The organism is Cupriavidus sp. UYPR2.512 (assembly GCF_000379565.1).
Lineage (GTDB): Bacteria > Pseudomonadota > Gammaproteobacteria > Burkholderiales > Burkholderiaceae > Cupriavidus.
Genome location: NZ_KB903162.1, coordinates 1 through 224,068, shown reverse-complemented (window position 1 = coordinate 224,068; position 224,068 = coordinate 1). Strand labels below are relative to the sequence as shown.

Genomic DNA, 224,068 nt, shown 5'->3' with positions numbered 1-224,068 from the left:
TGTACGTCTACCCGGGCGTCGACCATGCCTTTGCGCGGGTAGGCGGCGAGCACTTCGACAAGCCCTCGGCGCTGATGGCGCACCAGCGCTCGATCGCGGCGCTGCGCGGCGAGATGGGGCCGCACTATGACTTCTCGGCGCTGTGGGACAAGCACTGCGAGTATGAATTCGCCACGCGCGATGTCGATGCCACCATGGCGACGATGGTGCCGCAGCCCTATGTGAACCATATCCCGACCATGACCGGCGGCGTCGGCTACGCGCAGCTGCGGCGCTTCTACCAGCACCACTTCGTGCACAGCAACCCGCCCGACACCACGCTGATCCCGCTGTCGCGCACGGTCGGGGCCACGCAGATCGTCGACGAGATGCTGTTCTGCTTCACGCATACGTGCGAGATCGACTGGATGCTGCCCGGCGTGCCGCCCACCGGCAAGCGCGTGGAGATCCCGCTGATTGCCATCGTCAAGTTCCGCGGCGACAAGCTGTACCACGAGCATATCTACTGGGACCAGGCGAGCGTGCTGGTGCAGATCGGCAAGCTGGACCCGGCGGGTTTGCCGGTGGCGGGCGTTGAGACTGCGCGCAAGCTGCTGGACGAGACGCTGCCGGCGAACACGCTGATGGCGCGCTGGCAGGAGAGCGAAGGCAAGTAGGCTGCGCTGCGGCATCGATCCGGAACGGGCCCGCAGAGGCCCGCCCGCAACTACCGCCGGCTACTGCCGGCACACGAGACAAGCATGAAAGGACTGCAGGGCAAGGTCGTCATTGTCACGCGCAATCGTCAATTTCACCGGTATCTGTGCCAACGTGGCGCAGACCGGGCGCTGACTCTATCCGGTGTCGAAAGCCGCCCGCCATCGCGCAGATGACGCGCAGCATGGCGATGGATCTGGCGCCGGACCTATATGCGCTAAGCGCCGCGTTTGCTCAGCGCCGTCGCCTCCACACCACACGCCAAGCCACGCAAGCGCCACTACTGCGGCATGCCTGCCTACAACACTGCAGGCGAAACCGCAATTCATATTGCCCTTTCCAAACCGCTGCGATATAGTGTAAGGCTACCCGTTTCCTCGGGTAGTGGGCTGGCCATTTTGGCCGCGCGCAGTCTTCTTTAGCGCAGGTCCACAGCAAACACAGTTTTCGTGTATCAATCAGCCCCGGCCAATCGCAGCTGGGAATGGAGCAAACCATGAGCCTTGGCCTTGTAGGTCGCAAGGTTGGCATGACCCGTATTTTCACGGACGACGGTGAAGCGATTCCCGTTACCGTGGTCGAGGTCGGCGACAACCGCGTGACGCAAATCAAGACGGACGAGACCGACGGTTATACCGCGGTTCAAGTCACCTTCGGCGCACGACGCGCAAGCCGCGTTACCAAGCCGCTGGCGGGTCACCTCGCCAAAGCCGGCGTGGAAGCCGGCGAAATCATCCGCGAATTCCGTATCGATGCAGCCAAGGCTGCCGAACTGCAAGCTGGCGGTTCGCTGTCGGTCGACCTGTTCGAAGTCGGTCAGAAGATCGACGTGCAGGGCGTGACCATCGGTAAGGGCTACGCCGGTACCATCAAGCGCTACCACTTCGCCTCCGGCCGTGCCACGCACGGTAACTCGCGCTCGCACAACGTGCCGGGCTCGATCGGTATGGCGCAGGATCCGGGCCGTGTGTTCCCGGGCAAGCGCATGACCGGTCACCTGGGCGATGTCACCCGCACCGTGCAGAACCTGGAAATCGCCAAGATCGACGCAGAGCGCAAGCTGCTGCTGGTCAAGGGCGCCATTCCCGGCTCCAAGAACGGCAAGGTCATCGTTACCCCGGCCGTCAAGGCCAAAGCCAAAGCTTAAGGAGCGCATGTAATGGAACTCAAGCTCCTCCAGGACAATGGCCAGATCGGCGCGGGCGTTGACGCTTCGCCCGAAGTGTTCGGCCGTGACTACAACGAAGCCCTCGTTCACCAGATCGTCGTCGCTTACCAGGCCAACGCTCGCAGCGGCAACCGTAAGCAGAAGGATCGTGAAGAGGTCAAGCACACGACCAAGAAGCCGTGGCGCCAGAAGGGTACGGGCCGTGCTCGTGCCGGTATGTCTTCCTCGCCGCTGTGGCGCGGGGGCGGCCGTATCTTCCCGAATTCGCCGGAAGAGAACTTCACCCAGAAGGTCAACAAGAAGATGTTCCGTGCCGGCATGCGCTCGATTTACTCGCAGCTCGCACGTGAAGGCCGTATCAACGTGGTGGACGGTTTCACTGTCGACGCGCCCAAGACCAAGCTCTTGGCCGACAAGTTCAAGGCCATGGGCCTGGACTCGGTGCTGATCATCACCGACAGCCTCGACGAAAACCTCTACCTGGCTTCGCGCAACCTGCCGCACGTGGCAGTTGTCGAGCCGCGCCAGGCTGACCCGCTGTCGCTCGTGCACTACAAGAAGGTGCTGGTGACCAAGGCAGCCGTCGCGCAGATCGAGGAGTTGCTGAAATGACGCAAGTAGCCAAGAACGATCATCGTTTGATGCAGGTGCTGCTCGCGCCGGTGGTTTCCGAAAAGGCAACCCTGGTCGCCGACAAGAATGAACAAGTTGTGTTCGAAGTGGCCCGCGATGCCAACAAGGCAGAAGTGAAGGCCGCCGTCGAACTGCTGTTCAAGGTCGAGGTGCAGTCCGTTCAGATCCTGAACCAGAAGGGCAAGCAGAAGCGCTTTGGCCGTTTCATGGGGCGTCGCAACCACGTGAAGAAGGCCTACGTTTCGCTGAAGCCGGGTCAGGAAATCAATTTTGAAGCGGAGGCCAAGTAATCATGGCACTCGTCAAGACCAAGCCGACTTCCCCGGGTCGTCGCTCGATGGTGAAGGTGGTCAACAAGGACCTTCACAAGGGCGCCCCGCACGCTCCGCTGCTGGAAAAGCAATTCCAGAAGTCGGGCCGTAACAACAATGGTCATATCACCACCCGCCACAAGGGCGGTGGTCATAAGCACCACTACCGCGTGATCGACTTCAAGCGCAACGACAAGGACGGCATCCCCGCCCGCGTCGAGCGCCTGGAATACGATCCGAACCGCAGCGCCAATATCGCGCTGGTGCTGTTCGCCGACGGCGAGCGCCGCTACATCATTGCCACCAAGGGCATGGTTGCCGGCCAGCCGCTGCTGAACGGCTCGGAAGCGCCGATCAAGGCCGGTAACAACCTGCCGATCCGCAACATTCCGGTCGGTACCACGATCAACAACGTGGAAATGCTGCCGGGCAAGGGTTCGCAGATCGCACGTGCCGCCGGCGGTTCCGCCGTGCTGCTGGCTCGTGAAGGCCTGTACGCCCAGGTTCGCCTGCGCTCCGGTGAAGTGCGCCGCGTGCACATCGAGTGCCGCGCCACCATCGGTGAAGTGGGCAACGAAGAGCACAGCCTGCGCGTCATCGGCAAGGCCGGTGCAACCCGCTGGCGCGGTATCCGCCCGACGGTGCGTGGTGTCGTGATGAACCCGGTGGATCACCCGCACGGTGGTGGTGAAGGCAAGACCGCCGCTGGTCGCGATCCGGTTTCGCCGTGGGGTACCCCGGCCAAGGGTTACCGTACCCGCAGCAACAAGCGCACGGACAGCATGATCGTCCAGAAGCGCCACAAGCGTTAATCGGTAGGTAGGAGCTAAAGATATGACTCGTTCCGCTAAAAAGGGTCCGTTCTGCGACGCCCACCTGCTGAAGAAGGTGGAAGTCGCCTCGAGCGGCAAGGACAAGAAGCCCATCAAGACTTGGTCGCGTCGCTCGACCATTCTGCCGGAGTTCATTGGCCTGACGATCGCCGTGCACAACGGCCGTCAACACGTGCCGGTGTACGTTACGGAAAACATGGTTGGCCACAAGCTCGGTGAATTTGCGATTACCCGCACGTTCAAGGGCCACGCGGCTGACAAGAAAGCGAAGAGGTAAGGTGCCATCATGGAAGTGAAAGCGATTCATCGCGGTGCCCGCATCTCCGCCCAGAAGACGCGCCTGGTCGCTGACCAGATCCGTGGTCTGCCGATCGAGCGCGCGCTCAATGTCCTGCAGTTCAGCCCGAAAAAGGCTGCCGGGATCGTGAAGAAGGTGGTCGAATCGGCCATCGCCAACGCTGAGCACAACGAAGGCGCCGACATCGACGAACTGAAGGTCAAATCGATCTTCGTCGACAAGGCAACCTCGCTCAAGCGCTTCACCGCACGGGCAAAGGGTCGCGGCAACCGCATCGAGAAACAAACCTGTCACATCACTGTGACGCTCGGCAACTAAGGAGTCACGATGGGACAGAAGATTCATCCGACTGGCTTCCGCCTGGCTGTCAGCCGTAACTGGGCTTCGCGCTGGTACGCCAGCAACACGAAGTTCGCCGGCATGCTGAAGGAAGACATCGAAGTTCGAGACTTCCTGAAGAAGAAGCTGAAGAACGCATCGGTTGGCCGCGTCGTGATCGAGCGCCCCGCCCGCAATGCACGCATCACCATTTACAGCTCGCGTCCGGGCGTGGTGATCGGCAAGAAGGGTGAGGACATCGAACTGCTCAAGGCTGAACTGCAGCGTCGCATGGGCGTGCCCGTGCACGTGAACATCGAGGAAATCCGCAAGCCGGAAACCGATGCTCAGCTGATCGCCGATTCGATCACCCAGCAGCTCGAGCGCCGCATCATGTTCCGCCGCGCCATGAAGCGCGCCATGCAGAACGCGATGCGCCTGGGCGCCCAGGGTATCAAGATCATGAGCGCCGGCCGTCTGAACGGTATCGAAATCGCACGTACCGAGTGGTACCGCGAAGGCCGTGTGCCCCTGCACACCCTGCGCGCCGACATCGACTACGGCTTCTCCGAAGCAGAAACCACCTACGGCATCATCGGTGTCAAGGTGTGGGTCTACAAGGGTGATCACCTCGGCCGCAACGACGCGCCGGTGGTGGAAGAGCCGCAGGACGACCGTCGTCGTCGCCCGGGTCGTCCGGAAGGCCGCCGCCGTGAAGGCGAAGGCCGCCCGGGTGGCAACCGTCGCGGTGGCGCCGGTGCAGGTGCCGGTCGCCGCGGTGCGCCTGGCGATGCGAAGAGTGGAGAATAACGATGCTGCAACCTAAGCGCAGAAAATACCGCAAGGAGCAGAAGGGCCGCAACACGGGTAAGGCTACCCGTGGTAACGCCGTGTCTTTCGGCGAATTCGGCCTGAAGGCCATGGGCCGTGGCCGCCTGACCGCTCGTCAGATCGAGTCGGCACGTCGTGCGATGACCCGCCACATCAAGCGTGGCGGCCGCATCTGGATCCGGATTTTCCCGGACAAGCCGATCTCGAAGAAGCCCGCCGAAGTCCGTATGGGTAACGGCAAGGGCAATCCGGAATACTACGTGGCTGAAATCCAGCCGGGCAAGATGCTGTACGAAATGGATGGCGTGACCGAAGAGCTGGCACGGGAGGCGTTCCGCCTCGCCGCTGCCAAGCTGCCGATCGCGACCAATTTCGTGGTGCGCCAGGTCGGGACGTAAGGAGAGCAGGGATGAAAGCATCCGAACTTCGCGGCAAGGACGCCGCCGGGCTGAACCAGGAGCTCTCCGAGCTGCTGAAGGCCCAATTTAGCCTGCGCATGCAAAAGGCGACCCAACAGCTGCAGAACACCAGCCAGCTGAAGAAGGTCCGCAAGGACATCGCGCGTGTGCAAACCATGCTGACGGAAAAGGCAAACGCGAAATGACTGAAGCTGCACAAACGGAAAAGTCGCTTCGCCGTACCCTGGTCGGCCGTGTCGTGAGCGACAAGATGGACAAGACCGTTACGGTCTTGGTGGAAAACCGCGTCAAGCATCCTTTGTACGGCAAGTACGTGCTGCGTTCGAAGAAGTACCACGCACACGACGAAGCCAACCAGTACAAGGAAGGCGACAAGGTCGAGATCCAGGAAGGCCGTCCGCTGTCGCGGACCAAGTCCTGGGTGGTTTCCCGGCTGGTAGAGGCTGCACGCGTCATCTAAGAACAACACGTTCTTAGCTTGACTTGCAAGTCCAGGATTATGTAGCTATAATCCTGGACTTCCGCTTTGTTGCGTTCGCCTTTGCAGTACCACCCGGGCGGGCCTGTGAAGCGAGCCAGGGCCAAGCGGCCTCAGCAAGTTGTTGAGATCGCCTGGTTCCTACCGACTTCAAAGTTGATCAACCCATACGGAGCTGGCGCAATGCCGGAGCCGACGGGACCAAGACTGACCGATGGGCGCTTTTTGCACCTGACGGATTAAGTTGGGAAGACAAACACCATGATTCAGACAGAAAGCCGGCTCGAAGTGGCCGATAACACTGGTGCGCGCGAAGTGCTGTGCATCAAGGTGCTGGGTGGCTCCAAGCGCCGCTACGCAAGCGTTGGCGACATCATCAAGGTGACCGTCAAGGACGCAGCGCCGCGCGGTCGCGTGAAGAAGGGCGACATCTACAACGCCGTCGTCGTGCGTACCGCCAAGGGCGTGCGCCGCGCTGACGGTTCGCTGATCAAGTTCGACGGCAACGCCGCCGTCCTGCTGAACAACAAGCTCGAGCCGATCGGCACCCGTATCTTCGGGCCGGTGACTCGTGAACTCCGTACCGAGCGCTTCATGAAGATCGTGTCGCTCGCTCCGGAAGTGCTGTAAGGAGCCGCCATGAACAAGATTCGCAAAGGCGACGAAGTCATTGTGCTGACCGGCAAGGACAAGGGCAAGCGCGGTACCGTGCAGGCCGTCCTGGGTGACAAGGTTGCGGTGCAAGGCGTGAACATCGCCAAGAAGCATGCCCGCCCGAACCCGATGCTGGGCACTACCGGTGGTGTGGTCGACAAGGTCATGCCGCTGCATATTTCCAACGTTGCGCTCGTGGATGCCAATGGCAAGCCGTCGCGCGTCGGCATCAAGGTGGAAGACGGCAAGCGCGTGCGCGTGCTGAAGACCACCGGCGCCGTCGTGGCAGCTTGATTCTGGGCACGTATAGGAGTTGAGCATGGCAGCACGTCTGCAAGAGTTTTACAAAGAACAGGTTGTGCCGAAGCTGATCGAACAGTTCGGCTACAAGTCGGTCATGGAAGTGCCGCGCATCACCAAGATCACCCTGAACATGGGTCTTGGCGAAGCCATCAATGACAAGAAGATCATTGAGAACGCCGTGGGCGACCTGACCAAGATCGCCGGTCAGAAGCCGGTCGTGACGAAGGCCAAGAAGGCCATCGCCGGCTTCAAGATCCGTCAGGGCTACCCCATCGGTGCGATGGTGACCCTGCGCGGCGAGCGCATGTTCGAATTCCTCGATCGTTTCGTTACCGTGGCCCTGCCGCGCGTGCGTGACTTCCGTGGTGTGTCGGGCCGGTCGTTCGACGGTCGTGGCAACTACAACATCGGTGTGAAAGAGCAGATCATTTTCCCCGAAATCGAGTACGACAAGATCGACGCACTGCGTGGTCTGAACATCAGCATCACGACGACGGCAAAGAACGACGAGGAAGCCAAGGCACTCCTCGGTGCGTTCAAGTTCCCGTTCCGCAATTAAGGGGTAACCGTGGCTAAACTGGCTCTGATTGAACGTGAGAAGAAGCGCGCCAAGCTGGTGGCGAAGTATGCCGCCAAGCGCGCCAACCTCAAGGCCATTATTGACGACCAAGAGAAGTCGGAAGAAGAGCGTTACAGCGCGCGTCTCGAGCTGCAACAGCTCCCGCGCAACGCGAACCCGACTCGCCAGCGTAACCGCTGCGCGATCACCGGTCGTCCCCGCGGTACCTTCCGCAAGTTTGGCCTGGCGCGTAACAAGATCCGCGAAATCGCCTTCAAGGGCGAAATCCCGGGTCTGACGAAAGCCAGCTGGTAATTACGCACAGGCTACAGGAGAAACAGTATGAGCATGAGCGATCCTATCGCCGATATGCTGACGCGCATCCGCAACGCCCAGGGCGTGCAGAAAGCGTCGGTTGTCATGCCGTCGTCGAAGCTGAAAGTGGCAATCGCCAAGGTCCTGAAGGACGAAGGCTACATCGACGACTACGCCGTCCAGGAAGATGGCGGCAAGGCACAACTGAGCATCGGTCTCAAGTACTACGCCGGCCGTCCGGTCATCGAGCGCATTGAGCGCGTCTCGAAGCCCGGCCTGCGCGTGTACAAGGGCCGCAGCGACATCCCCCAAGTGATGAACGGCCTGGGTGTGGCGATCATTTCGACCCCGCAGGGTCTGATGACCGACCGCAAGGCTCGCGCGACTGGCGTGGGCGGCGAAGTTCTCTGCTACGTCGCTTAAGGAGAGAACCATGTCCCGTGTAGGTAAGGCTCCCATCGCGCTCCCCAAGGGCGCGGAAGTGAACGTGGCGGCTGGCGTGCTCTCCGTGAAGGGCCCGCTCGGCACGCTGTCGCAGCCGATTCACAGCCTGGTCAAGGTCAATGTCGAAAACGACACGCTGACCTTCGCTCCGGCTGACGAATCGCGTGAAGCAAACGCTCTGCAGGGCACGATGCGTGCTCTGGTGGCCAATATGGTCAAGGGCGTAACCACCGGTTTCGAGCGCAAGCTGAACCTCGTCGGCGTGGGCTATCGTGCCCAGCTGCAAGGCGCTGCGCTGAAGCTCCAGCTTGGTTTCTCGCACGACGTGATCCATGAGATGCCGGAAGGCGTGACGGCGACAACGCCGACGCAGACCGAGATCATCATCAAGGGTGCGGACAAGCAGAAAGTCGGTCAGGTTGCCGCGGAAGTCCGCGCGTACCGCCCGCCTGAGCCCTACAAGGGCAAGGGTGTGCGTTACAGCGACGAGCGCGTCATCCTGAAGGAAACCAAGAAGAAGTAAGGGGTGCAATGATGAACAAGAAAGACGCTCGTTTGCGCCGTGCACGTCAGACCCGCGCCAAGATCGCGGAGATGAAAGTCAATCGTCTGACCGTGTTCCGTACGAATTCGCATATTTACGCCCAGGTCTTCTCGGAGTGCGGCACCAAGGTGCTGGCTTCGGCTTCGACCGCAGAGGCAGACGTCCGCAAGGAACTGACCGGCAATGGTGCTACCACCGCTGCCGCGACCGCGGTCGGCAAGCGCATCGCCGAAAAGGCGAAGGCTGCCGGCGTGGAAACCGTCGCGTTCGATCGCGCCGGCTTCCGCTTCCACGGTCGCGTGAAGGCACTGGCTGACGCTGCCCGCGAAGCCGGCCTCAAGTTCTAAGCGCACAAAGAGAGATACGTCATGGCAAAGATGCAAGCAAAAGTCCAGCAGGACGAACGCGACGACGGCCTCCGCGAGAAGATGATCTCGGTCAACCGCGTCACCAAGGTGGTGAAGGGCGGCCGGATTCTCGGTTTCGCTGCGCTGACCGTGGTTGGTGACGGCGATGGCCGCATCGGCATGGGCAAGGGCAAGGCCAAGGAAGTGCCGGTGGCAGTTCAGAAGGCAATGGACGAAGCCCGTCGCAAGATGGTCAAGGTCTCGCTGAAGAACGGCACGCTGCAACACGAAGTCGTTGGCAAGCACGGCGCCGCCAAGGTGCTGATGATGCCCGCCAAGGAAGGTACCGGCGTGATCGCCGGCGGCCCGATGCGCGCGATCTTCGAAGTGATGGGCGTCACCAACGTGGTGACCAAGTCGCACGGCTCCACCAACCCGTACAACATGGTTCGCGCCACGCTGGACGGCCTTCAGAAGATGAGCACGCCGGGCGAAATCGCCGCCAAGCGTGGCAAGTCGGTCGAAGACATCCTGGGTTAAGGTGAACGCAATGTCGCAGAAAACCGTAAAAGTGCAACTCGTGCGCAGCCTGATCGGCACGCGCGAGGATCATCGCGCCACCGTTCGTGGCCTGGGCCTGCGCCGCATCAACTCGGTGTCGGAGCTGCAGGACACGCCCGCCGTGCGCGGCATGATCAACAAGGTCTCGTACCTGGTCAAGGTTCTGGCCTGATCGGGACTTGGAGAGCAAGATGCAACTGAACAACCTGAAACCGGCTGACGGTTCGAAGCACGCTAAGCGTCGCGTCGGCCGTGGTATCGGCTCCGGCCTGGGCAAGACCGCCGGTCGCGGTCACAAGGGTCAGAAGTCGCGTTCGGGCGGCTTCCACAAGGTGGGCTTCGAAGGCGGCCAGATGCCGCTGTATCGTCGCCTGCCCAAGCGCGGCTTCACCTCGCTGACCAAGGCGTTCACCGCCGAAGTCACGCTGCGTGACATCGAGCGCCTGGAAGCGGCCGAAGTCGACCTGCTGGTCCTGAAGCAGGCTGGCCTGGTCGGCGACCTGGTCAAGAGCGCCAAGGTCATCAAGGCCGGCGAGCTGACCCGCAAGGTGACGATCAAGGGTCTGGGCGCCACCGCTGGCGCCAAGGCCGCGATCGAAGCCGCCGGCGGCCAGATCGCAGCCTGATACGGCATTCATCGCAGCATAGGCAGTCATAGTCGGAGCATCGTTTGGCCACGGCGAAACCCAATGCAAGCGCGCAAGCCAGGAACACGGCGAAGTACGGCGACCTCAAGCGCCGGCTGATGTTCCTGGTGCTGGCCCTGATCGTGTACCGCATCGGCGCTCATATTCCGGTGCCCGGTATCGATCCGGAGCAGCTTGCGAAGCTTTTCCAGAGTCAGTCGGGTGGCATCCTCGGGATGTTCAACCTGTTCTCGGGCGGGGCGCTGTCGCGCTTTACCGTGTTCGCGCTCGGCATCATGCCGTACATCTCGGCGTCGATCATCATGCAGTTGCTGACGATCGTGCTGCCGCAGCTGGAAGCGCTGAAGAAGGAAGGGCAGGCAGGGCAGCGCAAGATCACGCAGTACACGCGCTACGGCACCGTGGTCCTGGCCACGTTCCAGGCGCTGTCGATTGCGGTGGCGCTGGAGTCGCAGCCTGGGCTGGTGCTGGATCCGGGCCTGATGTTCCGGGCCACGGCAGTGATTACGCTGGTGACCGGCACGATGTTCCTGATGTGGCTGGGTGAGCAGATCACCGAGCGTGGTCTGGGCAACGGCATCTCGATCATCATCTTCGGCGGTATCGCGGCGGGCCTGCCCAACGCGATCGGCGGGCTGTTTGAACTGGTCCGCACGGGTTCCATGAGCATCATCGCGGCGATCTTCATCGTGGCGATCGTGATCGGTGTGACCTTCGCCGTGGTGTTCGTCGAGCGGGGCCAACGCAAGATCCTGGTGAACTATGCCAAGCGTCAGGTCGGCAACAAGGTGTACGGCGGCCAGTCGTCGCACCTGCCGCTGAAGCTGAACATGGCAGGGGTGATTCCGCCGATCTTTGCATCGTCGATCATCCTGTTCCCGGCGACGATCGCTGGCTGGTTCACGTCCCAGTCGACCGGGGCAGTGGGCCGGTTCGTCAAGGACCTGGCTGCCACGCTGTCGCCAGGCCAGCCGGTCTACATCCTGCTGTACGCTGCTGCGATTGTATTTTTCTGCTTCTTCTATACGGCCCTGGTGTACAACAGCCGTGAAGTGGCAGACAACCTGAAGAAAAGCGGTGCCTTCATTCCGGGCATTCGTCCGGGCGAGCAGACGACGCGCTATATCGACAAGATTCTGGTGCGCCTGACGCTGGCTGGTGCGGTCTATATCACACTGGTCTGCCTGTTGCCGGAATTCCTGGTGCTGCGGTGGAACGTTCCGTTCTACTTTGGCGGAACCTCGCTGCTGATCATCGTGGTCGTCACGATGGACTTCATGGCTCAGGTTCAGTCTTACGTGATGTCGCAGCAATATGAGTCGCTGCTGAAGAAGGCGAATTTCAAGGGCAATCTGACCTTGCGCTGACTTCGGATCGGTACAGGCTAGGTATGGCAAAAGACGACGTCATCCAGATGCACGGGGAGGTCCTGGAAAACCTGCCCAATGCGACGTTCCGGGTCAAGCTGGAAAATGGCCATGTAGTACTGGGCCATATCTCCGGCAAGATGCGAATGAACTACATCCGGATTCTTCCGGGTGACAAGGTGACGGTCGAGCTGACCCCATATGATCTGTCGCGCGCACGAATCGTCTTCCGGACGAAGTGAGCGAACAGGAATTGAAGGAAGAGGAAAATTATGAAAGTGCTGGCTTCTGTTAAGCGCATTTGCCGCAACTGCAAAATCATCAAGCGCAACGGTGTCGTGCGCGTGATCTGCTCGTCGGATCCCCGCCACAAGCAACGCCAAGGCTAATCGGAAAGAGGATTGACGAATGGCACGTATCGCAGGGGTTAACATCCCGAACCACAAGCATACCGAAATCGGTCTGACGGCCATTTATGGTGTCGGCCGCTCGCGCGCTCGCAAGATTTGCGAGGCCACCGGTGTACCGTTTGACAAGAAGGTCAAGGATCTGACCGACGCCGACCTGGAAAAGCTTCGCGACGAAGTGGGCAAGGTCACGGTCGAGGGTGACCTGCGTCGTGAAACCACGATGAACATCAAGCGTCTGATGGACCTTGGTTGCTATCGTGGCATGCGTCACCGCAAGGGCCTGCCGATGCGCGGCCAGCGTACGCGCACCAATGCCCGTACCCGCAAGGGTCCGCGCAAGGCCGGCGTGGCTCTGAAGAAGTAAAGCCGAAGGCAGAGGAAGAAACTAATGGCAAAAGGTCCGAATAACGCCGCACGCGCGCGTAAAAAGGTCAAGAAGAACGTTGCCGACGGCATTGCGCACGTCCACGCTTCGTTCAACAACACCATCATCACGATCACCGACCGCCAGGGCAACGCCCTGTCGTGGGCGACCGCCGGTGGCCAGGGCTTCAAGGGTTCGCGCAAGTCGACCCCGTTCGCTGCCCAGGTTGCTGCCGAGAACGCCGGCCGCGTGGCGCAAGACCAGGGCATCAAGAACCTGGAAGTGCGCATCAAGGGCCCCGGCCCGGGTCGTGAATCGGCTGTCCGCGCGCTGAACGCGCTGGGCATCAAGATCGCGATCATCGAAGACGTCACGCCGATTCCGCACAACGGCTGCCGTCCGCCGAAGCGCCGCCGCATCTGAGCGTTGGTGTGTCCGGGTCCGGCGGGTTTACCTGCCGGTTTCGGATATGGTAGTATCGCGCGCTGACCTGCTGCATTTTAATGCGGCAGGTTTTCGTTTTGCGTCGAGGCAATGTCTCTTACGGCACATTCCCATGCCGTTACGGCACATTCCCATGCCGGCGCACTGAAAATGCTTGCAGCGTCGTACCCGGCAACGGGGCGCGCTTAATAAGCCCACCGTCCGTCACGGTCTCCCGGGTGCAGCCATGCACTGCGGAAGTACTGCGTTGACGGACTCGCGGCGCGTCTTGAAGGCGTCGCGATCGATTAAAGGAAGACAACGTGGCACGTTATACCGGCCCGAAGGCCAAACTTTCCCGCCGTGAAGGCACCGACCTGTTCCTGAAGAGCGCCCGCCGCTCGCTGGCCGACAAGTGCAAGCTGGACAGCAAGCCTGGCCAGCATGGCCGCACCTCGGGTGCCCGCACCTCCGACTACGGCAACCAGCTGCGTGAAAAGCAGAAGGTCAAGCGCATCTACGGTGTGCTCGAGCGCCAGTTCCGCCGCTACTTCGCCGAAGCCGACCGCCTCAAGGGCAATACCGGCGAAAACCTGCTGCAACTGCTGGAATCGCGCCTGGACAACGTCGTGTACCGCATGGGCTTTGGTTCGACCCGCGCCGAAGCGCGCCAGCTGGTGTCGCACAAGGCGATCCTGGTGAACGGTCAGACCCTGAACGTGCCGTCGGCCCAGATCAAGGCTGGCGACATCGTCACCATCCGCGAGCAGTCGAAGAAGCAAGTCCGTATCGCTGAAGCGCTGTCGCTGGCCGAGCAGTCGGGCTTCCCGACCTGGGTGGCCGTGGATTCGAAGAAGTTCGAAGGCACCTTCAAGCAAGCGCCGGATCGCGCCGATATCTCGGGTGACATCAACGAAAGCCTGATCGTCGAACTGTACTCGCGTTAATCACGCGAACGGAACGGCCCAGAGCTTGCGTTCGCCGCAAAGCTTCTCTTTCAGCCCGACGCGCTGTATGCGCGGTCGGGCTTCGCCCATCTCGCGATGGGATTTTCAGGTTCCAAACGTCAGCCTTATCGGTGTAACGAGCCGAGGGTATTGAAAAGGACAACCTAATGCAAACAGCACTCCTCAAGCCAAAAATCATCGCCGTCGAGCCTCTGGGCGACCATCACGCCAAAGTCGTGATGGAGCCGTTCGAGCGCGGCTACGGCCATACGCTCGGTAACGCCCTGCGTCGCGTGCTGCTGTCGTCGATGGTCGGCTATGCACCGACCGAAGTCACGATCGCTGGGGTGGTCCATGAGTATTCCACCATCGACGGCGTGCAGGAAGACGTGGTCAACCTGCTGCTCAACCTGAAGGGCGTGGTGTTCAAGCTGCACAACCGCGACGAAGTCACGGTGTCGCTGCGCAAGGATGGCGAGGGCGTGGTCACGGCTGCCGATATCGAGCTGCCGCACGACGTCGAGATCATCAACCCGAACCACGTGATTGCCCATCTGTCGGCCGGCGGCAAGCTGGACATGCAGGTCAAGGTCGAGCAAGGCCGCGGCTATGTGCCGGGCAACGTGCGCAAGTTCGGCGACGAGTCGGGCAAGGTCATCGGCCGCATCGTGCTGGACGCTTCGTTCTCGCCGGTGCGCCGCGTGTCGTACGCCGTTGAATCCGCTCGCGTGGAACAGCGTACCGACCTGGACAAGCTGGTGATGAACATCGAAACCGACGGCGTGATCTCGCCCGAGGAAGCGATCCGCCAGTCGGCCCGCATCCTGGTCGACCAGCTGTCCGTGTTCGCCGCGCTGGAAGGCACCGAGTCGGCAGCCGAAGCGGCTTCGAGCCGCACGCCGCAGATCGATCCGATCCTGCTGCGCCCGGTCGACGACCTGGAGCTGACGGTGCGTTCGGCCAACTGCCTGAAGGCCGAAAACATCTACTACATCGGCGACCTGATCCAGCGTACCGAGAACGAACTGCTCAAGACCCCGAACCTGGGCCGCAAGTCGCTCAACGAGATCAAGGAAGTCCTTGCCTCGCGTGGCCTGACCCTCGGCATGAAGCTCGAGAACTGGCCGCCCGCAGGTCTGGAGAAGTAATTGCGGCGCGGGACACCGGTCCCGCGCTGCGGTAACCGCCCTGGCTGTGCGCCGGGGCATGTATGACTACCGGCCCGCGTCCAGCCGCATCGGACGATAGAAGAGCTGGTCAAACACTTAACTGAAAGGAATCATCATGCGTCACCGTCATGGTCTGCGGAAACTGAACCGCACCTCGTCGCACCGTCTCGCGATGCTGCGCAACATGTCCAACTCGCTGTTCCAGCACGAGCTGATCAAGACCACCGTGCCCAAGGCCAAGGAACTGCGCAAGGTTGTCGAGCCGCTGATCACGCTGGCCAAGAAGGACACCGTGGCCAACCGCCGCCTGGCTTTCGCCCGCCTGCGCGACCGCGACATGGTCACCAAGCTGTTCACCGAACTGGGCCCGCGCTACGCCACCCGTCCGGGCGGCTACACCCGCATCCTGAAGTTCGGTTTCCGTCAGGGCGACAATGCGCCGATGGCGCTGGTCGAACTGGTGGATCGTCCGGAAATCACCGAAGCCCCGGCCGAAGAAGCCGCGGAATAAGGTAGTTTCCCGCCCGCCGCTGCGGCGACGGGTCCGGGCACACCGCTTACAATCGAGCCAGGCATCTGCCTGGCTCTTTTGTTTTTGGGCCACCGACGTGCCTGCCGCAAGGAGATGTCGATGCAAAGCCATGCCAGCCAGCCGGACGCCGGCGCCCCGGGCGATCCGGCCGAGGTGATCGTCGTGATCACCAATACCCCCGACGCCGAGACCGCGGCGCACCTGTCGCAGGTAGTGCTGCAGGCGCGGGCCGCCGCCTGCGTGAACCGCCTGGCGCCGGTCGAGTCCGAGTACTGGTGGCAGGGCAACCTGGAGCGCGCGCAGGAGTGGCCGCTGCTGATCAAGACCACGCGTGGGCGCTACACTGCGCTGGAGGCCGTGATCCGGCAACATCACCCCTATGATGTGCCGGAGCTCATTGCCTGGCCGGTGACGGCGGGTTACGCGCCGTACCTGGCCTGGGTCCGCAGCGAGACCGAGGCCACCGCAGCGCCGGCCAAGTAGGGGTCAACGGCGCACGCAGCGCAGCAACTGGTACGCCGGCACCCCCGGTTCAAGACAGACAGGAAACAGCGACATGAACATCGGTTTGGCACTTCCGGAGCGCGCGCGCGGGCAGGTCTGGGCGCGGCATATTGCCGCAGCGCTGCTGGCGGCATTGGCCTGGGTGTGCCTGGCGGGCGGCGCGCATGCCGCCACCGAAGACGATTTCCTGCCGCCGGAGCAGGCCTTCCGCTTTGCCGCGCGCCAGCTTGACGACAAGACTGTCGAGGTACGCTTCGAGGTTGCTCCCGGCTACTACATGTACCGCGAGCGCTTCGCATTTGCCGCGCAGCCCGCCGACGTGAAGCTGGGCACGCCGGCGTATCCACACGGCAAGGTCAAGTTCGACGAGACCTTCGGCAAGGAGATGGAGACCTACCGCGACAGCGTGGTCATCCGCGTGCCGGTTGACGCGGCGCCGGCCGACGGCAAGTGGTCGCTGACGGTCACCTCGCAGGGCTGCGCCGACAAGGGCCTGTGCTATCCGCCGATGGAGAGCGTGTACAAGGTTGGAAGCAGCGGGCTGGCTGACCTGTTTGGCAAGCGCGGGCGCTCGGATGCGCCGGCGGCCATGCCCGCGCCGGCGCCAGCCGCCCCCGCGGTGCTGCATGCCGACGACAGCGACCGCATCGCCGGCGCGCTGGCGAGCCGCAACCTGGCCCTGATCGCCGCGCTGTTCTTCGGCCTGGGCCTGCTGCTGACGTTCACCCCCTGTGTGCTGCCGATGGTGCCGATCCTGTCCTCGATCGTGGTGGGCGAGCACGTCACGCGCGGCCGTGCGCTGGTGGTGTCGCTGGCCTACGTGCTGGGCATGGCGGTGGTGTACACCGCGGTCGGCGTGGCTGCCGGGCTGCTGGGCGAGGGCCTGTCGGCCGCGCTGCAGACACCGTGGGTGCTGGGCCTGTTCGCGGCACTGATGGTGGCCCTGGCGCTGTCGATGTTCGGGCTGTACGAGCTGCAACTGCCGCAGCGCTGGCAGACCCGACTGACCGAATCGTCAAACCGCCGCCAGGGCGGCCAGGTGGCGGGGGCGGCGGCGATGGGCGCGATCTCGGCGCTGATCGTCGGGCCTTGTGTCACCGCGCCGCTGGCCGGGGCGCTGGCCTATATCGCGCAGACCCGCGATGCCGCGATCGGCGGCGCCGCGCTGTTTGCGATGGCGATCGGCATGGGTGTGCCGCTGGTGCTGGTGGGTGTGGGCGCGGGCAACCTGCTGCCACGGGCCGGGCGCTGGATGGAGGTCACCAAGCGCTTTTTCGGCTTTCTGCTGCTGGGCGTGGCGCTGTGGATGCTGGGGCCGGTGCTGCCGGCCTGGGCCTCGATGCTGGCACTGGCGGCGCTGCTGCTGGTGGCGGCGGTGTTCCTGGGCGCCTTTGACGGCCTGGGCCCGGATCCGCGCAACCTGGCGCGGGTGGGCAAGGGCGTGGGCGTGCTGTTTGCGATTGCGGCGGCCATCGTGCTGATCGGTGTGGCCTCGGGCGGGCGCGATCCGCTGCAGCCGCTGTCGCACCTGAGCGTGGCACGCGGTGGCGCAGAAGCCGCTCCTGGCGCGCAGGCGGTGCGCTTCGAGCGCGTGCGCAGCGTGGCCGAGCTCGATGCCCGCGTGGCGCAGGCCGCGGCCGCAGGCAAGCCGGTGCTGCTGGATTTCTACGCCGACTGGTGCGTCAGCTGCAAGGAAATGGAACACATGACCTTCGTCGATCCGCGCGTGCGCGCGCGGCTGTCGGAGATCGTGCTGCTGCAGGCGGACGTGACCGCCAACAATGCCGACGACAAGGCGCTGCTCAAGCGCTTCGGCCTGTTCGGGCCGCCCGGCATCATCCTGTTCGGGGCCGACGGGCGCGAGCGCCCGGTGCGCGTGATCGGCTACCAGTCGGCCAACCGCTTTCTGGAAAGCCTGGAGCGGGCCTTCGGCACGCGTACCAGCACCTGAGGCGTACTTGGCGCGGCTACCGTTCCAGCCGCCGCCCCAGCGCCCACAGCGCGGCCAGCCCCAGCACCACGGCGCCCATCAGGCCGATCGACCACCAGAATCCGTGCGGCTCGCGCAGCCAGGGCATGCGGTCGAAGTTCATGCCGAAGACGCCGGTGATCAGCGTCAGCGGCATGAACAGTGCCGTGATCAGCGTCAGCGTGCGCATGGTGCGGTTGGTCCGGTGCGCCACCGCCGAGAAGTGGATCTGCACTGCCGACTCGATCGAATCCTCCAGCCGGCGCGCGTGCGCCAGCACGCGCTGGATATGCTCCATCACGTCGTTGATGCGTACCAGCAGCACCTCGTCGCGCCCCGGCGCATTGGCCGGGCCGCCGGGCTGGTCACTGCTGTAGCGGTTGTCGAGCAGGCTGTCGCGGAATTCCTGCAGCGCGTCGCGTTGTTCTTCGCTCAGGTGTTCGAGCTTGCGCAGCTGGATGCGCGCATCCAGCAGGCCTTCCCAGCTTGAGAAGTTGCGGCGCGAATTCAGTAGCGCGCGCTGCCAGCGGTCGAGCTGGCGGGTCAGTGGCGCGCGCAGTTCCAGGTACCGGTCGACCATCGCATTGAGCAAGCGCAGCATCAGGTCCTCGGGCCGGCTGGGCGGGCGCACGCCGTGCAGCAGCGGCTGGCCGTTGCCGCGCGCGGGGCTGGCCTGCGGGCGCGGCGCCTGGCACAGTTCCAGCAGGCGCTGGCGTACCTGGTCGACCGTGCGCGACTGCCCGGAGCGCACCGTGACCAGCAGGGTATCGAAGACGAAGAACGTGACCGGCTGCGTGTCGATCTTGGCCAGCGCCGGCAGGAAGCCGGGTGGATGGCGCTTCGGGCGGGCAGCGGCGTCGGCTGCGGGCGCCTTCATCGTGCCAGCCGTGGCCGCCGCGGGATCCTGCGGCTCGGCCTCGGCGATGGCGCGGCTGGTCTCGAAGGTCAGCTTGCGGAAGATCACCATGTCGTACGCATTGGTCGTGTCGAAGTACGACGGATGCGCGGCATTGGTGGCGTCGACCAGGTGCAGGTCCAGGATGGGCGCGCCGGCAAGCTGGCGCATGCTTTCGCGCCAGGCATCCGGCGCGGCGGTGACTTCCTCGGTGGAAAAGTCCGCCCAGACGAACAGCGCGGCGGCATTGCCGCTGAGGAAGTTGCCCGCCTCGGTGAGCGAGGCGAGCGGGTGCACCTGGCTGGCCGAGAAGCCGAGCAGTTCCATAAGCGCTCTGTCGGTTAGCCGGTCAGGCCGTCAGCAGCCGCGCGGCGTCGCGCGCGAAATAGGTCAGGATGCCGTCGGCGCCGGCGCGGCGGAAGGCCAGCAGCGATTCCATCATCACCTTGTCGTGGTCCAGCCAGCCGTTCTGCGCGGCGGCCTTGAGCATCGCGTATTCACCGCTGACCTGGTAGACGTAGGTGGGGAAGCGGAACTCCTCCTTCACGCGGCGCACGATGTCCAGGTACGGCATGCCGGGCTTGACCATCACCATGTCGGCGCCTTCCAGGATGTCCTGCGCCACTTCGCGCAGGGCTTCGTCGGTATTGGCCGGATCCATCTGGTAGGTCATCTTGTTGCCCTTGCCCAGGTTGGCGGCCGAGCCCACCGCATCGCGGAAGGGGCCGTAGAACGCCGACGCATACTTGGCCGAGTACGCCATGATGCGCGTATGGATATGGCCGTTGTCTTCCAGCGCAGTGCGCACCGCGCCGATGCGGCCATCCATCATGTCGGACGGGGCGACGATGTCGACACCGGCTTCAGCCTGTGCCAGTGCCTGGCGCACCAGGATCTCGACGGTCACATCGTTGATGACGTAGCCGTTGTCGTCCAGCACGCCGTCCTGGCCGTGGCTGGTGTATGGGTCGAGCGCCACGTCGCAGAGCACGCCGAGCTCGGGGAAGCGGTCCTTGAGCGCGCGCACGGCACGCGGCACCAGGCCCTCGGGGTTGGTGGCCTCGATGCCGTCCGGCGTCTTCAGCGACGGGTCGATCACCGGGAACAGCGCGATCACGGGGATGCCCAGCTTGACGCAGTCTTCGGCCACCGGCATCAGCAGGTCGACCGACACGCGCTCGACGCCCGGCATCGACGCCACCGCCTGGCGCTGGTTCTGGCCGTCGAGGATGAAGACGGGGTAGATCAGGTTGTCCGGGGACAGGCGATGCTCGCGCATCATGCGGCGGGAGAAATCATCGCGGCGCATGCGGCGCGGGCGGTATTCGGGGAAGGTGGACATGGCGGGCGTCTTGACTCTAGGGCTGGACAGGAAAGCGGGCCGGCAAGCACGGCGCGCGTGGCAAAGCGCGGCCCAAAGCGGCTGGCCGAAGAAAAACTAAACTTTTGAGCGTGCCCGCTATCATACTCGCGGACACTTTGCGTTGCGCCCTGCGTGGCGCGGTGTCCCCCGCTACTCCTCCCTGAGCGGGTACCCGCCCCAGCGGCGGGAAGTTTGTCCCCGTTGCTTGCAGCGGGGCTTTTTTTTGTGTGCTGACTTGGCGATTACACCGCCGGATCGGCAGCAGGCGGCTCGGTCTTCTCCGCTGCGGGCTTCGCTTCGGCCTTCTGCGCTTCCGGCAGGTTGAGCCAGCCGGCGATCACGCCCTGCGCCTCTTCGATGCCGCGGCGCTTCAGGCTGGAGAAGAGCTGTGCCGTCATCGGCACCGGTGCTTCCATCTGCTCGGCGTAGCCCTGCAGCATCTTGCGGGTCTCGCGCAGCGCCTTGGCGTTGTCGCTGTTGGTCAGCTTGTCGGCCTTGGTCAGCAGCACGTGGATGGGGCGCCCCGTCGGCAGGAACCACTCCACCATCTGGCAATCGAGATCCGTGAACGGACGGCGCGCGTCCATCATCAGGATCAGGCCGGACAGTTGCTGGCGCGTCTGCACATAGTCGCTCAGCAGCCCCTGCCAGTGGTACTTGGCCGTGCCCGAGACCTCGGCATAGCCATAGCCGGGCAGGTCGACCAGGAAGGCGAGCGGGTCAGGCGCCTTGACCGGCGCCACCGAGAAATAGTTGATGTGCTGCGTGCGCCCGGGGGTGCGCGACGAGAACGCCAGCCGCTTCTGGTTGCACAGGATGTTGATGGCCGTGGACTTGCCGGCGTTGGAGCGCCCGGCGAACGCCACCTCCGGCACGGCCGTGGCGGGCAGGTCGCGCAGGTGGTTCACGGTGATGAAGAAGCGGGCCTGGTGAAGAAGGGACATGCGCTAGAGCGGTGGGGCGGGCCGCGGGGGCTGCGCGCATTGCGCATGCCGGGGCCGGGGTCTCGCCAGGGTGGGATGGCTGGCGGCCTGGGCCGCCCGCCGGGGTTGATCTGGCGCAGCCCGATGGGGGCATGACAAGGCGCAAGGCATCAATCCGGCACATAACTTATTGTACAATACGCCGGTTAACGGTCTCCTGAACGGGTGACGCGTGGCATCCATGGCCGCGTGCCTCGGCTGCCGTCGTCCGGGCGGGAAGCCTAGTGTGTCGTTCCATCGTGGGCAGGGCCCTTGCCCCGCATTTCACGTTGCACCGGAGGGTGCGGCGGAGGCGGGAGCGGGCTGGCGGGGTCTGCCGCCACGGCCAGCGCTTTGCGGATCGGTCAGCCGCGCGCGGGTCGCCACGATACCAGCCTTTGCACCGGCGCGTCCTCATCGCCGGCAAAGCGCCGGGCCGGCACGCATCACGGTATCCAAAACAATTCAGAGAAGGTGTGCGAATGAACCGCATTGCGAAGATTCTGGGTGTCCTGGCTTTGGCCGTTCCTGCCGCCGCCCTTTCCGGAATGGCATCTGCCGCAGAGCAGGCCGCCGCAAAGGCTGACCCGGCCAAGGGTGAAACGCTGTACACGCAAGGTGCCCCCGACCGCAATGTACCCGCCTGCCTGAGCTGCCACGGCGCCGCCGGCAACAGCGCCGCCGCCGCCAACCCGAAGCTGGCCGCCCAGCATCCCGAGTACGTCCACAAGCAGCTGGCCGACTTCAAGTCCAAGGCACGCAACAACGCGATCATGGTGCCGATGGCGTCGGTGCTGACCGACGAAGAAATGCGCAACGTCGGCGCCTACCTGGCCAAGCAGTCGCTCAAGCCGGCCACCGCCAAGAACAAGGACACCATCGAAGCCGGCCAGAAGATCTACCGCGGTGGCATCGCTGCCAAGGGCGTGCCCGCCTGCGCCGCCTGCCACGGTCCTACTGCCGCCGGCATTCCCGCCCAGTACCCGCGCATCGGCGGCCAGTGGGCGGACTATACCGAGGCACAACTGGTGGCATTCCGCCAGGGCACCCGCAAGAACAACCCGGTCATGACGACCATCGCCGCCAAGATGTCGGATGCCGAGATCAAGGCGGTGGCGGATTACGTCGCCGGCGTTCGATAACGATTCCGCGACTCCGCTGGCGCCCGCCAGGCGCCGGCGCGTTGGTTTGGCGGCCCCCGTTCCGGCGGGTGTGCCGCGGCATGCAACCGAACGCGCCTGTCACAATCGAAAAGGGTGGCCTGCTTGCCAAAGCATGTCCGCCCTTTTTTCATTTACAAGCCGCACGTTGTTTTAGGTTTCCCTGCACATGCCGACCGCTTCCACTTCAGGGCTGCACCTGAAGACCTCTCACCGCGTGCTGCGCGACGCGGTCGAATTGTTGTCCTCGATGCGCTTCGCGATCGCGCTGCTGACGGTGATCTCCATCGCCAGCGTGATCGGCACCGTGCTCAAGCAGAACGAGCCGTATCCGAACTACGTCAACCAGTTCGGGCCGTTCTGGGCCGATGTGTTCCACACGCTGTCGCTGCAGAAGGTCTACGGTTCCTGGTGGTTCCTGCTGATCCTGGCGTTCCTGGTGGTGTCGACCAGCCTTTGCCTGGTGCGCAATGCGCCCAAGATGGTGGCGGACATGCGCTCGTGGAAGGACCATGTGCGCGAGCGCAGCCTGCGCGCCTTCCATCATCGTGGCGAATTCGACGGCGCGCGCCCGCGCACCGAGGCGGTAAGCCGCCTGTCGGCGCTGCTGCGCAACCGCGGCTACCGCCTCAAGGTGGTCGGGCATGACGGTGCCACGCTGCTGGCGGCCAAGGCCGGTGCGGCCAACAAGGCCGGCTATATCCTGGCGCACACCGCCATCGTGGTGATCTGCATTGGCGGCCTGCTGGACGGCGACCTGCTGATCCGCGCGCAGATGTGGCTGGGCGGCAAGACCCCGATCAGCGGCAACGCGGTCATCAGCGAGATCCCGCCGCAGCACCGGCTGTCGGCGAGCAACCCGGGCTTTCGCGGCAACGCTTACGTGCCCGAGGGCTCGACCGTGTCCACCGCCATCCTGAACATCGCCGACGGCGCGCTGGTGCAGGACCTGCCGTTCGCGATCACGCTGAAGAAGTTCAAGGTCGATTTCTACGAGACCGGCATGCCCAAGCTGTTTGCCTCGGATGTGATCGTGACCGACCGCGCCACCGGCAAGCAGACCGAGGCCACCATCAAGGTGAACGAGCCGCTGATCGTCGATGGCATCGCCATCTACCAGTCCAGCTTCGAGGACGGCGGCTCGCGCCTGAGGTTCGTCGGCTACCCGATGCAGGGCAGCGGCCACGCCACCTTCACCATCGATGGCGCGGTGGGCGGCAACAAGCCGCTGGCGGGCACCGGCACCAGCGCCGACAGCGAAGGCCTGACGGTCGAGTTCAGCGACTTCCGGCTGATGAATATCGAGAACGTCACCGATGCCTCGGGCAAGCCCGACGCGCGCGGCGTGGCGCGCAAGTCCTTCAACGAGACGCTGGAAAAGCACCTGGGCGCCGCCGCCAGCACCGACCGCGCCAAGACGCTGCGCAACGTCGGTCCGTCGGTGCAGTACAAGCTGCGCGACCGCACCGGCCAGGCGCGCGAGTACAACAACTACATGGTGCCGGTGCAGATTGACGGCCAGTCGGTGTTCCTGGCCGGCATGCGCGAATCGCCCAGCGAACAATTCCGCTATCTGCGCATCCCCGCCGACGACCAGGGCAGCGTGGCCGACTGGATGCGCCTGCGCGCCGCGCTGCAGGAGCGCGCGCTGCGCGGCGAGGCCGCGCGCCGCTTTGCGCTGGCGTCGATGCCGGGCGATGACAAGGCCGACCTGCGCCGCCAGCTGGCGGAAAGCTCGCTGCGTGCGCTCGATCTGTTCGCCGGCGCCACGCGGCCCACGCCGGATTCGCCCCCGGGCGGTTTCACCGCGATCGCTGCCTTCCTGGAGAAATCCGTGCCCCCGGCCGAGCAGCAGAAGGCGGCCGACGTGCTCCTGAAGATCCTGAACGGCTCGATGTGGGAACTGTGGCAACTGGCGCGCGCCCAGGACAAGTTGCCGGTGGTGGCCAACAGCGCCCAGAGCGGCACCTTCCTGCAGCAGGCCATCAACGCACTGTCGGACAGTTTCTTCTACGGCGCGCCGGTGTTCCTGCAGCTCGACGACTTCAAGGAGATCAAGGCCAGTGTGTTTCAGCTGACCCGTGCGCCGGGCAAGAACATCGTGTATCTTGGCTGTCTGCTGCTGGTGCTGGGCGTGTTCGCGATGTTCTATATTCGTGAGCGCCGGGTCTGGATCTGGGTGAAAGACAAGCCCGCCGAGGGCGACACCGAGCCAGGCAGCCATGTGCTGATGGCAATGTCGACCCAGCGCCGCACGATGGATTTTGAAAAGGAATTCACGGCGCTGCGCGACGATATCGGCCGCGCCGCAGGAGGCCGCAGCGACGCGCCCGAGCCCGCCGGCACTCCCCACTGAATTGAGCAGGTACGCTATGTCCTCAAATGTGAACCAGGCCGGTCCCGCCATGCGCGGCACCACGCGCGCCGACACCGGCGCGGCTGACGAGGCCTATCTCGAACCTTCCTTCCTGCGCCGCTTGACCTGGGTGGACTGGCTCTTTGCGCTGGCGCTGGCGGTTGGCGCCGGCGTGGCGCTGTCGCAATACGGGCAGTGGATGAACGGCTACGACAAGGCCGTGCTGATCGGCGCCGTGCCTACTTTTGCGCTACTGGGCTGGCACTGGAAGGCTGTGCGCCCGCTGATGCTGGCGCTCACCGCGCTGTCGCTGTTCGCGATCCAGCTCTACCAGGGGCAGCTGGCGCGCGCGGACCAGGCCTTCTTCCTGAAGTATTTCCTGTCGAGCCAGTCGGCCATCCTGTGGATGAGCGCACTGGTGTTCCTGTCCACGCTGTTCTACTGGCTCGGGCTGGCGACGCGCTCGAGCACGGGCTACAGCATCGGCAGCAAGCTGTGCTGGGGCGCGGTGGTGCTGGGTTTCACCGGCCTGCTGGTGCGCTGGTACGAGTCCTACCTGATCGGCACGGACATCGGCCATATCCCCATTTCCAACCTGTATGAAGTGTTCGTGCTGTTCACGCTGATCACTTCTCTGTTCTACCTGTACTACGAAGGCCGCTACGCCACGCGCGCGCTGGGCCCGTTCGTGATGCTGGTGGTGTCGGCCGCGGTGGGCTTCCTGCTGTGGTACACGGTCAGCCGCAATGCGCAGGAGATCCAGCCGTTGGTGCCGGCGCTGCAAAGCTGGTGGATGAAGATCCACGTGCCGGCCAACTTTATCGGCTACGGCACCTTTGCGCTGGCGGCGATGGTCTCAGTGGCCTACCTGCTCAAGCAGCGCGGCATCCTGGCCGAACGCCTGCCATCGCTGGAGCTGCTCGATGATGTGATGTACAAGGCCATCGCGGTCGGCTTTGCCTTCTTCACTATTGCCACCATCTTGGGCGCGCTGTGGGCGGCGGAGGCCTGGGGCGGCTACTGGAGCTGGGACCCGAAGGAAACCTGGGCGCTGATTGTCTGGCTGAACTACGCGGCGTGGCTGCACATGCGGCTGATGAAGGGCCTGCGCGGCACGGTGGCGGCCTGGTGGGCGCTGGTCGGGCTGCTGGTGACGACCTTCGCGTTCCTGGGCGTCAACATGTTCCTGTCGGGGCTGCACAGCTACGGCGAACTGTGACGGGGCGCCATGCTGCAATGCAAAAACCTGTCTCCGGGCAGGTTTTTTTTTGTCTTTTTTCAATTTTTTTGGACGCCCAGGGGAATAAAGGCATCACATCCGGTGTTTACTTGAGGAGCGGTGCCGGTTGGCGGCACCGGTTTGCATGGAGAACAAGATCATGGCAAGTCTGCGTCGTAACGCTGCTGCATCCCTCGTTCGTCCCGCCGCGCTCGCGCTCGGCTGTGCGGCGGTCCTGCTCGCCGGCTGTGCCGGCATGGGCGGCATTGCCGGCAACATGCCGCCTACGGTGAAGGTGGCCAGTGGCGTGCTGACCGATCCGCAGGGTCTGACGCTGTACACCTTCGACCGCGACACCGCCGGCAGCGGCAAGAGCGCCTGCAACGGCCCGTGCGCCACCAACTGGCCGCCCCTGATGGCCGCGCCTGGCACCAATGCGTCGGGCCAGTACACCATCATCACGCGCGATGACGGCGGCAAGCAGTGGGCGTACCGCGGCATGCCGCTGTACCGCTTTGCCAAGGACGCCAAGCCGGGCGACCGCGCCGGCGACAACCTCAACAACGTCTGGCACGTGGCCAAGCCCTGACGCTTCAGCAGCCACCACCGCAGCCACGGCATGGAAGGGTTTGACGGCCAGCTCGTCGCGCTGGCGCCGCGGCTGCGGCGCCATGCGCGCGGCCTCACCGGCGACGCGGCGCTGGCCGACGACCTGGTGCAGGACACACTCGAGCGCGCGCTGCGCTACCGCTGGCGCTTCCGCCTGCGCCCCGGCGCCTGGTGGGGCGACGGCGCCGATGGCCTGCTGCCGTGGCTGCTGACCCTGATGCACCGCCTGCGCCTGAATACCGTGCGCAGGAAGGAACTGGTGGTCACCACTGATACGCTGCCCGAGGTCAGCGCGCCCGCTGACGACCCCGGCCTGCGCCGCGACCTGGTGCAGGCGCTGGCGCAACTGCCGGAGGCGCAGCGCGCGGTGCTGCTGCTGGTCAGCCTGGAGCAACTGACGTATGCCGAGGCCGCGCGCGTGCTCGACGTGCCGCAGGGCACGGTGATGTCACGCCTGGCGCGGGCGCGAGAGCAGATGCGCCGGCTGCTCGACGGCAAGGCGCCCGCTGCCGCGCCGGCAGCTTCCGGCAAGCCCCTGCAGCGGGTGAAATGATGTCCGCCATCCACGAAGCCGATCTCCACGCCTACGCCGATGGCCAGCTTTCCGGCGCGCGCCGCGCCGCCGTGGAGGCGTACCTGGCACAGCACCCGGACGCGGCGGCGCAGGTTGCCGCCTGGCGCCGGCAGGCCGATGCCCTGCACGGGGGGCTGGATCCAATACTGAACGAACCGGTGCCGCTCGCGGCCTTGCCGCCCGGGCTGCATGGCGATGGCCGGCGCGACGCCGCGCGGCCACGGCGGCCGCGCTGGACCATGGCTCTGGCGGCCGCCTGCGCGTCGGTGGCGCTGCTGTCTGTCGGCGGCGTTCTCGGCTGGCTGGCCCATGGCCGCCTTGGCGGCGTGTCCGTGGCGATGGCGCCCGGCGAGCGCTTTGCGCGCGAGGCGCTGGCCACGCACGCGGTCTACGCCCCGGAAATGCGCCACCCGGTTGAAGTCGCGGCGACGGAAGAGGCCCACCTGATCGCATGGCTGTCCAAGCGCCTGGGCACGGCGCTGCAAGTGCCTGACCTGCGCGCGCAGGGCTTCCACCTGATCGGCGGCCGGCTGGGCGTGGCCGAAGGCGGCCCGTCGGCCATCCTGATGTATGAAGCGGACGATGGCACGCGCCTGTCGCTGCAGCTGCGGCGCATGGCACAGGGCACGCCCGATACGGGCTTTCGCGTCGAGCGCATGCCAGGCGGCGGCACCAGGCGGCCAGCCGCCGGCCGCGACCCGATGATGGCCTTCTACTGGATCGACCGCGACCTGGGCTTTGCGCTGGCGGGCCCGCTGGAACGGGCGCGGCTGCTGACGCTGGCGCAGGTGGTGTACCAGCAATACCAGGGCGGATAGCCGGGCGCGAGGTGCCGGCGGCACACTGCGTGCGCCTGACGCCTCATGACCCGCGGCATTCCGACGCAGGCAAAAAAACTGTCAGGACTGGCCCGCACTCTCCGACCAAGCCCAGAGTCCAATCCTGCAAGAGTGTGGGCGCGACCGGCGCCGGCACGGCCAGGCAACGAGGAAAACCATGCTGATCCCTTCCCCCAAATGGCTGCGCGGCGGCGATATCGCCGCCAGCGAGATCACGCCCCGTCACGTCTTCGAAGCGCGCCGCCGCATGCTGGCGCTGGCCGCCGCCGGCGCCGCCGGCAGTTCGTTGGCGCCGTGGTTTGCGCGCCAGGCCCTGGCGCAGGGGCAGCACGGCCAGAAGCTGGCCGCCACGCCCAACAACGCCTACGTCATCACCGACAAGCGCACGCCCTTCGAGGACGTCACCACCTACAACAACTTCTACGAATTTGGCACCGACAAGTCCGACCCGGCGCGCAACGCCGGCACGCTGCGCCCGCGCCCGTGGCAGGTGGCGGTGGAAGGGCTGGTGAAGAAGCCCAGGGTCTATGAGCTGGACGAGCTGATGAAGCTGGCGGCAATGGAAGAGCGCGTCTACCGCCTGCGCTGCGTGGAAGGCTGGTCGATGGTGATCCCGTGGATCGGCTACCCGCTGGCCGAGCTGATCCGGCGCGTCGAGCCGCAGCCGGGTGCCAGGTACATCCAGTTCATCACGCTGGCCGACAAGAAGCAGATGCCCGGCGTCAGCAGCGGCGTGCTCGACTGGCCGTACAGCGAGGGTCTGCGCATGGACGAGGCCATGCACCCGCTGGCGCTGCTGACCTTCGGCCTGTATGGCGAGGTCCTGCCCAACCAGAACGGCGCGCCGGTGCGCATGGTGGTGCCGTGGAAGTACGGCTTCAAGAGTGCCAAGTCGATCGTGAAGATCCGCTTTGTCGACAAGCAGCCGCCCACCAGCTGGAACCTGGCCGCGCCGCAGGAATACGGCTTCTATTCGAACGTGAATCCGGACGTGGACCATCCGCGCTGGAGCCAGGCCACCGAGCGCCGCATCGGCGAGGAGCGCGGCAGCGGCTTTGGCGCGCTGTTCGCACCCAAGCGCAAGACCCTGCCGTTCAATGGTTACGGCCAGCAGGTGGCGTCGCTGTACCAGGGCATGGACCTGAAGAAGTTCTTCTGATGCAAGGCGGGCGCATGGCTACCTCTTCCACCAGCGCCGCGGCCGCGGCGCGCAAGCCGGCGGGCCTGGCCTCGCTGTCGCCGCAGCGCGTGCGCACGCTCAAGCTCGCGCTCTGGCTGCTGGCACTGTTGCCGTTCGTGCGGCTGCTGTACCTGGGCGCCACCGAACAGTTCGGCGCCAATCCCCTGGAATTCGTTACGCGCTCCACCGGCACCTGGACGCTGGTGATGCTGTGCCTGACGCTGACCATCACCCCGCTGCGCCGCCTCACCGGCTGGAACTGGCTGATCAAGCTGCGGCGCATGCTGGGCCTGTTCGCGTTCTTCTACGGCCTGCAGCACTTCCTGCTGTGGATCGGCGTGGACCGCGGGTTTGACCTCGCGTACATGATCAAGGACGTGTACAAGCGGCCCTTCATCACGGTTGGGTTCACCGCCTTCATGCTGATGATCCCGCTGGCGCTGACTTCGACCAACGGCATGGTGCGCTGGCTGGGCGGCAAGCGCTGGCAGGCGCTGCACAAGCTGGTCTATGCGATCGCCGTGCTGGCCATCCTGCACTACTGGTGGCACAAGGCGGGCAAGAACGACTTCGGCGAAGTATCGATCTATGCGGCGGTGGTGTTCGTGCTGCTGGGGATGCGGCTGTGGTGGCGGCTGCGCAAGCCGGCCGCGGGGGCGCGCCAGCCCGCCGCGTAGGCGGGCCGGGCTTTGGGAATTAGTCCTGCAGCAGGCGTTCGTCGCGGAACAGGTCCTCGACCAGTTCGCGCTCGCGCACCAGGTGCACCCTGGCGCCATCGACCATCACTTCGGCGGCGCGCGGGCGGGTATTGTAGTTTGAGCTCATGGTGAAGCCGTAGGCGCCGGCCGACATCACTGCCAGCAGGTCGCCCGGCTGCGCCGCCAGCGCGCGGTCGCGGCCCAGCCAGTCGCCGGATTCGCACACCGGGCCGACGATGTCGTAGGTCACCGCTTGCGCGTCGCGCAGCACCACCGGCTCGATGCGGTGGTAGGCCTCGTACATCGCCGGGCGTGCCAGGTCATTCATGGCGGCATCGACGATGCAGAAGTTCTTGGCCGCGCCGGGCTTGAGGAACTCCACCTGCGTCAGCAGCACGCCGGCGTTGCCCACCAGCGATCGGCCCGGCTCGAACAGCACTTCGCGGTGGCCGTGGCCGCGCGCGGCCACGCGTTCCAGCAGCGTGGTGGCAAAGCCGGTGATGTCCGGCGGGGTTTCGTCGGTGTAGGTGATGCCCAGACCGCCGCCTACGTCGATATGTTCCAGGCTGATGCCTTCTCGTTCCAACGCCTCGACCACGTCCAGCACCTTGTCCAGCGCTTCCAGGTAGGGCTCGACCTCGGTGATCTGCGAACCGATATGGCAGTCGATGCCGGTCACCTCCAGGTGCGGCAGCGCGGCCGCGGCGCGGTAGGTCGGCAGCACGTCCTCGAAGGCGATGCCGAACTTGTTGCCCTTCAGGCCGGTGGAGATATACGGGTGCGTCTTGGCATCCACGTCCGGGTTGATGCGCAGCGACACGCGCGCACGCTTGCCCACGCGGCCGGCGACTTCGTTCAGGCGGTCCAGCTCGGGGATCGACTCGACATTGAAGCAGCGCACCTCGTGTGCCAGCGCCAGTTCCATTTCCGCCGCGCTCTTGCCCACGCCGGAGAACACCACTTTGCGCGGGTCACCGCCGGCGGCCAGCACGCGCTTGAGCTCGCCGCCCGAGACGATGTCGAAGCCGGCACCGAGCTTGGCAAACACCTGCAGCACCGCCAGGTTTGAGTTTGCCTTCATGGCGTACTGGACCTGCGCCTTGCGGCCCTTGCAGGCGGCGGCGTAGGCCTGGTAGGCGGCGCTCAGCGCCGCGCGCGAGTACACATAGGTCGGCGTGCCGAATTCAGCGGCAATGCGCGCCAGCGGCACCTGCTCGACGGCAAGCGCGCCGTCCTGGCGATGGAAGAATGCGGTCATGGTTATCGGGTGATGGGAGCGGCAGGGGACGAGGCCGGTTGCGTGGCGGGGGCTGGGGTGGCGGGCGGGGCCGGCATGGCATCGGCGCGGCCCAGGCCCGGATCCGTCACGGTTGGCGGGGTCGGCTCGGGTGGCACTTTGGGCATGGTCAGCGGCCCGCGGATGCCGCATCCGCCCAGTAGGGGCATCGCAAGGGCGGCGGCAAACGCCGATACAATCGCAACACGACGCAGCATCGGGTCGTCCTTTAGGCTGTTGGCAAGGCGTTGGATGGCCCGGCGCGCAACGGCAGGGCATCCGAAGGATTCTTAACAAAAAAGCCGTTCGCGCCACGTACGCCCGGTCCGGGCAGCGGCGGCAACGGCGGTCTCGGAGTTTAGCATGCCCCCCCTGAGCGAAAGCGAGTTCCTGGCCCTGGCCACGCAGGAGCTGGACCGCATCGAAGCCACGGTCGAGTCGGCCGCTGACGCGGCCGACGCCGATATTGAGATCAGCCGCACTGGCAACGTGATGGAGCTGGAGTTCGAGAACGGCACCAAGATCATCATCAATAGCCAGGCGCCGATGCAGGAACTGTGGGTGGCCGCGCGCGCCGGCGGCTTCCACTTCCGCCGCGACGGCGAGCGCTGGATCGACACCCGCAACGGCGGCGAGCTGTATGCGGCGCTGTCGGGCTACGTCAGCGAGCAGGCTGGCGCGGCCCTCAGGCTGGGCTGACGCAAAGCCTGCCTCGCGGGCAAAAGAAAAGCCGGCCTCTTGGCCGGCTTTCTGCTGTCTGGCGGCCGTGGTCAGGCGCCGCCGAACATCTCCAGGATCTTCTTCTTCTCGCCCTCGGTGTCGGCCGGCGCGGTGGCCGATTCCTCCGGCTTGCCCGGCCACGGATCGCCCAGGCCCACCGAAGCCACCCCGGCGCCGCCGGCGTTTTCTTCGAAGGTCCAGTCGCCGCCCACCATCAGCACGCCTTCGGGCGCAGGGCGCTCGGGCGACTCCGGCACGCCCTTGAGCGCCTTGCTCATGTAGCCCACCCAGATCGGCAGGGCCAGGCCGCCACCGGTCTCGCGCACGCCCAGGCTCTTGGGCTGGTCGTAGCCCATCCAGGCGATCGCCACCAGGTTGGGCGTGTAGCCGGCGAACCAGGCATCGACCGCGTCGTTGGTGGTGCCGGTCTTGCCCGCCAGGTCGTTGCGGCCCAGGCGCTGCTTGGCGGGGTTGGCGGTGCCCATGCGCACCACGTCGCGCAGCATGGTGTCGGCGATAAAGGCGGTGCGTGCGTCCAGCACGCGCACGGCGTCGGTGCCGGCGCGCTGCGGCTGGGTTTCGGAGATCACGTTGCCGCGCGCGTCCACCACCTTCTGGATCAGGTACGGGTTGACGCGGTAGCCGCCGTTGGCGAACACCGAGTACGCGCCCGCCATCTGCAGCGGCGTCACGGCGCCCGAGCCCAGCGCCATCGGCAGGTAGGCCGGGTGCTTGTCGGCCTCGAAGCCAAAGCGCGTGATGTAGTCCTGCGCGTACTGCGTGCCGATCGCGCGCAGGATCCGCACCGAGACCAGGTTCTTGGACTTGGCCAGCGCGCGGCGCATGGTCATCGGGCCCTCGAAGCGGCCGTCATAGTTCTTCGGTTCCCACACTTGGCCGCCGGTATCAGGGCCGATCGTCAGCGGTGCGTCGTTGATCACAGTGGCCGGCGAGAAGCCCTTTTCCAGCGCGGCCGAGTAAATGAACGGCTTGAAGCTGGAACCCGGCTGGCGCCAGGCCTGGGTCACGTGGTTGAACTTGTTGCGGTTGAAGTCGAAGCCGCCCACCATCGAACGGATCTCGCCGTCCTGGGGGTTGATCGACACGAACGCCGCGGCCACTTCCGGCAGCTGGGTCACCGACCAGTTGCCTTTCTCGTCCTGGGTCACGCGGATGACCGCGCCGGGGCGCATCTTCATCTTGGGTTGCGCATTGGACGACAGCGACGGCGAGATAAAGCGCAGCGCCGGTCCTTCGATGGTTGCCACTTCGCCGGACAGCAGCGTTGCCTTTACCTGCCTGGCCGACACGCTGGTGACCACGGCGGAGCGCAGGTCGCCGCTGCCGGGGTGCTCGACCAGCGCATCGTCGATGGCCTGCTCGCGCTCGGCCGGGTCGGTGGGCAGGTCGATAAAGGCCTCGGGGCCGCGGTAGCCGTGCTTGCGCTCGTAGTTCATGATGCCGCTGCGCACCGACTCATAGGCGGCGTCCTGGTCCGGCTTGGTCAGCGTGGTGTAGACCGTCAGGCCGCGCGTGTAGGTTTCTTCGCGGTACTGCGCGTACATCAGCTGGCGCACGATTTCGGCGACGTACTCGGCGTGGGTCGAGAACTCGTTGCCCTCGGTGCGCACCTTCAGCTCGGCATGCACGGCCTGCTCGTACTGGTCGGGCGTGATATAGCCCAGGTCGCGCATGCGCTGCAGGATGTACTCCTGGCGCACCTTGGCGCGGCGCGGATTGACCACCGGGTTGTACGCCGACGGCGCCTTGGGCAGGCCGGCCAGCATGGCGGCCTCGGCCGGCGTCACGTCACGCACCGATTTGCCGAAGTACGCGCGCGCGGCGCTGTCGAAGCCATAGGCGCGCTGCCCCAGGTAGATCTGGTTCATGTACAGCTCGAGGATCTGGTCCTTGTTCAGGTTGGCCTCGATCTTGTACGCCAGCAGCATCTCGTAGATCTTGCGCGTGTAGGTCTTCTCGCTGGACAGGAAGAAGTTGCGCGCCACCTGCATGGTGATGGTGGAGGCGCCCTGCGACAGCCCGCCGCGCAGGTTGGCCAGGCCGGCGCGCAACACGCCGACGAAGTCGACGCCGCCGTGCTCGTAGAAGCGGTCGTCCTCGATCGCCAGGACCGCCTTTTTCATCACGTCCGGAATCTCGGCGATGGGCACGAAATTGCGCCGCTCTTCGCCGAATTCACCGATCAGCACATTGTCCGCGGTGTAGATGCGAAGCGGGATCTTGGGCCGGTAGTCGGTGATGGTGTCCAGCGATGGCAGGTTGGGCGCAGCCACCAGCAGCGCGTAGCCAAGCAGCAGCGCGATCACGACGGCTCCGGCGACAACCAGTCCGACCGCCCCGAACATGAGCCGCGCCCAGATTGAGCGGCGGGCAGGGTGGGACTTGTGTTGTGCGGTGGCCATAAGGGAAATACCTAGTCAGGGGTGCCCGGGATTATATCTTCCGGCATCGGCCCGCCCGGGCGTACAGTGGTGCGGGCGCCGCTATCGCGCTGTTACAAGATGTAATGTGGCGAATGCTGGCATGCACGGCGCTGTTGCGTGCAGCTAAAGGCGTACGGGCGGGCGCACAAGCGCGCACGGAAGGGAACCCGACGACCGTGGGGTTTTGGCAACGGATTGGCGAGGGGCTTCTCAAAAAGAACTCGGCGCCAGTTCGGCACATTGCCACCGATGCCGGATTTTGTGAGAATCGACCAACATAAAAGAGCAAACGTTTCATTCAAGAAACAAGGCTCGCCCGATTAGAGCGTTCAAGCCGGGGGCGAGTTCAAAAGTCAGGGGGTCACACCTTGCGTCGGGGCATTTTGTCGGGGCTGCTTCGCCGGACTACGGTCGGCGTAGATATCGGGTCGTCCAGTGTCAAGGTCGTCGAGCTGTCCGTCGGGGGCAGCAGGCAAGACTATCGGCTGGAAAAATGCGCCAGCGAACTGCTGGACCGCAACGCCGTTGCCGATGGCAACGTCATCAATATCGAGGCCGTCGGGATCGCGCTTAAACGCGCGCTGGGCAAGGCCGGCATCCGTTCGAAGGACGTGGTGCTGGGCGTGCCCTCCATGCTGACGGAATCGCAAACGGTCAGCCTGCCGGACAACCTGTCCGAAGACGAGCTGTATTCCCAGGTCGAATCCGAGGCACACCGGCTTTATCCGCCGTCGCAGGCGGTCAACTTCGACTTCGCCGTGATCGGCCCCAGCGAAACCGAGGGCGGTATCGGTGTGCGCGTCACGGCGGCCAACAGCGACCGTGTGCAGGAGCGCGTGACCGCGGCCGAGATGGCCGGGCTCAAGCCCCAGGTCATGGATGTCGAGGAATACGCGGTGCAGCGCTCGGTCGTGCAGATGCTGGGCGTGCCGCACGAGATGCCCGAGGCCGATGCGCGCGCGCTGCCGGTGGTGGCGGTGATCCATCTGGGCGGCAGCCGTTCCAAGGCGATCTTCTACCAGGGCTGGAAAGAACTCTACGAGCAGCCGCTGAACAGCTACGGCGACCAGCTCACGCAGAGTGCGGCGCGCATGTTCACCCTCGACGCGCTCAAGGCCGAGATCAAGAAGCGCAAGAACACGCTGCCTGAAGCCTGGCGCGCGCAGTTGCTCAAGCCGTCGCTGGATGCACTGGCGATGGAAGTGCAGTCCGCGGTCGGCAACTTCATCGCCAGTTCCAGCCTGGGCCGGGTCGACGAGATCCTGCTCTCGGGCGGGCACGCGTCGCTGCTCGGCGTGCAATCGGCGATCCAGCACCAGACCAAGATCACCACCACGCTGGCGAACCCGTTCGCCAATATGGCGACCAACGCCAAGGTCAACGAGCGCTACCTGCAGCGCGACTTGCCGGCGTACATCGTCAGTGCCGGCCTGGCCCTGCGCGGCCTGCAATAACGCACCGGAGGCATCAGATGTCCATGAACACACTGCCTTCGGTCAACCTGCTGCCTTACCACGAAGCCCGCAAGGCAGCACGCCGCAAGAAGGTCTATACGATGCTGGCCGGCGCCGCAGTGGCTGGCGCCGCCGTGGTGCTGCTGGGCGGCTACTATATCGACGGGCGCGTCGCTTCGGTGCTCGCACTCAATCAGGTATTGAGCACTGAGAACGCCAAGCTGGACGGGCAGATCCGCGAGGTCAACAACCTGAAGAAGGACATCGACGCGCTGCTGCAGCGCCAGAAGGCCGTTGAAAGCCTGCAGACCGAGCGCAACCGCCCGGTGCAGCTGCTTGAGGAACTGGTGCGGCAGGTGCCCGAAGGCGTCTACCTGACCAGCCTGAAGCAGACCGGCGAGGCCTTCACCATCGCGGGCGTGGCGCAGTCCAACGAGCGCATTTCCGAGCTGCTGCGCAACCTGAGCGGGGTGGCCTGGCTGGACAAGGCCGAACTGGTCGAATCCAAGGCCGTCACCATGACCAACAACCTGCGCGAGCAGCGCCGGTTGTTCGACTTCTCGATGCGCTTCGTGTACCGCGCGCCGGCAGCGGCGGTCGACGGCAAGAAGGCCGTGCCGGGCGCCTCCGCACCCGCAGCCGCCCCAGTTCCCGCACCCGCAGCCGGAAAGGCCTGACCATGGCGCTCAATACTGAAATCAACCTGGCCGACCTGACCGGCCAGTTCCGCGGGCTCAACCTGAGCGAACCGGAGACGTGGCCGGCCGCGCCGCGCGTGCTGTTCGCGGTGCTGGCCGCGGCCGTGGTGCTGCTGCTGGGCTGGCAGTTCTACTGGGGCGCCAAGTTCGACGAACTCGACCGCCAGCGCCAGGAGCAGGAAAGCCTGAAGCAGGCGTACCAGTCCAAGGTGGCGCAGGTGGCCAACCTGGACGCACTGCGCGAGCAGAAGAAGCAGGTGGAGCAGCGCGTGGCGCTGCTCGAGCGGCAACTGCCCAACAAGGCCGAGATGGACGCACTGCTGGCCGACGTCAACCACGCCGGCGTCGCACGCGGGCTGCAGTTCGAGCTGTTCAAGCCGCAGGGGGCGGTGATCAAGCCCTACTTCGCCGAGATCCCGGTGAACCTGCGCGTGACCGGGCGCTACCACGAGGTGGCGCAGTTCAATGCCGACGTGGCGGCACTGTCGCGGATCGTGTCGATGCAGAACCTGCAGCTGGCCAATACCAAGGATGGCGCGATGTCGATGGAGGCGGTGGCGATGGCCTACCGCGCGCTCGACCCGGACGAGCAGGCCGCGCAGCGCAAGGCCGCGGCAGCCGCTGCGGCAGCCAAGGCAGGAGGTGCCAAATGAGCCGCACCGTTCGTACCCGCAGCCTCGCCTGGACCACGGCGCCACGCACGTTCGCGGCGGCGGCGCTGGCCGTCGGCCTGCTGGGCGCCTGCGGCGCCAGCGATGAAGACGCCTTGCGCCAGTGGATGGATGCCACCCGCAGCGCGCGCGCCAAGCCGCCCGAGCCGCTGCCCGACGCCCGGCCCTATGTGCCGCGCGAGTACGCCGCAGCCACGGCGCCCGAGCCGTTCGCGCAGGCCAAGATCGGCGAGCTGAACAAGACGCTGGCGGATTCGCCCGAAGCCGGGCGGCGCCGCGAGCCGCTGGAGGACTACCCGCTCGAGAACTTCAAGATGCTCGGGATGATGACGAAGCACGGGGAGACCTTCGGCATCGTGCGGGTTGATAACAAGATCCACCATATCAAGGTGGGTCAGTATCTCGGCCAGAGCTATGGCCGGGTGGTCCGCATCACCGATCAGGAGATCGTGCTGCGCGAATTGGTCCGGGAGGGGGTATCAGAGTGGAAAGAGAAAATGACCAGCCTGAAGCTGGAGGTGGCGGCATGACCCTCACGCGCTGGTACCGTGCGCTCGCGGGCGCCGCAAAGACGACGATGGCGCTGGCGCTGGCGCTGGCGCTGTTGCTGGTGATTGCCGCGCCGGCCGCACTGGCACAAAGCAACCGGATCAAGGCGGTTGACGTCAGCATGGTCGGGGAGCAGACCGTGTTCACAATTGAACTCGAACGGCCGCTGGCGCAGAAGCCGGCGGACTTCACCACGCAGAACCCGGCACGGCTCGCGATCGATTTCTTCGATACTGGCTTTGACAAGCGGCGCGCGCAGTATGACTACGGCGGCAAGCTGGTCAAGTCCGCCAACGTGGTGCAGATCGGCGACCGCACCCGCGTGGTCCTCGACCTCACGCGCAACGCCACCTATCGCACCGACCAGCGCGGCAATGTCTTCGTGGTGGCGCTGGATAATGTGGCGCCGGCGCTCAAGAACGCTGTGCCCACGTTTGCGCCGGCTGCGACGGCGACGCCTGCAGCCGCGGCGGCGCGGCCGTCGGTGCGCCATATCGACTTCCGCCGCGGCGCCGATGGCGCCGGGCGCGTGGTGGTGGACCTGTCCTCGCGCGAATCGGGAATCAATATTGCGCAACAGGGCAAGAACGTGGTGGTGGATTTCCTCGGCACCACGCTGCCGGAGAACCTGCGGCGGCACTTCGACGTCAGCGACTTTGGCTCGCCGGTGCAGGGCATGCGCGCCTCCGATGCGAACGGCAACGCCCGCCTGACGATCGAGCCGCGCGGCAACTGGGAATACAGCTCGTACCAGACCGACACGCAGTTCGTGGTCGAGGTGCGCCCGGTCAAGGAAGACCCGACCAAGCTGATCAGCGGCCCGGGCTACCGCGGCGAGCGCCTGTCGCTGAACTTCCAGAACATCGACATCCGCTCGCTGCTGCAGGTGTTCGCCGACTTTACCAACCTGAACATCATCACCAGCGAAAGCGTGCAGGGCAACATCACGCTGCGCCTGAAGGATGTGCCCTGGGACCAGGCACTGCAGATCGTGATGGATGCCAAGGGCCTGGCCTCGCGGCGCAACGGCAATGTGCTGTGGGTCGCTCCCAAGGCCGAGCTGCAGACCAAGGAAAAGCTGGAGCTGGAGTCGCAGCAGCAGATCAACGACCTGGAGCCAATCCGCAGCCAGGTGTTCCAGCTCAACTACCAGCGCGCCGAGGACGTGCGCAAGATGCTGCTGGGCATGGCTGCCGGCGGCGGTGCTGCCGTGGCGCCCATTGCGGTGCCAGGGGCGGCGGGCGCCAGTACGCGCATGCTGTCAAGGCGCGGTTCGCTGACGGCCGATGCGCGCACCAACCAGCTCTTCGTCTCGGATATCGCCAGCAAGCTGGAAGAGGTGCAGAGCTTCATCGGCAAAATCGACATCCCGGTGCGCCAGGTGATCATCGAGGCGCGCATCGTCGAGGCCACCGATACCTTCAGCCGCAACCTGGGCGTGAAGCTGGGCTTTGCCGGGCAGTACAACAACGCCCGCGTCGGCAACACGTACAACAACGTGCTGCCCGGGGCGACCTCCGACAACGGCCCGTTCCTGAGCCTGCCGGCCGGTGCTATCAACGGCACCAACCCGGCCAATGTCGCGGTCAGTCTGTTCAACAGCGCCGCCACCAAATTCCTGGCACTGGAGCTGTCGGCGCTGGAAGCGGATGGCAAGGGCAAGATCATCTCCAGCCCGCGCGTGGTCACGGCCAACAACATCAAGGCGCTGATCGAGCAGGGTACCGAGCTGCCGTACCAGGCGGCGACCTCCAGCGGTGCGACCTCGGTGCAGTTCCGCAAGGCCAACCTGAAGCTGGAAGTGACGCCGCAGATCACGCCCGAAGGCAATGTGCTGCTGGACGTTGACGTGAACAAGGACAGCGTGGGCATCCAGACCACCTCGGGCTTTGCGATCGACACCAAGCACGTGCAGACCCAGGTGCTGGTGGAGAACGGCGGCACGGTTGTGATCGGCGGTATCTATACACAGACAGAGTCCAACGACACCGACAAGGTGCCGCTGCTGGGCGATATCCCGGTGCTGGGCAACCTGTTCAAGAGCAACGCCAAGGTGCGCAACCGCACCGAGCTGCTGGTGTTCCTGACCCCGCGCATCCTGAACGAGAGCGTGTCGCTCAGGTAGGGACATGGCGTCCGGAGGCGCCGGATACAGTAGACTGGCAGGCCGCATCGAGGGATGCGGCCTTTTTTTGCGCGCCGCGGGGCGCCCGGAGACGGCCCCGGGACGGGCCAGCCATGTGGGCCATGCCGCATTCGCCACTTGCCGGCCGCGCCACAACATAAGAAGATGATGCAGTTCCCAACCGGGGAGGACGGCCCGCATGCCGCGCTCCCGAACGACAGTCCAGTGACAGCCTCAGCGACAGGCCCGGCGGCACAGCGCCAGGCCCAGGATCGGCGCGACGCCGATCGATCCGACTCCGAGCGACCGGAATCCGATCGACCCAATCTCTTTTTCGTCGGCCTGATGGGCGCCGGCAAGACCACCGTGGGCCGCACGGTGGCGCGGCGCCTGCACTATCCGTTCTTCGATTCCGACCATGAACTGGAGGCGCACTGCGGTGTCCGCATCCCGGTGATCTTCGAAGTCGAGGGCGAGGCAGGCTTCCGCGACCGCGAGGCCGCCATGATCCGCGACCTGGCCGCGCGCCAGGGCATTGTGCTGGCCACCGGCGGCGGCGCCGTGCTGCGTGCCGAGAACCGCGAGGTGCTGAAGTCCCGCGGCACGGTCGTGTACCTGCGCGCCAGCCCGCACGACCTGTGGCTGCGCACCCGACACGACCGCAACCGGCCGCTGCTGCAGGCCGAGGACCCCAAGGGCAAGCTCGAGGCGCTGTACGCCGAGCGCGACCCGCTGTACCGCGAAGTCGCCGACTTCATCATCGAAACCGGCAAGCCCTCGGTGGCGCAGCTTGCTAATATGGTGTTGATGCAACTTGAAATGGCCGGTTTTCCGATCGATCCGCCGCAGCCGGCTTCCGCGCCGCCGGAAGAGTCGGAGCCGCCGGCGCAGGACCACAATCCATGATTACGCTTGAAGTCGACCTGGGCGAGCGCAGCTACCCCATCCATATCGGTACCGGCCTGCTGGACAACGCCGAACTGCTGCGCCCGCATGTGCGCGGGCAGCACGCCGTCATCGTCACCAACGAAACCGTCGGCCCGCTCTATGCGGCGCGTGTCGAGGCCGCGCTGGCCGCGCTCGGCAAGACCGTGCGCACCGTCACGCTGCCCGACGGCGAAGCCTTCAAGCACTGGGAAACGCTGAACCGGATCTTCGACGCGCTGCTGCAGGCCGGCGCCGACCGCAAGACCACGCTGGTCGCGCTGGGCGGCGGCGTGGTGGGCGACATGACCGGGTTTGCCGCCGCCTGCTACATGCGCGGCGTACCCTTTATCCAGATGCCGACCACGCTGCTGGCGCAGGTGGATTCGTCGGTGGGCGGCAAGACTGGCATCAACCACCCGCTGGGCAAGAACATGATCGGCGCGTTCCACCAGCCCAACGCGGTGATCGCCGATATCGACACGCTGCGCACGTTGCCCGCGCGCGAGCTGGCCGCCGGGATGGCCGAGGTCATCAAGCACGGCGCCATCGCCGATGCCGAGTACTTCGGCTGGATCGAGCGCAACATCAAGCCGCTGAATGCCTGCGACCCGGACCTGATGGCGCTCGCCGTGCAGCGCTCCTGCGAGATCAAGGCCGGCGTGGTGGCCCAGGATGAGCGCGAGGGCGGCCTGCGCGCCATCCTCAATTTCGGCCACACCTTCGGCCATGCGATCGAGGCCGGCATGGGCTACGGCGCCTGGCTGCACGGCGAGGCCGTGGGCTGCGGCATGGTGATGGCCGCCGACCTCTCGCACCGGCTGGGCTTTATCGATATCGAGACGCTCGCGCGCATCCGCACCCTGACCCAGGCAGCCATGCTGCCGGTGGTGGCGCCGGAACTGGGCGCCGATCGCTATATCGAACTGATGAAGGTCGACAAGAAGGCCGAGGCCGGCAGCATCAAGTTCATCCTGCTGAAAAAGCTCGGCGAAGCGTTTATCACCACCGTGCCGGACGCCGACCTGCGTGCGACGCTTGCGCACGCAGTCTTGAAACCACCCACCGAGGCCCCGGTCGCCTGACCGATCGGTTATGCCTCGCCACCCCGCCCCAGCCACCGGACGCGCCGCATGACCGACTTTGAAAGCCATCTCGCCCCTTACGCCGCCCGCTCTGCGCAGACGCGCGGGCGGGTGCATGCCGAACCCGCATCGCTGTCGCGCAGCGAATTCCAGCGCGACCGCGACCGGGTCATCCACAGCACGGCGTTCCGGCGGCTCGAGTACAAGACCCAGGTCTTCGTCAACCATGAAGGGGACCTGTTCCGCACCCGGCTGACCCACAGCCTGGAGGTGGCGCAGATCGCCCGTTCGATCGCGCGCAACCTGCGCCTCAATGAAGACCTGGTCGAGGCGATCTCGCTGGCACACGACCTGGGGCACACCCCCTTCGGCCACGCCGGTCAGGATGCGCTCAATACCTGTATGAAGAACCACGGCGGCTTCGAGCACAACCTGCAGAGCCTGCTGGTGGTGGACGAGCTGGAAGAGCGCTACGGCGGCTTCAACGGGCTGAACCTGACCTTTGAGACGCGCGAGGGCATCCTCAAGCATTGCTCGCGGGTCAACGCCTCGGCGCTGGGCGAACTGGGCCGGCGCTTCCTGGAGGGCACGCAGCCGTCGCTGGAGGCGCAGCTGGCCAACCTGGCCGACGAGATCGCCTACAACAACCACGATATCGACGACGGCCTGCGCTCGGGGCTGCTGACGCTGGAGCAGCTGGACGAGGTGCCGATGTGGGCCCGCCACCGCGCCGAGGTGGCCGCTGTCTTCCCCGGCGTCAACGGCCGGCGCGCCATCAACGAGACGGTCCGGCGCATGATCAATACGCTGATCGTCGACCTGATCGAGACCACCAGCCGCAATATCGCCGCGGCCAACCCGCGCAATATCGACGCGGTGCGCGCGGCAGGCCCGCTGGTCGGCTTCAGCCCGCAGATGCATGAAGAGGCGGCCGAGCTCAAGCGCTTCCTGTTCCGGCACCTGTACCGGCATTACCTGGTGATGCGCATGTCGGCCAAGGCGCAGCGCATTGTCGGCGACCTGTTCCAGGCCTTCATGTCCGACCCGCGTCTGCTGCCGCCGCAGTACCAGGCCAGCCACGGGGGCGACCAGTCGCGGCTGATTGCCCACTACATCGCGGGCATGACCGACCGCTACGCGATCCGTGAGCACCGCCGCATCTTCGCGGTCAGCGAAGGCAACTGAGGGCGCGTTCGGGCTGGCCCTCCGATCGGCACGCCAGCCTGCCGCATAAGTGGGGACGGATCAGGCTATCATGCGGGCATCAACGCTCGCATGACCTGTCATGGCACGCCTTCCCCGCTTTTCCCCCGCCGGTCTGCCCGCCCTGGTGTTGCAGCGCGGCAACAACCGCCAGCACGTGTTCCTGGGGCCGGACGACTACCTGCACTACCTCGACTGCCTGCGCATGGCCGCGCGCGAGCATGACCTTGCCATCCATGCCTACACGCTGCGGCCCAACCACGTGCACCTGGTGGCCACGCCCAAGGGGGCAGACTCGCTGAGCCTGACCATGCAGGCGGTGGGGCGGCGCTATGCGCGCTACTTCAACCGGGTGGCCAGCCGCACCGGCACGCTGTGGGAAGGGCGCTTCCGTTCCGCGGTGTTCGACCCCGCCCGGTGGATGCTGCCGGCGATGCTCTATGTGGAGGGCAACGCGCTGCGCGCGGGTGAGGTGAGCACCCCGGAGGCCGATCGCTGGAGCAGTTACCACCATCACGCCGGTATCGAGGCCAGCCCGTTTGTGAGCGACCACTCCGCGTACTGGGAACTGGGCAATACGCCGTTCGAGCGGCAGTCGAACTACCGGATGCTGACCGCCGAGGGCCTGTCGGGCAAGACCCTGGAGACACTGCGCAACCATGCCCATAGCGGCTGGCCACTTGGCGACGAAGCGTTCCTGGCCCAATTGGAGCGGCACGCAACGCGGCGCGTGCAACCGTTGCCAAAAGGACGCCCCAAAAAGGTGCAAACGACATCAGCAAATGTGTCAAGGCCGTCGCAAAACTAATATGTCCCTATTTAATTGGGTCACCGAAACGGTGCCTAATTTAATGTTATCTGACCCCATTTAAAAATTTTGCGAGGCGAACGCGATTCCCATATAGTTGCTCCACCCACAGTCATTGTGCGGCGCGTCACGCTCGTGTACGCCGCTGCGGCCCGCTGACAGCTTCGTCCCCATTTTCCGTCCCGCCGGTTTCCGGTCTGGGTGGAGGAATAAAAACGAGAAAGCGCGCGGTCCCCGTTCCGGTACGCCCAGCCAGTTCGCGCAGCCTTCACCGGAATTCAGCCCGTGGACCAAACGAAAAATCTTTCGGCCCAAGCTCAGGCACAAGCGCAGACCAGCGAGTCTTCCCAAGCCATTGACCTGCGCCCGCAAGCGCAGGGCATGTACGATCCCAGCAACGAGCATGACGCCTGCGGCGTCGGCATGGTCGCGCACATCAAGGGCAAGAAGTCCCACGAGATCATCTCGCAGGGCCTGAAGATCCTGGAGAACCTGGACCACCGGGGTGCGGTCGGCGCCGATGCGCTGATGGGCGACGGTGCCGGTATCCTGATCCAGGTCCCGGACCAGTTCTACCGCGAGGAAATGGCCGCGCAGGGCGTGAGCCTGCCGCCCGCCGGCGAGTATGGCGTGGGCATGATCTTCCTGCCCAAGGAACACGCTTCGCGCCTGGCCTGCGAGCAGGAACTGGAGCGCACGGTCCGCCTGGAAGGCCAGGTCGTGCTGGGCTGGCGCGACGTGCCGGTCGATGCCAAGATGCCGATGTCGCCGACGGTGCGCACCACCGAGCCGGTGATCCGCCAGATCTTCATCGGGCGCGGCCGCGACATCATGACCACGGACGCGCTGGAACGTAAGCTCTACGTCATCCGCAAGACCGCCAGCCACGCCATCCAGGCGCTCAAGCTCAAGCACGGCAAGGAATACTTCGTGCCGTCGATGTCGGCCCGTACCGTGGTGTACAAGGGCCTGCTGCTGGCCAACCAGGTTGGCGAGTACTACCTGGACCTGCTGGACCCGCGTGCCGTCTCGGCCCTGGCCCTGGTCCACCAGCGCTTCTCGACCAACACCTTCCCGGCCTGGGAACTGGCCCACCCGTACCGCATGGTCGCCCACAACGGCGAAATCAACACGGTCAAGGGCAATGTCAACTGGATCAACGCGCGCACCGGCGCGATTTCGTCGCCGGTGCTCGGCGACGACCTGCCCAAGCTGTGGCCGCTGATCTACCCGGGCCAGTCCGACACCGCATCGTTCGACAACTGCCTCGAACTGCTGACGATGGCCGGCTACCCGCTCGTCCACGCGATGATGATGATGATCCCGGAAGCCTGGGAACAGCACACGCTGATGGACGACAACCGCCGCGCCTTCTACGAGTACCACGCCGCCATGATGGAGCCGTGGGACGGCCCGGCCGCAATCTGCTTCACCGATGGCCGCCAGATCGGCGCCACGCTGGACCGCAACGGCCTGCGCCCGGCACGTTTCTATGTGACCGAGGACGACATCGTGGTGCTGGCTTCGGAAGCCGGCGTGCTGCCGTTCCCCGAGTCGCGCATCGTTGAGAAGTGGCGCCTGCAGCCGGGCAAGATGTTCCTGATCGACATGGAGCAGGGCCGCATCATCGATGACAAGGAACTCAAGGACAACCTGGCCAACGCCAAGCCGTACAAGAGCTGGATCGACGCCGTGCGCATCAAGCTCGATGAGCTCGACGCCAAGCCGGAAGACGTTGCCGCCGAGAAGAAGCCGGTGGCCAGGCTGCTGGACCGCCAGCAGGCCTTCGGCTACACCCAGGAGGACGTCAAGTTCCTGATGGCGCCGATGGCGCTGGCAGGCGAGGAAGCCACCGGTTCGATGGGCAATGACAGCCCGCTGGCGGTGCTGTCGTCCAAGAACAAGACGCTGTACCACTACTTCAAGCAACTGTTCGCCCAGGTCACCAACCCGCCGATCGACCCGATCCGCGAGAACATGGTGATGTCGCTGGTGTCGTTCATCGGCCCGAAGCCGAACCTGCTGGAACTGAACAACATCAACCCGCCGATGCGTCTCGAAGTGTCCCAGCCGGTGCTGGACTTCAAGGACATCGCCAAGATCCGCAACATCGAGCACTACACCGGCGGCAAGTTCCGTTCGTACGAGCTGAACATCTGCTACCCGAAGGCCTGGGGCAAGGAAGGCATCGAAGCACGCCTGGCCTCGCTGTGCGCCGAAGCCGTGGATGCGGTGCGTTCGGGCTTCAACATCCTGATCGTGTCGGACCGCCGCGTGGATGCCGAGCATGTCGCGATTCCCGCGCTGCTGGCCACGTCCGCCATCCACCACCACCTGGTGGAGAAGGGCCTGCGCACGTCCACCGGCCTGGTGGTCGAAACCGGCACCGCCCGTGAAGTGCACCACTTTGCGCTGCTGGCCGGCTATGGCGCCGAAGCCGTGCATCCGTACCTGGCGATGGAAACGCTGGCCGAAATGGCCCAGGGCCTGTCCGGCGACCTGTCGCCCGAGAAGGCCGTCAAGAACTTCGTCAAGGCGATCGGCAAGGGCCTGTTCAAGGTGATGTCCAAGATGGGCATCTCCACGTACATGTCGTACACCGGCGCGCAGATCTTTGAAGCCATCGGCCTGTCGCGCGAACTGGTGCAGAAGTACTTCCATGGCACCCCGTCGAACGTCGAGGGCATCGGCATCTTCGAAGTGGCCGAGGAAGCCCTGCGCCTGCACCGCGACGCCTTTGGCGACAACCCGGTGCTGGAAAGCATGCTGGACGCCGGCGGCGAATACGCCTTCCGCATCCGCGGCGAAGAGCATATGTGGACCCCGGACTCGGTCGCCAAGCTGCAGCACTCGGTGCGCGCTGACGACGGCAAGGGCGCCTACCAGACGTACAAGGAATACGCCAACATCATCAACGACCAGAGCAAGCGCCACATGACGCTGCGCGGTCTGTTCGAGTTCAAGGTCGATCCGGCCAAGGCGATTCCGCTGGAAGAAGTGGAATCGGCCAAGGAGATCGTCAAGCGCTTCGCCACGGGTGCGATGTCGCTCGGCTCGATCTCGACCGAAGCCCACACCACGCTGGCGCTGGCGATGAACCGCATCGGCGGCAAGTCCAACACCGGCGAAGGCGGCGAGGACGAGAAGCGCTACCGCAACGAGCTGCGCGGCATCCCCATCAAGCAGGGCGATACCCTCAAGGGCCTGCTGGGCGACAACGTGATCGAGCGCGACCTGGAACTGCAGGAAGGCGATTCGCTGCGCTCGAAGATCAAGCAGGTGGCGTCGGGCCGTTTCGGCGTGACCGCCGAGTACCTGGCTTCGGCCGACCAGATCCAGATCAAGATGGCGCAGGGCGCCAAGCCCGGTGAAGGCGGCCAGCTGCCCGGCCACAAGGTCTCGGACTACATCGGCAAGCTGCGTTACTCGGTGCCGGGCGTTGGTCTGATTTCGCCGCCCCCGCACCATGACATCTATTCGATCGAAGACCTGGCGCAGCTGATCCACGACCTGAAGAACGTCAACCCGTCATCGGATATCTCGGTCAAGCTGGTATCCGAAGTGGGCGTCGGCACCGTGGCCGCGGGCGTGTCCAAGGCCAAGGCCGACCACGTCGTGATCGCCGGCCATGACGGCGGCACCGGCGCCTCGCCGTGGTCGTCGATCAAGCACGCCGGCACGCCGTGGGAGCTGGGCCTGGCCGAGACGCAGCAGACGCTGCTGCTCAACGGCCTGCGCAACCGCATCCGCGTGCAGGCCGACGGCCAGATGAAGACCGGCCGCGACGTCGTCATCGGCGCGCTGCTGGGCGCCGATGAATTCGGCTTCGCCACCGCGCCGCTGGTGGCCGAGGGCTGCATCATGATGCGCAAGTGCCACCTGAACACTTGCCCGGTGGGCGTGGCCACGCAGGATCCGCAGCTGCGCAAGAAGTTCCAGGGCAAGCCGGAACACGTGGTCAACTTCTTCTTCTTCGTTGCCGAAGAGGCCCGCGAGATCATGGCCCAGCTGGGCATCCGCAAGTTCGACGAGCTGATCGGCCGCGCCGACCTGCTCGACACCAAGCCGGGTATCGAGCACTGGAAGGCACGCGGGCTGGACTTCGGCCGCATCTTCCACCAGGTCTCGCTGGGCGCGGAAGTGCCGCTGTTCCACACCGACGTGCAGGACCACGGCCTGTCGGCCGAGGCCGGCAAGGCGCTGGACCACGTACTGATCGCCAAGGCCCGTCCGGCCATCGAGAAGGGCGAGCGGGTTTCGTTCATCCAGCCGGTGAAGAACGTCAACCGTACCGTCGGCGCGATGCTGTCGGGCGTGGTGGCGCGCCAGCATGGCCACGAAGGCCTGCCTGACGACACCATCCACATCCAGCTGCAAGGCACCGCCGGCCAGTCGTTCGGCGCGTTCCTGGCGCACGGCATCACGCTGGACCTGGTAGGCGACGGCAACGACTACGTCGGCAAGGGCCTGTCGGGCGGCCGCGTGATCGTGCGCGCCCCGCATGAGTTCCGCGGCGACCCGACCCGCAACATCATCGTCGGCAACACCGTGCTGTACGGCGCGATCGCCGGTGAAGCGTTCTTCAACGGCGTGGCCGGCGAGCGCTTCGCGGTGCGCAACTCCGGCGCGGTTGCCGTGGTGGAAGGCACCGGCGACCACGGTTGCGAGTACATGACCGGCGGCACGGTGGTGGTGCTGGGCGGCACGGGCCGCAACTTCGCGGCCGGCATGTCGGGCGGCGTGGCCTACGTCTATGACGAGGACGGCCTGTTCGACAAGCGCTGCAACACCTCGATGGTGGCGCTGGAGGCCGTGCTGGCCGCCGCCGACCAGGAGAAGGGCCAGGGCCCGGCTTCGTGGCACAAGGTCGACGGCAAGCGCGTGCTGGATGAAGTCATCCTGCGCAACCTGATCGAGCAGCATTTCCGCTACACCGGTTCCGAGCGCGCCAAGGCGCTGCTGGCTGACTGGACCACGGCACGCCGCAAGTTCGTCAAGGTCTTCCCGACCGAGTACAAGCGCGCGCTGGGCGAGATGTACGCCAAGGAACAGGCCGCCCGCGACAGCGACCGTGAAGCCATCGCGGCCTGAGCGAGCGCAACGCAACGACGCAGAGGGGCCGCGGCAGCCGCCGCGGCCCTGACAAGATTCTGACCCCACCGCAGGGCCGGCGACGCCGCCGGTCCCGCGCAGCATGACCAAGGACGCAACATGGGTAAGGCGACTGGCTTTCTCGAATTTCCGCGCCAGAACGAAGGCTACGAAGCGGTAGTCAAGCGCGTGAAGCACTACAAGGAATTCGTGTTCGCGCTGTCCGACAGCGAAGCGAAGATCCAGGGTGCGCGCTGCATGGACTGCGGCATCCCGTTCTGCAACAACGGCTGCCCGGTCAACAACATCATTCCCGACTTCAACGACCTGGTGTACCGCCAGGACTGGAAGTCGGCGATCGAGGTGCTGCACCAGACCAATAACTTCCCCGAGTTCACCGGCCGCATCTGCCCCGCACCGTGCGAGGCCGCCTGCACGCTGGGCATCAATGAACTGCCGGTGGGCATCAAGTCGATCGAGCACGCCATCATCGACAAGGCCTGGGAAGAGGGCTGGGTCAAGCCGCAGCTGCCGCGCCACAAGACCGGCAAGACCGTGGCCGTGGTCGGCTCCGGCCCCGCCGGCATGGCGGTCGCGCAGCAGCTGGCACGCGCCGGCCATGACGTGACTGTGTTCGAGAAGAACGACCGCATCGGTGGCCTGCTGCGCTACGGCATCCCCGACTTCAAGATGGAGAAGACGCTGATCGACCGCCGCATCGAGCAGATGCAGACCGAAGGCGTGACTTTCCGCGCCGGCGTGATGGTGACCGACGGCGAACTGCCGGCCGGCATCAAGAACTACGCCCGTGAAACCATCTCGGCTCAGGCCCTGATGGACCAGTTTGACGCCGTGGTGCTGGCGGGCGGCTCGGAAGTGCCGCGCGACCTGCCAGTGCCGGGCCGCGACCTGGCCGGCATCCACTTCGCGCTGGAATTCCTGATCCCGCAGAACAAGGAAGTGGCCGGCGACGGCGAAAACGAGATCCGCGCCGAAGGCAAGAACGTAATCGTGATCGGTGGCGGCGATACCGGCTCCGACTGCGTGGGTACGTCCAACCGCCATGGCGCGACCTCGGTGACGCAGTTTGAACTGCTGCCGCAGCCGCCGGAAGAAGAGGACAAGCCGCTGGTGTGGCCGTACTGGCCGATCAAGCTGCGCACCTCGTCGTCGCACGATGAAGGCTGCGAGCGCGACTGGTCGGTCGCCACCAAGGAATTCATCGGCGAGAACGGCAAGGTCACCGCACTGAAGGCCTGCCGCGTCGAATGGAAGGATGGCCGCATGCAGGAAGTCGAAGGCAGCGAGTTCATCCTGCCGGCCGACCTGGTGCTGCTGGCGATGGGCTTTACCAACCCGGTGGGCTCGATGCTGGAAGCGTTTGGCGTGGATACCGATGCGCGCAAGAACGCCAAGGCCTCGACCGAGGGCGAGCGTGCTTACCACACCAACGTGCCCAAGGTGTTCGCCGCCGGCGATGTGCGCCGTGGCCAGTCGCTGGTGGTGTGGGCGATCCGCGAAGGCCGCCAGGCTGCGCGTTCGGTCGATGCCTTCCTGATGGGCCACACCGAACTGCCGCGCTGATTCATCCCGGCAAGAACAAAAAGCCCGCCTGGCGCAAGCCGGCGGGCTTTTTGTCGTCCTGGCGCCGGCGCAGCGCTCAGTCGGCCAGCGTGCGCTCCATCAGCATCGCACTGGCGCCGTAGCTGGCCAGCTTGGCCGCATGGGCGGCGGCCATGTGCGCCGCCACCGGGGCGTACCCGAGCCTGCGCCACCACGGCGCGGCCGACTGCACCGCGATCAGCCGCGAACGCCGCAGCCCCGCGGCGCGCGCGGCCGCCTGTGCCGCCGCGTACAGGCGCGGCGCCAGGCCGGCGCCGCGTCCGGCGGGCGCCACGGCCATGTCGTGCACAAACCAGGTGAGGGTGTCCGGCCCGGCGCCACGCCAGCGATCGTCGAGAACGCCGTCCAGCGGCGGCAGGGTGGCTTCGGGCCAGGCGTGGGTAAAGAGGTAGGCGGCGAGCGCGCCGGGATGTCCGGGATCATGCGCGACCCAGCAGGTGGCGGGGGACAGCGCCAGCCGGCTTGCCAGCGCGGCATGGCTCTCCAGCAGGACTTCGGTATAGCAGCTGGCTTGCACCGCCAGCACGGCCGGCAGGTCGGCGGTGACCATCGGCCGCAGGGTGTAAATCGTCATCGGCCGATTATAGCCAGCGAGGCCCGTGCGTCCCGGTGGCCATGGCGCGTTTGGCAAGGCCTGGCGGGGCCTTCAGGGTTCTCCCGGCTATGGTTTACGTGTCTGTGGTGGCCTGGGCAATGTCCTTACAATTTTCAAAAACAACTAACGGAAACTGCCTCGCAAATCCTTTTTCCCCAGAACCAGCTTGCCGCCTCCTCAGGAGACCGGCCGGAGGAAATTGATGCCCGAAGTGCGCAATGTGTCGCGGCTTTGGCGAGGTAAAGCAAAGTTGGCGCCGCGCCCCCCAATGGGCGCAGTCCGGCGCTGGCTCCAGCCTTTCCTGTGCCTGTATGCCCTGGGGTGTGCCACGCTGGCGCTGGCGGTGCCGGCCATGCCGGCGCATGCCGGGACCCAGCAGCTCGCCCGCAGCATGTCGTTCCCCGACCGACCGATGCGCCTGATCGTGCCGTTCCCGGCCGGCGGCGTTGCCGATGCGGTGGCGCGCATGCTGGCCGAGCGCCTGTCCGCACGTCTGGGCGTGCCGGTGGAGGTCGACAACCGGCCCGGCGCCGCCGGCACCATCGCCGGCGACGTGGTCGCCAAGGCCAGCTCCGATGGCCACACCCTGTTGTTGCACCAGGCCAATATGCTGATCCAGCCCGGACTGGAGCCGGTGCCATACGACGTCGTGCGCGATTTCACGCCGGTGGCGCGCGTGGCCACCACGCCGCTGTTCCTGGTGATCGATGCCAGGCTGCCAATGCGCACGCCGGAGCAATGGATGACCGCCGTGAAGTCGAACCCCGGCTCCTACAGCTATGGCTACGGCCAGCCGGGCAGCCCCTCTCACCTGTACGCCGAGTACGCCGTGCGCGGCATCCGCAGCGGCGTGCCGCTGGTGACCGCCAAGGGCGAGTCCGCCGTGGTCCAGGAGATGCTGGCCGGCCGCGTCAGTGCGTGTTTCTGTTCGTTTGCCGCGGTCCAGGGCCAGGTCAGGAACGGTGGGCTGCGCCTGGTCGGGGTGACGGGCGTGGCCCGCTCGCCGCTGGCACCGCTGGTGCCGACGCTGCAGGAGTCGGGGCTGGAAGGCTATGCCGCGGCCGCCTGGTTTGGCGTGATGGCGCCGGCCAAGACGCCGCGTGCGATCGTCGCCAGGCTGGCGGTCGAGCTCGACGCCGTCATGTCCGAGCGCGAGGTGCGTTCGCGCCTGCAGGCAGCGGGGGTCACGCCGCTGCGCGACTCGCCGGAGGCGTTCGCCACCGCGATCCGCTCGGAATCGATCCAATGGCAGGTGATCCTGAAGGACGTTTCGTCGATACAGGAGCCTTGAGCAGCAAAGGGGGGCGGGTTTGGGAGGCTAGGGCAAGTCTGAGAGAAGGGCGTGTGGCGCGGGGCACACGGGCGCCAGCAGGGCTAGGTAGTACACCTTATAATGCGCGACTGTCCTGACCGGTGCCCACGTGACCGATTCTGCTCAAAACCTCGTCGAACTGACTGCGGTGGACTTCGCCTATGCGGACCACGGCAAGCCGATCCTGTCCGGCCTGACCATGCAATTCCCGCGTGGCAAGGTGATTGCGGTGATGGGCGGCTCGGGTTGCGGCAAGACGACGGTGCTGCGGCTGATCGGCGGCCAGGTCCGCCCGCAGGCGGGTACGGTCAGCTTTGCCGGCACCGATATCCACACGCTGGATACCCGCGGCCTGTACGCGGTGCGCCGCCAGATGGGCATGCTGTTCCAGTTCGGCGCGCTGTTTACCGACCTGTCGGTGTTCGACAATGTGGCGTTCCCGCTGCGCGAGCACACCGACCTGCCCGACTCGATGATCCGCGACCTGGTGCTGATGAAGCTCAACGCGGTCGGCCTGCGCGGCGCGCGCGACCTGATGCCGTCGCAGATCTCGGGCGGCATGGCGCGGCGCGTGGCGCTGGCGCGCGCGATTGCGCTGGATCCGGCGCTGCTGATGTATGACGAGCCCTTCGCCGGACTGGACCCGATCTCGCTCGGGCTGACCGCGCGGCTGATCCGCAGCCTGAACGACGCGCTGGGTGCTACCACGATCATCGTCTCGCACGACGTGCACGAGACCTTCCAGATCGCCGACTACGTCTATTTCATCGCCGACGGCCGCATCGTCGCGCAGGGCGAGCCCGAGGCGCTGCGCGCCTCCACCGACCCGTTCGTGCACCAGTTCGTCCATGCCGAGGCCGACGGCCCGGTGCCGTTCCACTACGCCGGACCTTCGCTGGCCGAGGATTTCGCCGGAGGTGCGCGGTAATGGACTTCTTTACCACCATCGGGGCGGCTGTGCGCCGCAGCATGTCGGGACTGGGCCATGCCACGCGCATGTTCCTGACGCTGCTGGGCCTGTCGCCGGCACTGCTGCTGCGCCGCTTCCGGCTGGTGACCGACCAGGTCTTCTTTGTCGGCAACCTGTCGCTGGTGATCATCGCAGTGTCGGGCCTGTTCGTGGGCTTCGTGCTTGGCCTGCAGGGCTACTACACCCTGAACCGCTACGGTTCCGAGCAGGCACTCGGGCTGCTGGTGGCCTTGTCGCTGGTGCGCGAGCTGGGCCCGGTGGTGACCGCGCTGCTGTTCGCCGGCCGCGCCGGCACCTCGCTGACTGCCGAGATCGGCCTGATGAAGGCGGGCGAGCAGCTGACGGCCATGGAAATGATGGCGGTGAACCCGCTGCAGCGCGTGATCGCACCGCGCTTCTGGGCAGGCGTGATCGCCATGCCGGTGCTGGCGGCGATCTTCAGCGCGGTAGGCATCCTGGGCGGCTACGTGGTGGGCGTGCAGTTGATCGGCGTTGACGCCGGCGCCTTCTGGTCGCAGATGCAGGGCGGCGTCGACGTGCGCGCCGACGTGCTCAATGGCGTGATCAAGAGCTTTATCTTTGGCATTGCCGTGACGTTTATTGCCCTGTACCAGGGCTTCGAGGCCAAGCCCACGCCGGAAGGCGTCTCGCGCGCGACCACCCGTACCGTGGTGATTGCATCGCTGGCCGTGCTGGGGCTGGATTTCCTGCTGACCGCGCTGATGTTCGGCAACTGACGCGGGCCATACCAACGACAAGTCAGCGACAAGAACACTACGGGGTTGAAGAAAGAGATTCCAATGAAAAAGAACGCACTCGATTTCTGGGTGGGGCTGTTTGTGGCGGCGGGGTTCGTCGCCGTGCTGTTCCTGGCCCTCAAGGCGGGCAACATGAGCGCCTTTTCCTTCCAGGACACCTATAGCGTGCAGGCGCGCTTTGACAATATCGGCGGGCTCAAGCCGCGCGCGCCGGTCAAAAGCGCGGGCGTGGTGGTCGGCCGCGTGGCGGCGATCCGCTTCGACGACAAGACCTATCAGGCCACCGTCGAGATGAGCCTGGAGAAGCGCTACCAGTTCCCCAAGGACACCTCGGCCAAGATCCTGACATCCGGACTGCTCGGCGAGCAGTACATCGGCCTGGAAGCCGGCGGCGACACCGCCATGCTGGCCGAAGGCGGGCGCATCACCATGACGCAGTCGGCCGTGGTGCTGGAAAACCTGATCGGCCAGTTCCTGTACAACAAGGCGGCAGATGCCGGCGGCGGTGCGTCCGCCGGTGCCAGCGCGCCGGCGCCGGCAGGGGATCTCAAATGAGCGCGGCGCCATCGTTCCGCAAGGGCCTGGCCGCAGTGGCTGGCGCGGCCGTGCTTGCCGGTTGCGCCACTGGCCCCACCGCCAACCCGAAAGACCCGCTGGAGCCGTTCAATCGCGAAGTCTCGAAGATCAACGAGGACTTCGACAAGGGCGTCCTGCGCCCGGTGGCCCAGGTCTATGCCGACTACATGCCCACGCCGGTGCAGCGCGCGGTGGAGAACTTCTTCTCCAACGTGAGCGATGTCTACTCGGCAGCGAACAACCTGCTGCAGGGCAAGCCCACCCGCGCCGCCGAGGACACCATGCGCGTGGCCATGAACACCGTGCTGGGGATCGGCGGCCTGATCGACATCGCCACCCCGGCTGGCCTGCCCAAGTACAAGGAAGACTTCGGCCAGACGCTGGGCGTGTGGGGCGTGCCGCCCGGGCCGTACCTGGTGCTGCCGCTGTTCGGGCCCAGCACGGTGCGCGACACCGGCGGCATGCTGGTGGACCGCAGTTTCGACCCGTCGGCCTATTTCTATCCGGTATCGCTGCGCAATTCGCTGACCGGCGTGCGCATCGTCGCCGGCCGGGCGCAGCTGCTCGGCGCCAGCAACCTGCTGGAGCAGGCGGCGCTGGACAAGTACTCGTTCCTGCGCGATTCCTACCTGCAGCGGCGCCAGTACCTGGTCTACGACGGCAACCCGCCCGACGGCGACGAGGATGCAGACAGCGCCCCGGAGACCCCGGCGGCGCGCCCTGAGGCCCCCGCGGGGACCGAAGGTGAAAAGCCCACCACGCCCGCCACGCCCGCCACGCCTGCTACGCCTGCTACGCCTGCTACGCCTGCTACGCCCGCTACGCCCGCTACGCCCGCTACGCCCGCTACGCCCGCTACGCCCGCTACGCCCGCTACGCCCGCTACGCCCGCTACGCCGGCGCAGCCTGCGGCACCCGCGCCCGCCACGCCTCCGGCAGACGCCTCGGCCCCGGCCGCCACGCCGGCGCAGCCTGCGCAGACGCCCTCTGGCGATCTGCAGCCTGAGAGCCAGAGCCTGCCGATACCGCCCATGGATCCGATGCAGCGGATCGTGCCGGGTGTCCGTATCCGCTGACCCTGCGTGGCGCGGGCGGCCCCAGGGCCCGCGCCACGCTGTGAATGCCCTGTGAGGGCTGAAACAATTTGTTTGTAAGTAGCGGGAAAGGCGCTTGTGGTGCAACCACCGCCCCGCGCTTATGTTCCAATCACCGCAAGGCCTCGCGCCAGACCCATGACGCCCGGCCACGCCCCGGCGAAAAACGTCTTTGATACAGAAGGAAAATCCATGATAAAGCGACTGTTGGTCCCCTTCCTTACGGTAGTTGCCTTCGCGGGCCCGGCACACGCCCAGGTGGCGGCCCAGGACGCGGCCACCCCGGACGGGCTGGTCAAGGCCGTGGTCAGTGACGTGATGACGACCGTCAAGGCTGACAAGGACATGCAGGCCGGCAATATCGCCAAGATCACCGCGCTGGTCGAGCAGAAGATCATCCCCAACGCCAACTTCCAGAAGACCACGCAGATCGCCATGGGCCGCAACTGGTCCAAGGCCACGCCCGAGCAGCAGAAGCAGATCACCGAGGAGTTCAAGACCCTGCTGATCCGCACCTATGCCGGCGCCATCGCCCAGATCCGCGACCAGACCGTGCAGTACCGCCCGTACCGCGGCACGGCTGACGATACCGATGCCACCATCCGCACCCAGGTCGTCAACAAGGGCGAGCCGATCCAGATGGACTACCGCCTGGAAAAGACCGCCCAGGGCTGGAAGGTCTATGACATCAACGTGCTGGGCGCCTGGCTGACCGAAGCCTACAAGGGCAGCTTCAACACCATCGTCGGCCAGCAGGGTGTCGAGGGCGTGATCAAGACGCTGCAGGACCGCAACCGCCAGCTGGCCAGCGCCAAGAGCTGAGGCGCGTGCCCAACGGCGCGCCGCTGCAATGCAGCACGGCGCGCCGATCTGCTCTACAATGGCTGTTCGCGGCACAGACTCCCGCCCGACGTGCGGGAGTCGTCGTTTTTGCCACCGTATTCAAGCTACCGACCCTCAAGCCCACGCATCCATGCTCTCGCCAGGTACCTCGCTGACCAACCAGAACGCCGCCGCCGTGCTGCGTGACGGGCTGGCGCGCGTGGCACAGGGCGAGGTGCAGGTCGACTGCACCGGCCTGGCGCAGGTGGATTCCTCCGCGGTCGCCGTGCTGCTGGCATGGAGCCGCGCCGCCGCCGCGCGCAACCAGGCGCTGTCGCTGCGCGGCGTGCCGCCGCAGCTGTCGCAACTGGCCAGCCTGTACGGCGTGGACGGCCTGCTGGGCCTGGCCCCCGCGGCCGCACCGCAAGGGCACCACCACCGACATTGATCCGGCATCGCCGGTCGCCAGCACGGCGGCCGCCCGCGATGCCGAGGCGACGGCCCTGCGCGGTCGCCGAGCCCCTTGGGGCGGATCAAGCGGGACCCTCCCCGCATCCCCTATAATTCCGCGTTGTTCGCCCATCCCCCGCCTGTTACCGGTTCATGCCACGCCGGGCCAGGAAGTCCGGGCACGCAGTTGCTCCCAAATTCCCGGCGGCCGGCTCCGAAAAAGCCGGACCCGCCACAAACAATCGGCCATGAAAGCCATTGAAATCCACGACGTTCGCAAGCGCTACCGCAACCTGCAGGCGCTCAAGGGCGTCAGCTTCACCGTCGAACGCGGCGAATTCTTCGGCCTGCTCGGGCCCAACGGCGCCGGCAAGACCACGCTGATCTCGATCCTCGCCGGCCTGAACCGCGCCGATTCCGGCCGCGTCAGTGTGCTTGGTCACGATGTCGTCGCCGACTACCGGATGGCCCGGCGTATGCTGGGCGTGGTGCCGCAGGAGCTGGTGTTCGATCCGTTCTTCACGGTGCGCGAGACGCTGCGGCTGCAGTCGGGCTACTTTGGCCTGACCCGCAACGACGACTGGATCGACGAGATCATGGCCAACCTGGACCTGACCGGGAAAGCCGACGCCAATATGCGCCAGCTCTCGGGCGGCATGAAGCGGCGCGTGCTGGTGGCGCAGGCGCTGGTGCACCGCCCGCCGGTGATCGTGCTGGACGAGCCCACCGCCGGTGTGGACGTGGAACTGCGCCAGACGCTGTGGAAATTCATCTCGCGCCTGAACCGGGAAGGGCACACCATCATCCTGACCACGCACTACCTGGAAGAGGCCGAGGCCCTGTGCGACCGCATCGCCATGCTCAAGTTCGGTGAGGTGGTGACGCTGGACCGCACCAGCAACCTGCTGACGCAGTTTGCCGGCCTGCAGCTGGTGCTGACCTTTGCGCGCGGCGGGCTGCCGCCGGCGCTGGAGCCGCTGCGCATGCCGTCCAGCCCGGGCGAGCGCGCGGTGCGACTGCGCCTGTCGGGCTACCAGGCAGTGGAGCCGATCCTGGCCGCCTGCCGCGAGGCGGGCTGTGACATTGAAGACATGGAAATCAACAAGGCCGACCTCGAGGACGTATTTGTGCAGATCATGCGCCGCGAGGGGCATATGCCCGGCGCGCTGCCCGATCCGGCGATGGAGGCCGTGGCATGAAGCAGCCTGGCGATATCGAGGTCCTGGAAGACACCGGCCTTGGGCCGATGGCCGTGGGCGGCCTGGTGGGTTTCCGCACCCTGCTGTACAAGGAAGTGCTGCGTTTCTGGAAGGTGAGCTTCCAGACCGTGGCCGCGCCGGTGCTGACCGCGGTGCTGTACCTGCTGATCTTTGGCCATGTGCTGGAAGACCGGGTCAAGGTCTATGACCAGATCAGCTACACCGCCTTCCTGGTGCCCGGCCTGGTGATGATGAGCGTGCTGCAGAACGCGTTTGCCAACAGCTCGTCATCGCTGATCCAGTCCAAGATCACCGGCAATCTGGTGTTCGTGCTGCTGCCGCCCTTGTCGCACTGGGAGATGTTCGGTGCCTACGTGGTGGCCTCGGTGATCCGCGGGCTGACCGTGGGCCTGGGCGTGCTGCTGGTGACGGCTTGGTTTGCCAACCTGCAATTTGCCTATGTGGGCTGGATCCTGGTCTTTGCGCTGCTGGGTGCGGGCATCCTCGGCACGCTGGGCCTGATCGCCGGCATCTGGGCCGAGAAGTTCGACCAGCTGGCCGCGTTCCAGAACTTCCTGATCATGCCGGCGACCTTCCTGTCCGGTGTGTTCTATTCGATTCATTCGCTGCCGGCCTTCTGGCAGGCGGTGTCCCATGCCAATCCGTTCTTCTACATGATCGACGGCTTCCGCTATGGCTTCTTCGGCGTCTCGGACGTGTCGCCGCTGTTCAGCCTGGCGGTGGTCGGATCGGCGTTCGTGGTGCTGGCCGCGCTGGCGCTGCGCTTGCTGAAGTCCGGATACAAGCTGCGCCACTGAACTGTGGCCGGCCATACTGAATCACGCTGAAGAGAACCCAATGCTGCCTACACCGGAACAAGTCAGGGATTACATTGCCCAAGGACTGCCCTGCGAACATCTGCAAGTCGAGGGCGATGGCCAGCACTTCTTTGCCACCATCGTCAGCGCCGAATTTGAAGGCAAGCGGCTGATCCAGCGCCACCAGCGCGTCTATGCCGCGCTGGGCGACCGCATGCGTGCCGAGATCCACGCGCTGTCGATGAAAACGCTGACGCCTGCCGAGTGGCAGGCGGGCGACGGCAAGTAAGCCCCGCCAATATGCGCCGCGCCCGCGCGGCCCCAGAACCATGACGCCGGGCGTGTGCCCGGCCCCAGACGACAGAACATGGACAAATTCCAGATCCACGGCAATGGCCCGCTGAAGGGCGAAATCCGCGTGTCGGGCGCCAAGAACGCCGCCCTGCCGATCCTGTGCGCAGGCCTGCTGACGGCCGATACCGTCTCGCTGGACAATGTGCCGAACCTGCAGGACGTGCGCACCACCCTCAAGCTGTTGCGCCAGATGGGCATGCAGGCCGAGCTGGATGGCGCCCGCGTGACCCTGAACGGCGCCGACGTCAACGTGCTCGAGGCCCCGTATGAGCTGGTCAAGACCATGCGCGCCTCGATCCTGGTGCTGGGCCCGCTGGTGGCCCGCTTCGGCGAGGCCCGCGTCTCGCTGCCCGGCGGCTGCGGCATCGGCGCGCGCCCGGTCGATCAGCACATCAAGGGCCTGCAGGCGATGGGCGCCGAGATCAGCATCGAGCACGGCTTTATCCATGCCCGCGCCAAGCGCCTGAATGGCGCGCGCGTGGTCACCGACATGATCACCGTGACCGGCACCGAGAACCTGCTGATGGCCGCCACGCTGGCCGACGGCGAAACCGTGCTGGAAAACGCCGCGCGCGAACCCGAGGTGACCGACCTGGCCCACCTGCTGGTCAAGATGGGCGCAAAGATCGAAGGCATCGGCACCGACCGCCTGGTGGTGCAGGGCGTGGAGCGCCTGCATGGCGCCAGCCACAGCGTGATCGCTGACCGCATCGAGGCCGGCACCTTCCTGTGCGCCGCCGCCGCGACGCTGGGCGACCTGGTGCTGCGCGGCGTGCAGCCGGACATCCTCGACACCGTGCTCGACAAGCTGCGCGAAGCCGGCGCAAAACTTGAGACCGGCGCCGACTGGATCCGCCTGGCGATGCCGGAACGCGCCAGGGCCGTGAGCTTCCGCACCTCGGAGTACCCTGCCTTCCCGACCGACATGCAGGCGCAGTTCATGGCGCTCAATGCCGTGGCCGAAGGCACCGCGCGCGTGACCGAAACCATCTTCGAAAACCGCTTCATGCACGTGCAGGAGCTGAACCGCCTGGGCGCCGACATCGCGGTCGAAGGCAATACCGCGGTGGTCAACGGCGTGCCGCGCCTGTCGGGCGCCAACGTGATGGCGACCGACCTGCGCGCCTCGGCCAGCCTGGTGATCGCCGGCCTGGTGGCCGATGGCGAGACCGTGATCGACCGCATCTATCACCTGGACCGCGGCTACGACCGCATGGAAGACAAGCTGTCGGCAGTGGGCGCGAAGATCCGCCGCATTGCCTGAGGAAGTCCGATGAGCCCCACTTTCAACGCATCGCCCAACCAGCTGACGCTGGCGCTGTCCAAGGGCCGCATCTTCACCGAGACGCTGCCGCTGCTGGAAGCCGCCGGCATCCGCGTCACCGAGGACCCCGAGACCTCGCGCAAGCTGATCCTGCCGACTTCCGACCCGGCCGTGCGCGTGGTGATCGTGCGCGCCTCGGACGTGCCGACTTACGTCCAGTACGGCGCCGCAGATTTCGGCGTGGCCGGCAAGGACGTGCTGATGGAAAGCGGCATGGCCGGCCTGTACGCGCCGATCGACCTGAACATCGCGCGCTGCCGCATGTCGGTGGCGGTGCCGGCCGGGTTTGACTACGCCAACGCGGTGCGCCAGGGCGCGCGCCTGGCCGTAGCCACCAAGTACGTGCAGACCGCGCGCGAGCATTTTGCGAAAAAGGGCGTTCACGTCGACCTGATCAAGCTGTACGGTTCGATGGAGCTGGGCCCGCTGGTGGGCCTGTCCGACGCCATCGTCGACCTGGTCAGCACTGGCAGCACGCTGCGCGCCAACAACCTGGTCGAAGTCGAAGAGATCGTGCAGATCTCGTCGCGGCTGGTGGTGAACCAGGCCGCGCTCAAGCTCAAGCGCGAGCGGCTTGCGCCGATTCTCGACGCATTCGAACGGGCTTCGGCGGCGCTGGCGTAAGGCCACACCAGGCCCGCGCCGACTGAGAGGAAAGTAGTCATGAACGCAACCGAAATGGAAAACCTGCCGATCCGCCGGCTCGATTCAAGCAAGCCTGGCTTTGCCGAGGCGCTGGGCCAGGTGCTGGCCTTCGAGGCTGGCGAGGACGAGGCCATCGATCGCGCCGCGGCGCAGATCCTGGCCGACGTGAGGGCCCGCGGGGATGCCGCGGTGCTGGAATACACCAAGCGCTTTGACCGCGTGGAAGCGTCGTCGATGGGCGCGCTGGAGGTGTCGCAGCAGCAGCTCGAAGCCGCGCTCGAAGACCTTGAACCCAAGCGCCGCGCCGCGCTGGAGGCCGCCGCCGCGCGCGTGCGCGCCTACCACGAGAAGCAGAAGATCGAATGCGGCAGCCACAGCTGGGAATACACCGAGGCCGACGGCACCATGCTGGGCCAGAAGGTGACGCCGCTGGACCGCGTCGGCATCTACGTGCCGGGCGGCAAGGCCGCGTACCCGTCGTCGGTGCTGATGAACGCGATTCCGGCGCGCGTGGCGGGCGTGAAGGAAATCATCATGGTCGTGCCCACGCCGGATGGCGTGCGCAATGAGCTGGTGCTGGCCGCCGCGCAGATCGCCGGCGTGGACCGCGTGTTCACCATCGGCGGCGCCCAGGCGATTGGCGCCCTGGCCTACGGCACGGCGACGCTGCCGCAGGTCGACAAGATCGTCGGCCCGGGCAATGCCTATGTGGCCGCGGCCAAGCGGCGCGTGTTCGGCACCGTCGGCATCGACATGATCGCCGGCCCGTCCGAGATCCTGGTGATCTGCGACGGCACCACCGACCCCGACTGGGTGGCGATGGACCTGTTCTCGCAGGCCGAGCACGACGAGCTGGCGCAGTCGATCCTGCTGTGCCCGGACGCCGGCTATATCGCCCGCGTCGAAGCCAGCATCCAGCGCCAGCTCGGCACCATGCCGCGGCGCGAGGTGATTGCCGCGTCGATCTCCGGCCGTGGCGCACTGATCAAGGTGCGCGACATGGAAGAGGCCTGCGAGATCGCCAACGCGATCGCGCCCGAGCACCTGGAGATCTCCGCCGGCAACCCGCGCCAGTGGAGCGAGAAGATCCGCCACGCCGGCGCCATCTTCCTGGGCCCCTATACCAGCGAGTCGCTGGGCGATTACTGCGCGGGCCCGAACCACGTGCTGCCGACCTCGCGCACCGCGCGCTTCTCTTCGCCGCTGGGCGTCTATGACTTCCAGAAGCGTTCGAGCCTGATCGAAGTGAGCGAGGGCGGGGCCCAGATGCTCGGCCAGATCGCCGCCGAGCTGGCCTATGGCGAAGGCCTGCAGGCCCACGCCCGCAGCGCGGAATACCGCTTCAAACGCAGTTGATCGACTGAACCAACGTAGCCAAAAACTGGAGTTTCCATGTCAGCCGTAGAGCCCTCCCTGATCGAACGCATCATCCGTGACGACGTGCGCGCCATGGGCGCCTACCACGTGCCGGATTCGCACGGTCTGGTCAAGCTTGACGCGATGGAGAACCCGTACCAGCTGCCGCCCGCGCTGCGCCAGGAACTGGCCGCGCGGCTGGGCGAAGTCGCGCTGAACCGCTACCCCGTGCCCAGCAGCGAGGCGCTGCGTGCCAAGCTGAAGACCGTGATGCAGGTGCCCGCCGGCATGGACGTGCTGCTTGGTAACGGCTCGGACGAGATCATCAGCATGCTGGCGCTGGCCGCGGCCAAGCCCGGTGCGAAGGTGATGGCGCCGGTGCCGGGCTTTGTCATGTACGCGATGTCGGCGCAGTTTGCCGGCCTGCAGTTCGTGGGCGTGCCGCTGCGCGCCGACTTCACGCTGGACCGTGCCGCCATGCTGGCCGCGATGGCCGGGCAGCAGCCCGCCATCATCTACCTGGCCTACCCGAACAACCCCACCGGCAACCTGTTCGATGCCGCCGACATGGAGGCCATCATCCGCGCCGCCCAGGGCGAGGTCTGCAACAGCCTGGTGGTGGTGGACGAGGCCTACCAGCCGTTCGCCCAGCAAAGCTGGATGCCGCGCCTGGCGGAGTTCGGCAACCTGCTGGTGATGCGCACCGTTTCCAAGCTGGGCCTGGCCGGCATCCGCCTGGGCTACCTGGCCGGCGCGCCGGAATGGCTGTCGCAGCTGGACAAGGTGCGCCCGCCCTACAACGTCAACGTGCTGACCGAGGCCGCCGCGCTGTTTGCGCTGGATCATGTGTCGGTGCTGGATGAGCAGGCCGCGCAACTGCGCGCCGAACGCACCCGCGTGGCCGACGGCATGGCCGCGCAGGCCGGGGTCACGGTGTTCCCCAGCGCCGCCAACTTCCTGCTGGCGCGCGTGCCGGATGCCGCACAGACGTTCGACCGGCTGCTCGCGCGGAAGGTCTTGATCAAGAACGTGAGTAAAATGCACCCGTTGCTGGCCAATTGTCTGCGCGTCACGGTCAGCACCCCCGAAGAAAACGCGCAGTTCCTTGAGGCATTCGCAGCGTCGCTGCAGGATTAACACCATGCGTGTTGCAGAGGTCACCCGCAATACTTCGGAAACGCAAATCCGCGTTTCCCTGAATCTCGACGGCAGCGGCCGCCAGAAACTGGCGTCCGGCGTGCCGTTCCTTGACCACATGCTGGACCAGATCGCCCGGCATGGCATGTTCGACCTGGAGGTCGAAGCCACCGGCGACACGCATATCGACGACCACCACACGGTGGAAGACGTGGGCATCACGCTCGGCCAGGCGGTTGCCAGGGCCATCGGCGACAAGAAAGGCATCACCCGCTACGGCCACAGCTATGTGCCGCTGGACGAATGCCTGTCGCGCGTGGTGATCGATTTCTCCGGCCGCCCCGGCCTGGAATTCCATGTGCCGTTCACGCGTGCGCGCGTGGGCAGCTTCGATGTGGACCTGACCATTGAGTTCTTCCGCGGCTTCGTCAACCATGCGGGCGTGACCCTGCATATCGACAACCTGCGCGGCATCAATGCCCACCATCAGTGCGAAACCGTGTTCAAGGCCTTTGGCCGGGCACTGCGCATGGCGGTGGAGCTGGACCCGCGCGCGGCGAACACGATCCCGTCGACCAAGGGTACGCTCTGACCTTTCCACCACGGTAGGCGTGCCGGCTGGTTGCGGCGCCCGCTGACCTTCCAAGTCTGAACCTGGCCAGCGATGCTGGCGACCCGCAACCGATGGATACGCTCAAGTCGTTTATTTCGCTGCTGGCGCTGATCAACCCGATCGGGGCGATCCCGTTCTTCATCAGCCTGACCAGCCTGCAGACGGAAGCGGAAAAGCTGCGTACCATCAAGATCGCATCGGTCTCGGTGGCGATCGTGGTGGCGGTGTCGGCCTTGCTGGGGCAGCAGATCATCGAGTTCTTCAATATCTCGGTGGCGTCGCTGCAGGTGGGTGGCGGGCTCATCATGATCATGATGGCCATGAACATGCTGAACGCGCAGACCAGCCGCACCAAGGCCACGCCGGAAGAAGAGGACGAGGCCGAGGTAAAGTCGAGCATCGCGGTGGTGCCGCTGGCGCTGCCGCTGCTGACCGGGCCGGGCTCGATCAGCACGGTGATCGTCTATGCCGGCAAGACGCAGCACTGGTACCAGTTGCTGATCCTGGTCGGCCTGGGCGTGGTGATCGGTGCGGTGGTGTACCTGGTGTTTCGCGCGGCCGACCCGATCGCCCGGGTCATCGGCCGCACCGGTATCAATATCGGCACGCGCCTGATGGGGCTGATCCTGTCGGCGCTGGCCGTGGAATTCATTGTCGACGGGCTGAAGACATTGTTGCCTGTTTTGAAATCATGACTACCATAGCAATTGTGGATTACGGCATGGGCAACCTGCGCTCGGTGGCGCAGGCGCTGCGTGCCGCGGCGCCGGAAGCGGACGTCCGCGTGGTGGATGCCCCCGAAGGCATCCGCTCGGCCGACCGCGTGGTGCTGCCCGGCCAGGGCGCGATGCCCGACTGCATGTCGGCGCTGGGCGCGTCCGGGCTGCAGGAAGCGGTGGTGCAGGCCGCCGCCAGCAAGCCGATGCTGGGTGTGTGCGTGGGCGAGCAGATGCTGTTCGAGTTCAGCACCGAAAGCCGGGCCGGCGCGGACCGTACGCCGGCGCTGGGCCTGATGCCCGGCCAGGTGGTGCGCTTTGCGCTGGACGGCATGACGCAGCCCGACGGCTCGCGCTACAAGGTGCCGCAGATGGGTTGGAACCGGGTGCGCCAGGCCAGGCCGCACCCGCTGTGGGATGGTATCCCGGACGACAGCTGGTTCTATTTCGTCCACAGTTACTATGTGCAGGCGCAGGACCCGGCCCATGTTGCCGGTGAAACGGAATACGGAGTCGTATTTACCAGCGCGGTAGCGCGCGATAATATTTTCGCGACGCAGTTCCACCCCGAAAAGAGCGCGGCCCTGGGCCTGCAGCTGTACCGGAACTTCGTCCACTGGAATCCCTGACCCGATTCGTTTTTTTGCCGATCATCGACCGCTAACTCGACCCGTCACCCGACCTGTTTCCGATCGACTATCGACCCGACCTGACCGGCAGCGCCGGTCTCGCTCACTCTTCTATCACTCAACCACGCTCGTCACGCATATGTTGCTCATTCCGGCCATCGACCTGAAGGACGGTCAGTGTGTACGCCTCAAACAAGGCGACATGGACCAGGCCACCGTCTTTTCCGAAGATCCCGCCGCCATGGCACGCCACTGGGTGGAGCAGGGCGCCCGGCGCCTGCACCTGGTGGACCTGAACGGCGCGTTCGCGGGCAAGCCCCGCAACGAGGAGGCCATCAAGGCCATCATCGCCGAGGTCGGCGATGAGATCCCGGTGCAGCTGGGGGGCGGCATCCGCGACCTGAACACCATTGAACGCTGGCTGGATGACGGGCTGTCGTACGTCATCATCGGCACGGCCGCGGTGAAAAACCCCGGCTTCCTGAAGGACGCCTGCTCGGCCTTCGGCGGCCATATCATCGTTGGCCTGGACGCCAGGGATGGCAAGGTGGCGACCGACGGCTGGAGCAAGCTGACCGGCCACGAGGTGGCGGACCTGGCACGCAAGTATGAGGACTACGGCGTCGAGGCCATCATCTACACGGATATTGGCCGCGACGGCATGCTGCAGGGGATCAATATCGATGCCACCGTCAAGCTGGCGCAATCGATGTCGATCCCGGTGATCGCCAGCGGCGGGCTGTCCAACCTGGCCGACATCGACCACCTCTGCGCGGTCGAGGGCGAAGGTGTCGAAGGCGTCATTTGTGGCCGCGCGATCTACTCCGGGGATCTCAACTTTGCCGCCGCGCAGGCACTGGCCGACAAGCTGCGCGACGGGCAATAAGGCAACGCGCCGCGGGCGCAGCCGCCGCTGGGCCCGGCGTTTGGCCGGGAGCTGCGGCGGACAAGGAATCTCATGCTAGCCAAACGTATCATCCCCTGCCTGGACGTGACCAACGGGCGGGTGGTCAAGGGCGTCAACTTTGTCGAGCTGCGCGACGCGGGCGATCCTGTGGAAATCGCGCGCCGCTATGACGAGCAGGGCGCCGATGAAATCACATTCCTGGACATCACCGCGACCAGCGACGGGCGTGACCTGATGCTGCACATCATCGAGGATGTGGCCTCGCAGGTCTTTATCCCACTGACGGTGGGCGGCGGCGTGCGCACGGTCGAAGACGTGCGGCGGCTGCTCAATGCCGGCGCGGACAAGATCAGCGTCAACTCGTCAGCTATCGCCAATCCGCAGCTGGTGTCGGACGCGACCGCCAAGTACGGCTCACAGTGCATCGTGGTGGCGATCGACGCCAAGCGCAGTTCCGCCCCGGGCGAAGCGCCGCGCTGGGAAGTCTTCACCCACGGCGGGCGCAAGGCAACCGGGCTGGATGCGGTCGAATGGGCGCGTGAAATGGCCGCGCGCGGCGCCGGCGAGATCCTGCTGACCAGCATGGACCGCGACGGCACCAAGAGCGGTTTCGACCTGGAGCTGACCCGCGCCGTCAGCGACGCGGTGCCGGTGCCGGTGATCGCCTCGGGCGGCGTCGGCGGCCTGCAGGACCTGGCCGACGGCATCACCCGGGGCCGCGCCGACGCGGTACTGGCCGCCAGCATCTTCCACTACGGGCAACACACCGTGGGCGAAGCCAAGGCATTTATGGCCCGCGAGGGCATTCCCGTGCGGATCTGATCATGGCAAAGAAGTGGCTCAACAAAGTCAAATGGGACGATAACGGCCTGGTGCCGGTGATCGTGCAGGAAGCCGGCTCGAACGACGTGCTGATGTTCGCGTTCATGAACCGCGACGCGCTGCAGCGCACCGTGGAGCTGGGCGAGGCCGTATTCTGGTCGCGCTCGCGCAAGCGCCTGTGGCACAAGGGCGAAGAGTCTGGCCACGTGCAGAAGGTGCATGAGATCCGCCTGGACTGCGATGAAGACGTGGTGCTGCTCAAGGTGACCCAGATCGACAATATCGCCTGCCATACCGGGCGCCATTCCTGCTTCTTCCAGAAGTTCGAGGGCGATGTGGAAGCCGGCGACTGGCAGACGGTCGAGCCGGTGCTGAAGGACCCTGCCCAGATCTACACCAAGCCATGAGCGACACCCAACTCAGCAGCAATGATGTCCTGGCGCGCCTGGCCGAAGTGCTGGAATCGCGCAAGCCCGCCAACGGCGGCGATCCCGACAAGTCCTACGTGGCGCGCCTGTTCAGCAAGGGCGACGACGCCATCCTGAAGAAGATCGGCGAGGAAGCCACCGAGACCGTGATGGCCGCCAAGGACGCGCGCGCCGCCGGGCAGACTGGCGCCGAGGCCGGCAAGGTGGTCTACGAAGTGGCAGACCTGTGGTTCCACAGCATGGTATTGCTGGCCAACTTCGGCCTGACGCCGGCGGATGTGGTCAACGAGCTCGCGCGGCGCGAGGGGCTGTCCGGCCTCGAGGAAAAGGCCCGGCGCAAGGACTAGCTGGCGCGGGCGCCGGCCGGTCTTCAGCCTGCCCGCAAGGCAGGCTTCTAACCAAGGGCAATGATGGCGAACGACTACACCGGGCAAGTCACTACCCCAAGCGGCGAACAGTTGAGCAGCCTGCGCAAGCTGCTGCACATCCTGTATGCGCTGTACGCGATCTTCTGGCTCACCGGCGGCATCACCGCGCTGATCGCCATCGTGATCGGCTACGTCAAGCGCGACGACGCGCGCGGCTCGTTGTATGCCTCGCACTTCGCCTGGCAGATCCGCTCGTTCTGGTGGTCGGTGGTCTGGGGCGTGCTGGGCGGGGTGCTGTTTGCGACAGTCGTGCTGATGCCGCTGGCCTTTGCCGCCTGGGGCGTGCTGTCGCTGTGGATGCTGTATCGTATCGTCAAGGGCTGGCTGTACCTGAATGACAGCAAGCCGATGTACCCGGATCAGCAGTTCTGATGCCGGGCAGGCCGGGCGCGCGAAGGTGACACCGGGTGCCGCGGCCGTCGCAATGAAATCTTCATGAACGCTCAGGATAATTGCATCTTCTGCAAGATCGTGGCCGGCCAGCTACCGTCGCGCAAGGTCTATGAAGACGACGACATGGTGGCCTTCCACGATATCCATCCCAAGGCCCCGGTACACTTGCTGGTCATTCCCAGGTTGCATGTCGACTCGCTGGCCGATTGCGGCGCCGGCGAAGGGGCGGTGCTTGCTAGAATGATGCTGAAGGTGCCTGAACTGGCGCGTGCGGCAGGCTGCGCCAACGGTTTCCGGACGGTGATCAATACCGGCCCGGACGGTGGGCAAGAGGTCTACCATCTGCACCTGCATGTGCTGGGTGGGCCGCGCCACGCGTGGAAGGCACCGCTGCCCTGACCGGGCAGCCTTGGCATGGGAGCGCCCGCGGCGGCAACGCCCCGGGCAGAAGCTGCGCCGGCAACCGTCGCCCGGCGCGGCCATAACGGGACGGAACAACGGGTCCGGGCATATCTGATTGCGCCCGCGGCTTCATCAGGAGCAAGAAATGGGTTCGTTTAGCATTTGGCACTGGCTGATCGTGCTGGTGATCGTCATGCTCGTGTTCGGCACCAAGAAACTGCGCAATATCGGCCAGGACCTGGGCGGCGCGGTCAAGGGCTTCAAGGATGGCATGAAGGATGGCGAAGGCAAGGCTGCCGCCGATCCTGCCCAGTCCAAGGAACTGCGCGACTCCACCACCATCGACGTCGAAGCCAAGGAAAAGACCCGCCAGCAGTAATCCGGCGGTGTGCCATCCCTTCTACGCAAACCTCGCTGCCTGCGTGTCGTCCCGCGCCTGCGCTTTTCCGCATGTTGTCCGCATGATGTGTCCGCATGATTGATCTCGGCATTTCCAAGCTGGCGCTGATCGGCGCCGTGGCACTGATCGTGATCGGTCCCGAACGGCTGCCCAAGGTTGCGCGCACGGTGGGCGCGCTGGTCGGCCGGGCGCAGCGCTACATCAACGACGTCAAGGCCGAAGTCAGCCGCGAGGTTGAACTGGAAGAACTGCGCAAGATGCGCACGGAATTCGAGGACGCCGCGCGCGATGTCGAGCGCACCATCCACAAGGAAGTCAGCGAGCAGACCCAGGCGCTGAACGAAGCCCTGGGCGGTGCCGAGGGTACCAGCGGCGGCGGTAGCGCCGACGCCGGTGGCGGCTTCGTGCCAAGCTGGGATGCGGCCCACAAGGCGCACAACGGGCGCAAGAGCTGGCGCGTCAAGCAGGGTGCCCGCCCGCTCTGGTTCAAGCGCCAGCACAATGTCCGCGTCTGGGTGCAGTCGGGCGCGGCGCGCGTCAAGCGCCACCGGCCGGTCACCCGGCCATCCCGATCCTTCTTCGAGTGAGCATGCGCCGCGGCAACACCTTGCCGGCCGTCGTTCCGGCCGCTGCCGTCGTGGCCGCAGTCTTGGTTGCACTCGCGCGCCGCCGCGTTGCGGCTCCATCGATCCACCTTGCCAGCCCCCGCGGCTGAGCGGTTCACGCCATGAGCGACACCCGGTCCCCAGATCCCCAAGACCCGCAAGACGAGTCGCAGCAGGAAACCTTTATTTCCCACCTGGTCGAGCTGCGCCAACGCCTGGTCAAGGCGGTGGCCGGCATCATCCTGGTCTTCGTCAGCCTGGTCTACTGGGCGCCGCTCATCTTCAACCTGTTTGCCGCGCCGCTGATGGAGTCGCTGCCCAAGGGCGGCAAGATGATCGTGACCGACGTCACCGGCTCGTTCTTCGTGCCGATGAAAGTCACCTTGCTGGTGGCCTTCCTGATCGCGCTGCCGTGGGTGCTGTACCAGATCTGGCAGTTTGTCGCGCCCGGCCTGTACCAGCATGAGAAGCGCCTGATCCTGCCGCTGGTATCGAGCAGCTATTTCCTGTTCCTGTGCGGCGTGGCGTTCGCGTATTTCCTGGTGTTCCCCACGGTGTTCCATTTCATGGCGCACTACAACGCGCCGCTGGGGGCGGAGATGTCGACCGACATCGACAAATACCTCAGCTTTGCCATGACCACCTTCCTGGCCTTCGGCATCACCTTCGAGGTGCCGGTGGTGGTGATCGTGCTGGTGCGCTTCGGTGTGGTGGAGCTGGACAAGCTCAAGCAGATCCGTCCCTATGTGATTGTTGGGGCGTTCATCATCGCGGCCATCGTGACCCCGCCCGATGTGCTGTCGCAGTTGCTGCTGGCCGTGCCGCTGGTGGCGCTTTATGAACTGGGACTACTGCTGGCGCGCTTTATCGGCCGTCCGGCACCTGAAGCCACCGCTTCAGGGGAAACGCAGCCGGATTAATTCGGCTGAGGGAGGTCTTATCGGCCTGCCACCCCCGTTTTGCACCAAAACGGGGATTTCCCCGCCCATTCCTGTTGCTCCCCGACAACAAAAACCGCCAGTAGGCATGGTTTACGCCGAAAAAGCCTTCTGACGGCCGGGGGGGCTGGCACATAATACGCAACAGACGTGAACGTAAATGCGTCGCCCAAGTACTTGGGCAACCAAGATTTCCCAATCAGTTGACAAGGAAAGTGTCGATATGAAGATGAAACTGTTTGCTGCTGCCGTCGCCGCTCTGGCCGCTGGTGGCGCGTATGCCCAATCGAGCGTAACCCTGTACGGCGTGGCTGACGTCGGCATCGAGTACAACAACCATGCCAACACCGCTGGCGATGACGTGTTCCGCATGTCGTCGGGCAACCAGTCCGGTTCGCGCTGGGGCCTGCGTGGCGTGGAAGATCTGGGCGGCGGCCTGAAGGGCGTGTTCGTGCTGGAAAGCGGCGTTAACCTGGACAACGGTACTTCGGCCCAAGACGGTCGTCTGTTCGGTCGTCAAGCCTACGTCGGTCTGCAAAGCCAATATGGTTCGCTGCTGCTGGGCCGTCAACAGACCTCGTTCTATGACTTCGGTCTGATTTACGACCCGATGGCCATTTCGTCGCGCTACGGTATCCTGGGTCAGGATGCCGCGTTTGCTTCGCGTGCCGACAACACCGTCAAGTACGTCGGTACCTTCGGTGGCCTGACCGCTTCGGCGTTCTACAGCTTCAACAACAACGGCAACGAAACCGCCGGCGCCTTCCGCCGCGGCCAAGAGTACGGCGCGCTGGTGAGCTACGCAGCTGGCCCGTTCTCGGTTGGTGCTGCTTATGACGAAACGCACGGCACCACGACCGGTCCGGCAGCCGCTCCGGTCGACGCAAGCGGCCAGAAGGTTCGTCGTGCTACCGTCGGCGCCAACTACGCCTTCGGTCCGGCCAAGGTCTACGCCGGCTATCGCTGGGCCAAGGCCTTCGACGGCGCTTCGCTGCCTGGCGGCACCGCGACTGCAAATGGTCTGACGACCGTTGCTACGGCTTCGAACCTGTACTGGCTGGGTCTGGGCTACCAGCTGACCCCGGCGTTCTCGCTGTCGGGCGCTGCGTACTACCAAGACTTCCGCAACACCAGCGCGGATCCGTGGCAGTTCGTGGTCACGGCCGACTACGCGCTGTCGAAGCGTACCGACGTGTACACCTCGGTGTCGTACGCTCTGAACGACAAGGGCTCGCAGCTGGGCGTGAACGGCTTCAACACGTCGAGCACGACGAACGTCAAGCCGGGCGCGAACCAGATCGGTGCTGTGGTTGGTCTGCGTCACAAGTTCTAATCTGACGCGGGCGTAAGCTCGCTTAGGATTGGCTTGAAGCAAAAGGCCGGCATCCGCAAGGATGCCGGCCTTTTGTCATGTCTGCGGGAAAATATTGGCACAAGCATGCCACGCGCGTAGTTGCCATGCTGTACCGGTCATGTTGTGCATCGAGGCCAGGGGCGAGGGCGGGAAAGCGGAATGCAGGCATCGTGCTTCATCGCGCCTGGATCGGGTGAGCGCCCAGTATGAGTGGTCTGCGCGTCGATTCCTCACCGTGACGTTGCATCTGTCCACGGCGGCCCGTCGTGCCACTGTGGTCTGCAGTGCGGTTTCCCCGTGCCTGCAAGTCATAGAGGAGTGGTGTCCTGCCGCTCAGTCCCTGGTCCATGCTCGCACGGCCTTCGCCCGTTACCGCGATGCCAGGGTCAACCGAACCGCCAGGCACAAAAAAACCCCGCCATCTGAACTGCACCCCAAAAGTTGATGCCCAACTTCTTGGGGTCAGTTCACATCCAAGGCGGGGTTTTTCGTCAGGGCCATATCGTGCCGGGACTCATTCTTCCTCTTCAAACGGCAGCGACCGGCGCGGCGGCGGCGGCCGTTTGCCGATTGTCACCGTCAGGTCCGTCGCCTTGCCGCGGCGCATCACCGTCATCTTGATGTCCACGCCCGGCTTGAGCTGCGCAATCGCGTTGAGCAGCGCGGTCGTGTCCGTGATCGACAAGCCATTTACCTTGGTCAGCACGTCCCCGGGCTTCACGCCAGCCTTGTCGGCCGGCCCGCCCTGGACCACCGCGGCGATCAGCGCGCCTTCCTTGGCATCCAGCCCGAACGACTCGGCGATCTCGGGCGTCATGTCCTGCGGCTCGACTCCGATCCAGCCGCGCGTCACGCTGCCGGTGGAGATGATCGATTCCATCACTTGCTTGGCGGTCGACACGGGAATCGCAAAGCCGATCCCCAGCGAGCCGCCCGAGCGTGAGTAGATCGCGGTGTTGATGCCCAGCAGATTGCCCTGCGCATCCACCAGGGCGCCACCCGAATTGCCCGGGTTGATCGCAGCATCGGTCTGGATGAAGTTCTCGAAGGTGTTGATGCCCAAGTGGCTGCGGCCCAGCGCCGAGACGATGCCCATCGTCACCGTCTGGCCAACGCCGAACGGGTTGCCGATGGCCAGCACCACGTCGCCGACCTTCACGTTCTCAAGCCGGCCCAGCGTGATTGCGGGCAGGTCCTTGAGCGTCACCTTGAGCACGGCCAGGTCGGTTTCCGGGTCGGAGCCCACCACCTTGGCGTTGGCCTTGCGGCCGTCGGTCAGCGCGATCTCGATTTCATCGGCGCCGTCGACCACGTGGTGGTTGGTTAGAATATAACCCTCGGCGCTGACAATGACGCCAGACCCCAGGCTGGAGACCGGCTCCTGCCGCTCAGGCAGGCGGTCGCCAAAGAAGAAGCGGAACCACGGATCCTCGGCCTGCGGGTTGGGCGAGCGCTTGTTGCCGTTCTTGCTGGTAAAGATATTGACCACGGCCGGCATGGCCAGCTGGGCGGCTTCGCTGTAAGACCCTTCGGCCGCAGGACCGGACACATTTGGCACGACTTCCTTGAGCGCCACGATGGGCGAACCGGACTGGACCGCGACGCGCCCCCTCTGCAGCCAATCAGGCTTGAGCGTTGCCACGACGAACCAGACCGCCAGCACGACGGTGACAGCCTGGGCAAAGAACAGCCAAAAGCGCCGCAACATATTGGAGTTTTGAGCAGAAAATGAAAACAAAAGAGCTTGAATTGTACTTGAACGACCTGTTGGAAGTTTCCCGCTACAAGGACTATTGTCCCAACGGGCTGCAAGTGCAAGGTCGCCCGGAAGTCACACACGTCGTGACGGGGGTGACGGCAAGCCTGGCATTGGTCGATGCCGCGATCGAAGCGGGGGCCGACGCCATCCTCGTCCATCATGGCTACTTCTGGAAAAACGAAGATGCTCGCGTGGTCGGGCAGAAGCACGCGCGTCTGAAGCGCCTGCTTGGCGCGGACGTCAACCTGTTCGCCTTCCACCTGCCCTTGGACAACCACCCGGAGTTCGGCAACAACGCCCAGCTCGGCCTGCAGCTCGGCTTTACCCCGACCGGCCGCTTCAGCGACGACCAGCTCGGCTGGACCGGCACGCTGCCCGCGCCGATGCCGCTCTCTGCGCTGGCCGCGCACGTTGGTGGTGTGCTGGGGCGCGAGCCGCTTGCCATCGGTGAGCCGGACCAGATGATCCGCACCGTCGGCTGGTGCACGGGCGGGGCACAAGGCTATTTCGATGCCGCGGTTGCAGCGGGTGTCGATGCCTACCTGAGCGGCGAAGTCTCGGAGCAAACCACGCACCTCGCGCGCGAAAGCGGCGTGGCTTACCTTGCCGCCGGGCATCACGCCACCGAGCGTTACGGCATCCGCTCGCTGGGCGAGCATGTGGCCGAACGCTTTGGCCTGCGCCATACGTTTATCGATATTCCTAATCCGGTCTGATCTGACGCAAAACAAAACGGCCTCATCGGGGCCGTTTTATCTTCCGGGGTCGGCGCGCGTACGGCGCACCAATCAACGGGTCTTCAGGCTGTCGCGGATTTCACGCAGCAGCACGACTTCCTCAGGCGGTGCGGCGGGCGCTGCTACCGGTTCCGCGGCGCGCATCCTGTTAAAGGCACGCACCATCAGGAAGATGATGAATGCCAGGATCAGGAAGTTGACAACGATGGTCAGGAAATTGCCGTAGGCAAACACGGGCACGCCGGCCTTCTTCAAGGCATCGAGCGTAGTGGGTGTTCCGGGTGGGGGATCCGCCAGCACGATGAACATGCTGGAGAAGTCCAGCTTGCCGACCACGCGGCCCACCAACGGCATGATCAGGTCATTGACCACTGAATCCACGATCTTGCCGAATGCCGCGCCGATGATCACACCGACCGCGAGGTCGATGACATTGCCGCGTACGGCGAAGGTTCTGAATTCCGAGATCATGCCCATGGGGGGTTCTCCTTCTTGTCACTAGCGATGAACGGTTTCAAGCTCGCAGCCTGCCGCATCACTCGCCGGAAAGCAAGCACCGAAGCCGCTTTCCGGGTTGCATGTCCGATAATCGCGCATGGTCGTGGCATTTTCTGCCTATCTAGTGCGCAGGTGTCTAAGGTACACTTTATGGTTGACGCAAAATCTAAATTGACTTCCCCTGGGGTTTGGAATGAGTGACCAGCAAGACGTGAAGAGCGTGGATAAAGGTCGCCGCAATTGGTTGATCGCGACATCCGTCGCTGGCGGCGTCGGAGGCGTAGCGGTAGCGGTTCCTTTCGTCAGTACTTTTGCACCATCGGAGAAGGCCAAAGCCGCGGGTGCTCCAGTCGAGGCGGATATTGGCGCGCTGAAGCCAGGCGAGATGATGACAGTCGAATGGCGCGGCAAGCCGGTCTGGATCATGCGGCGCACGGACGAACAACTGGCGTCGCTGAAGAAGACGGACGGCGAGGTGGCCGATCCCAATTCCGATGTGCCATTTACCATGAAGACGCCTGAGTACTGCAAGAACGAAACCCGTTCGCGCGCAGACCATAAGGACGTCCTGGTCGTGGTGGGTATCTGTTCCCACCTGGGCTGCTCGCCTTCGGGCCCCTTCGCCTCCGGTGCCAATTCTCAGCTCGGCGCCGCTCCCGGTTTCCTTTGCCCCTGCCACGGGTCGACCTTCGACCTCGCCGGGCGCGTCTTCAAGAACAAGCCGGCTCCGCAGAATCTCGATGTTCCCCCCTACCAGTTCCTGACCGACAGCAAGATCGTGATCGGCAAGGACGAGAAAGGAGAAGCCTGATCATGGCGGCCGAAAAACAAGTCAAGACGACCGGCCTGCTGGGCTGGGTCGACGCCCGCTTCCCCGCCACCCAACTGTGGGAAGACCACCTCTCCAAGTACTACGCGCCGAAGAACTTCAACTTCTGGTACTTCTTCGGTTCGCTGGCGCTGCTGGTGCTGGTGATCCAGATCGTCACCGGCATCTTCCTGGTGATGAACTACAAGCCCGACGCCACGCTGAACGCCGCCGGCATTCCGGTGGCCTTCGCCAGCGTGGAATACATCATGCGCGAAGTCCCCTGGGGCTGGCTGGTGCGCTACATGCACTCGACCGGCGCATCGGCTTTCTTCGTCGTGGTCTATCTGCATATGTTCCGGGGCCTGCTGTACGGTTCATACCGCAAGCCGCGCGAGCTGGTCTGGATCTTCGGCTGCCTGATCTTCCTGTGCCTGATGGCGGAGGCCTTCATGGGCTACCTGCTGCCATGGGGCCAGATGTCGTACTGGGGCGCCCAGGTGATCGTGAACCTGTTCTCGGCGATTCCCGTGATCGGTCAGGACCTGTCGCTGTTCATCCGCGGTGACTACGTGGTGAGCGACGCAACGCTGAACCGCTTCTTCTCGTTCCACGTCATCGCCGTGCCGCTGGTGCTGCTGGCCCTGGTCATTGCCCACATCATCGCGCTGCACGAAGTCGGTTCGAACAATCCGGACGGCGTCGAGATCAAGGCCAAGAAGGGCGATAATGGCATCCCGCTGGACGGCATCCCGTTCCACCCGTACTACTCGGTGCACGACACGCTGGGTGTTGCCGGCTTCCTGCTTCTCTTCTCGGCCGTGATCTTCTTCTTCCCGGAAGTGGGCGGCTATTTCCTGGAACACAACAACTTCTTCCCGGCTGACCCGCTGAAGACCCCGCCGCACATCGCGCCGGTGTGGTACTTCACGCCGTTCTATTCGATGCTGCGTGCCACCACGTCGAACTTCCTGCCGATCCTGTGGGTGTTCTTCGCGCTGCTGCTCGGCATGGTGTTCCTGCGCAGCAAGGACGCACGCATCAAGGTCGGCGCCATCGCCATCGCGGTGATCCTGGCCGTGGGCTTCTACTTCATCGACGCCAAGTTCTGGGGCGTGCTGGTGATGGGCGGCTCGGTGGTGATCCTGTTCTTCCTGCCGTGGCTGGACTGCTCGCCGGTCAAGTCCATCCGCTATCGTCCTGCTTTCCACAAGACCATCCTGATTGTCTTCGTGGTGGTGTTCCTGGTGCTCGGCTATCTCGGCGTGCAACCGCCGTCGCCGGTTGGTGAAAAGGTGTCGCAGCTCGGTACGCTGCTGTACTTCGCCTTCTTCCTGACCATGCCGCTGTGGAGCCGTGCCGGCGAGTTCAAGCCGGTGCCGGAGCGTGTCACGTTCCACCCGCACTGAGCGACGCGAACCCCGACAAGAGCACAAGGACACAAGATGAAAAAGCTGCTTTCGATCCTCGCGCTGGCCGGCGCATGCTTTGCCGGCGCGCCTGCCATGGCATCCGAGGGGGGCTTCCCCCTTGAGCCGGCACCGGTGAACACTGCCGACCTATCGTCGCTGCAGCGCGGCGCCAAGGTGTTCGTCAACTACTGCCTGAACTGCCACGGCGCATCGATGATGCGCTACAACCGGCTCAAGGACATCGGCCTGACCGATGACCAGATCCGCGAGAACCTGCTGTTCAGCGCGGACAAGGTTGGCGAGACCATGACCATTGCCATGCAGCCGAAGGAAGCCAAGGCCTTCTTCGGTGCACAGCCGCCGGACCTGTCGGTGATCGCCCGCGCCCGCGGCAACGACTGGCTCTACACCTACCTGCGCACGTTCTACCGTGATGACAGCCGCGCCACCGGCTGGAACAACCTGGTGTTCCCCAGCGTCGGCATGCCGCACGTGCTGTGGGAACTGCAGGGCCAGCGCGCCGCCAAGTTCACGGAAGTGGAAGAGCACGGCGAGAAGGTGCACAAGTTTGCCGGCTTCGAGCAACTGAGCGCGGGCAAGCTGAGCAAGGTCGAGTACGATCAGGCCACCGCTGACCTGGTCGGCTTCCTGGACTGGATGGCCGAGCCTGCGCAGAACCACCGCAAGCGCCTGGGCGTTTGGGTGCTGCTGTTCCTGGGCGTGTTCACCGTCTTGGCCTGGCGCCTCAACGCCGCGTACTGGAAAGATGTGAAGTAAGGCATGACCGGGGCCCGAATCCGGGCCCCGGACAGGGACAAAGGCCAGGGGTGGCCGCTGCGAACGCAGCACCGCCCCTGGCCTTTTCTCTTGGAAAAGCTGCAGAAGCGCATCAATAAAGTGCGCTATTTGCCACTAATTTGCATTCTGGTGGCCGACTTTGGCAGAATGTCAGACCTTACTGTCCGACCCTGCTTCGGCTAAGCCCAAGGAATCCAACCATGATGGTGTTGTATTCGGGTACGACTTGCCCGTTTTCCCAACGTTGCCGCCTTGTCCTGTTTGAAAAGGGCATGGATTTTGAAATCCGCGACGTCGACCTGTTCAACAAGCCCGAAGATATTTCGGTGATGAACCCGTACGGCCAGGTGCCCATCCTGGTCGAGCGCGACCTCATCCTGTATGAGTCGAACATCATCAACGAATACATCGACGAGCGCTTCCCGCACCCGCAGCTGATGCCGGCTGACCCGGTGCAGCGCGCCCGCGCCCGCCTGTTCCTGTTCAACTTCGAAAAGGAACTGTTCACCCACGTCTACACGCTGGAGAACGAAAAGGGCAAGGCAGCGGAGAAGAACCACGAACGCGCCCGCGCCGCGATCCGCGACCGCCTGACGCAACTTGCGCCTATCTTCGTCAAGAACAAGTACATGCTGGGCGAAGAGTTCTCGATGCTCGACGTCGCCATCGCGCCGCTGCTGTGGCGCCTGGACCACTACGGCATTGAGCTGTCGAAGAACGCCGCGCCGTTGCTGAAGTATGCTGAACGCATTTTCAGCCGTCCCGCATACATCGAAGCGCTCACCCCGTCCGAAAAGGTGATGCGCCGCTAACCGGCACGGGCCCGAAGGCATCCGCCCTCGGGCCACCACGGCGCCACTGGAAGCACAATGCCTGAAACCTCCACCAAGCCCTACCTGATCCGCGCCATCTATGAATGGTGCACGGACAACGGCTTCACGCCGTACATCGCCGTCTTCGTCGACGCCAACACCAGCGTGCCGCGCGAGTTCGTCAAGAACAACGAGATCGTGCTCAACGTCAGCTTCGACGCCACCAGCGGCCTGGACATGGGCAACGAATGGATCACTTTCAGCGCACGCTTCGGCGGCGTGTCGCGCAAGATCGACGTCCCCGTCGAGAACGTGCTGGCCATCTACGCCCGTGAGAACGGGCAGGGCATGGCCTTCCCGGTCGAACGCAGCCTGCCGGAAACCCAGGCCGCCACCGAGCGCGAAAACAACCCGCCGCCCAAGCTGGCCCCGGTGGAAGCCGAGACCTCGGCAACTACCACCGACGCCGGCCCCGGCGACGACGACACGCCGCCCCCGGTGCCCCGCATCGGCAGCAAGAAGCCCGCACTGAAAGTGGTGAAGTAAGCCATCCCAAAGCGGCCCGCAATGCAGTAGAATCGCGGTCTGCACCAGACATGCCGGCTTAGCTCATCAGGTAGAGCAGTTGATTTGTAATCATCAGGTGGCGGGTTCGAGTCCTGCAGCCGGCACCAGAATTCAAGCGGCTTCCCGATCGGGAAGCCGCTTTGCTTTTGTCCTCTCGAATACTTACCGCTGTAGCCGTCCGACAGCGTCCCGCAACTTTCCAGCTAACCGCGACCCCTCCCCAAACGTCATCACCAATTGCCGCGTGGCCCGCGTCATCGCCACATACATCAGCCGCGCTTCGTCTTCGTCCGCCTCATCATGCTTGTGCGGCATCCCCGTGGCCGGAATGCACACCAGCGGAAACTCCAGCCCCTTGCTGCTATGCATGGTGATTACCTTGACGCTGTCCGCGCCGGGCGTAAAACGTTTGGTGATTTGCGGGCATTCAAACGGGATGCGCTTGCGTGTCAGCGCGCTGGTGACATGGCCGACCGTGTCCCAATGGCGATAGAGCACCGCCATCTCTGACCACGGTGTCCCGGCCCGGTTTTCATCCGTCAGGATTTGCGCAATGCGTTCAGCCTCCGCCTCCATGGTTGGCAATTCGATCAGCAGCGGCTTGTTACCGCGGCGGCCAGCGCCGACAGGTTGCACAGTTGGCGCTTCGTCTTCGGCGGCCTCAGTCGGCCGCAGCAAGTCATCCGCAAAACTACGCGCGACGGCCAGGATTTCCTGGGTATTGCGATAGTTCAGCTTGAGAATGGTCGTACGACCACGGGCCTGGACGCCCACACTGGCGAAGGTCATCCCGCGCTTCCTGGCGCCGCCATATATGGACTGCGCGTCGTCATAAAGCACCAATAGCGAATTGCTTTCCGGATTCACCATCTGGACCACCAGCTTGAACCACTCCGGCCGGAAGTCATGGCCCTCGTCGATAAGCACGGCATCGTACTGGCCCGCCGGGATTGCCTTGCGGTCCACGCCCTGGATGACCCGATTCACCATTTCCTCAAAGAGCGCATCGCTTGGGCGCCCCTTCGGCCGGTCAATACCGTAAGTTTCTAGTTGCCGAGAGCACCACGCATGGAAGTTATAAACGTGGACCTTCTCTTCGATGCCTTTCTCGATCATCGTCGCCGCCAGCTTGGCGGCGAGGGTCTTGTTGTAGCAAAGCACGAGGACCGGCCGGCTTACGATCTTGGCCAGATGCTCCGCCCGGTAGCCGAGGATCATCGTCTTGCCGGAGCCGGCGACGCCGTGAATCACCCGGTGGCCTTCGCCCAGGCTGCGGGCCAGCTGCTCCTGCTGAAGGTCCATGACGCGAAGGATATCCGGCATGTCCAGTGGCTTGGCGGCATCCTCCGGAAACAGCGCGCGCTGCTCCGGCATGCGGATCTGCGGAAACAGGTGCCAGCGGATCCGCTCGATCTGCGGCAAGGCAAGCTTGAAGGTGAACTTGACCGGGAACATCTCCCACAGGCGCTGCTGGAAGTGTTCTGCGTCGACCGTCTCGTACATCTCGTCCTGGCAGATCACCAGGTGTGGCGGCAGGACGTCGCCGAGGTTGGTCTTGTCGAACTGCGCGCGCGTGATGTTGGGCAGGACGACGCCGCAGCCGTAGGGGAAGAAGGGTTTGCCCTTCAGTGAGCCGCTGGGCCAGACCAGCTGCGGATCGCGCTGCAGCAGGTTGGTGACATAGAACATGTACTGCCGGGCTTGCTCGAGGGGATTCATCTCCCGCACCAGCCCGCGATCCGTCAGCAGCGTGACATCGCGCTGGTCGATCTCCCGGATGGTATCCAGCCGCCAGTCCTTGACCTCCAGCACCAGCAGACCCCGGCTGGGATGGAAGACGATGAAATCGGGGTGCCTGGTCTTCTCGCCGATGGCGACGTCATACCAGCACAGGTAGTCGTCTTCCAGCTTTGTCTCCAGACGCTCGGCGAAGCGTCTCTCTCCACTGGTCATGCGCGAAGTGACCGAACCCAGCGCGGGAATCAGCGTGGCCATGCGTTGTTGCTCTTCTTATTGCCCGTTCAGGAACTGCGCTGGCCACGGCTTGTGTCGCGGACCCGGTGCGACGGTGGTCAGGCAGGTTTGTTATGCGGCAATTGTAGGCACAAAACGGTAACGGTGGCTGTTTCAGTAGTTTTATCGATTTGCAGGGTGACGGCACCGGCGCGCCGGAAGCTCCGGGGGAAGGGCGCCAGGCGGTCTGCGTCTGCTTTCCGGCGATCCACGCCGCCAATCTGTCGATTCCCGGCACCGCCGTATCAGAGCCCGGAGCGCAGTGGTAACCTCCCTCCATCTCCGCCCCCCACCGCCCGCCCGTGCATTCCCCCAACTCCCGCATCTGGCGATCCGCCCCCGAACAGCGCGCCTACGAAGACGCTCGCCGCCGCGTGCGCGCACTCCGCTTCTTCTACATGCACGCCATGCTCTACGTGGCGGTCAATGCATTGCTGATCGGGATCAACGTGGTGACGTCGCCGCATCGCCCCTGGTCTGGCGCCCCGCTTATGGGCTGGGGCATCGGCCTTGCCGTGCATGGCGTCATGACCTGGGGCCGCGTCGGCCTGCTTGGGCGACAGTGGGAAGAACGCAAGATCGCACAATACATGGCGCAGGAACAGGTGCGCACGCTGTCGACGGAGAAGCAGTTGGTGGAAGCCCGCATGCGTCTGCTGCAGGCCCAGATCGAGCCGCACTTCCTGTTCAACACCCTGGCCAACGTGGTCAGCCTGATCGAGCCCGCGCCGCAGAAGGCCACGCTGATGCTGGAGCATTTCATCGCCTATCTGCGCGCGTCGCTTGCAGCCAGCCGCGCCACGCAAGGCACGGTGGCGCAGGAGGCGAAGCTGCTGCGTGACTATCTGGCGCTGATCCGCATCCGCATGGGTGACCGGCTGCATTATTCAGTCGACGTCGACCCGGAACTTGAGCCGATGCCGCTGGCGCCGATGCTGCTGCAGCCCGTGGTCGAGAATGCGATCAAGCATGGGCTGGAGCCGAAGGTCGAAGGCGGGCGGCTGCTGGTCCGGCTGGAGCGGCGCGGCCCGCGCATGCTTGCAACCATCGAGGACGATGGCATGGGCTTTCGCCCCTCGGCGGGTGCCGGCGTCGGGCTTTCGAACCTGCGTGAGCGGCTGGCCGTGTTGTATGACGGCGATGCCCATGTGCGAATCGAAGAGCGCGCGCCGGGCACTGCCGTACTGATCGAAATCCCGCTGCCGCGCCAATCCTGAAACGCAGACGCTCCATGACGCCCACCGCCCTGATTGCCGACGATGAAGAGCACCTGCGCGCGTACCTGCGCGGCAAGCTGCAACGCCTCTGGCCGGAACTGCAGATCGTTGCCGAGGCGGCCAATGGCATCGAAGCCGCCGACGCCATCGCACGGTTGTCGCCGAGCGTCGCCTTCCTCGACATCAAGATGCCCGGCCTGTCCGGCCTCGAGGTGGCGCAAGGGATTGAAACCGATACGCGGCTGGTGTTCGTCACGGCCTATGACGAATTCGCGCTCGATGCGTTCGAGCGCGCGGCAGTCGACTACCTGGTCAAGCCGGTCAGCGAGGAGCGCCTTGGCCGCACCATCGAGCGGCTGCGCAAGGCGTTGCAGGAAGCTGCGCCCTTGCCTGAACTGGCCCAGCTGTTGAACCAGCTCACCCGCGCCCAGCCGCGCGCGGATAACGGCGGGCAGCTGCGCTGGGTACGCGCCAGCCGCGGCAACACCACCAGCCACGTGCCGATCCAGGAGGTGATGTATTTCCAGAGCGACGACAAGTACGTGGTCGTGCATACCCGCGATGGCGAGCACCTGATCCGCACGCCGCTGGCGGAGTTGATCGCCGGCCTCGATCCCGAGGTGTTCTGGCAGATCCACCGCTCGTCCATCGTCAACATGGAATACGTGGCCGGCACGCGCCGCGATGAGTCAGGACGGCTCTTTGTCCGGATGCGCGACAGCGAAGCCGAGCTGCCGGTATCGCGCGCCTACATGCACCGGTTCCGGCAGATGTAACGCGGCCGGCGGCGCTACTGCGCCGCCGGCTGAGGGATTCACTGGCGATCCATGAATTCCTGGATCTTGCGCTGTTCCCAGTCACGTCCGCGGCGCGACAGTCGCGTCCACACCAGCAACCCATGCACCGTCAGCGCCAGGCCCCAGGCCAGGGTGGTGGTCAGCGGCCACGGCCAGCCGGTGGTGGCGGAATGCGACCACGGCGGCGACGGAAAGTAGAAGAAGCGGAACCAAAGCCAGCCATTGACGACGGCGTAGACCAGCAGGTGGATATACCAGCCGCGCAGGGCGCGCACCATGCGGCGCGCGCGCCAATAGGCCATGGCGTTGGGGTCGTCGGGTGGAAAGGCGTGGTGCATGGGATACCTCGGTATGAAGATGGTTGGCTTGCGTCAGGTATAGGCGACGACCAAACGCCACTCCAGGCCCATGGGCCGAATCGACGGTTTTCGTTCGCCGTTGAGCATGCGGACAGCGCGAATGTCGGTGGCTTCGAGATCTCCTTGTACTGATTTCTTGCGCCCCGATTACGCGTTCAGGCCTGCCGCCGGGAATACCCGCATAGGAAAAGCCCGCTCGTTGACCATAATCATGATAATTATGATCATAAATACGAAACGATGGACTTCAAGCCTACCCCTCAGATAGAGGGCAGCAAACGCGTGAAGCGTTCGGACCAGGTGGTCAACGATATCAAGCGCTGGATCGTGCAGTCGCACCAGAAGGTCGGCGACAAGCTGCCGCAGGAAGCGGCGCTGATCGAACAGATGGGCGTTGCGCGCGGGACGGTGCGTGAGGCGCTTGCCTCGCTGCAGGCCCAGGGGCTGGTCAAGGTCAGCACGGGGCCGAACGGCGGCGCCACGCTGACGCAACCGCCCTATGAGCGATGCCTGGAGGCAGTGTCCAACTTCCTGTACTTCCAGTCAGTCGACATCGTCACGCTGTACGCCCTGCGCCGCGCCGTTGAGCCTGAACTGGCCGCCAACGCCGCCTTGCGCCTGACCGATGCCGATATCGCCGATCTGGAAGCACTGGTCGGGCTGAGCCACCCTGAACATGGCGGCAGCACGGACTGGAACGAGCGGCGCGAAGCCGACCTGCTGTTTCACGACCGGCTGGCCGATGCGTGCAGCAGCCCGATGCTGGCGCTGTTCTGCCGCCTGCTCAACGACATCATTCGCCGCGTCATTGTGGTGCGCAATGCCCAGGACGATTTCGACGACTTCGATGAAGAGATCTTCCACAGCCACAACGCGTTGATCGAAGCCTTCCGGTCGCGCGACCCCGAGCGTGCGCGTGCCCTGATGCAAGAGCACATGGAGCACGCGGAGTCCCTGGCCCTCGAGGCCGAGTCCCGGGTGGATCGCGGGAGCTTGTTGATGAGCCCGGGCGACTGATTCCCTGACGCGCTAGCGTCCCCTTTTTTTCTGCACACCCAACCGCCATCGTCGCCTCCGGCACGGCGGGTGGGATTCCTATTGCCTGAATCCTGGGAGCCTTGACGTGAAACCTGATGAAACGCTTTGGCGCTGGAGCGCCGTCGACATTGCCGATGCCGTGCGGCGGCGGGAGATTTCCTGCCGCGAGGTCACGGCCAGCGTGCTGGCCCGCATCGACGCCCTTAACCCACGTCTGAATGCGTTGCCGGCGGTGCTGGCAGAAGAGGCGCTGGCCAGCGCGGATGCCGCGGACCGCCAGGTCGCTGAGGGCGCAGAACTGGGGCCGCTCCATGGCGTGCCGGTCACGATCAAGATCAATGTCGACCAGGCGGGCCATGCCACCACCAACGGCGTGATTCCGCTGAAGCACAACATCGCGCGCGAGGATGCGCCTGTCGTTGCAAACCTGCGCAGTGCCGGGGCCATCATCGTCGGGCGCAGCAATACGGCTACCTATTCATCGCGCTGGTTCACCGAAAACGGCCTGCACGGGCGCACGCTGAATCCGTGGGATGCGGATATCACCCCCGGCGGTTCCAGCGGCGGAGCCGCTGCCGCGGTCGCTTCCGGCATGGGGGCGCTGGCGCATGGCAACGACATCGGCGGCTCGATTCGCTATCCGGCCTATGCCTGCGGTGTCGTCGGCTTGCGGCCAACGACGGGGCGGGTGCCGGCGTACAACCCGTCGGCCACGGTCGAGAGAAGCATCACGCCGCAACTCATGTCCGTGCAAGGGCCGCTGGCACGCAGCATTGCCGACCTGCGCCTCGGCTATCACGCCATGGCACGCCCCGACGGGCGCGACCCCGCCTGGGTGCCGGTGCCGCTGGAACTGCCATTGCCGCCGGGGCCGATCCGCGTGGCGCTGTTCCGACGCTGTCCGGGCATTCCAGTCGATCCCGCGGTCAGCGCAGCGCTGGACAGCGCCGCGCATTGGTTGCAGCAAGCGGGCTACGCCGTCGAGGAAGCCAGCCTGCCTGACTTCATGGAAGCGGCAGCATTGTGGCGCACGCTGACGGTCGACGACAGCCGCCGCAGCATCATTGCGGGCGTGGACCAGCATGGCGACGAGGCCATGCGGAAAAGCCAGCGCAACATGCTGGACGGGATGCCTGAAACCGATCGCGATGGCTTTCTGGATGCCTTGTCGCGGCGCCAGGCGATCGCACGCAACTGGTCGCTGTTCATGCAAACGTACCCGCTAGTGCTGATGCCGGTGTCGTGGCAGCGCCCGAGCGTTCAAGACGCGGATATCCGCACGCCTGAAGAGAACAGTGCCTTGCTCCACGCACAGAGCCCCTTGCTGGCAACGGCCATGCTGGGCATGCCCGGGCTGTCCGTGCCGACAGGCATGGCCGACGGCGTGCCCGTCGGCGTGCAGCTGATGGCATGGCGCTTCCGCGAGGACCTGTTGCTGCGCGCCGGCCAGGCCATTGAAGCCGCGGCGCGCTTCACCCCTTTCACCGACGTGCAAACCGGCATCTAGACCCAGGAGGTTCCCATGAACGAACGCAATCCTGCTTTCACCCCACGTCTTTCGCGCCGCGCCATGCTGGCCGGCACCGCTGCCGCCTTGTGTACCGGTGGCCTGCTCTCGAGAGCCGCCTGGGCGCAGTCGGTCTCGCGCATCATCGTGCCGTTTCCGCCGGGCGGGCCGGCCGACTACATGGGCCGCCTGCTGTCCGAGAAGCTGAAAGACGCCATGGGCCGCACCGTCATCGTCGACAACCGTCCCGGTGCCGGCACGCGCGTGGCGGCCGAATACCTGAAGAATGCCCCGGCTGACGGTAACACCGTGCTGCTGGCACCTGTCGACCCGATGTTCATCGGGCCGCTGATCTACAGCAACATGCGCTTCAATCCGGCCACGGACTTCAAGACGATCACCGATGTGACCGGCGTCCAGTTCGGCCTAGCGGTCAGCGCCAGCTCACCCATCAAGACGCTGGCCGACTTCGTCAAGGCCGGCAGGGCCAGGCCGGCTGACTACTCGATCGGCATCAGCACGGTTGGCACGCTGCTGCATTTCCTTGCCGTGGAGTTCGTCAGCCAGTCCCGCACCGGCAGCACGCTGGTGCCATATCGCGGTGGCGCGGCAATGGCGACGGAAATGATGGGCAACCAGATCGCGGCGGGCATGGACGCCATCACGACCTTCACCGAGCTGCATCGCGGCGGCAAGCTGCGCGTGCTGGCCGTGGCAGGTGAAAAGCGTGCCGATGCCTTGCCCGATGTGCCGACCTTTGCGGAATCCGGCTTTCCCAACCTCGTGACCTCGTCGCGCTACCTGCTCTATGTCCGCGCCGGCACGCCGCCCGAGGTGGCGACGCAGTGGTATCAGGCCGTGCGCAAGGTTCTGGCCATGCCGGACGTGCGCGAAAAGCTGGCGCGCGCCGGCTATGACATCCTGCCCGGCGGCACCCCTGATGAGGTTGCCGGATACGCCAGCGCACTCTCGGCACGTTGGACGCCGGTGATCAAGGCGTCGGGTTTTAAGGGAGATTGAGCGGCATTGCCTGCCTGCGCCGGCGGCAGGCACACCTGCGCAGCCGGTCAGGCAGGCTGGCTAGCCTCGTCCACCATGGCTTCGCCGAGCGCGACGATGTCGAAGCGCGCGCGCATGTCAGGCGTCCCCGCCCAGATCGAGAAGCACCTTGCAGCTCACGCGCGGCTGGCTTGCGGCCAGGTCGAACGCGCCGGCGACATCGCGCAGGCCGACCTGGTGCGTGACAATGTGGCCCGGATCCACCAGCCCGCGCGCGATCCAGTCGATGACGGTGGGAAACATCGCACAGTTCAGGCGCGAGGCGTACAGGGTCAGTTCCTTGCCGGTCAGCAACTGTTGCGGAAGGGCCGACGGCGTGGCGGAAAACCCCAGCACGCCGATGCGGCCCGCCGGCGCGGCGATGCGCACGGCTTCTTCCAGGATGGCCGGATGGCAGACCGCGTCGTAGACCAGCGTCGGCCCGCCTTCCACGCCGCGCCGGGCCAGTGCCTGCGCAAGCGGCTCGCGCGAGGTGTTGATGATCTCGTCGTCCTCCGCCCCGCAGCCGCGCGCCAGCGCCAGGCGCTCATCGACGTGGTCGGTGATGAAGGCCCGTATCCCATACACGCGCTTGAGGACCTGCAGCAGGTTAAGGCCCACCGGCCCCGCGCCGTAGATCAGCGCAAGGTCCGTGGGCAGCACGCCGGTGCGGTGCGTGACGTGTGCCGCCACGGCAAACGGCTCGATCACCGCGGCACTGGCGGCCGCCATGCCATCGGGGACCACGTAGGCATTGCGCGCCGGCACACATGCGTACTCGGTGAAGCCGCCATCGCGGTGCACGCCGATCACCTGCAGCCGGCTGCAGACATTGTGCCGGCCGATCCGGCAGGCATGACACTGGCCGCAGCTGACCACCGGATCCACCACCACCCGTTCGCCAAGGCGCAAGACGCTGACGCCGGCACCGACCGCGTCGACACGCCCGACGAACTCATGGCCGACGATGCGCGGATAGGTGGCGAACGGGTTCTTGCCGTGGAAAATATGCAGGTCCGAACCGCAGATGCCGGCGAAACGGACGCGCACGCGTACCTCGCCCTCGGCAGGCTCCGGGGTCGGCCGCTCGCACACGGCCATGCGCATCGGTTGCTCGACGACGACGCTCAACATGCTGGCTCCTTGTTCAGGTCAACTGGCACGGCGGGCTACCAGTTCCACATCGCGCCGTCGCGCAGGCGCGCCACCGGCAGGTACGCGCGCTCGTAAGGATACCTCGCCGCCAGCGACTCATCGATGTCGACGCCAAGGCCCGGCACTTCGTCCATCACCAGGTAGCCGTCTTCAAAGCGGTAGTTGTGCGGAAAGACCTCGTCGGTGAGGGCGCCATGCGGCATCAGTTCCTGGATGCCGAAGTTAGGCGCCCACAGCCCGAAGTTGACGGCCGCGGCCATGCACACCGGCGACAGGTCGGTGGCGCCGTGGAAGCCCGTGCGCACCTGGTAGATCGCGGCGAAGTCCGCAATGCGCCGCACGTGCGTGATACCGCCGGCGTGAACGATGGTGGCGCGAATGTAGTCGATCAGCTGGTGGCTGATCAGCTCCTTGCAGTCCCACAGCGAATTGAAGACTTCACCAGCCGCGAGCGGCGTGGTGGTGTGCTGGCGGATCAGCCGGAAGGCGTCCTGGTTCTCGGCCGGCGTGGCGTCTTCCAGCCAGAACAGGCTATAGGGCTCCAGCGCCTTGCCGAGGCGGGCCGCTTCGACCGGGGTCAGCCGGTGGTGCGCATCGTGCAGCAGATGGGGTTCGAAGCCGACTGCCTCGCGCACCTTGCGGAACAGTTCCGGTGTGTGGCGCAGATAGAGCGACGTGTCCCACGGCTCCTCCGGGGGCAGGCCTTTCTCCGCGGGTTCATAGTGGCCCCGCTGCGCGCCTACGCCGTACACCTTCGACAGGCCCGGCACGCCGGACTGCACGCGGATCGCCTTGTAGCCTTGCTCGATATGGCTGTGCACGGCGTCGATGGCTTCGGCGTGGTCGCGGCCGTTGGCGTGGCCGTACACCATCAGGCCATGGCGGCTCCTGCCGCCCAGCAGCTGGTACACCGGCATGCCGGCCAGCTTGCCCAGGATGTCCCACAGCGCCATGTCGATGGCCGCGATGGCGGTCATCGTGACCGGCCCGCGCCGCCAGTAGGCGCCGCGGTAAAGGTATTGCCAGATGTCCTCGATGTTACGCGGGTCGCGGCCGATCAGGCAGGGGATCACGTGCTCGTCGAGGTAAGCCCGCACCGCCAGTTCGCGGCCATTGAGCGTGGCGTCGCCCAGCCCGTACACGCCTTCATCGGTGAGCACCTTGACCGTCACGAAGTTGCGCCCGGGGCAAGTGACGATGGTCTGTATCTGTTCGATCTTCAAGGGTGGCTCCGGCCGGATCGTCATGGAAGTGGTCCGACGGGGCGCCAGTTCGCGCAGCGCCTGCATCGGTGTGGATGCGACCCAGAGTACAGCGTGGTGAGTGGGGCGGAGTACAGCCGATTCTGCAATGAAATGCAGCGCTTGCTGCAGTTGAATCGCGAAAGGACTGCACATTCCGCACGCCTCCCGCATGCTACTTTGCACCGCATGGAAACAACGCCGGGTGCACGCACGATGCGGCCAACAGAGATGCCGAGGTACCGATCATGAGGCTGACGCAACGCACCTGTTGCAGCGCCCGCGCCGACGTGCGCCTGCCTGGCTACGACCGCAGCCGCTTGTCCCGCGGCTTGGTCCATCTCGGCCTTGGCGCGTTTCATCGCGCGCACCAGGCGCTGTATACGGAGGCGGCGATCTGCGCAGGCGATACACGCTGGGGCATTGTCGGCGTCAGCCTGAGGGAGCCGCGTACGCCCCGGGCGCTGGCGGCGCAGGACTACCTGTATTCGGTGACCGAGCGTGAAGGCGCGGCGGCCACAACGCGCATCGTGGGCGCCGTGGTGCAGGCCTGGTATGCACCGCACGCGCTGGCCGAGGTGATCGGCGCGCTGGCAGATCCGGCCATTCCCGTGGTGACCTGCACGGTGACGGAAAAGGGCTACTGCCAGCTTCCGTCCAGCGCGGACCTCGATACCGGCAACGCCGATATCCGGCATGACCTGGCCCATCCGGACACGCCCAGGAGCACCCTTGGCGTACTGGCCGCGGGCCTGCGCCGCCGGCCTCCCGGAGCGCCGCTCAGCATCGTGTGCTGCGACAACATGCCCGGCAACGGCGATACGCTGCGCAAGCTGCTGGCGCAGTACGCGGAGCTGATCGATCCGCCGCTGGCCCGGCGCGTGCGCGACGAGTTGGCATTGCCCAACACCATGGTGGACCGCATCGTGCCGGCCGCCACGCCGACGTCACGCCATGAAGTGCTGGAGCGGCTGGGCTTGCACGACGAGGCCGCGATCGTCTGCGAGCCGTTCACGCAATGGGTCATCGAGGATTGCTTTGCGGGACCACGGCCGGCATGGGAGGCGGGCGGGGCGCTGTTGACTGGCGATGTCCGTCCCTTCCAGGCCATGAAACTGCAGTTGCTCAACGGCACGCACTCTGCCATCGCCTATGCCGGGCAGTTGTGCGGCCTGGAGACTGTTGCCGACGCCATGGCCGATCCGCTCGTCGGCGCCTTCGCCACCGGCGTGATGGCTGACCTGCAGTCGACCGTGCAGGCACCGCCGGGATATGACGTCGGCCGCTACAGCGAGGCATTGCTGGACCGCTTCCGCAATGCCGCGCTCGAGCATCGCACCGCTCAGATTGCGGCAGACGGCACGCAGAAGGTGCCGGTGCGGTGGCTGCCCGCCTTGCGCGCTAGCGCCGGCGCCGAGCGACCCTATCTTGAGTGTGCGCTCGCGGCCTGGCTGCATTGCCTGCGCGGTGAGCGCAGCGACAGCGGCCAGACGCTTGCCTTCCACGATCCCGGCGCGCCTGCGCTGGCAGCACGCCTGCGTGCCGCGCACAGCGATCCTGACGCCGTCCGTGCGGCGCTGGCGCACGTCGCGGTTTTTGGCAGCGAGCCGTGGCCGGCGCCACTGGCCGCCCGGCTTGCCCGCCACCTGGCGGTGCTGCGCCTTGGCGGTGCGGCCGCGCTGCTGTCGTTCTGATCCATCCCCACCAGACAACAAGGAGACAACCTCACCATGTCCAACCCATTCACCCGCCGCCGTTTTGGCGCGCTTGCCGTCGGCAGCATCGCCATGACGCTGCCGATCGGATGCGTCATGGCCCAGGCCGCTACCATCAGGCTGAAGTACGGCACCGCGTTTCCGGCGGACCACCCGGGCACGCTGCGCATCGTGGAAGCTGCGCAGGCCATCCGCAAGGACACCGGTGGCAAGGTCGACCTGCAGATCTATCCAAACAGCCAGCTCGGCAGCGAGCCGGACATGGTGTCGCAGACGCTTGCCGGCGCGCTCGACTTCATGTCGACGGCCAGCACCAACCTGCAGACGCGGGTGCCGGCCGCCAGCATCAACGGCATCCCTTTTGCCTTCAAGGACTACGCCACTGTGTGGTCCGCCATGGACGGCGACCTGGGTGCCTATGTGCGCGGCTTGCTCCGCAAGGTGAACCTGCATGTGTTCGAGAAAAGCCTGGACAACGGCTATCGCAACATCACGTCGGCAAGCCGGCCAGTGAATACGCCCGCGGACCTGAAGGGTTTCAAGATCCGCGTTCCGGCGATTCCGCTGTGGGTATCCATGTTCAAGGCGTTGGGGGCGGCGCCGACGGTCATACCGTTTGCCGATCTCTATTCAGCGCTGCAGACCCGGGTGGTCGATGGCCAGGAGACGCCGCTAGGACTGATCCGAAGCGGCAAGCTCTATGAAGTGCAGAAATTCTGTTCGCTTACCGGGCATACCTGGGATGGCCATTTTATTTTCGGCAATGCGAAGAAGTTCCAGGCGCTGCCTGGGGAAGTGCAGGCAGCGCTCACCACCCACTTTACCGCTGCGGCACTGAAGCAGCGCGAGGACATCGCACGCGTCAATGCCGAAGCGCAGGTGGAGATGGCTCGCTACGGCGTCATCTTTAACCGGCCGGATCCGGCACCATTCCGCGACCTGCTGCAAAGCGCGGGCTTTTACACGGAATGGCGCAGGAAGTACGGCGAGGACGCGTGGTCGGCGCTGGAAAAGTACACCGGCCGGCTGACCTAAGGGCCTCGGGGCCTGAATGAACCCGCACGCAACAGGAGACATCGATGCAGCACACTGCGGAACCCCTGGCCACGCCTGCCGCCTGTATTCCACTGACCGCCGGAGGCCGCTGGACCCGGTTCCTCGCCGGCATGGTGGAATTACCGGCGGCGCTGATCGTGCTGGCCGAAATTCTGATCCTTGGGGGCGGGGCCTTCGCGCGCTACGCGCTGCACGCCCCAATCCCGTGGACGGAGGAACTGGCCAGCATTCTCTTCGTCTGGCTGGCGATGCTTGGCGCCATCATTGCGCTGCATCGCAGCGCGCACATGCAACTCACCACCTTCATCAAGGACCTGTCGCCCGCAACGCGCGCCTGGGTGGACGCCTTCGGCATGTGGCTGGTGATGGTGTTCCTGCTGTTGCTGGCCTGGCCTGCGTGGGAGCACCTGACCGAACATCTGGATGTATCGACGCCAACGCTGGAGGTAAGCGAAGCCTGGCGTGCCAGCGCGGTCCTGGTCGGGGCCGTGCTGATGCTGCTGACGGCAGCCGCGCAACTGCTCCAACGGTCGAGCCGAAAGCAGGTGGCGCTCAGTGGCCTGCTGGTGGCTGCCGGCGGCGGATTGCTGTACCTGCTGTCGCCCGTACTGATGGGGTTGGGCAATGCCAACCTGGTGATCTTTTTCCTGCTGATGCTGGTCCTGTGCGTGGCCATCGGCGTGCCCATCGCCTTTGCCTTTGGCTTGTCCACGCTGTGCTACCTGGCGTTGTCGACGGCAACGCCCCTGTCTATCATCCCCAACCGCATGCAGGAGGGCATGTCTCACCTGATCCTGCTGGCGGTGCCGCTGTTCATCTTCCTGGGCGGGCTGATCGAGATGACCGGCCTGGCGCGCGCGATGATCAACTTCCTCGCCAACCTGATCGGCCACCTTCGCGGCGGGTTGCAGTATGTGCTGCTTGGGGCGATGTACATTGTCTCAGGCATCTCCGGCTCCAAGGCGGCGGACATGGCCGCGGTGGCGCCGGCGCTGTTCCCGGAGATGAAGCAGCGCGGCGCGAAGGACGGTGACCTGATCGGGCTGCTGTCGGCATCGGGTGCGATGTCTGAAACCATTCCGCCGAGCATCGTGCTGATCACCGTTGGCTCGGTGACCGGTGTGTCGATCACCGCGCTGTTTGTCGGCGGGCTGATGCCCGCGGTGGTCGGGCTGGTGATGATGGCGTGCGTGGTCTGGTGGCAGACGCGCAAGGAAGACATGGGCGGCACGGTGCGGCCGTCGCGCACGGCGCTGCTGAGATCCCTGCTGGTGGCGCTGCCCGCGCTGGCATTGCCGGTGATTATCCGCACCGCCGTGGTGGAGGGCGTGGCCACGGCGACGGAGGTGTCGACCATCGGCATCTTCTACACGGTGCTGGCCGGGGTGCTGGTGTACCGGCAGTTTGACTTACGCAAGATCTATCCGATGCTGCTCGATACTGCGGCGCTGTCGGGGGCGATCCTGCTGATTGTCGGCTGCGCCACCACCATGGCCTGGGCGCTGACGCAGTCAGGCTTTGCGCAAGACCTGGTGACGATCCTGTCGACGGTGCCGGGCGGCAAGCTTGGCTTCCTGCTGGTATCCGCGCTGGCGTTCGTGATCCTGGGCAGCCTGCTGGAAGGCATCCCGGCGATCGTGCTGTTCGGGCCCTTGCTGTTCCCCATCGCCAGACTGGTCGGCGTGCATGAGGTGCACTACGCCATGGTGGTGATCTTTGCGATGGGGCTGGGCCTGTTTGCGCCGCCCTTTGGCGTGGGCTTCTATGCCGCCTGTGCGATCGGGCGCGTTTCGCCGGACGTGGCGATGCCGCGGGTCTGGCCCCATATGGCGGCACTTTTCATTGCGCTGTTGTTGCTGACGCTGGTGCCGTGGTTTTCGGTGGGATTTCTGTGAGGGCTTTGCGCGGCTCGCCTGCTAGGCGGCAAGCCGCAGGCGGCCTCGGAAACGGGAAGGCTATCTCCTCGTGGTATAGGCACAGCATGGTTGCATCGCCTTTTAATAATGTCACTACATTGAAGTTGCTGGGAGTGTCATCATGACGATCACAACCCTATCGAGCCGAGAACTCAATCAGGACGTGACAGGAGCCGAGAGGGCGTCGAAGGACGGTCCGGTCTTCATCATGGACCGCGGAAAACCGGCGCATGTGCTGTTGAGCTTCGAGGGATATCAGAGGCTTACCCAGCAGGGTCGCAATATTGCAGACGCACTCGCGATGCCAGGAACTGACGACATCGAGTTCAATCCGCCACGTGCCAACACCAAATTCCGCCCCGCTGATCTCACATGATGCTCGTACTCGATACCAATGTCGTTTCCGAACTGCGCAAGGTCCGAGGCGGTAAGGCTGATGCAAACGTTGCAGCGTGGTGGAAGCCGGTGTCTTGCAAATCGAGCGGCGGAATGCGAGCCTGGGCAGCGATGGTGCGGGCGTGGCTGGACCACTATGTATTGCCCGAATTCGCAGGCCGCGTTTTGCCCATTGATACCGCCGTGGCCCTGCGTTGCGCTCGGCTGCATGTACCAGACCGGCAATCGGAGCGGGATGCGTTGATTGCCGCCACAGCAATCGTGCACGGTATGACCGTCGTTACACGGAATGTCGCCGACTTCATGGCAACTGGCGTCAGCATCCTAAACCCTTGGGAGGCTTGATCGTGAGTCGCCGTCGTTTCTCAGTTGCCGAACCTATAGAAGTTCTCGCCCCTGAGTCGGCAGCCGGCGGTGAAGGCGCTTTTCGCGCGCATCGAGTCTTATGCCGCAATGCCTTCGTCACTGCCTTGTGACTCTACCTTAGATGCCCACCCGGATTTTGCCGCGCGTAGCACGATCTTTTGCTTCTCCGCGCGCTCGACTGCGTTGATGCGTTCAATGACTGACGCAATAGGGGCACTGCCTTCTGCGCGCGCCAGGTAAAGCAGGCGCACGAGTTTGTCGGCCCACCTTGGCAACTTGCCAGTCTTCTCCCAACGTGCAACGGCCTGCTCATTGTTCCCCAGCAGTTTCGACAGACCGGCCTGCGATTGCATCAAGCCGGCGCTGCGGATGTAGCGGAATTCGGTACCGCTCAGGGGGGATGGCTTCTTCGCCAGGGCGAGGCAGATGGCGACGCAAAGGCCGTCCAGATCTTTGATCGATACGCCTTTGCCGTGAAGCGTGTTCTGGATTTCGTATCCATTGGCCAGCCACACGTTTTTGAGGCCGCCGGCAGTGTAGTGGTACATCTTCCTTACCCATTATTTTGATTGTTCGACGATTAGCATGGTGTTGTTTCCCGGGTAGTCGCTCTTGACTAGCGTGGGCTGTTTCGCCGGCGTAGCCGGCGACTTACTCTTTTGTCCGAGCGACAAAAGAGTAAGCAGAAAAACGCGTCGCCTATGCGGCTGGCAATCCATTGCACGGCGTTGGTAGTTCCCGCGGCGGTGATTTTCGTTCGATGTGGTTGCCCGTTCGAGCCTGCTACGCCATGTGAGTGTGTGGCAGTGCCTGCGTTAACCCACTATTGAACAATCCCCATGCAGGGCGTAGGCCGCCTGCTGCCAGCCGCATCTCGGGGACGCCTACGGCTGCTGCGCCGGCCCTAAGCAGAGCGACCGACCACTTCCTAATAGCGTTGGGTTCGGCTCATCCGCGACCACGCGGTGCGAGCGCAGCGATGCACTCCGTGCCCGTGCCTCCGACCTGAGATGCTGCGTGCGCGCAGCGCAGCCGAAGGCGTCCCCCCGATGGCGGTCTTAGCAGGCTGCCAACAACCTAAAGTCGGGTTCGTCCAATAGTCCGTCGACGCAGGCACCAGACAGGGAGCGTAGCTGGCTCGAACCACCAATCACATCAGCGGAAATCACCACCGCTCGAACCACCAACGCCGTGCAATTTATTGCCAGCCGCTCAGGCGACGCGTTTTTTGGTTACTTTTTGGCGCTCGGCCAAAAAGTGACTCGCCGGCTACGCCGGCGAAACAGCCCACGCCCGTCAAGCACGTCACCCAACCGCAATGCCGACCACATCAGGAAGCAGGCAACTCCTCCTCCAACACCCGCTCCAACTGCGCCTTCACCAACCCGAGCAAGCAAAACGCCCCAAAGCACCCCTCCCACCATTCGCTCTGCTGTTCCAGCAGTGCAAGCACCCCGTCAATACCCGCTGCCACCGCCAAAAGACTGTACCGCGCTGAGGATAGATCGATTTCCGACATAGGACCTCCTATCGTTGGATGAAGGTCCGCCGCGCGACACCAGAGGAGGGCGGCGGGCCTGACGACGAGGGTGGAAACCGGTGCCAAAGCCAATGCCGGTCAGCCTCGCGGCTGCCTCGCCCGGCCCGCCATAGCAGGATGGCTTGCGCGTATGGGCGGGACCGATCGTCAAGTACGACCGGTCCGGCTTTGGCATTCGAGTTTCCACACTCGGTCACCGTTGTTCGATGACAGCCTCAGTCTCCCGCTTCACGGCGCGCGACGCGATAGGACACTTCGCATTCCCATACAGACGCGGCATCCTGCCCGAGAGGCGCGCGCCAGCAAATCGCAAAACGCCTAAACCTGCCCTCAATCCACCAGCGTTGCCAATGCCTCCCGCGCTTCCCGGCGCAGCTTCTCCAGATCAAGACCAACGATCTCGCCATCGCGCACCACCTGCCGCCCACGAACCAGCACATCCCGCACCGGTGTAGGCTCGCCAGCCGCCACCGGCGCCGTGCCGATGTCATGGAATCCATGGAACCGCAGCCCACTGACGTCATAGATCGCCAAGTCAGCCGACTGCCCCGGTGCCAGCGTGCCGATCCCCGGCAGCCCCAGCACCTGCGCACCGCCCGCGGTGCCCCAGTGGATGACTTCCTCCACGCGGGTTTGTGCGGCCCCCCCCAGCGCCCGGTGCACCAGCCACGCGAAATTGGCCTCATGCACCATGCTGCCCGATTCATTGGACGCCACCCCATCGACGCCTAGTGAAATCGGCACGCCCGCATCCGCCATCGCCCGCACCGGCGCAATACCGCTGCCCAGTCGCGCATTGCTGACGGGGCAGTGCGCCATGCCGGTGTTGGTCACGGCGAGCATGCGAATCTCTTCGGGATTCACGGTGACCAGGTGGGCGAACCAGACATCGGGCCCCAGCCAGTCATGGTCGGCCACGAACTGCACCGGCGTGCACTGGTACTTCTCTCGGCAGAACTTCACGTAGTTGTCGGTCTCGGACAGGTGCGAATGCAGCCGCAGGTCCATGCCGCGACCGAAGGCGGCCAGCTCGCGCAGCAGTGCGGGCGGCAGCGAGAAGGTTGGCGTGGTCGGCGCGACCACCACGCGCCGCAGGCCATCTGCGCAGGCGTCGTGGTAGCGCGCCTTCAGCCGTTCGATATCGGCCAGCATTTCGTCCAGCGTCTCCGGCACCAGTGCGGTCGCGCGCATGCCCGGATGATCGGAGGCCGACTGGATGGCGCCGCCGCGGCACAGCACCAGGCGCATGCCAAGCTCTTCCGCTACCTCGAACAGCACGTCGCCGGTCTCCGCGCCGTGGCCGTGATGGTAGAGGTAGTGATGATCGGCGCAGGTGGTGGTGCCGGACAGCAGCAGCTCGGCCATGCCAAGCCGCACGGCGATGCGGAAGATCTCCGGCGTGAAGCGCGCCAGGCGCGGGTAGGCAACGGAGGCCAGCCATTGCTCCAGCCCCACGTTCATGCCGCTAGGCACGGCCTTCAGCAGGTTCTGGAACAGGTGGTGGTGGGTGTTGACCCAGCCCGGGTAGACCACGCAGCCGGTGGCGTCGAGCACGGCTTCGCCGCCTTGGCGCGGCAGGGCTGCACCGATCTCGGCGATGCGGCCGCCGCGGATGCGGATGTCGGCGGCGCCAGCGCGGGCAGCATGGCCGGTGTGGCCGGTCATGACGGCGGCGGCGTTGCGGATCAGCAGGCCGCCGGCGGGCGCGGCGCTGGTGGCGTTGGTGTTCTGCACCATGTTTCAGACCCCTTGGACGTTGTCGGCACTGGCGGGCAGCTCGTCGGCTTCACGCGCGGGCACGCCGTTGAGAATCAGGTTGAGGACCACGGAGACCACGCAGGCGATGATCACACTGCTGTGGACAAAGGGCTGCAGGAAGCCGGGCAGTTTCTCCAGCATGCCGGGCAGCATCACCGGCATCATCGCGCAGCCAAGCGTGATGGAGACGATGGAGAGGTTGTTGGGATTGCGGTCGTATTCGACCTCGCCCAGCGTCTTGATGCCGGCGGCGACGACCACGCCGAACATCACCATGGTGGCGCCGCCCAGCGCCGCGGCCGGGATCGATGCAAACAGCGCGCCGATCTTGGGCACCAGCGCCACGGCACACAGCATCACGCCGCAGGTGGCGACCACCCAGCGGCTGCGCACCCCGGTGACGATGACCAGCCCCACGTTCTCCATGAAGGCTATATACGGGAACGCCGCGAACATGCCGCCGATGGCGCTGGCTAGCCCGTTGGCGCGCAGGCCGCGGGTGGCATCGCGCTCAGTCAGGGGGCGCTTGACGATGTCGCCGACGGCGATGAACAGGCCCATCGATTCCACCATCTGCACCACCATCACGATCACCATGGTGGTGATGGCGCCCACGTTGAAGGTGGGCATGCCGAAGGCAAACGGCGTCACCATGGTGAACCATGGCGCGCGCGCGACTTCGTCGAAGCTGCCCATGCCCAGCATCCACGCCACGGCGCCGCCGACCAGCAGGCCGATCACCACCGACAGGTTGCGGACCAGCTCGCTGCCGTGCCGGTTGATAAAGAGGATCAGCGCCACCACGCCGAAGGCGACGATAAAAAAGATGGGGGCGCCGAACTCCGGCGCGCCCCTTCCGCCTCCAAACCAGTGAAACGAAACCGGGAACAGCGACAGGCCCACCGCGGTGATGGTGCAGCCGCTGACCACTGGCGGGAAAAAGCGCTTGAGCTTGCCGATGACGGGCGCGAGGAACATCGCGATCACGCCTGCGGCGATGATGGCGCCGCAGACGCCGTTGAAGCCCAGCGATGGATCGGTGCCGATGGCGATGACCGGACCCACGGAGCTGAACGCCACGCCTTGCATCAGCGGCAGGCGCACCCCGAACTTCCAGAAGCCGACGGTCTGCAGCAGGGTGGCGATGCCGGAGGTGAACAGGGCAGTGCTGATCAGCATGGTGGTCTGCGCCGGCGACATCTTGAGCGCGCCGGCCACGATCATCGGCACCGCAATGGCGCCGAGATAACTGACCAGCATGTGCTGGAAGCCGAGCGACGCCATGGCGCGTGCCGGCAGGATCTGGTCGACGGGGTGAACCGCTGCTTGCATGATGTTGTCTCCTGCCGCGTGCTGGGGAAGTGCGCCATGCCGGCGGCGGCTGGGCCGGTCTGTGGTTGCCGGGCTCGGTCCGTCATAGCGTTATTGCGAAGGCCCTGGCACGGGGCCGCAATCGCGCTCGCAAAATGCGCGCCCGGGGCATCAGGGGTTTCCCTTGGGTTGCGTGAGGGCGGGGGTGGTCATAGGATGGATGCGCATGTTCCTCGCTGTCCGGATGCTCCGGAAGCGCAGTGTTTCGCCGGTTCTTTCAACCTTTTTCCCAACGCCATGTCACCCACCGCAGGATGGTTTGCTGCAGCCTCCCGCTCGCCAGTCAGCCGCGGCGGTGACCTGGATCGCATCCAGTCGCTGTCCGGGCGCGTGTTCGGCCCGACGCGGCTGCGTGCGGCGGAAGCCGATGCGGCGCTCGATGCCCGTATCGACACCAGCACCATCGGCCGGCTGACGCTGGTGACCATCGCCTACAACCAGGCGGTGCAGATCGAGCCGCAGCCGAACAAGGATGAGTTCGTGATCCAGACCGTGCTGGCGGGCACCTGCCGCGTGGAGACCCCGCGCGGTGCGATGCTGATGCCGCCGGGTGCGACCTTTGTGTTCTCGCCCACCGTGCCGGCCACGTTGTCGCTGGACCCGGGCTGCGAACGCTTCAGCGTGGTGATCCGCCGGCAGTTGATTGACGAGGCGTTCCGCCAGCAGTTCAGCTTCGAGCCACCGGTGCCGATTGAGTTCGACATGCAGCCGGTGGCGGACGATGGCCGTGCCGAGCGCTGGCAGGCACTGGTGAGCTACCTGCGCGCGGAAACGCGGGTGCGGCGCGAAGGCGGCGGCGTGCCGGCGGTGGATGGCAGTATCGAGCGCATCGTGCTCTCGACACTGCTGCTCGACCGCTTTGCCGCGGATGGCGATATGTTGCCGCGCCGGTTCGAGGCGGTGCTGCCGGACTATGTGCGCAATGCCATCGCCTACCTGCGCGCCAACCTTGACCAGCCGCTGACGCTGGAGCAGATCGCCGCACATTGCGGTGTATCGGCGCGCAGCTTGCAGCTGGGCTTTCGCAAGAACAAGAACACCACGCCGATGGAGTACCTGCGTCTGCTGCGCCTGCATGGCGCCCGCGCCGATCTGCAGCGGGCGCGGCAAGAGAAGGGGATGGTCAGCGCGATCGCGCTGCGGCACGGCTTTACGCACCTGAGCCTGTTCTCGCGCGAGTACCGGCGCGAGTTCGGCGAGTTGCCGTCGCAGACCTTGCGGGCGGCGGTGCAGCAGGACTGACGGCAAGTCAGCCTCTGCTGCTGTTCAGTACGGAATCAGGCTGCCTGGGCCACGGGCAGGCAGACCTTCAGCAGCGTCTGCAAGCGCAGCTTGTCGAGGTGGCGGCCGATGAACACGAACTTGCTTTGCGCGGCTTCCGATCCCCAGGCATCGGCGGGATGGAAATCCATCAGCCGGTGCACCGCCTGCAGCACGTAGCGCCGGTCATCGCCCTCCACCGCCACGATCCCCTTCATCCGGAACACATCGTCGCCTTGCGCCGCGAGCAGGGCCTTCAGGCCGTGCTCCAGGCGCTGGCGGTCGAACGGCTGGTCGAACACCAGCGATACGGACGTGACCGACGGATCGTGGCGGTGGCCATGCGCGTCGTCATCGTGCACGTGGTCGCAATGCTCGTTGCACACATGGTCGTGATGGTCGTGGTCGTGCGCATGATCGCGGTGGTCATCGTGCGCGTCTGCCTGGATCGTGCCCGTAGTAAAGCCGCCGATGCCGAGGATCTTGCCCAGGTCCACCTGCGCAAAGTTGGAGCGCAGGATCTGCGCGCCCTCGTTCAGGCGGTGAATGCGGGCCGCGAGCCGGTCGAGCTGCGCGGCGTCGACCAGATCGGTCTTGTTGAGGATCACGCGGTCGGCAGCGACGATCTGGTCGACCGCCTGGTTGTCGAAGCCGGTCAGCTGCGGGTCGTCGAGATGGCTTTCGATATGCACCGCGTCGACCAGCGTCAGGATGCCGTCGAGTGTGACCTGCCTGGCGACTTCGTTGTCCATGAAAAAGGTCGCCGCCACCGGGGTCGGGTCGGCCAGGCCGCTGGTCTCCACCAGGATATGGTCGAAGCGCTCGGGCCGCTCCAGCAGCTTCTGCAGGATGCGCACGAGGTCGGTGCGCACATCGACCACGCAGCAGATGCAGCCGTTGGTCATCTGGTAGATCTCCTCGTCCGAGGTCATCACCAGGTCGGAATCGACATCGACCTCGCCGAACTCGTTCTCGATCACCGCGATGCGGTGGCCGTGCTTCTGCGTCAGGATGTGGTTGAGCAGCGTCGTCTTGCCCGAGCCGAGGAAGCCGGTAAGGATGGTGACCGGGACGGGCGGCTGTTGTGCGACGGCAGGTGCGTTCATGTTGTCTCCTGATTCTTACCGGATTGGGTACTGCGTTCCCCGCTGTCGCGAGGCGAAAGTCTTCTTCTCAAGCGGTGGCCACGTTGGGCCGCAAGCCTTTCCAGCGTTCCACCAGCCCGTCGTGCGGCACGTCGAACAGGTCCAGCACGCGTCCCACGGTGTGGTTGACGATGTCGTCCACTGACTGCGGATGCGCGTAGAACGCCGGCACCGGCGGCAGCACGATGGCGCCCATCTCGGTCACCGTGGTCATGTTGCGCAGGTGCACCAAATGGAACGGCGTCTCGCGCGCCAGCAGCACCAGCCGGCGCCGCTCCTTGAGCATCACGTCGGCCGCGCGGGTGACGAGGTTGTCGGCAAGCCCGGTGGCGATGGCGGCCAGCGTGCGCATCGAGCACGGCGCCACCACCATGCCATCACAGCGGAACGAGCCGCTGGCGATGGTGGCGCCGATATCGCGCACGTTGTGCACCACGTCGGCCATGGTTTCGATCTGCGGGCGCTGCAGGCCCAGCTCATGGTGCGCGGTCAGCAGGCCGGACGGCGAGCAGACCAGGTGGGTCTCCCAGCCGCCCAGCGCCGAAAGGGCTTGCAGGACGCGCACGCCGTACACCGCGCCGCTGGCGCCGGTGATGGCGACCACCAGGCGTTGCTTGCGGGTCATGGGTTGGCGCCTTCCTTTGCGGCCTTCTCCGCCAGTGCCTGCAGCACTTGCTCCGGCTTGATCGGGTAGTGCCGGAAGCGCACGCCGATGGCGTCGAACACCGCATTGGCAATCGCCGGCCCGATCGCGACGATCGGGTCTTCGCCCACGCCCTTGGCGCCGAACGGGCCGCCGGGGTCCGGTGCCGCTTCGAGGATCACGGTGCGGATCTCCGGCATGTCCATCGCCAGCGGCATCTTGTAGTCGACGAAGTTGGCGTTGAGCGAGCGGCCGGTGCGCATATCGATCTGGTAATCCTCATACAGCGTATGGCCGATGCCTTGCTGGATGCCGCCCTCGATCTGACCGGCGGCAGCCACCGGGTGGATGACTTTGCCGACGTCATGCACCGGCACCACCTGCTGCACGGTGATGAATCCGGTTTCGGTATCGACCGCCACCTCGACAAAATGCGCGGCGAATGAATACGACTTGGTCGGGTGATAGGTGGCGGTGCCCACCAGCTGCGCGGCGGGAATGCCCTTGCGCGGCATCACCGCCTCGCGCACGGTCAGCGTGGGGCCGTCGCGGTCGCGCACGGCAATCACGCCGGCCGTCAGCGTCAGCGCTTCGGTCTCGCACTCCATCAGCTTCGCGGCGCGCTCGAACAACTGGCGCTTGATCTCGCCTGCCGCCATCTGCGCGGCCTTGCCGACCATATAGGTGGTGTGGCTGGCAAAGGCGCCAATGTCCCAGGGAACGACGTCGGTGTCGCCGTGCACGACTGATACCGCTTCAAACGGCAGGGACAGTTCCTCTGCAACGATCTGCGCGAGGGCGGTATGCGCGCCGGTACCCAGCCCGGCCGCGCCGGTCAGCAGAACCACTGTCCCATCCTCATTCATCTTGATGATGGCGTTGCCTTGTTCCTTGATGCCGGGATAGGCACTGCTGCCGTGCATCTCGCAGCCCAGGCCCCAGCCGGTGCGGAGCGGGCCGCTGGTAGCGCGCGGGCGCTGGCGCAGCGCGGGCCAGTCGACCAGCTCCATGCCCTTCTCGATGCAGGCCTCCAGGCCGTGCCCGATCAGCGGATGGTTGGACGGTGCAATATCGCCTTCGCGCACGGCATTCTTCAGCTTCAGTTCGGCGGGATCGATGCCGAGGTGCGCGGCGGCCTCGTCCATCTGCACGTCGAGCGCGTAGTAGGTCTGCACCACGCCATAGCCGCGAAACGCGCCGGCGATCGGGCTGTTGGTGTAGACGCAGCGGCCTTCGAGCAGCACGTTGTCGCAGCGGTACAGCGAGACCATGGCGGCGGTGCCGACGTTGGTCACGCCGGGGCCGTGCGAGCCATAGGCGCCGGAGTTGAACACCACTTTGGCCTGGCGCGCGGTGATGGTGCCGTCGTTGCGAAAGCCTTGCCTGAGCCAGATCCTGGCCGGATGGCGCGTGCGGCCGCCGAGGAAGGTTTCCTCGCGCGTGTATTCCATGCGCACCGGGCGGCGCGTCTCGCGCGCCAGCAGCGCGCACAGGAACTCCTGCTGGAACAGGTCCTGCTTGGCGCCGAAGCCGCCGCCCATGTGGTCGACCAGCACGCGCACCTTGTGCAGCGGCAGGCCCAGCACCTCGGCCATGATGCCGCGCACCATGAAGGCGGTCTGGGTGGAGATCCACACCGTCAGGTTGCCGTTGCCGTCCCAGCTGGTGGTGCAGACGTTGGGCTCCATATAGGCGGGGGTGGGGCGGCCGCCTTCGTAGAGGCCTTCGAGGATGAAGTCCGCCTCGGCAAAGCCGGCCTCTACGTCCCCGCGCTTGATGATCACCGGCGGCAGCACCAGGTTGCCGCCGGGTTCGCGGTCGTGAATGCGCGGGGCATCGGAGCGCTCGGCGTCCTCGGTGGTGAAGACGGCGGGCAGCGTTTCGTATTCGACTTCGATCAGTTCCACCGCGCGCTCGGCGATCTCTTCGCTGATGGCGGCCACCGCGGCCACGCCTTCGCCCCAGTAGCGCACCTTGTCGTCCAGGATGTACTGGTCGCAGGTCACCGAGGCGGAGCGCGGGTGCGGCGAGCCGGCGTGCAGCACGCGCGGCACGTTCTCATGGGTCAGCACGGCCTTGACGCCCGGCAATGCCAGCGCACGCGAGGTGTCGATGCCGCGGATCCTCGCATGTGCGACGTTGCAACGCTTCATCTTGCCGAACAGCAGGCCGGGGAAGGGCATGTCGGCGACGTATCTGGCGTTGCCGGTGACCTTGTCGAGCAGGTCGGTGCGCTTGACGCTGTGTCCGATCACGGCGTGGGTCATCATGCCTCCTCGCTGGCGCGGACCTTGCAGCCCGCGGGGTCCATGGCCTCGGCGGTCTTCTCGATGGCCTCGATGATCTTGGTGTAGCCGGTGCAGCGGCAGATATTGCCGGCAATGGCAAAGCGGATTTCGTCGCGCGTGGGGTGCGGGTTCTCATCCAGCAGCGCCTTGGCCATCACCACGAAGCCCGGCGTGCAGAAGCCGCACTGCGCGGCGCCGCACTGCATGAACTGCTCCTGGATCGGGTGCACGGTGTCGGGGGCGGGCTGCACGCCTTCGATGGTGGTGATGTGGCAGCCGTGCGCCTCGGGTGCCAGCACCAGGCACGAGTTCATCGGCTGGCCATCGATGATGACGGTGCAGGAGCCGCACTCGCCCACGTCGCAGCCCTTCTTGGTGCCGGTCAGGCCGGCGTCGTTGCGCAGGGCGTCGAGCAGCGTGCCGTGCGGTTCCACCGCCAGTTCGCGCGGCTCGCCGTTGATGACGAGTTCGATTATTTTTCGCATGTCGCGGCCTCCAGGGCTTGTTCGAGAGCGCGGCGGGTCAGCACGCTGACCATTTGCCGGCGGTATGCTTCGCTGGCGCGCACGTCGCTGATGGGACGTGCCTCACCCATGGCGGCATGCGCGGCCTGCAGGATCAGCGCGTCGGTCACGCGCTGGCCGCGCAGCATCTGCTCGGCACGCACGGCACGAACCGGGGTGGGGCCGACCGCTGCCAGCACGATGCCCACGTCGGCGCAGTGGCCGCTATCGACCGTCAGCGATACCGCCACGCCGACGGTGGCCAGTTCCATCTGCACGCGGCGGCCATGCTTGAGGTAGACCTTGCCGGTGCGGGGGCGCGGAGCCGGCACGGTGATGCGGGTGACGATCTCGTCCGGCGCGATGGCGGTCTTGCCGACGCCGGTGACAAAGTCCTCCACGCGCAGCTCGCGTGAGCCGGAGAGGCCGTACAGGTGCACCGAGGCGCCATCCGCCACCAGCGGCGCGATCGAATCGGCGGACGGCGACGCGCGGCAGACGTTGCCCACCACGGTGGCGCGATGGCGCACCTGGATCGACGCGAAGTCCGTCACGGCTTTCGCCAGGCTGGCGTAGTGGCGCTGCACGAAGCCCGAGGTCTCCACCGCGCGCGTGGTCACCAGCGCGCCGATGCGCAGGCCATTGACGGGGTCGAACGTGAGCACGTCCATGCCCGGGATCTTCTTGATGTTGATCACCTGCTCGGGCTTGCGCACGGACTCCTTGATCTGCACCAGCAGGTCCGTGCCGCCGGCCAGCACGCTGGCCTTGCCGCCGCACCGGTGCAGCATGGCCGAGGCTTCTGCCAGCGTTGCCGGTTCGAAGTATTCAAACGCTCTCATTGCTCCTCCTGGTCTGTGCCATCGGCGGCGTCTGCCTGGGCTGTGGGGCGCGCACCGTTGCAATCATCATGGGCGGACGGTCTTCATCGGTAAAGACCCGGAAATGGATTAATTGATCGTGTTACCCTCTGAATCAGACGCGCCGGCCGGACCCAGGCAAAGCAAGCGCGCACCCCGATATCCGGAGGTAGACAACGTGCCCAACCTCAGCAACATGAACGTGTCGCTGCGCCAGCTGCGCGCGTTCATCGCCGTGGCGCAGGAGCGCCACTTCACCCGCGCGGCCGAGAAGCTGGACCTGTCGCAGTCGTCGGTCAGCGCGCTGATCCACGAGCTGGAAGGCAACCTCGGCCTGAAGCTGTTCGACCGCCACACGCGCCAGCTGCACATCACGCAGGCGGGCGCAGAGCTGCTGCCGCTGGTGAAAAAGGCGGTGGCCGACATCGACAGCGTGATCGAGAATTCCAGCGAGCTGCGCACGCTGGGGCGCGGGCGCGTGTCGATCTCGGCGTCGTCGATCCAGGCGGCGCTGATGCTGCCGCGCGTGATCCGCGAGTTCTGCGTGAGCCATCCCGGCGTGAAGGTGGAACTGCACGATGTGTCAGAGCATGAGGTGACCAAGATGGTCAGCTCGGGCGAGGTGGACTTCGGCATCGGCACCATCCCCGAGGGCCAGCCCGACCTGAGCGCGCACCGGCTGATGTCCGATCCCTTCGTGATCGTGATGCCGGCTCACCATCCGCTGCGCCGGCGCAAGACGCTGCGCTGGGAAGACGTGGCCGGCCTGCCCGTGATCGGCCCGCACAAGGGCAACCCGATCCGCGATTGCCTGGACACCGCGCTGGCCGCGCGCGGCATTGCGTTGCAGCGAGTGCACGAGGTGTTCCTGCCGCTGACCATGGTGGGCATGGTGGATGCCGGGCTGGGCATCGCGGTGATGAGCGCGGCGGTCACGCGGCTGACTGCCGCGCTGGGGCTGGCCACGGTGATGCCGACCGATCCGGTGATCCACCGCGAGATCTCGCTGCTGGTGCACGCGGACCGGTCGCTGTCGCCGCCGGCCCAGGCTTTCCGCGACCTGCTGATGCGTTACCGCGCCAAGCTGGCCGACACCGGCTGACTATGTCATGCCGGCTCCTTCGCCAGCCCGTGGGCCTCGGGGACCGGCGAGCGGGCGTTGAACAGCAGGTTCAGCAGCACCGCGGTCAGCGTGCCGAGCAGGATGCCGTTCTGGCAGAACTTGGCCAGCAGCTCCGGCATCTGCGCGAAGAACTTGTCCGACACCAGCGGGATCATGCCCAGCGCCACGCTGACGGCGACGATATAGGCGTTCTTCTTGTTCTCGACAAAGTCCACATGGCCGAGGATGCGCACGCCCGTGGCGGCCACCATGCCGAACATCACCAGCGCCGCGCCGCCCAGCACATATTGCGGGATCGATGCTGCAAAGAAGGCCAGCTTGGGCAGGCAGCCCAGCACGATCAGGATGCCGCCGGCGGTGGCGCAGACCCAGCGGCTGCGCACGCCGGTGACCTGCACCAGCCCCACGTTCTGCGCGTACGAGGTATAGGTGAAGGTGTTGAACACCGCGCCCACCAGCGCCCCCACGCCGTCGGCGCGCAGGCCGCGCGCAAGGTCGTCGCAGCCCACCGGGCGGCCCACGATCTCGCCCAGCGCCAGGAACTGGCCCACGCCCTCGATCATGATCACGATCATCACCACGCACAGCGTGAGCGCGGTCATGGCGTCGAAGGTGGGCCAGCCGAAGTGGAAGGGCGTGATGAGCTCCACCCAGTGCGCGTTATGCAGGCCGTCGAAGTTGACCTTGCCCAGCGACAGCGCGATCACGAAACCGACAGCAATGCCGATCAGCACCGCCACGTTGCACAGGAAACCCCGGGCAAAGGCCACCAGCGCCAGCACCGTGCACAGCACCGCGGTGGCGATGGCGATGTTTACCGGCAGGCCGAAGTTGGGATTGGGCACGGGACCGGCCGCCGTGTTGAGGGTGGGGTTGCCGCCCGCCGCCCAGTTGATGCCCACGCGCATCAGCGAGATGCCGATCACCAGCACCACGGTGCCGGTCACCACCGGCGGGAACCAGCGCACCATCTTGCCGACATAGGGCGCGGCAAAGTAGGTGAAGATCCCCGCCACCATCACCGCGCCGAACACGGCCGGCAGGCCCAGCGACGGATTGGAGCCGGTGGCGATGATCGGCGCGATCGCGGTGAAGGTGACGCCCATCATCACCGGCAGGCGGATGCCGACCTTCCAGATGCCGATGCTCTGGATCATCGTCACCAGGCCGCAGCAGAACAGATCGGCGGCGATCAGGAAGGCCACCTGGTCCTTGGGCAGCTTGAGGGCGCCGCCGATGATCATCGGCACGGCAATGGCGCCGGCGTACATCACCAGCACGTGCTGCAGGCCCAGGGCCAGCAGGCGGGGCGGGGGCAGGACCTCGTCGACGGGATGCACGGGGGCATTCCCTTGCGTAGGCAGGGTGGGGTTCATGCTGTCTCCTTTGGTCGGTATCACGCCGGTCGCGCATTGCGCTCACGTGTCGCCAAGGTCGTCGCCGGCAGTTTCCTGTCCGGGATGGTCATTGCCATCCTCTCGTGCGATGCCCGCGCCTGTCCTGTCTTACAGATCCAGCATGACAGCGGCTGCGGGAAGGTACAACGTTCGTGGCGGATTTATCGATCGGGTAAGACGATGAATCCGCGGTTTTCAGCGGGTTATCCCTTACGGCACGCGGGAGCCCGCACAATCGAGCCGCGCCAGAAGTGCAGCGGCGCGCTCCATCGCGGCAGGGTCGATGCGCGCACGCATACCGTCGAAGGCAGGCCCGCGCGTGGCGTCCAGCCCCATGCGTGAGGTGGTGCCCACGCCCGATGCCGAGGGGTCGAGCGCGCTGCCAGGCAGGCCGTCGACCACCACCACGTCCAGGTGCGGTTGCAGGTGCGTGGCCATCGCCCACAGCACTTCCTCGTCGCGGGTGATGTCGACGTCCTCATCCACCGCCACCACCGTCTTCAGGTACGGGTCCCAGCCAAGCAGGCCCAGCATTACCTGGCGCGCCTCGCCGGGGCGGCTCTGGCGCAGCGCCACGTAGGCGTGGAAGTGTGTGCCGGAACTGGGGTAGTGCACCGCGGTGACGCCGGGGAAGCGCTCCCTGAGTTTCTCCACCATCTCGGATTCGCGTGGGATGCGGCCCAGGTTCAGGTGCTCGGCCGAGTTGCCGCCGACCACGTCGACCAGCCACGCGTCCGCGCGGCGCATCACGCTTTCCACGCGCAGCAGGTTATTGGTCGAGCGGTCCGACGAGTAGCCGGTGAATTCGCCGAACGGGCCTTCCTCGACCCGCGCCTCGGGATCGATCACGCCTTCAAGCACGATCTCGGCATGCGCCGGCACCAGGATGCCGTGGCGCGGCGTGCGTACCACTTCCAGCGGCGCGCCGAACAGGCCGCCGGCCACATGGCGCTCGTCCACGCCGAACGGCAGCCGCGCGGCGCCGGCCAGCATGAACAACGGGTGCGCGCCGATGACCATTGCCACCGGCAGCGGCCGGCCCAGTTCGGCGGCGCGCTGCTGCATGCGCCACAGGTGCCCGCGCGAATGCAGGCTGGTGGCGATCTCGGTGGGCGAATGCAGCATCGAGCGGTGGTAGCTGGCATTGCCGATGCCGCTGTCGGGATCCTCCGCGATCAGGATCGCGTTGGTGATGTAGGGGCCGCGGTCCGTGGCGAAATGCTTGATCGCCGGAATCGTGCGCAGGTCGATGTGTTGCGTTTCGACCTGGCCGGTGACGGCGCCGCTATCCAGCACGCGCGGCGCCACCATGCGGCGGCTGCGGGCCTGGTATTCGGCATGGATGCCGGCGGGCGGCACGCCGCCCAGCATGCGGCCGACGCGCTCGCGCGAGGCAAAGAGATTGGTCGCCAGCGACGTGCCCAGGCCTTCGACATGGTCGAACAACAGCGCCGGGTGGCGGCCCTGCGCGGCCAGCGCCCAGACCAGCGCGGTCGGGTCCTGGTCGGCGCCGACCGGCTCGCGGATATGCAGTACGTCTTCGGGAAAGGCCTCGCGGTAGGCGGCCAGGAACTGGTGGAAGTCCTGCGAGGTGTCGTGGAAAGGCTGGGGCGCCGCCGCCGTCGAGGCAAAGGGCGCTGAAGGTGAGTTCATGATCGGCTCCTGTGGTCAGGGTTGGCCAGGGCGAAGGCTGCCCCGGCGGCCGGAAATGCGCCCGGCCGCCGTGCCGTGCCTGCCTGCCGAACTGCTACCGGCTAGCGGGTGCTGGCGTAGGTATCCTTCAGCCGCGCCAGCGCTTCTTCCTGCGTCTTTGGCGGCGCCGTGGTCTCGATGCCGACCAGCCGGGCGATGTTGTTGCCCATGTAGTCCTCCAGCCCGTCCTCATCCAGGTCCATGCCCTGCGGCGCGGGGCCGCACAGCATCTCCAGCTCGCGCAGCCACATGCCGGGCTCGTTGGGCGGGGTGTCGGTGCCGAACACGATCTTGTCGCGCGGCAGCTGGCGCGCGAACTCGACGATGCGCGACTGGAAGCACCAGCCCGATTCGCAGTACACGTTGGGCGTGTCCATCGCCATCCAGAACGCCTCGAACGAGTAGTTGCCGCCGGTCTGGATGCCGAAATGCCCGATGATGAAATTGACCATGGGGAATTCGCGGATGATCGGGTAGAACATCGTCGGGATCGTGTACGGGCCGTCGCCGGTGTGGATCAGCACCACCACGTTGTACTTGGCGCAGACCTTCATCGCCGGGCGCAGCCAGTCGAGCGCACGGTCGGGGCGGTAGCCGTGCATGTTGGCATGCAGCTTCAGCATCTTGAAGCCGTACTCCTTGACGTGGAATTCCAGCTCCTGCGCGCCTTCTTCCGGGCCCCAGCGCGGGTTGAAGGTGAAGTTGCCAATGAAGCGGTCGGGGTACTTCTGGCAGAGCTCCGCGATATAGGCCATGTAGTCGCGGATGCCTTCGCGCCCGCGGCGGTTGCCGTCGCGGTAGCCGGTGTTGCCCGGCGGCGGCTGGATAAAGCCCATGTCGATGCGGCGCGGCTTGCCGTTGATCATGTAGGGGCCGTCCATCATCTTGAGCATGCGCTCGCCGTTGAAGGGCTCGCCGGTGTGGCGCCAGGCTTCGTCGACGAGATTGGTCGGGTGCAGATGGGTATCGATAATCATGTTGTGTGCTCCGGAGTCCGTTGTCGTTGGCGCGCGGGCGCTGGCCTTACGCGGCCAGGCGCGCTTTCGCTTCTTCGAGCGTGCGCGGGACCGGGGTCGGCTCCAGGCCGATCATCCGGGCGACGTTGTTGCCGAGGTAGTTCTCCAGCGTGTCTTCATCCAGGTTCAGGCCCTGGGGCGGCTCGAAGCACAGCACTTCCAGCAGGCGCAGCCACATGCCGGGCTCGTTGGGCGGGGTGTCGGAACCGAACAGGATCTTGTGCTTCGGCAACACCTTGGCGAACTCGACGATGCGCGACTGCAGGCACCAGCCCGATTCGCAATACACGTTGGGCATGTCCATGGCCATCTGGAACGGCTCGAAGCAATACACGCCGCCGGTCTGCACGCCGAAGTGGGCCATGATGAAGTTCACCGTAGGGAACTCCTTCATCATCGGCACCCATTCGGTCGGGATGCTGTAGGGGCCGTCGCCGGTATGCAGCTTGACCAGCACGCCCAGCTCGGCGCACTTCTGCAGCGCCGGGCGCAGCCAGTCGAGGGCGCGGTCCGGGCGGTAGGCATGCATGTTGGCCTGGAACTGGACCATCTTGAAGCCCAGCTTCCTGACGTAGTGTTCCATGGCGTTGACGCCGTTCTCCACCCCGCAGCGCGGGTTGTAGACGAAGCAGCCGATAAAGCGTTCCGGGTACTTCTTCACCATCTCCGCGGTGTAGGCCATGTACGCGTCGATGGACTCGCTGCCCGACTTCACGCCGTCGGTGTAGGTGTAGATGGTGTTGCCCTGCGGAGGCTGGATAAAGGCTTTGTCGATGCGGCGCGGCTTGCCGTTGATGGTGAACGGGCCGTCCATCATCCGGATCAGGCGCTCGCCGGTGAACGGGTCGCCGTCGTGGCGCCAGGCCAGGTCCACCAGGTTGGTCGGATAACAGCTGGTGTCGATGATCATGGGAGATCCCCTAACAATGACTAGGTTGGACACGCATGCGGCGGGCATGCGCGAACAACGCCGCGGGGCCGGCCTTGCATGCTGCTATCGGGAGTCTTTGTCAGGGGAGCTGTAGGACCACTGCGCCACCGACGAACCACTCCGTCAGTGAGCAATCTCCAGTTGAACCTCGCGGCATTGCACCGCTGCTGTCCAATCGACCGCTTCTACCCACGCGCTCTTTATACATAGCGCCTGAGCGTTGCGTCAAGCGCATCATGTGTTGCGCCGCACGAACAGCGGGCGCACGTGCATTCCAACCATGGTACGAATCCGCTACATTGCATTAACCGCGGTGGCAGGTCCGCCGGCGCGGGGCAGGGAGAACTCGGGCCGATGGCTTTGAACGGGGTTTATCACGGGGAAGGGGGGAAACATGCACGGCAACTATGCGGTGATGGCGGGGGCCATGCTGTCTGTTGCGTTGTCAATGGCGCTGGGCGGCTGCGGCGGGGATGGGGGCGAGACGGAGATGGCGTCGCCGGCCGCAGCAACGGCAATGGAAGCCACAAAGTACGGCACCACGGCTACCACCGTCACCAGCACAACCACGCGCTGGATGCCCGCGATCACCGACACCTGGCAGATCCAGCTCACCGGCAAGCTCAATACCAGCTACCCGGTCGTGATGTACGACTTCGACCTGTTCGACACGCCGCAGGCCACCATCGACGCGCTGCACGCCAAGGGCCAGCGCGTGGTCTGCTATTTCTCGGCCGGCAGCGCGGAAGACTGGCGTCCGGACTACAGCCAGTTCACCGCGAGCGATCTGGGCAGCCCGCTGTCGGGCTGGGCCGGCGAGCGCTGGGTGGATACGCGCTCGGCCAACGTGCGCCGGATCATGCAGGCGCGCATGGACCTGGCCGTGTCCAAGCGCTGCGATGGCGTGGATGCGGACAATGTCGACGGCTATACCAACAGCACGGGTCTGCCGCTGACGGCCGACACGCAGCTGGACTACAACCGCTTCCTGGCGACCGAGGCGCATGCGCGCGGCCTTGCCATCGGCCTGAAAAACGATATCGACCAGGTCGGGCAGCTGGCGGCGGACTTTGATTTCGCCGTCAACGAGCAGTGTTTCCAGTACCAGGAGTGCGGCGCCTATTCGGCGTTCACCGGCCAGGGCAAGGCGGTCTTCAACATCGAGTACAAGTCGAGGTACAAGACCGTGTCCCAGCGCAATGCGCTGTGTGCCGCGGCCAGGGCAGCGAACCTGCGCACGCTGGTGATGCCGGCCAACCTGGACGGCAGCTCGCGCTACGCCTGCGACTGAGTAATTGCCGGGGCGGGGGCGGCCGCCGTCCCCGCCTTGTCCAGTTCGCGCCACGCCAGCCACAGGCGGGTGTCGAATTCCAGCTGGTGGTAGCGCGGCTCCATGTGTTCGCAGAGCCGGTAGAAGGCCTTGTCGTGATCGCTCTGCTTCAGGTGGGCGAGCTCATGCACGACGATCATGCGCAGGAATTCCGGCGGCGCTTCCTTGAACAGCGAGGCCACGCGGATTTCCTTCTTGGCCTTGAGCTTGCCGCCCTGCACGCGCGAGATCGCGGTGTGCAGGCCCAGCGCACGCTGGGCTGAATCGAGGCGCGCATCGAAGCCGACCTTGTGCAGCGGCGGCGCGCTGCGCAGGTATTCCTGCTTGATGTCCGTGGTGTATTCGTACAGCGCGCGGTCGGTCTGCACGGTATGGCGCCCGGGGTAGCGCCGGGCGAGATGGTCCCCGAGCCGGCCGGCGGCGATCAGCTCGCGCACCTGCTCCAGCACGCCGGGCGGGTAGCCGCCCAGGAAGCGCATCGGGTCCTTGCCGGCGGGGCGCCAGGTTTCACTCACGGCAGTGGCCTGCTCAGTGGTGGTGATGGTGGTGCATCCAGCTGTTGTCCAGCGAGTTGACGAAGGACTCGACCGCGTCCTTGTCGCCGGTGGCGTGGCGCATCATCTCGCCGCACTTGCAGAAGCCCTGGTATGGGGTGATGTGCGAGCAGGCCGACGTCTTCTGCAGGTACAGCGTGACGGGTTTGGTGCACTTCTTGCACTTGAACTTCAGGGTCAGGGCGGGTCTGCTCATGGCGATGGCTCGGGAAATCGGCAAAAATCGAACCTGTCATTGTACCGGCCAGGGCGGAATCGAGCAGGAGCGCCTCAGCGCGCCGCGCCTGCCTGATACACTCCCGCCATTCCCGAACAACCCTCCAACACGCACCCATGGCACAGTACGTTTTCACCATGAACCGCGTGGGCAAGATCGTCCCGCCCAAGCGTCACATCCTGAAGGACATCTCGCTGTCGTTCTTCCCCGGCGCCAAGATCGGCGTGCTCGGCCTGAACGGCTCGGGCAAGTCCACGGTACTCAAGATCATGGCCGGCCTCGACAAGGAAATCGAGGGCGAAGCCACGCCGATGCCGAACCTGAACATCGGCTACCTGCCGCAGGAACCGCAGCTCAACCCCGAGCAGACCGTGCGCGAGTCGGTGGAAGAGGCCCTGGGTGGCGTGTTCGAAGCGCGCAAGAAGCTCGACGAGATCTACGCGGCCTATGCCGAGCCGGACGCCGACTTCGACGCGCTGGCCGCCGACCAGGCCAAGTACGAAGCCATCCTGGCCGCCAGCGACGGCAACAACGTCGAGCTGCAGCTGGAAATCGCCGCCGACGCGCTGCGCCTGCCGCCGTGGGACGCCAAGATCGAGCATCTTTCCGGCGGTGAAAAGCGCCGAGTGGCGCTGTGCCGCCTGCTGCTGTCGCGCCCCGACATGCTGCTGCTGGATGAGCCGACCAACCACCTGGACGCGGAGTCGGTGGAATGGCTGGAGCAATTCCTGACGCGCTTCCCGGGCACCGTGGTGGCCGTGACCCACGACCGCTACTTCCTGGACAACGCCGCCGAGTGGATCCTGGAACTGGACCGCGGCCAGGGTATCCCCTGGAAGGGCAACTACAGCTCGTGGCTGGACCAGAAGGAAGCGCGCCTGAAGCAGGAAGAGGCCAGCGAGTCGGCCCGCCAGAAGGCGCTGCACAAGGAACTGGAGTGGGTGCGCCAGAACCCCAAGGGCCGCCAGGCCAAGTCCAAGGCGCGTCTGGCCCGCTTTGACGAGCTCAACAGCCAGGACTACCAGAAGCGCAACGAAACCCAGGAAATCTTCATCCCCGTGGGTGAGCGCCTGGGCAACGAAGTGATCGAGTTCGACGGCGTGAGCAAGGGCTATGGCGACCGCCTGCTGATCGACAACCTCAGCTTCAAGGTGCCGCCGGGCGCGATCGTCGGCATCATCGGCCCCAACGGCGCCGGCAAGTCGACCTTCTTCAAGATGCTGACGGGCAAGGAACAGCCAGACAGCGGCGAGATCAAGATCGGGCCGACCGTGAAGATGGCCTTCGTCGACCAGAGCCGCGACGCGCTGGACGGCACCAAGACCGTGTTCGAAGAGATCTCGGGCGGCTCCGACATCCTGACGGTGGGCCGGTACGAAACGCCGTCGCGCGCCTATATCGGCCGCTTCAACTTCAAGGGCGGCGACCAGCAGAAGCAGGTCGGCACGCTCTCGGGCGGTGAACGCGGCCGCCTGCACATGGCCAAGACCCTGATCGCCGGCGGCAATGTGCTGCTGCTGGACGAACCGTCCAACGACCTCGACGTGGAAACGCTGCGGGCGCTGGAAGACGCGCTGCTTGAGTTCGCGGGCTGCGTGATGGTGATCTCCCACGATCGCTGGTTCCTGGACCGGATTGCTACCCACATCCTGGCGTTCGAGGGCGACTCGCATGTGGAGTTCTTCCCGGGCAACTACCAGGAGTACGAGGCGGACAAGAAGCGCCGGCTGGGTGAGGAAGGGGCCAAGCCCAAGCGGATTCGGTATAAGCCGATTGCGCGGTGATTGGCTGCTGAGTGAGGTTGGCCAGGCGACGCTGCTGACGAAGTAGAGGGCAGGAGTCTCCACGAAGTTAGGCGCAACGATGCTTGCCAAGCGCCGGCCCTCTCCCCCTGCCCCTCTCCCGCAAGCGGGAGAGGGGAGCAAACATGAAGCGGGTTACCTCATCGGTTTCCGTACGTTGACGAAATCCAAAATCGCCGAGCTAAGGCGGAACAAGAAACGCATCTCTGACTTGGCTCGAAAGGCATTCAGCTCGATGAACCTGAAGGGCAAGTAAGACCCATACGCCCCGAGCGCCGCCTGCGGTGAGTATCCGCGCAAAAATCAAAAGCCCCGACTCAAAATGAGCGGGGCTTTTTGCTGCGCCATGCCTGCGGCCTTTCTTCGGCCTTCCACGGCAATTTCCTAGCCCGCTTTCACCAACCTCACCCGCGTAATCTCCGACGGCGCCCCGAACCGCTTCGGCGGCCCCCAATACCCGGTGCCACGGCTGATATAAACCCACAGCGAACCATGCCGCACCAGTCCGGCGGTGTAGGGCTGCTGCATCGGCACGAACAGGTTCCACGGCCAGAACTGGCCGCCGTGGGTATGGCCGGACAACTGCAGGTCGAAACCGGCCTCCGCCGCGGCGGAGGCCGTGCGTGGCTGGTGGGCCAGCAGCACGCGCGCGCCGGCGTGTGCCGGGGCGCCGGCGATGGCGCGGTGCGGGTCGCTGCGGTGGCTTTCGTGGAAGCGGCCGGCGGAGTAGTCGGTCACGCCGGCCAGCACCAGCGCGCCGCCGTCGTGCTGCAGCACCACGTGTTCGTTCATCAGCACGCGCACGCCCAGGCGGCGCAGCTCAATGATCCACGGGTCCGCGCCAGAGTAGTACTCATGGTTGCCGGTGACGAAGTAGGTACCATGGCGCGCCTGCAGCCGGGCCAGCGGCCCGGTGTGGGCGGACAGCTCGCGCACGGTGCCGTCGACCAGGTCGCCGGTGATGGCGACGGCGTCGGCCTGCAGGCTGTTGACGCGGTCGACGATGCGGTCGAGGTAGGGCCGCTTGATGGTGGGCCCGACATGGATGTCGCTGATCTGGGCGATGGTGAAACCGTGCAGGGCGTCAGGCAGGCCGGGCACGGGCACGTCGACTTCGACCACGCGCGCCAGCCGGCGGGCATTGAGATAGCCCGCCAGCGTGACCAGCAGCGCCAGCAGCGGCACCGCCACGGCACTGCCCGCGGACAGGCCGGGCGCCTGCCAGCCCAGCAGTTGCCCGGCCAGCCAGGCCGCCGCCAGCGCCACGTCGCGTACCAGCGTCAGCACCAGCAGGGATGAGAAGAATCCCATCGCCAGCATGCCGATCCAGGAAACCAGGTCCGACCACGGCTGGCTGATGCGCCGCGCCAGCAGCCCGGCCGGCAGCAGGGCGCAGGAGAGGGCCAGCCAGGCGACGGCCAATGCCTTGACCGCCATCGGCACCGGCATCGCCGGCAGCAGGCGCAGCCCGATATAGCCGTGCAGCAGGGCTGTCAGGAGGGCGGCGGTCAGGATGGTGGTGCGTGGAGGCATGGGGGCGGGGGCAGGGTGGAGTCTTGGAAGATGAGGCCGGGGCGTGCCGCCTTCAAGGGGGCGGGGCGGTGGCGTCAGGCCAAGCAAGATGCACACCCGCCTCGCCTGGGCGCGTCGCAATGGCGCATTGCGGCTTGACATGGCGGCCCGCCGCCACGAGGTCGATGCCACGCATGCTTCATGCCCCCGGCTGATCTGTCTTTTTTCTGGCAGATCCTGAATGTTTTCGAATCAGATTGTTCGCCTTTGCGGCCTAATTTAGATTCGCGGGATGGGCCGCCTGTTGTGCAGCATCGTGCCCGCGGTGCCGGCCCGCCGGCGCAGGCGGCTTTCTCCCGGAGAAACTGATGTCTTTTCGCCTGAAGCAGACCAGCGCCCTGATCGCCGCGGCCTGGCTTGCACTCGCCCCAGTCAGCCCGCAGGCCGCCACGCCGTCCAGGCCAACCGCGGCTGCCCTGAGCTGGCCGCGCAATTTTGACGCCGCCACCGATCATGTGGAGCTGTACCAGCCCCAGATCGAGACCTGGGACGGCAACCGGCTGTCCGGGCGCGCGGCGGTGGCGGTGGGCGAGAAGTCGGGTTCGCCGACCTACGGCGTGGTGCATTTCTCGGCCACCGGCGATATCGACAAGCCCTCCGGGCTGGTGCAGCTGACCCGGATCACGGTGGAAAGCGTCGAAGTCCCGACCCGGCCCGACGCCGCTGACCGGGTGCGCCAGGCCCTGGTGTCGCGCCTGCCGGCCAACGGGCTGACGGTGCCGCTGGACCAGCTGCAGGCCAGCTACGCGGTATCGCAGCAACTGGCCAGGGCTGGCCGCGTGGCGGTGCGCAATGACGCGCCCCAGATCCTTTTTGCCACCACGCCGACGCTGCTGGTGCCGGTCGACGGCGAGCCGTCCTGGCGCGCCGTGCCGGGCACGCAGTACGAACGGGCGATGAACAGCCGCGCGCTGCTGCTGCGCGAATCCGGCGGCGAGCTGCACCTGAAGGCGGCCGGCTACTGGTATCGCTCCGAATCGGCCGGCGGCGCCTGGGAAGTGATGACGACCGTGCCCAAGGCGCTGGAGAGCGCTGCCACCAAGGCGGCGGGCGGCATGAAGCCCGATACGATGCTGCCGGCCGACGGCAAGCGGCCGGCCAAGGCGCCGGCGATCCTCTTTGCCACGCAGCCGACCGAGCTGGTCATTACCAGCGGTGCGCCACAGATGACGCCGGTCAGCGGTGTCAGCCTGCTGACGATGTCCAACGCCGACCACGCGGTCTTTGTCGATCCGGCCGCCAACCAGTATTACGTGCTGGTCTCGGGCCGCTGGTTTCGCGCGCCGATGCTGACCGGACCGTGGGAGTACGTGCCCGGCAGCCAGCTGCCGGCGGACTTCGCCAAGATCCCGGCCACCGACCCCAAGGCCAATGTGCTGGTGTCGGTGCCTGGCACGCCGCAGGCACGCGACGCCGAGATCGCCGCGACCATCCCGCAGACCGCCACGGTGTCGCGCAGCAAGGCCAGCGTGACGGTGGCGTATGACGGCGCGCCGCGCTTCACGCCGATCACCGGCACTTCGCTCAGCTACGCGGTCAACAGCGGCACGCCGGTGATCGAGGTGGACAGCAGCCACTACTACGCGGTCGCCAACGGCGTCTGGTTCACCGCGCCGGCACCGTCCGGTCCGTGGCATGTGGCCACCGAGGTGCCGTCGGCGATCTACACCATCCCGCCGACTTCGCCGGTGTACTACGTGACCTACGTGCGCATCTACTCGGTCACGCCGGAGACGGTGGTGGTGGGCTATACCCCCGGCTATATGGGCGTGGTGGTCAGCGCCGACGGCACGGTCGTGTACGGCACCGGCTATGTCTATCCGCCCTATGTGGGTGCGGTCTACTACGGCTACCCGGCCACCTATGGCTATGGCGCCGGCTTTGGCATCGGCATGGCCGAGGGCTTTGCCTTCGGCTTCGCCGCCGGCGCGTTCTGGGGGGCGGCGTCGCCGTACTGGGGCCCTTATTGGTGGGGCGGCGCGTACAACTGGAACTACGTCAACGTGAACCAGGCCAATTTCTACGGACGCTGGGGCCAGGGCACCGTGACCCACGCCCAGGGCTGGAATGCCTGGACCGGCACCGAATGGCGCGGCACCGCCGGCGCCGGCTACAACCCGGCCACCGGGGCGCGCTACCAGGGCAGCCGCGGTGCGGCGTTCAATCCCTATTCCGGCAACTATGCGGCGGGCCGCCAGGGCTCGTTCGCCAATCCGTCGACCGGGCGCGAGGCCGCGGCGCGCGGCGGCGTGGCCGGCAACACCTACACCGGCAACTATGCCGCCGGCCGCCAGGCGGCGGGCTACAACGCGCAGACCGGCCGCGTCGGCGCGGCCGAGGCGGGCATTGCCGGCAATACGCAGACCGGCCAGCACACCGCCGGCAGCCGTGGCTTTGTCGCCAATCCGGACAAGAACAATGCGGTGGTGTGGAACAACGGCAACGTGTATGCCGGCCACGACGGCTCGGTGTACCAGCACACCGACAACGGCTGGCAGAAGCACACCGCCAGTGGTTGGGAGCCGGCGCAGCCCAACAACGACACGACCGCCAGGCTGGAGCAGCAGCGCCAGGCGCGCGAAACCGGCCAGCAGCGCTTCCAGGGCACGGCCCAGCAGTGGCAGGGGCGCGGCTTCGGCGGCGGCTTTGGTGGCCGTGCCGGGGGTTTGCGCGGCGGCGGGTTCCATGGCGGGTTCCGCCGCTGACACGGTGCACTCGAAAGCAGTAAAGACGCCCACAAAAGAATTGAATTGGCGCTTGCCGAGCCGGGCCTTACCCTGCCGGAGAAGACGCGAGCGCGGCCGCTGGTACGGCGCGACGGAACGTTGCCAGCCCCCCGGCGTGCGCGCGCAGAGATCGCATGCATAACTATGGCGGGAGAGGGATCTGTGAACACTGCTTTCTACTGGCGCGGCGCGCTCTGGCTTGCCTGCGCAATGACGCTGGCAGCCTGCGGCAAGGACAAACCGGCAGCGCAGGCGCCGCCTGCGGCGGAAGTCAGCGTGATCACCGTGGCGCTGCGCGACGTGCCCATCGTCTATGACTTTGTCGGCCAGACGCAGAGTTCGCAGCAGGTGGAAATCCGTGCCCGGGTGAGTGGCTTCCTGGACAAGCGTGTCTACACCGAAGGCGCCCTGGTCAAGGCCGGAGAGACCCTGTTCCTGATGGATCCCAAGCCGTTCCAGGCCACCCTGCAGGCCGCCGAGGCGGAACTGGCGCAGCAGCAGGCGCGCCTGACCACGGCCCAGGCCGACCTCAAGCGCGTGCGCCCGCTGGCCGAGCGCAACGCCCTGAGCCAGCGCGACCTGGATGACGCCACCGGCAAGGCCCACGCCGCCGCCGCCGCCGTGGAGGCGGCACGCGCCAATGTGATCAGCGCCAGACTAAACCTGGGCTATACGACGATCAAGTCACCCGTGGCGGGGCTGTCAAGCTTTGCCAAGCGGCAGGCGGGCTCATACATCGATCCCAGCAACAGCCTGCTGACCTACGTGGCCAAGCTGGATCCCATGTGGGTCAACTTCAGCCTGTCAGAGAATGAAGTCCTGAAGATGCAGGGCGAGCGGGCGTCAGGCGCCATCAAGTACCCGGAACAGGACGCATTCGATATCGTGGTGGTAATGGCGGACGGCCGGGAGTTCCCGAACCACGGGCGGATCGCCTTTGCGGATGCGTCGTTCAATGCGGAAACCGGCACCTACCTGGTCCGTGCCGAGGTGGCCAACCCGGAAGGCACATTGCGGCCCGGCCAGTTCGTGCGGGTGAAGGTGCATGGCGCGATGCGCACGAAGGCCATCGCGGTGCCGCAGGAGGCGATTGTCCAGACCCAGCGCGGCCAGATGGTCTGGATCGTCGGGCCCGACAACAAGGCGCAGCAGCGGGTGGTGGACGTGGGCGAGTGGACCGGCAACAACTGGGTGGTGCGGTCCGGGCTGAAGCCCGGCGAGCGCGTCGCCGTGAGCGGCACGCTGCGCCTGGCGCCGGGGGCGCCCGTCAAGGCGATGCAGGCCGGGCCGGGCGTTGCGCACGCCGCGGCCAGCGGCGCGCCGGCCGCGCCTGCTGCGCCTGCTGCGCCTGCTGCGCCTGCTGCGCCTGCTGCGCCGGCGTCGGGGGCAGCGGCAGCGGCGGGAGGCAAGCCATGAAGCTTGCCCATTTTTTCATTGACCGGCCCATCTTTGCGTCGGTCGTCTCCATCATCATCACCGTGGGCGGGCTGGTGGCGCTGACCAAGCTGCCGATCGCCCAGTTCCCGGACATCACGCCACCGTCGATCACCGTCACCACGAAGTACCCCGGCGCCAGCGCGGAGGTGGTCGCGCAGAACGTGGCCGCGCCGATCGAGCAGCAGGTCAACGGCGCGGACCGGATGATGTACATGAACTCGACGAGTTCCTCGACGGGTGACCTGACGCTGACCACATACTTCGAGATCGGCACCGATCCGGAACTGGCGCAGGTGGACGTGCAGAACCGCGTCAACCTGGCGCTGCCAACGCTGCCCGAAGCGGTGACGGCGCAGGGCGTGTCGGTGCAGAAGCGCTCGTCGGCGTTCATGATGGTGATCGCCATCTTCTCGCCGGACAACAGCTACGACCAGACCTTTGTCGGCAACTACGCCAACATCTACGTGCTGGACGCACTCAAGCGCATTCCCGGCGCCAACCAGTCTTCCATCTTCGGCAGCCCGGACTACGCCATGCGCGTCTGGCTGAAGCCGGACCGCATGGCGTCGCTCGGCATCACCACCGAGGACGTGAAGAACGCGGTCGCCAACCAGAACCAGCAGTTTTCGGCCGGACGCATCGGGCAGTCACCCACGGCCGGCCCGGTCCAGCAGACCTTCCCGATCGCGACCAAGGGCCGCATGACCGAGCCCGCCGAGTTCGACAACATGATCTTGCGCGCGCAGTCCGGCGACGCGGCGCTGGTGCGTCTCAAGGATATCGGGCACGCGGAGCTCGGCTCCAAGGATTATTCGCTGCGCAGCCGCTACAAGGGCAAGACCGCCACGCTGATGGCGGTCTACCAGCAGCCAGGCGCTAACGCACTGGACGTGTCGAAGCAGGTGCGCGCCTCGCTGGCTGAACTGAAGAAGAGCTTCCCGCCCGGGCTGGAGTATGAAATCGCACTGGACACGACCAACTTCGTGCAGGAGTCGATCGACGAGGTGGTGCATACGCTGCGCGATGCTGTGATCCTGGTGATCCTGGTCGTGTACCTGTTCCTGCAAAGCTTTCGCGCCACCCTGGTGCCGATCCTGGCCGTGCCGGTGTCGATCATCGGCGCCTTTGTCGGCATGAGCGCGTTCGGCTTCTCGGTGAACATGCTGACCTTGTTCGGCATGGTGCTGGCGATCGGCATCGTGGTGGACGACGCCATCGTGGTGATAGAGAACGTCGAGCGCAACATGGTCGAGTTCAAGCTGCCACCCAAGGAGGCCGCCAAGAAGGCGATGGACGAGGTCAGCGGACCCGTGGTCGCCATTGTGCTGGTGCTGCTGGCCGTGTTCATCCCGGTGGCCTTCCTGTCGGGTATTACGGGGCAGCTCTATAAGCAGTTTGCGGTCACGATCGCGGTGTCGGTGGTGCTGTCGGGCGTGGTGGCGCTGACGCTGTCGCCGGCGATGGCGGCCATCCTGCTCAAGCCTGGCGAGCACAAGAAGAACCGCTTCTTCACCTGGTTCAACAATTCGTTCGACCGGCTGGTGGGCGGCTATGACAAGTCGCTGCAGGTTGTCATCAAGCGCACCGTGATGTCGATCGCCATCATCATCGCGATGGTGGCGGTCAGTGTGCTGATGTTCATGCGCATTCCGGGTTCGTTCCTGCCGGTGGAGGACCAGGGCTACCTGTTCGGTGCCGTGGTGATGCCGGATGCCGCCAGCCTTGACCGCACCGGCAATCTGTCAGCGCGGGCCGAAGCGTGGCTGGCCAGGCAGCCCGGCGTATCCTCGGTGGCGACGGTGGATGGCTACAGCCTGATCGATTCCCAGAACAAGGCCAATGCGGGCACGCTGTTCATCACGCTCAAGGGCTTTGGCGAGCGCGGCCCGGGCGAGAGCGCGGAGGACCTGATCCTCAAGGCCAAGAAGGAGTTCTCCACCTACCAGGACGGCGTGGCCATTCCCATCAATCCGCCTTCCATCCCGGGCTTGGGTACTACCGGCGGCTTCGAGTTCTGGCTGCAAAGCACGGCGGACGGCACCTACCAGCAGCTCGAGGAGAAGGTGCACCAGTTCATTGCCAAGGCGCACCAGCGGCCGGAGCTGACCGGCGTGAACTCCACCATCAATTCCCGCTCGCGCCAGTTCCTGGTGGAGGTCGACCGCGAGCGCTCCGAAACGCAGGGCGTGCCGGTGGAGTCGGTGTACTCCGCGCTGCAGACCATGTTCGGTTCGCTGTACGTGAGCCAGTTCCCGAAGAACAGCCGGCTCTTCCAGGTGATCCTGCAGGCCGAGCCGAAGTACCGCTCGCGGCCCGAGGACCTGGACAACGTCTACGTGCGCAACAGCAAGGGTGAGATGGTGCCGATCAAGGCGGTGACCACCACCAAATACATCCCTGGGGCCGATATCGTCACGCGCTTCAACAACTTCCCAGCGGCCAAGATCATGGGCGACGCCGCACCCGGCTACAGCTCGGGGCAGGCGATCGCGGCGATGGAGGAAATCGCGCAGGAGGTGCTCGGGCCGGGGTATGCATACGCATGGAGCGGGCAGGCCTACGAGGAGAAGACCGCGGGCTCCACGGCCGTGTACGTCTTCGCTTTTGCCTTGCTGATGGTGTTCCTGATCCTGGCGGCGCAGTACGAGAAATGGTCCTTGCCGCTCGGGGTACTGCTGGCCGTGCCGTTCGCGCTGTTTGGCGCACTGCTGGCCATCCTGATGCGCGGCATGCTGAACGACGTCTATTTCCAGATCGGCCTGACCGTGCTGATCGCGCTGGCGGCCAAGAACGCCATCCTGATCTTCGAGTTCGCGGTGGAAATGCGGGAGAAGGAAGGGCTCAGCGCCTATGATGCGGCCATTCACGCCGCCAAGCTGCGCCTGCGGCCGATCATCATGACCTCGCTGGCATTCATCCTGGGCTGCGTGCCGCTGGCCATCGCGAGCGGCGCCTCGGCGGCGAGCCGGCAATCGCTGGGCACGGGCGTGATCGGCGGCATGCTGGGGGCCACAGTGATCGCGTTGTTCTTCATCCCGATGTTCTTCTGGGGGCTGGAGGTCATGGCCGAGCGCAAGCCCAAGTCGAAGGCCGATGCCACGCCGACCGCGCCACCCACCACGCCGACAGCGGGAGAGCCATCATGAGCGCGTGCCGCAAGCTGGCCGCGGCCTGCCTGGCGGTGGCGCTCGGCGGCTGCGCCATCGGCCCTAACTACCAGCGGCCGCAGACGCCCGATCCGGCGCAGTACCGTATCGACACCGGCGTGCTGTCGATCGCCGCGGACAGTGCCTGGTGGGACAGCTTTGGCGATCCGGTGCTGAACGGGCTGGTGGAGACCGCACTGCACAACAGCTACGACGTGCGCATCGCCGCGGCACGGATCGACGAGTTCCGCGGCCAGCTGATGGTGGCGCGCTCGGGTTTCTTCCCGCAGGTTAACCTGTCGGCGTCAGCCGCGCGGCAGCGCCTGGGCACCTTCAACGGCACGCCGTTCGCGGCGCTGGACGGGCCGCGCAATTCTTACCAGCTGCTTGCCAATGCCAGCTGGGAGATCGACCTGTGGGGCCGCATCCGCCGCCAGGCCGAGGCCGCCGAGGCCAGCCTGTGGAATGCCGAATACGCCCGCCGCGGCGTGGTGCTGTCGCTGGCGGCGTCGGTGGTGCAGGGGTATGCCACGCTGCGCGGGCTGGACGCGCAGCTGGAGATCGCGCAGCAGACGTTGAAGTCGCGCGGGGACGGGCTGGATATCTTCCGGCAACGCTATGAGGGCGGGGTGATCTCGCAGGTGGAGCTGTCACAGGCGGAAGACGACTTCTATGCCACGGAAGCGTCCATCCCGCCGATACGCACCGCCATCATGCAGACTGAAAACGCGTTGTCGGTGCTGCTGGGCCGGGCGCCCGGACCGATCGAACGCGGCAAGCCCGTCAACGAGCTGCAGCCACCGCCCGTGGGGGCTGACCTGCCGGCGGCGCTGCTGTCGCGCCGGCCCGATGTGCTGCAGGCCGAGCAAGTCGTCATTGCCGCCAATGCGCAGCTCGGTGCGGCGCAGGCGCTGTACCTGCCGGCGGTCAACCTGAGCGGCCTGTTCGGCGCCATCGCCAGCACACCGGCCGGGCTGTGGCACAGCGCCTCGCAGGTGTGGGGGTTCGGCGCGGGCCTGACCCAGCCGATCTTCCAGGGCGGCGCCATCCGCGGCCAGGTGCAGACCGCCTCGGCGCAGCGCGAGCAGGCCATGCTGGCCTACCAGGGCACCGTGCTGGCGGCGCTGGCCGACGTCAACAACGCGCTGTCCAACGGCCTCGAGACCCGCAACCGCCTGGTCAGCCTGCGCCAGCAGGAGAAGAGCCTGGTGGTCTATGCCGACCAGTCGAGCGCGCGCTACGAGGGCGGCTATTCCAGTTACCTCGAGGTCACCACGGCGCAGGAGAAGCTGTTCAACGCGCAGCTGGCGGCGGTGCAGGGGCAGGTGGATGTGCTGACCGGCACCGCGGCGCTGTACAAGTCGCTGGGCGGCGGCTGGCCGTCGGTGCCGCAGGATGTGCGCGAGGCAGGCATGCAGGGAGATGCGAAGGTCCTGAGACGGTAGCAGGGGAGGCCGGCGCGTTGCCAGCCGCCTTGCACCTACCGTGCCGACCATTCTCCTTGCCGCACCCCCAGCGCCGTGACCACGCCGTAGGCCGTGATCCCCAGGGCCACGCCCAGGAAATGCCCGTCCAGCCCCATCCCGAACACATTGGCCAGCAGCCAGCCGCCGCCCACCGCCAACGCGATCCGGCACAGCCCCGCGGCCGCCGGCCAGCGCATGCGGCCCGCGCCCATCGAGGCAAAGTACAGTGCCATGCCCAGGCCGAAGCCGCCGAAGGCCGGCCCTACCCATGACAGGGCGCGCGCGGCGATGGCGATCACTTCGGCGTCATGGGTGAACAGGCTGGCAAAGCGCACCGGCGCCAGGCCCACGGCGGTGCCAGCGGTGCCGGCGATGACCAGCGCCAGGAACGCGCCGACCCATGCCGTGCGGCGGGCGGTATGCCAGTCGCCGGCACCCACGGCGCCGCCGACCAGCGCGGTCAGCGCCGAGCCCACGCCAAAGGCCAACGGGATCATCAGGAATTCCAGCCGCGCCGAGATGCCGTAGGCCGCCACCGCCGCGGTGCCGTGGTGGCGCAGCTGCGCGGTGACCAGGATGGTGGTCAGGTTGGCCACCGAGGCCAGCGCGCACGCCACCAGGCCCACCGACAGGATGCGCGCGAACAGCTCCCACGACGGCCGCACCCGCAGCACCGGCACGAAGCCCGCGCCGCCGCGTGCCACTACGATCGCCATGGCCAGCGCCGCGGCCCACGACACCGCTGCCAGCGCGGCGCCGATGCCGGCCAGCCCCATGCCGGCAGGCTCGGCCAGCAGCCACGACAGCACCGGGAAGGCGATCCACATCAGCGCCAGTACGCGTGCGGCCAGTGCATGGCGGCCGCCGCCGCGCAGCACCGAGGCCAGCGTATTCGCCAGCCACGCCGGAATGGCGCCGACACCGAACAGCCAGATCGCATAGTTGGCAGCGGCCTCCGCCGCCGTGGCGCCGGCCACCGCGCCCAGCACGCCGCGCGGGAAGCCCGCCAGCACCACCGCGAAGGCCAGCCCGGCGCTCACCGCGATCAGCAGCGCGTGCATGACCAGCGATGACGCTTCCTCACGCTTGTTGGCGCCGAGCGCGCGGGCGATGGCCGCGACCACGCCGCCGCCCATCGCTCCAGTCGACATCTGTTGCAGCAGCAGCGCAAACGGCAGCACCACCGCCCAGCCGGCCAGTGCCGCCGTGCCCTGGCGCGCGGCCAGCCAGGTCTCGACCAACTGGGCCGCGGCCTGCAGCACGGCGATCAGCGCGGTCGGACCGGCCAGCTTGCCGATGCGGCGCGCAATTTCAGTGGCCGGTACCGCCTCGGCGGGCAGGGCACCCGCAGGCAATGCGCGCATGTCAGTCATGGCGGCTCTCTCCTTGCCCGTCAATGGTCTCGGCCTCGCCAAAGCGCTGCCGCAGGGAGCGGCCGGCGCCCGGGCCGGGCGAGACGCGCACATCGTCCAGCGTGATCGGGCTGCCGTCGGCGCGCGCCAGCGCCGGCTCGGCAATCTCGGCGCCGGTGCGGCGGTCCCGCAGCAGCGTCAGCGGACCCTTTTCATCGGTCATCCAGCGGTCGGCCCAGGCCTTGAGCGCGACAAAGGCGGGGAAGAAGTCGCGGCCCTTGTCGGTCAGCTGGTAGACGTGGCGAGCACCGCCCTCGGGCGTGACGCGGGCCAGCAGCCCATGCGCCACCAGCGTCTTCAGCCGCGCGCTGAGGATGTTGGGGGCGATGCCAAGATTGCGTTCGAACTCGTCGAAGCGCGTGCTGCCATAGAAGGCCTCGCGCAGCACAAGGATGGCCCAGCGTTCGCCCAGCACGGCCATGGAGCGGGCGATGGGGCAGGGCATCGAGGTGAAATCGGTAGGGGGCATGGTCTGCGCCGTTGTGGTCCTGTCGGCTTGCTTTCAAAATGCAAGTTTTCTGGAGAATAGCTTGCAAAGCGAAAGTTTGCAGGGCGGGCTGCGACCCTGGGTCCAGAAAGCGTTCGTTCACCGGCCAGCGGTGCCGGCTACGCCACCGTGTCGTGGAACACCTCAAGCTTGTCCAGTTCCTCGCGCAGGAACCCGATCAGCGCGCGGGTGGCCATCGACGGGTGCAGGTTGGGCGTGGTGATGATGAAGAGCTTGTTGCCCAGCCCCTCCGGGCGCCAGTCGGGCAGCACCGGCACCAGCCGGCCGGTGCGCACTTCCTCCCAGCCGATGTAGACCGGCAGCATGCCGATGCCGTGGCCCTCGCGCACGGCGCGCGCCAGGAACAGGAAGTGTTCGGACTGCAGCTTTGGCGTCAGTGCCACGTCCACGCGCTGGCCGTCGCGGTAGAGCGACAGCGGAAACTGCCGTGGCGGGTACGGCGGGCACAGGAAGTTACAGCCGGTCAGGTCCGGTGGCACTTGTATCGGCGGGATGCCTGCGAGGTACTCCGGCGATGCATACAGTTGCCAGCGGATGTCGCAGATTTCACGCGCCACGTGATCCAGTGGCGGCGCTGAGGTGACCTTCAGCGCGACATCGATCTCGGCCGCGATCAGGTCGTTGACGCGGTTGGCAAAGAACACACGCAGCGTGATGCCGGGGTGCTTCTGTGCAAACTGCAGCAGCAGCGGCGCGATATAGGCATCGCCCAGCCCGGTGGGCACGCTCACGCGCACGTGGCCGCGCAGGGTCTGGCCCAGGCTGTCGATCTCGGCCTGCGCCGAGGCCACTTCCTGCAGGATGCGCACGCCATGCTGGTACAGGGCATGGCCGGGTTCGGTCAGTTCCAGCCGGCGCGTGGTCCGGCGCAGCAGTTGGGCGCCGGCCTGGTGCTCCAGCTCACGCAGCTGGCGGCTGACCTGCGAGCGCGTCACGCCGCGGCGCCGGCCGGCTTCGGCCAGGTTGCCCGCATCGACGATGTCGACGAAGGCCTGGATCAGGTTAAGGTCCATCGGGGATTGCCTGCAGGATTGTCGCGTCTGGTGCAACATTGTGATTCCGATGCGCGTGATTGTCGATCCATGGCTACGCCGATACAGTGGTCGGCTGACAGAACGGATCGCATACAGGAGACAACGGATGGCCACGGACCTCTGGTTTGAAGACATGCGCCGCAACGGCGAAGCACTGCTGGCGCGCGGCGCCCGCCTGGCCGGCGGCCTGCGCGCGCTGGGCGTGCAGGAGGGCGACGTGGTCGCCGTGCTGCTGCGCAACGACCCGGCCTATGCCGACGTGGTCCATGCCTGCCGTACCGCCGGCTGCTACTACTGCCCGATCAACTGGCACTTCACCGCCGAGGAAGTGCGCTTCCTGCTGACCGACAGCGGCGCCAAGGTGCTGCTGGTGCAGGCCGACCTGCTGCCCGCCGTGCGCGACGCCGTGCCGGCCGGCATGGCGGTGCTGTCGGTGGGCGGCCCCGCCGAAGGCGCCATCGACTATGAAAGCTGGCTGGCGCAGCAGCCGGCCTACGACGGCCCGCGCGTGGCGCCGCGCGGCCATATGGCCTACACCTCCGGCACCACCGGCCGGCCCAAGGGCGTGGTGCGCCAGCCGCTGCCGCTGGACCGGCTGGAGGAACAGCTTGCGCGCATGCGCTCGGTGGTGCGGCAGACCTACGGCCTCGAGCCGGGCTGCCGCGCGCTGATGTCAGCGCCGCTGTACCACAGCGCGCCGGGCTCGTTTATCCAGAACGCGCTGCAGATGGCCGAACGCCTGGTGCTCACGCCGCGCTTTGACGCCGAGCAGGTGCTGGCGCTGGTCGAGAAGCACCGCATCGACGTGCTCTACCTGGTGCCGATCATGTACGTGCGCCTGCTCAAGCTGCCTCCCGAGGTGCGCGCGAAGTACGACCTGTCTTCGATCCGCTTCGTCGCCTCCACCGGCTCGCCGTGCTCGCCCGACGTCAAGCGCGCGATGCTGGAATGGCTGGGCCCGGTGATCCATGAAACCTACGCCTCCAGCGAAGCCGGCATGATCACCGTGGCCACGCCGGCCGATGCCGCCGCGCGCCCGGGGACCGCGGGCAAGCCGGTGGATGACGCGCAGCTGCGCATCCTCGACGAGAACGGCCGCCAGTGCGCGCCGGGCGAGATCGGCCTGGTCTACGTGCGCCAGCCGGCTTACCCCGACTTCAGCTACCGCAACAATGACGCCGCGCGCGCCGCCATCGACCGCGGCGGGCTGGTGACGCTGGGTGACATGGGCTATGTCGACGCCGACGGCTACCTGTTTATCTGCGACCGCGCCTCGGACATGGTGATCTCCGGCGGCGTGAACATCTACCCGGCCGAGATCGAGCATGAGCTGGTGCGCTACCCCGGCGTGGCCGACTGCGTGGTGTTCGGCATCCCCGACGACGAATACGGCGAGCGCCTGCTGGGCATGGTGCAGCCCATGCCAGGCGTGGAGATCCGCGAGGCCGAGGTGATCGACTGGCTGCGCCAGCGGCTGTCGGGCTTCAAGGTGCCGCGCAGCATCGTGGTCGAGGCGCAGCTGCCGCGCGATGAAACCGGCAAGCTCGCCAAGCGCCGGCTGCGTGACCGATACTGGGAAGGCCGCCAGCGCCGCGTCTGAGCGCCAGCCCGGCCTGCATGGATCACGACCGATAACAACAGGAGGAGACGCGATGCAGAACCAACCGAGCGGACGGCGCGCCTGGCTCGCCGCGATGGCGGCCGGCGCGGGGTGCGCGCTGGCCATGTGGGGCGGGGCCGCGCAGGCCGCCTATCCCGACCACCCGATCAAGCTGGTGGTGCCCTACACGCCCGGCGGCTCGACCGACCAGTTCGGCCGCGCGCTGGCCGACGGCATGTCGCGCCAGCTGGGCCAGGCCGTGGTGGTGGAAAACCGCCCCGGCGCGGCCACCATGATCGGCACCACCAGCGTGGCGCGCGCGCCGGCGGACGGCTACACCATGGTACTGGCCACCAACGGCAGCATGGTGCTCAACCCGATGCTGTACAAGAAGATCAACTACGATCCGCCCAAGGACTTCAGGATCTTCAGCATTGGCGCCGAGGTGCCGCTGGTGGTGGTGACCAACAGCAAGGTGCCGGCCAGCAATCTCCGCGAGTTCGCGGCCTATGCCAAGGCCGCGGGCGGCAAGCTCAACTATGGCTCGGTCGGCCTGGGCAACGCGCTCCAGCTGGCCACCGAAATGCTCAAGACCGAGCTGGGCATCAGTGTCACCCATGTGCCCTACAACGGCAGCGCCCCGGCGCTGTCGGCGCTGCTGGCCAACGATGTGCAGCTGATGGTGGATGTGGTCAGCACCTCGCTGCCGCATATCAAGGCAGGCAAGCTCAAGGCACTGGCGGTCACCGGCCGCACCCGGCTGGAGGTGCTGCCCAACGTACCGACCGTGGCGGAAAGCGGCTATCCCAACTTCCAGGCCGCCACCTGGTTCGGCCTGGCGGTGCCCGCGCAAACGCCGCCCGAGGCCGTGGCAAAGCTGCAGGCCGCGGCCGCCCACGTGCTGAAGGACGCGCAGTTCCGTGCCACCTTCAGCGCCCTGGGGCTGGTCGTGCTGGAGCCGCGCACGCAGGCCGAGATCGACCGCTATATCGAGGCCGACCGGGAGCATTGGGGCAAGGTGATCAAGGCGAACAACATTTCGCTGGACTGAGCCCAGGGTTTGGTGCGATGGCGATGGGCGTATAGTTCGAAGTCATTCCGGCGCACGCGTGCACCACGCGCCGCGCCGGATGCCTACGCCACGCCCCAGTCATGACCGATCGCGAGCCCAACGATCCCAAGCCTCCCGTTTCTTCTTCCACCGATCCGGACGCCAGCCCGGACTCCGGGGCACGCCCCGATGCCGGTATCCCGCCTCCCGATCCCCGCCTGCTGAACCAGATCAGCCGCCGCGCCCGCCTGGCGGCGTGGCGCAAGTCGCGCCAGGCCGGGCGCATCTCGCGCACCACCCTGCGCTATGCGGTGTTCATGTTTGGCGCCGGCTGCGTCGGGCTGTTCTCGCTGGTGTTCGCGTGGATCGCCGAAGTGGCGCTGCGCTGGAACCACCACCTGACCCAGGCCACGCCGTGGCTGGCCTTTGTGATGCTGCCGTTCGGGCTGGCCGCGCTGCGCTGGCTGACGATCCGGCTGGCGCCGCAGGCGCGCGGCAGCGGCATCCCCCAGGTGATCGCGGCGGTCACGCTGCCGCCGTCGGGGCCGGCGCAGACGGTGCTGGTGTCGTTGCGCCAGTCGATGTGGAAGGTGGTGCTGACCGCCGCGGCGCTGCTGGCAGGCGCCTCGGTCGGGCGCGAGGGGCCGTCGGTGCAGGTGGGTGCCGCGGCCATGCTGGCCTGGGGCCGCTGGTGCCAGGAGAAGCTGCGCTTTCGCATCGGCTTCCATCCCAATGCGCTGATCGCCGCGGGCGCCGCCGGCGGCCTGGCGGCGGCGTTCAACACGCCGCTGGCCGGGGTGGTGTTCGCCATTGAAGAACTGGGCCGGGGCACCGCGGTGCGCTGGGACCGGCTGGTGCTGTCGGGCGTGCTGACTGCCGGTTTTGTGTCGCTGGCGGTGCTGGGCAACAACCCGTATTTCGTGGTCAAGGTGCCGATGCTGGCGCTGCATGAAGCCTGGGGCCCGGTGCTGCTGTGTGCCGTTGTCACCGGCGTGCTGGGCGGCCTGTTCGCCAAGGCGCTCAAGGGCGGCGTGCCGGCGCTGTTGCCCGCGGCGTGGCGCGACTGGCCGGTGCGGCATCCGGTGTGGGTGGCCTTTGGCTGCGGGCTGGTGGTGGCCGTTATCGGCTGGGCTACCGCGGGCGCGACCTTCGGCACCGGCTATGAGCAGGCCGCGGCACTGATCAACGGCGAATCGCATGCCACGCTGTGGTTCGGCATCGCCAAGCTGGTGGCCACCGTGGTGTCGTACTTCGCCGGCATCCCGGGCGGCATCTTCACGCCGGCGCTGGCGGTCGGCGCGGGCATCGGCGAAAACGTCGCGCACTTCGTCACCGGCATGGCCGAGCCGCGCGTGCTGGCGCTGGTCTCGATGGCGGCCTTCCTGGCCGCGGCCACGCAGGCGCCGATTACCGCCAGCGTGATCGTGATGGAGATGACGCGCACGCAGGACCTGACGGTCTTCCTGCTGGCGGCGTCGCTGCTGGCGTCGTTTATCTCGCGGCAATTCTCGCCGCACCCGTTCTACCACCAGGTGGGCCACGTGTTCCGGCGCGAGGCGTTGGCGCTGGTGCGCAAGGCGCCTGCCGGCTGATCCCGCCGAATGCCGTAAGTGCCTGCGCCGCCGGGGCCATGGGGTAAGCTACCGCTCGCCCCTTGCCGGCGCGGCTGCCAGTGATCTTTTCGTCACGATCACACGCTGCGCAGGAACAACCCGGCCGGGGCTGGCTCCAACCCGGAGCCGTTCACCAGGAGTCCGATTTGAAATTCCCCGTTGCCGGGCTGGCGCTTGCCGGCCTGCTGGGCGCCGCTGCCGGCGCCATTGCCGCCCCTGCTTCCGTCCCTGCCGCCAAGCCGGCGGCACCCGCACCGGCCAAGGCCCAGGCCGGGAACAGCGCGCTGTCGCCGCTGCTGGCCATGCTGGAAATCGGCAACCCGCTGCCGGCCTTGCCGGACTGTGCCGACAAGCGCACGCCCGATGGGCGCGATGTCACCGGATTCTGTGTCGAACTGAAGGGCGATGGCCTGATGCGCCAGGTCGGCGTGCCGCGTGCGCAGCGCCCGTCCTTCATGGACGGCCCCTTTGTGCTGGCCTTTGTCGACCGCAACGCGCTGGTCGGCCTGGTGGTGCCGACCGCCGGCGCCAACTCGCAGCAGGCCGCGGCCGACAGCGTCAGTGCGCTGTACGGCAAGCCGTTCCGGCAGGAGCAGGTCGACATGCCCGACAAGGGCGGCAAGAGCGTGAAGACGTTGCACGCCGGCTGGATGCAGAAGCCGCTGACGGTGGAGCTGTACGCCATGCCGGAAGACCCCAACACCGGCACCATCGAAATGCTGCTGCCGCAGGCGCGCGTGCTGATGGCGGACAAGGATGCCGAGGTGGACAAGCAGCTCAATCCGGCGTCGGCACCCGCGGCCAAGGGCGGCAAGGCAGCCGCCGCCAAGCCCGCGCCGAAGCCTGCGCCCAAGCCGGAGAAGCCTGGCAGCTGGTAACACCGGCAGCAGGCGGCCAGCCGCCTGCTTTAGCCGCTCAGGCCTCAGAGCCCTTCCATCACCTTGTCCAGCCCCCGCACCACGCCGCGCACGGTGTGGACCTTGCGGATCGCCAGCAGCGCGCCGGCGACATAGGGCGTGGAGCCGTCGCCGGCTTCGTGCTTCAGGTGCAGGCGCTGGCCGTCGGCGCCGAAGATCACTTCCACGCCAAGCTGGTAGCCCGGCAGCCGCACCGCATGCACCTGTGTGCCCGACATGGTGGCGCCGCGGGTTTCCTTCGGGCCGTTGACCTGGTCGACCGGCACTGCCTGCGCGGCGGCCTTGACCTGGCCGAGCCGGTAGGCCAGCTCGCGCACGGTGCCGGAGGGCACGTCGATCTTGCCGGCCTTGGCGTAGTCAATGATCTCCCAGTGCTCCAGATGGCGCGCGGCCATCTCGGCAAACTTCTGCAGCAGCACCACCGTGATGGCGAAATTGCCGCAGGCGAGCACGCCGCGGTCGGCCTGGCGCGCGGCCGCGTCGATCTCGGCATAGTCCTCGTCGGTCAGCCCCGAGGTGCCCACCACCACGTGCGCGCCGTGCGCCAGCGCCTGCAGGATGTTGTGCTTGGCAATGCCCGGCTTGGTGTATTCGACATAGACGTCGTAGGACGTCGCCCCCAGGGCCTCGATGCTGGCGGCCGCCACGCCCGGCGTATCGGCATGGCCGGTCAGCTGCGCCAAAGGCTGCCCCGCGGCGCCGCGCGACAAGCCGGCCACCAGGGTCATGTCGGCCGCATGGGCCACGCCGCGCGCCAGTTCGCCGCCGGCCCAGCCGGTCACGCCGCCCACGGCGACACGGATCGGATTGTTCATCTTGTTGCTCCGCAAACGCTTGATCGGGTTGGCAGCATACCGCGTCAGCCGGCGGCGCGCCGGCGGTCGAGCTTGCGCGCCAGCACGATCGAGGTGGTGGTGTGGTTGACGCCGTCGAGCATGCCGATCTCGTCGAGCAGCCGGTCCAGCCGGTCATGCGTGTCGCAGCGGATCGCCACCAGGTAGTCGACCGGGCCGCTGACGGAATTGACCTCTTCGATCTCGGGCAGGCGCTGCAGTGCGCGCAGGATCGCGGGCGCAGCCTTGGGCTGCACCGACAGGCCGCAATAGGCCAGGATGGCGTTGTCTTCCATGCGCTGTCCCAGCCGCACGCCGTAGCCGGCAATCACCCCGCTGCGCTCCAGCCGCGCAATGCGCGCCACCACGGTGGTGCGGGCGATGCCCAGGTGCCGGGCGAGGTTGGCGGCGCTTTCGCGGGCATTGGCCTGCAGCAGCGACAGCAAGTGCCGGTCGGTGGTGTCGAGTTCGGTCATTGCGTCGGTAGGCTTCGTCGTTTCGTTCGATTATGGCGGGTTTTCGTCGTTCTTGCGTCTTCATTGTGTCGACCGGGCTATCCATACTCCAGTCAACAGGACAACCTTTTCTTGTGGACGGAGACACCATGCAAGCCTCGAACCTGGGCCGGCAGGGCCCGCGCGACCTGCCCAAGGCGCCCCGCCCGCTGCACGTGACGGTGCTTGGCGCGGGCAAGATCGGGCGCACCATTGCCGCCATGCTGCATGACAGTGGCGACTACCGTCTCAGCGTGGTCGACCATGACGCACGCCGCCTCGACGGCCTGCCGCGCGGCGTGCTGGCGCGCGCCGGCGACCCCACCGAGCCCGGCACCTGCGCCGCGCTGCTGGCCGGCGCCGATGCCGTGCTCAACGCGCTGCCGTTCCATGCCGCGATCAGCGTGGCTTCGGTGGCGGCGCGCCTGGGCGTCCATTACTTCGACCTGACCGAGGACGTGGCCGCGACCCAGGCCATCCGCCAGCTGGCGCAAAGCGCGCGCTCGGTGCTGATGCCGCAATGCGGGCTGGCGCCGGGCTTTATCGGCGTGGTCGGGCATGACCTGGCGCAGCGCTTCCTGCGCGGCGGGGGTGAGCTGCTGGACCTGCAGATGCGGGTCGGCGCGCTGCCGCGCTATCCCAGCAATGCGCTCAAGTACAACCTGACCTGGAGCACCGAGGGACTGATCAACGAGTACTGCAACCCGTGCGAGGCCATCGTCGACGGCCGCCGCGTGGAACTGACGGCGCTGGAGGGGCTGGAGAGCTTTGCGCTGGACGGCATCGAGTACGAAGCCTTTAATACATCTGGCGGCCTGGGCACGCTGCCTGAAACGCTGGCCGGCCGCGCGCGCCATGTCGACTACAAGTCCATCCGCTATCCGGGCCATTGCGCGCTGATGAAACTGCTGCTCAACGACCTGCGCCTGCGCGAACGCCGCGAATGGCTGCGCGATATCTTCGACCGCGCCATCCCGGTGACCGACCAGGACGTGGTGATCGTGTTCGCCACCGCCACCGGCTACCCGGCCGGGGGCGAACGCGGACGCGGGCCGCTGACGCAGGCATCGTTCTCGGTGCGCATCGGCGGGGTGGATGGCAAGGGTGGCCATGTCAACGCCATCCAGCTGACCACCGCCGCGGGCATCTGCACCGCGCTGGACATGGTGGCCACCGGCGCGCTGCCGCAATCCGGCTTCGTGCGGCAGGAATCGATGCCGCTGGACGCCTTCCTTGCCAATCGCTTCGGCCGCCACTATACGCAGCATCCGTTACAGGAGACCCTCGTATGAAAGCGCAAGAGTTTGCTGCCTGCTGGGATTCGCTGGGCCTGCCGCGGCCGTGGCGGGAGGGCACTCCGGCCGGCGCCGTAACGGTCCGCTCGCCGGTCGATGGCGAGGCCATCGGTCATGTCCTGGCCTGCACGCCGGCACAGGCCGATGCGCTGATCGCCCGCGCCCATGCGGCGCAGACCACCTGGGCGCTGCTGCCCGCGCCCGCGCGCGGCGAGATCGTGCGGCGCTTCGGCGAGGTGTTGCGCGAACACAAGCCGGCGCTGGGTCGGCTGGTCTCGCTCGAGTCCGGCAAGATCCTGCAGGAAGGCCTGGGCGAGGTGCAGGAGATGATCGACATCTGCGACTTCGCGGTCGGGCTGTCGCGCCAGTTGCACGGGCTCACCATTGCCTCCGAGCGCCCGCAGCATGCGATGCGCGAGACCTGGCATCCGTACGGGCTGTGCGGCGTGATCTCGGCGTTCAACTTCCCGGTGGCGGTGTGGGCGTGGAATGCGGCGCTGGCGCTGGTGTGCGGCAACGGCGTGATCTGGAAACCTTCGGAAAAAGTCACCCTGTGCGCGCTGGCCGCGCATGGCCTGCTGGAGCGTGTGCTGGCCGCGGCGGCGCCGCAGCATACCGGCATCTCGGCGGTGCTGCCGGGCGGGCGCATGCTGGGCAACCACCTGGTGTCGCACCCGGCGGTGCGGCTGGTCAGCGCCACCGGCTCGACCCGCATGGGCCGCGAGGTCGGCATTGCCTGCGCCGGGCACTTCAAGCGCAGCATCCTGGAGCTGGGCGGCAACAATGCCGCCATCGTCGCACCCTCGGCCGACATCGAGCTGGCGGTGCGCGCCATCACCTTCGCCGCGGCCGGCACGGCGGGCCAGCGTTGCACCACGCTGCGCCGCTGCTTTATCCACGCCGACCTGATCGACACCATGGCGAGCCGGCTGATCACGGTGTTCGACCGCCTGCCTGTCGGCGACCCGCTCGCAGACGGCACCCTGGTCGGCCCGCTGATCGACAGCGCCGCGGGCGATGCCATGGCCAATGCGCTGGCCGCCTGCCGCGCGCAGGCCAATATCGTCACCGGCGGCGAACGGCTGCTGGCCGCCCGCTACCCGCATGCCTGTTACGTGCGGCCCGCGCTGGTGATGACCGACGCCCAGCACGACACCATGCTGACAGAAACCTTTGCCCCGATCCTGTACCTGATGCCGTACACCACGCTGGATGAGGCCATCGCGCTGAACAACGCCGCGGCGCACGGGCTATCGTCGTGCATCTTCACGGAATCGATGCGCGAGGCCGAGCGCTTCCTGTCCTCGGCAGGCAGCGACTGCGGCATTGCCAACGTCAACATCGGCACCAGCGGCGCGGAGATCGGCGGCGCCTTCGGCGGGGAAAAGGCGACGGGCGGGGGCCGCGAGTCGGGATCCGATGCGTGGAAGGGCTATATGCGCCGCGCCACCAACACGATCAACTATGGCGATTCGCTGCCGCTGGCGCAGGGGATACGGTTCGAGATCTGACGGGAATCCTTGAGTGTGTTACAGGGCGCGTAGGGAACGGTAACAAGCCTTACACGCCTTTGACGCCGTATTACGGTTTCTGCCCGTATAACGTCAGCAGGGCAGGCACATGCCCGTTCCGACCCAAGGACGAATGATGAGAATGCTGACGATTGGACTGGCTGCCGCTGCGGCATCCGTCACCCTGCTGGGCGGCTGCGCCGTCTATCCCACGCCTGCCGGCCCTGCGATCGGCCCTGCGCCGGTGTATGTGGCGCCCGCGCCGGTCGTGGTGGCACCGCGGCCGTACTACTATGGCGGCTATGGCTACTATGGCCGGGGCTACCGCCACTGGTAATGGCAGCGGTTGGCACGACAATGCAGGAGGATGCCGGCGCGTAGAGAGAGGTCGCGCGCCGGCCGCCATTCAGTCGCCGGCCGCGTCGCCGGCCCGGGCGTTCAGCCCGCCCCAGCTGGGCGCGAGCGTCTGCCCGATCTCCGGCAAATCCACCAGGTCGAGCACGCGCCCGACCGTATGGTCGACCAGTTCGGCAATGCTCTGTGGCTTCTGGTAGAAGCCCGGCACCGGCGGGAACACGATCCCGCCCATTTCCGTTACCGCCGTCATATTGCGCAGGTGCGCAAGGTTCAGCGGCGTTTCCCGCACCATCAGCACCAGCTTGCGCCGCTCCTTGAGCGTGACGTCGGCCGCGCGCGTGATCAGGTTATCTGACAGGCCGTGCGCAATCGCCGCCAGTGTGCGCATGGAGCAGGGGGCCACCACCATTGCCTGTGCGCGGAACGAGCCACTGGCGATGGTCGCGCCAATGTCGCGCACGTTGTGCACGACGCTGGCCAGCGCCTCCACCTCGGCACGGCTGATGTCCAGCTCGTGCTGCAGGTTCATCACGCCGGCCGGCGAAATCAGCAGATGGGTTTCCACCGAGGGCGCCGCGCGCAGCACCTGCAGCAGGCGCACGCCGTAGATGGCGCCGGTGGCGCCCGTGATGGCGACGATCAGCCGTTTTGGTGTGCCGCCAGTCACGGACATACAGGAACTCAGCCCTTCAGCAGGGTCTGCAGTTCGCCGTTCTGGTACATCTCCATCATGATGTCCGAGCCGCCGATGAACTCGCCGTTCACATAGAGCTGCGGGATGGTCGGCCAGTTGGCGTATGCCTTGATGCCCTGGCGGATGCCTTCGTCATCCAGCACGTTGACCGTGGTGGGCGCGTCCACGCCGCAGGCCTTCAGGATCTGGATGGCGCGGCCCGAGAAGCCGCACATCGGGAATTGCGCAGTGCCCTTCATGAACAGGACTACCGGGTTGCCCTTGACGATCTGATCGATCTTTTGCTGTACGTCGCTCATGGTTTGCTTTTCAGTGGGGCGATGCCATGTCGCGGGCGCCGCCTGGGGAGAATGGGACGCCACGCGGCCGGGCCGCACGGCGGGATCTGACGGGGATTTTACCGGAATCGCCGCCGGGCTTCAGTGACCGGCAGTGGTGCCGCCAGGCTAAGCGCCTTGCCAACGCCGCCCGCCGGTGCAGCGTTCCAGGCCGGCCAGGTCGCGGGCGGTGAAGAGCTCGGTGAAACCGGCATCCTCCAGCAGCTGGCGGGTGGCCTGCGCCTGGTCGTAGCCATGCTCCATCAGCAGCCAGCCGCCAGGCAGCAGCCGGGCGCCGGCACCGCCCACGATGGCCCGCAGGTCCGACAGGCCGTCGTCGTGGTCGGTCAGCGCGTCGATCGGTTCGAAGCGCAGGTCGCCTTCGGCCAGGTGCGGGTCGCCCTCGGCGATATAGGGCGGATTGCTGACGATCAGGTGAAAGCGCAGGCCCGCCGGCAGCGCCGCGTACCAGTCCGACACCAGGAAGTGGATGCGGTCGGCGCCGAGCGCGCTGGCATTGTCCTGCGCGACCATCAGCGCGCCGGGGGAGATGTCGGTGGCCCAGACTTGCGCATCGCGGCGCTCGCGCGCCAGCGTCACGGCCAGGACGCCCGAGCCCGTGCCCAGGTCCAGCACGGTCGGCTGCGGCACCTCGGCCAGCCGCGCCAGCGAGGCTTCGGCGGCGACCTCGGTATCGGGCCGCGGGATCAGCACATCAGGCGTGACCCGGAACTTGCGGCCGAAGAACTCGCGCTCGCCGATCAGGTAGGCCATCGGCTCGCCCGCCAGCCGCCGCGCCAGCAGCGTGGCAAAGGCGTCGCGCTGGGCGATGGTGAGGGTGTCGGTGTCGCGCGTGATCAGCTGGGTGCGGGTGAGGCCGGTGACATGCGTCAGCAGCATGCGCACTTCCAGGGCAGGCAGCCCGGCCATGGCGGCGAGGGTCTGGGCTTCGCGCAGCGTCGGCGTTGCCGGCAGCGCGGCGGAGTTGGGGGAGGACATCGAAGGGCAGGGGGACGGTTCCGTTGCCGGCTATAAAAAACCCCACCGGCGCAAGGCCTGGCGGGGCTTTGGGGCGGGACTTCCGGCTTGGCGCCAGTGTACCGCTCATCGACCGCGGCGGGCGCAATGCCCCGCCGGGACGATTACTTATTGACGGCGTCCTTGGCCTTGTCGGCACCCGTGTTGACGGCATCCTTGGCGGCCTGCTTGGCATTTGCCATGGCGTTGCCGGCGTCTTCCTTGGCCTTGTCGGCGGCGGCCGAGACATCGGCCGCAGCACCGCTGGCGGCGGCCTTGGCGGCGTCTGCGGCGTTGCTGGCGGCAGCGGCGGCATCGCTGGCGGCGGCCTTGGCGGATTCAGCGGCGCTTTGCATGGCGCTCTCGGCGTTCGAGGCGGCAGGCGGGGCTTCTTCCTTCTTGCTGCAAGCGGCCATGGCCGCGGTGATCATCAACAGCGCGAGCAGTTTTTTCATGATTTCGTCCTAGTATGTTCTCGGGAGTGACTACCCGGCACCATTCTCCGTTTGCCGGTCGAAATCGATTATAGACAGCCGCTTTACCCCCACCAGTGCTGTTTCAAGCATTTACAAGAAATACAAAGATATCGGCGACTTTACGCGGTGTTCGCGGCGGAAGCCCTTTGGGGCGTGCATTGAGTGGCCCTTACACCTCTTCGCCAAGCGCTGCCAGCTGATCAGCCTGATGTTCGGAGGCCAGCGCCGACAGCAGTTCATCCATGTCGCCGTCCATGATCATGTCGATCTTGTACAGCGTCAGGTTGATGCGGTGGTCGGTCACCCGCCCCTGCGGGAAGTTGTAGGTGCGGATGCGGTCGCTGCGGTCGCCCGAGCCGATCAGGTTGCGCCGCGTGCTGGCCTCCTTGGCCTGGGCGGCGCGCGTCTGCATGTCCTTGATGCGGGCCGCCAGCACCTTCATCGCCTTGTCCTTGTTGCGGTGCTGGCTGCGGTCGTCCTGGCACTCGACCACGATGCCGGTCGGCAGGTGGGTCAGGCGCACCGCGGAATCGGTCTTGTTGACGTGCTGCCCGCCGGCGCCCGAGGCGCGGAAGGTGTCGACGCGCAGGTCGGCCGGGTTGATCTCGACCTCGCCCACCTCATCGGCTTCGGGCATCACCGCGACCGTGCAGGCCGAGGTATGGATGCGTCCCTGTGCCTCGGTTGCCGGCACGCGCTGCACGCGGTGGCCGCCTGACTCGAACTTCAGCCTGGAAAACGCCGCATCGCCGGCGATCCGCACGATCACTTCCTTGTAACCGCCCAGGTCTGATTCCGATTCGCTCATCACTTCGACCTGCCAGCGCTGGCGTTCGGCGTAGCGTGTGTACATGCGCAGCAGATCGCCGGCGAACAGCGCGCTTTCCTCGCCGCCGGTGCCGGCACGGATTTCCAGCAGCAGGTTGCGGTCGTCGTTGGGGTCCTTGGGCAGCAGCAGGCGCTGCAGGCTGGCTTCCAGGGCCTCCAGCCGCGCGCGCGCGCTGGCGATCTCGTCGGCGGCAAAGTCCTTCATCTCCGGATCGTCCAGCAGCGCCTGCGCGGTGGCCAGGTCGTCCTGCGCCTGGCGGTACTGGCCGTATTGCTCGGCCACCGGCGACAACTCGGCATGTTCGCGGCTGAGCTTGCGGTACTGGTCGATCCTGGCGGTCGCGTCTTCGCGCGCGAGCAGGGCGTTGACTTCATCGAGTCGCTCGGCCAGTTGGTCGAGCTTGGCAAGCATGCTGGCTTTCATCGGATGCGGACAGGAATGGGGGGTGGGCCGGGCCGCGCGCGGTAGTGGGGCGGCGGCGAAGGCGTGCCCGGCGCGGTGCGCCGGCGGCTGGGCAAGCGCGGCTAGCGCTCGGAGTGGCTGCTGTGGCGGAACAGGCCCGGCACCAGGCGCAGCAGCGCCTCGCGGTCTTCGCCCTGGGTGTGGTTCAGCGCGTGGGTGGGGCCGTGCAGGAATTTGCGGGTCAGCGCGCCGGAGAGGGCCTCCAGCACGGCTTCGGGGTCGTCGCCGCGTGCCAGCATGCGGCGCGCGCGTTCCAGTTCAGCCTGGCGGATGGATTCGCCGCTGGTCTGCAGCTCGCGGATGACCGGCACCACGCTGCGGGTTTCGAGCCAGTGCATGAAGTTCTGCACCCGGCTTTCGATGATGGCCTCGGCCTGCGCCACCGCGGCCTGGCGCATCGCATTGCCTTCACGCACGATCGCGCCGAGATCGTCGACGGTGTACAGGAAGACGTCGTCCAGGCGCGCGACTTCGGGCTCAACGTCGCGCGGCACGGCCAGGTCGACCATCATGATGGGGCGGTGCTTGCGGCGCTTGACCGCGCGCTCCACCGCGCCCAGGCCGATGATCGGCAGCGAGCTGGCGGTGCAGGACACCACGATATCGAACTCATGCAGGCGCTCGCCCAGGTCCGTCAGGCGGATCGCGTTGGCGGTCAGGCCCTGGCCGGAGAGCTGTTCGGCGAGTTTCTCGCCGCGTTCCACGGTGCGGTTCGCCACCACGATCTGGCGCGGCTGCTGCGCGGCGAAGTGTGTGGCGCACAGCTCGATCATCTCGCCCGCGCCGATAAACAGCACGCGCTGGGTCGAGACGCTTTCAAAGATGCGCTGCGCCAGCCGCACCGCGGCCGCGGCCATCGACACGGAATGCGCGCCGATCTCGGTCTGGCCGCGCACTTCCTTGGCCACCGCGAAGGTGCGCTGGAACAGCTGGTTCAGGTACGTGCCCAGCGAGCCGGCTTCGCCGGCGGTGCGCACGGCGTCCTTGAGCTGGCCCAGGATCTGGGTCTCGCCCAGCACCATGGAATCCAGGCCGCTGGCCACGCGGAAGGCATGGCGCACGGCTTCCGACTGCGGCAGCGCGTACAGGTGCGGGGCCAGTTCGCCGGCGGGCACGTTGTGGTGCTGCGACAGCCAGCGCAGGGTGTGCTCGAAACCATCCGTGCCCGGTGCCAGGACGTCGGTCGCACAGTAGATCTCGGTGCGGTTGCAGGTGGACAGGATGGCGGCTTCGGTCCCGCTGCGCCCCGACAGGTGGGAGCGCAGCGCACCCAGCGCGGGCTTGATCTGCTCGAGCGGAAACGCCACCCGCTCGCGCAGCGAGACGGGTGCCGTTGTGTGATTGATGCCGATCGCGAGCAGTTGCATTTGTAGGGGACGGGTACGGTCCGGAGCGTGGCCGGACCGGATGCCATTATACCGCCGGGATCGCTAATTGCAGGCGCGGCGCCATCCGGCGCCGGGGGGCGGCGTGGCAGCGGCGCCGGATTGCAGTATCGTTACGCCGTAGCCCTTGCGGCTGTGATGCTGACAACACAGGAGAAGCGGATGCTGGGCACCTTGATCGTGGGTTTGCTGGTGGGGCTGGCGGCGCGCCGGCTGCATCCGGCAGGGCGCGTGGTGACCGTGCCGGCCGCGCTGGTGCTGGGTGCGGCGGGTGCGGCGGGCGCTTTCTACGGCGGCCGGGCCTTGCATCTGTTTATCGACGGGCAGCTCAGCAGCTGGCTGGCGGTGATCGCCGGCTCGGCGCTGCTGGTGGGGATCTGGGGCGCGGTGCGGCCGCGCGGGCGGTAAAAACAGAACTGACTGCCCGGGTCGGGAATCTGCGCGCCGTTTGACCCCGGTCAAATGCGCACCGGGCCCTGGCTCAGGCCCTGGCCGCCAGCAGGCGGCGCAGCACGCCACTGGAATAGTGGCTGGCCACATCCTTCAGGAAGGCCGGAAAGTCCACATGGGCGGTGTCGTCGGCACGGTCCGAGATGGTCCGCATCACGGCATACGGCACGCCGTATTCATGGCAGACCTGCGCCACCGCGGCGCCTTCCATTTCCACTGCCAGCAGCCCGGGCAGGCGCTCGCGCAATTCCGCGACCGCCGCGGGCGAACCGATGAACTGGTCGCCGCTGGCGATCATGCCCCGGTGCAGCCCCGGCGAGGCGACCCCGAAGCGCTCGCGCACCTCACGCGGCACTTCGGCGGCCAGGTCCTGCCGCAGGAAGTCCGCCGCGGCGGCATGCAGCTCGGCCGTCAGCGCCGGGTCGGCCGGGAATTCGGCGCGGTCCAGCAGCGGTACCTCGTGGCGCCCGAAGAACGGGCGCGCGTCCAGGTCATGCTGGATGGTGCGGTCGGCGATGACGATATCGCCCACCCTTGTATCCGCGCCGACGCCGCCGGCCAGTCCTGTAAACACAATCTGCGTGGCCCCGAACTCGCGGATCAGCGTGACCGTGGTCGCGGACGCGGCCACCTTGCCCATGCGCGCCAGCACCAGCACGCACGGCTGCCCGTACAGGTGGCCGGCGTAGTAGTCGCGCATGCCGATGGTGCGCACCGTGGCGCGGCTGTCATCGTGGCGCATGGCGGCGACCAGGGCGTCGACTTCATCATGGATGGCGGCAAGGATTCCGAGGGTCATGGCAGTGAGGGTAGCTGCAAAGCCGATAGCTTAGCGTTGCGCGACGCCCGCGTTGCGTAAATCGTGGCGGGCGGCCGCGGGATTGTGGCGTTTGCAGCCTGGACGACGCTGACGGCGAGGCCGCCCCGGCGCCTTACACTTTGCCGATGACGAAATCCGCGGACGCGACAGCCATGCTGAGCAGAGACGACTTTCTTGCGGTGGTGCGCGCTGCGCCGCTGGTGGCGATCGACCTGGTGGTGGCCGAGCCGGGCGGCCGCATCCTGCTGGGCCGCCGCAGGAACCGGCCGGCGCAGGGCAGCTGGTTCGTGCCGGGCGGGCGCATCCGCAAGGACGAGGGCCTGGACGACGCCTTCCGGCGCGTGGCTGCAGACGAGCTCGGGCTCGACCTCCGGCGGCGCGAGGCACGCATGCTGGGCGTGTACGAGCATTTCTACCCGGACAACTTCACCGGTGCGCCGGACATCGGCACGCACTATGTGGTACTGGCCTATGCGGTGCGGGTGGCGGGCATGGGGCTGGCCACGCCGTCGGACCAGCACAGCGAGTACCGCTGGATGCCGCCGGCCCAGATCCTCGGCTGCGACGACGTGCACGAGAACACGCGGGCGTACTTCCGCTAGCCGCGGCATCCGGCGGCGCCACCATGAAAAAGAGCCCGCACAAGGCGGGCTCAAGTGCCCTGCACGCCGCGGCAGCCGGGGGGCGGCTGCCGGGCACACTAGGCATCCGCCGCGGCCAGCGATTCATTGACCGTCGGGGACTCGGACTCCCTGGCGCGTGCGGATTCGGGCTCGGGCTGCAGCTCGGCGATGTCACCGGCCGCCGTCGGCACCGTGGCCAGGCGGCCCGGCATGCCGAGCGCGTGCTCGGTGCGCAGGTAATGCTTGAAGGGTTCGGCCACCTCGGCGTGGCGCAGCGCGAATTCGACCGTTGCCATCAGGTAGCCCAGCTTGCTGCCACAGTCGAAGCGGCGCCCGTGGTAGCGGTAGGCCAGTACCTGCTCATCGGCGAGCAGCGCCTGGATCCCGTCGGTCAGCTGCAGCTCGCCGCCGGCGCCGGGCTTGAGTGCCTGCAGGTGGTCCAGGATGCGCGGCGTGAACACATAGCGGCCCACCACGCCCAGCCGTGAGGGTGCCGCCTGCGGCGCCGGCTTCTCGACGATGCCGGCCATCTTCACCAAGCGGTCGTCCCAGGGCTTGCCGGCGATCACGCCATATGCGCGCGAATCCTCCGGCGCGATCTCTTCTACCCCAACCACCGAGCTGTGGTAGTGGTCGAACACTCGGATCATCTGGCTGAGCACCGGGGTGGGCGCATCGAGCAGGTCGTCGGCCAGGATTACCGCAAAAGGTTCGTCGGCCACCAGCTTGCTGGCGCAGCGCACGGCGTGGCCCAGGCCCAGCGCTTCGGCCTGGCGCACATAGAAGCAGTCGACATGCGAGGGCTTGATGCTGCGTACCACGTCCAGCAACTGCTGCTTGCCGCGCGCCATCAGCTCGGCTTCGATCTCGCAGGATTTGTCGAAGTGGTCTTCGATGGCGCGCTTGCTGCGGCCGGTGACAAAGATCAGCTCGGTAATGCCGGCCGCTATCGCCTCTTCCACCGCGTACTGGATCAGGGGCTTGTCGACCACGGGCAGCATCTCTTTCGGGCTGGCCTTGGTGGCCGGTAAAAATCGCGTGCCGAGACCGGCAACCGGGAACACGGCTTTCTTGACCTTGAGCATGACGTTGTCCTGTTTTCTGGTTGGGACGCTGGCGACCGGCTCCGCAGTGCCCCTTGGGGCGCGCAGCGGAGGCGGTATCTGCAGCGTATGGCGTGCGACGCGTGGCGTTCTGCCAACAGTTCGCCCTAATCAGCCAGCGCCCGGCCAGCGCGCACCCGGCAGCGCTGGCGCTGCGCGCCACGCGCGGCGCTCTCGTCGGCTGGAGGTAGGGTTTTGGCCGATCGAACCGGCATGCCCTAACTAAGCTTCCGGAACCGGCCGGACGGCCCGGCGGCCGTGCACGCTGCCGGTCAGCGCCCGCGCTCCCATCATCCTGTCCGGCCGGACCCGGCATGCTTCGCCGGGCGCCACAGCGTTAGTCCGTCCCATCCGCGGCTTGCGCCATGCACGGCCGGCCCTGCCGCCGATGCCTCCGGCCTGGGCCGGGCGCGTGACACTGCGCCTCGCCCCGCCCCCACTCTGGGACCAACCATGGAGAAGCCATGACGATCTGTACCAGCCCCAAGGCAAGCGCGGCGGCCCTGCCGCGCCTGCGTACCGCTTTCGCGAGCCTGTGCCTGTGGTGTTCGCTGCTGTTTGCCTTGTCCGGCTGTGGCAGCGGCGGCGCCGATGGCGGCGGAAACGCGAGCCTGGCCGTGGAGGCCGCGGACGCCTGGACCCTGTGCGCGACCGAAAACAAGACCTGTGTGTTCAGCGGCACCCACCAGGTCAAGTACGGTACCGAGACTCAGTACGTCATCAAGGCCTTCACCGGCGGCACGCCCTGCGACAACGGCGTGTTCGGCGACCCTGCGCCCGGCACGGCCAAGAGCTGCTGGTACGACGCCGGCGCGGCCTCGGCGGCGGTAGACAACAGTTGGGTCGCATGCGGCAGCGAGAGCGGCTTCTGCACCTTCACCGGCACGCGCGTGGTCAAGTACGGCACCTCGACGCAGTACGTCACCAAGACCTTTTCCGACGGCGTGGCCTGCAACAACGGCGTGTTCGGCGACCCTGCGCCGGGTGCCGCCAAGGGCTGCTGGTATGCGAGCGCCGCGACCGAGCCGTCCGCGCCAACACCCAGCCCCGGCAGCCCCACCCGCGCCGTGCTCAGCTGCAACAAGCCCGGCGCCGGCGTGGCGGCGGGTGGCGCCGGCGATGCCATCGAGGCTGACTTCGTCGGTGGCGACGGCACCCGCATGGCGGCTGCGGGTGCGGCTTTCCAGTTGCGCTTCACGACCCGCACCGGAGCTGACGACATCGTGAACTGGCAGATCGCCGATGCCTGGGGCACCGTGCGGGCGCAGGGCAGTTTTCCCGCCGCGGCCGGCGCGCGCACCACCACGCTTGACTGCATGTCAGCGCTGGCCGGCTATTTCGCCATCTCGGCCAGCCTCGGTTCGGGGCAGGGCGCGCTGCGCAGCCGCGGCACGCGGCCGGACGGCATCGCCAGCTTCGGCGTGCTGCCGGATGTGACGCCGGTGCTGCCGGTGGCTACCTTTGCACGGCAGGACCTGCATCGCTTCGGCGGCCAGGGCGCGGCGTACCTGCTGCCCGGCCAGGCCTGCTGCACCGGCGACGGCTATCGGCCGCTCTACACCGCGCTGGGCCTGAGCTGGGCCAACGACAACCGCAACTGGTACAAGACGGAGCCCAACGGGCCCAACACTTTCTCGGCGCTGGCCGATAACCTGGCACCGTTCTTCAAGCCGGGCGACCTGATGCGGCTGATCCAGCTCGACGGCATCCCGGCCTGGGCCAGTCCCACCGGAATGGCCACCCATAGCTATGCGCCCAAATCGCTGCCGGACTACCAGAGCTACATGGGCCGCGTCGGCCAGGAGTCAGACCGGATCCGCAAGCAATACTTCCCGGCGCAGTCGGCCAACTACTACCAGGTGACCTGGGAGCCCGACTACACCGGCGGGCTGCCGTGGCTGGACACTGACGCCAACCTTGTTGCGATGTACCGCGCCACCTGGCAGGGCATCCACGGCACCGATCCGTCGGCGGTGGTGATGGGCGTCACCAACGCGATGGTGCGCGAGAACACCCGCTGGCTGAACCGTCTGGTGCCGCAAGGACTGGGGCCCTACCTCGACGGCGTCACCGTGCATGGCTACTACGACATCGGCACCTCGCCGTCGCACCCGCCCGAACGGCTGGTGGGCGACAGCGACGCGGCGGTCGCCGCCAATGCGCTGCCGGCCGCGATGCGCGAGCTGCGCCACGCCGTTGCCAGCCAGCTCAAGCGCGGTGCGAGGCTGTTCGTCACCGAGACCGGCATCAGCTACGACCTCGGCACCGCATACAGCCCGGCCTACCCGACACCCAACGTGTTGTACGGGCACGGCTCGGTAGTGGCGCGCACCCACCTGATCCTGCTCGGCGAAGGCGCCGACGTGACCTTCATCTTCTATGCCAGCGACACGCCCGATTCGACCAGTCAGGCCGGCTATGGCGTGTTCTTCGATCTGGACAACGCACGCGGTGGCTACGGGCCCGAGCGCATCAGCCCCAAGCCCGCGGCCATGGCGGTGGCGGCGATGACGCGCCTGATCGACGGCACCAATACGCTCGGCCCGCTGACCGGCTTGCCCGCGGGCGCCTACGGTTACGCGTTCCAGCGCCTGAACGGCGGCAAGGTGGTGACGGCGCTGTGGGCGCACAGCAATGCCAGCTGGAGCGCGGCGGCAGGCTTCAGCACGACCTATGGCATTCCCTACAGCCTGCAGGTCGACGCGCCCGGCACCAGCGGACAGGTGACGGTCCTCGACATGATGGGCAACGCGATCTCGGTGTCCTATGCCAACGGCGCGGTCAACCTGCAGCTCACCGGGACGCCGCTCTATGTCGTGTCCGCCAACGCGGCCGTGATCCAGTCGCGCGTGACGGCGCCCGAAGGCTACGTGCCGCAGTAACGGCATCAGACGCTCAAGCCGCGGGCCGCTTGCTGGGCAGTGCGGCCGCGCCGTCGCCGGTGCCACCCGCGGCGGCATCGGCGCAGGGCTGGCGCGGCGGAAACAGCGCGTCGCGCAGCCGCAGGAAGGGGAACTCGAGCGCACGCGTGGTCAGGAAGCCGACCGCGATTGCCAGGCCGAACTGCAGCGCCAGCCCCGCGGCCCACACCAGCGGCACCGGCAGCCCGAGGGCCATCGCCTTGCGGATGAAGAGGTCGCCCGGCGCCAGCGCCAGTGAGTGCCACAGGTAGATGCCGTACGAGTAGACGCCGGTCCACGCCACGGCGCGATAGAGCCGGGCATTGCGCAGTGCGGCCGAGTATTCCAGCACCAGCATGATCAGCGCGACGAAGCCAATCGCCTGGATCGTGTAGCCCACACTCTCTTCGAGCGCGAGCGCTTTCTGCAGCCACCCCAGCCATACCACCAGGCCCAGCAACAGCGCGCCCAGCAGCACCTTGTTGCGGGCCAGGCGCCGGTACAGCTCTGGCTGCATCCAGTAGACCGTCGCCAGCATCACGCCGATCAGCAGGCTGTCGATACGGTATTGCGTGTAGGCCGACGCCGCGAGCAGGTCGCCCGCCGCCACCGCCGCACAACGTGCCGCCAGCACCGCCGCGCACAGCGCGCCCAGCGTCCACAGGATCGTGCGTGCGCTGGTGCGCCAGCGGCTCATCACCAACAGCAGCGCGGGCAGCAGCAGGTAGAAGTGTTCCTCCACCGCCAGGCTCCAGGTTTGCGCGATCGATGAACCCAGGTAGTTCTGCAGGTGGCTCAGGTTCTGGTACAGGAAGGTGCTGGTGGGGTGACGCCCCACCAGCACGTGGAACAGGATCAGGGCGTAGTAGGCCGGCCAGATCTTGAAGATGCGCCGGATGATGAAGCGTGCGGCGTCGATATGGCCGGTTTGCGCGTACTGACGCAGCAGCAGGCCGCCGACCAGGAAGCCGCTCAGCGTGAAAAACAGGTTCACGCCTTCGCGGCCGTATTGCTTGAACGGGTACTCGATCGCGGCGAGCAGCGGGTAGCCGGCGGTGACGGTGTGGAAATGCATCCCCATCACCATGATGATCGCCAGTCCGCGCACGAAATCCAGTTCGATCGAGCGCCCGCGTTCGGCGCTGATCGTGTGTGCCAGGTCTTGCATGACAGTCTCCTCAGGGCACCTTGGGTGCGCTATGGTCGGGGCCGGTGCCGTCGAACCGCTTGCGGATGAAGCGGCAGGGATTGCCGCCGTAGATGCCTTCGGGCGCCAGCGAGCGGTGCACCACCGACATCGGCGTGACCACCGCGGAGCGCCCGATGGTGACGCCCTTCTGCACGATGCAGCGCGAGGTGACCCACGCGCCGTCCTCGATCACGATCGGCGCGACCGTCAGATCCATGTTGGTATCGACCGCATGCGAGCCGGTGGTGAGGAAGCTGCCCTGCGAAATGCAGACGTGCGAGCCGATGCGGATCGGCGCCTGGTTGTACAGCCAGACGTCGATGCCGAACCAGCAGGCATCGCCCACTTCCAGGTTCCACGGGTATTTGACGCGGATCGGATGCATCAGCCGGCAGCCGCGGCCGATGCGTGCGCCGAACAGGCGTAGCAGCGACACGCGCAGCGTGGAAAATGGCACCAGCTTGTTGTTGACGATGGTGGCCTCGAGCAGGAACCAGAGCGCCTCGACCAGCAGGCCGCGCCGGCGCACGTAGTTGCCCTTGCCGGCGCAGTCCAGCGCGATCACGCGGCCAGCGGGGCGCGTGAAGCCGGCGCCTTCGAGTTGGTGGGCCAGTGCTTCGCCTTCCATGATCGACCTCCCCTTCATTTGCCGCCGGATCGAGGTGTCCGGCGTGCGGCTGTCCCGGTGCCGAGTGCCAGTTGTGTTCCCGTTGAAAAAATTATTGAACGCCAGCCGCCTCGCAACGCGGATTCGCGCGCATTTGGCCCGCGCGGAATAGGTTTTGGCGGCCACGCACTAGCGTGTTGTGGCGTGGCGATGGGGGCCGCTAGTGCAGCGGGCCGTGCAGGCCCTGCGCCGGCGCTGGCGCGGTGCTGGCGCGGCGGTCAGGGAAGATCGCGTCGCGCAGCCGCAGGAACGGGAACTCAATCACGCGCGTGGTCACGTAGCCGGCGCAGATGGCGATGGCGAACTGCAGCACCACCGCCAGCGCCCATGTGGCCATCGGCGGCACGCCGTGGGCGAGCGCGGCGCTGATGAAGATCTTGCCTGGCTCGCGGGCCACCGTGTGCCACAGGTAGATGCCGTAGGAGTAGAGCCCCACCCATGCCACCCAGCGGTAGGGCAGTGTGTCGCGCAGCCGGCCTGAATGCTCGAGCACCAGCATGATCAGCGCGCTGAAGCCGATTGACTGGATGGTGAAGCCGATGCTCTCCTCGACCGTGATCTCGTCCTGCAGGAACACCAGCCACACCAGCAGCGTGGCTACCGCGAGCATCAGCCACGCGCGTCGCGTCGCCAGCTTGCGGTAGTGTCCCGGCAGCATCCAGTACAGGATCGCCAGCATCACGCCGAACAGCAGGCTGTCGACGCGGTAGTGGGTGTAGACGTAGGCAGCCTGGATCTCGCCGGACGCCACTGCCGCACCGCGCGCTACCAGCACCGCCAGGCAGGTGGCGCACAGCAGGCACAGCAGCACGCGCGGTCCCAGGCGCAGGCGCGCGGCCAGCAGCAGCGCCGGCGGCAGCAGCAGGTAGAAATGCTCTTCCACCGCCAGGCTCCAGGTCTGGGCGATCGATGAGCCCAGGTAGTTCTGCAGGTGGGTCAGGTTCTGCACCAGGAAGGAATCGCGCGGGTGGCGCCCGACAACGGCATGGAACAGGATCAGCGCGTAGTAAGCGGGCCAGATCTTGAACATGCGGCGGATGATGAAGCGGCGCGCATCGATCGTGCCGCGCTCGGCCAGCTCACGCATCAGCAGGCCCCCGACAAGGAAGCCACTCAGCGTGAAGAACAGCGTCACGCCTTCGCGGCCGAAGTTCTTCAGCGGATATTCGAGCAGCCAGACCAGGGTGCTGCCGGTGTTGACGGTATGGAAGTGGATGCCCATCACGGCGATGATGGCCAGTCCGCGGATGAAGTCGAGCTCGCGCAGCCGGGCAGGCGCCGGCGCCCCGGCTTGGTGTGAAAGTGGCATTGGTAGCTTCTCCGCTCGGTGCGGCCGGCGCGGCAGGTCATGCCGCGGCCCGGCGCAGCGTCATCTTGAATTCGGTGACCGTGTGGCGCGCCAGCAGCTGCGCGCGCGAGCCGGCGCCCGCGGCGGCTGCCGTGGTGGCGGGCGGCGCCGGCGGCTGCGTCAGTTGGTCCAGCGCGCGGCCGATAGCGGCTGCCGAAAGGTCGTCCATCACCGGGCCGAGGTCGCGGCCGCGGCAGAACCAGCCGATCAGGCCGTCGGCGGTCGCCAGCACCGGCTTGCCGAAGCGGAAGGCCTGCACCAGCACCCCGCTCATGCCGTAGTGGCTCTTGTAGCCGAGCCACACCGCGTCGCAGGCGGAGAACAGGTCGGCCTCCTGCGCCTCGGGAATGAACCGGTCCAGCAGCAGCGGCGCCGGCGACAGGCTGGCGGCGGCTTCGCCAAGCCACGCGCGGGTCTCTTCGTCCTGCACGCCGGCCACCACCAGCCGCGGTGCGCCGGGGCGGGCGGCCAGCGCGGCCACCAGTTCGCGGATGCCCTTGCGCGCCGTGATGGCGCCGTAGACCAGCAGCACCGGGCCGTCGCCCAGTGCCAACCGCGCGCGCGCCGCCGCCTGGGTGGCAGGCGCCATGTCCGGGCTCGGGTCGGCCAGGTACGCCAATGCGGCACCGGCCCGGTTGCCATACCACCCGGGCAGCGTAGGGTCGATGGACAGCATCGTCTTGAGCCCCGTCGCCGACAGCGCGCGCCGGAACAGCAGCGCCTTGACCGCATTGATCAGCGGCTGGCGCGGCGCCCGCACGCCCACGCGGTGGTGGTGGAAGCCGGCCCGCATCGTGATGCCCACCCACGGCGTCGCGCCGAATGGCGAGCCCAGCAGCGGCAACGCCCACAGGAAGTAGTCGGCGTAGGGCACCAGTACCTGCTCGCAGCGCTGCGCGGTGGCAGCCTGGCAGAACAGGTGGCGGAAGATGCGCCAGTAGCGCACATAGGCGATGCGGCCGGTGCCGCGGCCCGCGTCGGCCGGCAGCGGCATGGCCATCAGCGTGCAGCCAGGCGAGCGGCCGGCCTGCAGCGCCTGCGCGAGCGGATGGCCAAGGTTGGCCTGGTCGGTCACCACCACGCAGCGCCGGCCGGCCTCGGCAAAGGCCTGCAGCGCCCATTCCACGTAGCGCCAGCGGTGGCCGGTGAAATCGGGTTCGATGATGAAGAGGCAGGAGTCGGACATCGTCATTCCCTGGTTGCCGGCCGGTGTTATCGCAACACTAGCAGCGCGCGTACGTCGGCAGACGCCAATTTCCAGCCGCCGGCTGGCGGATAAAGGCGATTGGTGTGGCGCCGCGCCGCATTGGCTGAAATCAGCTATGCGATGGCGGGACGGCGCGGCCGCGCCGCGTTCTAGTTAAGTCCGTTGCGTGCCGTTGCCGCCTGCCGCCACCGGACGGGCTGGTGAGGCCGCAGGAGCCGCACGGCAGCAAGGACGGGAATCCCATGATCAAGACGCTGAAATTCCTGGCGGGGCAGTCGCGCCGGCGGCCGCCCGCAAGTTCGGCCATGTGGGTGCTGGCGCAGCAGGCGGCGGTGCGCGGCATGGTGGCGGTCAAGTTCCTGGTGGTCGGGCGACTGCTCGGGCCCGAGGCGCTCGGCGTGGCCGGTGTCGCGCTGCTGGCGGTGGCGATCGCCGAGGCGCTCAGCGACACCGGCCTGCCGCAGGCCGTGATCCAGGGCCAGCGCGCGCCGGCACTGGCCGAGCTCGGCGCGATCTGGTCGGCACTGGCCTGCCGCGGCGCGCTGGTGGCATTGCTGCTGCTGGCGCTGGCGCCACTGCTCGAAGCGCAGTTCCACCTGCCCGGGGCGCTGCCGCTGCTGCAGCTTGCCGCCGCGCTGCCGCTGCTGCGCGGGGTGGCCTCCCCCGCCTACTATGTCGTCACGCGCGAGCGCGACTTCAGCCGGGTAGCCGCGCTGGAGATTGCCGCGGCCCTTGCCGACTGCACGCTCAGCGTGGTGTGCGCGCTGGCCGGCGCGGGCGCCTACAGCGTCGTGATCGGCCTGCTTGGCGCCGAAGCGCTGAAGACCGCGCTGACCTGGGCCACCATCCGTCCACGCCCGCCGCTGCGCCTGCGCTGGGCCGGCATCGGGCACTACCTCGGCTTCAGCCGCTGGATCTGGGCGGCCAGCGTGATCAACCTGCTGCTCAACCAGTTCGACAAGGTCATGGTCGGCAAGCTGCTGGGCCCGGCGCAACTGGGCGCCTACCAGATGTCTTCCAAGCTTGCGCAGATGCTGCTGGCCGACGCCGGCATCGCGATGTCGCAGTACCTGTTCCCCACCTTTGCCGCCCGCCACCGGCAGCAGGACGGCTCCGCGCCACGCCTGCTGCGCCGCTTGCTGGGGCTGGCCGCGCTGGCACTGGTATTGGCGGTGGTGGCCCTCAACCTGGCGGCCGAGCCGCTGTTCCTGCTGCTGCTCGGATCGACGTGGATCGAGGCCGTGCCGCTGTTCCGTGTTTTCACGCTCAACATGGCGATCGGCGCACTGATCGCCTTGCTGGTGGCCTATCTGCGCGCCATCGGCGAGCCCCGCGTGACTACCCATGCCTCGCTGGTGCAGGCCGGCGTGTTGCTGGCGTGTGTGGCGCCAGCCACGCACTGGTGGGGCGCCATCGGCATTGCCTGGTCCATGACCGTCGGGCTCGCCAGCGCGATGGCATGGATGCTGGCCAGGGTCTTCAGGGGCAAGTAATCAGGAGAAAGTCATGCGCATACTCCATCTGGTACTGACGCCGCGCATGTCGGGCGCGGAAATTCTGGTGCGCGACCTCGCGCTGTACCAGCAGGGCTGCGGCGAGTCGGTGGCGGTGGCAGCGCTGATGCCCGCGCACGCCGACTTCACGCCGCTGCGGGCCCAGCTTGCCGCGGCCGGCGTGGCATGCAGCTTCCCGAAGCACGCCCAGCGCCCGCTGGCGCGGCTCTGGTACCTGCATGGCGTGATGCGTCGCTGGCGGCCCGACGTCGTTTTCGCGCACGCGACCATTCCCGCCTTCTATGCCCGCGCGCTGCCCTCGCGCGTGCCGGTGGTGTATGTCATGCATTCCGCGGTCAATGACTTCGAGCGCGACCTATTCCGCTGGGCCGAACGGCTGCTGTCGCGGCGCGCCCGCGCGGTGGTGGGCGTGGCGCAGAGCAATGTGCGCGATTACCAGGCTGCGGTGGGGCCGCATCCGCGCCTGACCGTGATTCCAAACGGCGTCGACACCAGTCGCTTTGCGATGCAGCCAGCCGCCCCGTCCGGCGCCGCGCCGTTGCTGCTGCAGATCGGGCGCTATGACGCGGTCAAGAACCAGCTGCGCACCGTACGCGCGTTCCACGCCCTGCTGCAGCAGGCGCCGCAGGCCCGGATGGCTTTGTACGGCGTGATCGAGGATCCCGTGTACTACGCCAGGGTGCGGGCGCTGGCGGCCGAACTCGGGCTCGGCGGCATGGTCAGCATCAATGGCCCCTGCGACAACGTGCCGGCGCTGCTCGCCCTGGCTTCGGTGTTTGCGATGCCGTCCGCCTCGGAGGCACACAGCATTGCCTTTCTGGAAGCGCTGGCCAGCGGCATCCCGGTGGTGGCCAGCGACATCCCGGCGTTTGCCTTCGCCCGCGGCCATGGTTCCGTGCAACTGGTCGATTGCGCAGATATCGATGCCTATGCGCAGGCGTTGGCACGCGCGCTGGGGCAACCACGAGCGCGGCGGCCATTGGAGGGCCTGACCTTGCGCGATACGGCCCTGCGCTATGAGGTGATTGCGAAGGAGGTGCTCGGGGTGGCTTGAGAGGCATGCCCGGACATTGGCGCAGTCAGCCCGCCAACGACGAGCCGGCACCAAGTGGCGCATTCCCGCCGACAAGCACGGCGCACCAAAATCACTCCACCTCCTCAATTTGGGGCGCGTCGCCAAAGCTGTTGCATTTGCGTCAAATTCCAAGCGCGTTTTCCCTCACTTGGTGAATTAAGAATGCACCAGATCACGTAGTAGTGTGATTTATATCACGTTCGAATTGGTGCGTTTATGTTGCGATGCAGCGTAATGGCTATATTGGTTATCAAGGTGCGACAGATTGATTTTTGTGAATAACGGAGTCCCGTGTTGAATCGCAAAAAATGTTTAATAACAGTGTCTTGCTGAATATTTGAGAAGGCGGTTGATGCCTCCTGCCAAGGCATCGCTAATCCGGGAATAACCGAAACGGCAATGTATATATTGCAATGCGATATAAGAAGTTCCGCGCCAGAAGCAAACCATGAGAAGTTGGGGGAAAATCATGCCGTACGCACAGATCGAGCCGCCCGCTGTCAGTGTTTTTTCCAGTGCACTGTCCATAAACGCTTTACGCTGCACCTCGCGGCGCATCGGAATCTTGCTGTACGACGGATTTTCCCTGCTCGGCGCCGGCCTGGTCGCCGAACTGTTCCAGACCGCCAACGAGCTTACGGCGCCCAGCAGTGGCGGGCGTATCACCTATGACGTGCGCTTCCTGTCGGTCGAAGGCGGCGGCGTGACGGGTTCGGCCGCGGTGCGGGTATGGACCGACAGCCTCGATCCGCGCCTTCCCGCCGGCCTCGACATGCTGTTTATCGCCGGCGGCGACGGCGCCCGTGCCGCAGCCAGCGACACGCGCCTGCGGTGCTGGCTGCGCGCCGCCTGCTCCACCACCGACAGCGTGTGGCCGATCGCGGAGGGGCGTGCGGTGCTGGTGGCCGCGGGCGTGATGAAGCCCGACGAGGCGTCACGCCGCCCGCACCTGTCGGTGATGCCAGCGGGCGATGACGCCGAGCCGCGCTTCGAGTCAATGAAGGGGGCGCTGAAGGTGATCCGCCGCGACCTGGGCGTGGACGTGGCGCGCGCGGTGGTGGAGCGCGTGCTGCCCGCCTGGAGCGACCAGCTGCTGCCGCGGCTGGGCGACGCCGGACTGACCAGCGCCGCCGACAAGATCCGAGCCGCCGCGCGCTGGCTGCAGCAGAACTGCGAGCACGATATCTCGATCGCCGACGCCGCCGAGGTTGCGACCATGAGCGAGCGCAACTTCCTGCGTCGCTTCAAGCTTGAGATGGGTGTCACCCCTTCCGACTTCCTGCTGCACGCGCGCCTGGAGACGGCCTGCGGCTTCCTGGCTGAGACCGAGCTGCCGGTCGACAAGGTGGCGCGCCGCTGCGGCATGGGCAACGGTGACCGCCTGGCCAAGATCTTCCGCAAGCGGCTGTTGGTCTCACCGACAGAATTCCGCCAGCGCCACAAGGAACACCGGGAACAGAGGGCCGCCACCGACGGCTGAGGCGCGCCTGCGCGCATTCATCACCCCCGATTGCTGTTTGAAAAGCTCCGCGAGGCACCGCGGCGGGCGCAACTCGCCCGCGCGAGGCCGCGCGCCTGGTTGCCGAGTCTGGAGGCTTTGCCATGTTGAACGCGACGCAAGCGGTGTCGAATCTGGAGGGCGCGGCGGCGCCAGCCGAGCAGGAAGCGGCTGCACAGGCCGACAGGCCGGCGCCCGATGATGGCGTCCCGCCATTGGCGCAGCGGCTGCGGCTCGCGCCGGTGGTGCTGGCCGGCGGTGCCGGTACGCGGCTGTGGCCACTGTCGCGCGAGCACTATCCCAAGCAACTGATCGATCTGGTCGGCACCGACTCGCTGCTGCAGGCCACGCTGCGCCGACTGTCAGCCTTCGGCGCGGAGCGCGAGGTGGTGCCGGAAGCCATCATCACCTGCGGGGAGGAGCACCGCTTCACCACTGCCGAGCAACTGAGCAAGAGCGGCATCCAGGCCCGCCTGGTGGTCGAGCCCGCGCGGCGCAACACGGCGCCCGCGCTGACCATCGCCGCCTGGCTGGCGCAAGGCAAGGGCGAAGACGTAATTCTGGTGGTGATGCCGGCCGACCACGCCATCCTGGATGGCCCTGCCTTCCACCGCGCGATCGCCATCGCCGCCGGGCATGCAGAGCGCGGCGCGATGGTAACGCTGGGCGTGCCACCCACGCGCCCCGAAACCGGCTACGGCTACATCAGGCTGGGCCAGGGGCATGCCGACGGCGCGCACGATATCGCGCGGTTTGTCGAGAAGCCGGCCATAGAGATCGCCGCGCAGTATGTGCAGAGCGGCCAGTACTGGTGGAACAGCGGCATTTTCGTGGTGCGAGCGACGGTCTGGCTGCGTGCGTTGCAGGCGCTGCAACCCGCGATCTACGAGGCCTGCATGGCCGCGGTGATCGGCGGGAAGCTGCAGCCGCCGTATTTCCGCCCCGACGGCGAACCCTTCCTGCAGTGCCCGTCCGATTCGATCGACTACGCGGTGATGGAACGGCTCGACCAGCCTGGCGCGCCTTGCCAGGGCGTGGTCGTGCCGCTCACGGCGGGCTGGTCTGACCTCGGCTCGTGGGACGCGGTGTGGGACGCAACCGAGAAGGACGGCGACGGCAATGCCGCGCGCGGCCGGGTGATGTTCGAAGGCGCCAGCGCCAGCTATGCCTACTCGGACGGCCGGCTGGTGGCCTGCGTGGGCACCAGCAACATCGTGGTGGTAGAGACCGCCGACGCCGTGCTGGTGGCCGACCGCTCGCACGTGCAGGACGTCAAGGGCCTGGTCGAGCGGATCAAGGCGCAGCGCGCGCCAGAGGCCGAGGACCACCGCAAGGTGCGGCGTCCCTGGGGCTTCTACGACTCGATCGACCACGGCGAGCGCTTCCAGGTCAAGCGCATCGTGGTGGCGCCCGGCGCACGCCTGTCGCTGCAACTACACCACCACCGCGCCGAGCACTGGGTGGTCGTCAGCGGCACCGCGCGGGTCACACGCGGCAAGGAGACCTTCCTGCTGGGCGAGAACCAGTCCACTTATATCCCGCTGGGCGTGGCGCACCGGCTGGAGAACCCCGGGAAGCTGCCGCTGGAGATCATCGAGATCCAGTCCGGCGGCTATCTCGGCGAAGACGACATCGTGCGCATGGACGACAACTACGGGCGCTGTGCCTGAACAGTGGTGACCCGGGGGCGGCGGGACCCCGGCGCATTAAGCCGTTTTGGCAGACGGGCAGGAGGAGGCGAAATGGTCAAGCTCGAAGGAATGCTGGCGCGCATGCTCGACGTGGCGCTGGTGCTGGCCGGTGCGCTGCTGGCCGCGCAGTTTCGGTTCGATGCGATCGAGCAGGGTGCCCTGTTCGAGCTGTTCATCGCGTTGTCGGCGGCGTTCACGCTGGCGCTGTTCCCGGCCTTTGGCATCTATGAGTCGTGGCGCGGCCGTTCCAAGCTTGGCCTGGCGGGGCAGGTGGCGCTGGCATGGCTGCTGGTGCAGCTGTGCGGCGTGATGGTGATGTTCTCGGTGCACCGGCTCGACCTGGTGTCGCGGCTGTGGTTCGCCTACTGGACCGCCAGTACCGGCGCGTTGATGATCCTGTCGCGACTGCTCGCGCACATGGTGCTGGGCCATATGCGCAGCGCCGGCATGAACCTGCACCAGGTAGCGGTGGTCGGCAGCGGCGCACACTGCAACGCCGTGATCCGGCGCGTGGCGGAGTCACCGGCGTCAGGCTTTCGTGTGGTGGCGGCGTTCAATGTGGCGCCGGCGGCCGGCGGCCTCAACGCGCGCGTGCCGACCTTCGAGGACCGCGCCGCCTTCGCCCATTACGTGCGCACGCAGAAAATCCACGAGCTGTGGCTGGCGCTGCCGCTGTCGCAGGAGCGCGCGATCCTTGAATTCGTGGCGGCATTCCGCGACGAGCTGATCAACATCCGCTTTATGCCGGACCTGCGCACGGTGGCGCTGTTCGACGGCGGCATGATCGACCTGATCGGCATGCACGCGATCAACCTGGCGGCGTCGCCATTGTCGCCGAGCGCACTGGCGCAGAAGGACATCTTCGACCGGCTCTTCGCTGCGCTGGCGCTGATCGGGCTGGCGCCGCTGCTGGCGGCCATCGCCATCGCGGTCAAGCTGTCGTCGCGCGGCCCGGTGCTGTTCTCGCAGCGGCGCAAGGGTGCGGACGGGCGCGTCTTCCGCATCTACAAGTTCCGCTCGATGCGCGTGCACACCGAGCAGGCCGGTCAGCTCACCCAGGCCAGGCGCGGCGACTCGCGCGTGACACGGGTCGGCGCCTTCCTGCGCCGCACCAGCCTGGACGAGCTGCCGCAGTTCTTCAACGTGCTGCGCGGCGACATGTCGGTGGTCGGCCCGCGCCCGCATGCGCTGGAGCACGACGACCACTACGGCAAGCTGGTGTCGGGTTATATCCAGCGCTATCGCATCAAGCCCGGCATCACTGGCTGGGCGCAGGTGAACGGCTACCGTGGCGAGACTGACCGCATCGAGAAGATGGAGGGCCGCATCGCCTGCGACCTGTACTACCTGGTGAACTGGTCCTTTGCGCTGGACATGCGGATCATCGCTGCCACCGTGTTCAAGGGCCTGTTCCGCAGCAACGCGTACTGAACCGAGGCATCCGCCCGCGACGCGGGCGGGAAGGGAGGCGTGACACCATGTCAAACCTGCTAGAGACCCAATATGCCGAGTCACCGGCGGCGCCGGAACTGCGGCTGTCCGACTACCTCGTCACGCTGCTGGGGAACTGGCGCATGATCGCCGCCATCACGCTGCTGGCGCTGGCGGGCGGCTCGATCTACGCGATGACGGCCAAGCCGGTCTATCGCGCCGATGCGCTGATCCAGGTCGAGGACAGCAAGGGCGATGCCAATGCCAACAACCAGAACTCGCTGCAGTCGCTGTCGTCGATCTTTGATTCCAAGTCGTCCACCGCGGCCGAGATCGAACTGATCCGCTCGCGCCTGGTGGTCGAGGACGCGGTGCGTACGCTGCACCTGGATATCGCCGCGCGGCCGCGCTACCTGCCGGTGATCGGCGGCTGGCTGGCGGCTCGCCACAGCGGCAAGACGCCCGCCCCGCCACGCTTCGGGCTGCCGCAGTACGCGTGGGGCGGCGAGTCGATCACGATGTCGATGTTCGAGACGCCGGCCAGGTACTACAAGAAGCCGTTCGTGCTGACCGTCGAGGGCGAGCGCACCTACAGCCTGCGCGATCCCGACGGCGCGCTGGTGCTGAACGGGCGCGCCGGCGAGGAAGCCGGCGGCGCCAGCACGCTGGGGCCGGTGCGCGTTCGCATCGACCAACTGACGGGGCGTCCGGGCACGCAGTTCGAGCTGACGCGAGCGTCCACCCTGGCCACGGTGGAGTCGGTGCAGCGCGCGCTGGCGGTCGGCGAGACCGCGTTGCAGTCCGGCATCATCCGCGCCAGCCTGGAGGGTCCCGACAGCAAGCTGACTGCCGAGATCGTCAACACCATCGCGCGCCAGTTCGTGCAGCAGGACATCGGGCGGCGCTCGGCCGAGGCGGAGCACACGCTGGCCTTCCTGGAGCAGCAGCTGCCGGTGCTGCGCAAGGAACTGGACCAGGCCGAGGAGCGCTACAACTCCTTCCGCAACAAGCTGGGCACCGTCAACCTGGGCGAGGAAAGCCGCCTGCTGCTGCAGCAGATCGTCGACAACAAGAACCGGCTGCTGACCATGGAGACGCAGCTGGCCGAGTACAACACGCGCTACACCGAGTCCAATCCGGCGGTGGTGTCGCTGAAGGCGCAGATCGCCACGCTGACCGCGCAGCAGAACGCGCTGCGCCGCAGCATCTCGCTGCTGCCGGATACCGAGCAGACCGCGCTGCGGCTGATGCGCGACGTGCGCGTCGATACCGAGCTCTACACCAGCCTGCTCAACAATGCGCAGCAGCTGCGCGTGGTCAAGGCAGGCCAGGTCGGCAGCGTGCGCGTGGTGGATTTCGCGGAACCGGCCGATGAGCCGGTGCGGCCGCAGCGCGCCATGCTCGTGCTGATCAGTGCCGGCCTGGGCATGCTGGCGGCGATGGTGCTGGCGTTGCTGAGGAAGGCGCTGTACGGCGGCGTGGAGCATCCGGAGGACATCGAGCGGCTGATTGGCGTGCCGGTGTGCGCGGTGGTGCCGCGCAGCCGCATGCAGCTGCGCCTGCAGCGCGAGCTCAACCGCGGGCGCAACGACCGCGGCGCCCCGCGCCTGCTGGCCGCGCGCGCACCTGACGACATCGCGGTGGAAGGCGTGCGCAGCCTGCGCACCACGCTGCAGTACGCGCTCCGAGACGCCACCAACAACGTGGTGATGCTGACCGGCTCGCGCCAGGACGCGGGCAAGTCTTTCCTGTCTGTCAACCTGGCCGCGCTGGTCGCGGCCGGGCAGCGGCGCGTGCTGATGATCGACGGCGACATGCGCCGCGGCGAGGTGCACGCCCACTTCGGCCTGCGCCACCAGCCAGGCCTGGCCGATGCGCTGATGGGCGAGGACTTCGACACCGTGGTGGTGCGCGAGGTGCTGCCGGGCCTCGACGTCATGCCGCGTGGCGCCGTGCCGCCCGATCCCGCCGAACTACTGATGAGCGAGCGCTTCCGCATGATGCTCGAGCACCTCTCGCACCGCTACGACATGGTGATCATCGACACCCCGCCGGTGCTGGAAGTCACCGACGCCACGCTGCTGGGCCGCCATGCCGGCACCACGCTGCTGGTGGTGCGCCACGGCCGCCATCCGGCCGGAGAGATCGGCGAGACCGTGCGCCGGCTCGGCAACGGCGGCGTGGCGGTGCGCGGGGTGCTGCTGACCGACGTGCCCAAGCCGCCGCTGCGGCTGGGCGCCGGCTACTCGGGCTACAACACCAGCGTCGAGGGGCATCAAGTGAGCCGGTGACGGCCGCCGCTGCGAGCAGAACAATCATCCAAGGCAATCCAACACGGCAGGGAGAACGGGAATGAAACGCAAGGTCGCACTGATCACTGGCATCACCGGGCAGGATGGCTCCTACCTCGCCGAGATGCTGCTCGACAAAGGCTACGAGGTGCACGGCATCAAACGCCGCACGTCGCTGTTCAACACCGACCGCATCGACCACCTCTATCGCGAGCGGCACGAGCAGGACCTGCGCTTCTTCCTCCACTACGGCGACCTGACCGACGCCACCAGCGTGCTGCGCGTGATCCAGCGCGTGGAGCCCGACGAGATCTACAACCTGGCCGCGCAGAGCCACGTGGCGGTGTCGTTCGAGGAGCCGGAGTACACCGCCAATGCCGACGGGCTGGGCGCGCTGCGCATCCTCGAGGCGATCCGCATCCTCGGCATGCTGCGCAAGACGCGCTTCTACCAGGCCTCGACCTCGGAGCTGTACGGCCTGGTGCAGGAGGTGCCGCAGAAGGAGACCACGCCGTTCTATCCGCGCAGCCCGTATGCGGTGGCCAAGCTCTACGCCTACTGGATCACGGTCAACTACCGCGAGGCCTACGGCATCTATGCCTGCAATGGCATCCTGTTCAACCACGAATCGCCGGTGCGCGGCGAGACCTTCGTCACGCGCAAGATCACCCGCGCCATTGCGCGCATCGCGGTGGGGCTGCAGGACGAGCTCTACCTGGGCAACCTGTCGGCGCTGCGCGACTGGGGCCATGCGCGCGACTACGTGGAGATGCAATGGCTGATGCTGCAGCAGGAGCAACCCGAGGACTTCGTCATCGCCACCGGCGAGCAGTACAGCGTGCGCGAGTTCGTGCAGTACGCCGCCGCCGAGCTGGGCGTGACCATCCGCTTCGAGGGCACCGGCGTCGACGAAGTCGGCATCGTCGAACGGGTACACGGCAAGGAAACGCGGCTCGCGCCGGGCAAGGTGATCGTGCGCGTCGACCCCGCCTATTTCCGCCCGACCGAGGTCGAGACGCTGCTGGGCGACCCCACCAAGGCGCACGAGAGACTGGGCTGGCAGCCGACCACGCCGTTTTCGGCGCTGGTCAGAGAGATGGTGCGCGCCGACTTCCAGATCGCGCGGCGTGACGCGCTGGTCACGCTGGCCGGCTTCAAGGCGCTGGAACACCACGAATAAAGGGCGGCAGGCACCATGGACAAAGAGACAAGGATCTACGTCGCGGGCCACCGCGGCATGGTGGGCTCGGCGCTGGTGCGGCGGCTGCGCGCAGCGGGCTACGAGCGCTTGCTGACCCCCGCGCGCGCCGAACTCGACCTCACCGACCAGGCCGCCGTGCGGCGCTTCTTCTCGCAGCAGGCGGTGGACGTGGTGCTGCTGGCGGCAGCGCGCGTGGGTGGCATCGTGGCCAACGCGTCACGGCCGGCCTCGTTCCTGTACGAGAACCTGGCGATCGAAACCAACGTGATCCAGGCCGCGTTCGAAGCCGGCGTGCAACGACTGGTGTTCTTCGGTTCCTCGTGCATCTACCCGCGCGACTGCGCGCAGCCGATCCGCGAGAGCTACCTGCTGGGCGGACCGCTGGAGCCGACCAATGAGGCCTACTCGATCGCCAAGATCGCTGGCCTGAAGCTGTGCGAGGCCTATAACCGGCAGTACGGCACGCGCTACGTCTCGCTGATGCCGACCAACCTGTACGGGCCCAACGACAACTATGACCCGACCAACAGCCACGTGCTGCCGGCACTGATCCGCAAGGCGCACGACGCTGTCAGCGACCGGGCCGACACGCTGACGGTGTGGGGCACCGGCGCCCCGCGGCGCGAGTTTCTGCACGTCGACGACCTGGCCGGGGCCACGCTGTTTCTGCTGCAGCAGGACCCCGACGGCGGCGTGTTCAATGTTGGCACGGGCAAGGACATCCCCATCCGCGCGCTGGCCGCCATGGTGTGCCGCATCGCGGGCTTTCCCGGCGAGCTGGTGTTCGACACCACGAAGCCGGACGGCACGCCGCGCAAGCTGCTCGACGTATCGCGCCTCGCCGGAATGGGGTGGCAGCCAACGATCGGGCTGGAGGCGGGCCTCGCCCGCACTTATCGCGAATTCGCCATCGCGCGGCACAGCCGGAACACCGCCGTGGCATGAGAGGGCCCCGCCACGCCTGCGCGGCATCAGGGCGGCAGGGGCAAAAAGGGAAAAGGGCAAAAAGTACGCAACCAGGGGGGTAGTCGTTATGTCAGGCTCAGTCACCATCTTCCACAACGTCGTCTGGTCGCGCCACAAGGGCCAGGTCTTTTCGGCGCTGCATCGGCTGCACGGGCAGGGTCCGATCGCCTACCACATCGTGCACATCGCCGAGACCGAGCACATGAGGCTGGGCTTCTCGGGCGTCGACTACGGCGCGCACCAATACCCGATGCGACAACTGTTCAGGGGCTGCTACGAGGACGTGCCGCGCTGGAAGCGGACGCTGCGGCTGGTGGCCGAGGTGCTGCGCTCCGACAGCGAGCTTGTGGTGCTGCCGGGCTACCACCTGCCCGAGTACTGGGCGATGCTGCTGGCCTGCATCGCGACCGGCAAGCGGCGCGCCGTGTTCTGCGATTCCACCGGACGCGACCGCCCGCGGCGGCTGCTTACCTCGCTGCCCAAGCGGCTGTTCTTCGCGCTGTGCCAGGGCTACTTCGGCTTCGGCGAGCGCAGCCAGGAATATCTGATGTCGCTCGGCGCCCGGCGCGAGCGCATCTTCATTCCATGCCAGGCGGCTGCGCTGCGCGACGGCTATACCCCCGAGCAGGCACTGGCCCGGCGGCTGCTGGCGCGGGAGCCACAGGCGCTGGAGTTTCTCTATGTCGGACGGCTGTCTGCCGAGAAAGGGCTGGAGTGCCTGCTCGACGCCTTCGCCGGCCTGCTGCCGTCGATGCCCGATGCCACGTTGCGGCTGGCCGGCTCCGGCCCGATGGCCGACAGCCTGAGCGAGCGCATCGGCGCGCTGGGGCTGGAGCACGCGGTGACCTTGCTGGGCAGTGTCAGCGACTCGGCGCTGGAAGCCGAGTATGCGCGCGCCACTTGCCTGGTGCTGCCGAGCTACAGCGAGCCATGGGGCCTGGTGGTCAATGAGGCGCTGGCGCATGGCTGCCCCGTGGTGGTCAGCGACAACTGCGGCTGCGTGCCCGAGCTGGTGCAGGAGGGCGGGACCGGCCTGGTGGTGCCCGCGCGCGACGTGGCCGCGCTGCAGGCTGCGCTGGGCAGTGCCGTGCAGGTATTCGCCGATACCCGCGCCACCGCTCAGCGCTGCATTGACCTGATCCGCCGCTTCGACCCCGCAGCGGCGGCCGCCCATATCGACCGCGGCTGCACCCGGCTGCTGCGGGGCAAGGCTGCGTCCGCGCGCCCCGGCGTGGCCGAGGCCGAGGCGCCACGGAGCACCCAATGAAAATCCTGATCTGTGGGCAGAACTACGCGCCCGAACTGACCGGCACCGGCAAGTACACCGCCGAGATGGCCGAGGCCATGGCCGCGGCCGGGCATGAAGTGCGGGTCCTGTGTGGTCCGCCGTACTACCCGGCCTGGCGGGTCGAGGACGGCTACTCCGCGTGGCGCTACCGGCGCGAGCAGCGCGGCGGCGTGCGCGTGCAGCGGGTGCCGCTGTGGGTGCCGCGGCGTCCGGGCGGGCTGAACCGCCTGCTACATCTTGGCAGCTTCGCACTGGCGGCGCTGCCGGCACTGCTGGCCCAGGCATGGTGGCGCCCGGACGTGGTGATGGTGGTCGCGCCCGGCTTGATGAGCGCACCCGGCGGCTGGCTGCTGTCCAGGCTGACAGGCGCGCTCGCCTGGCTGCACCTGCAGGACTACGAGGTCGACGCCGCCTTCGAACTCGGGTTGCTGCGCGGCGCCGGTGCGCGCCGCGCCGCGCTGGCGGTGGAGCGCGCGCTGCTGCGCGGCTTCGACGTGGTCTCGACCATCTCAGAGAAGATGACGCAGGCCGCGGCGCGCAAGGGCGTGCCGGCGGCGCGCATCGTGCTGCTGCCGAACTGGGTCGATGCCGACGCCATCCACCCGCTGGATCGCCCCAGCGCGTATCGCGAGTTTCTGGGCATTGCCCCGCACCAGAAGGTAGTGCTGTACGCCGGCAACATGGGCGCCAAACAGGGGCTGGATGTGCTGATGTGTACCGCCGCGGCCCTGGCGGGGCAGCCCGACATCGTATTCGTGTTCTGCGGTAACGGCCCGGCCCGGCAAGAGCTGGAACTCCACTGTGCCGGCCTCGAGAACTGCCGCTTTATCCCGCTGCAGCCGACCGACCGGCTCAACGAGCTTCTGAACCTGGCAGACATTCACGTGCTGCCGCAGCGCGGCGGGGCGGCCGACCTGGTGATGCCGTCCAAGCTGACCGGGATGCTGGCCAGCGGCCGTGCCATCGTCGCCATGGCCGAGGGCGGGACCGAGCTGTTTGCCGCGCTGAGCGGGCGTGGCGTGGCCGTGCCGCCCGAGGACGCCGAGGCGCTGGCCCATGCGATCCGCCGGCTCGCGGCCGATCCCGCGCAACGCGCCGCGCTGGGCGCCGCGGCGCGCGCCTATGCGGTAAGCACGCTGTCGGCACCGGCGGTGCTGGGCCGGCTGGAGGCACGGCTGCGTGTGCTGCGTGCAGGCGGCGCTGCCGCCGAAGCCGAGCCGGCACCGCGTGCTGAACTCACCAGCAGCGGGCTGCGCGCGGAGGAAGCGGAGTAAGCCATGCCCAAGCTACGACCGCGCGCCGAGCGCCGCCGCCATCGCTGTCCGGGCGGATGCGAACCATACCTGCCGTGGCCCCGCTGCCAGCGCCGTGCGCCGGTGGGGTGCCCCTTGTCCTGCAGAGGAGAGGTGACATGCCAGCCATCGAGCCGGCCCCGCCGCGTACGTGCCGCGTAGTTCACCGCCCGGTGCACGGCGGCAACCTGCCTGCGCTGACCAGCATCCGCTTCCTGGCGGCGCTGACGGTGGTGCTGTGCCACTACGCCCAGATCGGCCTGGTGGCCGTACCTGGCTGGTTCGTTGCCGCGGCCGACGGCGGCCGCCCGGCGGTGTCGCTGTTCTTCGTGTTGTCGGGCTTCGTGCTGGCCTACAACTATCGCGACAGCCTTGCCAGCGGCGGCGTACGGGCCTTCTACGCGGCTCGCGTCGCGCGCATCTGGCCGGTGCTGCTGCTGTCGCTGCTGCCGGCGCTGGCGGTGACCGCGTGGCTGCTGCGCAGCGGCGATGCCGTGCTGCTGCGCGAATGGTACGGCCTGGCCCGGCCTGACCTGGCGCTGCTGGCGGCGAGCCTGCTGTGCCAGTTGCTGGTGCTGACCGCCTGGCTGCCGTTTGCCGGGCTGAACCAGCCCTGGAACGGGCCGGCGTGGAGCATCTCCTGCGAGGCCTTCTTCTATGCATTGTTCCCGGCGCTGCTGGCCTGGACCGTCGCGCGCGGCAGCCTCGCGCTGCTGCGCTGGTGCGGACTGCTGTGGCTGCTGCAGGGCGCGTGGATCATGCTGGCCGATGTCGCCACGCCCCCAGCGCGCTCGGGTTTCCTGATCGCGCAGTTCCCGCTGACGCACCTGTTCGAGTTCGTGCTGGGCGTGTGCGCTGCGCACTGGCACGTCCGCCTGCCGCTCGACGCCGACGCACGCCACCGGCTCGGCCTTGCGCTGGCCTGCGCGGCGCTGGCGGCGCTTGCCGCACTGGCGCTGGCGGCGCCGGGTGACTGGCCGGCTTTCTACCTGCAGTCGCCACCGTTCGGCGCGCTGATCCTGGGGCTTGCGCTGCTGCAGCGACCCGTGCTCGGCCTGCTGCACCGGCGCTGGATGATCGCGCTGGGCGAGGCCAGCTTCTCGCTGTACCTGCTGCATGTGCCGCTGGGGCGCCTGGCCTGGCTGGCGGGCTGGCGCGCACCGCAAGGGTGGCTGGTGCTTGCCCTCGCGGTGGGTCTCAGCCTGCTGGTCTTCCGCGTCTATGAGGAGCCGGTGCGCAGGTGGTTGCGCCGCCGGCTGGCTCCGGCCGCACCGGCGCGCGCAGGCGCGACGTTGCCGCCACGGGCGGTGCGGGGCTAGGAGAACAGCATGCGCAACCGGTTCACCACCTTGTGGATCTGGCTGGCGCTGTGCCCGCTGGCGCTCGATTTCAAGAGCGTCGACGAGAACGGCAGCCGCATCATGCAGATCCTGCTGACCCTGCCCGCCATCGCCGCCACCATCGTGCTGGCGCTGACCGCGCCGCGCTTCGCCGGCGGCAGCCGGCTGCGCACGGTGGTGACCATCGCGCTGATGCTGACCGTGCCGGGCAGCCTGTTGCCGCAGTTGCTGCAGGGCAACGACTTCGGCAACTACCTGCGCGTGCTGCTGCCTTTCATGCTGACGTTGTGCGGCTACCTGGCAACGTGCCGGCCTTGGCAGCAGGACCGGGTGGTGCAGATCGAGAAGGCCATGTTCACCGGCATGGTGATTTCGCTGCTGTTCAGCTTCGGCTATGGCATGGCGATCGGTGGGGGCCTGGAGACGGTGCGCTTCCGCATCGTGTCGGTGGTGTTCCTTGCACTCCAGGGCCTGCTGCTGCACGAGTTCGTTGTGGCGCGGCGCTACTCGCGGCTGACGCTGCTGCTGTTCCTGCTGTCGGTGGCGATCGAGCTGCTGAGCGTGACCCGCAGCCTGCTGGTAGGCACCGCAATGCTGTTCTGCCTGGCCACCTGGCTGGGGGCGCCCTCGCTGCGCCAGCTAGTCAAGTCGGTGGTGCGCGCAATGGTCATCACCGTTGCGCTGATCGGCGGCACGGTGGTGATCGGCTCGGCGCTGTTTCCCAGCGTCGCCGCGCACTGGAGCCAGCGCATCTCGGCGGCCAAGGTCACGGTGTCGGGCATCGATCCCACCACCGCCACGCGGCTCGCCGAAATGAAGGACCAGTACGACCAGGTCACCGCGAGCACGACCGCGCTGCTGTTCGGCAAGGGCTATGGGCACAACTACCGCTATTCGCCGGACTACCTGATGGCGCTGGCTGGCCAGATGACCGAGAAGGAGTTCTACGCCATCAACGAATGGGCCGCGGGACACAACTTCTGGGTGTACCAGCTGTTCGCCGGCGGGCTGCTGCTCGGCATTGCGTTCCCGTTCGCGGTGCTGTTCGCGCTGTGGCGGGGCGCCGCGGTGTACCGGCGCTGGCGCCGCGATGCGCCGCACGCACCGTACCTGCCCGTGCTTGGGCGCGCGCTGATGGTGCTGGCGGCGTTGCCGGCCACCTCGATCGGCGGCAATCCGCTTGGGCCGCGCTACGCCGGCCTGGTCTACGGCGTTGCGCTAGGGCTGCTGGTGGGCTCCTGCATGCGGCTGCAGCGGCTGGCAGTGCGGCGCGTGGCGCCGCCGGCGGCACCAGCGCGGTTGCCCCGCTTTTCTCTCGCCCGCGCGGCCTCGTCCGCCAAGCGACCTACCCAAGGAGCCCGCGCATGAAGATCCTGCAATTGCTGCCATCGCTGGATCCGCGCCAGGGCGGGCCTGCCGAGTGCGTGCGCCAGAGCGCGATTGCATTGCGGGCGCAGGGCCACCGGGTCGCGGTGCTGACGCTCGACGCACCGGATGCACCGTGGCTGCGCGGCGCTGGCCCGGATGTGCACGCGCTCGGGCCCGCCCGTGGCGGCTACCGCTACTGCCGGGAGCTGCTGCCGTGGCTGCGCGCCCATGCGCCTGCGTTCGATGCGGTCATCGTCAACGGGCTCTGGCAGCACCATGGCTTTGCCGCCTGGCGGGCGCTGCGCGCCAGCGGGGTGCCGTACTTCGTGTTCCCGCACGGCATGCTGGACCCGTGGTTCCGGCGCACCTATCCGCTCAAGCACCTGAAGAAGTGGCTGTACTGGCCCTGGGCCGAGTACCGCGTGCTGCGCGATGCGCGCGCGGTGCTGTTCACCGCGGAGGAGGAGCGGCGGCGCGCGCGCGAATCGTTCTGGCTCTATCGCGCGCGCGAGGTGGTGGTCAGCTTCGGCACTAGCGCGCCACCGCCCGCGCGGGCGGCCGACGGTACCAGCCTGGCAGAGCGATTCCTGGACGCGCATCCCGGGCTGCGGGGCAGGCGCATCGTGCTGTTCCTCGGTCGCATCCACCCCAAGAAGGGCTGCGATGTGCTGATCGAGAGCTTCGCGCAGGCCTGTGCGCAGGTGCCCGACGCGCACCTGGTGATCGCCGGGCCCGACAGCGCCGGCTGGAGCCGCGAACTGCGTGAGCTGGCCCGCGCGCACGGCGTCGCGCACCGGATCAGCTGGCCCGGCATGCTGCGCGACGAGACGAAGTGGGGCGCCTTCCATGCCAGCGAGGTGTTCGTGCTGCCGTCGCACCAGGAGAACTTCGGCATTGCGGTGGCCGAGGCGCTCGGCTGTGGGCTGCCAGGGCTGCTGTCGACGCAGGTCAATATCTGGCGCGAAGTGGTGCAGGGCGGCGCCGGGCTGTGCGCGCCAGACACCGTCGACGGCACGGCGCGGATGCTGCGCGACTGGTTCGCGCTTACGCCCGCGGGGCGTGCGCGCATGCGTGCGTGCGCGCACGCGGTGTTCGCGCGGCATTTCACGGTTGAGGCCATGGCCGCGGACCTGTTGCGGGTGGTGCAGGGCGGCGTGCCGCGGCAGGCCGGCCTGGCGGCACGCTTGCTGGCGCAAGGGGGGGAAGACAACCGGTAAGAAGGTGGGAGGTACGAACGCGAAGGCCGGGACGGGGCTGACGTCGCCCGCGAGGGGGCGATGGCGGGGGCAGAAGAAACAGGGAGCGACGCTATGTTTGTCGATGCAAGGCAAATCGAACAGAACACGACATTGCGCACCACGGTGTGCATCGTTGGCGCAGGGGTCGCGGGCATCACGCTGGCGCTGCAGATGCAGCGCATGGGCATCGATGCCTGCGTGCTGGAAAGCGGTGGCTACAAGCCGGACGAAGACACACGGGACCTGTACCGGGGCGAGAACGCCGGGCTGTCCTACAGCTTTGCCGACGGCTGCCGCAGCCGCTACCTGGGCGGCAGCAGCAACTGCTGGGGCGGCTGGTGCCGGCCGCTGGACCCGTGGGACCTGGAGCGTCGCGACTGGGTGCCGCACAGCGGCTGGCCGTTCGGGCTGGACGAACTCAAGCCTTACTACGAGCGCACCCACGACCTGCTCAAACTCGGTCCGCACAACTTTGTCCCGGCCTGGTGGGAAGCGGCCATCGGCCGCGCGGATGTCCGGCGCCTGCCGCTGAGCGGCGAGAACATCCGCGACACCATCTCGCAGTTCAGCCCGCCGGTGCGTTTCGGCAAACTGTACCGCGAGGCGCTGGCCAGCGCAGATCGCGTCAAGGTGCTTCTCCACGCCAACGTGATCGCGATCGAGAGCGATGCCCACGCCGGCACGGTCACCCACGTGTCGGTGGCCACGCTGTGCGGCAAGCGTTTGCGCGTGGTGGCGCAGCGCTTCGTGCTGGCCGCCGGCGGCATCGAGAACGCGCGGCTGATGCTGGCCTCGAACCGGGCCAGCCCGGCGGGGCTGGGCAACGCCAACGACCTGGTGGGCCGCTACTTTATGGACCATCCGCGGCTGATGTCGGGTTGGGTGCATTTCAACAAGGCGTGGTCGCGCAACAAGCTGTACGACATCAAGTACCACTACCAGAACGCGGCGGTCAGCGCGCACGGCACGCATATCTCGTCGCAGTTCGCGCTGCGGCCCGAGGTGCTGGCGCGCGAGCGCCTGCTCAATGCACGGGTCTGGTTCTTTTCGATGTTCTTCGGCGAGGGCAGCGCCGGTGCCGAGGCGCTGATCCGTGCCAAGCAGGCCATGCTGCGCAAGGATCAGCCCGGCTACCGGCTCAGCCGCGACCTGCTCACCATGGCGGCGCATCCGGTCGATACCGTCGGTTTCGGTCTGACGCGGCTGCTGCAACCGAGCGCGCTGATATCGGGCGTGCGCATGCAGGCCATTGTCGAGGCCGCACCCGATCCGGAGAGCCGCATCACGCTGGGCGACCAGCGCGACCGCCTCGGCATGCCGCGCGTGCGCGTGAACTGGCGCCTCGGCAGGCTGGTGCAGCGCACCTTCGACCGTACCTTCGCGCTTCTGGCAGACGAGCTGCAGCGCACCGGCGTGGGCCGCGTCACGCTCGACCCGCCGATCGAGGGGCAGCCGTGGCCCGCCTCGCTCGAAGGGACTTGGCACCACATGGGAACCACGCGCATGCACGACTCGCCGCGGCATGGCGTGGTGGACCGCAACTGCCGTGTGCATGGCATCGGCAACCTGTATGTCGCCGGCAGCTCGGTGTTCCCGACCGTCGGCGCGAACTTTCCCACCATCACCATCGCCGCGCTGGCGCTGCGGCTCAGCGACCATCTGGCTCGCACGCTGGACGACACCGCGCGCGCCGCCGGCGTCGCGCCGGCCGAAGCCACGCCGGCGCTCAGCGAGGAAGAAGGGCTGGCGCTGCGCAAGCTCGCCCTGGCCGCACCGGAAGGAGAACCGACATGACCGCCCGGATCGTCATGGCCTGCCTGCTTTCAGGTGTGCTGGCCGCGTGTTCGTGGGCGCCGGGGCCGGCGCTGGACAGCAGCCGGCTGCAGGATGACCTCGGCGCCAAGACCGGCACGCAGGCCTATCCCGTACGGCTGATCACCGCCGAGGTGATCCGCGCCCAGATCGACGCCGTGGCCGCTTCCAACAGCCAGGTCTCGCCGGCGCGCGGCGTCGACCTGCGCGCCAGCATCGAGCGTTACGAATACCTGGTCGGCCCGCAGGACGTGCTCGGCGTGACGGTGCTGTTCAATCCGCAGCTCAGCTCGACCGCGCCGGCCGCACCCGCCGCCGCGCAGATGATGCCGACCGAGGCCGCGCAGCCGCAGCTGCCGCTGGACCAGAACGGCTTCCGCGTGTCGCGCACCGGCGAGCTGTATTACCCGCCAGTGGGCCTGATCAAAGCGGGCGGACGCTCCATCGAGGATGTCCGGCGGATGATTACGCACGGCCTGGAGCGGGACCTGCGCGATCCCCGCGTCGATGTGCGCGTGATCGCCTACCGGCATGGCCGCGTCGACGTGACCGGCATGGTGCGCAACCCCGGCTCGATCCCGGTCACCGACGTGCCGCTGACCATGATCAACGCCGTGGCGCGCACCGGCGGCACCATGCCCGAGGCCGACGTGCAGCGGGTGCGGCTGACCCGCGGCCACGATGTCTACGAGCTCGACCTGGAGGCACTGATCGACCGGCGCAACGGCTACAGCGACTTCCTGCTGCAGGCCGGCGACATCGTCAACGTGCCCGACCGGCTTGGCAGCCGCATCTTCATCCTGGGCGAGGTGGCCAAGCCGACTTCACTGCTGATGAACCGCGGCCGCCTGACGGTGGCCGATGCGCTGGCCGGGGTCAACAGCATCGACGTGCGCTACGCCGACCCCCGCCAGGTCTTCATCATCCGTGGCATGCGCGACAGCCCGACCACGCCGGAGGTGTTCCGCCTCGACATGAGCCAGGTCGACGCGCTGTTGCTGTCCACGCAGTTCCGGCTGGAGCCGCTGGACGTGGTCTACGTGGGTACCTCGGATGCGGTGCGCTTCAACCGTGTGCTGGAGCAGATCACGCCGACCATCCAGACGCTGTTCTTCACCAAGGAGCTGTCGCGCTGATTACCTGAGCACTGAGCACAACCACCATAACCATACCGCGTGCGCACGCCCCAGCGTGCAGTACCGCGGATCGCGGAAAACATCGTCTGGGCAGAACGGGGAGTCGACATGGAGAGCCAATCTTTGCGGCCGGAAACGAACTATGTGCTGGCCGCGCTATTGCAGGAGGACCGCCGGCTGCTGGCCGAGCAGCTGGAACTGGTCAGGCTGCGCGCCGGACAGGTGCTGAGCGCGCCAGGGCAGCGTGTCCACCACGTCCATTTCCCGACCACGGCGGTGGTGTCGATGCTGGCCCTGTCGGAGTCGGGCGCCGGCCTCGAGGTGGCGGTGGTCGGACAGGAGGGGCTGGTGGGCATGCCGGTCCTTACCGGGGGCGATTCCATGCCATACCGGGTGGAGGTGCGCTGCACTGGCCTGGCCTTTCGGATTCCGGCCGCGGTGATGCGCCATGCCTTCATGCATTCTGCAGCGATGCGCCGGGCCAGCCTGCTTTACGTGCAGGCGCTGCTGACGCAGGTGGCGCAGGTCGCGATCTGCAGCCGGCATCACACCCTGAGCGACCAGGTGAGCCGCTGGCTGCTGCTGACGCTGGAGCGCATGCATTCGCGCGAGCTGCTGATCACGCAGCAGGGCATCGCCGACCGGCTCGGCGTGCGGCGGGAAGGCGTAGCGACGGCAATCGGCCGCATGCAGGACCTGGGGCTGTTAGGCACCAGCCGCGGTCGCATCGCGGTGGCCGACCGCGAAGGGCTGGAGCGGCTGGGTTGCGAATGCTACCGGGTGATCAAGCGCGAGTACGCGCGGTTGTTGCCACCGCCGCCGGCAGCGCCGGCGGCCACGGCCGCGGCGGGCAGGCTGCAGCCATGCCATGCGGAACAAGGCGTGGCGCTGAGGAGTTGCATATGAATGCCCATCTCCACGATGCCCAACCCGGCGTGCCGCCGGCGCACGCGCTGGCGCCGCTGCTGCGCGCGCATGGCCGCTGGCTGGCCGCGGCCACGGTGTCGGCCGCGCTGGCCGGTGCGCTCTATGCCTGGTCGTTGCCGCCGCTTTACCAGGCCGACGTCCTGATCGGCGCGCCGCGCGGCGCTCCGATGCCGTGGCTGGCGCCGCGGCAGGGCGGCGCGCAAGCGGCGGAGCTGGATACCAGCATGCTCACCAGCCGCGCAGTGCTGGCGCCGGTGGTCCACGATCACGGGCTCGACGTTGAGGCAGCGCCGCTGCGCCTGCCGTGGCTGGCCCTGCTGTGGTCGTGGCTGGTGCGCCCGGGGAGCGACGGCCTGTTGGCCGCGCCGCTGCCGGCGCTGGAGCGGTACGGCTGGGGCGGTGAGCAGCTGTCGGTGGCCGCGCTGGCGGTGCCGGCAGCGCTGCTCGACCAGCCCCTGGTGCTGGTGGCGCTGGGCGGACAGCGCTATCGCCTGCTAGCCCCGGACGGGCAGCAGCTGCTGGAGGGCGAGGCCGGGACGCTGGCGCGGGGCGGCGAGGTGTCGCTGCGGCTGGCCGCGCTGGTTGCGCGGCCCGACACGCAGTTCACGCTGACACGGCGCGACAGCGCGGCGGCGGCGGCCGCATTGGCCGGCGCGTTGCGCATCGAGCCCGCCCGCGCGGCCACGTGGCCGGCGCGTGAGCCGTCCGGCGATGCGGCGGTGCGCATCGCCTGGCGCGACACCGACCCGCAGCGTGCCAGCGCCGTGGTCAACGCGGTGGCGGCGTCGTACGCCCGCACACTGGCCCGGCAGCGCCAGGAGCAGGCCGCGCGCATGCTGGACTTCATCACCGCCGAGCTGCCGCGCCTGCGCGCCGAAATGGAGCAGGCCGAGACCGCGCTGGCGCGCCATCGCGCCCGCGCGGGCTCGCTGCTGCCCAGCCAGGACGCGCAGTCCTATCTGCACGGCAGCATCGAATACCAGCGGCAGATCTCGACACTGCGGCTGGAGCGCGCCCGGCTGCTGCGGCGCTACACGCCGGAGAACCAGGAAGTGCGCGCGATCGACGACCAGATCGAGCAGCTGCGCAACGACCGCCGCAGCCTGGACGGCCGGCTGCAGGGGCTGTCAGAGGCCGAGCGCGACCAGGTCTCGCTGACGCGCGACGTCAAGGTTGCCGAGGATACCTATATGTTGCTGCGCAGCCAGGCGCAGATGCTGGCGCTGGCGCGTGCCGACGCCGGCAGCGAGGCGCTGCTGCTCGACGCGGCCACGCCGTCGGTCGCGCCCGCAGGGCCGCCTCGGGGCCTGATCACGGCGGCGGCAGCCGTGCTCGGCCTGTTGCTGGCGTGGGCGGCAGCGCTGGTGTGGCAGCGGCGCGCCGCGCGGCTGGCGTCAGCCGGCACGATCGAAGCCGGGCTGGCGCTGCCGGTGATCTGTGAAGTGATGTTCAGCACGGAGCAGCGGCAACTGGCGCAGCGCAACCGCGCGGCGGGCGGCACGGCGGAACTGTCAGCCGGCGGCCCGGCTGGCGACGGCGTGGTGCTGACCAAGGTGCCGGGCGGCATCAGCGATGCCGGCTGCGCCGGCCACGACCAGTTCCTGCTGGCCCGCCAGCATCCGAACGCGCTCGCGGTGGAAGGGTTGCGCAGGTTGCGCGCCGCGCTGCAGCTGGGACTGCAGCCCCGCGGCAGGCGCATCGTGGCGCTGACCAGCGCACGCGCGGGCGAGGGCAAGACCTTTGCCGCCGCCAACCTGGCGGTGCTGGCGGCGGATACCGGCCTGCGCGTGCTGCTGGTCGACGCCGACCTGCGGCGCGGCGCGCTGGGCGGCTGCTTCGGCATCAGTGGCAGTAGCGGCCTGGCCGACGTGCTGGCGGGCGGCCCCAGCCTGCGCGACGCCGCCAGGCGCACCGCGGTGCCGGGCCTCTGGCTGCTGGGCGCTGGCACGCTGCCGTCCAACCCGTCGGAACTGCTCAGCCAGCCGCGCCTGCGCGAGGTGCTGGCGGAAGCCGAGGCGCGCTTCGACCTGGTGCTGGTCGACACGCCGCCGGTGCTGGCGGTGGCCGACGCCATGCTGGTCTGCCACCTGGCCGGCGCGACCCTGCTGCTGATGCGCGCGCAAGAGACCCCGCAGGCGCTGGCAGCGCAGGCGCTGGGCCAGCTCGGGCGCAGCGGCGCGGTGGTGGTGGGCGGCGTCATCAACGGCGTGTCGCCGCGCCACGACAAGGCGCGCTACGCAGACAGCCGCGCGCTGCTCGGCGGCACCGCCGGCCGCCTGCATGCGCCGGCGCTGCCCGCGCCGCAGGAAGCCTGCCGCGCCGTGGCCCTGGAGGGAGGGCGTTCATGAGACCTCGTCTGGCCTGGTGCGCGGTGGGCCTGCTGGTTCTGGTGCTGATGGTCGGCACGCAGATCCCGGGGCGCACGCGCGACATGCTCGAGCGCGGCCTGCATGCCCCGTTCCCATTGTCGTCGCTGGCGCACTTCCTGTTGTTCATCGGCATGGCGTGGCTGCTGGCGTCGCGCCCGATCGCCTGGCCGGTGCCGCGCATCGGCGCCGGCTTGCTCGGCCTCGCCCTGCTGACCGAGGGGCTGCAGGTCTTTGCCATCAACCGCCATCCGCGCTGGCTTGACGTCGGCATCGACATGGCGGGCTTCCTGGTCGGCACGCTGATCGCAGCCTGGATGGCGGGGCGGACCCCGCGCGGCGCGCGGCAGTCGGCCCGGCGTGGCCAGAGCCCGCCCGCTGACACCCCGGGCCGCGGCCGCAGCGGTGCCGGGCCTTGACCCGCCAAGCGTGCAAGAGCCGGGCGCCTTTGCTAGAGTGGACGGATTGCAACTCCGTCGCCTTGGTGCGTAGCGACCCTCCGCATGCAACCTTCCCCGATTGCCGGATCACCGACTCTGTCGTGCCGTCGCGCACTGCGGCGGGCGCTGGCGGCTTGGCGCGAGCAGAGGCGCCTGGCTGCCGCCGCAGTGGGCCCGTCGTGGCGCGCGACCGAGCCGCTGGCTGACGACTGGCGCTGCTGGCTCGATCAGGCGCTGATGGCATTGGGCACCGCACTGGTGTGTGCCGGCGCGATCGTCTTCTTCGCCTTCAACTGGCAGGATCTGCACAAGTTTTCCAAGTTTGGCCTGCTGGCCGGCGCCATCACCGTGCTTGCCGGGTTCGCGTGGCTGCGCCCGGCTGGCGACTTGGCGGGACGCGCCGCACTGGGCGGCGCGCAGGTGGTCGCCGGCGTGCTGCTGGCCGTGATCGGCCAGACCTACCAGACTGGCGCCGATGCCTGGCAACTGTTTGCACTCTGGGCCCTGCTGGCGGTGCCCTGGGCGCTGGCGGCGCGCGCGGCGCCGCACTGGTGGCTGGTGATCGTGGTCGGCAATGTGGCGCTGCTGCGCTACTTCAGCATCCGCTTCGGCGTCGACGGCGTGTTCGCGCTGTTGTTCGATACGCGCTATCTGCGCACTGCCACGCTGGCACTGCTGGGCGCGGTGGTGCTGCAACTGGGGTTGTGGCAGCTGCTATGTGCGAAAGCGCCGGCGCTTGGCTTTCGCGGGCAGACCGGCAGCCGCATGCTGGCTGCGCTGGCCTGCGTGCACGCCGGCTCGCTCGGGCTGGCCAGCCTGCTGGGCAGCGACTTCGACGGCGCCGCCTTCGCGCTCGCGGTGGCGGCGCTGGCGGTCCTGATCTGGTGGTTCCGCCAGCGCGCCTTCGACATCGTGGTGCTGAGCCTGGCCTGCCTGACCGGCATCGTGCTGGCGGTAGCCGCGCTCGCCAAGGTGCTGTTCGAGGGCAAGGATGACTTCGGCGCCTTCCTGCTGCTCGGGCTGGTGACAATCGGCCTTGCCGCCGGCGCGGCCGCCTGGCTGATGCGTGCCTGGCGCAGCCAACTGGAGCAGGCATGACAAACATACGGCAGACCGAGCAGCGGCTCTGGCAGCAGCTTGCCGCACGCGGCGAGGTACAGGGCGAGCCGCCCCCGCACACCCATACGCCCTGGGCGGTGCGCTGCCTGATGGGCGCGGCGGGCTGGCTCGGCGCCTTGTTCTTCCAGCTCTTCCTGGTGGGCACGGTCTTCGTTGCCGCGCGCGAGAACGGCATTGCGATGGCGGTGACCGGACTGGCCATGATCGCGCTGGCCGCGCTGCTGTACCGGCGTGGCGGCGGCATCGCCACGGGGCAATTCGCGCTTGCCGTGAGCCTGAGCGGGCAAGGCATGGCCGTGTTTGGCCTGGCCGAGGCCCTGGGCTTCACGCGCGTCACCGAGAGCGCAGGCTTCTGGGCCGGAATGGCGCTGTTCGAGGCCGCGCTGGCTTTGCTGGTGTCCAACCGGCTGCACCGGCTGTTGTGCGGGCTGGGGGTATGGATCGGTCTGGCAGGCGCCGTGCACCTCGTCCTGGCCGGCAGCCAGCCGGGGGACTGGCGGTTGCTGACGTGGTCCCTCGGTTGGCTGGTGCCGCTCGGCTGTGCGCTGGTGACCGGCTTCACGCTGGCCGAAGCACGCCTGTGCGCGGCGGGCCGTCATACGTTGCTGGAGCCGCTGGCCGACGCGACGCTGCTGTTCACGCTGGCGGTCGCCCTGGTCGTCACCGGCATGAGCCATCCGATGGCCTGGCTGGGCGGCCCCGAAGCCGGACGTATCCCGCTGGCACACTGGGTCGCCGGCGGGCTGGCCACGCTGGTGATGGCCGGGTTCGCGCTGGCCGAATGCCGCCGCCTGGTCCTCAGCCCCGCCATGCAGGGCGCCGTCCTTGCTGGCGTGGTGGCCTTCGGCGCGCTGATGGCGGCCGCACCCGCGGTGGTGGCTGGCGTGCTCGCGCTGGGGCTGGCGCTGCGCCGAGCGTCGATGCCGTGGCTGGGCCTGGGCATCGCCAGCATCGCCATCGGCTTCATCTGGTATTACACGGCGCTGCACTGGACCCTGCTGGCCAAGTCCGCCACGCTGGCCGCCGCCGGCGTCCTGCTGCTGGCCGGCCGCCACTGGCTGCTGGGCCGCGCGCAGATGGAGGCCGCATGAAACGCTGGATCCTGATCGCCTGGGCCCTGACGCTGGCACTGGCCGCCGCCGGCATCACCGGCAAGGAGCGCCTGCTGGCGCGCGGGGATATGGTCTACCTCAAGCTCGCTCCGGTCGACCCGCGCTCGCTGATGCAGGGCGACTACATGGCGCTGAATTTCGACATCGGCAACCAGATCCGCGCCGCGCAGATGCAAAACGACCGGCCTCCCCGCGACGGCGTGGCCGTGATCCGGCGCGACGACCAGGGCGTGGCCAGCTTCGTGCGCGTGCATGGCGGCGAGCCGCTGGCGGCAGGCGAGCAACTGCTGCGCTACCAGATCGCGCGCTCGCGCTGGGGCGGCACGCAGGTGCAGGTGTCGACCGATGCGTATTTCTTCCAGGAGGGACAGGGCGAACGGTTCGCGCAGGCCGGGTATGGGGAATTCCGCGTGGCTGCGGACGGGCAGGCGCTGCTGGTGGGGTTGCGGGGGAAGGGGATGGAGAAGTTGTGAGGTGAAAGCGGTGTCGCTCGCGCCAGATAGAAAAAGCCCGCATCGCAGCGGGCTTTTTCATGTGGTCTGCCGGGCTCAGACGTTGAAAAGCATTAGCAGATTCATGGGTATGTGGACACAATGAGAGGCTGAGCAATCAACAACTTAGGCGATACCTTGTGTCGCTCGTATGGCCGGTAGATATGGACACTACAAAGCCCGAAGTGTCCATCGAGCTGAGGGCTCTCAGAGCCCTTGAGTGGGCCGTCCACTGCGAAAGTTGTCGAATCAGCAGGCGACCTAGCGATATCGCTCGAAACCAGGATTCGCGATCGATGCTCGAACGGCTCCTGCACGAACACGTTTGACGTCGTTCGTCGATTGTCGCTTTCGGGGAGCGTGTCGCCGCCGCTGCCCCCAGGCTCGGGAGTCCAGGTGGCACAGCCATTTGCGTGCGTGGAGCCGGAAGACAAGCGCGCTTGTCGCTATGCCAACGAGCGCAGGTAGTCGAGGCACAGGTCCTTGTCCGCTGGTTTGGCGATGATCTCCGCTAGGCAGGCGAGATTGGCCTCACCGAGCAAGTGGCGGCCGGTTTCGATAGCGTCGCGGGCACGCTCAAGCTTCCCCTCGACCGTCCCAACCCACTTCACCCACCTGACGAGCTGCTCGTGAGTCATGGTATCGACGTTTAACTCGGCGAACTCCTTGCCCTTGGCGTCGAGGTCGAGCACGAGAATCTCGCGCAGGTCGTTCTCCGGACGCAGTGCGTCAAGGTAGTTGACCCGCCCGATCGGCTCATCGACGTAGTGCGGCCGAGGCAGCCGACGTCCAGTCCGTTCCTCTTCGAGCTCGATTTCCTTGGCCGTCGCTTTGCGCTGCGTGAAGATCGTGTTGCCGCCGGTCTTGAGCAGCTCCGCGACGCGGCGGACGACATCCTGCGGGCAGCCCTTGTTGAGCTCAAGCAGCGGCCGCGACTTCTTGTGAACCCAGTCGGCGCCGCGATCGCCACGGCGAAGGTCCTCGATGGCCTGAAAGAGCTCATCGAGCTTGAAGTGGAAGCTCCAGAGCGTTTCGCGATTTTCCTTCTCCGTCATGTCGCGCTCGAACTGCCGGGACATGTCATTGAAGTCGACGCCAAAGTGATTGCGCCCGCAATCCTTGCCCAGGTTCGTCTCCAGCCCATCCTTGGTGACGACCAAGTAGCCGCGATTGTGCGGGGTGTGGCAGCTTGAAAGGCCGCAAAGAATCTTGTCCTTGAAGACGTAGCGGCCGATGATGGCCCTGAGCTCGTGTTGCGCAGGGTTGAGGTTGTCGTTGAACCCCGGGCGTTCGAGTACTTGCTCCCAGCTGTCAATGCGCACCAACTGCTTGTCAGTGTTGATGGTAATCAAGCCTTTTCCTCCGTGGGGAGCCGGGTCTGGCGATGGCGCAAGCATAGCAAAAGCGACATGGCGGTGCGTGCCGTCAGGCCCTTGATCCGGTCGTCGATGACCGCATTTGCGTGCAACCAACTCCCTGTGTCAACGCCAAGCCGCTGCTCAAAGCCTGCTGCGACGCAAAGCAAACACTGGGTGTTAAGGGACATGGCACACGCGGCGGCTTCAGCGTGACACTACGTCCAATCGCGAGGCGCCCAAACTTTATCTCCGTTCGAGAGGTGCAGCAACGACAGCGTGTAGCCGTAGTTGTCGCACTGCAGCTTCATCTCGCGCACGACTGCATCAGGGTGCGCGTTCTCAAACCACGTCTTCAGTTGCACGCGCTCACCCAACCGCGATGACTCTTTCTCGGGGTCTGCGGCGAGCGAGCCTTCGGGGACGGGAACAACTCGGCCGCGAGTCTTGAAGTACGCGCCGTTCTTGAAAGCTTGGTCGGAAGAGACGCTCCAGTTCATGAAGCCATCCGTGGAGAGCACGAGAACAGCGCTGTCCTCGGTGGAGCGAATCCATCGCAGAGCAGCCGAAGTCAGGGACACACCGAATTTGGTAGACGTACTTGACAGAACATCGAGGTCGATTGCCGGGCCTGCAACGCTTGCCCTGAACTGTTTCATCGGCATCAACAGCGTGGAGGCGAACTCGTCGGCCTCGGCCTCCATTTGTTTGCTCCCGGCGTCATAGCCGGCGACTTCTGCTTGCGAGCAATGGAACTCGTTTTGCAGGAGTCGGTGCACTAGGAAGTGGCCGAGTTCGTGGGCTTGTGTGAAGCGAATCCGCCCTGGTGACGTCAACGATTCGTTGTAGAGAAGCGCCCATCTGCCCTTCTCAACTTGGAACAAGCCACCTTCGAAGCTGTCGAGATTGGCAGCTTGGACGTCGGTGATTTCGTCCCCGAGCCTCAGGTCACGCCCAACGGCTTGGGCAAGCTCTCCTACGTCAACCGGGAATCGAGTCGATTCCCCTAGTGCGGCGTCGAGAAGATGGGACAGACGAATCGCAGCTTTTGACGGCCTGACCGGCTCGGTTTGCGGCATCTATTATCCACCAGTCTTTTTCAACGCCTCGAGGATGACTCGCAACTGTTCTTTCGTTTCAGGTTTCAGTTTGGAGTAGTTGCGAAAGAACTGCCGGTCCTTCAGGTCTTCCTGCAGATCTTCAATGCTGTCGTCCATAAAGAAGGCAACGTCGATGTCTAGCGCGCCGGCGATCGCCTGCAATTTGTCCAGGGAAGGCCTCGGCGATTGCCGGTTCTCCAATTCCCACAAATAGCTTTTGCTCAGTCCAGCGTCTTTCGCTAGGGCATCTAGGGACTTGCCCTTCTCGGCTCTTTTCGCTTTGAGCTTCTCGCGGAGTGTGGCCATTGTCTTGAGCGAATCAGAAAAAGCGAGCCTTGTATTGTACTGCGATACCGAACGAAAGTGGTCGGTATTTTTAGAGGCACTCCTCATCCTGCTGTTCGGTACACCGAACAATTTTAGTGTACTATAGCGTCTCATGGGGCATGGCTCTGGTTACGAGCACTGAGACCCATCAACCAGTCGCCGCACCCGCGGCGAAAACCGTAAGCGAGGTATCGCATGAGCGACGCAGCTCTCGGAAACAAGCCGCACGAAGGCAGCAGCGATCAACACGACGACAAGCACGGCCCGAAACTTCAGTTCGAGCATGTGGCGTCCGTCCAGGAGGTCACGTTCCGGGTTTCCTGGAGTGACACGTTGCAAGCTGCATGGGACATGGCGTATGTGAAGTTGGGTGAGGACCGGCGCCCGGATGATCGCCTCCAGACCGACGATGGCGTAGACATGATGCCGTACCTCGGCGAAACGATGCGGCAGCTCTTCGACGACAAGCACACGAAGAGCCACAAGTTCCAAATCGTCGGCCCGACGGGGGGAGCGCAGTCGTGATCGCACCGATGCCTGTGCAGGACATTCACGCTGGGAGGGAGGCGTTCCAGCGTGACCTTCAATCAATACTCAAAGACAGCACCTTGACCGACAGGGGCTGGTCGAAACCCGACGACCTGACTCTGCTCGTGCCCATGCTTGTCGAAAACGCGCCTCAACGCCAGGTTGATCTTTACCTGCTGCGTCTGTTCTTCGATCACTACCCGAAGGGCCCTCCGAGTGCGCAGTTCATCAACCCCCTCACGATGACATACGTGTATCCCGATGACGTGCGTTGGGTTCCGAAGTGTGAAGGCGCACCCGACATCGGCTTTCACCCGAACTACAACAGTGCCGGTCAGCTCATCTGTTCTTCGACCACGCTCGAGTTTTATAAAGTGAACCATAGCGTGAATGCGGAGCACGTGTGGGATCCGCAGCGGATGAACTTTTTGGCGACGCTTGCCGCGATCCGTCGTGGCCTAGCCCCCCAGTACTACAAAGGCCGCGGCACGCCATGAACGACGAAACAATTCTATGGCGGCCGCGGCCGCCAACGCTGTATGTCCCGACGGGCAAGGTGTTGACGGTGCCGGCTCAGACGCTAGTGCGTACGGCCGTGATCCTGCGCGGTGCGGGGATGGTCGAGTCAGCTTGTCTATGGCTCGGTCCGCTCGATAGCGTTGGAAACGGACTGGTGAAGGCCATTGTGGTGCCAATGCAAATCAATCGGCCGCGGAACTACTCGGTGCCTGGCGAGGCCATGCTGAAGGTCGCAGAACTAGCTCGGGCGCAAGGGTGGACTGTTGTCGGCGCGATCCACTCGCATCCTGGCGTTGATGTTGAGCACTCGTCTTGCGACGACGAGATGACGCCGAGCCGCCGAGCGGTGTCCATTGTCGTCCCCCGGTACGGCAACTGGTCAGGCTCGTGGCCGCGGGGCCTCGGCGTCCACGAGTATTTCCAAAGCTATTGGCATCTGCTGTCGGACGAGCACGCGCAGTCGCGAGTGGTGCTTTCTGATGGTCCAGAAGCCGCAATATTTGACCTGCGATGACCGCGATGAAAACTGAACTGGATCAGCTTGCTGACCGGCATCTTCGTGCCGACCCCCAGGGCGTTCTTGCCGACACTAGTGAGGCGAAGCCAGGCGTCGTCCTCGTCCACGTCAGTTTGCGCATGGCAGCGGCTTCGGGCACGCAGCATCTTGTCTGGATGCTAGTCAGCCTACTGAGCCGCCAGTTCAAAGTCGTGAAGGAAATCATCCTCGACGTGCCGGAAGTCACCCTTCACCAGGGCGTGGCACCGTTCGGCGCGAAGGATACCCTTCTCGAAACGCTGGAAGAATGCGTTCGTTTGGTCAGTGGACCTCACATCAGAGCCACTCGGATCGAAGCGGGCTCGGCGCCCGACGTGACTCTGGTGATCGGCTCCGACACGACGGCATCGCCCCGGCACCTGCAACTCTACGCAGATGGCTGGAGATATTTCGTTGGCGTAGATGGAGAGGTGCCGGATACTCCCCCCCGAAGTGACCTCTCCATCGGGCCATATCTGTGCGCGAGCTACGCTGCCGGAGAAGTCTTCAAGTTGTTGCGGGGGATGAAGCCGGGTAAGGGCGAGTTCATCAGGGCGCATTTCGCCTCATCTTGGACGATGTCTTGTGCCGATACGTGGGCCGAACTCATTGACGGCCCGAGCGCCGAGCAGTTTGAAGTGCTGCCGCATTTCTACTTCGCTGGCGCTGGCGCTGTCGCTCAAGCAGCCGCCCTTTGCCTCGGCACTTCGCGTTTCGCCGGCTCGTGCAGCGTCGTGGACAAAGACGAACTCGACCTGACCAACGACAACCGCTACGCCCTGTCGACCCGCGAAGACGACGGGGAGTCCAAGGTTGGTCTCATGCAGCGCTACCTACGGTCGGTAGGTTTCGACTGCAAAGCCGTTTCGGATTGGTGGCAAACCTTCGCTACAAGCGGTGGCAAACATGCTCCCAACGACGACGTTCGAGCCTTTGAGCAGGCGTACAAATTTCCCATCGTTCTATCGTGCGTCGATAAAAACGACCCGCGGCATGCGCTTCAAAACGGCTTGCCACAACTGATCGTCGGTGGCAGCACTGACGGACTCAGCGCGAAAGCAAGCATCTTCGACCTTGGTGCTGGAACGGCCTGCCTAAAATGCCATAACCCACTACCGTCGCGAAACGCCATCGTTCAGGAACGAATTGCCGCAATGCGGCAGCTCGATGGTGAGCGCCGGACGGCGTACGCTCGCGAACTTGGCTTGACCGAGGAGGACGTTGAACTCCTGCTCGGCCCCGGTGGTTGCGGAAAGCTTTCCGAAACCGACCTCGACCGCTTCGCCGCCGGCTCGCCCGAGATGTCGGTGGGATTTGTTTCCGCAGCAGCAGGCGTCCTGCTGGTTGCCCAGTTCCTACGCTACCTTCACTTGGGTGCGGCTAAAGCAATTCAGGACGGCACCATGGCGGTTGCGACATTCGCCCGGGCAAGGGTTCGGTCGATGAATGTCGGTCATGATCATGGCTGCGATTGCTCCCAACTGCTGCGAGACCGCTGGAGCAGACATTGGTCCAGTTCGTATCGAGCATAGCTGGCTGCCGCTTCTGAGGATTTCAAGAATAGTTATGAAGAACGAGGCCGCCTGTGCTTGAGCGGACGCCCAAGTGCGCCCGCTTGTGGCCAACTGCCGCCTGAGCGTACTAACGCCCGAAAGCGGTCATTGGCTGCTCAAAGCGAACGTCCCAAATCGATCACTCGTCGGTCGCGATGACAGGGCGTACGGCCGTTGTACTTTGGAAGCAGCCTGTGCGGTGACGTTGTGCCGAGTGGCTGAAACGGGTCTGGGATGGCCGACCCTGTGGTGAAGTCCTGTTTTCGATTTGCTCGAATCTTGCGTTGCAGCATGCAACGAGGGCATCAACCAGCAAATGCGGATCCCCCTTTTGAATAGGGTCATTGCACCGGGACGAGTCTGCCGAGCTTTAGGAGTCGGTTCTCTTCCGCCAATTGCTTGACCTCGGCGCGCAGGTCGTAGAGCTCGTGCAACAGAGCCACCTCCCTGTCGAGGGACTGGTCCAGTCGCCTCGTCAGATCCTCGATGTCCTTGCGCATACCAGGCACAGGGTCTGAGGCAACCTTGGCCTCAGCCTGCTGCTTGGCGGCCGCGTTGATGGTCGCGATCAGTTCGGCGTAGGCAGGCCTGGACTTCTTGATGCTGCCCCGGCCGCTGCCGGCCTCCAGCGCCACAGCATCGTTGCTGATGGGCTCGCCACGTGCCGTCAGACGCTCCAAGGCGGCGAAGTATTTGTCGACTTGGATCTTGGCGCTCATACGGCCTCCATGAGGTGTTTGCGGGCTTTGAGAAGCACCTGCAGGTGATCGGCTTCCAAGCGGTGCTCAACGCTGCCCGCTTCTGTGCTGGCCAGCGTGGCGACGACTGTTTCTTGCGTTCTGATCAGCAGACCCAGGCGTTTTTCAAACACCACCGCGTTGGCACAGTCCTTTTCCAGGCAGTCCCAAGGGATGGGTTCCAGCGGCGTGTGATTGCAGTCCTCCACGGCGATGCAACCGCCCAGGACGGTCTCGCGGTAGGCCAGCTTGCCGTCACGGAAGAGTTTCAGTGTCTCTTCCTTGGGGCGGCTGGATACCGTTTGATGTAATCGGGCCGCGCCCCGTCCACCGATCTCGCCGATAAGGTCTTCGTCCGAGAACAGCAAGGCCAAGCTGTAGGCAAGGAAGCTTGATTCTGACTTGGCGGCGTTCCACTCATGGCTGAAGTGTTCCTTGTCGAAGACGAGGTTGACCGCCCGGCAGAACCCATCGGAGTAGTACGCGCGCATCTCGTCTGTGATGTGCTGCAACTGTCCTTTGAGGGCCGGCAGGCTCACCATGCCCGAGCGATGGGCATAAACCGACAGGCTGCGACGGTATTGGTGGAATGTCAGCGGCCACGGTTTGCCGACCTCAATGCCCTCACGCAGCCAGTTCCGTTCCAACTCCATCGCGTTCAGCTCGTCGATGTCGGCCTGCGTGATGACGGCGCAGATATCAGGGATCAGCTCGTCGTGCAGTCGCGTGTAGATGTTGGAGGTACTCTGCTTCCTGTAAGGGTTGGCCGTCGAGCAGAACAATAAGGCGGCGTCATCGATTGCGGGATCACCGTCTATCAGAACCTCCAAGATGGCCGTGGCGACTCTTTGAGCAAGCAAGATTGCCCGATGGCCATCGCGGCTTGTGACCCAACTGGCGGGCTTCTTTCTGCCACCATTGAGCTTGTGGCTGTATCCGTTGACCACGTGGTGCACCGAGCCACGGTGTTCGACCTCCTCAAGAACCCCCTTGAGCGGCAGGATCTGCGCTTCGGCGACGCGCATGCCGGTGAAGGCGATCACGAGGTTCATCAGCCTGAGTTGAATTCCGATGATCTCGCCGGCGACGAAATTGTGAAGGCTTCCCTCGCTCCATCCCCTGGCCCGCATGGCCTCCCGCACCTCTCGGAGTTGTTTATCGCGATGCTTATTTAGCTGATTCTCGGTCAGGCCTTTTGGCGCATTGAGCGTGGAGGAGCGCTCTCGCCGGTAGGCATCCAGCAAGGTGTCCAGGCCGCGCTCGATCTCATCCAAACCGCCCAGCAGGCCGGCCAGGATCGCGCAGTAGATGCGGGATGGGATGATGGGCGTTTGGCTGCCTTCTGCATCCTCTGGAGCGGATTGCTTGATGACCTCAACCAGCTGCTTCAAACGGACTTCCAGCCCAATCTTGAGGAAGTCACGGTGGCGCCACAGTGTCCTGAGCAAGGCTCGGGCGGTTTTGGCGTACCCGCTGTTTAGTTCCGCCGACTCTTCGCCGAGCACCTGAGGATCACAGAACAACTCGAACAGCGAGATTCCGCGGCGGTACGCTCCTCGGGCCAATCGATTCAGCGCGCGACCTGCCTGCAGCATCGTTTTCTGGGCCCTTTGTCGCCCTGCATCCATGTGCAACCATAGCAGTGCCTTTTGCTGCTCCCGAATCAAAGCAGCGAGGTCGGGTCTGCCGATTTTCGGTGGAACCGACAGGGCCTGCGTCTCGAAGAAGGACAGAAAGTGCGGTGTTTGCCCTCCGTCCGTGCTCATCGATCTCAGATCCCACCTCCTGTCTCCGTAGTGGCTCAGAGGCTCCCCATCCGGATCCAGGGTCACGACCGCCTGGGGATCGAAATAGGACTCCACCAGGGGAGTTTCTGGTGTCCCGCCGGAACCTCCAGGAACGCCCTCCGGCAGCCGGGTGCGACCCTGATCGGCCTCCCTCGCCTGCAAAGCGTTAGACGAGGTGGTTGCCGGTGTCGCTAGATTGCTTCTTTGCATAGGAAGTAGTCTGCAGGCAGGTTTCGGTGAGGCTGAGCGTGAGCGTGGTGTCTCGCGATCAGACCAGGGCGGAAGACGGAGCCAGCAGGCCCAGCAAGTGGAGTTGTTGGAGTTTGCTGGCCCAGTAACGGCTAAGCCTGCCGTCTTCCAGAACGGCCACCCGAGCCCGCTCATGGGCCTCAGGATTGATTCGTTGGATCTCGTTGAGCAGGGCGCCGATGCGCTCGATCACGACGGCATAAACCAGTTCAGCTGCGCCTGAGTCGCCGAGCCTCGGCGCCAAGCGTTCCAGCACCGATCGGCACGACATCAGCTTGACGCAATCCTCTTCGTCGGCGTGGACGTGGAACTTGTTGCAGAAGAAGCAGCCTTCGGTCTTCTTGCAATCGGGCTTCACCAGCGGGTTGTCAGCCAGAGCCTTGGGGTGGCCGTGGTCTTCGCAGCCTCCGGCGGGGATGGCAGTGATCGGGATGACCGGCTTGGATGACGCGGCGCCGGCCTCCGAGCGGGTCAGGACCACCGAGGTCAATGAGGCCAGGAAGGGGGCCATTTCGGATCTCGACTCAGCATCCGTGATGTTGCTGTACCTGCGGATGGCCGTGCTCACCGAGTGCCCCATCATGTCAGCCGCCACCTTGGGGTTGTGTTCCTTGGCAACCCTGCCGGACTTGTAGGCGCGCAACTGCTGCATCGTCACTGGCGGTAACTTGATGCCGAAGGCGCTGAACCTGCCGCGCAATGCAGAGGTGAAATTTGGCGGCAGCGGGATAATCCCCAGAGGCCTCGCGTGGGCCGATCCGGGGTACATGCATTGAATGAACATCGGGCCGATTTCAGGGCAGTCGAGCCGCCGGCGCAGAGCTTCCCGGAGGCGCAGGTAAGCCCGCATGCGGGTCACGGTGGTGGAGGTCAGGTGAACCGGCACCTCCTTTCCCCCGGCCCGGAACTTGATGACCTTGTGGCGCAGGTTGAGCTTTTCCGGGTTGGCCAGTTGCTCATGCAAGTTCTGGGGCTCTTCATAGGACTGGATCGGGGCGAGGTTGGCACCCGAGTCGCCGATGCACAGCGCGGCATAGGCCATGCACCCAAGTTCGATCACGCGCTCGATGTGGGTGCCGGTTGGGATCGGCATCGAAACTTGTCGAGCCCCCGACTGCCAACGCAACTCGCCGAGGGAGGCGTAGTCGTTGTTGTCACGTGGGTCGTCGAGAACGATCCGAGCCACCGAGTCGAACACTCCTTGCGCGCAAGCCATGAGGGCAGCCACGTCCTCCGATTTGGGAGCCTTGACGCCGTCACCGTGGATGTACTTAATGGCCTCGACCTCGTTGCTGTATTCCCGGTCGTGGATGACGGACATCATCTTGATGGCGTCGACATCCATCATCGACGCCGCAGACGCACTGATGCGCTTTCCTGTGTGGTTAGCCTGCATGCGCTGCCGCAGGTAGCTGTGGTGCCTTTGGAGCGCCTCAAGGGCGAGATCCGGGTCGCTCAGGATCGATTCAAAGCGCCCATGGTGGAGCGGGGCATCGAGCCAGTTCAAGAATCTGGACAGACCGTTCGCCAACTCGTCACTCACGGACCTAGGCCTGGCGTTGTCGAAGCGGAAACGCTTGGACAGGCGCTCGATGGCCCTAGGCATGTCCTCGACCCGCTGCGCAGACAGGCTTGATGGGTTGAACCGATATCTCTTGCCGATTACCTTGCGCTCGAGGTAGCACCAGAGGTAGGCATGGGTCTGGACGCGATCTGCTGTATACAGGATTGTGCTCTGGGGCACATAGAGGTCGGGCATAGCCCCCTCTAATGGGAACGCCAGGCGAGGCAGACGTTTAGGGTAGCCGCCGCCCGTGCTGATCCAGTCGGACTCATGCATGTTGGTTTCCCTGCCTTCTCGTTCTTGTCGTTGTAGACCTTCGCACGCTTAGGCGGAGCGGATGAGATCGAGCAGATTCCGGTTCCAGTGAGCTTCCGCCTTTTCAAGGTGTTGAATGTGCTGGCGGTACTCGATGTATCGATCCGTCGTGGTTGGGTTTTTGTGCCACATGAGTCTGCGGAGTTGGTCCCGGGTCCAGAGGTAACGCTGGCGCGTGTCTTGGTTCTCCATGACCGCGTCAACCCAATTGACGCCGAAGGTGGCCCGCAGGTCGTGGAACTGGTAGTGGAAGTCGGGGATGGTCTTGCGGATCTCAGGGAGCACGTAGTCGGTGATGAAGGACCGGAGGTTCTGCCCCGCCGAAGATGAGCGCTTCAGCGGTTCGGTGGAGTCCCGAAGGGCATTGCGATCATCCTTGGACTCGTAATGGGGGCCACCCCGGCTGGACAGGAACAGATAGTTCAGCGGGTCCTGCTTGAGGCTGGACTTCTCACGCCTGGACCTGGCCCGGTCAGAGATTGCGTAGATGTGCAGCCATTCGTAGAGGTCCCGCTGCACTGAGAGGTACACATTCGGCACATCGTCTTTGGTGTCGATACCGGTCCCTGGCCCGCACTGCAGCTTGAACGGCCACTGGTTGATTTGGCTCGGAGGCGTGGCGAAATCGCCCCAACGCAGTGTCAGGACGGTCTGAATCCGGGCACCGGTCAGGAGCGCGGCGTAGTGCATTAGCTCGTAGTCGCGATTGCCGAGCTGCTTCAGCGCTTTGACCATTGCCTTCTGCTCATGCCGGGACAGTGGCAGCAGCCTGCCGCCGTCATTGATTCGGCGATCCCACGCGTAGTCCCGCTTGGGAACCTTGATGGACACGTCGGTCGTCGTCACCGCCTTGACCTGCTTGAAGCCCTTGCTATCGCGGTATTCAAGGCCGACGGTCCGATCAACCCATGGGGCGTTCTGGGGGCGGAAGCCCAGTCGTTCGCTCTCCATGAGGAACCGGTAGAAGCCCACCACCGTGTGCATGCGGCTACTGGCCGTGCTGTGCTTGATGGCGCCGGCGTTAATCAGATCTTGGAGGTGGGTCTTGTAGTGGTAGGTGGGGCGCAGGTACTTGTCCACCGCGGAGAAGTCGTCCCACTGGAGCCCAAATTCATCGAGGAACTGCTTGTAGGCCCGCAGCCCTTGCGCAACGGGATTCAGCGAGGACACCTTATGTGGTCTGGCCCGCGCACGATCCAACAACCACATGCAGGCAGGGGCCCACGGTGATCCGTCGGCATTGAGCACCAGAGGGAAGTGTGGGAACGTCTCCCACTTTACTGCCTTGGAGGCGCGCAACTCGCGCCAATATTTGACCGGTTCCCCCTTAACCCGATGGTCTACCGGGATGCGTCCAGGTGCCGGTTCATTAGCAACCCGGGTATTGCGGAAGATAGGGAGCGTGTAGACAGATGGCGCTTGAGACATAAGAGGGCCGGTACGGAAACACACGGAGTGTGTCCATACCGGCCCTCTCTGTCAAACGTGTATCTGAGGTGAAAACCTGTTAATGGAACAGGAAGTTCATCACATCCCCATCCTTCACCACATACTCCTTCCCTTCCGCCCGCATCTTGCCGGCTTCCTTCGCGCCGGTCTCACCCTTGAAGCTGATGAAGTCGTCATAGGCGATGGTCTGCGCGCGGATAAAGCCGCGTTCGAAGTCGGTGTGGATCACCCCAGCCGCCTTGGGAGCGGTGTCGCCGACGTGGATGGTCCATGCGCGCACTTCCTTGACGCCGGCGGTGAAGTAGGTCTGCAGGCCGAGCAGCTTGAAGCCGGCACGGATCACACGGTCCAGGCCCGGTTCTTCCATGCCCAGGTCGGCCAGGAATTCGGCCTTGTCGGCGTCGTCCAGGTCGGCGATCTCGGCTTCGATGGCGGCGCACACGGCGACCACCGGCGAATCGGTCTGCTTGGCGTGCTCGCGCACGGCGTCCAGGTGCGGGTTGTTCTCGAAGCCGTCTTCACGCACGTTGGCGACATACATGGTCGGCTTGGCGGTGATCAGGCAGAACGGGCGGATGGCTTCCCACTCTTCCGGTGCCAGGTCGAGCGTGCGCACGGCCTTGGCCTGGTCGAGCACGGCCTGTGCCTTTTCCAGCACGGCGACCAGGCGCTGGGCTTCCTTGTCGCCGGCGCGGGCCGGCTTGATGTAGCGGGCCAGGGCTTTTTCGACGGTGGCGAGGTCAGCCAGCGCGAGTTCGGTGTTGATCACTTCGATGTCCGACAGCGGGTGCACCCTGCCAGACACGTGGATCACGTTGTCATCCTCAAAGCAGCGCACCACGTGGGTGATGGCGTCGCATTCGCGGATATTGGCGAGGAACTGGTTGCCCAGGCCCTCACCCTTGGAAGCGCCCGCCACCAGGCCGGCAATGTCGACGAACTCGACCGTGGCCGGCAGGATGCGCTCCGGCTTGACGATCTCCGCCAGCTTGGCGAGCCTCGGATCCGGCACTTCGACCACGCCCACATTGGGTTCGATCGTGCAGAACGGGTAGTTTTCGGCGGCGATGCCGGCCTTGGTCAGGGCATTGAACAGCGTGGACTTGCCGACGTTGGGCAGGCCGACGATGCCGCATTGGAGGCTCATGATAGAAGGCGGGAAATGGCAAAACCCATATTCTAGCGGATGGGGCCTCGCCATCGGCCGGGTTGAGCAGACGTGGGGCGGGGCCAGGAGTGACGTGGCTATAATCCAGCCATGACCCGATCCCACGCGTCCGCGCGCCCGTCCGCGCGCAACTCCTCCGCTTTCCAGGTTGCCGTCGTCGGCGGCGGCATCGTCGGCAAGTCCTGCGCGCTGCTGCTGGCCCAGCAAGGCATGGACGTGGCGCTGGTCGCGCCCAGGCCGCCCCGCGCCAGCGGCCGCGCGCCGGCGGGGCCGGATGACTGGGACAGCCGCATCTATGCCTTCTCGGCCAGCTCGCAGGCGCTGCTGGAGCGCATGCGCGTGTGGGAAGCGCTGGACCCGGCGCGGATCCAGCCGGTGCGCGACATGCGCGTGTTCGGCGATGTCAGCGCGGCCGAGAGTTCGCCGAGCCTGGACGGGGACCTGCATTTCTCTGCCTACGCGGCCGCGGTGCCGCAGCTGGCGTGGATCATCGAATCCAGCCACGTCGAGCGCGCACTGGACACGGCGCTGGGCTTCCAGCACCAGGTGACCTGGCACGACGCCACGGCGAGCGGGTTCGAGCGCGATCCGGACGGCGTCACGCTGACCCTGGGCAATGGCGAGAAGCTGCGCACGGCCTGCGTGATCGGCGCCGACGGCGCGCGCTCCTGGCTGCGCCAGCAATGCCATATCGGCGTCAGCACGCGCAAGTACCGCCAGCTGGGCGTGGTCGCCAATTTCGCCTGCGAGCGCCCGCACCAGGAAACCGCGTGGCAGTGGTTCCTGGGCGCGCCCGAAAAGCTGATGGCTGACGAGGAACCCGCCAACGGCGAAGTGCTGGCGATGCTGCCGCTGCCGGACAACCATGTGTCGATGGTCTGGTCCGCCGACGAGGCCCACGCGCGCGAGCTGCTGGCGCTGTCGCCCGAGGCGCTGGCCGCCACCGTGATGCAGGGCGCCAGCGGCGCGGTCGGCGCGCAGTTTGGCGCGCTGCGCTGCGTGACGCCGGCGCAGGGCTTCCCGCTGGTGCTGCAGCGGGCCGACCACTTCGTGCAGCCGCACGTGGCGCTGGTGGGCGACGCCGCCCACGTGGTGCATCCGCTGGCCGGGCAGGGCATGAACCTGGGCCTGCGCGACGTGGCGGAACTTGGCCGCGTGATGGCCGACAAAGAACCTTTCCGCAGCGAGGGCGACCTGCGCCTGCTGCGCCGTTATGAACGCGCCCGCGCCACTGACCTGCTGTCGCTGACCGCGGCCACCGACGGGCTGCACCGGCTGTTCTCGCTGCCGGGCGGCGTGGCCCGCGTGGTGCGCAACACCGGCATGCGCGCGGTGGGCGGCCAGTCCTTGCTCAAGCGCTTGCTGATCAAGCGCGCGCTCGGCTGACCGCAAGCTGAACCAACGGTCCGATCCCTTTACCAGAATACTCTGGAGTCCACATGTTCCAATTCCTGCGCCGCCACACTGCCTGGACCACCGCCATTGCCGGCGGCCTGGCCGCAGCGGGCTTCGCGCTGCATGCCATGGCCGCCGGCGAGCCCGGCACCGACCGCATCAAGGAGTCGCTGCAGAAGATGCTGGGCGGCCGCGCCGAAGTGAAGAGCGTGACCAAGACCCCGGTGCCCGGCCTGTTCGAGGCCAACATCGGCGGGCAGGTGGTCTACACCGATACCTCGGGCCGCTACATCCTGAACGGCGAGATGATCGACACCCGCACCGGCACCAACCTGACCGAGGAGCGGCTGGCCGAGATCAACCGCATCAAGTGGACAGATCTGCCGCTGGCGCGCGCGATCAAGTGGACCAAGGGCGACGGCAGCCGCCAGGTGGCGGTGTTCTCCGACCCCAACTGCGGCTACTGCAAGCGCATCGAGCAGACCTTCCAGCAGATGGACAACATCACCGTGTACACCTTCCTGTACCCGGTGCTGTCGCCGGATTCTGAAACCAAGGCCAAGCAGGTCTGGTGCGCGTCCGACCGCACCAAGGCCTGGCGCGACTGGATGCTCAAGCAGGTGGCGCTGAGCGGCAACGGCAGCTGCAAGACCCCGCTGGAAGAGAACCTGGCATTGGGCCACAGCCTGAACGTGACCGGCACGCCGGCGGTGTTCTTCACCGACGGCACTCGCATCCCGGGCGCGGCGGACGTGGCCACGCTGGAGCGCAAGCTCGCCAGCCTCAAGAAATAAGCGCGCGCCGGACCTGTCCCGGCCCGATCGACGGCCGGACTTGTCCGGCCGTTCTGCTTTCTGCCTTCCCCTTATTCCATGCGATCGCCGACAGGCGACAAAGGAGACACCATGACCTTCCAGGCATTGCTGCTGACCCAGGCCGACGGCGCCACCCAGGCCAATATCGCCACGCTCGACGACGCGCAGCTGCCCGCTGACGGCGGCGTGCTGGTTGCCGTCGACTACTCCACCATCAACTTCAAGGACGGGCTGGCGATCACGGGCCGCTCACCGGTGGTGCGCAAGTGGCCGATGGTGGCGGGCATCGACGGCGCCGGCACGGTGCTGGAGTCCGCGCACCCGCGCTGGAAGGCCGGCGACAAGGTGGTGCTCAATGGCTATGGCGTGGGCGAGACGCATTGGGGCTGCCTGGCCCAGCGCGCACGCCTGAAGGGCGAGTGGCTGGTGCGCCTGCCCGACGCCTTCACCACGCGCCAGGCCATGGCGATCGGCACCGCGGGTTATACCGCGATGCTGTCGGTGCTGGCACTGGAGCGCGGCGGCGTCAACGGCCCGGTGCGCCCCGGCGATGGCGAGGTGCTGGTGACCGGCGCATCGGGCGGGGTGGGGACGGTGGCGATCTCGCTGTTGAGCAAGCTTGGCTACAAGGTGGTGGCCTCGACCGGCAAGACCAGGGAAGCGGATTTCCTGAAGGCGCTGGGCGCCGATGCAGTGATCGACCGCGCCGAACTGGGCGTGCCCGGCAAGCCGCTGCAGAAAGAGCGCTGGGCCGCGGTGGTCGACTCGGTCGGCTCGCACACACTGGTCAATGCCTGCGCCCAGGTGCGCTACGGCGGCGTGGTGACGGCGTGCGGGCTGGCGCAGGGCCTGGACTTCCCGGGGTCGGTGGCGCCGTTCATCCTGCGCGGCATCACCTTGCACGGCATCGACAGCGTGATGGCGGCGATGCCGCTGCGCGAGCAGGCCTGGCAGCGGCTGGCCAGCGACCTGGAGCCGGACCGGCTCAATGCGCTGACGCGCGAGATCGGCCTGGGCGATGCGATCGAGGCCGGCCGCAAGATCATGGCAGGCGGCATGCGCGGGCGCGTGGTGGTGGATGTGAATCGCGGCTGATCACTGCCCGTCGCTTTGCTGCAAAACCGCGTCGGCGCTACCCGCAAGCGCCGACGTTACAATCCTGCCCATGACGCCGATCCGCTACGCCATCGCCCCGCTTCAGCCTGAAGCGCACCTGTTTGCCGTCACCGTCACCGTGAGCGAGCCCGACCCCGCAGGCCAGTGTTTCTCGCTGCCGGCATGGATCCCGGGCAGCTACATGATCCGGGACTTCGCGCGCCATATCGTGCGCATCCGCGCTGATGCGGGCGGGCGCGAGGTCAGGCTGACCAAGCTCGACAAGCAGAGCTGGCAGGCCGCGCCGGTCAGCGTTGCCGATGGCCCGCTGACGGTGAGCTACGAGGTCTATGCCTGGGACCTGTCGGTGCGCGCCGCGCACCTCGACACCACGCATGGCTTCTTCAACGGCAGCTCGGTATTCCTGTGCGTGGCGGGGCAGGCCGATCATCCCTGCACGGTCGATATCCACGCGCCCGCGGGCGAAGCTTACCGCGACTGGCGCGTGGCCACCGCCATGCGCGAGGCGCCTGGCCGCGGCGGCGCGAAGTGCTACGGCTTCGGCCGCTACCAGGTGGCCGACTATGATGAGCTGGTCGACCATCCGGTCGAGATGGGTAACTTCCAGCTGGCCAGCTTCCGCGCCTGCGGCGCGCAGCATGACGTGGTCTTCACCGGCCGCGTGCCGCAGCTCGACCTTGAGCGCGTGTGTCGCGACCTGAAGCGCATCTGCGAGGCGCAGATCCGGCTGTTCGAACCCAAGACCGTGCAGGCGCCGTTCCTGGACAGCAACCGCCGCTACGTCTTCATGACGATGGTCACCACCGATGGCTACGGCGGCCTGGAGCATCGCGCCAGCACCGCGTTGATGTGCGCGCGCAATGATTTACCCGTGCGCGGCGACAGCGACACCAGCGAGGGTTATCGCACCTTCCTCGGACTGTGCAGCCATGAGTATTTCCACACCTGGAACGTCAAGCGCATCAAGCCGGCCGCGTTCGTGCCGTACCGGCTGGCCGAGGAAACCCACACGCCGCTGCTGTGGCTGTTCGAAGGCTTCACCAGCTACTACGACGACCTGGTGCTGGTGCGCTCGGGCTGCGTGACCGAAGCGCAGTACGTCGAGATGCTGGCCAAGACCTGGAACGGCGTGCTGCGCGGCAGCGGCCGCACCAAGCAGAGCGTGGCGCAGAGTTCGTTCGACGCCTGGACCAAGTACTACCGCCAGGACGAAAACGCCCCCAACGCCATCGTCAGCTACTACACCAAGGGCTCGCTGGTGGCGCTGGCGCTGGACCTGACCATCCGCGACAAGACCCGCGGGCGCCGTTCGCTGGATGATGTCATGCGCGCGCTGTGGCGCCGCTACGGCCGCGGCTTCTATGCGCCGGGCGCGGTGCAGCGCGGCGTGACCGAGGCCGAGGTCCAGGCGCTGTTCGATGAAGTCACCGGCCTGCGCATGGGGCCGCTGCTGCGTTCTCTGACCGAAGGCACCGGCGAGCTGCCGCTGCCGGCGCTGTTCAAGACGTTCGGCGTCAAGGCCGAGGCGCAGAAGCCGTCGCGCACCGCGGCGCTGGGCATCAAGGTCAAGACCGAGGACGGCTGGGTGCGCGTCAGCCAGGTGCTGGATGGCGGCGCGGCGCAGGCCGCGGGCCTGTCCGCGGGCGACCTGCTGGTGGCCCTCGACGGCCTGCGCGTGGCGCCCGGCCAGCTCGACAAGCTGCTGGCGCGCTACCGCACCGGCGACCGCATCGAGCTGCACGCTTTCCGCCGCGACGAGCTGCAGGCGCGGCCGGTGACGCTGGCGCGCGAGCCGGCGGCGCAGTTCAAGTTGAAGCCGGAGAGCGGACGGCACGCGGCCCGCTCGCGCTGGCTGGGCCAGTGAACTAGTCTTCCGCTGCCACACCCGCCACCGCACGCCATCGCCCCCGCTGCATGCAATACGCGCACGATCCCCGCACCTTCCTGTATTCGCACTACGTCTACCGCGGGCTGCGCTCGGCCACGGGCGTGATCGGCGCCACGCTGATCGCGCTGCACTTCAGTGACCTGCCCACCGCGATGGTGGTGTCGATGGGGGCGCTGTGTACCAGCCTGATGGACCTGCCCAGTCCGCTGAACCACAAGTTCAACGAGATGCTGGCCAGCGTGCTGCTGTGCAGCGTGGTCACGCTGGTGGTGGCGCTGGCCACGCCGTTCCCGCGCGTGATGCCGTTCCTGCTGGTGCTGGTGACGTTCCTGGCCGGCATGATGACGGTGTACGGCAACAAGACGCTGCCGCTGCAGTTCGCGGCGCTGTTCGTGATGACGCTGACCATCAACGAAGACTTCCTGGTGCGGCGCGCGCTGGAGCACGCGGCGCTGTTCAGCATCGGCGCGGTCGCTTATCTCGGCTATGCGATGCTGGTGAGCTGGATCACCGAGCGCCGCACCAAGCAGCAAGTGCTGGCCGAATCATTGTATGAGCTGGCCGGCTATCTCGAGATCAAGGCCGGCTTCTACGACGCCGGCAACGACTACGAGGCCCAGTTCAACCAGCTGGTGCGCCAGCAGATCGTGGTAGCCGAGCGCCAGCAGGCCGCGCGCGACCTGGTGCTGCGCGGCAACCGCACCCCGCACGACGGGCTGCTGGTGCAGGTGCACATGCGCATGCTCGACCTGTACGAGTACATCCTGTCGACCAACACCGACTATCCGCTGCTGCGCCAGACGTTTGCCGGCACGCCGGTGCTGGACCACCTGCGCGGGCTGGTAGTGCAGATGTGCAAGGACGTGGAGGAGATCGCCTACGAGGTCACGCGCGGCCGCGCCTCATACGCCACGGTGGAATACCGCCAGGGCCTGCGCGCGGTCGAGGCCGAGATCACGCAGTTGCGGCACCACCATATCAACCCGGCGGCAATGACGGCGCTGGCTGAAACGCTCGACATGATGCGCGGCGCGATCACGCTGGTCGGCCAGCTGCACGAAGCGTCGCGCACGCCGGTGGAGCCGGCCAGGGTGCTGCCCGGCTCGGACATGACGCCGTTCCTGACGCGCCAGAAGTATGAGTTCAGCGTGCTGCGCGACAACCTGAAGTGGCGTTCGCCGGCGTTCCGCTTCGCGGTGCGGATCTCGATGGCGGTGGCGCTGGGTCTGTGGATCGCCGAGCACCTGCCCTATGTGTCGCACAGCTACTGGATCCTGCTGACCATCATCGTCATCCTGAAGCCCAACTTCAGCATGACCAAGCAGCGCTACAACGACCGCGTGATCGGCACGCTGATCGGCTGCGTGGTCTCGGTCGGGATCCTGAAGGTGGTGCACCAGCCGCTGATCCTGCTGGGCGTGCTGTTCCTGTCGCTGGTGGCCAGCGCCGCGTTCGTGACCATCAAGTACCGCTACACCGCGATTGCCGCCTGCATCCAGGTGCTGATCCAGATCCACCTGCTGATGCCGGGTAGCCCCACCGTGGCGGGCGAGCGGCTGGTGGACACAGTGATCGGCGGCATCATCGCCTCGCTGTTCAGCTTTGTGCTGCCGAGCTGGGAATACCGCGCCATCCCCAAGCTGGTGGAAGGCGTGCTGCAGGCCAACCGCCGCTATATCGGCGCCACGCGCGACCTGCTGCTGCGCCGGACCAAGGATGACTTTGCCTACCGCGTGCAGCGCAAGCAGTTCATGGACAACCTGTCGGCGCTGATCTCGTCGTTCCAGCGCATGCAGGACGAGCCCAAGAGCCGGCACCGCGCGGTGGACAACCTGAACCGCTTTATCGTGCAGAACTACCTGGTGGCGGCGCACGTGGCGGCGGCGCGCATCCAGGTGCGCCAGCACTATGAAGAGCTCGATATTCCGGCCGCGGAAGCCGCGATCGAGCAGGCCACCGAGGCCGCCAGCCACAGCCTGCAGGTGGCCAGCGAGCGGCTGCATGCCGATGAGCGGGGCGGCGGCCGCGGCGCGGGCTTTATCCGCAGCGGGAAAACGCCGGTGGAGCGCAAGGAGGCAGCGCCCGTGGCCGCGGACAAGGCGCACGAACCTCCCGCTGAAGCTGCCGCCGGTGCCGAACCGGTAGCGGCCACTGTCAGCGCCGAAGTCGCCGAGGCCGCCGAAGACGCCGTCGCCGAACGCCGCGCCCGCCTGGCCGATTCGGCCGACAAGCGCCGCACCGACGTGCTGGTGCACGCGGCCGCCGCCGGTGAATCCAGCCATGAGGCCGGGCCCACCGCCAGCTCCACCGGCCGTCCGGCCAATGCGGTGCTGGACCGCCGCCTGCGCGCGTTGCGCGAGGATGCGGCCAAGATCGCGCTGCGCACGGGGGCCATCGGGCGCGCCATGCGTGCGCGCGACTAGCAGCGCGATCGAAGGCCGTTGGTTTTCCCCCCTCTCCCGCTTGAGGGAGAGGGGAGAAAACCGTGGGAGTGGCTTAAGCCCCTTGCCCCTGCGGCAGCTCTTCCTCGGGCAGTGTCAGCATGCCGCTGTTGTAGCGGTACTCGTAGATCTCGCCGTAGCGCCCCCAGCCGATCGCCACGCTGAGCACGCGCTCGGCCTCGGCGGGCTTCAGGAACTGCTCCAGTTCGTGCAGCACCTGTTCCTCGCGGATCTCGCCGGCCTCGCTGGCCACCAGTTCTCGGCGGATATGCGCGGCCAGCGCGACGTTGCCCAGCAGCTGCTGGCCGAACATCACCTTGCGTTGCTGCGGCCCGGCGGCGTACCATGCGCGGCCGGCCTCGGTGGCGGCGATGTCGCCCCGCTCGATCGACACCAGTTGCACCAGCTGCAGCGCTTCGCACGCAGGCAGCAGTTCGTCGTCGGTGAGGCCGGCCTCGTCGGCCAGATGGGGCAGGTCGGCGCGGCAGTTGAAGGGCGCCTCGCACAGCAGGTCGAGGATGGCTTCCATCTGGCTGATGTCGGCATCCGGCAGCCGGTAGGCGATCTGGCGCGCGGGCGCTTGCGCGGGCAGGCGCGCTTCGGCGGCGGGGGCGGTCATCAGCGCGTAGATCTCGTCGACCAGCGCGCGCACTGCACGCTGTCGCGGTTGCGCGGGCGCGGCAGCGCCACCGGCACCTCGGCGCGGATGCGGCCCGGGTCGCTCGACAGAATCACGATGCGGTCGGCCATCATCACCGCCTCTTCGATATTGTGCGAGACGATCAGGATGCTCCGGATATTGGCGCGCCCGCTTTCCCACAGCGCCAGCATCTCGTCGCGCAGGGTCTCGCCGGTCAGCACGTCCAGGGCCGAGAAGGCTTCATCCATCAGCAGCAGGTCCGGCCCGGTCACCAGCGCGCGCGCAATGCCCACGCGCTGGCGCATGCCGCCCGACAGCTCGCGCGGCAGCGCGCTGTTGAAGCCGGCCAGCCCGATCATGTCGATCGCGGCCTCGGCGCGGCGCTCGCGCTCGGCCCTGGGCACGCCCTGGGCTTCGAGCCCCAGCTCGACGTTCTGCTGCACCGTCAGCCACGGGAACAGCGCGAACGACTGGAACACCATGGCGATGCCTTCGGCGGTGCCGGCCAGGCGCTCGCCGCGAAAATGCACCTCGCCGCGGTCGGCGCCGACCAGCCAGGCCATGATGCGCAGCAGCGTGGACTTGCCCGAGCCGGACTTGCCCAGCATGGCGACGATCTCGCCCTCGCGCAGCGTCAGGTCCACGCCTTCGAGCACGGCGCGGTCGCTCTGGCTGGCGGTGCGGAAGATCTTGCCGACGCCGCGCAGCTCGATCACGGCGGGGGCGGCGGTGGATGCAATGTTCTCTGCCATCGTTGCCTTACAAGCGGGTGCGCTCCTGCGCAAGTTGATACAGGCGGTTCCACAGCAGCCGGTTGAAGCCGACCACGAACAGCGCCATCACGCCGATGCCCAGCGCGATGCGCGGGAAGTCGCCGCGCGCGGTGGTCTCGGCGATATAGCTGCCGAGCCCGGTGGCGACGATGGTGCGGTCGCCCCAGGTCACGTACTCGGACACGATGCTCGCGTTCCATGAGCCGCCGGCAGCCGTCACCAGCCCGGTCAGCAGGCTCGGGAAGACCGCGGGGATCAGGAAGCGCTTCCACAGCAGCCAGCCGCGCAGGCCGAAGTTGCGTGCGGCGAGCTTCAACTCGGTGGGGATGCCCGACGCCCCCGCGACCACGTTGAAGAGGATGTACCACTGCGTGCCGAGGATCAGCAGCGGGCTCAGCCAGATCTCGGGGTTCAGCCCGAAGCGCACGATCAGCATCACCGCCAGCGGGAACATCAGGTTGGCCGGGAAGGCGGCCAGGAACTGCGCAATCGGCTGGGCAACGCGCGCCAGTTCCGGATTCAGGCCGATGCCGATGCCGATCGGCACCCACACCAGCGCCGCCAGCGCGATCAGCACCACCACGCGCACCATCGTAATCGCGCCGAGCCACAGCACATGGCCAACTTCAGCCCAGCCCACTTCGCTGTGCACGAAGTAGCCCACGCGCAGCAACGCGGCCAAGGCCACCAGCACGATCACGGTGTCGCGCACGCGGGCGAACCACAGCGCGCGCCGCGGATTGTCCGGCTGCAGCGGGGCCTGCCCGCGGCGCGCGCCCCACGCCAGCGTGCGCCCGGCCAGCGCCGCCGTCTGCGCCAGCATTGCACCCACCCACGCCGAGCGGCGCAGCAGGTCCAGCAGCCACGACTGCGGCAGCTTGTCCTGCGCCAGTGTCTCGAAGCGGAAGCGGTCGGCCCATGCCACCAGCGGGCGGAACAGCAGCTGGTCGTACAGCAGGATGCCCACCAGCATCGCCAGGATGGCCCAGCCGATCGCGGCCAGGTCCTGCTGCTGGATCGCCAGCGCGATATAGGGGCCGATGCCGGGCAGGCGGATATCGTGGCCCGACACCGAGATCGCCTCGGACGCCACCACAAAGAACCAGCCGCCGGACATCGACATCATCATGTTCCACAGCAGCCCCGGCATGGCGAACGGCACTTCCAGCCGCCAGAAACACTGCCACGGCGACAGCCGGAACATGGCCGCGGCCTCCAGCAGGTCACCCGGAATGGTGCGGAACGACTGGTACAGGCTGAACGCCATGTTCCACGCCTGCGAGGTGAAGATGGCGAAGATCGCCGCGCATTCCACCCCTGCGATGTTGCCGGGAAAGAGGGCGATAAAGCCGGTCACGGTGATCGACAGGAAGCCCAGCACCGGGATCGACTGCAGGATGTCCAGCGCCGGCACCAGCACCTTCTCCGCCGTGCGGCTCTTGGAAGCCAGCGCGGCAAAGGCCAGCGAGAACAGCAGCGAGGCCGCCAGCGCCGCCAGCATGCGGATGCTGGTGCGCATCAGGTAGTAGGGCAGGTAGGCCACGTCCAGGTGCACCGCCAGCGGCTGGTCGGGGTGGAACGGGGCATTCATCTGCTGCGCGGCGAACGCGATCATCACGATCACGGCCAGGATGATCGGCAGCAGCGCAAGGTCGAAGCGGTTGGGCGGCGCGCGCAGCAGCTGGCTGTCAAAGCCAGGGGCGGGCGGGGCCGCGCGGCGGCTGGCGGGTAGCATCATGAGCGCATCTCGGGCGGTATCGAGCTTGGATGGCAAGGCTTGTGGCCCAGCCCTGGTTCGCGGCCCCGACAATGGCAAAGCCCGCATGCCGCCGGCTCCACGCCAAAATCACGCCGGGCGGCGCGCATCCCTTTGTAACGCCCGGCATGGCGGTCTAGTTTACTTGGTGTGGATGACAGATCGCGCACGCTGCCGGCGCGCGCTCAAAGGGAAAAGCCATGAAGAAGGAAACCTGGCGCCTGGTCGCGCATGGGCGTGTGCAGGGCGTGGGCTACCGCGCCGCCTGCGCCGACGCGGCGGACGACCTGGGGCTTGGCGGCTGGGTGCGCAACCGGGTCGACGGCACGGTCGAGGTGATGGCGCACGGCACGGTCAAGCAGCTTGAAGCCCTGCAGGCGTGGATGGAGCAGGGCCCGCCGGCGGCGCAGGTGACGCTGGTCGAGGTCGGGTCTGGGGAAGGGGAGTTTGCCGGTTTCGAGTTCCGGCCGACGATCTGATGGGCTAGGCGGCGGTCCAGTCGACCGGCGTGCGGCCGTGCGCTTCCAGCCAGCGGTTGGCTTCTCGGAAGTGCCCGCACCCCAGGAAGCCCCGGTGCGCCGACAGCGGCGACGGATGCGGCGCTTCCAGCACGCAGTGGCCGGCGCACAGCAGCGGCTTCTTGGCCTGCGCGTGGCTGCCCCACAGCATGAACACCAGGTTCGGCCGGCTGGCGGCGAGATTCTGGATCAGGCAGTCGGTGACGGCCTCCCAGCCGCGCCGCGCATGGCTGGCGGCCTGGCCCTGTTCCACCGTCAGCACGGTGTTGAGCAGCAGCACGCCCTGGCGCGCCCAGCCTTCCAGGTTGCCGGAGGCGCGCGGCGCGCCGTTGCCGTTGGCGCCGAACTCGGCGGCGATTTCCTTGAAGATGTTGCGCAGGCTGGGCGGCACCTTGATGCCTTCCGGCACCGAGAACGCCAGCCCGTGCGCCTGTGGCAGTTCCACGCCGCCGACGGTACCGGTGCCGTGGTACGGGTCCTGTCCCAGGATCACCACCTTGACCGCGCCGGGCGGCGTCAGGTGCAGGGCATGGAAGACATGGTGCGGGAATACCGGCTTGCCGGCGGCACGTTCGCCGTCGACAAAGGCGGCCAGCTCCTGCCAGGCCGGCACGCGGATGCACGGGTCTATCAATGTGCGCCAGGCGGCGGGCAGGGCGTCGGCCTGGGCCTGCAGGCTGGCGGCAGGGGACGGTTCGCCGGGGGCGCGGGGGGCTTCGGCGGCGAAGAGATCGGCTTGCATGCGTGAAGAAAGCTTGGCGGGAAAACCGCGATTATGAGGCCTTGCCTTCGGTGATTCCTGCCAGGCGGTAGCCGCGGGCGGCTTTGCTGAGGTCCGAGTGGGCAAGCGCAGCGACGGTGGTCAGCCGCGCGGCGAAGGCGCGCAGGGCATCGGCCGCGTGCGCGGCGTCGCCATCGAGCCATTCCAGTTCGAGTTCCTGGATGGGTTCCTGCGTGGGGCTGGCCGGCGCGGTGATGGTGCCGGTGTCGAGAGCCACCTCGATGCGCGCACCGTCCTGCGTGACCAGCCAGGTGCGGCGGACAAAGTCGGTGCGGAACACCGGCGCCAGCCGGCCGACCAGTGGCGCGAGCACGGTTTGCGCTTCCGCCGGAAAGGTTTGCAGCTCGATGGCCTCGCCGGCGATCTCTGTCTCCCATTCATGGCGCGTGGCCAGGCCGCCCTGGCTGCTGCCGGCGGTCTTCAGCGTCTGCAACCATTGCACGCCCTTGCGGCGCAGCCGCAGCGCGGCACGCGCCTGCGCCAGGCTGCGTTCCGGGGTGTCGAGGTAGACGTTGAGCAGCGTGGCCTGGCCCTGCGGCGCGCCGTTGGCGTCGAGCCAGGCGGCCAGCGGGGCCAGCGCGTCGTCGGGGACGGCCAGCTTGAGTTCGATTTCCTGGGCCATGGCTCAGGCAAACAGCCGCGCCAGCTCCACCCCCGGTTCCGGCGCCCGCATGAACGCTTCGCCCACCAGGAAGGCATGCACGTTGGCATCGCGCATGCGCTGCACGTCGGCCGGGCCGAGGATGCCGGACTCGGTCACCACCAGCTTGTCGGCCGGCATGTGCGGCAGCAGGTCCAGGGTGTTGTCCAGCGACACCTCGAAGGTGCGCAGGTTGCGGTTGTTCACGCCGAGCAGCGGGGTCTTCAGGCGCAGCGCCGCGTCGAGCTCGTCGTCGCCGTGCACTTCCACCAGCACATCCATGCCGAGCTCAAGCGCACAGGCTTCCAGGTCGGCCATCAGGCCCGGGTCCAGCGCGGCAACGATCAGCAGGATGCAGTCGGCGCCCCAGGTGCGCGCTTCATAGACCTGGTACAGGTCGACCATGAAGTCCTTGCGCAGAGCAGGCAATGGGCAGGCGCCGCGGGCGCGCTTCAGGTAGTCGGCGTGTCCCTGGAAGAAGTTCACGTCGGTCAGCACCGATAAACAGGCAGCGCCATGGCTGGCGTAGCTTTCGGCGATCGCCTCGGGAACGAAGTGCTCGCGCAGCACGCCCTTGGACGGCGATGCCTTCTTGACCTCGGCGATCACGCCGGCCTGGCCGGCGGCGATCTTCTCGCGCAGCGCGCGCTCAAAGCCGCGCGGGGCCAGGCCGGCCTCGCCGCGCAGGCTTTCGGCTTCGGCGCGCAGGCTGGGCAGGTCGCGCTGCTTGCGCGCAGCGTCGACTTCATCGGCCTTCACGGCCAGGATTTTTTGCAGGATGTCGGACATATTCGCGTCTCTTACTTGAACTGCTGGGTGGCGCGCACGAACTGGTCGAGCTTCTCGCGCGCCGCGCCGCTGGCAATCGCCTCGCGCGCGCGGCGGATGCCGTCTTCGACGGAGTCGGCCACGTTGGCGGCATACAGCGCGGTGCCGGCGTTCAGCGAGACGATCTCGCGCGGGGTGCCCGGCACGTTGGTCAGCGCTTCCAGCAGCATTTCCTTCGATTCCATCGCATCCGCCACCTTCAGGCCGCGGTTGGAGATCATCTGCAGGCCAAAGTCCTCGGGGTGGATCTCATACTCGCGCACTTCGCCGTCCTTCAGTTCGCCCACCAGCGTGGCAGCGCCCAGCGAGACCTCGTCCATGCCGTCCTTGCCGTACACGACGATGGCGTGCTTCGCGCCCAGGCGCTGCATCACGCGCACCTGGATGCCGACCAGGTCGGGGTGGAACACGCCCATCAGGATGTTGGGCGCGTCGGCCGGGTTGGTCAGCGGGCCCAGGATATTGAAGATGGTGCGCACGCCCATCTCCTTGCGGATCGGGGCGACGTTCTTCATCGCCGGGTGGTGCGTGGGCGCGAACATGAAACCGATGCCGGTTTCTTCGATGCACTGGCCGACCTGCTCGGGCGCAAGCATGATGTTCACGCCCAGCGCTTCCAGCACGTCTGCGCTGCCCGACTTGGAGCTGACGCCGCGGTTGCCATGCTTGGCGATCCTGGCGCCGGCCGCTGCCGCCACGAACATCGACGCGGTGGAGATATTGAAGGTGTGCGAGCCGTCGCCGCCGGTGCCGACGATATCGACGAAGTTCTCGCGATCTGCCACCGGCACCTTGTTGGCGAACTCGCGCATCACCTGCGCGGCGGCTGAGATCTCGCCGATGGTTTCCTTCTTGACGCGCAGCCCGGTCAGGATCGCGGCGGCCATCACCGGCGAGATCTGCCCCTGCATGATCTGCCGCATCAGGTGCAGCATCTCGTCATGGAAGATCTCGCGGTGCTCGATGCAGCGCGTCAGGGCTTCTTGCGGCGTGATGGACATGGCGTTCTCGCTGTCGGAATTCTGGGAAGTGTGCGGGGCGTGCGTGCTGGCGGGTGCGGAATCGAGCAGTCTCATCGCTGCGCCTTGACGAAGTTGGCCAGCAGGGCATGGCCGTGCTCGGACAGGATCGACTCGGGATGGAACTGCACGCCTTCGACGGCGAGCGTCTTGTGGCGCACGCCCATGATCTCGCCGTCCGGGGTCCAGGCGGTGATCTCCAGGCAATCGGGCAGGGTTTCGCGCTCGATCGCCAGGGAATGATAGCGCGTCACGTCGAAGTGCTTGGGCAAACCGGCGAATACACCCTGTTGCGTGGTCTCGATGGTGCTGACCTTGCCGTGCATGACCTGCTTGGCGCGGATCACCTTGCCGCCGAAGGCCTCGCCGATGGCCTGGTGGCCCAGGCACACGCCCAGCAGCGGGATCTTGCCGGCAAAGTGCTGCAGCGCCGCCACCGAGATGCCGGCTTCCTTCGGGCTGCACGGCCCGGGCGAGACGCAGATGTGGTCCGGCTTGAGCGCCTCGATCGCCTCGATGGTGATCTCGTCGTTGCGGTAGGTGCGCACGTCCTCACCGAGTTCGCCAAAGTATTGGACCAGGTTGTAGGTAAACGAATCGTAGTTGTCGATCATCAGCAGCATGGCGTCTGTCTCCTGTTCTTTCAGATGTCGGAGTCCAGGCCATCCTGGACCTGCTCGGCGGCGCGGATCACGGCGCGCGCCTTGGCTTCGGTTTCCCTCCATTCGGCTTCCGGGTCCGAATCGGCAACAATGCCGGCGGCGGCCTGCACGTAGAGGTTGCCGTCCTTGACGATGCCGGTGCGGATCGCGATCGCCAGGTCCATCTCGCCGCCGAACGACAGGTAGCCCACCGCGCCGCCGTAGATGCCGCGCTTGCGCGGTTCCAGCTCGTCGATGATCTCCATGGCGTGGACCTTGGGCGCGCCCGACAGCGTGCCGGCCGGGAAGGTCGCCCGCAGCACGTCCAGGTTGCTGATGCCTTCGCGCAGCGTGCCTTCGACCGAGCTGACAATATGCTGCACGTGCGAGTACTTCTCGATCACCATCTTGTCGGTGACCTTGACCGAGCCGGTCTCGGCGATGCGGCCGATATCGTTGCGCGCCAGGTCGATCAGCATCACGTGCTCGGCGATCTCCTTGGGATCCTGCAGCAGCTCGGTGGCCAGCTGGGCGTCCTTTTCCGGCGTATTGCCGCGCGGGCGCGTGCCGGCCAGCGGGCGGATGGTGACGATGTGCTCGCTGCGCATGTCGCCGTTGGAGCCGACCTTGCGCTCTTCCTGGCGCACCAGGATCTCCGGCGAGGCGCCCACCACCTGGAAGTCGCCGAAGTTGTAGAAGTACATGTACGGCGACGGGTTCAGCGAACGCAGCGCGCGGTACAGCGACAGCGGCGCGTCGCGGTAGGGCTTGACCAGGCGCTGGCCGATCTGCACCTGCATCATGTCGCCGGCCATGATGTATTCCTTGGCCTTGTGCACCGCGGCCAGGTAGTCGGCCTTGGCGAATTCGCGGTAGACCTCGGTCTGCACCGACGGGCTGGTGACCGGCACGTCCACCGGCTGGCGCAGCTTCATGCGCAGCTCGCGCAGGCGCTGGCGGGCGCGGGGGTAGGCCTCGGGCGTGGTCGGGTCGGCGTAGACGATCAGGTAGAGCTTGCCCGACAGATTGTCGATGACGGCCAGTTCCTCGCACAGCAGCAACTGGATATCGGGCAGGTTCAGGTCATCGGGCTTCTGCGTATCGGCGAGCTTCTTCTCGATATAGCGCACCGCGTCGTAGCCGAAGTAGCCGGCCAGGCCGCCGCAGAAGCGCGGCAGTCCGGGGCGCAGCGCCACCTTGAAGCGCTGCTCGAACTCGGCGATGAAGTCGAGCGGGTTGCCTTCGTGGGTTTCCACCACCTTGCCGTCGGTCACCACCTCGGTGCGGTTGCCATAGGCGCGCAGCAGCGTGCGGGCATGCAGGCCGATAAACGAAAAGCGCCCGAAGCGCTCGCCACCCACCACCGATTCCAGCAGGAAGGTGTTGACGCCGCGGGTCTGCGACTGGGCCAGCTTCAGGTACAGCGACAGCGGCGTTTCCAGGTCGGCAAAGGCCTCGGCGATCAGCGGGATGCGGTTGTAGCCCTGGTCGGCCAGCGATTTGAATTCCAGTTCGGTCATGTCGGTCCTCTTGTGCGGCCCGCGCTGCGGCATAGGTCAGGCGCGGCGCCGCTTGTCGGCAGGTAAGGCTGGAGCGTATGGAATCCCGCCCCGGTGGCGGACCGTGATGCAGCCAGCTTGCGGACAAGGCTGCACACGGCCGGAGAGAGGGCGTGCGGCGCGTTCTTGAGCTAAACGTAGCAGAGAAATATGGCTACGCTGGCTTTTGGCGGGTTTGGGTGGTGATGCCCGGCATGGCTTGGTGCCTTGGCCGGTGGTGGCGACGCCCTCGGGTCGAGGGCGTGTCAGCAGACTCGCGAACGCACTTTACGCCTGTTGGGAGGCGCGCCAGCGACGCCAGGGCCAAGCCTGCCGATCACTGCCAGAAGAGATGCGTTTGCGGTTGAGAAACATGAAATGTTTGGGATTTGGTCGGGATCGACGAAATTCGGACTATCGATGACCTGCCCAGTGTGCCGCAAACAGCGCTGCGGCGTGGGCAATGGAGTCGACTATACCATCGGCGTCAACGGCTTGTACAGGGTTGCCATGGTTGTAGCCATAGGGCACCAGCAGCACGCCCATGCCGGCCGCGCGGGCCGCCTGCGCGTCGTTTTCCGAGTCGCCCAGCGCCGCCATGGCCGACGGCTCCAGCCCGAAGGCGTCGGCCACTTTCAGCAGCGGGAAGGGGTCGGGCTTGCGCAGCGGGAAGGCGTCGCCGCCATAGACCAGCTCGAAGTACTGGGCCAGCCCGGTCTTGGCCAGCAGCGGCTCGGTGAAGCTGTAGGGCTTGTTGGTCACGCAGGCCAGGCGTAGCCCGGCCGTCTTCATCGCCGCCAGGCCTTCGCGCACGCCGGGGTAGACCTGCGAGAACTGGCCATTGATGCGGATGTACTCGCGGTCGTACAGCGTATAGGCGTCGGCGAACAGGCCGTTGGCATGCAGCGGCGAGAAGCGCGCGTCCAGCACGCGCCGGATCAGGTTTTCCGAGCCCTTGCCGACATAGCTGACGATCTCCGCCTCGGACATCGGCGCCAGCGGGCCCAGGTTGGGATGCTGGCGGCCCAGCGCCAGCAGCATGGCGTTGATCGAGGCGTGGAAGTCGCCCGCGGTGTCGACCATGGTGCCGTCGAGGTCAACGATCACGCCTTCGATGCCGCGCCAGTCGTTGCGGCGCAGGAACACGCCCTCGGTCATTGGCCGGCCTTGGCCAGTTCGCCGCGCAGGGCCGAGATGATGCCGCGGTAGCCGCCGTCCGCATCCGGCTTGCCGAACACGGCCGAGCCCGCCACGAAGGTGTCGGCGCCGGCCGCCGCGATCTCGGCGATGTTGTCCACCTTCACGCCGCCGTCCACTTCCAGCAGGATGGCGCGGCCGGTGCGGGCGGTGTATTCATCGATGCGCTGGCGCACGGCGCGCAGCTTGCTGAGCGTCTCGGGGATGAACGACTGGCCGCCGAAGCCCGGGTTGACCGACATCAGCAGGATCACGTCCAGGCGGTCCATCACGTGGTCCAGGTGGTGCAGCGGCGTGGCCGGGTTGAACACCAGGCCGGCCTGGCAGCCGTGATCGCGGATCAGCGCGAGCGAGCGGTCCACGTGTTCGCTGGCTTCCGGGTGGAAGGTGATGATATTGGCGCCCGCCTTGGCAAAGTCCGGGATGATCCGGTCCACCGGGCGCACCATCAGGTGCACGTCGATCGGCGCGGTCACGTGCGGGCGGATCGCCTCGCACACCAGCGGGCCCACGGTCAGGTTGGGCACGTAATGGTTGTCCATCACGTCGAAGTGGATCCAGTCGGCGCCAGCCTCGGTCACGCGGCGCACTTCCTCGCCCAGGCGGGCAAAGTCTGCGGACAGGATGGACGGGGCGATGCGGTAGGTGGGCGTGCTCATGTCGGCGGCTAGGATGTGGGGTGCTGGGGAATGCTGTTTGCGTCTCTGGCGCGCCCAGGGGCGGGCGCCAGAGGGGATCAGGCGGGGCGTCCGGCCCGGTCCGGCCCTGAAAGGGCTATATTCTACCGCTGCCCCGACGCACGGTGCTCTTGCCGGTGCTCTTGCCCGTGCCGCGGCCATCCCGCACAATGCGGCTACCCACTTCCCTGCCTGGCGCCTCACGCCGGCCCTGCCCACGATGAGCGAGTACGCTTTCTCCGTATCGGTACGCACCCAGTACCTGTCGGACCAGTCAGAACCTGAGCGCGGGCGCCATGCCTTCGCCTACACCATCACCATCCACAATACCGGCGAGGTGGCGGCGCAGCTGATCTCGCGCCACTGGGTCATCACCGACAGCGACAACGGCACGCAGGAAGTGGCGGGCCTGGGCGTGGTCGGCCACCAGCCGCTGCTCAAGCCGGGCGAGCATTTCGAATACACCAGCTGGGCCACTATCTCGACCCCGGTGGGCTCGATGAAGGGCGAATACTTCTGCGTGGCCGAGGACGGCCACCGCTTCGAGGTGCCGATCCCTGAATTCGCGCTGGTGCTGCCGCGCATGCTGCACTGACCCTGCGGGGAACCTATTGGCGCGATGCGCTGTCCTGATCCTGCGACGGCGCTTCAGCGCCGTCCTGCGCCGGCTGGCGCGACGGATGCTCGGACGGGGCGCGCGTGGGACGCGGGTTCTTTTTCGCCGTGCCCATGGTCCAGACCACGATAAAGATCAGCAGGAACAGCGCCACGCCCGCTTCCAGGGCGAACAGCAGCATGGGATGGGCTTCGAAGAACTTGCTCATGGCGGATGCGGCGCTGGCCCGCGGGGGCGCAGGCGGTGGTTGAAGGATGACGGTGGGATTGTAGGGGCAATCGGCCCCCGCAAGCTGCGCCTTCCAGGACATTGAACAATAGCAAGATGGCATACGCGGACGCTTCCCTGATTTCCCCAACTTCGCACCCGCACCGCATTCGCGGCTGGCTCGCGCTGGCCGGCGCGGCCGTGCTGCTGGCCGGCTGCATGAGCGGCCCGCCGCCGCGCATCGAGACCGGCCCTGCCGGCACCACGCCGCCGACGGCCTCGTCGCAGAAGGGCAGTCTGCAGGCCGCCAGCTGGGCCGAAATCGGCGGCTGGGCCCAGGACGACGTGCGCGCCGCCTGGCCCGCGCTGCAGGCCAGCTGCCAGGCGCTGAAGAAGCGCGCCGAGTGGAGCCGCGCCTGTGCCGCCGGCATGATGGTCGATGCCGGCGACCTCAACGCCATGCGTGCCTATTTCGAAAGCAACTTCCAGCCGTACCGCGTGGTCAACGGCGACGGCACCGACAATGGCCTGATCACCGGTTACTACGAACCGATCCTGCACGGCTCGCGCACGCGCCAGGGCAAGTTCCAGGTGCCGCTGTACCGCAAGCCGGCGCAGTTCGCCAACCGCCCGCTGCCGGCCCGCGCCGAACTGTTGCAGAACCCGGCCATGCGCGGCAGCGAGCTGGTATGGGTGGATGACGCAGTCGAGGCCGCCTTCCTGCAGATCCAGGGCTCGGGCCGAATCCGCATGGTCGACGGCAGCATCATGCGGGTAGGCTTCGGCGGCACCAACGACCAGCCGTTCCGCTCGTTCGGCAAATGGCTGCTGGACCGCGGCGAGATCACGTCGGCGCAGGCCACCATGCAGGGCATCAAGGCCTGGGCGCGCGCCAATCCGGGCCGCGTCGACGAAATGCTCAACATCAACCCGCGCTTTGTCTTCTTCCGCGAGCTGCCGGCCAACAACGACGGCCCGGTGGGCGCGCTGGGCGTGCCGCTGACCGCGGAGCGCTCGATCGCGGTCGACCCGGCCACCATCCCGCTGGGGGTGCCGGTGTTCCTGTCTACCACGCGCCCGCTCTCGACCGAACCGATCCAGCGGCTGATGTTCGCGCAGGACACCGGCAGCGCCATCAAGGGCGGGGTGCGCGCGGACTTTTTCTGGGGCGCGGGCGACGCCGCCGGCGAGACCGCGGGCCGCATGAAGCAGGGCGGCCGCATGTGGGTGCTGATGCCGCGTAGCTGAGCGCAGCAGCCGGCAACGCAGAAAGGGCGCCATCGCGGCGCCCTTTCTGCATGGTGGACAGCCCTCAGCGCGGGCGCTGGTCGACGATCCGCCGCGCCTTGCCCACCGAGCGCTCGACGCCGCCCTCGGGCAGCACCTCGATGCCGGCGGTGACGCCGATATAGGCCTTGATCTCCTGCGCCAGCCGCTCGCGCGCGCCTTGCGCCAGCGCGGGCTCGCTGCCGTGGGCGCATTCCACGCGCACCGTCAGCGTGTCCATGTGGCCGTCCTTGGTCAGCACGCACTGGTAGTGCGGCGCCAGCTCGGCGTGCCTGAGGATCAGTTCCTCGATCTGCGACGGGAACACGTTGACCCCGCGTACGATCATCATGTCGTCGGTGCGGCCGGTGACCTTCTCCATGCGGCGAAATGCCGCACGCGCCGTGCCCGGCAGCAGCCGGGTCAGGTCGCGGGTGCGGTAGCGCACCACCGGCATCGCCTCCTTGGTCAGCGAGGTGAACACCAGCTCGCCGAACTCGCCGTCGGGCAGCACCGCGCCGGTGTCGGGATCGATGATCTCGGGGTAGAAATGGTCTTCCCAGATGGTCGGGCCGTCCTTGGTCTCGGCGCACTCATTGGCTACGCCCGGACCCATCACCTCTGACAGGCCATAGATATCGACTGCCGAGATGCCCATGCGCTTCTCGATCGCCAGCCGCATTTCGGGCGTCCACGGCTCCGCGCCGAAGATGCCAACGCGCAGCGAGCTGCTGGCCGGGTCGATGCCCTGGCGCTCGAACTCGTCGGCGATCGCCAGCATATAGCTGGGCGTCACCATGATGACCTCGGGCTTGAAGTCCTGGATCAGCTGCACCTGGCGCTCGGTCTGCCCGCCGCCGAAGGGGATCGCGGTCAGGCCGGCCTTCTCCACGCCGTAGTGCGCGCCCAGGCCGCCGGTGAAGAGGCCGTAGCCGTAGCTGATGTGCACCTTGTCGCCGCGCCGCGCGCCCGAGGCGCGGATCGAGCGCGCCATCACCGTGGCCCAGTTGTCGATGTCATGGAGCGTGTAGCCGACCACGGTGGGCTTGCCGGTGGTGCCGGACGAGGCGTGGATGCGCGCCACGCGGTCCTGCGGCACGGCGAACATGCCGAACGGGTAGTTGTCGCGCAGGTCCTGCTTGCTGGTGAACGGGAAGCGCGCCAGGTCGGCCAGCGAATGCAGCTGGTCGGGGTGGACCCCGGCTTCGTCGAACTTGCGGCGGTACACCGGCGAATTGGCGTAGGCGTGGTTGAGCGACCATCTCAGCCGTTCCAGCTGCAAGGCCTGCAGCTCGGCGCGGCTGGCGGTCTCGATCGCATCCAGGGGCAGATCGGTCAGGCGCGTGCTCATGTCGTCTCCTGCACGGGGGCGTTTGTCTTAAGTATCTTGCCGGATTTGCTCAGGCGCCTTCTGTCCCTTCAGGCGGCGGCACCACGTGTCCCTTGATCTGCGCCGACTTGCCGCGGAACATCGCCACCACCTGGCCCGCGGCGTTGGTCACGCGGATATCGTAGATGCCGTGCCGGCCGGACAGGACCTGCTCGGTGGCCTCGGCGGTCAGCACGTCGCCGCCGTGCACGGGCTTGAGAAATTCGATGCTGCAGCCCGCCGCCACGGTGTTGATGTTATGGCTGTTGCAGGCAAAAGCGAAGGTCGAATCGGCAAGCGTGAACATCAGGCCGCCGTGGCAGATGCCGTGGCCATTGAGGAACTCCTTGCGCACCGGCATGTTCAGCCGGGCATAGCCGGGCCGCACGGCCTCGACCGTGATGCCCAGCCAGCGGCTGCAGGTGTCGGCTTCGTACATGGCGGCGGCGGCCGCTTCGGCGAGGGCCTGGGGGTCCTGTTTCAAGCTGGTCTCCTATATAGAGGGGCGGGCAGGCCCGCGCGGCTTACTTGCCGGTGAAATGCGGTGCGCGCTTTTCGAGGAAGGCGTTGACGCCCTCCGCATAGTCGGCGGACTGGCCGAGCTCGCGCTGCAGGTCGCGCTCCAGGTCTAACTGGGCGTCCAGCGTGGCGGTGGCACTGGCATACATGGCGCGCTTGATCGCGGCCAGCGCGCGGGTCGGCTGCCCGGCCAGGTGCGTGGCCAGCGCCAGCCCCTGTTCCGGCAGCAACGGGTCGTCCATGGTCTCCCAGACCAGGCCCCATTTCTCGGCCTCTTCGGCGCTCAGCCGCTCGCCGGTCATGGCCAGGCCCAGCGCGCGCGCCATGCCGATGCGCTGCGGCAGCAGCCAGGTGCCGCCCGAATCCGGTACCAGCCCGATCTTGACGAAGGCCTGGATAAAGCTGGCCGAGCGCGCCGCCAGCACCATGTCACAGGCCAGCGCCAGGTTGGCGCCGGCGCCGGCCGCGGTGCCGTTGACCGCGGCCACCACCGGCAGCGGCAGGGCCTGCAGCCGGCGGATCAGCGGGTTGAACCAGGTATCGATCAGTTCGCCCAGGTCGGTCATGTGCCCGGGCGTGAAATCCAGGTCGGCCAGGTCCTGGCCGGCGCAGAAGCCGCGGCCCGCCCCGGTCAGCAGCAAGGCACGCGCGCCGCCGGCCTCGACATGGTCGAGCGCCTGCTGCAGCGCCTGGTGCATCGCGCGGGTGAAGCTGTTGAGCTTGTCGGGGCGGTTCAGGGTGATCACGGCCACCGGGCCCTGCCATTGCAGCAAGACCGGGCCGGCATCGATGCTGACCGGCTGGCCAGCGGAGGTGGACATCGGGGGCATTGGGTTGTCTCCTGCCGGATATATTGTCGCGGTCGGCGCGGGCGGCTGTTGTCGACGGCGCCTCTTAAATAAACCGACCAGTCGGTCGGCAAATGTTAGCACTAATTTTTGGCTGCGGGTTGGCACGTGGCTTCCAATGTCGGCAGGGTCCGCAATGCCGGTCGCGGGCGTCGCTCTATAATCGCGCTGCCAACAACAATCTGAAACCTGCCGGCCGACATCTGTATGCGGATCCCGGCATGCTCGCCTATTCGCATTGAATATCCTATGAAGAAGATCGCTGCATTACTCCTGATTTCGTCCGTGGCCCTGTTTGCGGCGTGCGGCAAGAAAGAAGCGGCCCCTGCTGCCGGCGCCGACACGGCCACCAAGATCATTGTCGGCCTGGACGACAACTTCCCGCCCATGGGTTTTCGCGATAACAGCAACGAGCTCGTCGGCTTCGATATCGATATGGCCAAGGAGGCCAGCCGCCGTCTTGGCATGACGGTCGAATTCAAGCCGATCGACTGGAGCGCCAAGGAGGCGGAACTCAACGGCAAGCGCGTGGATGTGCTGTGGAACGGGCTGACCATCACCGAAGAGCGCAAGCAGAACATCAGCTTCACCGCGCCCTATATGACGAATCACCAGATTGTCATTGTCGGCACCAACTCGCCGGTGAAGGCCAAGGCCGACCTGGCCGGCCGCATCGTCGGCGCGCAGGACGGCAGCAGCGCCGTGGATGCGATCAAGAAGGAAAGCCAGCTCGCAGCCAGCCTGAAGGAACTCAAGACCTTCGGCGATAACGTCACGGCCCTGATGGACCTGTCGACTGGCCGCCTCGACGCAATCGTGGTGGATGAAGTGGTGGGCCGCTACCTGATCAGCAAGCGTGCCGGTGAATACAAGGTGCTGGAGGAAAACTTCGGTACGGAAGAATATGGCGTCGGCGTGCGCAAGGATGACGCCGAGCTGCTCGGCAAGCTCGACAAGACCCTGGCTTCCATGAAGCAGGATGGCACGGCAGCCCGCATTGCCACCCAGTGGTTCGGCACTGACATCACCAAGTAATCCAGACGCTGCGTGACGCCCTGCGCCGTTCCGGCAGGGCGCCGCGCCACCTCCGGACTCACGCGCCGGCCCGGCGCCTGGGATCCCACCTCCTTCTGTTTCGCGCGAGCATGGACTACGTCTTATCTCTTCTGGCGCCATTGGCGCAGGGTGCGCAAGTCACGCTCACACTATTCGCCATCACGCTCGCCCTGTCGGTGCCGCTGGGGCTGGCGCTGGCGCTGGCACGCATCTCGTCATGGCCGTGGCTGAGCGGCCTGGTCAATGGCTACATCTGGCTGATGCGCGGCACCCCGCTGATGCTGCAGATGCTGTTTATCTATTTCGCGCTGCCGTTCGTGCCGGTCATCGGCGTGCGCCTGCCTGACTTTCCCGCCGCGGTGGTGGCCTTCGCCCTGAACTACGCGGCCTATTTCGCGGAAATCTTCCGCGCCGGGATCAAGTCGGTCGATCGCGGCCAGTATGAGGCCAGCAAGGCGCTGGGCATGAGCTATTTCCAGACCATGCGGCGGGTCGTGCTGCCGCAGATGGTCAGCCGGGTGTTGCCGCCGGTCAGCAATGAGACCATTACGCTGATCAAGGACACGTCCCTGATCTACGTGCTGGCCCTCAACGATATTCTTCGCACCGCGCGCGGCATCGTGCAGCGTGATTTCACCACCACGCCTTTCCTGGTCGCCGCGCTCTTCTATCTGGTGATGACGCTGATTCTGACCTGGTTCTTCCAGAATCTCGAAAAACGCTATGCCAAACATGATGACTAGCCCGACCGGCGTCACGTCGAACCATGCGCCCGGCATCATGATCGCGGCGCGGGATCTCTTCAAATCGTTCGGGCCGCTGGAGGTCTTGCGCGGTGTCTCCCTGACCTTGCGCAAGGGGGATGTCACCGCGGTGATCGGGCCCTCGGGCTCGGGCAAGAGTACCTTGCTGCGCTGCCTGAATCATCTTGAGGTGATCGATCGCGGCACTGTTGAAATCGAAGGCGAGGCGCTGGCGGCCGCCGGCCCCGGCGGCGCCGCCAAATATGTGGCGGACGCGGAAGTGCGCCGCATCTGCCGCAAGATGGGCATGGTGTTCCAGTCGTTCAACCTGTTCCCGCACATGACGGTGCTGCAGAACATCATCGAAGCCCCCATGACCGTCAAGGGGCTGGCGCGCGATGCGGTGGTGCCCAGGGCTGAAGAGCTGTTGCGCAAGGTCGGCCTGCTGGCCAAGCGGGACAGCTACCCGGCACGCCTGTCCGGCGGCCAGAAGCAGCGGGTGGCGATTGCGCGGGCGCTGGCCATGGAGCCCGACATCATGCTGTTCGACGAGCCGACCTCCGCGCTGGACCCGGAGCTGACCGGGGAGGTGCTGCGCACCATGCGGCAACTGGCTGAAGAACATATGACCATGCTTGTCGTCACGCATGAGATGGGGTTTGCGCGGGAAGTGGCAAACCACGTCGTGTTCATGGATGACGGCAGGATTCTTGAGGAAGGGCCGCCTGAGGAAGTGTTCGGGGCACCAGCTCACGCGCGCACCCGCGAATTCCTGGCGCACATGCTCTAGGCAGCGCCTGCACCGCCACAACAGGTGGCAGAATAGCCCGCAGCCGGTGGCGACGGTGCCATCCGCCTGCAAATACATAGGAGAAGACATGCCGTACGAAAACATCCTGGTCGAGACCCGTGGCCGTGTTGGCCTGGTCACGCTGAACCGCCCGAAGGCCCTGAACGCGCTCAATGACGCGCTGATGGATGAGCTTGGCGCCGTGCTGACCGCCTTCGACCAGGATGAGGGCATCGGCGCCATCGTCATTACCGGCAGCGAGCGTGCCTTTGCCGCCGGCGCCGACATCGGCATGATGGCCAAGTATTCCTTCATGGACGTGTACAAGGGCGACTACATCACCCGCAACTGGGAGACCATCCGCAAGATCCGCAAGCCGGTGATTGCCGGCGTGGCTGGCTATGCGCTGGGCGGCGGCTGCGAGCTGGCGATGATGTGCGACATCATCATCGCGGCTGATTCGGCCAAGTTCGGCCAGCCCGAGGTGAAGCTGGGCACCATGCCCGGCGCCGGCGGCACCCAGCGCCTGCCGCGCGCGGTGTCCAAGGCCAAGGCCATGGACCTGTGCCTGACCTCGCGCATGATGGACGCCACCGAAGCCGAGCGCTCGGGCCTGGTGTCGCGCGTGGTGCCGGCCGACAAGCTGCTGGACGAAGTGCTGGCTGCGGCCGAGACCATCGCCGGGTTCTCGCTGCCGGTGGTCATGATGATCAAGGAGTCGGTCAACGCGGCCTACGAGACTACGCTGGCCGAAGGCGTGCACTTCGAGCGCCGGCTGTTCCATGCCACCTTCGCCAGCGAAGACCAGAAGGAAGGCATGGCCGCTTTCATTGAGAAGCGCAGCCCGAATTTCCAGCATCGCTAAGGCACGGATCAGGGAATACCCGAGAGTCAGGCGGGGGTATTAAGTTTCTCCCGCACTCATCATTTCGGGGATTTCCTTTGCCGCTCAATGGCTTACGACATAATCCCCGGAGCCCCTGGCGGATCGTTATGACAAAGTTGTTGCAAGGTGCGCGAATCCGGCCTATTATTCGCCCCCTCGCAACACACAACGCAGCGCTGCAAAGCAGACGCAGCAAGGGTTGCGGGGTTGACCGGGATGGTTGGCGCAGCGAAGTTGGCGCGCTGGCCGCAGCAAAAAAAGTTGCTGAAACGGTTGACGAAACGAAGAAAGCTCTGCATAATCTCGTTTTTCTGCTGCTGACAACGCAGCAGCGCTGAACGGCAAAGCCGGCAGCGAAGTTCTTTAACAACCAAACAACCGATAAGTGTGGGCGCTGGGTAGCGGACGCCACTGTCTTCGGACAGTGTGGCTTCACAAGTTATACAGTGCTCGCACAGCAAAACGTGACTGGGTCTTCGGATCTGGTCAGTCAGTTTTCTGAGAGTGAGCGACCGCTCGAAAGAGCGAGACCCGCGAGGGTCACACAGAGATTGAACTGAAGAGTTTGATCCTGGCTCAGATTGAACGCTGGCGGCATGCCTTACACATGCAAG

General features: G+C 66.4%; 215 protein-coding genes, 1 tRNA gene and 2 pseudogenes (1 of these 218 cut by a window edge). 151 read left to right on the top strand and 67 right to left on the bottom strand.

Going from position 1 to position 224,068, the window contains the following annotated elements; genetic code table 11:
* The 31 genes from A3A5_RS0129075 to dsbD all read left to right on the top strand — a co-directional run.
* Positions 1-656, top strand: the 3' portion of a protein-coding gene (locus tag A3A5_RS0129075) for a dienelactone hydrolase family protein (RefSeq protein WP_018313962.1). The gene continues 574 nt to the left of window position 1, outside the view; the window shows 656 of its 1,230 coding nt (coding positions 575-1,230); its start codon lies off the left edge, out of view; its stop codon occupies positions 654-656.
* A gap of 536 nt (positions 657-1,192) precedes the next feature.
* Positions 1,193-1,843, top strand: coding sequence for a 50S ribosomal protein L3 (gene rplC / locus A3A5_RS0129070; protein ID WP_010812397.1), 651 nt, complete (start codon positions 1,193-1,195; stop codon positions 1,841-1,843).
* Between the two features lie 12 nt (positions 1,844-1,855).
* Positions 1,856-2,476 carry a 50S ribosomal protein L4 gene (gene rplD, locus A3A5_RS0129065; protein ID WP_010812396.1) on the top strand — a complete coding sequence of 207 codons (621 nt, stop codon included), beginning with the start codon at positions 1,856-1,858 and terminating at the stop codon, positions 2,474-2,476.
* Entirely contained in the window at positions 2,473-2,787 is a 315-nt protein-coding gene (gene rplW / locus A3A5_RS0129060; protein WP_006576245.1) for a 50S ribosomal protein L23, read from the top strand. The genes rplD and rplW overlap by 4 nt, the downstream gene beginning before the upstream one ends.
* 2 nt (positions 2,788-2,789) lie before the next feature.
* Positions 2,790-3,620: a 50S ribosomal protein L2 gene (rplB, locus tag A3A5_RS0129055; RefSeq protein WP_026201242.1), complete on the top strand. Its 831-nt coding sequence runs from the start codon at positions 2,790-2,792 to the stop codon at positions 3,618-3,620.
* A gap of 22 nt (positions 3,621-3,642) precedes the next feature.
* The gene (gene rpsS, locus A3A5_RS0129050; protein WP_010812394.1) at positions 3,643-3,918 is read left to right on the top strand and encodes a 30S ribosomal protein S19; all 276 of its coding nucleotides are present in this window, start codon (positions 3,643-3,645) and stop codon (positions 3,916-3,918) included.
* 9 nt (positions 3,919-3,927) lie between these two features.
* Positions 3,928-4,257: a 50S ribosomal protein L22 gene (rplV, locus tag A3A5_RS0129045; protein ID WP_013958244.1), complete on the top strand. Its 330-nt coding sequence runs from the start codon at positions 3,928-3,930 to the stop codon at positions 4,255-4,257.
* A 9-nt stretch (positions 4,258-4,266) separates the two neighbouring features.
* The gene (gene rpsC, locus A3A5_RS0129040; RefSeq protein ID WP_013958243.1) at positions 4,267-5,067 is read left to right on the top strand and encodes a 30S ribosomal protein S3; all 801 of its coding nucleotides are present in this window, start codon (positions 4,267-4,269) and stop codon (positions 5,065-5,067) included.
* 2 nt (positions 5,068-5,069) lie between these two features.
* Entirely contained in the window at positions 5,070-5,486 is a 417-nt protein-coding gene (gene rplP / locus A3A5_RS0129035) for a 50S ribosomal protein L16 (protein WP_006160465.1), read from the top strand.
* Between the two features lie 11 nt (positions 5,487-5,497).
* Positions 5,498-5,692, top strand: coding sequence for a 50S ribosomal protein L29 (gene rpmC, locus A3A5_RS0129030; RefSeq protein ID WP_018313960.1), 195 nt, complete (start codon positions 5,498-5,500; stop codon positions 5,690-5,692).
* Positions 5,689-5,967, top strand: a complete 279-nt coding sequence (rpsQ, locus tag A3A5_RS0129025; RefSeq protein WP_010812389.1) for a 30S ribosomal protein S17 — start codon at positions 5,689-5,691, stop codon at positions 5,965-5,967. Before rpmC ends, rpsQ begins: the two co-directional genes overlap by 4 nt.
* Positions 5,968-6,246: 279 nt before the next feature.
* Positions 6,247-6,615, top strand: a complete 369-nt coding sequence (gene rplN, locus A3A5_RS0129020; protein ID WP_010812388.1) for a 50S ribosomal protein L14 — start codon at positions 6,247-6,249, stop codon at positions 6,613-6,615.
* Between the two features lie 9 nt (positions 6,616-6,624).
* The gene (gene rplX, locus A3A5_RS0129015; protein ID WP_010812387.1) at positions 6,625-6,933 is read left to right on the top strand and encodes a 50S ribosomal protein L24; all 309 of its coding nucleotides are present in this window, start codon (positions 6,625-6,627) and stop codon (positions 6,931-6,933) included.
* Positions 6,934-6,958: 25 nt separating this feature from the next.
* Complete coding sequence (gene rplE, locus A3A5_RS0129010) at positions 6,959-7,501, top strand: 50S ribosomal protein L5 (RefSeq protein ID WP_010812386.1); 543 nt, start codon at positions 6,959-6,961, stop codon at positions 7,499-7,501.
* A 9-nt stretch (positions 7,502-7,510) separates the two neighbouring features.
* Positions 7,511-7,816: a 30S ribosomal protein S14 gene (gene rpsN / locus A3A5_RS0129005; protein WP_010812385.1), complete on the top strand. Its 306-nt coding sequence runs from the start codon at positions 7,511-7,513 to the stop codon at positions 7,814-7,816.
* A gap of 27 nt (positions 7,817-7,843) precedes the next feature.
* Complete coding sequence (gene rpsH / locus A3A5_RS0129000) at positions 7,844-8,239, top strand: 30S ribosomal protein S8 (protein ID WP_010812384.1); 396 nt, start codon at positions 7,844-7,846, stop codon at positions 8,237-8,239.
* A gap of 10 nt (positions 8,240-8,249) precedes the next feature.
* The gene (rplF, locus tag A3A5_RS0128995; RefSeq protein WP_018313959.1) at positions 8,250-8,783 is read left to right on the top strand and encodes a 50S ribosomal protein L6; all 534 of its coding nucleotides are present in this window, start codon (positions 8,250-8,252) and stop codon (positions 8,781-8,783) included.
* Positions 8,784-8,794: 11 nt separating this feature from the next.
* Positions 8,795-9,151, top strand: coding sequence for a 50S ribosomal protein L18 (gene rplR, locus A3A5_RS0128990; protein ID WP_026201241.1), 357 nt, complete (start codon positions 8,795-8,797; stop codon positions 9,149-9,151).
* A 21-nt stretch (positions 9,152-9,172) separates the two neighbouring features.
* On the top strand, positions 9,173-9,691 hold the full coding sequence (gene rpsE, locus A3A5_RS0128985; RefSeq protein ID WP_006160449.1) for a 30S ribosomal protein S5: 519 nt from the start codon (positions 9,173-9,175) through the stop codon (positions 9,689-9,691).
* A gap of 10 nt (positions 9,692-9,701) precedes the next feature.
* Entirely contained in the window at positions 9,702-9,884 is a 183-nt protein-coding gene (rpmD, locus tag A3A5_RS0128980) for a 50S ribosomal protein L30 (protein WP_010812381.1), read from the top strand.
* 19 nt (positions 9,885-9,903) lie between these two features.
* Positions 9,904-10,338 (top strand): 50S ribosomal protein L15, encoded by a 435-nt coding sequence (gene rplO, locus A3A5_RS0128975; RefSeq protein ID WP_018313957.1) that lies wholly within the window; start codon positions 9,904-9,906, stop codon positions 10,336-10,338.
* A 44-nt stretch (positions 10,339-10,382) separates the two neighbouring features.
* Positions 10,383-11,726, top strand: coding sequence for a preprotein translocase subunit SecY (gene secY, locus A3A5_RS0128970; RefSeq protein ID WP_013958241.1), 1,344 nt, complete (start codon positions 10,383-10,385; stop codon positions 11,724-11,726).
* Positions 11,727-11,749: 23 nt separating this feature from the next.
* Entirely contained in the window at positions 11,750-11,968 is a 219-nt protein-coding gene (gene infA / locus A3A5_RS0128965) for a translation initiation factor IF-1 (RefSeq protein WP_018313956.1), read from the top strand.
* A gap of 30 nt (positions 11,969-11,998) precedes the next feature.
* Entirely contained in the window at positions 11,999-12,115 is a 117-nt protein-coding gene (rpmJ, locus tag A3A5_RS0128960; protein WP_008642959.1) for a 50S ribosomal protein L36, read from the top strand.
* Positions 12,116-12,134: 19 nt separating this feature from the next.
* Positions 12,135-12,500: a 30S ribosomal protein S13 gene (gene rpsM, locus A3A5_RS0128955; RefSeq protein WP_010812377.1), complete on the top strand. Its 366-nt coding sequence runs from the start codon at positions 12,135-12,137 to the stop codon at positions 12,498-12,500.
* A 24-nt stretch (positions 12,501-12,524) separates the two neighbouring features.
* Positions 12,525-12,923 carry a 30S ribosomal protein S11 gene (gene rpsK / locus A3A5_RS0128950; RefSeq protein ID WP_010812376.1) on the top strand — a complete coding sequence of 133 codons (399 nt, stop codon included), beginning with the start codon at positions 12,525-12,527 and terminating at the stop codon, positions 12,921-12,923.
* Positions 12,924-13,246: 323 nt separating this feature from the next.
* A complete protein-coding gene (gene rpsD / locus A3A5_RS0128945) occupies positions 13,247-13,870 on the top strand; it encodes a 30S ribosomal protein S4 (protein WP_018313955.1) in 624 nt (207 codons plus the stop codon).
* 167 nt (positions 13,871-14,037) lie between these two features.
* Entirely contained in the window at positions 14,038-15,018 is a 981-nt protein-coding gene (rpoA, locus tag A3A5_RS0128940; protein ID WP_018313954.1) for a DNA-directed RNA polymerase subunit alpha, read from the top strand.
* A 136-nt stretch (positions 15,019-15,154) separates the two neighbouring features.
* On the top strand, positions 15,155-15,550 hold the full coding sequence (gene rplQ / locus A3A5_RS0128935) for a 50S ribosomal protein L17 (RefSeq protein ID WP_010812373.1): 396 nt from the start codon (positions 15,155-15,157) through the stop codon (positions 15,548-15,550).
* Positions 15,551-15,670: 120 nt separating this feature from the next.
* Positions 15,671-16,054, top strand: coding sequence for a divalent-cation tolerance protein CutA (gene cutA, locus A3A5_RS0128930; protein ID WP_018313952.1), 384 nt, complete (start codon positions 15,671-15,673; stop codon positions 16,052-16,054).
* A gap of 73 nt (positions 16,055-16,127) precedes the next feature.
* On the top strand, positions 16,128-18,026 hold the full coding sequence (dsbD, locus tag A3A5_RS0128925; RefSeq protein ID WP_018313951.1) for a protein-disulfide reductase DsbD: 1,899 nt from the start codon (positions 16,128-16,130) through the stop codon (positions 18,024-18,026).
* A 16-nt stretch (positions 18,027-18,042) separates the two neighbouring features.
* Here dsbD and A3A5_RS0128920 read toward each other — a convergent pair whose 3' ends face one another.
* The 3 genes from A3A5_RS0128920 to yihA form a co-directional block, all read right to left on the bottom strand.
* Positions 18,043-19,266 (bottom strand): magnesium transporter CorA family protein, encoded by a 1,224-nt coding sequence (locus tag A3A5_RS0128920; protein WP_018313950.1) that lies wholly within the window; start codon positions 19,264-19,266, stop codon positions 18,043-18,045.
* 22 nt (positions 19,267-19,288) lie between these two features.
* Positions 19,289-20,281 (bottom strand): porphobilinogen synthase, encoded by a 993-nt coding sequence (gene hemB / locus A3A5_RS0128915; RefSeq protein WP_018313949.1) that lies wholly within the window; start codon positions 20,279-20,281, stop codon positions 19,289-19,291.
* A gap of 263 nt (positions 20,282-20,544) precedes the next feature.
* A complete protein-coding gene (yihA, locus tag A3A5_RS0128910) occupies positions 20,545-21,246 on the bottom strand; it encodes a ribosome biogenesis GTP-binding protein YihA/YsxC (protein WP_018313948.1) in 702 nt (233 codons plus the stop codon).
* Positions 21,247-21,746: 500 nt separating this feature from the next.
* Here yihA and A3A5_RS0128905 point away from each other — a divergent pair, with 500 nt between their 5' ends.
* The 8 genes from A3A5_RS0128905 (at position 21,747) to msrQ (ending at position 29,878) form a co-directional block, all read left to right on the top strand.
* A complete protein-coding gene (locus A3A5_RS0128905; protein ID WP_010812367.1) occupies positions 21,747-22,406 on the top strand; it encodes a c-type cytochrome in 660 nt (219 codons plus the stop codon).
* A 187-nt stretch (positions 22,407-22,593) separates the two neighbouring features.
* Positions 22,594-24,780 carry a cytochrome c biogenesis protein ResB gene (locus tag A3A5_RS0128900; RefSeq protein WP_018313947.1) on the top strand — a complete coding sequence of 729 codons (2,187 nt, stop codon included), beginning with the start codon at positions 22,594-22,596 and terminating at the stop codon, positions 24,778-24,780.
* A 16-nt stretch (positions 24,781-24,796) separates the two neighbouring features.
* On the top strand, positions 24,797-25,999 hold the full coding sequence (gene ccsB / locus A3A5_RS0128895; protein WP_018313946.1) for a c-type cytochrome biogenesis protein CcsB: 1,203 nt from the start codon (positions 24,797-24,799) through the stop codon (positions 25,997-25,999).
* Between the two features lie 160 nt (positions 26,000-26,159).
* On the top strand, positions 26,160-26,588 hold the full coding sequence (locus A3A5_RS0128890) for a hypothetical protein (RefSeq protein WP_026201240.1): 429 nt from the start codon (positions 26,160-26,162) through the stop codon (positions 26,586-26,588).
* Between the two features lie 30 nt (positions 26,589-26,618).
* Positions 26,619-27,161, top strand: coding sequence for an RNA polymerase sigma factor (locus tag A3A5_RS0128885; RefSeq protein WP_013958232.1), 543 nt, complete (start codon positions 26,619-26,621; stop codon positions 27,159-27,161).
* Positions 27,158-28,000 carry an anti-sigma factor gene (locus A3A5_RS0128880; protein ID WP_018313944.1) on the top strand — a complete coding sequence of 281 codons (843 nt, stop codon included), beginning with the start codon at positions 27,158-27,160 and terminating at the stop codon, positions 27,998-28,000. The genes A3A5_RS0128885 and A3A5_RS0128880 overlap by 4 nt, the downstream gene beginning before the upstream one ends.
* Before the next feature lie 178 nt (positions 28,001-28,178).
* Positions 28,179-29,180 carry a protein-methionine-sulfoxide reductase catalytic subunit MsrP gene (gene msrP, locus A3A5_RS0128875; protein ID WP_018313943.1) on the top strand — a complete coding sequence of 334 codons (1,002 nt, stop codon included), beginning with the start codon at positions 28,179-28,181 and terminating at the stop codon, positions 29,178-29,180.
* On the top strand, positions 29,180-29,878 hold the full coding sequence (gene msrQ / locus A3A5_RS0128870; protein ID WP_018313942.1) for a protein-methionine-sulfoxide reductase heme-binding subunit MsrQ: 699 nt from the start codon (positions 29,180-29,182) through the stop codon (positions 29,876-29,878). The genes msrP and msrQ overlap by 1 nt, the downstream gene beginning before the upstream one ends.
* 19 nt (positions 29,879-29,897) lie before the next feature.
* On the opposite strand, the gene lysA is transcribed toward msrQ, so the two are convergent.
* Positions 29,898-31,157: a diaminopimelate decarboxylase gene (gene lysA / locus A3A5_RS0128865; RefSeq protein WP_018313941.1), complete on the bottom strand. Its 1,260-nt coding sequence runs from the start codon at positions 31,155-31,157 to the stop codon at positions 29,898-29,900.
* Positions 31,158-31,538: 381 nt separating this feature from the next.
* Here lysA and cyaY point away from each other — a divergent pair, with 381 nt between their 5' ends.
* Complete coding sequence (gene cyaY, locus A3A5_RS0128860) at positions 31,539-31,874, top strand: iron donor protein CyaY (RefSeq protein ID WP_018313940.1); 336 nt, start codon at positions 31,539-31,541, stop codon at positions 31,872-31,874.
* A 71-nt stretch (positions 31,875-31,945) separates the two neighbouring features.
* Here the strand turns inward: cyaY and A3A5_RS0128855 are convergent, their stop codons facing one another.
* On the bottom strand, positions 31,946-34,318 hold the full coding sequence (locus A3A5_RS0128855) for a penicillin-binding protein 1A (protein ID WP_026201239.1): 2,373 nt from the start codon (positions 34,316-34,318) through the stop codon (positions 31,946-31,948).
* 404 nt (positions 34,319-34,722) lie between these two features.
* Between A3A5_RS0128855 and pilM the strand changes: the two genes are divergently transcribed.
* The 11 genes from pilM to A3A5_RS0128800 all read left to right on the top strand — a co-directional run bounded on the left by pilM (position 34,723) and on the right by A3A5_RS0128800 (position 50,531).
* A complete protein-coding gene (pilM, locus tag A3A5_RS0128850) occupies positions 34,723-35,793 on the top strand; it encodes a type IV pilus assembly protein PilM (protein ID WP_018313938.1) in 1,071 nt (356 codons plus the stop codon).
* A 17-nt stretch (positions 35,794-35,810) separates the two neighbouring features.
* Positions 35,811-36,470, top strand: coding sequence for a PilN domain-containing protein (locus A3A5_RS0128845; protein ID WP_026201238.1), 660 nt, complete (start codon positions 35,811-35,813; stop codon positions 36,468-36,470).
* A 2-nt stretch (positions 36,471-36,472) separates the two neighbouring features.
* Positions 36,473-37,144, top strand: coding sequence for a type 4a pilus biogenesis protein PilO (locus tag A3A5_RS0128840; RefSeq protein WP_018313936.1), 672 nt, complete (start codon positions 36,473-36,475; stop codon positions 37,142-37,144).
* Positions 37,141-37,692 carry a pilus assembly protein PilP gene (locus tag A3A5_RS0128835; RefSeq protein ID WP_018313935.1) on the top strand — a complete coding sequence of 184 codons (552 nt, stop codon included), beginning with the start codon at positions 37,141-37,143 and terminating at the stop codon, positions 37,690-37,692. The genes A3A5_RS0128840 and A3A5_RS0128835 overlap by 4 nt, the downstream gene beginning before the upstream one ends.
* Positions 37,689-39,836: a type IV pilus secretin PilQ gene (pilQ, locus tag A3A5_RS0128830; RefSeq protein ID WP_018313934.1), complete on the top strand. Its 2,148-nt coding sequence runs from the start codon at positions 37,689-37,691 to the stop codon at positions 39,834-39,836. Before A3A5_RS0128835 ends, pilQ begins: the two co-directional genes overlap by 4 nt.
* A 345-nt stretch (positions 39,837-40,181) precedes the next feature.
* On the top strand, positions 40,182-40,742 hold the full coding sequence (locus A3A5_RS39485) for a shikimate kinase (protein ID WP_018313933.1): 561 nt from the start codon (positions 40,182-40,184) through the stop codon (positions 40,740-40,742).
* A complete protein-coding gene (gene aroB, locus A3A5_RS0128820) occupies positions 40,739-41,845 on the top strand; it encodes a 3-dehydroquinate synthase (RefSeq protein WP_018313932.1) in 1,107 nt (368 codons plus the stop codon). Before A3A5_RS39485 ends, aroB begins: the two co-directional genes overlap by 4 nt.
* A gap of 48 nt (positions 41,846-41,893) precedes the next feature.
* On the top strand, positions 41,894-43,030 hold the full coding sequence (locus A3A5_RS0128815; RefSeq protein ID WP_018313931.1) for a deoxyguanosinetriphosphate triphosphohydrolase: 1,137 nt from the start codon (positions 41,894-41,896) through the stop codon (positions 43,028-43,030).
* A gap of 100 nt (positions 43,031-43,130) precedes the next feature.
* The gene (locus A3A5_RS0128810; protein ID WP_018313930.1) at positions 43,131-43,856 is read left to right on the top strand and encodes a transposase; all 726 of its coding nucleotides are present in this window, start codon (positions 43,131-43,133) and stop codon (positions 43,854-43,856) included.
* Positions 43,857-44,237: 381 nt separating this feature from the next.
* A complete protein-coding gene (locus tag A3A5_RS0128805) occupies positions 44,238-48,947 on the top strand; it encodes a glutamate synthase-related protein (RefSeq protein WP_018313929.1) in 4,710 nt (1,569 codons plus the stop codon).
* A gap of 120 nt (positions 48,948-49,067) precedes the next feature.
* Complete coding sequence (locus A3A5_RS0128800; protein WP_018313928.1) at positions 49,068-50,531, top strand: glutamate synthase subunit beta; 1,464 nt, start codon at positions 49,068-49,070, stop codon at positions 50,529-50,531.
* Between the two features lie 76 nt (positions 50,532-50,607).
* Here A3A5_RS0128800 and A3A5_RS0128795 read toward each other — a convergent pair whose 3' ends face one another.
* A complete protein-coding gene (locus A3A5_RS0128795; RefSeq protein WP_018313927.1) occupies positions 50,608-51,144 on the bottom strand; it encodes a GNAT family N-acetyltransferase in 537 nt (178 codons plus the stop codon).
* 223 nt (positions 51,145-51,367) lie between these two features.
* On the opposite strand from A3A5_RS0128795, the gene A3A5_RS0128790 reads away from it, so the two are divergent.
* The 27 genes from A3A5_RS0128790 (at position 51,368) to A3A5_RS0128660 (ending at position 72,594) form a co-directional block, all read left to right on the top strand.
* Positions 51,368-52,456, top strand: coding sequence for a tripartite tricarboxylate transporter substrate binding protein (locus tag A3A5_RS0128790; RefSeq protein ID WP_026201235.1), 1,089 nt, complete (start codon positions 51,368-51,370; stop codon positions 52,454-52,456).
* 130 nt (positions 52,457-52,586) lie between these two features.
* Positions 52,587-53,405, top strand: a complete 819-nt coding sequence (locus A3A5_RS0128785) for an ABC transporter ATP-binding protein (protein WP_018313925.1) — start codon at positions 52,587-52,589, stop codon at positions 53,403-53,405.
* Positions 53,405-54,184, top strand: a complete 780-nt coding sequence (gene mlaE / locus A3A5_RS0128780) for a lipid asymmetry maintenance ABC transporter permease subunit MlaE (protein WP_018313924.1) — start codon at positions 53,405-53,407, stop codon at positions 54,182-54,184. The genes A3A5_RS0128785 and mlaE overlap by 1 nt, the downstream gene beginning before the upstream one ends.
* A gap of 63 nt (positions 54,185-54,247) precedes the next feature.
* Positions 54,248-54,760, top strand: a complete 513-nt coding sequence (gene mlaD, locus A3A5_RS0128775) for an outer membrane lipid asymmetry maintenance protein MlaD (protein ID WP_018313923.1) — start codon at positions 54,248-54,250, stop codon at positions 54,758-54,760.
* A complete protein-coding gene (locus A3A5_RS0128770; protein ID WP_018313922.1) occupies positions 54,757-55,857 on the top strand; it encodes a VacJ family lipoprotein in 1,101 nt (366 codons plus the stop codon). Before mlaD ends, A3A5_RS0128770 begins: the two co-directional genes overlap by 4 nt.
* Positions 55,858-56,067: 210 nt before the next feature.
* Entirely contained in the window at positions 56,068-56,697 is a 630-nt protein-coding gene (locus A3A5_RS0128765; protein ID WP_018313921.1) for a phospholipid-binding protein MlaC, read from the top strand.
* Between the two features lie 151 nt (positions 56,698-56,848).
* The gene (locus tag A3A5_RS0128760) at positions 56,849-57,145 is read left to right on the top strand and encodes a lipid asymmetry maintenance protein MlaB (protein WP_018313920.1); all 297 of its coding nucleotides are present in this window, start codon (positions 56,849-56,851) and stop codon (positions 57,143-57,145) included.
* Positions 57,146-57,395: 250 nt separating this feature from the next.
* The gene (locus A3A5_RS0128755) at positions 57,396-58,346 is read left to right on the top strand and encodes an ABC transporter ATP-binding protein (RefSeq protein ID WP_018313919.1); all 951 of its coding nucleotides are present in this window, start codon (positions 57,396-57,398) and stop codon (positions 58,344-58,346) included.
* Complete coding sequence (locus A3A5_RS0128750; RefSeq protein ID WP_018313918.1) at positions 58,343-59,164, top strand: ABC transporter permease; 822 nt, start codon at positions 58,343-58,345, stop codon at positions 59,162-59,164. The genes A3A5_RS0128755 and A3A5_RS0128750 overlap by 4 nt, the downstream gene beginning before the upstream one ends.
* Positions 59,165-59,204: 40 nt before the next feature.
* Positions 59,205-59,453 carry a BolA family protein gene (locus tag A3A5_RS0128745; RefSeq protein ID WP_018313917.1) on the top strand — a complete coding sequence of 83 codons (249 nt, stop codon included), beginning with the start codon at positions 59,205-59,207 and terminating at the stop codon, positions 59,451-59,453.
* A gap of 78 nt (positions 59,454-59,531) precedes the next feature.
* Positions 59,532-60,782, top strand: coding sequence for a UDP-N-acetylglucosamine 1-carboxyvinyltransferase (gene murA, locus A3A5_RS0128740; RefSeq protein ID WP_018313916.1), 1,251 nt, complete (start codon positions 59,532-59,534; stop codon positions 60,780-60,782).
* 9 nt (positions 60,783-60,791) lie between these two features.
* Complete coding sequence (gene hisG, locus A3A5_RS0128735) at positions 60,792-61,466, top strand: ATP phosphoribosyltransferase (RefSeq protein ID WP_010812333.1); 675 nt, start codon at positions 60,792-60,794, stop codon at positions 61,464-61,466.
* Between the two features lie 39 nt (positions 61,467-61,505).
* Positions 61,506-62,843 (top strand): histidinol dehydrogenase, encoded by a 1,338-nt coding sequence (hisD, locus tag A3A5_RS0128730; protein WP_018313915.1) that lies wholly within the window; start codon positions 61,506-61,508, stop codon positions 62,841-62,843.
* A gap of 36 nt (positions 62,844-62,879) precedes the next feature.
* Positions 62,880-63,980, top strand: coding sequence for a histidinol-phosphate transaminase (gene hisC, locus A3A5_RS0128725; protein WP_018313914.1), 1,101 nt, complete (start codon positions 62,880-62,882; stop codon positions 63,978-63,980).
* A 4-nt stretch (positions 63,981-63,984) separates the two neighbouring features.
* Positions 63,985-64,572 carry an imidazoleglycerol-phosphate dehydratase HisB gene (gene hisB / locus A3A5_RS0128720; RefSeq protein WP_010812330.1) on the top strand — a complete coding sequence of 196 codons (588 nt, stop codon included), beginning with the start codon at positions 63,985-63,987 and terminating at the stop codon, positions 64,570-64,572.
* Positions 64,573-64,664: 92 nt separating this feature from the next.
* Positions 64,665-65,288 carry a YchE family NAAT transporter gene (locus tag A3A5_RS0128715; RefSeq protein WP_010812329.1) on the top strand — a complete coding sequence of 208 codons (624 nt, stop codon included), beginning with the start codon at positions 64,665-64,667 and terminating at the stop codon, positions 65,286-65,288.
* Positions 65,285-65,938, top strand: coding sequence for an imidazole glycerol phosphate synthase subunit HisH (hisH, locus tag A3A5_RS0128710; protein ID WP_035813874.1), 654 nt, complete (start codon positions 65,285-65,287; stop codon positions 65,936-65,938). The genes A3A5_RS0128715 and hisH overlap by 4 nt, the downstream gene beginning before the upstream one ends.
* Positions 65,939-66,077: 139 nt before the next feature.
* A complete protein-coding gene (gene hisA / locus A3A5_RS0128705; protein WP_026201233.1) occupies positions 66,078-66,824 on the top strand; it encodes a 1-(5-phosphoribosyl)-5-[(5-phosphoribosylamino)methylideneamino]imidazole-4-carboxamide isomerase in 747 nt (248 codons plus the stop codon).
* 72 nt (positions 66,825-66,896) lie between these two features.
* Positions 66,897-67,667: an imidazole glycerol phosphate synthase subunit HisF gene (hisF, locus tag A3A5_RS0128700; RefSeq protein WP_010812326.1), complete on the top strand. Its 771-nt coding sequence runs from the start codon at positions 66,897-66,899 to the stop codon at positions 67,665-67,667.
* Positions 67,668-67,669: 2 nt separating this feature from the next.
* Positions 67,670-68,074, top strand: a complete 405-nt coding sequence (gene hisI / locus A3A5_RS0128695; protein WP_018313911.1) for a phosphoribosyl-AMP cyclohydrolase — start codon at positions 67,670-67,672, stop codon at positions 68,072-68,074.
* The gene (locus tag A3A5_RS0128690) at positions 68,071-68,442 is read left to right on the top strand and encodes a phosphoribosyl-ATP diphosphatase (protein ID WP_018313910.1); all 372 of its coding nucleotides are present in this window, start codon (positions 68,071-68,073) and stop codon (positions 68,440-68,442) included. Before hisI ends, A3A5_RS0128690 begins: the two co-directional genes overlap by 4 nt.
* Positions 68,443-68,502: 60 nt before the next feature.
* A complete protein-coding gene (locus A3A5_RS0128685) occupies positions 68,503-68,895 on the top strand; it encodes a membrane protein (protein WP_018313909.1) in 393 nt (130 codons plus the stop codon).
* 63 nt (positions 68,896-68,958) lie between these two features.
* Positions 68,959-69,315: a histidine triad nucleotide-binding protein gene (locus A3A5_RS0128680; RefSeq protein WP_018313908.1), complete on the top strand. Its 357-nt coding sequence runs from the start codon at positions 68,959-68,961 to the stop codon at positions 69,313-69,315.
* Positions 69,316-69,463: 148 nt separating this feature from the next.
* Positions 69,464-69,697, top strand: coding sequence for a Sec-independent protein translocase subunit TatA (tatA, locus tag A3A5_RS0128675; protein ID WP_010812321.1), 234 nt, complete (start codon positions 69,464-69,466; stop codon positions 69,695-69,697).
* Between the two features lie 95 nt (positions 69,698-69,792).
* Positions 69,793-70,305, top strand: coding sequence for a Sec-independent protein translocase protein TatB (gene tatB / locus A3A5_RS0128670; protein ID WP_018313907.1), 513 nt, complete (start codon positions 69,793-69,795; stop codon positions 70,303-70,305).
* A 140-nt stretch (positions 70,306-70,445) separates the two neighbouring features.
* Positions 70,446-71,243, top strand: coding sequence for a twin-arginine translocase subunit TatC (gene tatC, locus A3A5_RS0128665; protein ID WP_018313906.1), 798 nt, complete (start codon positions 70,446-70,448; stop codon positions 71,241-71,243).
* 241 nt (positions 71,244-71,484) lie between these two features.
* A complete protein-coding gene (locus A3A5_RS0128660) occupies positions 71,485-72,594 on the top strand; it encodes a porin (protein WP_018313905.1) in 1,110 nt (369 codons plus the stop codon).
* A 535-nt stretch (positions 72,595-73,129) separates the two neighbouring features.
* On the opposite strand, the gene A3A5_RS0128655 is transcribed toward A3A5_RS0128660, so the two are convergent.
* The gene (locus tag A3A5_RS0128655; RefSeq protein WP_018313904.1) at positions 73,130-74,323 is read right to left on the bottom strand and encodes a Do family serine endopeptidase; all 1,194 of its coding nucleotides are present in this window, start codon (positions 74,321-74,323) and stop codon (positions 73,130-73,132) included.
* 20 nt (positions 74,324-74,343) lie between these two features.
* Between A3A5_RS0128655 and A3A5_RS0128650 the strand changes: the two genes are divergently transcribed.
* The gene (locus A3A5_RS0128650) at positions 74,344-75,090 is read left to right on the top strand and encodes a Nif3-like dinuclear metal center hexameric protein (protein ID WP_026201232.1); all 747 of its coding nucleotides are present in this window, start codon (positions 74,344-74,346) and stop codon (positions 75,088-75,090) included.
* 72 nt (positions 75,091-75,162) lie between these two features.
* On the opposite strand, the gene mscL is transcribed toward A3A5_RS0128650, so the two are convergent.
* Positions 75,163-75,588, bottom strand: coding sequence for a large conductance mechanosensitive channel protein MscL (mscL, locus tag A3A5_RS0128645; protein ID WP_018313902.1), 426 nt, complete (start codon positions 75,586-75,588; stop codon positions 75,163-75,165).
* 214 nt (positions 75,589-75,802) lie between these two features.
* Between mscL and petA the strand changes: the two genes are divergently transcribed.
* The 6 genes from petA (at position 75,803) to A3A5_RS0128610 (ending at position 80,113) form a co-directional block, all read left to right on the top strand.
* The gene (gene petA / locus A3A5_RS0128640) at positions 75,803-76,420 is read left to right on the top strand and encodes a ubiquinol-cytochrome c reductase iron-sulfur subunit (protein WP_026201231.1); all 618 of its coding nucleotides are present in this window, start codon (positions 75,803-75,805) and stop codon (positions 76,418-76,420) included.
* A gap of 2 nt (positions 76,421-76,422) precedes the next feature.
* The gene (locus tag A3A5_RS0128635; RefSeq protein ID WP_018313900.1) at positions 76,423-77,826 is read left to right on the top strand and encodes a cytochrome bc complex cytochrome b subunit; all 1,404 of its coding nucleotides are present in this window, start codon (positions 76,423-76,425) and stop codon (positions 77,824-77,826) included.
* Positions 77,827-77,862: 36 nt separating this feature from the next.
* Positions 77,863-78,606, top strand: a complete 744-nt coding sequence (locus A3A5_RS0128630; RefSeq protein ID WP_018313899.1) for a cytochrome c1 — start codon at positions 77,863-77,865, stop codon at positions 78,604-78,606.
* Between the two features lie 221 nt (positions 78,607-78,827).
* Positions 78,828-79,439 carry a glutathione S-transferase N-terminal domain-containing protein gene (locus tag A3A5_RS0128620; RefSeq protein WP_010812311.1) on the top strand — a complete coding sequence of 204 codons (612 nt, stop codon included), beginning with the start codon at positions 78,828-78,830 and terminating at the stop codon, positions 79,437-79,439.
* Between the two features lie 57 nt (positions 79,440-79,496).
* Positions 79,497-79,985 carry a ClpXP protease specificity-enhancing factor gene (locus tag A3A5_RS0128615; RefSeq protein ID WP_018313896.1) on the top strand — a complete coding sequence of 163 codons (489 nt, stop codon included), beginning with the start codon at positions 79,497-79,499 and terminating at the stop codon, positions 79,983-79,985.
* Positions 79,986-80,037: 52 nt separating this feature from the next.
* Positions 80,038-80,113 (top strand) — tRNA-Thr (locus tag A3A5_RS0128610).
* A 55-nt stretch (positions 80,114-80,168) separates the two neighbouring features.
* Here A3A5_RS0128610 and A3A5_RS0128605 read toward each other — a convergent pair.
* Entirely contained in the window at positions 80,169-82,001 is a 1,833-nt protein-coding gene (locus A3A5_RS0128605) for a DEAD/DEAH box helicase (RefSeq protein WP_018313895.1), read from the bottom strand.
* Positions 82,002-82,342: 341 nt separating this feature from the next.
* On the opposite strand from A3A5_RS0128605, the gene A3A5_RS0128600 reads away from it, so the two are divergent.
* Positions 82,343-83,236, top strand: a complete 894-nt coding sequence (locus A3A5_RS0128600; protein ID WP_369797834.1) for a sensor histidine kinase — start codon at positions 82,343-82,345, stop codon at positions 83,234-83,236.
* Between the two features lie 14 nt (positions 83,237-83,250).
* On the top strand, positions 83,251-84,012 hold the full coding sequence (locus tag A3A5_RS0128595) for a LytTR family DNA-binding domain-containing protein (RefSeq protein WP_018313893.1): 762 nt from the start codon (positions 83,251-83,253) through the stop codon (positions 84,010-84,012).
* Between the two features lie 38 nt (positions 84,013-84,050).
* Here the strand turns inward: A3A5_RS0128595 and A3A5_RS0128590 are convergent, their stop codons facing one another.
* Entirely contained in the window at positions 84,051-84,371 is a 321-nt protein-coding gene (locus A3A5_RS0128590) for a 2TM domain-containing protein (RefSeq protein ID WP_018313892.1), read from the bottom strand.
* A gap of 303 nt (positions 84,372-84,674) precedes the next feature.
* On the opposite strand from A3A5_RS0128590, the gene A3A5_RS0128585 reads away from it, so the two are divergent.
* The 3 genes from A3A5_RS0128585 to A3A5_RS0128575 all read left to right on the top strand — a co-directional run bounded on the left by A3A5_RS0128585 (position 84,675) and on the right by A3A5_RS0128575 (position 87,957).
* The gene (locus tag A3A5_RS0128585; protein WP_018313891.1) at positions 84,675-85,409 is read left to right on the top strand and encodes a FadR/GntR family transcriptional regulator; all 735 of its coding nucleotides are present in this window, start codon (positions 84,675-84,677) and stop codon (positions 85,407-85,409) included.
* 106 nt (positions 85,410-85,515) lie between these two features.
* Entirely contained in the window at positions 85,516-86,937 is a 1,422-nt protein-coding gene (locus A3A5_RS0128580) for an amidase family protein (protein WP_018313890.1), read from the top strand.
* A gap of 15 nt (positions 86,938-86,952) precedes the next feature.
* Positions 86,953-87,957 carry a Bug family tripartite tricarboxylate transporter substrate binding protein gene (locus A3A5_RS0128575; protein ID WP_018313889.1) on the top strand — a complete coding sequence of 335 codons (1,005 nt, stop codon included), beginning with the start codon at positions 86,953-86,955 and terminating at the stop codon, positions 87,955-87,957.
* Between the two features lie 117 nt (positions 87,958-88,074).
* Here A3A5_RS0128575 and A3A5_RS0128570 read toward each other — a convergent pair whose 3' ends face one another.
* Positions 88,075-89,109 (bottom strand): Zn-dependent oxidoreductase, encoded by a 1,035-nt coding sequence (locus tag A3A5_RS0128570; protein WP_018313888.1) that lies wholly within the window; start codon positions 89,107-89,109, stop codon positions 88,075-88,077.
* A 35-nt stretch (positions 89,110-89,144) separates the two neighbouring features.
* Positions 89,145-90,353 (bottom strand): D-mannonate dehydratase ManD, encoded by a 1,209-nt coding sequence (manD, locus tag A3A5_RS0128565; RefSeq protein WP_018313887.1) that lies wholly within the window; start codon positions 90,351-90,353, stop codon positions 89,145-89,147.
* A gap of 266 nt (positions 90,354-90,619) precedes the next feature.
* Here manD and A3A5_RS0128560 point away from each other — a divergent pair, with 266 nt between their 5' ends.
* The 5 genes and pseudogenes from A3A5_RS0128560 (at position 90,620) to A3A5_RS0128540 (ending at position 95,799) form a co-directional block, all read left to right on the top strand.
* Positions 90,620-92,065 (top strand): mannitol dehydrogenase family protein, encoded by a 1,446-nt coding sequence (locus A3A5_RS0128560; RefSeq protein ID WP_018313886.1) that lies wholly within the window; start codon positions 90,620-90,622, stop codon positions 92,063-92,065.
* Positions 92,066-92,101: 36 nt separating this feature from the next.
* Positions 92,102-93,121 (top strand): TRAP transporter substrate-binding protein, encoded by a 1,020-nt coding sequence (locus tag A3A5_RS0128555; RefSeq protein WP_018313885.1) that lies wholly within the window; start codon positions 92,102-92,104, stop codon positions 93,119-93,121.
* A gap of 44 nt (positions 93,122-93,165) precedes the next feature.
* Complete coding sequence (locus A3A5_RS0128550; protein WP_018313884.1) at positions 93,166-95,037, top strand: TRAP transporter large permease subunit; 1,872 nt, start codon at positions 93,166-93,168, stop codon at positions 95,035-95,037.
* Positions 95,038-95,179: 142 nt separating this feature from the next.
* The gene (locus A3A5_RS0128545) at positions 95,180-95,434 is read left to right on the top strand and encodes a prevent-host-death protein (protein ID WP_018313883.1); all 255 of its coding nucleotides are present in this window, start codon (positions 95,180-95,182) and stop codon (positions 95,432-95,434) included.
* Positions 95,431-95,799, top strand: a pseudogene (locus A3A5_RS0128540) (type II toxin-antitoxin system VapC family toxin). The gene A3A5_RS0128545 and the pseudogene A3A5_RS0128540 overlap by 4 nt, the downstream one beginning before the upstream one ends.
* Positions 95,800-95,897: 98 nt before the next feature.
* Here A3A5_RS0128540 and A3A5_RS39480 read toward each other — a convergent pair.
* From A3A5_RS39480 to A3A5_RS0128520, 4 genes are all read right to left on the bottom strand, one after another.
* The gene (locus tag A3A5_RS39480) at positions 95,898-96,368 is read right to left on the bottom strand and encodes a hypothetical protein (protein ID WP_018313881.1); all 471 of its coding nucleotides are present in this window, start codon (positions 96,366-96,368) and stop codon (positions 95,898-95,900) included.
* Positions 96,369-97,150: 782 nt separating this feature from the next.
* Positions 97,151-97,339 (bottom strand): DUF1484 family protein, encoded by a 189-nt coding sequence (locus A3A5_RS0128530; RefSeq protein WP_018313880.1) that lies wholly within the window; start codon positions 97,337-97,339, stop codon positions 97,151-97,153.
* A 351-nt stretch (positions 97,340-97,690) separates the two neighbouring features.
* Positions 97,691-99,097: an amidohydrolase family protein gene (locus tag A3A5_RS0128525; protein ID WP_018313879.1), complete on the bottom strand. Its 1,407-nt coding sequence runs from the start codon at positions 99,095-99,097 to the stop codon at positions 97,691-97,693.
* Positions 99,098-99,100: 3 nt separating this feature from the next.
* Positions 99,101-100,450, bottom strand: a complete 1,350-nt coding sequence (locus A3A5_RS0128520) for a nucleobase:cation symporter-2 family protein (protein WP_018313878.1) — start codon at positions 100,448-100,450, stop codon at positions 99,101-99,103.
* A 276-nt stretch (positions 100,451-100,726) separates the two neighbouring features.
* Here A3A5_RS0128520 and A3A5_RS0128515 point away from each other — a divergent pair, with 276 nt between their 5' ends.
* The gene (locus A3A5_RS0128515) at positions 100,727-101,731 is read left to right on the top strand and encodes an AraC family transcriptional regulator (RefSeq protein ID WP_018313877.1); all 1,005 of its coding nucleotides are present in this window, start codon (positions 100,727-100,729) and stop codon (positions 101,729-101,731) included.
* Positions 101,732-101,766: 35 nt separating this feature from the next.
* On the opposite strand, the gene A3A5_RS0128510 is transcribed toward A3A5_RS0128515, so the two are convergent.
* The 5 genes from A3A5_RS0128510 to A3A5_RS0128490 form a co-directional block, all read right to left on the bottom strand.
* Entirely contained in the window at positions 101,767-102,855 is a 1,089-nt protein-coding gene (locus A3A5_RS0128510; protein WP_018313876.1) for a GTP-binding protein, read from the bottom strand.
* Positions 102,856-102,922: 67 nt separating this feature from the next.
* Positions 102,923-103,519, bottom strand: coding sequence for a UbiX family flavin prenyltransferase (locus tag A3A5_RS0128505; RefSeq protein ID WP_018313875.1), 597 nt, complete (start codon positions 103,517-103,519; stop codon positions 102,923-102,925).
* Positions 103,516-105,804: a molybdopterin cofactor-binding domain-containing protein gene (locus A3A5_RS0128500; protein ID WP_018313874.1), complete on the bottom strand. Its 2,289-nt coding sequence runs from the start codon at positions 105,802-105,804 to the stop codon at positions 103,516-103,518. The genes A3A5_RS0128505 and A3A5_RS0128500 overlap by 4 nt, the downstream gene beginning before the upstream one ends.
* Complete coding sequence (locus tag A3A5_RS0128495; protein ID WP_018313873.1) at positions 105,804-106,310, bottom strand: (2Fe-2S)-binding protein; 507 nt, start codon at positions 106,308-106,310, stop codon at positions 105,804-105,806. Before A3A5_RS0128495 ends, A3A5_RS0128500 begins: the two co-directional genes overlap by 1 nt.
* Positions 106,298-107,170 carry a xanthine dehydrogenase family protein subunit M gene (locus A3A5_RS0128490; protein WP_018313872.1) on the bottom strand — a complete coding sequence of 291 codons (873 nt, stop codon included), beginning with the start codon at positions 107,168-107,170 and terminating at the stop codon, positions 106,298-106,300. The genes A3A5_RS0128495 and A3A5_RS0128490 overlap by 13 nt, the downstream gene beginning before the upstream one ends.
* 214 nt (positions 107,171-107,384) lie before the next feature.
* Between A3A5_RS0128490 and A3A5_RS0128485 the strand changes: the two genes are divergently transcribed.
* Positions 107,385-108,290 carry a LysR family transcriptional regulator gene (locus A3A5_RS0128485; RefSeq protein WP_018313871.1) on the top strand — a complete coding sequence of 302 codons (906 nt, stop codon included), beginning with the start codon at positions 107,385-107,387 and terminating at the stop codon, positions 108,288-108,290.
* A 5-nt stretch (positions 108,291-108,295) separates the two neighbouring features.
* On the opposite strand, the gene A3A5_RS0128480 is transcribed toward A3A5_RS0128485, so the two are convergent.
* The 4 genes from A3A5_RS0128480 to A3A5_RS0128465 all read right to left on the bottom strand — a co-directional run bounded on the left by A3A5_RS0128480 (position 108,296) and on the right by A3A5_RS0128465 (position 113,326).
* Entirely contained in the window at positions 108,296-109,687 is a 1,392-nt protein-coding gene (locus A3A5_RS0128480) for a nucleobase:cation symporter-2 family protein (RefSeq protein WP_018313870.1), read from the bottom strand.
* 231 nt (positions 109,688-109,918) lie between these two features.
* Positions 109,919-111,361, bottom strand: coding sequence for a UbiD family decarboxylase (locus tag A3A5_RS0128475; protein ID WP_018313869.1), 1,443 nt, complete (start codon positions 111,359-111,361; stop codon positions 109,919-109,921).
* 101 nt (positions 111,362-111,462) lie between these two features.
* On the bottom strand, positions 111,463-112,377 hold the full coding sequence (locus A3A5_RS0128470) for an amidohydrolase family protein (protein ID WP_018313868.1): 915 nt from the start codon (positions 112,375-112,377) through the stop codon (positions 111,463-111,465).
* Positions 112,378-112,423: 46 nt separating this feature from the next.
* The gene (locus A3A5_RS0128465; protein ID WP_018313867.1) at positions 112,424-113,326 is read right to left on the bottom strand and encodes an amidohydrolase family protein; all 903 of its coding nucleotides are present in this window, start codon (positions 113,324-113,326) and stop codon (positions 112,424-112,426) included.
* A 415-nt stretch (positions 113,327-113,741) separates the two neighbouring features.
* Between A3A5_RS0128465 and A3A5_RS0128460 the strand changes: the two genes are divergently transcribed.
* On the top strand, positions 113,742-114,638 hold the full coding sequence (locus A3A5_RS0128460; RefSeq protein WP_018313866.1) for an endo alpha-1,4 polygalactosaminidase: 897 nt from the start codon (positions 113,742-113,744) through the stop codon (positions 114,636-114,638).
* Here A3A5_RS0128460 and A3A5_RS0128455 read toward each other — a convergent pair.
* Complete coding sequence (locus A3A5_RS0128455) at positions 114,623-115,156, bottom strand: M48 family metallopeptidase (protein WP_018313865.1); 534 nt, start codon at positions 115,154-115,156, stop codon at positions 114,623-114,625. The two genes, A3A5_RS0128460 and A3A5_RS0128455, sit on opposite strands and share 16 nt — an antisense overlap.
* A 49-nt stretch (positions 115,157-115,205) precedes the next feature.
* Positions 115,206-115,427, bottom strand: coding sequence for a hypothetical protein (locus A3A5_RS0128450; RefSeq protein WP_018313864.1), 222 nt, complete (start codon positions 115,425-115,427; stop codon positions 115,206-115,208).
* A 137-nt stretch (positions 115,428-115,564) separates the two neighbouring features.
* Here A3A5_RS0128450 and ettA point away from each other — a divergent pair, with 137 nt between their 5' ends.
* Entirely contained in the window at positions 115,565-117,232 is a 1,668-nt protein-coding gene (gene ettA / locus A3A5_RS0128445; RefSeq protein WP_018313863.1) for an energy-dependent translational throttle protein EttA, read from the top strand.
* A 402-nt stretch (positions 117,233-117,634) separates the two neighbouring features.
* Here the strand turns inward: ettA and A3A5_RS0128435 are convergent, their stop codons facing one another.
* Entirely contained in the window at positions 117,635-118,783 is a 1,149-nt protein-coding gene (locus tag A3A5_RS0128435) for a metallophosphoesterase (RefSeq protein ID WP_018313861.1), read from the bottom strand.
* A gap of 347 nt (positions 118,784-119,130) precedes the next feature.
* On the opposite strand from A3A5_RS0128435, the gene A3A5_RS0128430 reads away from it, so the two are divergent.
* The 4 genes from A3A5_RS0128430 (at position 119,131) to A3A5_RS0128415 (ending at position 127,576) form a co-directional block, all read left to right on the top strand.
* Positions 119,131-121,527 (top strand): carbohydrate-binding protein, encoded by a 2,397-nt coding sequence (locus tag A3A5_RS0128430; RefSeq protein WP_018313860.1) that lies wholly within the window; start codon positions 119,131-119,133, stop codon positions 121,525-121,527.
* Between the two features lie 165 nt (positions 121,528-121,692).
* Positions 121,693-122,964 carry an efflux RND transporter periplasmic adaptor subunit gene (locus A3A5_RS0128425; protein ID WP_198293180.1) on the top strand — a complete coding sequence of 424 codons (1,272 nt, stop codon included), beginning with the start codon at positions 121,693-121,695 and terminating at the stop codon, positions 122,962-122,964.
* Positions 122,961-126,131 carry an efflux RND transporter permease subunit gene (locus A3A5_RS0128420; RefSeq protein ID WP_018313858.1) on the top strand — a complete coding sequence of 1,057 codons (3,171 nt, stop codon included), beginning with the start codon at positions 122,961-122,963 and terminating at the stop codon, positions 126,129-126,131. Before A3A5_RS0128425 ends, A3A5_RS0128420 begins: the two co-directional genes overlap by 4 nt.
* On the top strand, positions 126,128-127,576 hold the full coding sequence (locus tag A3A5_RS0128415) for an efflux transporter outer membrane subunit (protein ID WP_018313857.1): 1,449 nt from the start codon (positions 126,128-126,130) through the stop codon (positions 127,574-127,576). Before A3A5_RS0128420 ends, A3A5_RS0128415 begins: the two co-directional genes overlap by 4 nt.
* A 35-nt stretch (positions 127,577-127,611) precedes the next feature.
* Here the strand turns inward: A3A5_RS0128415 and A3A5_RS0128410 are convergent, their stop codons facing one another.
* The 3 genes from A3A5_RS0128410 to A3A5_RS0128400 all read right to left on the bottom strand — a co-directional run bounded on the left by A3A5_RS0128410 (position 127,612) and on the right by A3A5_RS0128400 (position 130,530).
* Entirely contained in the window at positions 127,612-128,970 is a 1,359-nt protein-coding gene (locus A3A5_RS0128410; protein ID WP_018313856.1) for an MATE family efflux transporter, read from the bottom strand.
* Positions 128,963-129,478 carry a helix-turn-helix domain-containing protein gene (locus tag A3A5_RS0128405; protein ID WP_018313855.1) on the bottom strand — a complete coding sequence of 172 codons (516 nt, stop codon included), beginning with the start codon at positions 129,476-129,478 and terminating at the stop codon, positions 128,963-128,965. Before A3A5_RS0128405 ends, A3A5_RS0128410 begins: the two co-directional genes overlap by 8 nt.
* Positions 129,479-129,615: 137 nt before the next feature.
* Complete coding sequence (locus A3A5_RS0128400; protein ID WP_018313854.1) at positions 129,616-130,530, bottom strand: LysR family transcriptional regulator; 915 nt, start codon at positions 130,528-130,530, stop codon at positions 129,616-129,618.
* Positions 130,531-130,657: 127 nt separating this feature from the next.
* Between A3A5_RS0128400 and A3A5_RS0128395 the strand changes: the two genes are divergently transcribed.
* From A3A5_RS0128395 to A3A5_RS0128380, 4 genes are all read left to right on the top strand, one after another.
* Positions 130,658-132,151, top strand: a complete 1,494-nt coding sequence (locus tag A3A5_RS0128395; RefSeq protein WP_018313853.1) for an acyl-CoA synthetase — start codon at positions 130,658-130,660, stop codon at positions 132,149-132,151.
* Positions 132,152-132,203: 52 nt separating this feature from the next.
* A complete protein-coding gene (locus A3A5_RS0128390; protein WP_018313852.1) occupies positions 132,204-133,202 on the top strand; it encodes a tripartite tricarboxylate transporter substrate binding protein in 999 nt (332 codons plus the stop codon).
* A gap of 101 nt (positions 133,203-133,303) precedes the next feature.
* Positions 133,304-134,794 (top strand): chloride channel protein, encoded by a 1,491-nt coding sequence (locus A3A5_RS0128385; RefSeq protein ID WP_018313851.1) that lies wholly within the window; start codon positions 133,304-133,306, stop codon positions 134,792-134,794.
* Between the two features lie 167 nt (positions 134,795-134,961).
* Entirely contained in the window at positions 134,962-135,693 is a 732-nt protein-coding gene (locus A3A5_RS0128380; RefSeq protein ID WP_018313850.1) for a hypothetical protein, read from the top strand.
* 44 nt (positions 135,694-135,737) lie between these two features.
* On the opposite strand, the gene dapB is transcribed toward A3A5_RS0128380, so the two are convergent.
* Together dapB and A3A5_RS0128370 are read right to left on the bottom strand one after the other, a co-directional pair.
* Positions 135,738-136,547: a 4-hydroxy-tetrahydrodipicolinate reductase gene (gene dapB / locus A3A5_RS0128375; RefSeq protein ID WP_018313849.1), complete on the bottom strand. Its 810-nt coding sequence runs from the start codon at positions 136,545-136,547 to the stop codon at positions 135,738-135,740.
* A gap of 44 nt (positions 136,548-136,591) precedes the next feature.
* The gene (locus A3A5_RS0128370) at positions 136,592-137,041 is read right to left on the bottom strand and encodes an Lrp/AsnC family transcriptional regulator (RefSeq protein WP_010809873.1); all 450 of its coding nucleotides are present in this window, start codon (positions 137,039-137,041) and stop codon (positions 136,592-136,594) included.
* 128 nt (positions 137,042-137,169) lie between these two features.
* On the opposite strand from A3A5_RS0128370, the gene A3A5_RS0128365 reads away from it, so the two are divergent.
* The 3 genes from A3A5_RS0128365 to A3A5_RS0128355 all read left to right on the top strand — a co-directional run bounded on the left by A3A5_RS0128365 (position 137,170) and on the right by A3A5_RS0128355 (position 140,202).
* Positions 137,170-138,351: a saccharopine dehydrogenase C-terminal domain-containing protein gene (locus A3A5_RS0128365; RefSeq protein ID WP_018313848.1), complete on the top strand. Its 1,182-nt coding sequence runs from the start codon at positions 137,170-137,172 to the stop codon at positions 138,349-138,351.
* A complete protein-coding gene (locus tag A3A5_RS0128360; protein WP_018313847.1) occupies positions 138,348-139,865 on the top strand; it encodes an aldehyde dehydrogenase family protein in 1,518 nt (505 codons plus the stop codon). Before A3A5_RS0128365 ends, A3A5_RS0128360 begins: the two co-directional genes overlap by 4 nt.
* A 142-nt stretch (positions 139,866-140,007) precedes the next feature.
* The gene (locus tag A3A5_RS0128355) at positions 140,008-140,202 is read left to right on the top strand and encodes a hypothetical protein (RefSeq protein WP_018313846.1); all 195 of its coding nucleotides are present in this window, start codon (positions 140,008-140,010) and stop codon (positions 140,200-140,202) included.
* 69 nt (positions 140,203-140,271) lie between these two features.
* On the opposite strand, the gene A3A5_RS0128350 is transcribed toward A3A5_RS0128355, so the two are convergent.
* The 6 genes from A3A5_RS0128350 to hemA form a co-directional block, all read right to left on the bottom strand.
* Positions 140,272-140,895 (bottom strand): UbiX family flavin prenyltransferase, encoded by a 624-nt coding sequence (locus tag A3A5_RS0128350; RefSeq protein ID WP_018313845.1) that lies wholly within the window; start codon positions 140,893-140,895, stop codon positions 140,272-140,274.
* Between the two features lie 8 nt (positions 140,896-140,903).
* Positions 140,904-141,215, bottom strand: a complete 312-nt coding sequence (gene grxD, locus A3A5_RS0128345) for a Grx4 family monothiol glutaredoxin (protein WP_018313844.1) — start codon at positions 141,213-141,215, stop codon at positions 140,904-140,906.
* 147 nt (positions 141,216-141,362) lie between these two features.
* On the bottom strand, positions 141,363-142,232 hold the full coding sequence (gene prmC, locus A3A5_RS0128340; protein ID WP_018313843.1) for a peptide chain release factor N(5)-glutamine methyltransferase: 870 nt from the start codon (positions 142,230-142,232) through the stop codon (positions 141,363-141,365).
* Between the two features lie 143 nt (positions 142,233-142,375).
* Positions 142,376-142,705, bottom strand: a complete 330-nt coding sequence (locus A3A5_RS0128335) for a hypothetical protein (RefSeq protein ID WP_018313842.1) — start codon at positions 142,703-142,705, stop codon at positions 142,376-142,378.
* A 190-nt stretch (positions 142,706-142,895) separates the two neighbouring features.
* Complete coding sequence (gene prfA / locus A3A5_RS0128330) at positions 142,896-143,978, bottom strand: peptide chain release factor 1 (protein WP_026201224.1); 1,083 nt, start codon at positions 143,976-143,978, stop codon at positions 142,896-142,898.
* A 101-nt stretch (positions 143,979-144,079) separates the two neighbouring features.
* On the bottom strand, positions 144,080-145,384 hold the full coding sequence (gene hemA, locus A3A5_RS0128325; RefSeq protein WP_018313840.1) for a glutamyl-tRNA reductase: 1,305 nt from the start codon (positions 145,382-145,384) through the stop codon (positions 144,080-144,082).
* A 180-nt stretch (positions 145,385-145,564) separates the two neighbouring features.
* Here hemA and A3A5_RS0128320 point away from each other — a divergent pair, with 180 nt between their 5' ends.
* Positions 145,565-145,810, top strand: a complete 246-nt coding sequence (locus tag A3A5_RS0128320; RefSeq protein WP_018313839.1) for a hypothetical protein — start codon at positions 145,565-145,567, stop codon at positions 145,808-145,810.
* A gap of 73 nt (positions 145,811-145,883) precedes the next feature.
* On the opposite strand, the gene A3A5_RS0128315 is transcribed toward A3A5_RS0128320, so the two are convergent.
* Positions 145,884-146,651: a 5'-methylthioadenosine/adenosylhomocysteine nucleosidase gene (locus tag A3A5_RS0128315; protein ID WP_018313838.1), complete on the bottom strand. Its 768-nt coding sequence runs from the start codon at positions 146,649-146,651 to the stop codon at positions 145,884-145,886.
* Between the two features lie 173 nt (positions 146,652-146,824).
* Between A3A5_RS0128315 and A3A5_RS0128310 the strand changes: the two genes are divergently transcribed.
* Positions 146,825-147,274, top strand: a complete 450-nt coding sequence (locus tag A3A5_RS0128310; RefSeq protein WP_026201223.1) for a GDP-mannose mannosyl hydrolase — start codon at positions 146,825-146,827, stop codon at positions 147,272-147,274.
* A 98-nt stretch (positions 147,275-147,372) separates the two neighbouring features.
* On the opposite strand, the gene galU is transcribed toward A3A5_RS0128310, so the two are convergent.
* Positions 147,373-148,380 carry a UTP--glucose-1-phosphate uridylyltransferase GalU gene (galU, locus tag A3A5_RS39475; RefSeq protein WP_018313836.1) on the bottom strand — a complete coding sequence of 336 codons (1,008 nt, stop codon included), beginning with the start codon at positions 148,378-148,380 and terminating at the stop codon, positions 147,373-147,375.
* Between the two features lie 482 nt (positions 148,381-148,862).
* On the opposite strand from galU, the gene A3A5_RS0128300 reads away from it, so the two are divergent.
* Entirely contained in the window at positions 148,863-151,280 is a 2,418-nt protein-coding gene (locus A3A5_RS0128300; RefSeq protein WP_018313835.1) for a hypothetical protein, read from the top strand.
* A gap of 13 nt (positions 151,281-151,293) precedes the next feature.
* Here the strand turns inward: A3A5_RS0128300 and A3A5_RS0128295 are convergent, their stop codons facing one another.
* The 4 genes from A3A5_RS0128295 to A3A5_RS0128280 form a co-directional block, all read right to left on the bottom strand.
* On the bottom strand, positions 151,294-152,466 hold the full coding sequence (locus A3A5_RS0128295) for an acyltransferase (protein ID WP_018313834.1): 1,173 nt from the start codon (positions 152,464-152,466) through the stop codon (positions 151,294-151,296).
* Positions 152,467-152,476: 10 nt separating this feature from the next.
* Entirely contained in the window at positions 152,477-153,115 is a 639-nt protein-coding gene (locus A3A5_RS39470; protein WP_018313833.1) for a putative colanic acid biosynthesis acetyltransferase, read from the bottom strand.
* A gap of 199 nt (positions 153,116-153,314) precedes the next feature.
* Positions 153,315-154,463: an acyltransferase gene (locus A3A5_RS0128285; protein ID WP_018313832.1), complete on the bottom strand. Its 1,149-nt coding sequence runs from the start codon at positions 154,461-154,463 to the stop codon at positions 153,315-153,317.
* 37 nt (positions 154,464-154,500) lie between these two features.
* Entirely contained in the window at positions 154,501-155,688 is a 1,188-nt protein-coding gene (locus A3A5_RS0128280; RefSeq protein ID WP_026201222.1) for a glycosyltransferase, read from the bottom strand.
* A 263-nt stretch (positions 155,689-155,951) separates the two neighbouring features.
* Between A3A5_RS0128280 and A3A5_RS0128275 the strand changes: the two genes are divergently transcribed.
* The 21 genes from A3A5_RS0128275 to A3A5_RS0128175 all read left to right on the top strand — a co-directional run bounded on the left by A3A5_RS0128275 (position 155,952) and on the right by A3A5_RS0128175 (position 183,287).
* On the top strand, positions 155,952-157,202 hold the full coding sequence (locus A3A5_RS0128275; protein ID WP_018313830.1) for an oligosaccharide flippase family protein: 1,251 nt from the start codon (positions 155,952-155,954) through the stop codon (positions 157,200-157,202).
* Between the two features lie 13 nt (positions 157,203-157,215).
* Positions 157,216-158,277: a glycosyltransferase family 4 protein gene (locus A3A5_RS0128270; protein ID WP_018313829.1), complete on the top strand. Its 1,062-nt coding sequence runs from the start codon at positions 157,216-157,218 to the stop codon at positions 158,275-158,277.
* 490 nt (positions 158,278-158,767) lie between these two features.
* Positions 158,768-159,778 (top strand): GlxA family transcriptional regulator, encoded by a 1,011-nt coding sequence (locus A3A5_RS0128265; protein WP_035813864.1) that lies wholly within the window; start codon positions 158,768-158,770, stop codon positions 159,776-159,778.
* A gap of 122 nt (positions 159,779-159,900) precedes the next feature.
* Positions 159,901-161,466 carry a mannose-1-phosphate guanylyltransferase/mannose-6-phosphate isomerase gene (locus A3A5_RS0128260; protein ID WP_018313827.1) on the top strand — a complete coding sequence of 522 codons (1,566 nt, stop codon included), beginning with the start codon at positions 159,901-159,903 and terminating at the stop codon, positions 161,464-161,466.
* 72 nt (positions 161,467-161,538) lie between these two features.
* Positions 161,539-162,918, top strand: a complete 1,380-nt coding sequence (locus A3A5_RS0128255) for an undecaprenyl-phosphate glucose phosphotransferase (RefSeq protein ID WP_018313826.1) — start codon at positions 161,539-161,541, stop codon at positions 162,916-162,918.
* Positions 162,919-162,965: 47 nt separating this feature from the next.
* The gene (locus tag A3A5_RS0128250) at positions 162,966-165,209 is read left to right on the top strand and encodes a polysaccharide biosynthesis tyrosine autokinase (RefSeq protein WP_018313825.1); all 2,244 of its coding nucleotides are present in this window, start codon (positions 162,966-162,968) and stop codon (positions 165,207-165,209) included.
* A 61-nt stretch (positions 165,210-165,270) separates the two neighbouring features.
* Positions 165,271-166,389, top strand: coding sequence for a GDP-mannose 4,6-dehydratase (gene gmd, locus A3A5_RS0128245; RefSeq protein ID WP_018313824.1), 1,119 nt, complete (start codon positions 165,271-165,273; stop codon positions 166,387-166,389).
* 15 nt (positions 166,390-166,404) lie between these two features.
* Entirely contained in the window at positions 166,405-167,355 is a 951-nt protein-coding gene (locus A3A5_RS0128240) for a GDP-L-fucose synthase (protein ID WP_018313823.1), read from the top strand.
* 88 nt (positions 167,356-167,443) lie between these two features.
* Entirely contained in the window at positions 167,444-168,643 is a 1,200-nt protein-coding gene (locus A3A5_RS0128235) for a glycosyltransferase (RefSeq protein ID WP_018313822.1), read from the top strand.
* Complete coding sequence (locus A3A5_RS0128230; protein WP_018313821.1) at positions 168,640-169,938, top strand: glycosyltransferase WbuB; 1,299 nt, start codon at positions 168,640-168,642, stop codon at positions 169,936-169,938. The genes A3A5_RS0128235 and A3A5_RS0128230 overlap by 4 nt, the downstream gene beginning before the upstream one ends.
* 137 nt (positions 169,939-170,075) lie before the next feature.
* Positions 170,076-171,275, top strand: coding sequence for an acyltransferase (locus tag A3A5_RS0128225; RefSeq protein ID WP_018313820.1), 1,200 nt, complete (start codon positions 170,076-170,078; stop codon positions 171,273-171,275).
* A 9-nt stretch (positions 171,276-171,284) separates the two neighbouring features.
* Positions 171,285-172,664 carry a hypothetical protein gene (locus tag A3A5_RS39465; RefSeq protein WP_018313819.1) on the top strand — a complete coding sequence of 460 codons (1,380 nt, stop codon included), beginning with the start codon at positions 171,285-171,287 and terminating at the stop codon, positions 172,662-172,664.
* A complete protein-coding gene (locus tag A3A5_RS0128215; RefSeq protein ID WP_018313818.1) occupies positions 172,661-173,881 on the top strand; it encodes a glycosyltransferase in 1,221 nt (406 codons plus the stop codon). The genes A3A5_RS39465 and A3A5_RS0128215 overlap by 4 nt, the downstream gene beginning before the upstream one ends.
* 93 nt (positions 173,882-173,974) lie before the next feature.
* Entirely contained in the window at positions 173,975-175,696 is a 1,722-nt protein-coding gene (locus tag A3A5_RS0128210; RefSeq protein ID WP_018313817.1) for an FAD-dependent oxidoreductase, read from the top strand.
* On the top strand, positions 175,693-176,850 hold the full coding sequence (locus tag A3A5_RS0128205) for a polysaccharide biosynthesis/export family protein (protein ID WP_018313816.1): 1,158 nt from the start codon (positions 175,693-175,695) through the stop codon (positions 176,848-176,850). Before A3A5_RS0128210 ends, A3A5_RS0128205 begins: the two co-directional genes overlap by 4 nt.
* A gap of 108 nt (positions 176,851-176,958) precedes the next feature.
* On the top strand, positions 176,959-177,756 hold the full coding sequence (locus A3A5_RS0128200; RefSeq protein ID WP_035813861.1) for a Crp/Fnr family transcriptional regulator: 798 nt from the start codon (positions 176,959-176,961) through the stop codon (positions 177,754-177,756).
* Positions 177,753-180,125: a polysaccharide biosynthesis tyrosine autokinase gene (locus tag A3A5_RS39460; RefSeq protein ID WP_018313814.1), complete on the top strand. Its 2,373-nt coding sequence runs from the start codon at positions 177,753-177,755 to the stop codon at positions 180,123-180,125. The genes A3A5_RS0128200 and A3A5_RS39460 overlap by 4 nt, the downstream gene beginning before the upstream one ends.
* A complete protein-coding gene (locus A3A5_RS0128190) occupies positions 180,122-180,562 on the top strand; it encodes a hypothetical protein (RefSeq protein ID WP_157637311.1) in 441 nt (146 codons plus the stop codon). The genes A3A5_RS39460 and A3A5_RS0128190 overlap by 4 nt, the downstream gene beginning before the upstream one ends.
* 84 nt (positions 180,563-180,646) lie before the next feature.
* On the top strand, positions 180,647-181,681 hold the full coding sequence (locus tag A3A5_RS0128185) for a DUF2157 domain-containing protein (protein ID WP_035813859.1): 1,035 nt from the start codon (positions 180,647-180,649) through the stop codon (positions 181,679-181,681).
* On the top strand, positions 181,678-182,793 hold the full coding sequence (locus A3A5_RS0128180) for a DUF4401 domain-containing protein (protein WP_018313811.1): 1,116 nt from the start codon (positions 181,678-181,680) through the stop codon (positions 182,791-182,793). The genes A3A5_RS0128185 and A3A5_RS0128180 overlap by 4 nt, the downstream gene beginning before the upstream one ends.
* Positions 182,790-183,287 carry a GDYXXLXY domain-containing protein gene (locus A3A5_RS0128175; RefSeq protein WP_018313810.1) on the top strand — a complete coding sequence of 166 codons (498 nt, stop codon included), beginning with the start codon at positions 182,790-182,792 and terminating at the stop codon, positions 183,285-183,287. Before A3A5_RS0128180 ends, A3A5_RS0128175 begins: the two co-directional genes overlap by 4 nt.
* Before the next feature lie 464 nt (positions 183,288-183,751).
* Here the strand turns inward: A3A5_RS0128175 and A3A5_RS0128170 are convergent, their stop codons facing one another.
* The 3 genes from A3A5_RS0128170 to A3A5_RS0128155 form a co-directional block, all read right to left on the bottom strand.
* A complete protein-coding gene (locus tag A3A5_RS0128170) occupies positions 183,752-184,657 on the bottom strand; it encodes a hypothetical protein (protein WP_018313809.1) in 906 nt (301 codons plus the stop codon).
* Positions 184,658-184,878: 221 nt separating this feature from the next.
* Positions 184,879-185,739, bottom strand: a complete 861-nt coding sequence (locus A3A5_RS0128160; protein WP_018313807.1) for an ImmA/IrrE family metallo-endopeptidase — start codon at positions 185,737-185,739, stop codon at positions 184,879-184,881.
* A 3-nt stretch (positions 185,740-185,742) separates the two neighbouring features.
* The gene (locus tag A3A5_RS0128155) at positions 185,743-186,066 is read right to left on the bottom strand and encodes a helix-turn-helix domain-containing protein (protein WP_018313806.1); all 324 of its coding nucleotides are present in this window, start codon (positions 186,064-186,066) and stop codon (positions 185,743-185,745) included.
* Between the two features lie 216 nt (positions 186,067-186,282).
* Between A3A5_RS0128155 and A3A5_RS0128150 the strand changes: the two genes are divergently transcribed.
* The 4 genes from A3A5_RS0128150 to A3A5_RS0128135 are packed head-to-tail and all read left to right on the top strand — an operon-like array spanning position 186,283 to position 189,201.
* Positions 186,283-186,612, top strand: coding sequence for a hypothetical protein (locus A3A5_RS0128150; RefSeq protein ID WP_018313805.1), 330 nt, complete (start codon positions 186,283-186,285; stop codon positions 186,610-186,612).
* Positions 186,609-187,112, top strand: a complete 504-nt coding sequence (locus A3A5_RS0128145; protein WP_026201219.1) for a hypothetical protein — start codon at positions 186,609-186,611, stop codon at positions 187,110-187,112. The genes A3A5_RS0128150 and A3A5_RS0128145 overlap by 4 nt, the downstream gene beginning before the upstream one ends.
* Entirely contained in the window at positions 187,109-187,648 is a 540-nt protein-coding gene (locus A3A5_RS0128140) for a Mov34/MPN/PAD-1 family protein (RefSeq protein ID WP_018313803.1), read from the top strand. The genes A3A5_RS0128145 and A3A5_RS0128140 overlap by 4 nt, the downstream gene beginning before the upstream one ends.
* A gap of 5 nt (positions 187,649-187,653) precedes the next feature.
* Entirely contained in the window at positions 187,654-189,201 is a 1,548-nt protein-coding gene (locus A3A5_RS0128135) for a ThiF family adenylyltransferase (RefSeq protein ID WP_157637310.1), read from the top strand.
* Positions 189,202-189,563: 362 nt separating this feature from the next.
* Here the strand turns inward: A3A5_RS0128135 and A3A5_RS0128130 are convergent, their stop codons facing one another.
* The 5 genes from A3A5_RS0128130 to ychF form a co-directional block, all read right to left on the bottom strand.
* The gene (locus A3A5_RS0128130) at positions 189,564-189,941 is read right to left on the bottom strand and encodes a hypothetical protein (RefSeq protein WP_018313801.1); all 378 of its coding nucleotides are present in this window, start codon (positions 189,939-189,941) and stop codon (positions 189,564-189,566) included.
* Positions 189,938-191,821 (bottom strand): hypothetical protein, encoded by a 1,884-nt coding sequence (locus A3A5_RS0128125; RefSeq protein ID WP_018313800.1) that lies wholly within the window; start codon positions 191,819-191,821, stop codon positions 189,938-189,940. Before A3A5_RS0128125 ends, A3A5_RS0128130 begins: the two co-directional genes overlap by 4 nt.
* Positions 191,822-192,014: 193 nt before the next feature.
* A complete protein-coding gene (locus A3A5_RS0128120) occupies positions 192,015-193,835 on the bottom strand; it encodes a hypothetical protein (protein WP_018313799.1) in 1,821 nt (606 codons plus the stop codon).
* 48 nt (positions 193,836-193,883) lie between these two features.
* The gene (locus A3A5_RS0128115) at positions 193,884-195,044 is read right to left on the bottom strand and encodes an integrase (RefSeq protein ID WP_232431476.1); all 1,161 of its coding nucleotides are present in this window, start codon (positions 195,042-195,044) and stop codon (positions 193,884-193,886) included.
* A 337-nt stretch (positions 195,045-195,381) separates the two neighbouring features.
* Positions 195,382-196,470 carry a redox-regulated ATPase YchF gene (gene ychF / locus A3A5_RS0128110; protein ID WP_018313797.1) on the bottom strand — a complete coding sequence of 363 codons (1,089 nt, stop codon included), beginning with the start codon at positions 196,468-196,470 and terminating at the stop codon, positions 195,382-195,384.
* A 111-nt stretch (positions 196,471-196,581) separates the two neighbouring features.
* On the opposite strand from ychF, the gene A3A5_RS0128105 reads away from it, so the two are divergent.
* The 5 genes from A3A5_RS0128105 (at position 196,582) to A3A5_RS0128085 (ending at position 204,128) form a co-directional block, all read left to right on the top strand.
* On the top strand, positions 196,582-197,877 hold the full coding sequence (locus A3A5_RS0128105) for a UbiH/UbiF family hydroxylase (RefSeq protein WP_018313796.1): 1,296 nt from the start codon (positions 196,582-196,584) through the stop codon (positions 197,875-197,877).
* A gap of 53 nt (positions 197,878-197,930) precedes the next feature.
* Positions 197,931-198,680, top strand: a complete 750-nt coding sequence (locus tag A3A5_RS0128100; protein ID WP_018313795.1) for a DsbC family protein — start codon at positions 197,931-197,933, stop codon at positions 198,678-198,680.
* Between the two features lie 111 nt (positions 198,681-198,791).
* Positions 198,792-199,796 carry an MDR family oxidoreductase gene (locus A3A5_RS0128095; protein ID WP_018313794.1) on the top strand — a complete coding sequence of 335 codons (1,005 nt, stop codon included), beginning with the start codon at positions 198,792-198,794 and terminating at the stop codon, positions 199,794-199,796.
* Between the two features lie 70 nt (positions 199,797-199,866).
* Positions 199,867-201,681 carry a M61 family metallopeptidase gene (locus tag A3A5_RS0128090; protein ID WP_018313793.1) on the top strand — a complete coding sequence of 605 codons (1,815 nt, stop codon included), beginning with the start codon at positions 199,867-199,869 and terminating at the stop codon, positions 201,679-201,681.
* Between the two features lie 50 nt (positions 201,682-201,731).
* The gene (locus A3A5_RS0128085; RefSeq protein ID WP_018313792.1) at positions 201,732-204,128 is read left to right on the top strand and encodes an FUSC family protein; all 2,397 of its coding nucleotides are present in this window, start codon (positions 201,732-201,734) and stop codon (positions 204,126-204,128) included.
* Positions 204,129-204,201: 73 nt separating this feature from the next.
* Here the strand turns inward: A3A5_RS0128085 and A3A5_RS39455 are convergent.
* Positions 204,202-205,538: pseudogene (locus A3A5_RS39455) on the bottom strand (nitrate/sulfonate/bicarbonate ABC transporter ATP-binding protein).
* A 7-nt stretch (positions 205,539-205,545) separates the two neighbouring features.
* A complete protein-coding gene (locus tag A3A5_RS0128075; RefSeq protein WP_018313791.1) occupies positions 205,546-207,297 on the bottom strand; it encodes an ABC transporter permease subunit in 1,752 nt (583 codons plus the stop codon).
* 218 nt (positions 207,298-207,515) lie between these two features.
* On the opposite strand from A3A5_RS0128075, the gene A3A5_RS0128070 reads away from it, so the two are divergent.
* The gene (locus A3A5_RS0128070; protein WP_018313790.1) at positions 207,516-207,794 is read left to right on the top strand and encodes an acylphosphatase; all 279 of its coding nucleotides are present in this window, start codon (positions 207,516-207,518) and stop codon (positions 207,792-207,794) included.
* Between the two features lie 4 nt (positions 207,795-207,798).
* Here A3A5_RS0128070 and A3A5_RS0128065 read toward each other — a convergent pair whose 3' ends face one another.
* From A3A5_RS0128065 to rpe, 8 genes are all read right to left on the bottom strand, one after another.
* On the bottom strand, positions 207,799-208,575 hold the full coding sequence (locus A3A5_RS0128065) for a uracil-DNA glycosylase (RefSeq protein WP_018313789.1): 777 nt from the start codon (positions 208,573-208,575) through the stop codon (positions 207,799-207,801).
* Between the two features lie 31 nt (positions 208,576-208,606).
* Positions 208,607-209,236 carry a CYTH domain-containing protein gene (locus A3A5_RS0128060; protein ID WP_018313788.1) on the bottom strand — a complete coding sequence of 210 codons (630 nt, stop codon included), beginning with the start codon at positions 209,234-209,236 and terminating at the stop codon, positions 208,607-208,609.
* Between the two features lie 3 nt (positions 209,237-209,239).
* Positions 209,240-210,043: an indole-3-glycerol phosphate synthase TrpC gene (gene trpC / locus A3A5_RS0128055; protein WP_018313787.1), complete on the bottom strand. Its 804-nt coding sequence runs from the start codon at positions 210,041-210,043 to the stop codon at positions 209,240-209,242.
* A gap of 11 nt (positions 210,044-210,054) precedes the next feature.
* Positions 210,055-211,083, bottom strand: a complete 1,029-nt coding sequence (gene trpD / locus A3A5_RS0128050) for an anthranilate phosphoribosyltransferase (RefSeq protein WP_035813880.1) — start codon at positions 211,081-211,083, stop codon at positions 210,055-210,057.
* Positions 211,084-211,154: 71 nt separating this feature from the next.
* Entirely contained in the window at positions 211,155-211,724 is a 570-nt protein-coding gene (locus A3A5_RS0128045; protein WP_018313785.1) for an aminodeoxychorismate/anthranilate synthase component II, read from the bottom strand.
* Between the two features lie 20 nt (positions 211,725-211,744).
* Positions 211,745-213,262 carry an anthranilate synthase component I gene (gene trpE, locus A3A5_RS0128040; protein ID WP_026201217.1) on the bottom strand — a complete coding sequence of 506 codons (1,518 nt, stop codon included), beginning with the start codon at positions 213,260-213,262 and terminating at the stop codon, positions 211,745-211,747.
* A gap of 432 nt (positions 213,263-213,694) precedes the next feature.
* Positions 213,695-214,438 (bottom strand): phosphoglycolate phosphatase, encoded by a 744-nt coding sequence (gene gph / locus A3A5_RS0128035; RefSeq protein ID WP_018313783.1) that lies wholly within the window; start codon positions 214,436-214,438, stop codon positions 213,695-213,697.
* Positions 214,435-215,136: a ribulose-phosphate 3-epimerase gene (gene rpe, locus A3A5_RS0128030; RefSeq protein WP_018313782.1), complete on the bottom strand. Its 702-nt coding sequence runs from the start codon at positions 215,134-215,136 to the stop codon at positions 214,435-214,437. The genes gph and rpe overlap by 4 nt, the downstream gene beginning before the upstream one ends.
* Before the next feature lie 238 nt (positions 215,137-215,374).
* Here rpe and apaG point away from each other — a divergent pair, with 238 nt between their 5' ends.
* The gene (apaG, locus tag A3A5_RS0128025; protein WP_018313781.1) at positions 215,375-215,749 is read left to right on the top strand and encodes a Co2+/Mg2+ efflux protein ApaG; all 375 of its coding nucleotides are present in this window, start codon (positions 215,375-215,377) and stop codon (positions 215,747-215,749) included.
* 13 nt (positions 215,750-215,762) lie between these two features.
* Here apaG and A3A5_RS0128020 read toward each other — a convergent pair whose 3' ends face one another.
* Complete coding sequence (locus tag A3A5_RS0128020; protein ID WP_018313780.1) at positions 215,763-215,978, bottom strand: hypothetical protein; 216 nt, start codon at positions 215,976-215,978, stop codon at positions 215,763-215,765.
* A 116-nt stretch (positions 215,979-216,094) separates the two neighbouring features.
* Here A3A5_RS0128020 and A3A5_RS0128015 point away from each other — a divergent pair, with 116 nt between their 5' ends.
* Entirely contained in the window at positions 216,095-217,225 is a 1,131-nt protein-coding gene (locus A3A5_RS0128015) for a murein transglycosylase A (protein ID WP_018313779.1), read from the top strand.
* A gap of 64 nt (positions 217,226-217,289) precedes the next feature.
* Here A3A5_RS0128015 and paaK read toward each other — a convergent pair whose 3' ends face one another.
* The 3 genes from paaK to paaG are packed head-to-tail and all read right to left on the bottom strand — an operon-like array spanning position 217,290 to position 219,961.
* On the bottom strand, positions 217,290-218,594 hold the full coding sequence (paaK, locus tag A3A5_RS0128010) for a phenylacetate--CoA ligase PaaK (RefSeq protein ID WP_018313778.1): 1,305 nt from the start codon (positions 218,592-218,594) through the stop codon (positions 217,290-217,292).
* 49 nt (positions 218,595-218,643) lie between these two features.
* A complete protein-coding gene (paaI, locus tag A3A5_RS0128005; protein ID WP_018313777.1) occupies positions 218,644-219,096 on the bottom strand; it encodes a hydroxyphenylacetyl-CoA thioesterase PaaI in 453 nt (150 codons plus the stop codon).
* 40 nt (positions 219,097-219,136) lie between these two features.
* The gene (paaG, locus tag A3A5_RS0128000) at positions 219,137-219,961 is read right to left on the bottom strand and encodes a 2-(1,2-epoxy-1,2-dihydrophenyl)acetyl-CoA isomerase PaaG (RefSeq protein WP_018313776.1); all 825 of its coding nucleotides are present in this window, start codon (positions 219,959-219,961) and stop codon (positions 219,137-219,139) included.
* 267 nt (positions 219,962-220,228) lie between these two features.
* Here paaG and A3A5_RS0127995 point away from each other — a divergent pair, with 267 nt between their 5' ends.
* From A3A5_RS0127995 to A3A5_RS43650, 5 genes are all read left to right on the top strand, one after another.
* Positions 220,229-221,014, top strand: coding sequence for an amino acid ABC transporter substrate-binding protein (locus A3A5_RS0127995; RefSeq protein WP_018313775.1), 786 nt, complete (start codon positions 220,229-220,231; stop codon positions 221,012-221,014).
* 110 nt (positions 221,015-221,124) lie between these two features.
* A complete protein-coding gene (locus A3A5_RS0127990) occupies positions 221,125-221,778 on the top strand; it encodes an amino acid ABC transporter permease (protein WP_026201215.1) in 654 nt (217 codons plus the stop codon).
* A gap of 37 nt (positions 221,779-221,815) precedes the next feature.
* Positions 221,816-222,568 carry an amino acid ABC transporter ATP-binding protein gene (locus A3A5_RS0127985; protein ID WP_026201214.1) on the top strand — a complete coding sequence of 251 codons (753 nt, stop codon included), beginning with the start codon at positions 221,816-221,818 and terminating at the stop codon, positions 222,566-222,568.
* 88 nt (positions 222,569-222,656) lie between these two features.
* Positions 222,657-223,433 carry an enoyl-CoA hydratase gene (locus tag A3A5_RS0127980; RefSeq protein ID WP_018313772.1) on the top strand — a complete coding sequence of 259 codons (777 nt, stop codon included), beginning with the start codon at positions 222,657-222,659 and terminating at the stop codon, positions 223,431-223,433.
* Positions 223,434-223,561: 128 nt separating this feature from the next.
* Positions 223,562-223,792 carry a hypothetical protein gene (locus A3A5_RS43650; RefSeq protein ID WP_157637309.1) on the top strand — a complete coding sequence of 77 codons (231 nt, stop codon included), beginning with the start codon at positions 223,562-223,564 and terminating at the stop codon, positions 223,790-223,792.
* Positions 223,793-224,068: the final 276 nt, after the last annotated feature.

What these genes read in the sequence shown, in the direction of transcription:
- rplC (WP_010812397.1), top strand. Translation starts at nt 1,193, where the DNA reads ATGAGCCTTGGCCTTGTAGGTCGCAAGGTTGGCATGACCCGTATTTTC.
- rplD (WP_010812396.1), top strand. Translation starts at nt 1,856, where the DNA reads ATGGAACTCAAGCTCCTCCAGGACAATGGCCAGATCGGCGCGGGCGTT.
- rplW (WP_006576245.1), top strand. Translation starts at nt 2,473, where the DNA reads ATGACGCAAGTAGCCAAGAACGATCATCGTTTGATGCAGGTGCTGCTC.
- rplB (WP_026201242.1), top strand. Translation starts at nt 2,790, where the DNA reads ATGGCACTCGTCAAGACCAAGCCGACTTCCCCGGGTCGTCGCTCGATG.
- rpsS (WP_010812394.1), top strand. Translation starts at nt 3,643, where the DNA reads ATGACTCGTTCCGCTAAAAAGGGTCCGTTCTGCGACGCCCACCTGCTG.
- rplV (WP_013958244.1), top strand. Translation starts at nt 3,928, where the DNA reads ATGGAAGTGAAAGCGATTCATCGCGGTGCCCGCATCTCCGCCCAGAAG.
- rpsC (WP_013958243.1), top strand. Translation starts at nt 4,267, where the DNA reads ATGGGACAGAAGATTCATCCGACTGGCTTCCGCCTGGCTGTCAGCCGT.
- rplP (WP_006160465.1), top strand. Translation starts at nt 5,070, where the DNA reads ATGCTGCAACCTAAGCGCAGAAAATACCGCAAGGAGCAGAAGGGCCGC.
- rpmC (WP_018313960.1), top strand. Translation starts at nt 5,498, where the DNA reads ATGAAAGCATCCGAACTTCGCGGCAAGGACGCCGCCGGGCTGAACCAG.
- rpsQ (WP_010812389.1), top strand. Translation starts at nt 5,689, where the DNA reads ATGACTGAAGCTGCACAAACGGAAAAGTCGCTTCGCCGTACCCTGGTC.
- rplN (WP_010812388.1), top strand. Translation starts at nt 6,247, where the DNA reads ATGATTCAGACAGAAAGCCGGCTCGAAGTGGCCGATAACACTGGTGCG.
- rplX (WP_010812387.1), top strand. Translation starts at nt 6,625, where the DNA reads ATGAACAAGATTCGCAAAGGCGACGAAGTCATTGTGCTGACCGGCAAG.
- rplE (WP_010812386.1), top strand. Translation starts at nt 6,959, where the DNA reads ATGGCAGCACGTCTGCAAGAGTTTTACAAAGAACAGGTTGTGCCGAAG.
- rpsH (WP_010812384.1), top strand. Translation starts at nt 7,844, where the DNA reads ATGAGCATGAGCGATCCTATCGCCGATATGCTGACGCGCATCCGCAAC.
- rplF (WP_018313959.1), top strand. Translation starts at nt 8,250, where the DNA reads ATGTCCCGTGTAGGTAAGGCTCCCATCGCGCTCCCCAAGGGCGCGGAA.
- rplR (WP_026201241.1), top strand. Translation starts at nt 8,795, where the DNA reads ATGAACAAGAAAGACGCTCGTTTGCGCCGTGCACGTCAGACCCGCGCC.
- rpsE (WP_006160449.1), top strand. Translation starts at nt 9,173, where the DNA reads ATGGCAAAGATGCAAGCAAAAGTCCAGCAGGACGAACGCGACGACGGC.
- rpmD (WP_010812381.1), top strand. Translation starts at nt 9,702, where the DNA reads ATGTCGCAGAAAACCGTAAAAGTGCAACTCGTGCGCAGCCTGATCGGC.
- rplO (WP_018313957.1), top strand. Translation starts at nt 9,904, where the DNA reads ATGCAACTGAACAACCTGAAACCGGCTGACGGTTCGAAGCACGCTAAG.
- infA (WP_018313956.1), top strand. Translation starts at nt 11,750, where the DNA reads ATGGCAAAAGACGACGTCATCCAGATGCACGGGGAGGTCCTGGAAAAC.
- rpmJ (WP_008642959.1), top strand. Translation starts at nt 11,999, where the DNA reads ATGAAAGTGCTGGCTTCTGTTAAGCGCATTTGCCGCAACTGCAAAATC.
- rpsM (WP_010812377.1), top strand. Translation starts at nt 12,135, where the DNA reads ATGGCACGTATCGCAGGGGTTAACATCCCGAACCACAAGCATACCGAA.
- rpsK (WP_010812376.1), top strand. Translation starts at nt 12,525, where the DNA reads ATGGCAAAAGGTCCGAATAACGCCGCACGCGCGCGTAAAAAGGTCAAG.
- rpoA (WP_018313954.1), top strand. Translation starts at nt 14,038, where the DNA reads ATGCAAACAGCACTCCTCAAGCCAAAAATCATCGCCGTCGAGCCTCTG.
- rplQ (WP_010812373.1), top strand. Translation starts at nt 15,155, where the DNA reads ATGCGTCACCGTCATGGTCTGCGGAAACTGAACCGCACCTCGTCGCAC.
- cutA (WP_018313952.1), top strand. Translation starts at nt 15,671, where the DNA reads ATGCAAAGCCATGCCAGCCAGCCGGACGCCGGCGCCCCGGGCGATCCG.
- dsbD (WP_018313951.1), top strand. Translation starts at nt 16,128, where the DNA reads ATGAACATCGGTTTGGCACTTCCGGAGCGCGCGCGCGGGCAGGTCTGG.
- A3A5_RS0128920 (WP_018313950.1), bottom strand. Translation starts at nt 19,266, where the DNA reads ATGGAACTGCTCGGCTTCTCGGCCAGCCAGGTGCACCCGCTCGCCTCG.
- hemB (WP_018313949.1), bottom strand. Translation starts at nt 20,281, where the DNA reads ATGTCCACCTTCCCCGAATACCGCCCGCGCCGCATGCGCCGCGATGAT.
- yihA (WP_018313948.1), bottom strand. Translation starts at nt 21,246, where the DNA reads ATGTCCCTTCTTCACCAGGCCCGCTTCTTCATCACCGTGAACCACCTG.
- A3A5_RS0128905 (WP_010812367.1), top strand. Translation starts at nt 21,747, where the DNA reads ATGAACCGCATTGCGAAGATTCTGGGTGTCCTGGCTTTGGCCGTTCCT.
- A3A5_RS0128900 (WP_018313947.1), top strand. Translation starts at nt 22,594, where the DNA reads ATGCCGACCGCTTCCACTTCAGGGCTGCACCTGAAGACCTCTCACCGC.
- ccsB (WP_018313946.1), top strand. Translation starts at nt 24,797, where the DNA reads ATGTCCTCAAATGTGAACCAGGCCGGTCCCGCCATGCGCGGCACCACG.
- A3A5_RS0128890 (WP_026201240.1), top strand. Translation starts at nt 26,160, where the DNA reads ATGGCAAGTCTGCGTCGTAACGCTGCTGCATCCCTCGTTCGTCCCGCC.
- A3A5_RS0128885 (WP_013958232.1), top strand. Translation starts at nt 26,619, where the DNA reads ATGGAAGGGTTTGACGGCCAGCTCGTCGCGCTGGCGCCGCGGCTGCGG.
- A3A5_RS0128880 (WP_018313944.1), top strand. Translation starts at nt 27,158, where the DNA reads ATGATGTCCGCCATCCACGAAGCCGATCTCCACGCCTACGCCGATGGC.
- msrP (WP_018313943.1), top strand. Translation starts at nt 28,179, where the DNA reads ATGCTGATCCCTTCCCCCAAATGGCTGCGCGGCGGCGATATCGCCGCC.
- msrQ (WP_018313942.1), top strand. Translation starts at nt 29,180, where the DNA reads ATGCAAGGCGGGCGCATGGCTACCTCTTCCACCAGCGCCGCGGCCGCG.
- lysA (WP_018313941.1), bottom strand. Translation starts at nt 31,157, where the DNA reads ATGACCGCATTCTTCCATCGCCAGGACGGCGCGCTTGCCGTCGAGCAG.
- cyaY (WP_018313940.1), top strand. Translation starts at nt 31,539, where the DNA reads ATGCCCCCCCTGAGCGAAAGCGAGTTCCTGGCCCTGGCCACGCAGGAG.
- A3A5_RS0128855 (WP_026201239.1), bottom strand. Translation starts at nt 34,318, where the DNA reads ATGGCCACCGCACAACACAAGTCCCACCCTGCCCGCCGCTCAATCTGG.
- A3A5_RS0128845 (WP_026201238.1), top strand. Translation starts at nt 35,811, where the DNA reads ATGTCCATGAACACACTGCCTTCGGTCAACCTGCTGCCTTACCACGAA.
- A3A5_RS0128840 (WP_018313936.1), top strand. Translation starts at nt 36,473, where the DNA reads ATGGCGCTCAATACTGAAATCAACCTGGCCGACCTGACCGGCCAGTTC.
- A3A5_RS0128835 (WP_018313935.1), top strand. Translation starts at nt 37,141, where the DNA reads ATGAGCCGCACCGTTCGTACCCGCAGCCTCGCCTGGACCACGGCGCCA.
- pilQ (WP_018313934.1), top strand. Translation starts at nt 37,689, where the DNA reads ATGACCCTCACGCGCTGGTACCGTGCGCTCGCGGGCGCCGCAAAGACG.
- A3A5_RS39485 (WP_018313933.1), top strand. Translation starts at nt 40,182, where the DNA reads ATGGGCGCCGGCAAGACCACCGTGGGCCGCACGGTGGCGCGGCGCCTG.
- aroB (WP_018313932.1), top strand. Translation starts at nt 40,739, where the DNA reads ATGATTACGCTTGAAGTCGACCTGGGCGAGCGCAGCTACCCCATCCAT.
- A3A5_RS0128815 (WP_018313931.1), top strand. Translation starts at nt 41,894, where the DNA reads ATGACCGACTTTGAAAGCCATCTCGCCCCTTACGCCGCCCGCTCTGCG.
- A3A5_RS0128810 (WP_018313930.1), top strand. Translation starts at nt 43,131, where the DNA reads ATGGCACGCCTTCCCCGCTTTTCCCCCGCCGGTCTGCCCGCCCTGGTG.
- A3A5_RS0128805 (WP_018313929.1), top strand. Translation starts at nt 44,238, where the DNA reads ATGTACGATCCCAGCAACGAGCATGACGCCTGCGGCGTCGGCATGGTC.
- A3A5_RS0128800 (WP_018313928.1), top strand. Translation starts at nt 49,068, where the DNA reads ATGGGTAAGGCGACTGGCTTTCTCGAATTTCCGCGCCAGAACGAAGGC.
- A3A5_RS0128795 (WP_018313927.1), bottom strand. Translation starts at nt 51,144, where the DNA reads ATGACGATTTACACCCTGCGGCCGATGGTCACCGCCGACCTGCCGGCC.
- A3A5_RS0128790 (WP_026201235.1), top strand. Translation starts at nt 51,368, where the DNA reads ATGCCCGAAGTGCGCAATGTGTCGCGGCTTTGGCGAGGTAAAGCAAAG.
- mlaE (WP_018313924.1), top strand. Translation starts at nt 53,405, where the DNA reads ATGGACTTCTTTACCACCATCGGGGCGGCTGTGCGCCGCAGCATGTCG.
- mlaD (WP_018313923.1), top strand. Translation starts at nt 54,248, where the DNA reads ATGAAAAAGAACGCACTCGATTTCTGGGTGGGGCTGTTTGTGGCGGCG.
- A3A5_RS0128770 (WP_018313922.1), top strand. Translation starts at nt 54,757, where the DNA reads ATGAGCGCGGCGCCATCGTTCCGCAAGGGCCTGGCCGCAGTGGCTGGC.
- A3A5_RS0128765 (WP_018313921.1), top strand. Translation starts at nt 56,068, where the DNA reads ATGATAAAGCGACTGTTGGTCCCCTTCCTTACGGTAGTTGCCTTCGCG.
- A3A5_RS0128760 (WP_018313920.1), top strand. Translation starts at nt 56,849, where the DNA reads ATGCTCTCGCCAGGTACCTCGCTGACCAACCAGAACGCCGCCGCCGTG.
- A3A5_RS0128755 (WP_018313919.1), top strand. Translation starts at nt 57,396, where the DNA reads ATGAAAGCCATTGAAATCCACGACGTTCGCAAGCGCTACCGCAACCTG.
- A3A5_RS0128750 (WP_018313918.1), top strand. Translation starts at nt 58,343, where the DNA reads ATGAAGCAGCCTGGCGATATCGAGGTCCTGGAAGACACCGGCCTTGGG.
- A3A5_RS0128745 (WP_018313917.1), top strand. Translation starts at nt 59,205, where the DNA reads ATGCTGCCTACACCGGAACAAGTCAGGGATTACATTGCCCAAGGACTG.
- murA (WP_018313916.1), top strand. Translation starts at nt 59,532, where the DNA reads ATGGACAAATTCCAGATCCACGGCAATGGCCCGCTGAAGGGCGAAATC.
- hisG (WP_010812333.1), top strand. Translation starts at nt 60,792, where the DNA reads ATGAGCCCCACTTTCAACGCATCGCCCAACCAGCTGACGCTGGCGCTG.
- hisD (WP_018313915.1), top strand. Translation starts at nt 61,506, where the DNA reads ATGAACGCAACCGAAATGGAAAACCTGCCGATCCGCCGGCTCGATTCA.
- hisC (WP_018313914.1), top strand. Translation starts at nt 62,880, where the DNA reads ATGTCAGCCGTAGAGCCCTCCCTGATCGAACGCATCATCCGTGACGAC.
- hisB (WP_010812330.1), top strand. Translation starts at nt 63,985, where the DNA reads ATGCGTGTTGCAGAGGTCACCCGCAATACTTCGGAAACGCAAATCCGC.
- A3A5_RS0128715 (WP_010812329.1), top strand. Translation starts at nt 64,665, where the DNA reads ATGGATACGCTCAAGTCGTTTATTTCGCTGCTGGCGCTGATCAACCCG.
- hisH (WP_035813874.1), top strand. Translation starts at nt 65,285, where the DNA reads ATGACTACCATAGCAATTGTGGATTACGGCATGGGCAACCTGCGCTCG.
- hisA (WP_026201233.1), top strand. Translation starts at nt 66,078, where the DNA reads ATGTTGCTCATTCCGGCCATCGACCTGAAGGACGGTCAGTGTGTACGC.
- hisF (WP_010812326.1), top strand. Translation starts at nt 66,897, where the DNA reads ATGCTAGCCAAACGTATCATCCCCTGCCTGGACGTGACCAACGGGCGG.
- hisI (WP_018313911.1), top strand. Translation starts at nt 67,670, where the DNA reads ATGGCAAAGAAGTGGCTCAACAAAGTCAAATGGGACGATAACGGCCTG.
- A3A5_RS0128690 (WP_018313910.1), top strand. Translation starts at nt 68,071, where the DNA reads ATGAGCGACACCCAACTCAGCAGCAATGATGTCCTGGCGCGCCTGGCC.
- A3A5_RS0128685 (WP_018313909.1), top strand. Translation starts at nt 68,503, where the DNA reads ATGATGGCGAACGACTACACCGGGCAAGTCACTACCCCAAGCGGCGAA.
- A3A5_RS0128680 (WP_018313908.1), top strand. Translation starts at nt 68,959, where the DNA reads ATGAACGCTCAGGATAATTGCATCTTCTGCAAGATCGTGGCCGGCCAG.
- tatA (WP_010812321.1), top strand. Translation starts at nt 69,464, where the DNA reads ATGGGTTCGTTTAGCATTTGGCACTGGCTGATCGTGCTGGTGATCGTC.
- tatB (WP_018313907.1), top strand. Translation starts at nt 69,793, where the DNA reads ATGATTGATCTCGGCATTTCCAAGCTGGCGCTGATCGGCGCCGTGGCA.
- tatC (WP_018313906.1), top strand. Translation starts at nt 70,446, where the DNA reads ATGAGCGACACCCGGTCCCCAGATCCCCAAGACCCGCAAGACGAGTCG.
- A3A5_RS0128660 (WP_018313905.1), top strand. Translation starts at nt 71,485, where the DNA reads ATGAAGATGAAACTGTTTGCTGCTGCCGTCGCCGCTCTGGCCGCTGGT.
- A3A5_RS0128655 (WP_018313904.1), bottom strand. Translation starts at nt 74,323, where the DNA reads ATGTTGCGGCGCTTTTGGCTGTTCTTTGCCCAGGCTGTCACCGTCGTG.
- A3A5_RS0128650 (WP_026201232.1), top strand. Translation starts at nt 74,344, where the DNA reads ATGAAAACAAAAGAGCTTGAATTGTACTTGAACGACCTGTTGGAAGTT.
- mscL (WP_018313902.1), bottom strand. Translation starts at nt 75,588, where the DNA reads ATGGGCATGATCTCGGAATTCAGAACCTTCGCCGTACGCGGCAATGTC.
- petA (WP_026201231.1), top strand. Translation starts at nt 75,803, where the DNA reads ATGAGTGACCAGCAAGACGTGAAGAGCGTGGATAAAGGTCGCCGCAAT.
- A3A5_RS0128635 (WP_018313900.1), top strand. Translation starts at nt 76,423, where the DNA reads ATGGCGGCCGAAAAACAAGTCAAGACGACCGGCCTGCTGGGCTGGGTC.
- A3A5_RS0128630 (WP_018313899.1), top strand. Translation starts at nt 77,863, where the DNA reads ATGAAAAAGCTGCTTTCGATCCTCGCGCTGGCCGGCGCATGCTTTGCC.
- A3A5_RS0128620 (WP_010812311.1), top strand. Translation starts at nt 78,828, where the DNA reads ATGATGGTGTTGTATTCGGGTACGACTTGCCCGTTTTCCCAACGTTGC.
- A3A5_RS0128615 (WP_018313896.1), top strand. Translation starts at nt 79,497, where the DNA reads ATGCCTGAAACCTCCACCAAGCCCTACCTGATCCGCGCCATCTATGAA.
- A3A5_RS0128605 (WP_018313895.1), bottom strand. Translation starts at nt 82,001, where the DNA reads ATGGCCACGCTGATTCCCGCGCTGGGTTCGGTCACTTCGCGCATGACC.
- A3A5_RS0128595 (WP_018313893.1), top strand. Translation starts at nt 83,251, where the DNA reads ATGACGCCCACCGCCCTGATTGCCGACGATGAAGAGCACCTGCGCGCG.
- A3A5_RS0128590 (WP_018313892.1), bottom strand. Translation starts at nt 84,371, where the DNA reads ATGCACCACGCCTTTCCACCCGACGACCCCAACGCCATGGCCTATTGG.
- A3A5_RS0128575 (WP_018313889.1), top strand. Translation starts at nt 86,953, where the DNA reads ATGAACGAACGCAATCCTGCTTTCACCCCACGTCTTTCGCGCCGCGCC.
- A3A5_RS0128570 (WP_018313888.1), bottom strand. Translation starts at nt 89,109, where the DNA reads ATGTTGAGCGTCGTCGTCGAGCAACCGATGCGCATGGCCGTGTGCGAG.
- A3A5_RS0128560 (WP_018313886.1), top strand. Translation starts at nt 90,620, where the DNA reads ATGAGGCTGACGCAACGCACCTGTTGCAGCGCCCGCGCCGACGTGCGC.
- A3A5_RS0128555 (WP_018313885.1), top strand. Translation starts at nt 92,102, where the DNA reads ATGTCCAACCCATTCACCCGCCGCCGTTTTGGCGCGCTTGCCGTCGGC.
- A3A5_RS0128550 (WP_018313884.1), top strand. Translation starts at nt 93,166, where the DNA reads ATGCAGCACACTGCGGAACCCCTGGCCACGCCTGCCGCCTGTATTCCA.
- A3A5_RS0128545 (WP_018313883.1), top strand. Translation starts at nt 95,180, where the DNA reads ATGACGATCACAACCCTATCGAGCCGAGAACTCAATCAGGACGTGACA.
- A3A5_RS39480 (WP_018313881.1), bottom strand. Translation starts at nt 96,368, where the DNA reads ATGTACCACTACACTGCCGGCGGCCTCAAAAACGTGTGGCTGGCCAAT.
- A3A5_RS0128530 (WP_018313880.1), bottom strand. Translation starts at nt 97,339, where the DNA reads ATGTCGGAAATCGATCTATCCTCAGCGCGGTACAGTCTTTTGGCGGTG.
- A3A5_RS0128525 (WP_018313879.1), bottom strand. Translation starts at nt 99,097, where the DNA reads ATGGTGCAGAACACCAACGCCACCAGCGCCGCGCCCGCCGGCGGCCTG.
- A3A5_RS0128520 (WP_018313878.1), bottom strand. Translation starts at nt 100,450, where the DNA reads ATGCAAGCAGCGGTTCACCCCGTCGACCAGATCCTGCCGGCACGCGCC.
- A3A5_RS0128515 (WP_018313877.1), top strand. Translation starts at nt 100,727, where the DNA reads ATGTCACCCACCGCAGGATGGTTTGCTGCAGCCTCCCGCTCGCCAGTC.
- A3A5_RS0128510 (WP_018313876.1), bottom strand. Translation starts at nt 102,855, where the DNA reads ATGAACGCACCTGCCGTCGCACAACAGCCGCCCGTCCCGGTCACCATC.
- A3A5_RS0128505 (WP_018313875.1), bottom strand. Translation starts at nt 103,519, where the DNA reads ATGACCCGCAAGCAACGCCTGGTGGTCGCCATCACCGGCGCCAGCGGC.
- A3A5_RS0128500 (WP_018313874.1), bottom strand. Translation starts at nt 105,804, where the DNA reads ATGACCCACGCCGTGATCGGACACAGCGTCAAGCGCACCGACCTGCTC.
- A3A5_RS0128495 (WP_018313873.1), bottom strand. Translation starts at nt 106,310, where the DNA reads ATGCGAAAAATAATCGAACTCGTCATCAACGGCGAGCCGCGCGAACTG.
- A3A5_RS0128490 (WP_018313872.1), bottom strand. Translation starts at nt 107,170, where the DNA reads ATGAGAGCGTTTGAATACTTCGAACCGGCAACGCTGGCAGAAGCCTCG.
- A3A5_RS0128485 (WP_018313871.1), top strand. Translation starts at nt 107,385, where the DNA reads ATGAACGTGTCGCTGCGCCAGCTGCGCGCGTTCATCGCCGTGGCGCAG.
- A3A5_RS0128480 (WP_018313870.1), bottom strand. Translation starts at nt 109,687, where the DNA reads ATGAACCCCACCCTGCCTACGCAAGGGAATGCCCCCGTGCATCCCGTC.
- A3A5_RS0128475 (WP_018313869.1), bottom strand. Translation starts at nt 111,361, where the DNA reads ATGAACTCACCTTCAGCGCCCTTTGCCTCGACGGCGGCGGCGCCCCAG.
- A3A5_RS0128470 (WP_018313868.1), bottom strand. Translation starts at nt 112,377, where the DNA reads ATGATTATCGATACCCATCTGCACCCGACCAATCTCGTCGACGAAGCC.
- A3A5_RS0128465 (WP_018313867.1), bottom strand. Translation starts at nt 113,326, where the DNA reads ATGATCATCGACACCAGCTGTTATCCGACCAACCTGGTGGACCTGGCC.
- A3A5_RS0128460 (WP_018313866.1), top strand. Translation starts at nt 113,742, where the DNA reads ATGCACGGCAACTATGCGGTGATGGCGGGGGCCATGCTGTCTGTTGCG.
- A3A5_RS0128455 (WP_018313865.1), bottom strand. Translation starts at nt 115,156, where the DNA reads ATGCGCTTCCTGGGCGGCTACCCGCCCGGCGTGCTGGAGCAGGTGCGC.
- A3A5_RS0128450 (WP_018313864.1), bottom strand. Translation starts at nt 115,427, where the DNA reads ATGAGCAGACCCGCCCTGACCCTGAAGTTCAAGTGCAAGAAGTGCACC.
- ettA (WP_018313863.1), top strand. Translation starts at nt 115,565, where the DNA reads ATGGCACAGTACGTTTTCACCATGAACCGCGTGGGCAAGATCGTCCCG.
- A3A5_RS0128435 (WP_018313861.1), bottom strand. Translation starts at nt 118,783, where the DNA reads ATGCCTCCACGCACCACCATCCTGACCGCCGCCCTCCTGACAGCCCTG.
- A3A5_RS0128430 (WP_018313860.1), top strand. Translation starts at nt 119,131, where the DNA reads ATGTCTTTTCGCCTGAAGCAGACCAGCGCCCTGATCGCCGCGGCCTGG.
- A3A5_RS0128425 (WP_198293180.1), top strand. Translation starts at nt 121,693, where the DNA reads ATGGCGGGAGAGGGATCTGTGAACACTGCTTTCTACTGGCGCGGCGCG.
- A3A5_RS0128420 (WP_018313858.1), top strand. Translation starts at nt 122,961, where the DNA reads ATGAAGCTTGCCCATTTTTTCATTGACCGGCCCATCTTTGCGTCGGTC.
- A3A5_RS0128415 (WP_018313857.1), top strand. Translation starts at nt 126,128, where the DNA reads ATGAGCGCGTGCCGCAAGCTGGCCGCGGCCTGCCTGGCGGTGGCGCTC.
- A3A5_RS0128410 (WP_018313856.1), bottom strand. Translation starts at nt 128,970, where the DNA reads ATGACTGACATGCGCGCATTGCCTGCGGGTGCCCTGCCCGCCGAGGCG.
- A3A5_RS0128405 (WP_018313855.1), bottom strand. Translation starts at nt 129,478, where the DNA reads ATGCCCCCTACCGATTTCACCTCGATGCCCTGCCCCATCGCCCGCTCC.
- A3A5_RS0128400 (WP_018313854.1), bottom strand. Translation starts at nt 130,530, where the DNA reads ATGGACCTTAACCTGATCCAGGCCTTCGTCGACATCGTCGATGCGGGC.
- A3A5_RS0128395 (WP_018313853.1), top strand. Translation starts at nt 130,658, where the DNA reads ATGGCCACGGACCTCTGGTTTGAAGACATGCGCCGCAACGGCGAAGCA.
- A3A5_RS0128390 (WP_018313852.1), top strand. Translation starts at nt 132,204, where the DNA reads ATGCAGAACCAACCGAGCGGACGGCGCGCCTGGCTCGCCGCGATGGCG.
- A3A5_RS0128385 (WP_018313851.1), top strand. Translation starts at nt 133,304, where the DNA reads ATGACCGATCGCGAGCCCAACGATCCCAAGCCTCCCGTTTCTTCTTCC.
- dapB (WP_018313849.1), bottom strand. Translation starts at nt 136,547, where the DNA reads ATGAACAATCCGATCCGTGTCGCCGTGGGCGGCGTGACCGGCTGGGCC.
- A3A5_RS0128370 (WP_010809873.1), bottom strand. Translation starts at nt 137,041, where the DNA reads ATGACCGAACTCGACACCACCGACCGGCACTTGCTGTCGCTGCTGCAG.
- A3A5_RS0128365 (WP_018313848.1), top strand. Translation starts at nt 137,170, where the DNA reads ATGCAAGCCTCGAACCTGGGCCGGCAGGGCCCGCGCGACCTGCCCAAG.
- A3A5_RS0128360 (WP_018313847.1), top strand. Translation starts at nt 138,348, where the DNA reads ATGAAAGCGCAAGAGTTTGCTGCCTGCTGGGATTCGCTGGGCCTGCCG.
- A3A5_RS0128355 (WP_018313846.1), top strand. Translation starts at nt 140,008, where the DNA reads ATGCTGACGATTGGACTGGCTGCCGCTGCGGCATCCGTCACCCTGCTG.
- A3A5_RS0128350 (WP_018313845.1), bottom strand. Translation starts at nt 140,895, where the DNA reads ATGTCCGTGACTGGCGGCACACCAAAACGGCTGATCGTCGCCATCACG.
- grxD (WP_018313844.1), bottom strand. Translation starts at nt 141,215, where the DNA reads ATGAGCGACGTACAGCAAAAGATCGATCAGATCGTCAAGGGCAACCCG.
- prmC (WP_018313843.1), bottom strand. Translation starts at nt 142,232, where the DNA reads ATGTCCTCCCCCAACTCCGCCGCGCTGCCGGCAACGCCGACGCTGCGC.
- A3A5_RS0128335 (WP_018313842.1), bottom strand. Translation starts at nt 142,705, where the DNA reads ATGAAAAAACTGCTCGCGCTGTTGATGATCACCGCGGCCATGGCCGCT.
- prfA (WP_026201224.1), bottom strand. Translation starts at nt 143,978, where the DNA reads ATGAAAGCCAGCATGCTTGCCAAGCTCGACCAACTGGCCGAGCGACTC.
- hemA (WP_018313840.1), bottom strand. Translation starts at nt 145,384, where the DNA reads ATGCAACTGCTCGCGATCGGCATCAATCACACAACGGCACCCGTCTCG.
- A3A5_RS0128320 (WP_018313839.1), top strand. Translation starts at nt 145,565, where the DNA reads ATGCTGGGCACCTTGATCGTGGGTTTGCTGGTGGGGCTGGCGGCGCGC.
- A3A5_RS0128315 (WP_018313838.1), bottom strand. Translation starts at nt 146,651, where the DNA reads ATGACCCTCGGAATCCTTGCCGCCATCCATGATGAAGTCGACGCCCTG.
- A3A5_RS0128310 (WP_026201223.1), top strand. Translation starts at nt 146,825, where the DNA reads ATGCTGAGCAGAGACGACTTTCTTGCGGTGGTGCGCGCTGCGCCGCTG.
- galU (WP_018313836.1), bottom strand. Translation starts at nt 148,380, where the DNA reads ATGCTCAAGGTCAAGAAAGCCGTGTTCCCGGTTGCCGGTCTCGGCACG.
- A3A5_RS0128300 (WP_018313835.1), top strand. Translation starts at nt 148,863, where the DNA reads ATGACGATCTGTACCAGCCCCAAGGCAAGCGCGGCGGCCCTGCCGCGC.
- A3A5_RS0128295 (WP_018313834.1), bottom strand. Translation starts at nt 152,466, where the DNA reads ATGCAAGACCTGGCACACACGATCAGCGCCGAACGCGGGCGCTCGATC.
- A3A5_RS39470 (WP_018313833.1), bottom strand. Translation starts at nt 153,115, where the DNA reads ATGGAAGGCGAAGCACTGGCCCACCAACTCGAAGGCGCCGGCTTCACG.
- A3A5_RS0128285 (WP_018313832.1), bottom strand. Translation starts at nt 154,463, where the DNA reads ATGCCACTTTCACACCAAGCCGGGGCGCCGGCGCCTGCCCGGCTGCGC.
- A3A5_RS0128280 (WP_026201222.1), bottom strand. Translation starts at nt 155,688, where the DNA reads ATGTCCGACTCCTGCCTCTTCATCATCGAACCCGATTTCACCGGCCAC.
- A3A5_RS0128275 (WP_018313830.1), top strand. Translation starts at nt 155,952, where the DNA reads ATGATCAAGACGCTGAAATTCCTGGCGGGGCAGTCGCGCCGGCGGCCG.
- A3A5_RS0128270 (WP_018313829.1), top strand. Translation starts at nt 157,216, where the DNA reads ATGCGCATACTCCATCTGGTACTGACGCCGCGCATGTCGGGCGCGGAA.
- A3A5_RS0128265 (WP_035813864.1), top strand. Translation starts at nt 158,768, where the DNA reads ATGCCGTACGCACAGATCGAGCCGCCCGCTGTCAGTGTTTTTTCCAGT.
- A3A5_RS0128260 (WP_018313827.1), top strand. Translation starts at nt 159,901, where the DNA reads ATGTTGAACGCGACGCAAGCGGTGTCGAATCTGGAGGGCGCGGCGGCG.
- A3A5_RS0128255 (WP_018313826.1), top strand. Translation starts at nt 161,539, where the DNA reads ATGGTCAAGCTCGAAGGAATGCTGGCGCGCATGCTCGACGTGGCGCTG.
- A3A5_RS0128250 (WP_018313825.1), top strand. Translation starts at nt 162,966, where the DNA reads ATGTCAAACCTGCTAGAGACCCAATATGCCGAGTCACCGGCGGCGCCG.
- gmd (WP_018313824.1), top strand. Translation starts at nt 165,271, where the DNA reads ATGAAACGCAAGGTCGCACTGATCACTGGCATCACCGGGCAGGATGGC.
- A3A5_RS0128240 (WP_018313823.1), top strand. Translation starts at nt 166,405, where the DNA reads ATGGACAAAGAGACAAGGATCTACGTCGCGGGCCACCGCGGCATGGTG.
- A3A5_RS0128235 (WP_018313822.1), top strand. Translation starts at nt 167,444, where the DNA reads ATGTCAGGCTCAGTCACCATCTTCCACAACGTCGTCTGGTCGCGCCAC.
- A3A5_RS0128230 (WP_018313821.1), top strand. Translation starts at nt 168,640, where the DNA reads ATGAAAATCCTGATCTGTGGGCAGAACTACGCGCCCGAACTGACCGGC.
- A3A5_RS0128225 (WP_018313820.1), top strand. Translation starts at nt 170,076, where the DNA reads ATGCCAGCCATCGAGCCGGCCCCGCCGCGTACGTGCCGCGTAGTTCAC.
- A3A5_RS39465 (WP_018313819.1), top strand. Translation starts at nt 171,285, where the DNA reads ATGCGCAACCGGTTCACCACCTTGTGGATCTGGCTGGCGCTGTGCCCG.
- A3A5_RS0128215 (WP_018313818.1), top strand. Translation starts at nt 172,661, where the DNA reads ATGAAGATCCTGCAATTGCTGCCATCGCTGGATCCGCGCCAGGGCGGG.
- A3A5_RS0128210 (WP_018313817.1), top strand. Translation starts at nt 173,975, where the DNA reads ATGTTTGTCGATGCAAGGCAAATCGAACAGAACACGACATTGCGCACC.
- A3A5_RS0128205 (WP_018313816.1), top strand. Translation starts at nt 175,693, where the DNA reads ATGACCGCCCGGATCGTCATGGCCTGCCTGCTTTCAGGTGTGCTGGCC.
- A3A5_RS0128200 (WP_035813861.1), top strand. Translation starts at nt 176,959, where the DNA reads ATGGAGAGCCAATCTTTGCGGCCGGAAACGAACTATGTGCTGGCCGCG.
- A3A5_RS39460 (WP_018313814.1), top strand. Translation starts at nt 177,753, where the DNA reads ATGAATGCCCATCTCCACGATGCCCAACCCGGCGTGCCGCCGGCGCAC.
- A3A5_RS0128190 (WP_157637311.1), top strand. Translation starts at nt 180,122, where the DNA reads ATGAGACCTCGTCTGGCCTGGTGCGCGGTGGGCCTGCTGGTTCTGGTG.
- A3A5_RS0128185 (WP_035813859.1), top strand. Translation starts at nt 180,647, where the DNA reads ATGCAACCTTCCCCGATTGCCGGATCACCGACTCTGTCGTGCCGTCGC.
- A3A5_RS0128180 (WP_018313811.1), top strand. Translation starts at nt 181,678, where the DNA reads ATGACAAACATACGGCAGACCGAGCAGCGGCTCTGGCAGCAGCTTGCC.
- A3A5_RS0128175 (WP_018313810.1), top strand. Translation starts at nt 182,790, where the DNA reads ATGAAACGCTGGATCCTGATCGCCTGGGCCCTGACGCTGGCACTGGCC.
- A3A5_RS0128160 (WP_018313807.1), bottom strand. Translation starts at nt 185,739, where the DNA reads ATGCCGCAAACCGAGCCGGTCAGGCCGTCAAAAGCTGCGATTCGTCTG.
- A3A5_RS0128155 (WP_018313806.1), bottom strand. Translation starts at nt 186,066, where the DNA reads ATGGCCACACTCCGCGAGAAGCTCAAAGCGAAAAGAGCCGAGAAGGGC.
- A3A5_RS0128150 (WP_018313805.1), top strand. Translation starts at nt 186,283, where the DNA reads ATGAGCGACGCAGCTCTCGGAAACAAGCCGCACGAAGGCAGCAGCGAT.
- A3A5_RS0128140 (WP_018313803.1), top strand. Translation starts at nt 187,109, where the DNA reads ATGAACGACGAAACAATTCTATGGCGGCCGCGGCCGCCAACGCTGTAT.
- A3A5_RS0128135 (WP_157637310.1), top strand. Translation starts at nt 187,654, where the DNA reads ATGAAAACTGAACTGGATCAGCTTGCTGACCGGCATCTTCGTGCCGAC.
- A3A5_RS0128130 (WP_018313801.1), bottom strand. Translation starts at nt 189,941, where the DNA reads ATGAGCGCCAAGATCCAAGTCGACAAATACTTCGCCGCCTTGGAGCGT.
- A3A5_RS0128120 (WP_018313799.1), bottom strand. Translation starts at nt 193,835, where the DNA reads ATGCATGAGTCCGACTGGATCAGCACGGGCGGCGGCTACCCTAAACGT.
- ychF (WP_018313797.1), bottom strand. Translation starts at nt 196,470, where the DNA reads ATGAGCCTCCAATGCGGCATCGTCGGCCTGCCCAACGTCGGCAAGTCC.
- A3A5_RS0128105 (WP_018313796.1), top strand. Translation starts at nt 196,582, where the DNA reads ATGACCCGATCCCACGCGTCCGCGCGCCCGTCCGCGCGCAACTCCTCC.
- A3A5_RS0128100 (WP_018313795.1), top strand. Translation starts at nt 197,931, where the DNA reads ATGTTCCAATTCCTGCGCCGCCACACTGCCTGGACCACCGCCATTGCC.
- A3A5_RS0128095 (WP_018313794.1), top strand. Translation starts at nt 198,792, where the DNA reads ATGACCTTCCAGGCATTGCTGCTGACCCAGGCCGACGGCGCCACCCAG.
- A3A5_RS0128090 (WP_018313793.1), top strand. Translation starts at nt 199,867, where the DNA reads ATGACGCCGATCCGCTACGCCATCGCCCCGCTTCAGCCTGAAGCGCAC.
- A3A5_RS0128085 (WP_018313792.1), top strand. Translation starts at nt 201,732, where the DNA reads ATGCAATACGCGCACGATCCCCGCACCTTCCTGTATTCGCACTACGTC.
- A3A5_RS0128075 (WP_018313791.1), bottom strand. Translation starts at nt 207,297, where the DNA reads ATGATGCTACCCGCCAGCCGCCGCGCGGCCCCGCCCGCCCCTGGCTTT.
- A3A5_RS0128070 (WP_018313790.1), top strand. Translation starts at nt 207,516, where the DNA reads ATGAAGAAGGAAACCTGGCGCCTGGTCGCGCATGGGCGTGTGCAGGGC.
- A3A5_RS0128065 (WP_018313789.1), bottom strand. Translation starts at nt 208,575, where the DNA reads ATGCAAGCCGATCTCTTCGCCGCCGAAGCCCCCCGCGCCCCCGGCGAA.
- A3A5_RS0128060 (WP_018313788.1), bottom strand. Translation starts at nt 209,236, where the DNA reads ATGGCCCAGGAAATCGAACTCAAGCTGGCCGTCCCCGACGACGCGCTG.
- trpC (WP_018313787.1), bottom strand. Translation starts at nt 210,043, where the DNA reads ATGTCCGACATCCTGCAAAAAATCCTGGCCGTGAAGGCCGATGAAGTC.
- trpD (WP_035813880.1), bottom strand. Translation starts at nt 211,083, where the DNA reads ATGTCCATCACGCCGCAAGAAGCCCTGACGCGCTGCATCGAGCACCGC.
- A3A5_RS0128045 (WP_018313785.1), bottom strand. Translation starts at nt 211,724, where the DNA reads ATGCTGCTGATGATCGACAACTACGATTCGTTTACCTACAACCTGGTC.
- trpE (WP_026201217.1), bottom strand. Translation starts at nt 213,262, where the DNA reads ATGACCGAACTGGAATTCAAATCGCTGGCCGACCAGGGCTACAACCGC.
- gph (WP_018313783.1), bottom strand. Translation starts at nt 214,438, where the DNA reads ATGACCGAGGGCGTGTTCCTGCGCCGCAACGACTGGCGCGGCATCGAA.
- rpe (WP_018313782.1), bottom strand. Translation starts at nt 215,136, where the DNA reads ATGAGCACGCCCACCTACCGCATCGCCCCGTCCATCCTGTCCGCAGAC.
- apaG (WP_018313781.1), top strand. Translation starts at nt 215,375, where the DNA reads ATGAGCGAGTACGCTTTCTCCGTATCGGTACGCACCCAGTACCTGTCG.
- A3A5_RS0128020 (WP_018313780.1), bottom strand. Translation starts at nt 215,978, where the DNA reads ATGAGCAAGTTCTTCGAAGCCCATCCCATGCTGCTGTTCGCCCTGGAA.
- A3A5_RS0128015 (WP_018313779.1), top strand. Translation starts at nt 216,095, where the DNA reads ATGGCATACGCGGACGCTTCCCTGATTTCCCCAACTTCGCACCCGCAC.
- paaK (WP_018313778.1), bottom strand. Translation starts at nt 218,594, where the DNA reads ATGAGCACGCGCCTGACCGATCTGCCCCTGGATGCGATCGAGACCGCC.
- paaG (WP_018313776.1), bottom strand. Translation starts at nt 219,961, where the DNA reads ATGCCCCCGATGTCCACCTCCGCTGGCCAGCCGGTCAGCATCGATGCC.
- A3A5_RS0127995 (WP_018313775.1), top strand. Translation starts at nt 220,229, where the DNA reads ATGAAGAAGATCGCTGCATTACTCCTGATTTCGTCCGTGGCCCTGTTT.
- A3A5_RS0127990 (WP_026201215.1), top strand. Translation starts at nt 221,125, where the DNA reads ATGGACTACGTCTTATCTCTTCTGGCGCCATTGGCGCAGGGTGCGCAA.
- A3A5_RS0127985 (WP_026201214.1), top strand. Translation starts at nt 221,816, where the DNA reads ATGATCGCGGCGCGGGATCTCTTCAAATCGTTCGGGCCGCTGGAGGTC.
- A3A5_RS0127980 (WP_018313772.1), top strand. Translation starts at nt 222,657, where the DNA reads ATGCCGTACGAAAACATCCTGGTCGAGACCCGTGGCCGTGTTGGCCTG.
- A3A5_RS43650 (WP_157637309.1), top strand. Translation starts at nt 223,562, where the DNA reads ATGACAAAGTTGTTGCAAGGTGCGCGAATCCGGCCTATTATTCGCCCC.